The organism is Jeotgalicoccus sp. ATCC 8456 (assembly GCF_016313225.1).
Taxonomy (GTDB): Bacteria; Bacillota; Bacilli; order Staphylococcales; family Salinicoccaceae; genus Jeotgalicoccus; species Jeotgalicoccus marinus.
Genome location: NZ_CP066224.1, coordinates 749,730 through 980,415, shown reverse-complemented (window position 1 = coordinate 980,415; position 230,686 = coordinate 749,730). Strand labels below are relative to the sequence as shown.

The window sequence follows — 230,686 nt, the reverse complement described above, 5'->3', positions numbered from 1 at the left end:
TTGAAGGCATTGAGATTTACGGTCCGGCCAAAAGTCAGCGTGCGGGACTGATTACCTTTAATCTAAAAGGGGTTCACCCACATGACCTTGCTACTGCACTGGACTCAGAGGGCATTGCAGTTAGGGCAGGTCACCACTGTGCTCAGCCATTGATGAAATGGTGTCAAGCACACTCAACAGCAAGAGCGAGCTTTTACATTTACAACACCATCGAAGAGATAGATCAGTTTATCGAGAGCTTGGAAAAAACGAAGGAGTTTTTCTCTTATGAATTTTAACAACTTAAATCAACTGTATCGTTCAGTCATCATGGACCATTACAAGAACCCAAGAAATAAAGGGGTTGTTGAAAATGGCTCAATGACAATTGAAATGAATAACCCGACTTGTGGTGACGAAATTCAGCTAACATTAAATGTTGAGTCTGGAATCGTAAAAGATGTTAAGTTCCAAGGGCAAGGCTGTTCGATTTCTATGGCAAGTGCCTCGATGATGACAGAAGCGATCATGAACGAATCTGTTGAACGCGCACTCGAGATGGCAAATGAATTTTCTAATATGATGCTTGGTGAGGACTATAACATCACTGATGATATGGGTGACGTTGAGGCACTGCAAGGTGTCAATCAATTCCCTGCACGTATCAAATGTGCAACACTCACTTGGAAAGCACTCGAAAAAGGGTTTAAAGAATCCGATAAATAATAATTGAGGAGTGATCATATATGGTCAAAGAAGCATTGGATATTGGCGATTACAAATATGGTTTCCACGATAAAGACGTCTCAATCTTCCGTTCCGATAGAGGATTAACAGAAGAGATTGTCAGAGAAATCTCTAAGATGAAAGAAGAGCCTGAATGGATGCTCGAATTCCGTCTTAAGGCACTTAAACACTTCTATAAACGCCCTATGCCTATGTGGGGTGGGGATTTATCAGAATTGAACTTTGATGATATTACTTACTATGTAAAACCATCAGAGCAAACTGAACGTTCTTGGGACGAAGTACCTGATGAAATCAAGCGTACCTTTGATAAATTAGGTATTCCTGAAGCAGAACAAAAATACCTCGCAGGTGTTTCTGCACAGTATGAATCAGAAGTTGTATACCACAACATGGAACAAGATCTAGAAGAAAAAGGTGTAATCTTTAAAGATACTGACTCTGCACTAAGAGAAAATGAGGAGTTATTCAAAGAGTATTTCTCTACTGTAGTGCCGATTACAGACAATAAATTTGCTGCTTTAAACTCAGCTGTATGGTCTGGTGGATCATTCATTTACTGCCCACCAGGTGTTAAATTAGATACACCGTTACAAGCATACTTCCGTATTAACTCTGAGAACATGGGTCAATTCGAACGTACACTAATTATCTGTGATGAAGGTTCAAGTGTTCACTATGTAGAGGGTTGTACGGCACCTGTTTATACAACGAATTCACTACACTCAGCTGTCGTAGAAATCATTGTTAAACGTGATGCATACTGCCGTTATACAACAATCCAAAACTGGGCAAATAATGTATATAACCTAGTAACTAAACGTACTTTTGTTGATGAAAATGGTACGATGGAATGGATTGACGGTAACATTGGTTCTAAGATTACGATGAAATATCCTTCAATCTACCTAAGAGGTGAAGGATCTCGTGGTATGACGCTTTCTATCGCACTTGCTGGTAAAGGTCAACTTCAAGATGCTGGTGCTAAAATGATTCACTTAGCGCCGAACACATCTTCTACAATCGTTTCTAAATCGATAGCTAAAGGTGGCGGTAAAGTATCTTACCGTGGTCAAGTAAGATTTGGTAGAAAAGCACATGGTGCGCGTTCAAACATCGAATGTGATACGTTAATTATGGATAATGAATCAACTTCAGATACGATTCCATATAATGAAATCTTAAATGACAATATCTCATTAGAACACGAAGCGAAAGTTTCTAAAGTATCAGAAGAGCAATTGTTCTATCTAATGAGTCGTGGTTTAGGTGAAGAAGAAGCGACAGAAATGATCGTTATGGGCTTCATCGAACCATTCACTAAAGAACTTCCAATGGAATATGCCGTTGAGATGAACCGCCTAATCTCTTATGAGATGGAAGGTTCAATCGGTTAATCTATAAAATTTTTAAGGACTTAGAAATCAACTTGATTTCTAAGTCTTTTTTTATTTTTCTATAAATGTGTATTATTTGTGAATGAGGGTATTAGAACTAATATACATTTAGGGGTGGTTTTTAGTGAAGGAAGAAACAAATCAAACAAAGGGAAGTAATAAAGATTTTTCGAGTAAGTTTCCTCATACCTATGCGATATTACTTGCTATAGTCATTATCGGTGCTGCATTGTCCTACGTAATTCCAGCAGGGGAATACGACCGTGTAGAAGTTGATGACCGTGTAGAAGTTGTCAGTGATAGTTATCATGCTGTGGAGCAAAGTCCAGTTTCCTTGATGGATTTATTTATGGCGATACCGAATGGTTTGATGGAAGCATCAAGCATTGTATTTTATATCTTTTTAATTGGTGGCGCTTTTGGAGTTATACGTTCTACAGGAGCGATTGAAGCAATCATTCAAAAAGTAATGAGAAATGTTGGTAATAATGAAGTGCTTTTAATACCTGTTGTCATGTTCATCTTTTCTGTACTAGGATTTACAACCGGTATGTCCGAAGAAGCAATTATTTTTGTACCCATCGGTATCATGTTAGCTGTAGCACTCGGTTATGATGCTATGGTCGGGACTGCAATGGTTACCTTAGGAGCCGCATCAGGTTTTATAGGAGGGATGTTTAATCCATTTACTGTTGGTGTCGCCCATGGTATTGCGGAGTTACCAATATTCTCGGGATGGGGCTTTAGAACTGTTGTTTATATTATTGTTTTAGCGGCTGGAATTTTGTATGTAATGCGCTATGCTAAGAAAGTTAAAAATGATCCAACTAAAAGCCTTGTTTACAACGAAGGACAAGAAGGGCAGCTCAATTTCACCGATGCGGATATGGAAAAATTTGAAATGTCAAAGAGACATATCGTTATCGTTGTGTTATTCGCTTTGACAATTGCGATTAATGTTTATGGAATCTTTCAGTACGACTGGTTCTTAACAGAGCTTGCTGCAAACTTCTTTGTAGTAGGTATAATCATTGGTTTTGTTGGTGGATTAAAACTTAATGACATTTTTGATTCTTTCATAGATGGTATGAAAATCGTAGTTTATGGAGCCATCATTGTTGGTTTCGCTAGAGCGATACTCGTAGTCCTTGAATCAGGACTAATTATAGATACGATTATTTATAGTATGAGCTCTGTATTGGACCTTATACCAAACTCTCTTACCGCAGTCGGTATGCTGATCGTACAAGTGTTTATAAATTTCTTTATTCCATCAGGATCAGGTCAAGCTATGACAACAATGCCTGTTATGGTACCGATCTCTGATTTACAAGAGATACCTAGACAAGTAGCTGTACTGGCATATCAGTACGGTGATGCAATTACAAATAGTATCATCCCAACATCTGCATCTCTTATGGGTGTCCTAGCTGTCGCAGGTATACCATATATTAAATGGGTCAAATTTATTTGGAAGTTAACATTGATATGGTTAGTTATCGCAGCAATTGCTTTAGTGGTAGCAACTTTAATTCACTTGCAATAATAATGTTTGAAACTCAGACTTTAGTTTGAGTTTCTTTTTTTGCTTTAAAAAATATACAGAAAATTTTCACAATTATATTTAGGTGATATGATGAGAATAAATACAAATATAAGGGGGAGTTTTACATGGGTCAGACTTGGCTTAAGTTAGCTGTGTTGTATTTGCTTATCGGGATATCAGTTGGTTTGTTTATGTCGTATGCGATTCAATTAAACTGGGCGGCAGGCCATGCACACACGAATGTTGTTGGTTGGTTAACGACGCTTGGTATAGGTGCGGTTTTATGTATATACCCACACTTGGCCAAAAATAAGTTAGGAATAGCAACGTTTTGGTTATACCATATTGGTGTACCTCTATTTATCTTTAGTACTTTTTATGTACAAGTGAATCCAGGGGTTGCACATATATTGACTTTTATAGGTGGACCAATGTTTCTAATTGCTATTATCTTATTCGGGATTAATTTATTCTTAAATTTAAAGGAATCAAATACTTCAAACTATGAACAAAAAGTATAATATTTGGCGGAACTCTAATGTGCCTTTATAATGGAAGTAATCACTAAATGAAGGCGGGAAGTTAAATGGTTAACTTAAAAGCATATTATGATTCAGGTCTTACAATGGATGCATATCGTCAGACTCTATCAGATTTAAAAACCGGTTTCGATAAAATTTACAATGAACACGAAGTTCAACAGGATTCAGATTTTGAACGCTTAAAAGAGAGGGGCAGAAAATTATTGGTCATTGCTGAACCTTGGTGTGCACATTGCATGTTAAACCTTGCAATCTTATTTAAATTGTCAGAAGCAGCGGAAACGGATGTTAGAGTTGTCTTAAGAGATGAAAATTTAGAATTAATGGATGAATATTTAACTAATGGTAATAGAGTCATTCCTAAGGTTATTGCACTCAACAATTCAAATGAAGAAGTAGCAGTTTGGGGACCAAAAGCACCGATGACTGACTTAATCCAAAAAGACTTAATGAAAGACATGCCAGAAAAAAACACACCTGAATATAAGGCGGCCTTTGAAGGTGTTAAAAAAGAGATGAGAGAAAAATTCTCTACATCACCAGTACTGTGGCAAGCAGTGGAGACTGATTTAAAACAAGTCTTAAGTTCATAATAAATAGACTTAGAAATCTCTATGATTTCTAAGTCTATTTTTATTAGGCCTTCTGTTTTCTTGTACTGATAAAAATTCCAACTGCTAGAATTATAATGATTCCGATTGTTTGGTAAATACCTAAGCTCACATTTAAAAGTAATACTGATGTAATCACTGCAGATACAGGCTCTAGTAAACCTAGTATACCTGTCTCTGTAGAGCTTAAATATTTTGTACTTGTGATATATAAGAAAAAGGCGAGTGTTGTACCGAGTAAAATGGATAGCACCAAAATAAGAATTTGGGTAAAGGTCCAATCAAATTGATATTCAAATTCCCAAATCGGATGAATAAAATTCATTAGTATACCACCGACTAGCATTGACCCACCTACAAGTTGAAGTGGGTGTAAGTATTGCATTAATACTGGTGCATGAATGGTGTAGTAAGCAAGTGCGATACCAGATAAGAGACCGAATGCCAAAGCAAGTGGTGGTACTGATAGGCTTTCAATGTTGCCATTTGTAGCAATTAAAAATACACCTATGATCATCGCAAGTATTATTATCGCTTCAAATTTAGTCCATGGTCTATATTTCTTAAAGATGGCGTAAAGGATAATATATATTGGCCCCGTACACTGTAAGACAGTTGCTACGGCAGCATTTCCATAACCGATGGCAGCCATAAATGTATATTGAACCATAGTCATTCCGAAAATCGAGTAGATTAAAAACATTAGAGTAGTATGTTTTGTCCAAACAGTACGATGTCTTTTTCTAAAAAATAAGGTGTATATGGACAGTAAAATCACACCGCTAATTAATAATCTCGCAGTGACATACCAAGAGACATTAGTCGGTGTATGCGTAAATATGTAATCTGATGCAGTACCCCCAATTCCCCATAAAGAGGCACCGATTATAACAAAAATTAAACCTTTGATATGATTTTCATTTTTCATGGTTGGCATACCTCCTTTATTAAATGTGGTAAAATGAAGTAAGGTGATTGAATGATTTTTATAGGACTGACAGGCTGGGGTGACCATGATTCACTATATACAGAACTGTCAAACAAAAAAGATAAATTGATGACTTATGCTTCACATTTTCCAATTGTAGAACTCGATGCTACATATTATGCCATACAAAGAACATCTACAATAGAAAAATGGTGTCAGGAGACACCAGAGTCATTTAAATTTGTTGTTAAGGCACATCAATTTATGACAGGGCATAGTGATTATCGTGATTACTATGATTCAATTAAAGATGTCTTTATAGCATTTAAAGATATGTTAAAACCAATGCAAGAAAGAAATAAACTCGCTTTTGTCTTACTACAATTTCCACCGTGGTTTGATTGTACAAGTAAAAATATAAGATATGTAAAATTTGCAACAGAATTATTAAAACCATACAAAATTGCAGTAGAATTTCGTAACCAAACATGGTTTCAAGATGAGTATAAAGAAGAAACGCTTAGTTTTTTACATGACTCAGAATTGATTCACAGTATTTGTGACGAACCCAATGCTGGTATCGGGTCAATACCATTTGTTAACAGAGTCACTGATGATATTGCCTTTATTAGACTACATGGTCGTAACGTACATGGTTGGACCCAGCAAAATCGAACTTCTGATGAGTGGCGTGAGGTACGTTATCTATATGATTATAACAAAGATGAGCTCGCTTGGTTGAAAAGACAAGTGGATATTCTAAAACATAAAACGAAACATATATATATCGTCTTTAATAATAATTCCGGTGGCCATGCTGCAGGAAATGCCAAGACTTTTATAGATTTAATGGATATTGAATATAGCGGGCTATTTCCTAAACAATTGAAACTATTCTAAGGGGCTGGACGACATGATTACAGTTGTCATTATACTGATGTTAATCGGGTTACTCTCTTCTATTTTAGGATCACTCGTCGGTATTGGCGGGGGTGTTATTGTTGTGCCTGCACTAATGTATTTCGGACTATCTTTAGGGCTCTTACCTGCGATAACACCTCAAACAGCTGTCGGTACATCTAGTATGCTATTAATTTTCACAGGCTTAAGTGCGATGTGGTCGTATGCAAAAAACAATCAAGTTGATAGACAAAATGGTACGCTATTTTTAATCGGACTAATTCCTGGAGCCTTCACAGGTTCTTATGCGAGTAGTCTTTTTACAGTGGATAGTTTCAATTTATACTTTGGTGTCTTCCTAATTTTTGTTTCAATTTTGTTGGTCGTTAGAAACAAGATTAAACCATTAAAAATATTTCAAAATCCTAAATATATGAAGCCTCATAGAGACAATATGGGGAATGTCTATCACTATGGTTTCCCACCGTATCTGGCTATTGCAATTACGTTTCTAGTTGGTTTTGTAACGGGGCTCTTCGGTATTGGTGGTGGCGTACTGATGACGCCGCTCATGTTGATGGTCTTTCGTATGCCACCGACTATTGCCATTGGTACAAGTATGATGATGGTCTTCTTTTCTGGCTTATCCTCTGCCTCAGGTCATATACTACAAGGGAATGTCGTCTTTATGTATATACTCTTACTTGTGCCTGCTGCTATTTTAGGTGCGAATATAGGTGTTAAGATTAATCAGAAATTCAACTCAAACAGTCTCGTTATCATCTTACGTTCTGTTCTATTCCTACTGGGTATATATTTAATTTCTCAAACTTTTTTCTAAGGAGTGTATAGTATGGAAGTGAAGATTTATCACACAAATGATATTCACAGTGCGTTAGATAACTATGTGAAATTTACTAGTTTTCTTAACGATAAAAGACACCAATACAGAGATAACATGGTATATGTGGACATTGGTGATCATGTTGACCGCTCACATCCATACACTGAGGCAACGCTCGGTAAAGGAAATATTGAACTATTAAACGAAGCGACATGCGATGTTGCGACGATAGGGAATAATGAAGGTATTACCCTTACAAAAGAACAATTGAAACACCTTTATGATGATGCGAACTTTGATGTTATTTGTACAAACTTAAGAGAGGTTGGTGCGGATAATCCATTTTTTAAACCCTACACTATTAAGGAAGTGAAGGGTGTTAAGATTGGTTTTATAGCGGCGACTGTTGAATTTACCCCATTTTACTTAGCCTTAGACTGGGAAGTTGCAGATGCATTCTCATGGGTTGAAAAATATTTAGCTGAACTTCGGGGTAAGGTGGATGTCATTGTTATGCTAAGCCATCTTGGTATGTATGATGATGAAAATTTAGCGAACCGCTTTCCAGAGATTGATTTGATTTTATCTTCACACACACATCACCACTTTGATTATGGCGAGCGCATTAATGGCGTACTCTTAGCTGCCGCTGGTCGATACGGTGAGTATATTGGAGAAGTGACCTTGAACTTTCAAGGTAAAAAATTGATCGGTAAAAATGCAAAATTGATTGAGGCCGACTTCCTTGCACCTAAAGAAAACAATTATTATCAACTCGGTAAAGAAATGCTGAGTAATACAGTGATTAAAAGTGACGCCTATCCGATTGAAAGACGACTGTATTCTGCCTCTCGTTTTGCATCCTTACTAGCTTATATGATACGAGATTTTACAGACAGTGATGTAGGTCTTATTCATACTGGTCTAGTGGCTAGTCCGTTTGAAGGTGGAGAATTGACAGAGTATGCTTTACACAAAGTATTACCACACGCGATTAATGCTGTGAAAATCGAGTTGACAGGACGAGAAATGAAAGAAGTTTTTACAGAAGCAAATCGTCATGAGTATAAGGATGAGATTGTCAGGGGCCTCGGTTTTAGAGGTGATATATTTGGTGCCTTTGTCATGGATAATATATCGTACGTTCAATCTGAGAGAGAGTATTACATCGGCAATGAATTAATTGATGATGGACGTACATATTCACTTGGTACTTTAGATATGTATACATTCGGTCGTATTTTCCCACAGTTTAGATATTCAAAAAAAGATTATATGATGCCAGATTTACTCCGCGACATTATCAAGAACTATTTAAAATGCTTATAGTCATTTATAAAAGCTTGTGTTATAATGAAAAACAATTGAATAAAAAAAGTAGAGGTTGCGTTTTTTATCAGTAAATATTCTAGCAGGCATGCGATTAGGAATATCGAAAGGGAAAGACGCCGAAGAATAAGACCGGCGGGTACTTATTCTGGGTCTTAGTTTAAGAGACTAAGGACTGTCAGTTATATGATGCGCTACAGTACATTGGAATCATAAATGCGTACATAATAGCGTGTTTATGGTTTTTTTATTTGAAATTTTTAGGAGGAAATACATATGGAATCTTTTTTAAGTTGGGAATACATGCCCTTGGTCCCACCTTTACTCACACTGATCTTAGTTATTATAACTAGAAAAGTCAGTATCAGTTTAGGTGCCGGAATTGTGACTGCTGCTTTCGTTATTGCTGGTGGGCACTTTGGTGAGTTCTTCCAAATTTTAATCGACTCATTTTTAGCAATATTTATTGAAGATGGTGGTTTAAACACATGGAACGCCTTCATCTTAATCTTTTTAACATTACTTGGTATTATGACTGCATTTATGAACATGTCAGGCGGTGCAAAAGCCTTTACGGAATGGGCCTTAACGAAAGTTAAAACTAGACGTGGAGCGGGTCTTATTACCGGACTTTTAGGCGTTATTATTTTTATAGATGATTACTTTAGTTCTTTAATTGTTGGTCAAGTTGCCAAACCCATCACGGACAAATTTAAAATTTCTAGAGCAAAGCTTGCATACTTGGTTGATACAACAGCTTCTCCAGTATCTATAATGGTTCCAATTTCAAGTTGGGGTGCGGGTATTATGGGTATGACAGCTCCATTGTTAGTCAGTGCTGGTCTAGAACATATTTCTCCTTTCCAAAGCTTTATATATATGGTGCCAATGAACTTCTATGTCATTGCTGCAATGGCAATTATGCTTTTCGTTATTATTTTTAAGTTCGATATTGGACCGATGAGAAAACAAGAAGACTTAGCCATTAACGAAGGTATTTTAAGGGATAAGGTACCTGATATGGCAACTGAAGAAGACGACCTCCCAGTTCATGAAGGCTCCAGTGCTAAAGCATTAACAGTACCAATCATCGGTTTAGCAATAACTGTTATTGCAAGCATGTTCATCTCTGGGGGGATTGCGGCTGGTTCTTGGACCTTAATCGATATGTTGGAGAATATGATGATTACCCACTCATTAGTAATTGGTGGTCTTGTAGGGCTAGCTTTAGCTCTAGTTTACTATATTGGACATACAAAGAACGATGATAACTTTGGATTTAAACAAGTACTTTTAGGAATTAAAACAGGGTTCCTTGCAATGTTTCCAGCAATGTTAGTCTTAACTTTCGCTTGGATGATTGGTGGTTTAATTACTGAACTCGGAACAGGTGATGTGCTCGGAGGTATGGTTGAAAGTTCTAACCTGCCCGTTTCACTTGTTCCTGCCGTCATTTTTATTGTTGCATGTATTATGGCTATGGCAACGGGAACAAGCTGGGGTTCATTCGGTATATTAATTCCAATTGCAGGCGAAATTATGATTTCATTAAATGCAACTGATTTATTATTACCATCAATTGCAGCTGTACTAGCTGGTGCGGTATTTGGTGATCACTGTTCACCAATTTCTGATACGACAATTCTATCAGCAACTGGCTCCGGGGCGGACTATATCGTTCACGTAATGACCCAGTTACCTTATGCCATTTTATCAGCTGTTATCGGGCTAGTTGCCTTTGTTGTACTCGGGACAACACTTAGTGTTGGTCTAGCACTACTAAGTTTACTTGCATGTTTAATCGTCGTATTTATTGTTGTAAAATTCATCTACAGACCTGTATCTAAAGAAACCACATAAGAAATAACTGTGGTAAAATAGAGTTATTATAGGTAAAGGATGTGTCAATGTGATTACCATTGGTCATATGAACTTTGAACTCGTGGAAAATTACCGCGATGCATTTGATGAAGAGGTCTTTGTTGAAAAGTATAGTGAACTACTAAATAAATATGACTATATCGTCGGCGATATTGGTTATGAAAAATTAAGGCTTGCTGGTTTTTATCGATCTTCTAAACGTAAAATAGAGCCGGATAAAAGAGCAGACACAATCCAAGAATATTTAAATGAATACTGCAACTTTGGATGTGCTTACTTTATTTTAAGAAAAGTAACTAAGGCAGAATTGAAGACACAGAATGAAGAAAATGGTGAAGAAGCGGAGGTGTAAACCTTAGCTTCTTCTTTTTCTATGATATGATTAATACGAATAGATTAGATGAGGTGACTTATGTATTTTGTAGATAAAACGTTATTAAATAAGCGTTTAGCTTATATTGAAGAGATGTCGAAATTAGTAGACACAGACGACAAACTTGCCTTGGAACGCACGTGTCAGATGTTGATTGAAGCGACTGTTGATGTCGGGAATATGATCATTGATGCTTTTATCTTAAGAGATCCTGGTAGCTATCAGGATGTTATTGACATAATGGAACAAGAGAAAGTCATCGATAGTAATGATGCATTGAAATTTAAAAATACCTTAAAATGGCGTACAGAGTTAACTAGAAATTATACGGATATTGACCATCAAAGTATGAAACTTGATTTCCTTGATAACATTGATGCCTACAAAAATTTTAAGGCAAGTTTTGAACACTTCAGAAAAACTGATCCTCAAGCTGTAACAGCTTTTTCGACAGATGATGTATAAGGGTTATTTGATTGATCTTGATGGAACGATGTTTAATGGAGACGAGGTCATTGATGGTGCAAGGGAATTTATAGATCGTTTGAATGAAGAAAAACTGCCTTACTTATTCTTAACAAATAATGCGACGAGAAGTAAAAATGAATTGCAAGAAAAATTTGATGTTCTGGGTTTTAAAACCTCTACGCATCATATTTATACTTCTGCTATGGCGATGGCGAAATATATAGAGGAACATTATAAAGCACCTAAGGTATTTGTCATTGGTACAGATAGCTTTAAAGCTACACTAGAAGAAGTTGCAGAGCTGACAGATGAAGCAGTCGATGTGGTTGTAATGGGCCTTGATCCAACGATTACATACGACAAGATTATTCAAGCATGCAGGTTAATTCAAAATGGTGCTAAATTTTTAGCGACGAATCCTGACCAGAAAATCAAGAGCCATTTTGGATTTTCACCTGGTAATGGTGCCTTTGTGAAACTAGTCAGTGATGTAACAGGTGTAGACCCAACGATTATCGGTAAACCTGAAAAATTTATTTTAGAAGGTGCCTTGGTTCAACTCAAACTTAATAAAAAAGATGTCGCGATGATTGGGGATAATTATGATACCGACATTTTGACAGGTATCAATGGCGGGGTAGATACGATTCATGTGAACACAGGTGTCCATAGTACAAAAGATGTTAAATCACGTAATAAAGTTCCGACACATCTAATAGATAATTTAAGTGAATGGCAGTTATAAACGCTAATGTTAACCTTTAAAATTAAGGGTTGACATTAGCGTTTTTTTCTGATAAACTAACTCTATCGATATAGGTGGAGGAAAATAGAATGAAGACAAAACAACTTGTTCAGGCTGCTCTATTTGTTGGCCTCATTGCAATTGCTGCACAAATTAAAATACCCCTTGGCCCAGTGCCTTTTACTTTACAGTTGCCTATGGTGATACTTTGTGGCTTATTGTTGGGCACAAAAACAGGCGTCGTTAGTTTGATTATATATACATTAATTGGTCTACTTGGTGTACCTGTTTTTGCGGGAGCTGCAGGTTTAGGCGCCTTTGTTTCACCAACATTTGGATTTATTTTAGGGTATATACCCGCAGTGTTAATTTTTGGACTGGCTAAAGAAAAATCATTTATAACTATGTTTATGTGGACGCTTTTAGGGATGGCAGTAGTCTTCTTATTTGGTACATCTTACTTTGCTTTTGTTATGGGTGTCGTTCTAAATACACCGATGGCATTTCTTGAAATTCTTTTCGTTACGGTGATTCCTTTCCTAATTAAGGACATTGCCCTAGCGATTGTAACAGTCGCCTTAGCGCGGACATTAGAAAATCGAGGCTTAAGACTTGCATAGTAAGATAAAAAATTCAGACTTTCAATTGATGGATTTTTATGAGTAAATCCCTTATAATAGTTGCTAGTAGGAGAGGCTTATTAATTGATTGGAGTGAACTTATATGGCAGTCAGTCAAGATACTATGTACGAACAAGTCGAAGAGGTACTGAATAAATTGCGTCCATTTCTACTTCGTGACGGCGGAGACGTTGAACTCGTTGATGTAGAAGATGGTATTGTTAAGCTTAGATTGCTTGGTGCATGTGGGACATGCCCTAGCTCAACGATTACTCTAAAAGCGGGTATCGAACGTGCGTTACTTGAAGAAGTACCAGGCTTTGTAGAGATCGAACAAGTATTTTAACTTGCAACTGGAGACGCTCGTGTCTCCAGTTTTTTTATTGTATGGTGAGGTGTTTTTATGTTTACAATAGCAGAATTTTGTAATGCAAATATGCAAAAAGGAACTGAGGATGTTTATCGTGCTTTAGACCAGGATCTTGCAATTGATGTGGTGGATTATGAGTGCACAAACAATTGCGGCTTATGTTCTAAGACATTCTTTGTTTTGATAGATGGAGAGATTGTCTCTGCTAAAACTAAAGAGCAGTTGTTAGAAAAGGCATATAAAAGAATAGAGAAGAATAATAGAGATCTATAATTATAAACGGTTGATTGGTGTAGCTAAAATGACTGTAGTATAATTAAATTATAAAAACTTGTGGTAATAGTATTTAAAGAGGAGTGATTTTATGTCCACAGTAACATTGACTGAGAGTGCGGCATATGAAGTTAAAGATATGCTAGAAGCTAATGATATGGCTGACGGCTACCTCCGTTTTAAAGTACAGGGTGGTGGTTGTACAGGGCTTACTTATGGAATGGCTGCTGAAACGAATATAGGAGAAAGAGATGAAGTATACGAATACTACGGTGTGAAAATGCTTGTAGATAAATTCGATTTACCTGTTGTAGATGGTACCGTAATCGACTTTAAACAATCGTTAGTCGGCGGCGGATTTACGATTGAAAATCCAAATGCGAGCTTGTCTTGTGGCTGCGGATCTTCCTTTAGAACGAAGACGAATGCGGGTGCGCCAGCAGACTGCTAAAATCAAGGAAAACGCTTGAATTATTGCGGTATAGTGCTAATATTGTAACTGGTATGCATGATATATATAAATAATTCTTGCACAACAAATTACGCTTGTAGGAAGGAAAATAAAAATGAGTTTTGAAAGAAAAAAAATTCTCGTACTTGGTGCGGGCTACGCTGGATTATCAACTGTAACTAAACTACAAAAACTACTCAGTGTACAAGAAGCTGATATCACATTAATCAACAAAAATGAATATCATTATGAATCAACTTGGTTGCATGAAACAGCAGCGGGATCAATGAACTGGGAAGACGGAGTTTATCCGATTGCTAAAGTTGTTGATAATATGAAAGTACGTTTTGTGCCTGCAGAAGTGACTAAGATTGATCGTGATAACAAAGTTGTTCAAACGAACCAAGGTGAATTTGACTTTGATATTTTAGTTGTATCACTTGGCTTTGAAAGTGAGTCATTTGGTATTGAAGGCATGGATGAATATGCTGAAACTATCGTCAGTCCTCAATCTGCAGTAAAAGCTCGTGAAGAAATTGAGAAAAACTTCATCAACTATAAGACGAGTCAAGATAAGAGAGACCTCGCTATCTTAGTGGGTGGTGCTGGATTTACTGGCGTTGAATTCTTAGGTGAACTTGTCGAAACTCTACCTGAATTATGTAAAGCACACGGTATAGATTACAATGATGTCAAGATTACTTGTGTTGAGGCAATGCCTACAATGTTACCAATGTTCTCTGATGAGTTAACTCAGCACGCAGTTGACTTCTTAGAAAAACGTGGTGTTGAATTCATGCTTGGTACAGCGATTGTTGCTGCTAATGATAAAGGTTTTGTTGTTAAAGTGAATGATCAAGAACAGCAAATTGAAGCTTCAAGCGTAATCTGGACTGCAGGTGTACGTGGTTCTAAATTAATGGAAGAATCGTTTGAAGGTGTGAAACGTGGAAGAATTGTAGTTAATAACGATTTAACTATAGATGGATATGACAATATTTATGCAATCGGTGACGTTGCAGCGGTAATGAACGGCACAGGTAAGGATGCACGTCCTTACCCAACAACAGCTCAAATCGCAATGCAATTAGGTGAACACACTGCTAAGAACATTAAATTGAGTTTAGATGGTGATAAGAAAGAACCGTTTGTATACGATGACAAAGGTACTGTATGTTCTTTAGGTTCTAAAGATGGTATCGGTGTTGTTATGGGTAAAGAAATTAAAGGTAAACCAGCTGCTTTCATGAAGAAAGTCATCGACACACGTGCAGTGTTCAAAATCGGTGGCCTTGCACTGGCTGCGACTAAAGGTAAATTCATGTAAGTTAAAAGTTAGCATTATGCATGGGTATATATAATGCCCATGCTTATTTTTTTGGAGGAAACATATATGGCAATGAATGTCGTTCAGTTATTTATATCTGTATTACTATATTTCGTTTTATTTTACGGAATTAGTTTTATACTGAACATGATTTTAAAAATGACATGGATTATGGCGGTTGTTTATCCTGTAATTGTTCTTTGGATTATAGGTAGAGTTTCATTATTTGATTACATAAGTAGTCCGGGAGAATCGTTTAATACGCTTTGGAGTAATATTATTGGCATCTCTATTTACGATATCATCATCTTAGGTTCAGGCTTAATCGGCATCATACTTGCAGGGATGACGATTCGTTATTTAAGAAAAGCAGGTTATCAAATGTTCTAGGGGGATCTTTTTATGAAAGTGAAATTTGAAGAGAGTTATGTGGCTGATGATTCAGTAATTGTCATTGGTTTACCAGAAAATGTTGAAGAAATGAAAAATTTTGCAGAACTCGATACTTTGTTAAACGGATTAACTAAGGAAATTATCACATCGAATGTGCTATCAACTAAGTTGAATAAGGTAACAACGACAGGCGTAACAATTCAAAGAGAATACAGAAAAGTTGTTGCAGTTGGACTCGGTGATGCTAGTCAATTGACGGTGCTAAAAGTCCAGGAAGCACTTGGTAATGTATTTCAGTTCATGGAAAAAGAAAAGGATAATAAGGCTCAAATTATTTTGGACACATTCGCTTTCGAAGCTGCTGAAGTTGCAGATGCTATCGGATTAATGGCAAAGGTAAGTACCTACGAACCAGTCGGCTATACTTCAGACAGTAAACAACAGTTCAGTGAAGGTTTAACGCTCACACTTGTTACAGAACACGATGTCACTAAATACTTCGAACATGGTGAGAAAGTGGGTTCTAGTATTAACCTAGCTAGAAACTTTGCGACGATGCCACCGAATTTACTATATCCAGAAAGTTATGCGGATTATTTAGCTGATAACTTTAAAAATCACCCGCATGTTAAGGGTGAGGTAAAAGATTTTGACACCTTAACCCAAGAAGGTTTTGGCTTATTGACAGCAGTAGGTAAAGCTTCACAAAGAAAACCTCGTCTTGTCACGATTGAATATAAGCACCCGGATGCAAAATTTGATGCACCAATAGTATTAGTCGGTAAGGGGATTACTTATGACAGTGGCGGTTATTCATTGAAGAGTCGTAATGGCATGCGTTCAATGAAATACGATATGAGTGGTTCTGCAAATGTAGTGGGGATGATTGAAGCTGTATCCAAACTCGATTTACCAGTACATGTTGTCGCAGTACTTGCGTTAGCAGAAAACATGGTAGATGGTAATGGCATGCGTCCTGACGATGTGTATCAATCTTTATCAGGTAAAACTGTAGAGGTTTCAAATACAGATGCAGAAGGTCGCTTAGTACTAGCTGATGCTGTTTATTATGCCGCAAAAGAGTATAAGCCAAAAGTAATGATGGACTTTGCAACTTTAACAGGTGCCGTTGTCCAAGCGATAGGTGAATATCGTACAGGAATATTTACGGATGTCGATAGAAAAGTGATGAATAACTTGTTAATCAGTAGTAAAGTCACAGGTGAAGATGTATGGCAATTACCACTTTCAGAGCATGAAGAAAAACGTGTGAGAAAGTCAGATATAGCTGATTTAATCAATGCCGACTTTAAACCAGGCGGCGCATCATTTGCTGCTGCCTTCATTAAAGAATTCACTGAAAACACACCATGGATTCACTTTGATATTGCAGGTTCAAGTAATAGTACTAGTGTGACACCATTTGGAAAAAAAGGTTCAACTGGTGTAATGATTAGAACAATTGTTGATTTAATTGAGTCAGGGACACTATATGAGTAGAGGATTGATTGAACTTCTTGGCATCAATGTCTTAGAAGTAGATGACGGGACATGTAGTATCGATATGGAAATTACATCAGATGCACTACAACCATTTGGTTTTGTCCATGGAGGAATTAATGCCGTTCTTGCAGAAACTGCTGCCAGTATAGGTGCCAGTCATCAAATTGAAGATAATCAAATTGCATTCGGAATGGAGCTTAATATTAATCACTTAAAAGCAAAGAGACAAGGCACTTTAATTGCTAAAGCAGTGTTGAGACATGCAGGTAAATCATCGCAGGTTTGGGAAATTGATATTACAGATGATGCAGATGATTTAGTTGCAGTTTCTAGATGTACCATGGCAGTAAGACAAAAATAAAACGTAAGATTGAAATAACTCCTTAGCTGTATAGATACAGCTAAGGAGTTATTTTTTTGTGTTTACTGGACAATGAGCCAGGGCATCTGCCTGTATTTTGTGTTTACTGGACAATGAGCCAGGGCATCTGCCTGTATTTTGTGTTTACCGGTAAATGAGCCCCGACCAATCTATCTGGTAAATAAAAAAACCTGTATAACATATGTAAAGATGTTATACAGGTATATCATTTAATCATCGAGTTCTTTGTCTTTACTGCGTTCGATTTTCAGTCTGACATGCTCTTCTGTTTCGATTTCGGAACCTGTTTCATCACGTTTCAATTCATTGAGAATGGTGAGTTTATAAGGTTCAACATCGGAGTGAAAGGCACTTCTGGCAATCATATGGGCACCAACAGGTGCAGATATGAAGATGAATATAATCGCTAATATCAGTTGGGTTTCGATTTCTGCTTGATAATAAGCAAAGTAGATAAATACCCCTATCAATGTCATACCGACACCTAGTGTCGAGCTTTTCGAAGCGGCATGGATTCTAGTATAGGTATCAGGTAAACGAATCATGCCAATGGCTGCTACTGCTGTGAAAAAGGCACCACCGATTAGAAAGATTGTAATGAGACTAACTATTATTATCTCTATCATTTTCGATGATCACACCTTTCTCTAGGAATTTAGCAAAGCCAACTGTACCGATAAAACCAACCATTCCGATTAGCATAATTATTGGTAAGAGATAGGTTGTTTCTAAGACGATGGATAATAGACCAATCATTCCCATCAAGGTTACCCCAAATGCATCGAGCGTGACGACTCTATCATGTAGTGTTGGTCCTTTAATTGTTCTGTACAACATACCAAGCATGGTGATAGCAAATACGATAATTGAAAAGATTACGATAATATATACAAATGATGTCATGGTTGAGCCACCTCTTTTATAACATTTTCAAAAGCAGCTTTAATGTTATCAATTTCTTCATCAGCATCATCCATATCTAGGCCGTGAATGTAAATAATGGAGTAGTCATCTGATATCGCAACAACGACTGTACCTGGAGTTAAGGTAATTAATGTCGAAAGTAAAGCAACTTCCCATTCTTCTTCTAAATCGCTCGGATAGGCATAGAAACCGGGATGGATGTCAATTTTTGGTGACATCACAATTTTTACAACATCAATATTCGCTTTGACAAGTTCTATTATAAAGATAAACAGTAGTTTAATCATTAAGTACAAACGGCGTAAGTAGAATCTACCTGGTAAGAAGTTTCTAAATAAGTATACTGCAACCAAGCCGATTAAGTAACCAGTGACAAAGGTTCCAACAGACATGTCAGCATTCATGAACATCCATAGAAAAGCTAAAATGATGTTTACTAATAGTTGAAATGACATTTATTCCACCTCCATCAAGTAGTTAGAATATGATGACGGATCGAAGAATGATTCGGCAGCCATTTCAAATACTGGGTAAAGAAAATCTGCTGATAAACCAAACACGATTGAAACGACTACAAGTCCGACTGCTGAGAAGAGTAGTTTATCTGATTTAATATCTCTAAGCTCAAGACCTTCTCTTGGTTCTCTAAAGAATACATTGATGAATAACTTCATAATGCTAAATAGGACAATCAGACTTGATAATAAGACGATAATTGCTGCAATAACGTGGTCGTTAAGGAAAGCTGACTCTACGATGAACAACTTACCGTAAAAGCCTGGTAAGGGCGGCACACCAGCAAGTGATAGGGCAGCAATAAAGAATGTCCAACCAACAACTGGGTGACTATTAATTAAACCACCTATATCTTCTGAATTATTCTTACCAGTTCTGTAGATGATGAAACCAACAAGTAAGAACAGGGCGCCCTTAATGATCATATCGTGTATTAGATAATACATCGCACCGATTGATCCAACTTCATCCATCATAGCAAAGCCAACAACGATAACACCGACGGCAATCATAATGTTGTAGATGATGACCATTTTCATATCAGTGTAAGCTAAAGCACCAATACAACCTACGATGATGGTCAACAAGGCAAGTAATAGTAGCACTTGATGGGTATAACCGACATCGTGTTGGAAGAACAGTGAAAATGTTCTAGCAATGGCATAAATACCAACTTTAGTTAATAGTGCACCAAATAAAGCAATGATAGGAATCGGTGGTGCATTATAAGAACCTGGCATCCAGAAATAAAGCGGGAAAAGTCCTGCTTTTGTTGCAAAAACAAATATGAATACTACTGCAACTAAGGTCATGACAGCTAAATTACCATCATAATTGGATAGCTTTATCTGAATATCAGCCATATTCAATGAACCAGTGATTGAGTAGAGATAAGCTAAACCAATTAAGAAGAAGTTTGAAGATACAACGTTAACAACGAAATATTTAAACCCTTCCTGCAATTGAATCTTTCTATTACCGAGTGTAATAAGTACATAAGATGCTAAAAGGAATACTTCAAAGAAGACGAACATATTGAAGATATCACCTGTCGTAAACGCACCAATAATACCTGTGATCATGAACATGACCATGGGATAATAGTAATATTTTTCTCTTTCATAGCCTATGGACTGGAAAGAGTAAACAACTGTGAAAAATAAGATAATCGATGTTGTCAGTACTAACAAAGCAGCGACCATGTCATAGACAACACTGATTCCAAATGGTGCGGACCAATTACTTATAAAGGTCACCATCGCACCGTTCTTGTATACATAATATATACTATATGCGCTAATACCAACCATTAGGGCACTGGTAATTGCTGAGACTATTCTGTGTGGAATAGGACGTTTGCCCATGAACAACATTATGACACCAGCAAAGAATGGAAGAATGATTGGGAGCATAGGTAAAATGTTAGTCGCCATGAGGAACTCCTTTCATATCTTCTGTGTTATCTGTACCGAGCTCTTTATAGTTTCTTAAGAGCAAGATCAGACTAAATGATGTCAGTGCAAATGAGATTACAATGGCTGTCAGTATTAAGGCCTGTGGGAGTGGATCTGTGTAAGTCGAGACAGAGTCATCGAGTACAGGAACATTACCCCGTTTCAGTTGACCCATAGTTAGAATCATTAAATGCACACCATGTGAAAGAATTGATATACCAATAATTATTCTTAAAACACTTTTAGACAATATTAAATATGTTGCACTAGCAATTAATATGCCAGACAAGATTATAGTAACAAGTTCCATTAGTCATCCATCCCCCCAACTAGGGAAACGATTAACAGTGCTGTTCCAGCTACTGTCATAAATACGCCAATATCAAAAGCGACAGCTGTGTGTAGTGCTACTTCCCCGAATATAGGAACATCGATATACGTATGTTGATGGGTGAAGAACGGTACTCCAAAGAAATACAAGGCTGTCGGTACAGCAATAGCTAGAAATAGACCGATACTGATGATTAACTGAAAGTTTATCGGAATCATTTTTCTTACAGTCTCGAAATCAAAAGCAATCAATAGAAGGATGACTGCTGAAGCTGCGAGCAAACCACCGACGAAGCCGCCGCCTGGTTCATAGTGTCCAGCTAAGAACATGTTTACTGAGAAGAGTAATATGATTAAAAATATTACTCTGCCCGTAAACTGAATGAACACATCGTTCATCTGACGTTGGACCTTACTGTAGCCAGCTCTCTTAAGCGTGCTCTTCATTATTATCATCCTTTCCTTTTACTTTTGCTTTCATTAATGCATATATACCGATGCCGGCAATGCCAAATACTAATGTTTCCATGAGGGTATCGTAACCACGGAAGTCAACAAGAATAACGTTGACCATGTTACCGCCAGCGGCGAGCTCATAAACGTTTTCAATGTGGAATTGGCTGATAGATTCAAACAACCTGTTTGAGTACGCTGATAATCCAAAGAGGATAACGACAGCACCAACACCAACTGAAATAATAAAGTTAGTGAATTTAAATTTAATCGTTTCTTCATGCTTAGACTTTTTCGGTAAATGATAGAAACATACTAGGAATAAGGTCGTCGTAACTGTTTCTATAGATAACTGCGTCAGGGCAAGATCCGGTGCTCTAAAGAAGGCAAAGAATAAGGCCATAGAGAAGCCGATTGCACCTAACATGATGATTGAAACCATGCGTGAACGCGTCATCATAATGATAGCTAAAGAAATCAAGATAATGATCACGAGAACCATATCCTGGATACCAACATCTGCAAAGTCATCGAATGTGATTGGAAGACCTGTAAAGAATGTTGTAATGATACTAAATAGAACGAAGAATCCAAAGATATAAACCATATAATCTCTAAAGAAACCAGTCATTACACCATCGGTTGCTTTTTTAGAACCGAGTTGACTATACAGTAGTCCTTGCTCATATAAATAGTTAAGAGTGAAATGCTCTTTATGGTAGTCATATATGAACATCCAGCTATTTCTAAAGATGTACATGACACCACCGATGACGATAATAGCGACTGTTGCCCATAAGGCCGGGTTATTAAAACCGTGCCAATGTGAAATTTGTGTGTTTAAGGCAGTATCTGTACCTAAAATACTCATAGCTGCTGGGTCAATAATCGTACCTGATAGGATATTTGGGAATAGTCCGAAAATGATCACTAAAGCAGATAAGATAATTGGTGAAATTAAGAGTAAAGCTGGTGCTTCGTGTGGTTCTTTTGGAGTGTCATAACTTCTATCTCCAAAGAAGACACCATGAATGAGTTTAAGTGAATAAACGAATGTAAAGATACTACCTACAATTCCTAGGATTGGGAATAGTACACTCCAATCAGCTAAGGCGCTAAAGTTTGCATGACTAATCTCAAACATCGCTTCTAGGAATAACTCTTTCGATAAAAATCCGTTAAATGGTGGAATACCAGCCATTGAAAGTGCTGTAACCAAGGTCATCGTAAATGATATTGGCATGAGTGTTAATAGACCACCAAGTTTTCTAATGCTACGTGTACCTGTTTCATGGTCGAGAATACCCGCTACCATAAACAGAGAACCTTTGAAAGTTGCGTGGTTAATAATGTGGAAAACAGCTGCAACGACAGCGACTGTAAATATTTCCTCATTTGCACCGGTCGCTACTGCAAGTGCACCCACACCGAGTAAACTCATTATAAGCCCGAGCTGAGAGACTGTAGAAAAGGCAAGCACACCTTTAAGATCATCTTGCTTGATAGCGTTGAACGACGCCCAAACCAGTGTAATCAGTCCGCCGAGTAATATGATCCACACCCAAAGCTCACTAAAGGCAAACACTGGTGTAAACCTAGCAACAAGGTAAAGACCTGCTTTAACCATGGTTGCTGAGTGGAGGTAGGCACTGACTGGAGTCGGTGCTTCCATGGCATCTGGTAACCAGATATAAAATGGAAATTGAGCTGATTTAGTAAAGGCACCAAGTAAGATTAAAACAACTGCAAAGGGTGCGAGATTACTATCGATTATTAGATCGACATTGCCAATCATTTCTCTAATGCTGAAGGTGCCTGTAATAATATACAGAACAATAAAACCACCAAGCATCATAAATCCACCAAAGAAAGTAATCAACATGGACTTCTGTGCCCCGTATATTGACTTATCTCTCGTGTACCAGAATGCAATTAATAGGAAACTGGAAATTGACGTTAGCTCCCAAAAGAAGTAAAGCATTAAGACATTGTCATTTAAGACAATTCCTAGCATGGCAGTCATAAAAATAAGAAGGTAGACGTAAAAATTGCCAAGCTTCTCTTCTTTTGACAAATAACCAATTGAATATAAAACCACTAGTGCACCTATACCAGAAATTAAAATGGCGAACAATAGTCCAAGTCCATCTATGTATACATCAAAATTCATACCGATTCTTGGCATCAAGTTTAAATTTTGATGAATTGGTCCATCAGTTGACACTGTGGGTATAAGTGAAAATAAATATGCAGCAATCACAGCAGGAACAGGTAGAACAAACCAGCCGAGATGTACATCTTTAACATACCTGTAGATAATAGCAATCGCAATTGCTGCTATGACAGGCAAAAATATAGCTATGTGTATAAATGTCAAAGTGTATCCTCCTCAAACGATATTATATTAACTTAGTATACAATAATAATTATATAAAATAAACGCATACCGTTTGAAATTATGAATAAGTACTTTATACTGTATATATGGGTGGAATTAGAAAAACGCTTAAAAACGAAAGTGAAATAATTTCATTTTTAATACACTGTAATTGAAATTTATAAAACTTTATTGGGAGGCCTTTTTATGGCGTACACACAGTTAACGAGTGAAATTTTAGAAGGTGAAACAAAAGCTGTTATCAAAACAAATATGGGTGACATCACTGTAAAATTATTTAACGATGTCGCTCCTAAAACAGTAGAAAACTTTGTAACTCATGCAAAAAACAATTATTATGATGGATTAATATTCCACAGAGTAATCAAAGACTTTATGATTCAAGGTGGCGACCCTACTGGTACAGGCATGGGTGGAGAAAGTATTTGGGGTCAACCATTTGAAGATGAGTTTTCAATGGAAGCATTCAACTTATACGGCGCATTATCTATGGCGAATGCTGGACCGAACACAAATGGGTCTCAGTTCTTCATTGTTCAATTAAAAGATGTGCCATCAGACATGCTATCTCAATTAGAAGGCGCAGGTTATCCTGCTGAAATTATAGAAAGCTACCGTTTAAATGGTGGGACGCCTTGGTTAGACCACCGTCACACTGTTTTTGGACATGCTATTGAAGGTATGGATGTAATTGAAAAAATTGCAGCTGTTGAAACAGGAAGACAAGATAAGCCTGTAGAAGATGTCGTTATTGAAACGATTGAAATCACAGAGTAAGGTAGATTTTTAAAATATATAAGTATTTAAAGTTTAGATCTTAGTATAGCTCTTCAATAATGAAGGCGTACTAAGGTCTTCTTTTTTAATTTAGCGCGTTAATAAAATGTAGAAAAAACTATCACAAATTAGTCATTATTATTGTCTTTATTTAATAAATCACTCTGATATACTAAGCAATGTGAAGGTGAGTGATTTAAAGATGATGCCATTCTTATATTTTCCTGAAGATAAAACAGAATATATTCCTGCACTAATAATGCTCTTAATATTTATGCTCTTGGCTTTTATCGTCTATAAACTCGTCAAAAAATATTCTCGTAATGAAGAGAAAAAAATGAAAGAGTTTGAAGAAAAAGTTCTTGAAAGACTAGAACACGAAGAGCAGGAGAGAAACAACAAGAACTAGTTCCGGCCTTAAAAATATTGAAGTGACTTACATATGATATGACTTCGAGCGATATTAGACTCGGAAGTGGCGCGTTCCGTGTAAAAATCTTAAATTTAAGATTTCTACACGGTTTTTTTGGTTGTTTTAAATACTTGTGTTAAGATGATTATGATTAATACAGAAAAAGCAGGGATATCATGGCAAAAAAATACCGAGTTGGCCAGTTCGTAAAAGTCAAAGTTACTGGTATTCAGTCGTACGGTGCTTTTGTCAAAACTCCTGATAATCGCGATGGTCTGATCCATATTTCTGAAGTGATGAACGATTATGTTCACGATGTGAATCAATACCTGTCTAAAGGACAGATTGTTAAAGCGAAAATTGTTAGCATCGATAACAATGGAAAAATTAGTTTATCGTTGAAAGAAAATGAATACTTTAAGAACGAAGAGAAAAAAAGAGATAAGCGTTCAGTATTGGAGAAGATTAAAGATACCGAAGCGTACGGCTTTCAATCTATTGAAGAGAGAATGCCAGGTTGGATTAACGATGCATTAGCCCGCATGAACGAATAAGTAATATTAAGGATCTGCTATGCAGGTCCTTTTTATTTTTAGAATATTTATGCACAGTTTGTTTATAAATTCGTTTATTAACATGGTTTGGTAAAGTATAAAATATCGTTGGAATGTATACGTTTTCAAACGTTGTTTTATAAGCACTTAACTGAGTAAATAAAAAACTTGCTAAATATGTTAATCGCATTCATTATGTAAATAAGAGATGTAAAAATTCTGTATATTATGAGAGATTTTAAACATTTAAGGAGGATTAATATGACAAAAACACAAGATATTATTAAGGCGACAGAAAAACACGATACAGATATTTATAAACCACTACCGATAGTAATTTCAGAGGCAGAAGGTTCATGGGTAAAAGACCCTGAAGGTAATAAGTATTTAGATATGCTAAGCGCTTATTCTGCAGTAAACCAAGGGCATCGTCACCCTAAGATTATTCAAGCACTTAAGGATCAAGCAGATAAGGTGACTTTAACTTCACGTTCTTTCCATGTAGATTGCTTGGGAGAATGGTATGAGCAACTTAGCCAATTATCAGGTAAAAACAGAGTGTTACCGATGAATACAGGGGCTGAGGCTGTTGAATCTGCAATCAAAGTGGCAAGACGTTGGGCTTATCAAGTCAAAGGGGTTGCATCAAATCAAGCAGAAGTTATAGCGATGAAGAGTAACTTCCACGGACGTACGCTTATTCCAATGTCCATGTCTTCTGAAGCAGCTTACCGAAAGGATTTCGGCCCTGAGGGTGAAGGTTTTGTACTCGTTAATTATGGTGACCCAGAGGCACTAGAAGATGCGATTACTGATAATACAGCAGCAGTAATACTCGAGCCAATCCAAGGTGAGACAGGCGTTAATATTCCACCTGCAGGTTACTTGAAGAAAGTTAGAGAAATATGTGATAGAAATAATGTCTTATTCATATCCGATGAAATTCAAGCGGGTCTTGGCCGTGCAGGTAAAATGTTTGCGACTGACTGGGATGAAGTTGTACCTGATATGTATATTCTAGGAAAAGCTTTAGGCGGTGGCGTTTTACCAGTATCAGTTGTTCTCGGTGACGATGAAGTCCTCGGTGTGCTTGATGAAGGGTCACACGGTTCTACATTCGGAGGAAACCCTCTGGCAGCACGAGTGTCTCAAGCGGCCTTGAATGTTTTAATTGATGAGAAATTGCCAGAGCGTTCACAGGAACTCGGTGAGTACCTGCTTAACAAGTTAAAGGAAATCGATCATGAAGCCATAGTGGACCTAAGAGGTAAGGGTCTATTTATAGGCTTAGAATTAAATAAGTCAGCGCGTCGTTTTTGTGAATTGTTAAAAGATGAAGGTGTCCTTTGTAAGGAAACACATGGTACTGTCGTTAGATTCGCGCCACCTTTAGTCGTATCAAAAGAGGATTTAGACTGGGCAGTGGAAAAAGTGAAAAAAGTTTTCTCGGAAGATGCTTTCTAAAATATTTCTTTATGATACAATACAATTGTATGAAAACAGTTACAAAAAGAGGCGGATAAAATGTCAGAAGAAATCAGTTTAGTTGAATCAACACAGAGTGTCATTAAAGAAGCGTTAGATAAACTTGGTTATAACGATGATATGTACCAATTAATCAAGGAGCCAATGCGTTCATTAAAAGTTCGTATCCCTGTTAAGATGGACGATGGCTCAGTTAAAGTATTTACTGGTTTTCGTGCACAGCATAACGATGCTGTAGGACCAACAAAAGGTGGGGTCCGTTTCCACCCTGGTGTGTCTGAAGACGAAGTAACTGCATTATCAATGTGGATGACTTTAAAAGCAGGTATTGTTAACCTACCTTATGGTGGAGGTAAAGGCGGTATCATCTGTGATCCGCGTGAGATGAGTATGGATGAAGTTGAAAGATTGTCACGTGGATATGTTCGTGCGATTTCTCAAATTGTTGGACCGACAAAAGATATTCCAGCGCCAGACGTATTTACAAACTCTCAAATCATGGCATGGATGATGGACGAGTACAGTGCGATTGACCAGTTTAATTCACCTGGATTTATTACAGGTAAACCACTTGTCTTAGGCGGATCAGAAGGACGTGACAGAGCAACAGCCCTAGGTGTTGTTGTGTGTCTTGAAGAAGCGCTGAAAAAACGTGATATGAAGATTGATGATATTCGCATTGTCATTCAAGGCTTTGGTAACGCTGGGAGTTTCTTATCTAAATTCCTCTTCGATAGAGGCGCGAAAATCGTAGGAATTTCCGATGCACACGGTGCCTTACATGACCCAGATGGTTTAGACATTGACTATCTTTTAGAACGTCGTGATAGTTTTGGTATGGTGACGAACTTATTTGATGATGTCCTATCAAACTCTGAACTATTCGAATTAGACTGTGATGTTATTATTCCAGCAGCAATAGAGAATCAAATTACAGAAGCTAATGCAGATAAGATTAAAGCTAAAATTTTATGTGAAGCTGCAAACGGACCGACAACGACAGAAGCGACGCGCATTCTAACTGATAGAGGCGTACTTATAGTACCGGACGTACTTGCGTCTGCAGGTGGCGTTACTGTATCTTATTTCGAATGGGTTCAAAATAACCAAGGTTATTACTGGACTGAAGAAGAAGTAAACGAAAAAATGGAAGAAAAATTAGTTTCAGCTTTTAACGAAATTTATGAACTCCATGAAAATCGCCAAATCGACATGAGACTAGCAGCTTATATCGTTGGATTAAAACGTACAGCAGAAGCATCACGCTACCGTGGTTGGGCGTAATTAATAAATTAATAATTATTAAAGTCCGTAGCTAACTTTGTTGATGTAAGTATAGTTTACGGACTATTTTTATATCTATTAAAAAAAACATTAATTTTAATACTTGCCAAATCAAAAATTAGTTGATAGTATGATAATCAAATTAACAGAAGATTAGTAACATATACCGATTTTTAAGAGAGCTGGTGGTGGTGAGAACCGGTAAATCGCTTATGCGAATGGACTTCTGGAATAATAACAAACTTTATTAAATTTTATAACTAAACGAGTGGATCGATTCTATCGGTCAATATAGGTGGCACCGCGGCTTTCCGTCCTTAATATTATATATATTAAGTGCGGAGAGCTTTTTTGTGTTAATTAAATATTAGCAGTTAGATATAGTAGCAGTAATTTGTTGTTAACAGCGAACCGGGATGGTGGAAACCGGTAACATGATTTACTGACGAAGTGGAATCTAAACAATACTGTTCGGGTCATGCCGTTATCCATTAGAGTGAAGCGTAGCTTCAATTGAGGTGGTACCACGGTGTTAATCGTCCTCCATGACTTTGTCATGGGGGACTTTTTTAATTTAAGGAGGAAGTAAAAATGACAATGATAACTACAGCAATAAACAAAGTATCTGCAAAATTAGATTTAACATACGACGAAATGTACGAATTATTCACAGAAATACTCGATGGAAAAGTTTCGGATGAAGCACTAAGACAATTCATTGTAGCCTTAAGTGAGAAAGGTGAAACGGAAGATGAAATCACAGCAATTGCAGAGGTATTGATAAGTCATGCAAAAGATATTCCGGACTTTAACGGACAGGCAATGGACAATTGTGGTACTGGTGGAGATCGCTCGGAGAGCTTTAATATTTCAACCACATCAGCCTTTGTATTGGCGAGCGCCGGAGTCACTATTGCCAAACATGGCAACAAGAGCATAACAAGTAAAACAGGTAGCTCGGATGTACTTAGACAACTTGGCGTTGATTTGAATTTCGACAGCGAAAGAGTGGCGAGTGAATTAAATAATGTTGGAATCTCATTCCTAAGTGCACCACATGTACATCCCAAAATGAAACAGATTATGAAAGTAAGATCAATGATTAAGACACCAACAGTATTTAATTTCATTGGTCCATGTATTAGCCCCATTAATCTTAGCTATCAATTTTTAGGTGTATTTGACCAGAGTAAATTGATGACAATTGCTAAAGTACTCAATCGACTCGGTAGAAAAAATGCAGTTGTGATTAACGGTGCAGGGAATATGGATGAAGCAACCTTACTTGGGAAGAATCATCTCGTTTTCTTAAAAGATGGCGAGTTTAAAGAAATGGAGCTCGACCCAACAGAATATGGACTAACACTATGTTCTAAAGATGATATCAAAGGTGGCGATGGTGAGGAGAATAAAGAGATTCTAATCAATATCCTAAACAATAAAGGTACAAAAGCTCAGACAGAAACCATTACCTTAAATGCAGGCATTGCACTCTATGTAGCAGAAAAAGTTGAGTCGATCGACGAAGGCATTGAGTTAGCAAATGAAATTATAAAAAGTGGTAAAGCATATCAAACGCTCGAAGCAGTTAGAAAAAATCATGAGGTGTTAGCGTAATGACAATCCTAGATACATTAGTCGAAGTGAAAAAGAAGGCATTAAAAAATTTCCCAGAACATGTAGAAGTAATTAAAAGAGAAAAACCAGTCGACTTTGTGAACGTACTTAAAACTCAAGATGACATCGCTCTAATAGCAGAAGTTAAACGTGCTTCACCCTCAAAAGGTGAAATCAATTCAACAATGAATCCCATAGAACAAGCACAAAGTTATGTTGAAGGTGGGGCTGATGCTATCAGTGTCTTAACGGAAAGAGAATACTTTAAAGGCACATACAATGATATGTATGAAATTTCAAAAGTGATTCAAAAGCCAATTCTTAATAAGGACTTTGTCATCGATAAGCGTCAAATTGCAACTGCTTATAACAATGGTGCTGATATAATTCTCCTCATTGTCACAATTCTCGATGATGCAAGATTACAGGGACTCTATGATTATGCAAAATCCTTAGATCTCAGTGTCATTGTTGAAGTACATGATGAAACAGAGCTTAAACGTGCTCTTAAAATTTCTCCAGAAATTATTGGTATAAACAACAGGGATTTAAAGACTTTTAAAGTAGATATCAACAATTCTAAAAATTTGATTGCTAAAAGTGGACGTAAGGATATTCATTTTATTGCTGAGAGTGGTATACAAAACGGAAAAGATTCAAGTGCAATGTTAGTGGCCGGTGCAAGAGGTATTTTAGTCGGGGAATCTCTAATGAAAGCAGATAATATTGTGGACAAAGTCGAAGAACTAAAAGGAGGCAAACTACGTGAAAGTTAAAATATGTGGCATTAAAAATACAGAAGAGGCTCTAGCGATAACTGAGGCTGGAGCAGATTTTATAGGTATGGTATTTGCCCCGAGTAAACGACAAATTAATATTGAAACAGCCAAATCGATCACATCAGCTTTAAAAAGTTATTCAACTAAAACAGTGGGTGTATTTGTGAATCCGACTGAAGAAGAGCTTGAGCTAGCTTTAGCAAGTGGATTGGATTATATACAATTTCATGGTGATGAATCAGTTGATTTGGTACAAAAATACAAAGAGAGAGCAATCAAAGCTTTTCCATCTGATTCCGTAATCACTTATAAAGAAAAATTTTCTTATCCAGCTGATTATATTTTAATCGATAGTCCACGTAAGACTCACTACGGTGGAAGTGGGGTTGCCTTTGATTGGTCAAGCTTACCTCAAGCTGAAATAGACAAAGACAGGTTTGCACTCGCAGGTGGCTTAAATCCAGGCAATATCAAAGCGGCAATTAAAGCAGCAAGACCCACATTGGTAGATGTTTCAAGTGGTGTCGAAACAAATGGTGAGAAAGATTTAAGAAAAGTAAAAGAATTTATAAATAATATAAGAGGTGTAGAAAATGAATGAAGCTATAAAAGAAATCAAGGGTAAGTTTGGTCAGTTCGGTGGCGCCTACGTCGCAGAGTCACTTGTTGCAACACTAGAAGAATTGGAAGCTGCTTATGAAAAGGCCAAACAAGATCCAGACTTCCAAAAGGAATTTGACTATTTAATGAAGGAATATGTAGGACGAGAAAACCCACTATACTATGCTGAGCGCTTAACTGAAAAACTAGGTGGCGCAAAAATATATTTAAAAAGGGAAGACTTAAATCATACTGGTGCACATAAGATTAACAATGCAATCGGACAAGGTCTTTTGACTAAATACATGGGGAAAACAAAAGTCATTGCAGAAACTGGTGCGGGTCAACACGGCGTTGCCACTGCAACAATTGCAGCACTATTAGGCTTAGAATGTAAGGTGTTTATGGGTGCCAAAGACGCAGCGAGACAAGAATTGAATGTATTTAGAATGGAGCTTCTTGGTGCAGAAGTCATCAAGGTAGAACAAGGGACGAAGACCTTAAAGGATGCTGTCAATGAAGCTATGCGTTACTGGGTACAACATATGGAAGATACGCATTACGTCATTGGATCAGCCTTAGGTCCACACCCATTCCCAGAAATTGTCCGTGACTTCCAAAGTATTATTTCTAAAGAAACAAGAGAACAAATCTTAGAAAAAGAAGGTCGCTTGCCAAACAAAGTCATTGCCTGTATAGGTGGAGGCAGTAACGCAATTGGCATGTTTACGAACTTTATCGAAGATGAGGTAGTTGAAATTATCGGTGTAGAAGCTGCGGGTAAAGGGATTGATACAGATGAAACTGCGGCTGCAATTAACAAGGGCTCAGTCGGCATTGCACACGGTGCAAAAATGCATATGTTACAAGATGACAACGGCCAACTCCTAGGCACACATTCCATTTCTGCAGGCCTAGACTACCCAGGAATCGGTCCTGAACACAGCTATCTGCATGAGATAGGTCGAGCTAAATACGAATATGCAAACGATAAAGAAGCCCTAGCTGCCTTTCAAGAATTATCTAGAACTGAAGGTATTATTCCTGCTCTAGAAAGTTCCCATGCTTTAGCATATGTAATTAGAGTTGCCCCAACTTTAGCAAAAGATGAAATTATTGTTGTTAACTTATCAGGTCGAGGGGATAAGGATGTACAACTCGTTAAAGACGCCTTAGAAGGGATGAATAAAAATGACTAAGTATCAAATAAGAGATACTTTTAAACAGCTTGATATGGATGGGAATAAAGCTTTTATTGCTTATTTAATGGCTGGAGATGGTAGCTTAGATCAACTATTAAATCAAATTCAAATCCTCGAAGATTCTGGTGTGGATCTAATTGAGATTGGTGTGCCTTTTTCTGACCCAGCGGCAGATGGCCCGGTCATTCAAGATGCAGGACTGCGTGCATTAGAAAAAAATATTAGTTTAAACGATATTTTAAACAAATTAAGTGAAATCAAGGATGAAATCCATATACCATATGTACTGATGACTTATTACAACCCAATCTTTAAATATGGCCTTGAAGCTTTTAAAGAAGTTGCAGTTGCAGCAGGTGTAAGTGGATTGATTGTTCCTGACTTACCGTTAGATGAAGAAGCTGAACTTAAATCTGCACTTGTTGACTCCGACTTAGCCATCATCAGGTTAGTAACCTTGACTACGTCGGATGAGCGATTGAAAAAGATAGTTTCAGAGGCAGAAGGTTTTATATACGCAGTAGCTGTCAATGGTATAACTGGAAAAAGAGTGGGCTATAGTCAGGAAGTATATGATTATCTTGAAAGAATTAAGAAATATGCCACAATTCCTGTTTGTTCTGGATTTGGCATATCTAATAAAGAGAATGCAAAGGCCTTAGGCGGGTACTGTGATGGTGTCATTGTCGGTTCAAAAATTGTAGAACTTCTGCATAATGGAAAGACAGAAGAGATTAAGAATTTAATTCCTGAAAAGTATATTTCAAGTGTAAATTAGAGAAATAATTTGGATATAAATGCTATAATAAAGCAAAATAATTTAATACCAAGACTAAGAGACTATATATTATATATAGTCTCTTAGTCTTTAAAATGGAGATTTGAACGTGAACGATATTATAGAACTTTTAACGACAGAGCAAGGTATTGAAAGACTATTTGATCAATTTGAACAGCTTGGTATTCTTTTTGGTTTTCTTCTTGTCATGCTTGAGGCATTTTTACCATTTTTACCGTTAGTTGTTATCGTCATTTTAACTATAAATTCATATGGTGTTGTAGTCGGTTTTTTAGTCAGCTATACTGCATCCGTTGCTGGTTCCTATCTGGTCTTTTTAATCGTTAGACACATCTTTCGGGAACCTGCTCAAAACTATATTGAAAAGCATGATCGTTTGAATAAGATGCTTAAGTTTGTGGATGATAGAGGCTTTAGCTTCTTATTTATATTGCTGTGTTTACCGTTCACACCTTCGTCTATTATCAACGTAATCACTGCTTTATCTAACATTAGAAGAGATGTATACTTATATATATTATTAGCAGCAAAATTTATAATGATTTTATCGATGACATTGGTCGGTTACGATGTAACCTCGTTCTTTGATTCGCCAGTGAAACTTATAATTTCATTAGCCTTTTTAGTAGTGCTCTATGTACTATCAAAATGGTATCAAAAGTATCTAGAGAAAAAAATTAATAAAGAGAAGAAGGAAAAATAAGAGGTGGCATCAGTGTTAAAAGAAATACGTGAATGGTTAATTGCTATAGCTATCGCCCTTGTCGTGGTTGTTGTAATACGAATGTTCTTATTCACTACTTACTCAGTAGATGGCTTAAGTATGGATCCTACTTTTGAAGAAGGAGACAGGGTAATTGTAAATAAGTTTATATATGATATTGCTGATGTAGAAAGAGACGACATTGTAGTCTTCGATTCTCATAATGATGCAGCCTACGTTAAACGTATTATTGGTGTACCCGGTGATAATGTAGAAATGAGAGATAGAGTAGTCTACGTCAATGGTGAACCTATTGAGGAAGACTATGTTGTCCATCAAGGCGAGACATATATGGATAATTTTACGCTTGAGTCACTTGGAGTAGAAGAAGAAACGATACCAGAAGGGCAGTATTTAGTGCTCGGTGATAATCGACCGATTAGCCGTGATTCTAGAGATTTTGGACTGATTACTGAAGAAGATATCATCGGCGAAGTTCAATTAAGATTTTGGCCATTTAATGAAATAGCAATTGATTTTTAAGTCGAATCTAAGAAAAGGAGATATTAGTTTAACTAATATCTCCTTTATTTAAAGTGAGGTATGGTTCTATGACGATAACAATATGGACAGGTACAAGTGGTACAGGTAAAACGAATACTATGTTTGAAGAGATTTATAAGAAAACAAAAGATGATCCACTAGGATCTTCAATTTATATTATTACCCCAACTCAAAATACACTGACATATGAACAATTGATTGCCAGACAAGAAGATGGTATGGCTGGCGGAAGTATGCGTACAGGTGTCTACAGTTTTTCAAGATTGATGTGGCACGTATATAATGAGCTTGGCCAACCTACAAAAAACGTCTTGTCTGAAGCAGGACACATTATGCTGATTCATAAGCTGATGAATGATATAAAGGATAAGCTAAAGTACTATCATACTTCACAAGGCTACATAAAATTTTCTGAGAAAGTGTTAGATCAAATTACTGAATTTAAGGCCTATAACATAGAACCAAAACATCTCTTAGACTTAAAATTTTCAAAAGGCAGAACGACAGAAAAGTATGAGGACTTAGCAATTATTTATCAGCGTTGGCAAGAGGAAATTGAATCATATAAAGTTGAAGACTTAAATATGATTCCGCATTTTATTGAGAGTATAAAAGAAGCGAATAGTTTAAGAACACTTAAGGATGCTGTAATTTATATTGACGGTTTTCATAACTTTACAGAAAGTGAGTTTGCCCTTATTTATGCGCTTGAACAAGAGGTTGGGGAAATCAATCTATTATTAACTCACAGAAAGTCTGATGGATATCAAGGTTTAGTAGATATCGATTTGTTTAGAAAAACTGAAGCGGTAATCAGTCGATTGCAGGAATTGTTTGGGGAAAATTACTTGAACTTCAGACATTTTAATCAGGAGTTTTTGCGTGCAAAAAATTCTGGATTAAGTCAATTAGAATTATTTATAACAACGGGTCAACCGATGACAAATTATGATGGTATTACGATTACTGAGTCACCTTCACCAGAAGAGGAAATAAGAGAAGTCGCAAGAAATATAGAAACCCTAGTTAGAAACAATGAAGCGAGATATGCTGATATCGGTATTCTGTACCGTGATCAATCTTATGAAAATATTTTCAAGTCTATTTTTAAACAGTTTAATATTGCCTATCACATGGATATGGATCATTTTATGCATTGCAATCCTTTTACAGAATTGGTCATTGCCTTATTAGATTGCTATCAGAGTAGATTTCAAAGGTCTGCCTTTATCAATGTCTTAAAGACGGGCTATTTAAATAGAACGAAACATGATGAAATGCTTGTCATGCACCTTGAAAATATCATTATAGAACGTGGACTTACTGGCGGTGAGCTCTTTGACGATAAGCGTTTTACGATTGAATATAAACTGGGTATTGAAGGTGACATAGAGACTATAGATAATACAGAAGCTTTGAGTGAGATGATTCAATATAAGAATAGTAAACTTCACCAGTTACAACGGTTGTTCAATCAACTTGATCAAGGTGAGACTGCACAGGATTTTGTAGAAACGATTTACCAGTATATTGTAGATGAAGGCATTGAAGAGAAAGTTGCAAATGAAATAAAAGAATTAACGGATACCAATATTCGACTCGCTAATGAAACAGAGCAAGCCTATAATTTATTTATTCGATTATTGGATGATAGTTACACCGTTTTTAAAGATGAAAAAATTGAATTTAGCCTTTTTTACGATACTTTTACAGAAGGATTAAAACGAGCGATTTTCAATACACGACCAGCTGCTGTAGATCAGGTGATTATCGGGCTTCTAGATCTTGCTAAAGTTGAAAATAAAAAATATGTTTTTATAGTGGGTATGAATTACAACGTTATGCCACAAGAGTCTAGAAATACAGCCATCGTTACAGATGATGAAAAAGAAGTGCTGGAAGACAGAGGTATTATACTTTCTCCGAGTGCACGTACGCTTAGCCGTGATGAGAAATTTGTCTTTTACATGGGAATAAGTCAACCGACAAACCATCTCTTTATTAGTTGGTCGACGACTTTACAAAATAAAGAAGTGACTAAATTAAGTCCATTTGTCGAAGCATTTTTACCAATGGATGAAAGTCTGGTATTAAATTATAGCTATAGAAAGACTGCCCACTATGAACTTCATAATACACTAGGCTTAATTTCGAGTGTAAGAAGCATGGAGGCGCTCGAACACCATAAATTGAGAACCTTGATGACTTATGATTTAGAAGAATTTACAAGATTAGTTCGATTACCACAGTACAATAACTTCATAGGTGTCTATCATTTGCTGAAAAATAAAACAAATCATACGGTATTAAACCGTCTTAACCGAAACTTAACTTATTTAAATAGAGCTGAAGATATTAGAGAAGAAACGGCCATTAAATTATATGGTGATGAGATGAGAGCAAGTGTATCTAGATTCCAGTCCTATTTCTCGTGTCATTTCCAGCATTTCTCTAATTACGGAATGAAGCTGAATGTGAGACAAAATTATACTGTTAGACCACTAGAAATAGGGAACCTTTACCACAATGCATTAGAGCAAATTACAAAGCGTTTAGATATGACTTTAAAACATGACGATGAAGTGATTAAGAAAGCAGTAGTCAATTCGGTTGATAATGTTTTACGAACCATTTCCTACGGTATTTTTGAACGCTCAGAATATTTCTTATCGTTAAAAGAAAAAGCTATCTCTGCCATTACGACCACCTTGATGTTTATGAAGGATTTAGAGTATCTAGGCGATTATCAAATCAGCTTAATCGAAGCAACATTTGGAAAAAAATCAGATGATCTCGGGGAATTAGTCTTAGAAAGCGAAAACGGTAAAAAAATATACTTGAGAGGTAAAATCGACCGAGTTGATACCTACAATAATGCTTCAAATGTCTATGTCAATATCATTGACTATAAGTCTAGTGATCGGAAGTTGAAAAAAGAAGATGTGTTAAATGGTGTCGAGCTACAAATTATTACTTATATGTATGTCCTTATGAATCGTGCAAAAACTAAACTCGGTGGAGACATCGTACCTAATGCAATGATGTTCTACCATGTGAATGAACCTAAGGTGAGAGTGGACGATGAAGAAGAGGCATTGAAACTAAAACAGAATAAACTTAGACCAGATGGTTTATTTGTTATCGATGGTAATGATCTTAGCAGTAATACTGGTATGGATCATATGATAGAAGAAGAAAAACTCAGTGAGTATCTACCATTAAAATTAAAGAAAGATGGTAGTTTAGACAAAAATTCAGCGAAAAGAACAATGTCATCAGAGATGTTTGCACATTACTCTGACTTTGTAATGGAGCAATTTAAAACGGCAACTGATGAAATATATAGTGGGCGAACACTTGCGAATCCTCTTGAACATAACAATAGGTTACCTTGTGCTTTTTGTGATTTTAAAGCGGCTTGTCACATCGATAAATTAATCAATGAACATGATTACAGGAAAAATAAAATTACAGATGAAGATATTGAAGCGTTTGAAAGCGAGGTAAACAATGGTTAATTTTACTGACGCACAACTTGCTGCCATTGAGGCCACAGGCTCAGATATATTAGTATCCGCTGCAGCAGGTAGTGGTAAAACTGCAGTGCTTGTAGAACGTATTAAAAGAAATATTATCAGTGGAAATTACTCTATTGATGAGGTTTTTGTATCCACTTTTACCAATAAGAGTGCAAAAGACATGAAAGACAAAATCGAGCGCGCCTTGAGAGCAATCTATAATGAGACGAAGGATAAAAGAATTAATGAAGAAATCATTAAATTAAATGACGCGCATATATCAACCTTACACAGTTTTTGTTTGCATCTGATTCAAACGCACTATAATGCTATTGGATTACCACCTGATATGCGTACACTTGGTCAAGTAGAAGCAGAAATAAAGCTAGACAGTGTAATCAGTGAAGTACTTGAGCAATTTTATACAGATAAGGATCAGGACTTTTTACATCTGGATCAATTTGTGTCGAGTCTAAAAGATAATACTGAGCTTCACAAATTGATTATACGGCTATATAATACCGCGATAGCGACTGAAGACCCTAAAGTATTTCTCGACAGTCTAAAGGATCAATATATAAACGATGACCGTCTAAATGAAATACTCGATGCGTATAAAGCAATTAATTATAGAAAATTAAAGAAATTGGATGAAGATTTAAGTCTGTTGAAAGTCGAGTATGACCATATTGAGCGACCTGAAGAATTAAAGGAAAAAGCGATTAAAGATGCTTATGATAATTTAGACATCATGCAAAAGAATGTTGTCAATGCGCTAGCTTTATTTCATGACAACGGACAATTTTGCTTAGCAGAAGTAAAGCTATCCAATGGTAGGAATGCATTTATCAAAGCGGCTAATGCACAAAATAATGATTTTATAGAAAAACATAATAAACCGGTTAATGATGCCTACCAAGAACTATATAACCTAAAAGCCTACAGCTTAAGTGATGTAAGGGAAGAATTATCACCTTTAAATGGCATGAATAATCAGCTTCTTAAAATAACAGAGTCCGTTATTGATAACTATAAAAGAAGAAAACAACAGGCAAGTGAAATGGACTTTAATGATTATGAACATTTTGCTTTAGATATCCTCCTTGCAAATGATGGTGAAGTGCAACAGGAGTATAGAGATAAGTTTAAAGAAGTAATGATTGATGAGTACCAGGACATCAACCGCGTGCAAGAAGCAATTATTCAACTCTTAAAATCTGGAGATGAAGCGAATGGGAACCTCTTTATGGTTGGGGATGTTAAACAATCTATTTATCGTTTTAGGCAAGCTGCTCCTGATTTATTCATAGATAAAAGCCATCGTTTTAAAAAAGGCGAGGCTGGTCAACTCATCCAATTAAATCGAAATTTCAGGTCCCATCAAGAAGTACTCGATGTGACTAATCTCATATTTGAAAATATTATGGATGAGACAATCGGAGAAATTGATTATACCGATGAAGAGAAACTGATCAAGGGAACTGATGAAGTCGGGGATGAATCTAAGGTTGAAGTCCTACCCATCATCACGCCGAAGGAAACCACAGCAGATGAAGCGGATGAAATAGAGATTAAAGAATTAGTGGGTTTGGTCAACCGACTATACAATGACGGGGTGCCTTATGGTGATATCGTCATATTAAATCGCAACCGTTTTTCACCAGATAAAATCCGCTACGAATTTCAAAAGGCAGAAATACCAATTAGTGTTGATGTGAATAAAGGTTATTTTGAAACGTTTGAAATCATGACAATGAGAAGTATCTTGTCACTCTTAGATAATCCCTTACAAGACGATCATCTAATGGGTGTTTTAAGATTACCAATGTTTGGTTTTAATGAAGAAGCTCTGGCAAGAATACGCGCAAATTCTGATGAAAAGTATTTATACGAAGCCCTTTTAGAATTTAATGAAGATGAAGCAATCGTTCGAAGAATTGAAGATTTCTTAAGTACTTATGACGAATTAAAAGCACATTCTAAGTTTCTAAGTGTTTCGGAACTCATAGACGAAATATATTTTGAGTTAAATATTGTTGAGTTTTTCAGTGGTCTTCCTGGAGGGAAAACAAGACAGGCGAATCTAAATGGTTTAATCGAAAAAGCTTTGGAATTTGAAGCAATGAACAATTCAAACCTCTATCAATTTATTTCTTACATTGATTATTTAATCAAGGAAAATAAGGATTTTGGTGAAGAATCGCTAAGTGAAAGTGTAGATGATTCTGTTAGAGTCATGACAGTCCATAGTTCTAAAGGATTAGAGTTTAAACATGTTATATATGCTGATTTAAAACAGCAATACACAATGGACACAGTTTCTAAAGTTCTAGTGCATGCAAAGCTCGGTGTGGTCTTTAATCAATTTAAACCTGAACTGAACTTAACAAGTGATAGCATTCATGCTTTTGTCGCGAATGAGTATTTAAAATTAGAGCAACTTAGTGAAGAGCTTCGCTTAATATATGTAGCTTTAACACGTGCTGAGGAGAAACTCTACCTTCCGCTAGTGTATAAGGATGACATCAATTTCCTATATAATTTTGACCAGCTTAAAAAACCTTCAGTTGAAGTTCGCTCAAATCTTAAGTCTACTCAGGACTTCATTGCCCCGATTTTACTTGAAAGTCAACATGATGCAATTGAAATCAAGGAAGTAAGCGAGCAATCTGAAGCGAGCCAACACCCACATCAGTCCGCGGATTTAGATGATATAAAGGTGCTCGTTCCTGATATTAACCCTGAAGTCGCTGATCGCTTGTTTTACACTTATCCAAATCAACAAGACACTGAAATTGCAGCAAAGGAATCTGTGACTTCTATAAAGAGAAGAAATGAGACGATTCCGGATATGGCGACGGATGTTAGTCATAGGAATGAATCTTCTTTAAAAGTGCCGAACTTCTTAGCGTCTTCTGTAGAAGCACCAATCTTCGGTACAATTATGCATGAGATGATGATGAGAATTATGAATCAATGGCAGAGTTTAAGTGTAATGAATGAACAGGAAAAAGCGGGCTTTATAGATATTTTAATAGATAATTATGTTGTGAATTACGAGCAGTTAAGTGATTTACACATTAGTAAGCTTAAAGAAAATGCAGTGAGATTTTTTAACGATGACTATATGGTTAACTTGTTAAATCAGCAAATCGGGATATATACTGAGTTACCGTTTATTATGAATCAAGAAGCCATTATATATGGTGAACACGATTATCAATTGGTTCAAGGTATCATTGATTGTCTCTTAGTATTCGAAGATCATTACATCATTATTGACTATAAGACAGACAGGGTGAATGGTACACAGTTAAGCCCAGAAGACTTAAGAGATAGGTACAAGACACAAATGGACATCTATAAAAAATCTGCAGAAGTTGTTTTGAATAAACCTGTAGATGCGGTCCTATACTTTTTTGATTATGGAGCGATTTCACTTGAAACATACAAATAACACAATTTACTTTACAGCGGGCATAGCGATTTTCTCACTATTTCTTTATAGCGGCTTGTACTTTATGTTGCCTTTAAATGATATCAATCCATTTGAGTACTTTTTCGGAGCAGATTTAAATATCTACAATATCATTAACATATTTACAGGCGGGTCAGTGATACCTTTAATCGCGCTTATTGTTGGATATATCTTAAGTAAATATCAAACTGTAGAAAAAAGGCAAATTGCTAAATACTTAGCGATCATTTTAGGCATTATTGGTCTATCATCTGTATTAATTTTTCCATTTGATAATATGCTATTTCTAGTATTAATGACTTTTGTTGCATTGATTTTTGTCGGACGGCCATGGGTGATAACATTTGCAGCAGGTATTGCACTTTTCGCTGTACACTTACTTCTCAATGTCGTCTTGGAAATCATTAGAGGACTCAATTCAAATATTCAACACGTCTATTCTGGTATACAACAAGTTAATGAGTACATCAGCATCTATAGAAGTAGTGACTACTTGGCTATTATTAATCAAAACATAGATTATTTAACAGGTGATATAACAGGCACTATTATATTAATGTTGTTCATGATTTTACCGTGGCTTTTAATTGGTGTTGGACTACATCAACTTAGCCTAGAAACTTTTATGAAAGACAGCCCATACCTCAGTGGCGCAATGGTAATTGTATTGTTAACTGGAGGCATTTTGACAAAGCTCATTCAGATTTTACTCCTGGGTAATATTACTGGTGAGACGCTCGGTGAAGGGTTTGGAGGGCCAGTACTCGCCCTTGGCTACTTCTTATTACTAATGTATGCCGGTTCACATGTACCAAAGGCTATTTTCAAAGGATTTGTCAATTTAGGGCGACAGTCCTTAAGTGCCTATATTCTTTTCAATGTGTTGATGATGTTTATCTTCTTTGGATTTGGCTTAGCACTATACGGACAAATATCAGTGCAGGTACTGTTATTCATTGTCCTCGGCTTGTACTGCCTGCTACTGTTGCTCTTAAACTTTTTAAGTATTAGAAAGCTTAAATTAATAGAAGCAATTTTCAGATAAAAATATCGATTCACAAGAATAAATAAATATTTTTTGTTATACTGAATTAAACCAAACAAAGGAGCTTGTCCAATGAAATTTTTAACTTTTGAGTACAAAGAAAAGAATTATTACGGTGTTAAAGTAAAACGTGAAGATAGTGCATGGATTCTTCCGCTACTATTTGAGGATTTTAGTGATGTTAAAGATTATCCACGTACATTATTGGAAGGAATTACTGAATACCATACATTGGATTTCCAAGAATTAGTGAGAAAATTAGTTGAAAGTGCTGAAGTATCAGAGAATGCTGATCAATATAAAGCACCATTTGATGAAATTAATATATTAGCACCAGTTAAGCCACCAAATAATACAATTAGTTTCGGTCGTAATTTTAAAGAACATGCACAAGAGCTAAATAATGAAGTAGAATTATATGTATTTACTAAAGCGAACTCTAGCCTAGTCGGTGATGAAGCGACAATCTCATCATTTAGCGATATTACTTCAGAGTTAGACTATGAAGGTGAACTTGGTGTTGTGATTGGTAAATCAGGACGTAATATTGATCGCTCTATGGCTTATGACTACGTTTATGGTTATACAATTGTTAATGACATCTCTGCAAGAGACCTTCAAAAATCTCACAAGTAGGCTTTCTTATCTAAAAGTCTAGCAACACCGATGGGTCCATACATTGTTACTAAAGATGAAATTCCTAATGCAATGGATGCTCAAATCGTAACGAAAGTTAACGATGAGATTCGTCAGGATGGTAGTACAGCACTTATGGTTAGAAAAATTGACGACCTAATTAGTGAACTATCTAAATACGTTACTTTAGAACCTGGTGATGTTATTGCTACAGGTACACCAGCCGGTGTAGGGGCAGGAATGGACCCTAAAGGCTTTGTTAAATCTGGTGATACAGTACGTGTTTCTATCGATGGAATTGGAACATTAACGACACACATTGAATAATCATTCATGTTATAATATGCCATGGGTAAATTTTAAATAAGAGGTGGGCGAATTATGCTACATTTACACTTAACGGCCATTGTTATATCTGCTGTTTTGTTCCTTGTTGTCTTCTTCATGTATAAGGCAAACAATTCACCAGACAATAAGCCGGCAAAAATTTTGCACATGGTAGCTAGATTGTTTTATGTTATCGTACTGATTTCAGGTCTAGTCGTTTACATTAGCAACATGGAAGGTATCTCTAATATGGACGGTCATATGCAGTACGGTATTAAAGTACTCCTAGGACTTCTATCTATTGGATTTATGGAAATGGCAATTGTTAGATTGAAGAAAAGTGCGACAGTATGGCCAATGGTTGTTGCTTTAATTCTCATTATTGCAACAGTTATTATGGGAGCGACATTACCACTAGGTATTTTAAGCTTCTAAAACTAAGCTGGGAACCGGTTGGTTTCCAGCTTTTTTAAATATTTTTATGAACAATTCGTGAAAGAAAGAAAATTTGAAGTGAACTTTAGTATACTTAGCACTATAAGATAAAAAGGTAGGATATTATATGAAAAGAATGATTGCACTCTTGTTTACTGCCTTCGCTTTGTTCTTTACGATGGTAAATCCATCGTCTGCTGAAGAGCAAGCTGAAGAAAAAATCTATATGATTCCAGTCGACAGGTTCTTAAACAATGATAAATCAAATGATATCGGTGTTCATGAAGATCCTGATAATGACCAACCATTTGGTGGTGATTTCGTTGGTATAGAAGAACATTTAGAATACATAAAAGATATGGGCTTTAATACAATCATGTTATCTCCTGTTACAGAACGTGCTGAAGATGACTATTTGGGTTATGACGTCACTTCCTATGATAAGATTTCAGAAGCTTATGGTGGGGCGGAAGCATTTCAGGATTTTATAGATTCAGTACATAATCAGGATATGAAAATCGTTGTAGACATGCCAACGACAGCAACTGAGGACTATACAGCACTGGAAAATCTAGAATTCAATGACATTGAAACAGCATATTACGAAGACATCGACCGTGAAATCATTGATCTAAGTGATGCTGATAACCAGAGTCAATATAAAGATATGGTGCAAAACTTCGTTGATACTTATGATGTAGATGGTATTAGTATGTTCTTAAACCAAGATGGATTAAATGGAAATGATTTTCTTCCAGATAATATACCTTCTTATGGCATTTTAACGATAGATGGCATGACAGCTGAAGGTTTCGATCACGTGTCTCATAATGAATTCAGATCAAGCATTGCGAATGCACTTGGTGGTGTTGATATTGAAATACCAGAGTTTCCAACTGACAATGAATTAGTACTTGCAGATCACTGGTTCTCAGAACGTTTTACATATCATGCTGCAAGTCACAATATGTTCCCAGGAACGAGAGTTCAACAGTTAGCAAACTATCTGTATGCTTATCAAGGTGCAAGTGCCATGACTTATGGAACAGAAGTTGCATTTAATGGTGATTCTTACCCGGAAATTCACCCGCAGATGGACCTATGGACAGATAAAGAAGTTGTAGAATATTTAGAGAACATTAGTATGATATATGACAGACATCAAGTAATGGCTGCAGGTGAAACAGAGACCTTACTAAATGAAGCAGGGCAATATATTGTAAGATACAAAACAAACGATGTAGATTTCGTCTTTAATATGAACAATACTTCTGAAACTCAGAGTAACACTTTTGAGCAAACGGCGAGTGAAGATGGTAAAGTCTATAGCGGGATGTTAATAGGTGATATGATTCGCCCGCATGAAGGTGAATTTATTACAGTATTAGATAGAGAAGAAACTGAACTGTATTCAATCATCGAAGAGGCAGGTTTTAACAATGGATATCTTTATGCAAGTATTTTAATCTTCGGCTTATTTGCAATCTTTGTTTGGGTAGCAGCTTCACGCTCTAAGAAACGAAAAAATAGTAAATTTTAAAACGAATAGTAGTTAGACATTGACCTCGGTGACTAACCGAGGTCTTTTCGTATAGAAATGTTTAAAATTGTATCGAAACGGAAATATTATATAGTGGATATCAGATAAGTTATTTAGTCATCTTTTAGCAAGAAATTATAAGGAGATGAGATTTTGACTATAAATGAAAAAGGATTTGTACTCAATGACAAGACGGCTTGGCCGTATGTTGGTCTAGGTACAATTGATTTAGTAGGAGATAAGGGAACTTTTGAAATTCTTAATGCACTAAATAGTGGTTTCCGTCTTCTCGATACTTCAACAAACTATAACAACGAAGGCATTGTTGGTGAAGCGGTTAGACGTTCTAAATTACACCGTGAAGAAATATTAGTGAGCTCAAAATTACCGGGTTCACACCACGACTACGATAAGGCGTTTATCTTTCTTCAAGAATCGTTGAGACGTGCTGGATTGGAGTACTTTGATAAGTATTTAATTCATTGGCCAAATCCAGATGATGGCAAATACGTTGAAGCATGGAAGGCACTTGTAGATGCCCAAAAACAAGGCTTAATTAGAACCATTGGTGTATCTAACTTTGAACCGGATCACCTAGATGATATTATCAATGCAACGGGTGTGACTCCAGCTACAAATCAGGTGGAACGTCATCCTTATTTCAATAATAAACGCATGGTAGAAGAGAATAAAAAACGAGGCATTCTAACAGAAGCATGGAGTCCATTTGGTAGAGGATATCTAAACGATGTGCTTGAAAATGAAACAATCAAAGAAATTGCAGCTAAATATGATAAGACACCTGCTCAAATTATTATCAATTGGAACTATAAAGCGGGTGTCATGGCCATACCAAAATCAGCTGATCCAGTGCATCAGAAAGAAAATATTGAAGCGACTGATTTTGACTTAAGCCAAGAAGATATAGAAAAAATCGATGCGCTTGATAAAGGTGAGGATGGCCGTGTTGAAGGCCAAGACCCTTATGAATATCATGAGTATGTATAAACAAAGTCAAAGAAAAATATAGTAAAAAATATCCATCCACTTAGGATGGATATTTTTATTGAGCTTCATTTGCTTTAGCAATCGCCTTATAACCGACCATATTAATGACGTCTTTTGGATTAGAGAACGGGGGAGCGTATGCTATTTCTATATTAATTAAGTCAAAGACACTTCCACCTAAACGTATATGTGTTGCAAGTACATCAATACGTTTATCGACACCTTCTGTACCGACAATGGCTGCTCTTAAAATCTGATGTGTATCTTTATGGAAGTAGACTCTGATATTAATAGGTTCAGCTGAAGACATGTAGCCTGACTTATTTTTTTGTTTTTGGTCGACAACTAGGTGAGGCAATTTCATGACTTCTTTTTCACTAAGGCCCGTTGATGCAATCGCATAGTCAAAAAATTTCACAATATTTGTTCCTAGTAAACCTTCGTGCCTTATATTCTCATCACCTGCGATTTGATTGGCAATTATGTGTGCCAGGCGATGCGCTGGCCAAGCTAGCAGTGACTGAACTTTCACATCTGGCACATGCTGGTAAACTGTTTCAATCACATCTCCAAGTGCATAGACATTGTCTAGGTTCGTTCGGCCACTTGAATCGATTGGGATCAGACCTTTATCAGTTAGATTTATGCCTGAACCTTTGAGGAATGCTGTATTGGGCTGTGTACCTATACCGCTAATAATCAATGGCGCATGGATTTCTTCACCATTGTTAAGTGTCAAGGTTTCACCTTCGACACTTTTAATTTCAGCGTTAAATCTGAGATCAATGTGGTGATCTTCCATAGCTTGGTGTATGACATGATTCATGTCAGCTTCAATCTTTTTATAAATTCGTTCATCATGTTGTACAATCGTTACCTTAATGCCACGTTCACTTAAGTTTTCCGTTACTTCGAGTCCGATATAACCTGAACCGACAAGGATGGCTTCTTTAATATTATATTTGTCAATGTAAGCCATGATAGCATCTAGGTCTTGTATCTTATGAAGTGGGAAACTTTGAGGTATATCTTTTAAGGCGGGTAGGACTTTCGGACTGCCACCCGGTGATAAGATTAAGTAGTCATAAATGACCGTCTTATAGTCATTATTATCTTTATCAAGTACGGTTAAAGTGTTGTTATCAGAATCAACTTTTGTGACTTCATGATTAATTAACACTTTGATATCTTTATCTAGAAATTTCTCCGGTGTCATGTTAATGAGGCTTTCCCTAGATTTTACCTCACCGCTAATGTGATAGGGCATTCCACATGCCCCGTAACTTATTTCGTTATTACGCTCATAAATTGTAATATCAGCATTTGGATCAAGTCGTCGGATTTGAGAGGCTACAGTGGCACCACCTGCGACCCCACCGACAACAGCAATTTTTACCATAACTTAGCGCCCGTCTTGAAAGTAGAATAAGGCGACGGTGCCAGCCCCAGTATGAGAACTAATTGTCGGTCCGATACTAGAAATCTTAACTTCTGTTATATCTGTATTTTCTAGAATTTGTGCTTTTAATAACTCTGCATTTTCTTTGGCATCAGCATGAGTAATGTGAGCGAGTCCGGTTGCACGTTCATTTTTTACGAGTTCTGTCATACGTCTAAATACCTTTTTAAGTCCACGGTGTTTTTCAACAGGTACTAATTGACCGTTTTCTACGTGTAGAAGGGGTTTAATATTTAATAAGCCACCTAAAAATGCTGACCCTTTCGATAAACGTCCACCCTTGGCTAAGTAATTTAAGTCATCAACTGTAAACAAGTGTCTGATCATAGCGACATCTGTTTCAATATTTTTAATGATTTTATCTTTGTCGTCACCGTTTTTAATATAAGATGCTGCACGTTCGACTAGCATTCCGAGCCCATAGCTTGCAGCAGATGAATCAATCAATGTGATATCAGCTTCAGGATATTGTTCTAGGATGTTATCACGTGCAATGACTGAACTTTGGAATGCCCCGGAAAGTTCACTTGAAAAGCCAAGGTATATGATTGGTGTACCTTCTTTTACATATGCCTCAAACAACTCAAAATAACTTTCGGGATTTGGTTGACTTGTTAATGGTCTTTTACCTTCCTTGATTGCTGTGATGACTTCATCACTAGTTATCTCGAGTTGGTCTAGGTAGCTTTTGTCGTCGAGTTGAATCTTCAAAGGGAGCACTTCAATGTCTAACTCCTTGGCACGTTCTAAGCTTAAATCTGAGCAACTATCAATAAATAATTTCATAGATAACCCTCCCTATGGTTTAAGACGGAGATCGAAAAATTCATTAAGGAAATGTCTAATACCGTCATTGTTATTGTTATATTCTGTAATATATTTAGACACATTTTTGATATCGTCGATACCATTCTTCATTGCGACACCATGTTCAACATACTGTAGCATTTCAGTGTCGTTGTCTTCATCTCCAAAAGCGATTGTTCTACTTTGTGGAATTCCCAAATACTCTCTGGCGTAATCCACACCAACCGCCTTATTAATACCTTTTTTGATTATTTCTAAGACAGGATAAGGCGCACCCCAGCGACGTTGTTCGATTACTTCAGCAAATAACTCATCTAGAGTCTTACGAATATGAGGCATTTCACTCTCTTCTGCCTGAACAAGAATAGAAGTAACGTCCTCTGTAACTGTATCTTGAAGTTCGCCAACACTTATTTTAGGGTTGCCCATGGTGAAGGCGTCGAATAGGACGCTATCGTGATAGTGGATATAAATATTATCTTTAATTTCAGCGACAATATTTTTAATATTTAATTCAGGAACTTTTTTAGCAATTTCTTTTGTAACTTCCTTATCCAATGTTTCATGCATGATTTGGAAGTCAAAATCTGTAGGATGGTGGACGAAAGCACCGTTAAAGTTTACAACAGGTGTCGTCATTTTTAATTCTTTATAGTAGGGTACACTGGCACGATACGGACGGCCAGTTGAAATCATTAGCTCATGGCCCTGTTGTTTCAACGTTGTCAGCACTTTCTTTGTGTAAGGACTGATATTCTTCTCATCAGTTAAAAGTGTGCCGTCTAAGTCTAAACAAATTAAATGCTTATCCATATAAATCTCCCTTTTGTCAGTATGTAAGAATAATGTTTCTTCTCAATAATAGCATTTATATTTATCGAATGTATAATTTTTGGTATAGTAAGTATTACATATACTAGGTGAGGAGTGATTATGTTGGATAAAGCAATGGAAGAAAGCATGTACGGTGCGCTAGAGAATGTCATTGACCCGGAACTCGGTATAGATATTGTAAACTTAGGCTTAGTTTATGGTGTAAACCTAGATGACGAAGGTACAGCAGGTGTTGAAATGACTTTAACTTCAATGGGTTGCCCAATGGGACCACAAATTATTGGTCAAGTTGAGCACGTACTTTCAGAACTACCTGAGGTAAATGATGTTCAAGTTGCTATCGTATGGAATCCACCATGGGACAAAGACAAGATGAGTCGTTACGCTAAAATTGCACTTGGTGTAAGCTAATATAAATAATAAGCTATGAGAAGATAATTCTTCTCATAGCTTTTTTGTATTGTGGTGAATTTGGTTGTTAACCGATTGGATCCATTGAATTATTATGCCCAAATAAACTGATATAGGATTGAAAAAGCGCCTAAAGCAAAACAGTAGTAAACGAAGATAATCAAATTACCTTTTTCCATCACATTTTGTAACCATTTAACTGCAAAATATGTTGCGATAAGGGTAATAATAAAGGCAATTAAATATGCTAACCATAGTGTATCCATGTTAGGGTCGTTAACGATATCTCCAACGGATATTAAAGCTGTTCCAAGAGATACTGGAATATAAAGAAGAAATGCAAATCTTAATGCGTTTTTCTGGCTAAGACCAACTGCAATGGAACCGACAATTGTTGCACCACTGCGGCTAATTCCAGGTGTTAATGCTATACATTGAGATAGACCAACTATTATAGAATCTTTAATTGTCAGGTCTCCATCCCTCTTATCGCCTCTTTTATTTTTAATAAACCAAAGTGCAATACCTGTTACAAGTAGCATAAGTCCTACGAAGCCAACAGAAATATTATCGCCGATTACATCTTTAAGCAGTAGCCCTGCAACACCAACTGGAATCGTCGCGATAATTAGGCAAATCGTATATTTAAAATCAGTAATTGCATCATCGTCTCTCGCGCCTTTAAATAAATATCTAAACAAATTATTGATGATACTAATGATATCATCTCGATAGATGAACAAGATTGCAATAAGGGAAGCCGTATTTAAAAATATTTCAAAAGAAAGACCTTGTGCTTCGATATTGAATAGCTCCCTGGCAATGACTAAATGACCACTAGATGATACGGGAATTGGTTCTGTAATGCCCTGTAATAAACCAAGAAAAGCATATTTGATAATAGTAATGATTTCCATGAGGTGATCCTCCTTAAAATGTACATCATTTAATATAAGACAAATTGTCTTAAATTGCTATCAATTACTTGATTTAATCTTCTTAAAGTGTATAATTAAGTTATGGTCAAATTTGGTCAAACACTTTAATTTATTGATTAGAGGTGGTTTAAATGGATATAAATAAGATGACAGTTAAAGTTCAACAAATCGTTGAACGTGCTCAAGGTCTGACAGTTGATCTTAAACTTCAGGCAATTGAGCTAGAGTCAATACTAAAAGCAATGCTATTGATTGAAGATAGCATGAGTGCTGACATTCTAGAAAGAGCAAACATCAACATTGACAATATAATTAAAAGTTATGATGAAAAATTAGCAAAATACAATAAGGTAAGTGGCGATAATATAGAATATGGTGTCTATATGTCGCAAGGTTTTTCGCAGTTATATAATGAAGCGGAAAAACTGATTGTTGATATGGAAGATGATTATATCTCCCAGGAACACATATTTCTAGCAGCGCTAAAAATTGATGATATTTTAAGCAATGCTGTAGGTAATAAGGATGAAGTTGTTAAAGAAATAGTGAAGAAAATAAGAGGGGGTAACCACGTGACGAGTCAAAATCCTGAAAATCAATATGAAGTATTAGAAAAATATGGGCGTGACCTTGTTGAAGAAGTCAGAAATGGTAAGGTAGATCCGGTCATTGGTCGTGATGAAGAAATCAGAGATACGATTCGAATTTTAAGTCGTAAGAGAAAAAATAATCCAGTACTAATTGGTGAACCTGGTGTGGGTAAAACGGCAATTGTCGAAGGACTTGCTCAAAGAATTGTACGTAAGGATGTTCCAGATAGTCTCTTAGATAAGACAGTTTTTGAACTCGATCTTACTTCACTAGTTGCGGGTGCGAAATTCCGTGGTGAGTTTGAAGAACGATTAAAAGCTGTGCTTAAAGAAATTAAAGAATCTGAAGGAAGAATTATTCTATTTATTGATGAAATCCACATGCTTGTTGGGGCTGGTAAAACTGATGGTGCAATGGATGCAGGCAATATGCTTAAGCCTATGCTTGCACGAGGTGAGCTACACTGTATTGGGGCAACAACAACAAACGAATATCGTGAGTATATCGAAAAAGACTCTGCCTTAGAAAGACGTTTCCAAAAGGTTCAAGTACCAGAGCCTGATGTAGAGGATACTATTTCAATTCTGCGCGGTCTAAAAGAGCGCTATGAAGTGCACCACGGTGTAAGAATTACAGACCGTGCCCTTGTTGCAGCTGCAGAACTATCAGACCGTTATATTACAGATCGCTTCTTACCAGATAAGGCAATTGACCTCATGGACCAAGCGAGTGCGACGATACGAACAGAGATGGGATCGAACCCAACTGAACTTGATCAGATTAATCGTAAGGTAATGCAACTTGAAATCGAGGAACAAGCTTTAAAAGGAGAAGATGACCAAGTTTCACAAGCGCGTCTATCCGAACTCCAAAAAGAATTAGCGGATATGAAAGAGAGCCAGTCTACACTTCAAAACAAAGTTGAGAAAGAAAAAGAACAAATTCAAAGAGTGAATGACAAACGAGCTGAAGTTGACAAAGTACGTCAGGAATTAGAAGACGCAGAGAACAATTATGAGCTTGAACGTGCGGCAGAACTTAGACATGGTAAATTACCACAGTTAGAAAAAGCACTCGAAGAATATGAACAAGAAATGCAACAAGAAGAATCATCTGACAATAGAATTATTAGAGAAGTTGTGACCGAAGAGGAAATTGGTTTTATCGTGAGCCAATGGACAGGTATTCCGGTTACAAAACTTGTTGAAACTGAAAAGGAAAAACTCTTGAAATTATCGGACATTCTTCATGAACGTGTCGTCGGTCAAGATGAAGCTGTCGATTTAGTTGCTGACGCAGTAATTAGAGCAAGAGCGGGTATTAAAGATCCGAATCGTCCAATCGGGAGCTTCCTATTTTTAGGACCTACGGGTGTCGGTAAAACTGAACTCGCTAAAGCCTTAGCCTCAACAATGTTTGACTCTGAGAAACATATGATCAGAATCGATATGTCTGAGTACATGGAAAAACATTCTGTTTCAAGATTAATCGGTGCACCTCCAGGCTATGTTGGTCATGAAGAGGGTGGACAATTAACTGAAGCGGTTAGACGTCAGCCTTATTCAGTTATCCTCTTAGATGAAGTAGAAAAAGCGCATGCTGATGTCTTTAATATCTTACTTCAACTTTTAGATGAAGGTCGTCTAACAGATTCAAAGGGGCGTATCATTAACTTTAAAAATACTATCATTATTATGACTTCAAATATCGGCTCCCAACATCTACTAGATACAGTTGTACAAGGTGGGGAGTTAACAGATCAAACAAGAGAGATTGTCATGTCAGAAGTGCATAAATACTTTAAACCTGAAATCATCAACCGTATGGATGATATTGTCATGTTCAGTCCATTAACTGAGAAAGACATGGGTGCCATTGTTGACCGTATGATTAGTGATTTAAATACACGCTTAAGAAATCAACACATGGAAATTGAAGTATCTGATGCAGTAAAAACTTGGGTAGCAAAAAGCTCTTATGAACCACAATTTGGTGCACGTCCAATGAAACGGTTTATCCAAAGAAATATTGAAACACCGCTTGCACGTAAGTTGATTGAAGCGGATATGTCAGAGGGGTTAAGAATAAAAGCTGACATAAAAGATGATGAATTAGTATTTAATATCGAAGAAGAATAATTTTATAAAAAACTGGACCATAGATTTTATAATCAATGGTCCAGTTTTTTACTTATTAATGTTTTGTGTCAGCAATCGCTCGGTCAAGTTCACTGACATACTGTTCATACTGACTGTCAGTCCAACTAAAGGTATCAGATAGAAGCTTTTCAATGCCTTGACGATATTGCATGACTTCTTCAATTGCAAAGTACAACTTACCACTACGACGAATGAGAAAATCTGTCGGTTTAACAACCATTTCATGCAGAATACTGTATATTACTTCTGCGTAGAGGGCTTTTGGTAAGCCGTACTTTTCTTCTGAGTCGTTAGTAATACCTGCGTATTGATATACCGTTTCTGCATTAGAACCGTACTTAAGTGCAAGCATATGACCTTCTTCTAAAGTGAGTCCATAGCTTTGTGCTTTTCGACTAATATTGTCTGCAAAGTTATGATAACCGATTGAGCCACCAACGTCTCCACCTGATATCGGTTCATTTTTAGTAGACACTTTAGCAATGTGCATCTTATAATTTTTCTTCAAATAAAGTGATACTTCATCAACAATTTCTTCAGCCATATGACGATAGCCTGTTAATTTGCCACCAGCAATGGTTATCAAGCCACTATTATTGTGCCAAATCTCATCTTTTCTTGAAATATCTGATGCATTCTTACTTGATGATGATTGTATAAGAGGGCGAATACCTGCCCAAGATGATTCGATGTGATCATGTGTTAGGTTGAGTGAAGGGAACATAAAGTTGATGGCTTCAATTAGATAAGCCTTATCTTTAGCATCAGCAACAGGATTCTTCTTATCATCCGTATAAAAAGTATCCGTTGTACCTACATAGGTTTTACCGGATCTTGGGATGGCAAAGATCATTCTGCCATCATTTTCTGTATCAAAGTAGACTGCTTGTGTGAGCGGGAAATCCTCTTGTTTAAAAACGAGGTGTACCCCCTTGGTGTGCACGAGATGTTTTTTTGAAACAGGTTCATCCTTATCATATGCTCTCACTTCATCAACCCATGGACCAGCAGCATTAACGACAGCTTTGGCAAGTATATTATGTGTGATACCGCTTAATTGATCGGTCGTTTTTAATCCTTTAATTGTTTCTTTTTTATAGATGAAGCCATCTGCTTTAAGGTAATTCACTAAATCTGCACCATACTGAGCTGCTTTTTTCATCACTTCTATAGTAAGTCTTGAGTCATCAGTTTTATATTCAACATAATAACCACCACCTTGGAGGGCCTTCTTATTAATATTTGGGACACGTTCTAAAACTTCCTTTTTAGAAAGCATATGACGACGCTCATTTTTTTCTACTTTAGCTAAAGAATCATAAACCTTTAGCCCTATGTTAGTTGTAAATTCACCAAAAGTACCACCTTTTCTAAAAGGCAGTAGCATCCATTCCGGAGTGGTAACATGTGGGCCATTTTCATAGACGATTGCTCTTTCTCTACCAGTCTCTTTAACAACACCAATCTGAAGTTGTTTTAAATATCTTAAACCACCATGAATAAGTTTCGTGCTTCGGCTCGATGTACCTTCAGAGAAGTCTTGCATTTCGACTAAGGCAACTTTTAAACCGCGCATTGTTGCATCCAAAGCAATACCAGCACCAGTGATACCACCACCGATGATGAGTAAATCATATTCTGTTTTAGACATGTGCTCAATTTGGTGTGCTCTTGTCAGTGCGTTTAACATTGTTTCCCTCCTACTAGTTATGTTTAGTTGGTTTTGAACATTTGAGTTGCTTTAATGGCAGTTTGCCAACCACTGTACAATTGATTTCTCTTATTTTCTTCCATCTTCGCTTCAAAAACTGCTTCAGTTTCACTGAGCTCCCTCAGTTTTTCTTGGGATTCAAAAAATCCTGAGGCAAGACCCGCAAGATAAGCAGCACCTAAGGCAGTGGATTCCACAATTTTTGGACGTTCAACCGTCGTATTTAAAATGTCAGCTTGGAACTGCATTAAGAAATTGTTGGCACTTGCACCGCCGTCCACTCTTAAACGATCAATTTTAGTTGCCCCATCAACTTGCATCGCATCAAGGACATCTTTAGTTTGATATGCAACAGCCTCTAGGGTTGCTCGGCTAATATGTGCCTTGGTCGAGCCTCTACTTAAACCAAATATCGCACCTCTTGCCTCTGCGTCCCAGTACGGTGCACCGAGTCCAGTGAATGATGGAACAACGTAGACACCATCAGAAGAGTCAAGTGTCATTGCATAATCTTCACTCTCTTTAGAGTCATGAAAAAATTCTAAACTATCTCTTAGCCATTGAATTGCACTACCTGCAACAAAGATTGAACCTTCAAGTGCATAGGTGATTTTACCATCGACACCAGCTGCAATAGTTGTAAGTAGTCCATTGTCGCTCGTTGTCGGTTCCTCACCTGTATTTAATAAAAGGAAACATCCAGTGCCGTAGGTATTTTTCGCTTCACCTTTGTCAAAACAAGTTTGACCGAATAGGGCGGCTTGTTGGTCACCGGCAATACCAGAGATTGGCACCTCATGACCAAAGAAATGAGATCTCGTTGTATGACCATAAATTTCACTAGAAGATTTTACTTCTGGTAACATTGATTTCGGTACATTAAGTATCGATAAAAGCTCATCATCCCATTGTAGATTATATATATTGTACAAGAGCGTCCGGCTTGCATTAGTGTAATCTGTGACGTGAATATTTCCCTCAGTGAATTTCCAAATTAACCAACTATCAATCGTCCCAAATAATAAATCTCCGTTTTCAGCTTTTTTTCTTGCACCCTCGACATTGTCGAGGATCCATTTTATCTTTGTACCAGAGAAATAAGGATCTATTAATAGACCAGTTTTGTCTTTAATTAATTTTTCATAACCATCGTGCTTTAAGGTGTTACAAATATCCGTTGTTTGTCTTGATTGCCAAACGATCGCATTATATATCGGTAAACCTGTGTGTTTATCCCATACGACAGTTGTTTCTCTTTGGTTTGTAATTCCAATTGAGTCAATCTCATCTGCACCTACATTGTGTTCAATGAGTACACTGCTGATTACGCTTAGGACTGAACTCCAGATTTCATTTGCATTATGTTCGACCCAACCAGAGTGAGGGAAAATCTGTTTGAATTCCCTTTGACTTGAGGCGATGATTTTACCTTGTTGATTGATGAGGACCGCTCTTGTACTCGTCGTACCCTGATCGATTGACATCACATATTTATTCATAGGTTTCCTCCTAATACAAAAAATACTTTTAATATGTGTATACCCAGAAATAAAATGCATAAAAAAACCAGATTTCATGAAGAAATCCGGTTTAATTCTCGTTTCCTGATTGAGTGTCTCTTGACATCTTAGTCAGAATATCTAAAACGAATACAGTTAATGTAATGATCACTGCTAAAATAACACCAATCCAGAAGTTTAATGGACCACCGCCAGCGAGACTGTTAAGTATAAAGTTTACCATCTGAGTAAGTAAAAATGCCCAGAAAAAAGTAATGATGTATCTCATCGTCGAAAAGCCTCCGATAACTCATATTTATAGTATTTATTTTACATGAAAAGTAAAACAAAGTATAGTAGTAAAAATTATTTCTTGAAAACGCTTGCAAAATAGAACGATGTTTTCTAGAATTGGGATAAGTCATTTATATATAACTGCATAATAATAAATTCTGTACAGAAAGTTGTAAATTTTAAGAAAATTTATATTGTCATTTTGTTACAGAATATATACAATAGCTCATATGAAAGATTAACTTTAATAACAAATGGGATTTTGTTAAACAAAGGGAAAGTTAAGGTGATTATAAGTGGGAGAAAATCTTCTAAGTGTTAAGAATTTAACAACATCCTTTAAGATCGATGGTGAATATTACCCAGCGGTGGACGATGTTTCCCTCGACATTAAACCTAATGAGGTTGTGGCCTTGGTAGGGGAGTCGGGATCAGGCAAAAGTGCGACAGCATTTTCATTAATGAAGTTACACCGTGCTGCAAGAATAGAAGGAGAAGTACTTTTTGAAGGCAAAGATCTAATGAAAGTAAAAGAAACTAAGATGAATAGAATCCGTGGTGGGGAATTGGCGATGATCTTCCAGGATCCAATGACAGCCTTAAACCCACTAATGAAAATAAAGCATCAAATTATGGAAACGCTTAAAATTCATAAAACAAAAGACAGAGATGAACGTGAAGCTTATGCTATTGAATTATTAAGTCGTGTGGGTATTCCAAGACCTGAAAGAGTGGGGAATGCTTTCCCTCATGAATTATCTGGTGGAATGAGACAGCGTGTAGTAATTGCCATTGCCATAGCTAACAGACCAAAATTACTCATTGCTGATGAGCCAACAACTGCTTTAGATGTAACGATTCAAGCTCAGATTCTAGATTTGATTAGAGAGTTGCAAGATGATTTGAACTCTGGTGTACTGCTCATTACTCATGACTTAGGTGTTGTTGCTGAGATGGCAGATAGAGTTGCCGTAATGTATGCAGGACAAATTGTAGAAATTGCACCGGTTAAAGAATTGTTTAAAAATCCAAAACATCCATATACTCGTTCACTTCTTAATTCCTTACCAAATGAGGAACTACAAGGATCGAAACTGCATGTTATCGAAGGTGTTGTGCCACCATTAAATAAGATGGAAAGAGATTCATGTCGATTTGCACCAAGAATTCCATGGATTGATGAAAAAGAACATGAACATAATCCTGAACTAAGAGAAATTAGTCCAGGGCATTTCGTACGTTGTACTTGTTATAAGAATTTCTATTTGAAATCTGATGCAACGACAGGTATGGCAATTGAAGCACAACAAATGGCAGAAGCAGATGAGGTGACAGAATGAGTAATTTACTTGAAATTAAAGATCTCAAAGTACATTACCCAATTCGTGGCGGATTCTTTAACACAGTTAAAGACCACGTGAAAGCGGTAGACGGTGTATCACTAAATATTCCAGAAGGGACTACATATGGACTCGTAGGTGAATCCGGTTCAGGTAAGACGACAACTGGTAAAGCAGTCATTGGTCTAAATCACATCACAGAGGGAGAAATTCTCTTTAACGGTAAAACGATCAGTGGAAATGGGAAATCAGTTAAAAATTCTAAAGAGATTCAGATGATTTTTCAGGATCCATACTCATCATTAAATGTTCGTAAAAGGGTATTTGATATTGTTGCAGAACCAATTAAAAATTATCATAAGCGTACTAAAGATGAGTTGATTGCAGAAGTTTTAGGACTGCTTCAAAAAGTAGGTTTACCACCTGGCTCTTTGTACAAGTATCCACATGAGTTTTCCGGTGGGCAAAGACAGAGAATAGGGGTGGCTAGAGCGATCGCATTAAATCCTAAATTGATTATTGCAGACGAGCCAGTTTCAGCACTTGATGTATCAGTTCAAGCCCAAGTTTTAAACTTCATGCAAGACATCCAAGAGGAAATGAACTTGACTATGCTTTTCATCGCCCATGACTTAGGGGTAGTGAGGCATATGTGTCAGCACATCGGGATTATGTATCAAGGGAGATTAGTTGAAGAAGGGACAGCGGAAGAAATCTTCAACAACCCACAACACTTGTATACGAAGCGACTCATCGCTGCGATTCCTGATACAGATGTTGATAAGATTGATGAAAACTTAAATATACGTCAATCAGTTAAAGAACAATACAATGAACATTTCCATGAATATTTAGATGAAGATGGTAGAGCCTTGCCGTTAGTTGATATTACATCGACGCATAAAGCTGCTTTACCTGCAAAGGGGTGACGGGCTGAATGATTAAATTTACAATTCGACGCTTAATTATTTCATTACCGCAAATATTATTATTAAGTATTTTAGTTTTCTTCTTAGGATCATTAATGCCAGGGGATGCATTGAGTGGCCTAATTGATCCAACGGTACCAATTGAACAAATTGAAAGACTTCGTGAACAGATGGGATTAAATAATCCATGGTACATTCAATATAGAGATTGGGTTTTAGCAATGTTACAGGGGGACTTCGGGCAATCATTCTTTAAACAACAGCCTGTTCTAGATGTTATTGGAGATAGAATGATGAATACTATATGGCTCGGACTTTTTTCTTCAGTGCTAATTTACTTGATTGGTATTCCACTTGGCCTAGTGTCTGGTCGTTGGAATGACTCATTATTAGACAGTGCGATTACAGGTTATACTTACTTAGGTTTTGCGACACCGACATTTATTTTCGGTTTAGTGATGCTACTTGTATTTGGCTATACACTTGGTTGGTTCCCAACAGGTGGATCGGTTGGAGTGGGTGTCACACCAGGTACTTTAGAATATGTAATAAGTAAATTCCAACACCTAGTACTACCGAGTTTCTCAATTGCTTTAATCGGTTTAGTCGGAACGGTTCAGTACCTAAGGAGTGGAATTATTGAAACGAAGCAAAAAGACTTCGTAACACTTGCACGTGCTAAAGGTGTTTCCGAAGGTAAAGTATATACGAAACATATCTTTAGAAACTCTATCTTACCAATTGCAGCATTTTTTGGGTACGAAATTACTTCACTATTAGGTGGATCATTATTCATTGAGACCATCTATGGTTATCCAGGTATGGGACGTCTATTCCTAGAGTCAATTTCAATCCGTGACTTCTCAGTCGCGAACGTCTTGATTTTAGTTTTTGGTATGCTATCCATTCTCGGTGCATTACTGTCAGATATTATCTTGAGTATCGTGGATCCACGTATCCGTATTAAGTAAGGAGGGGTGTAAATGTCGAATAATAATAAAGAAAATAAAAATTTAAAGGATGATTCAAAAGCATATGAATTTGATGAAGATATGGATAATAAAGACCACACCCCGACCAAAGCGCGGGACGGCTTTGAGTTTGATGATAATCAACATACTAGTGAATCCAGAGAGCTTGATATGAGCGTCAAAGCTGATCTCCCACACGGCGTTATGGGTCACGGTGCATCAGATATGAAGAATCTACCGAAGAGTAAACCCGGTTGGAGAATTCTATTTGAAGAGGTCATCTCCGACAAATTAGCGTTATTCTCACTGATCATACTTGTGATAATTACATCATATGTTTTTGGTTTAACAATGTTCTTGAACCATTCAGAAATTGTAAAAGTTGACCTATTTGCAATCAATCAGCCACCTAACGACACGTTCAGACTAGGTACAGATTATGGTGGTCGTGATATTTTTGGTCAATTGATTATTGGTACTAGAAACTCACTTGCAATTGGGGCTTTAGTTACTATCTTGAGTGTTGGCTTCGGTATTGTCTACGGCGTTGTATCAGGATATTTTGGTGGTCATATCGATAACGCAATGATGCGTGTTGTTGACTTCTTTATGGTATTACCATTCCTTATGATCATCGTTGTTTTCGTTACAATCGTGCCATCATATGATATTTGGACATTCTCACTCATTATGGCAGCGTTCCTATGGACTGGTACTGCTAGACTGATTCGTTCTGTTGCAATGCAAGAAAGAGAATTGGACTATGTAAATGCATCGAGAACATTAGGAAGTTCACATATTAAGATCATCTTTAAACAGGTGATGCCGAACTTAGTAGGTCTTATCATTGTTAACGGCACATTATCTCTTGCAGCAAATATCGGAATCGAGTCAGGCTTATCATTCATTGGCTTCGGTTTCCCTGAAACGACACCATCATTAGGTACTTTAATGGCTTATGCCATTCAAACACAAACTTTACAGAACAGATGGTGGATTTGGGCACCTGCAGCAATATTAATCTTAGTATTAATGTTGTGTGTAAGAAACATTGGTGAAGCACTTAGACGTGCAGGAGATGCCAGACAGCGTAATGCATAAAAATTTATAAAAATAACACAATTTTCTAAAAATTTCATTGTAAGTATGAGTAATTATGCTAATATGAATATTAAGAAAATTACAAAGGCTTTACATTTACTTCGATACATAAGTTCAGGGTCTGAGCTTTGTATATATATCAACAGAATCAAACAAAGGAGGAAGAACAATGACTAAAATTTCTTGGTCAAGGCTTTTATTCCTCATGATGTTAGCGTTAGTATTAGCGCTTGCAGCATGTGGAGGCGGTTCATCTGAAGAAGAAACTGCTGACGAAGAGTCAGGAGACGATGCATCTTCTGAAGGTGAAACAGCTGAAGGGGGAGGCAAAATCTACAACTATGAAGATTTCCCTAAAACCGTATCTAATACAGGAGAACCATCAGGTGAAGGTACTTTAAACATCGGTTACTCATCTGATACACCATTTGAAGGTACTTTAAACTGGGCATTCTATAATGGTGCACCAGATGCAGGTATGATGGCACACTTCGATGAAGCAGTGTTATCTATGGATGCAGATTTCCAATATACTAATGATGGTGCTATCACTTATGAAATAAACGAAGACGACAAAACGGTCACATTTACAGTACGTGATGGTGTTAAGTGGCACGATGGTACTGACTTAACTATCCAAGACTATGTTTCTTCTTATGAAGTAATTGGTCACCCGGATTACGATGGTGTCCGTGGATCTACTGATGGATTTACATTAATTGAAGGCTTTGAAGAGTACAGAGCTGGAGACGCTGAAGAAATTTCAGGTATTGAAATTGTCGATGACAAAACAGCGGTATTCACATATAAAGAACTCGCTCCATCACTAACTGCTGGTGGTTTCTGGGCATATGCATTCCCTACTCATCACTATGAAGGTATTGAAGTAGCAGAGATGCCAGAAGCACCACAAACTCGTGAGAACCCAATCGGTATCGGACCATACAAAGTGGATTCAATCGTATCTGGGGAATCAATCTCAATGTCTAAATTCGAAGATTACTGGCGCGGTGAGCCAGGAGTTGAAACTGTAAACGTACGTGTTATTGCACCGTCTTCAATTGCAAGTGCAGTTGAATCAGGTGAAGTTGATATTGCTAAGAGCTTCCCGACTGACCAGTACCCTGATGTTGCAGAAATGGAAGGGGTAGAATGGTTATCAAATGTTGAGGGATCATACACTTACATCGGATTCAAACTTGGTTCTTGGAATGCTGATGAAGGTAAAGTAGACTACAAGCCAGAGGAAATGAAGATGGGTGACGTAGAATTACGTCGTGCTATGTGGCACGCTATTGATAATGACACAGTTGGAGAACGTTTCTACAACGGCTTACGTTGGAAAGCATCATCTCTAATTACTCCATATCACGCTAACTGGCACGAAGAAATCGAAGTGCCTGGTTATGATCCAGAAGAAGCGAATCGCATCTTGGATGAAGCAGGATACGAAGATACAGACGGTGATGGTTTACGCGAAGATCCAGACGGTGAACCATTAGAAATCAAATTTGCCTCTATGTCTGGTGGAGACATCGCTGAACCATTAGCAAACTACTACATCCAATCTTGGAGAGAAGTTGGCTTAAACGTTGTCTTAACAAATGGTCGTCTAATCGAGTTTAACTCATTCTACGACATGGTTGAAAACGATGACCCAGAAATTGATATCTACCAAGGTGCTTGGGGTGTAGGTTCTGACGTCGATCCATCAGGTTTATATGGACCAACTGCTCCATTTAACTACACTAGATATGAATCTGAAGAATCAACTGCTTTATTAGAACAAGGTAACTCAGAAGAAGCACTTGATACTGAGCGTAGAAAAGAAATTTACAATGAATGGGCTGAGTTAATGGCTCAAGATATTCCTGTAATTCCAACGCTTTACCGTGCGTTTGTTGTACCTGTAAACGAAAGAGTAATCAATTACTCTGAAGATTACGAGTACAATGAGGACCTACTTTGGTACCGTGTTGGTGTTGAAGAAACTGAATAAGGCTTATCGTGCACTCACACATCATTTGATGTGTGAGTGTTTTTTACGTATAAATAAATTGAATCACTTGTCAAAATATGATAAATTAGTACCTAGTAATATAATGAGATTATAAGGTGTGAATATAATGACAAATGTAGGCATTCTCGGCATTGGTTCATATGCACCAGAAAAGGTTTTTACGAACTTTGATTTCGAAAAAATTCTTGATACTTCTGATGAATGGATTAGAGAAATGACAGGTATTGAAGAAAGACGTTTCGCTGAAGACATGGAAACGAGTGAAATGGCTTTTTATGCTGCGAAAAATGCAATTGAGGACTCCGGTGTGGACAAGGACGAAATCGATTTTGTTATCGTTGCGACGTCTACAGGAGAACATAGATTTCCCTCTGTAGCAAATATCTTACAAGAAAAATTAGAACTTAAAAACATACCATCAGTCGACCAGCTTGCAGCTTGCTCTGGATTTATTTATGGTCTAGCGACAGCTGAAATGTTCGTTAAATCAGGAAGATATAAAAAAATCCTTGTTGTAGGTGTTGATAAGCTGACTAAAATCACTGATTTTACAGATCGTTCAACAGCAGTCCTATTCGGTGATGGTGCTGGTGCTGCAGTTGTGGGTGAAGTAGATGAAGGACTTGGTATTAAATCATTTGAACTAGGTAGTAAAGGTTCTGGTGGGAAATACTTATACGGCGACCGTGAGGGTGGCTACATACGAATGAATGGTCGTGAAGTGTTTAAATTCGCGGTACGACAAATGGGTGAGTCGAGTGTGAATGTAACAGAACAGGCTGGTCTGAATAAGGATGATATTGACATGTTAATCCCTCATCAGGCAAATATTCGCATAATGAATGCCGCTAGAGAACGCATGAACCTCCCTTATGATAAAATGAGTGTAACTGTAGATAAATACGGAAATACTTCAGCGGCATCCATTCCACTTAGTATCGATTACGAAGTGAAGAGAAATCGTATTAAGCCAGGGGACAATATCGTACTTGTTGGCTTTGGCGGTGGATTAACTTGGGGAGCAGTATGTTTAACATGGGGTAAAAAGAAGGAGGACTCTTAATGAGTAAAAGAAGGGTTGTTATCACTGGACTTGGTGCAGTAACACCGATAGGGAATACAGCTAAAGAAACTTGGACTAATGCTTTAGCTGGTAAAAATGGTATAGCAGAAATAACGAATATTGATACTGAACAATTCAATGTCAATATTGCTGGTGAAGTAAAGAACCTAAATATAGAAGATTTTATCGATAAAAAAGAAGCACGTCGTATGGATAAGTTTACTCAATTTGCAATTATTGCAGCAGATGAAGCTGTGACAGATTCCGGTTTAGTTATCAATGACGACAATAGTGAACGTGTCGGTGTTTGGATTGGTTCAGGTATTGGGGGGATACAGTCACTTGAAGATGGCTTTATTGCCTTAACAACAAAAGGACCAAGACGCGTAAGCCCGTTCTTCGTACCGATGATGATCCCGGATATGGCAAGTGGACAAGTATCAATTCGTCTAGGTGCAAAAGGGCCTAATGGTGCAACTGTTACGGCATGTGCGACAGGTACAAACTCAATCGGCGACGCATTTAAGTTTATAGAACGTGGTCAAGCTGATGTGATGATTACAGGTGGTTCCGAAGCGCCTATTACAAATATGGGTGTCGCAGGGTTCCAAGCGAACCGCGCTTTATCGTCTTCAAATGATCCTAATTACGCGTCACGTCCATTTTCTAAAGATAGAGATGGCTTTGTAATGGCTGAAGGTTCAGGTGTCATTGTGATTGAAGAATTAGAACATGCAATTGCACGTGGTGCAACAATCTACGCTGAGATTGTTGGTTACGGATCTACAGGAGATGCTCACCATATCACAGCACCAGCACCAAATGGAGAAGGTGGTGCGAGAGCCATGAAGGAAGCACTTAAAGATGCAGGTATTGAACCAAATGAAGTTCAATACATTAATGCACACGGTACAAGTACACCTTATAATGATGAATTTGAAACATTAGCGATCCGTACAGTATTTGAAGAACATGCGGATAATTTACTAATCAGCTCAACTAAGTCAATGACAGGACATATGCTTGGTGGTGCAGGTGGCATGGAAGCTATCATTACGGCGATGAGCCTTAAAGAAGGTAAAGTTCACCCGACAATTAATCTAACGAATCCAGCACCTGAATGTGACTTAAACTATGTTCCAAACACTGCAGTAGAAGCGGACCTTAAGTACGCAGTGTCAAACAGCCTAGGGTTTGGTGGACACAACGCTTCCTTAGTATTCAAAAAGTATGAGGCATAATATTATGGACTGAATCCCTTTTAAGGGGTTCAGTCTTTTTTTGTATCGTAGGTTAATGAGCCCAGCTTCGAAATGAAAACGAAGCACACCTTCCATCATCAATCACAAAAAAAGGCTGGATTAAATATCCAGCCCGCTTCATAAATCCTATTATCTTCTTTTTCTTCCTAGGCCCATGGCACGTTCCATTTTTTCGATCATCTTATCCGCTTTAAAGGCAGCTTTGTCACGGCCTGCATCTAAAATGTTATCTAGTTCTTCACTATTTAAATAGTAGTTATATTTTTCTTGGAAGCCTGTTAAGAATTCCTGGACAACTTCACCTAAATCCTTTTTGAATTCACCATAGCTTGACCCTTCGTATTGAGATTCTAGTGCTTCAATACTGCGGTCAGTTAATGAACTATAAATTGTAAGTAAGTTTGAAATACCGGGCTTGTTTTCTTTATCGTATTTAATTTCACTGCCTGAATCTGTTACTGCAGAACGAATCTTCTTAGCCGCTTGAGCAGGGTCATCTAATAAGGTAATGAATGATTTTTGATTATCATCACTCTTACTCATCTTCTTAGTTGGTTCATTTAGGCTCATAATTCTACCGCCGACCTTAGGTAATTTAATGTCGGGTAGGGTAAAGATATCATTGAATTTTGAATTGAAGCGCTCTGCAACGTTTCTTGTATATTCAATGTGCTGTGTTTGGTCTTCACCAACTGGGACGACATCTGCTTTATATAGTAAAATGTCACCAGCCATTAAAGGTGGATATGTGAGTAGACCGACTGAAATACCGTCACGCTGATTCTGTTTACGTGCCTTATCTTTAAACTGAGTCATTCGTTCTAACTCACCAATATATGATACACATTGTAGCATCCATGCAGCCTTAGCATGGGCTGAGACTTCACTTTGAATGAATAGTGTAATTTTTTCTGGGTCTAATCCACTTGCTAAGTAAATTGCCGCAAGTTTTCTTGAGTTCTCACGAAGTTTTAAGCGATCTTGTGGAACAGTAATAGCATGTTGATCAACAATACAGAAGTAAGAATCATATTGATCTTGTAATTCTACGAATTGTTTATAAGCTCCGATATAGTTACCGATTGTCGGAATTCCACTCGGTTGAACGCCTGAGAATAATGTTTTCATGTCTTCACCTTCATTATTTAGTTAATAATATAATAGTAATACTCTTTTACATCTCTTGCAATTAGTCCACACGATAAAAGTCAATCAAATTACCTATATACTTTGACCATTATTGATGTTACAATAAGTAAGTAAGAGGTAAGCTAAATAAATTAATATTGGTAGGGTTTACAAAAATTAATAAATAATTTTTTAGATTATTACAATATTCTCATTTTATTTTAATGTTCGACCTCTATACTAAGAATTGTCAACAAGAGACGGCAGTACAAGATACATACTTCACTTAAGTTTAGTATCGACTGTTTATGGGTATAGACTCTTGTTAAAATATAAAATTGGAGTGTGAGTTACATGGTAGTATTATTTACTTCTCCAAGTTGTACGTCATGTTGTAAGGCAAAAGCATGGCTCCAGGAAAATGATATTCCTTATACTGAGCGCAATGTATTTTCTGAGCCTTTAACTTTAGACGAAGTTAAATCTATTTTAAGAATGACTGAGTATGGGACTGAAGAAATTATCTCAACTCGCTCTAAAACTTTCCAAAAATTGAATGTAGATATCGATAGCCTCCCAATGAAAGAACTCTATACTTTGATTATGGAAAACCCTGGATTGCTTAGACGTCCAATTATTATGGATGAGAAACGTCTGCAAGTAGGCTACAATGAAGATGAAATTAGAAGATTTTTACCAAGAAGCATTAGAACGCTTCACTTAATTGAAGCGAAACGCTTAGCAGAACTTTAAGAATAATAGATAAGTAATACAATAATTTGATATATGTACAAAGTCCGATTGACCTGTAGATGATTTGCCATCTACAGGTTTTTTCACTTATAATAGAAAGACAAATCTAAAGTTTGGTAATATGAATGGAACCCTAGTATAATAAGCAGAAATGATGGTAAGGGAGTGAGCAAAATGAGGATTGAAAGAGTGAACGACTCGACCATTAAGTTCTTTCTAACGTATACAGACATTGAGAGTCGAGGTTTTAACAAGGAAGATCTTTGGATGAACCGCCAACGTGGAGAGGAATTCTTTTGGACAATTATGGACGAAGTAAACAGTGAACAGACTGAAGATTTTTCCATGGATGGACCATTATGGATTCAAGTACATGCTTTTGACAAAGGAATAGAAGTCGTTGTATCTAAATCTCAACAAGAGCAAGATTCATACGGTATGGAGTCTTATTCAATGAATTTTGAAAATCGTGATCTCGAATCTTATATTGACAAATCCATCCAGGATAGACCGCCTCAAGTACAACCAAATAGAGAATTAGATGTACCAGTCATTTCAGAGCCATTAACTGTACGTTTTAGAGACTTTGAAGACTTGATTAAATACACGTATGAAACTGAACATGATGAAACAACATATGAAGATCTACTCTATGTGTTGGACGGTAGATATTATTACCAAATGTACTTCGACTACAGAACGCATTTTGATCACATGGAAGGTATTGAGACAAAGCTGCTAGAATATAGCGAGCCTACACAAATTGCAAGTGCATATCTGGAAGAATACGGTAAAATTATAATGAGTAATAATGTTAGAGCTCAAGTTAGACGTTATTTTCAAGAAAAATAATTAACTTGTCTGAAAAAAAAGATTTCCCCTCCTTATTTCCTATATATAGGATAAGGAGGTTTTTTTATGTTTTTAGCTCAAGATGAATTTGGTAGTCAAGTGTTTGCCCACCAAGCTGTTAAAAATGAATCTTATTTTTGTCCTGTCTGTGAAGCACCGGTAAGGCTGAAGGCGGGTAAAGTCAAAGTTGCACATTTTTCTCACCAACATATTTTACAATGTACACGGTATCTCTATAAAAAAGAATCATTAATGCATTTGAAATTAAAACATGATATTTATACTGAATTAAACAAAATATATGCGACTGCAATGGAATATTACCTAAAAGAAATTGAACAGATTCCAGATGTCCTTGTCAATTATCAACTCGCCATTGAAATACAGTTATCTCGAATTAGTGCGGATTTGGTTGCTATAAGGACAAAGGGTTATAACAAATTAGGTATGAAGGTCATCTGGCTAATCAACGACGCTGAAGTGAAGAAAGACGAGTGTTTATTAAGTCTTAATCACTTTCAATATGCGACGACAACTGACCATAAGTTGTTTACGATTAATACTGAGTCTTTATCAGTCAATATATATCACATAGGGCATCATGTTGGTAATAACCGGTTTATTTATAGAAGCGAAAAAATACAGGTTAAAGACCTTTATGGATATAGTAAAAGAGTAGACTGGCCGAATGACTATAAGCTAAGTCAAAGCATGGTAAAAAACATTCTATACCATGAAAAGTCAGCTAAATCTGTGTTAAATCCAACTCTGACTTATCTATATCAATTGGATATCCATCATCAACACATTCCAAAACGGTTTATAATGACGTGTCTGTATGAGCGAGATATCTTGAATTCACCGCTTGAATGGAAGCTGTATATTCACTACCACTTAAATAGGGGAACTTTTAATCTTCAAATCTTTATGGATTTTATTAAGTTGAGAACCAATGGGGATATTCTCGAAAAGCATATAATCGTTAAAAATCTAGTTCGATACTACTTAAAAGTTTTTCGGGATTCGGAAGATATTGCTTGAACAAAATTATGATTATTGAGAAAATTGGAGTATTAATCTATGGAGGTTTTAACAATGGGGAAATTAATCACAAGAGAAGAACAACAACTAGAAAACACATGGGATTTAACAACAATCTTCCAATCTGATGAAGAGTTTGACAAGGCTTATCAAGATTTAGAGAATAAGCTAGATCTAGCAGATAAATTTAAAAATGGATTTTCTTCAGCTGATGAGCTAGCGGATGCTTTAGAAACTGAAAGGGAATTAGATGTAGAGCTCGGTAAAGTATTTGTATACGCGCACTTAAAACATGATCAAGATACTTCCAACGATACTTATAGTGCGCTAGAAAGTCGTGCACGTTCTTTAGCTGTTAAATATTCAGCAGCGTGGAGCTTCTTAGTACCAGCCATTATGGAAATACCTGAAGAAACCCTAAAAGAATATGCTCAATCTGAGCGATTAAATGAATTCAAATTTGACTTAGAAAAGTTAAATAAACAACGCCCTTATGTTTTAAGCGACAAAGAAGAACAGCTACTGGCACAAGCTGGTGAAGTAATGCATACGCCAACCCAAGTATACGGTATGTTTAACAATGCTGATATTACTTTTGAGCCTGCTGTAGACAAAGATGGTAACGAACATGAATTAAGCCAAGGTAATTTTATAGAATTACTCAAGTCATCTGACCGTATTTTAAGAGAATCAGCTTATAAGAGCTTATATACAGCCTACGATGCTTTCAAAAATACTTTGAGTCAAACGCTAGCTGGAGTAGTAAATACACACGTCTTTAGCTCGTCAATTAGAGGCTATGAATCAAGTCGTCACCAAGCTCTAGCAAATAATCATATCCCAGAATCAGTATATGATAACTTAGTCGAGACAGTGAATAATAATTTACATCTTTTACATCGTTATACAGAGATTCGTAAAAAATTCTTAGGTCTAGACCAACTTAAAATGTATGATTTATATGTACCATTAGTCGACGATGTTGATTTTGATATGACTTATGAAAATGCAAAAGAGTGGTTAGTCAATGCCCTACACCCACTAGGTGAAGAGTATGTAGACATTATTAAAGAAGGTTTGAACAACCGTTGGGTCGACGTTTATCAGAATAAAGGTAAACGTACAGGCGCATACTCATCAGGTACTTTTGGAACAAATCCATACATCCTAATGAACTGGCAAGATAATGTGAATAATCTATTTACTTTAGCACATGAATTTGGGCATTCAGTACACAGTTACTATTCAAGAAAAAATCAACCTGCCAACATGAGTGGTTATTCAATCTTTGTAGCAGAAGTCGCAAGTACATTTAATGAAGCACTTTTAGCTGACTTTATGTTTAAAAATTTAACTGATGATAAACAAAAGCTTTACTTATTGAATGAGCAGTTAGAAGGGTTTAGAGGGACAGTGTTCCGTCAGACAATGTTTGCAGAATTTGAACACAAGATCCATACATTAAAAGAGTCAGGTGAGCCATTAACAGCAGGTAAGTTAAACGAAGTGTATGGTGATCTCAACAAGAAATACTTCGGTGAAGCTGTAGATTATGATGATTACATTTCAGTAGAGTGGGCGAGAATTCCTCACTTCTATATGAATTATTATGTGTATCAGTATTCAACTGGTTATTCAGCAGCAGCAAGTTTATCTAAACAAGTACTAGAAGGTGATCAAGAAACAGCTGAACGTTACATTAACGAATTCCTGAAAAAAGGGTCATCAAATTATCCAATTGAGATTCTAAAAAATGCAGGAGTCGATATGACGACAGCAGAACCAATTGAAAATGCCCTAGCTGTTTTTGAAGCACAACTTGATCAATTTGAAGAATTACTAGATAAATTAAAACAATAACTATGTGAATTCGTTTACATTATGACAAAAGTGTGAAAAACTGTTCAAAATGTTGTGCGAGCCCAATAACCGTGTTATATTAAACACATGAAAATTTTATCACTGAAAAACATACCCCTTTGTTAACAGTATAAAATTTCTCCCATCCCCTTTGTTTGAGCAGTACATTATAGAAGATGTACTGCTTTTTTGTGTCTAATTTTAAGACGGCCTTGATATGTGGGAGAGGGATATTGAATCGAAGGGTAGCAATTCAAAAAAGACTATAAAATCTTCCATACATACAAAACATACAAAAAATCCCGCCTACCAAGCTCTACTGAGAGCAAAGTAAGCGGGATTTAAATTTAATATTGAATTAAGACTTTGTTTTAATGGATTTAACTGGTGATTTAATCTGGTAATAAGATTGACTGTCTACATTTATTTCTTCGATGAGTCGCTGCAATCTTAATTTTTTCAATTCATTGAGTAACAAACCTGCTCGCCATTCAAAAATTGTTTTTAGTTCTTCAAAACTAACAAGTTCATGCGCACGAATATAATCAATAATACTTGGCAATTGTTTCTTCTCAATCTCAACATCTATCAGTTCATTAATAATATATGTGTAAATATGGTAAGGGTAGGCGCCTTCAATTTTTACACCCTCTGTGTGCTCATCTCCTGAAAAGAATACCATTGAAGGCAAGGATTCGATATCCATTTCTCTGAATACTGCTAAATCATATTTCAACATCGCATCTAGTGTGGGTGAATGCAAATCTTCATGAAAAGTAGATAAATCTATACCGGATAGACGTGCACAATCATCTATCATTTCTTTGCTGCAAATTGTGTTTGATGGATTGATTCGATTAAAGATATAACGTATAAACGCACGCGCTTTAGAGCGTCCTTGGATTTCTGCAGCTTTATAGGCGAGCGCTACATTATCCTCACTAGAAGTCGACTGTGCCTGGCATTTAGTCAACACAGACAGAGACGGGGCGAGAATTTTTTTAATTGTTACGTGACCACGATATTCTATAAGTAATTTGTTAACTATCGGCTCCATCGCAATACATTCATTTGAGAACGGATCGAAAAAGTAAAATATTTCGACCGAGTGATTCGACTGCTCAAATAAGAAGAGCTCATCACTATTATTTTTGCTCACGCTTTTTCACCTCTATATTATATGCACTCAATCAGTCTTCACTATTTACCATGTGGTTTGCTGTTAGTGAATAACGGGCCATTAAATACTCACGTATTTCTTCATCTATACCGACATCTTTAATTGCTTGATTCATATTCTCTAACCAAGCTTCTCTCGCTTTCGGTGTGATTTTAAATGGCATGTGGCGGGCTCTCATCATCGGATGTCCATATGTTTCATTGTAGAGATTGGGTCCCCCTAAAAATTGAGTTTGAAAGAGCTTTTGTTTATATGCTGTTTCTGATAAGTCATCCGGGAAGAGATGATTGATGCGGTCATCTTTACTAACGTAATTATAAAAGACATCAATCATCTCATATAATTTCTCCTGACCGATAATATTATAGACTAAAGGCATTAAATTCCCTCTTTCTGACGTTTTAGTACCTCATAAAAACGTGCACTCTTCACAGATTCTTCTCGTCGTACAATACCATATTTGTTAAGGATATGTGTAATATCTGCTTGGCCACTCGCTGTATCAGGTGCTTCAAATTCCAGCTCATAGTCCGTTTGGCCGAGGTAGTCTGCCTTATCCAAGACGAGTAGGCCACTACGATATGGTTTTTCTAGGCGCTCCGTTCTTAAATTACCTTGAATTCTAAGGCCTTCTAAGCTGATGTTTAAAGCTTCTAGTTTATCTTTTATGTTGGCCGGAATGTCATCTTGATTAAGCGGTGAATCATCTAATAAATTAAAGTTGACGTGCCCAGAATATTCTAAGACAGTATGTGCACTTTCTGGCACTTTTAAAGTCATGACCTGATTATGGTCTTGTGTTCTGATTCTCAGCATTAAATGGCTGTTGATGAGTGTTAATTTATCATTATCTATATAGTAATTATCTAGTATAAGTGGAGTTTCATCGTTAAAATGTGATGCTCTAATTTTATTATATTCTTCTTCTAGAAGTATATTCTTAAACTCTATTTCTTTCTCAAACAAAGTAATCACTCCTTAATCAGTATTATGCTCAATTATATTTAAGGTGTAAAGCAAACAGATTACATATAGAAGAATTCGTTTGATATGGTAAAATTAATACCGTTAGAGTAGAAAAGTATGAATGAACGGGTGTAAGGAGGAAGGTATGAATGGAAGAATGGAGTATTTTTTTAGCGCCCTATAGGCAGGCTGTTGAAGAACTAAAGATTAAGTTAAAAGGAATCAGGAAAGACTATCAGATTACCAGTCAATCTTCACCTGTTGAATTTGTCACTTCACGTGTTAAACCGGTGCAAAGTATTATCGAAAAAGCCAGTACAAGAAACATACCCTATGATAATTTAAGGGCTCAGATGTACGATATCGCAGGTATAAGAATCATGTGTCAGTTTGTAGATGATATTAACGTGATTACCGAACATATTCGCTCGAGAAACGATATGCGCGTTATTGAGGAAAGAGATTATATCGAAAACACTAAGGAAAGCGGTTATCGTTCTTACCATATAATAATTGAATACCCAGTCGAAAGTGTGAATGGACGTATTAAAATATTAGCTGAAATTCAAATTCGTACATTAGCGATGAACTTTTGGGCAACCATAGAACATACATTGAATTACAAATATTCTGGGGAGTATCCTCCTGAAATTAAAAATAGATTGCAGAATGCTGCAGAAGCGGCATACTTACTGGATAAAGAAATGTCTGAAATCAGAGAAGAAGTTCAAGAAGCACAGAAATATTTTTCTAAAAAGCGGAATATCTAATGAAATCAGGTGACCTTATGAAATTTACAATTGTCTCTAAAGGAGATACTAAATCAAACGCACTGACTGATAAGATGATGAATTATATGCTTGGTATGAATATGGTATTCGATGAAGAATCACCAGAAATTGTCATTTCTGTCGGTGGCGATGGCACACTTTTACAAGCTTTCCATCGCTACCAACATATTGTCAGTGATGTATCATTTGTCGGTGTTCATACTGGACATTTAGGTTTTTATGCAGATTGGGGTCAAGATGAAGTAGAGCGCTTAATTGTCGCTTTAAAGAATGATGAGTTTGAAACTGTAGAATATCCACTGGTTGAAGTATTAATCCATTATGAGACAGTCGGTATGGAAACTAAGTACCTCGCTCTAAATGAGGCGACTTTAAGGATGACGAATGGTTCTACTCTAGTCATGGACGTAGAAATTAGAAATCGTCATTTTGAAAGATTTAGAGGCGATGGCTTATGTATTTCCACGCCTTCTGGTTCTACTGCATACAATAAGGCCTTAGGTGGGGCAATTATTCATCCATCTATAGAAGCTGTTCAAATGACTGAGATTGCATCTATTAATAATCGGGTATTCAGAACGGTGGGCTCACCGCTTGTCTTACCAAAACATCATTTTGTCAATGTAAGGCCAGTGAATAGTGAAGAATACCAGATGACGATTGACCATATTAATCTCGTACACCGAGGTGTAAAGTCAATACAATATTCTGTTGCAGAAGAAAAAATAAAATTTGCACGCTTTAGACCATTTCCATTTTGGCAACGTGTGCATGATTCATTTATTTCTTAAAGAATTAATGAGGGTAGGTATAAGAGATGTCTAGAGAAGAAATGGATATTGATTTTGAAGAACTAAGAGAACAAATAGAGGTTTACCTTCGTGAAGAGAACTTAGATGGATTTAGAGAACTTTTTACAGATCTTCACAATTATGAACAAAGTGAAATCTTTCAAACCTTAAGCGAGGAAGAACAGCAAAACCTTTATAAATTCCTAAGCCCTGAAGAAGTGGGGGATTTCTTCGATCACCTGGAGTTAGAACCAGATGAGTATGAAGATTTATTTGACCAAATTGATGCAAGATATGCAGCCCATATCATTGGCGCTATGCAGTACGATAACGCAGTTGATATTTTAAATGAAATCTCTCGTGAGAAAATGACAACCTATCTATCATTGATGAATAAAGATGATGCTAAAGAAATCAGGGGCTTAATGAACTACGAGGAAGATACCGCCGGTGGTATCATGACTACTGAAATCATCAATTTAAATACCTTGATGACAGTAAGAGAAGCTATGAAACACATCAAAGAAATGGCACCCGACAAAGAAATGATTTACTATCTATTCGTAGTCGATCAAGACAATCATTTAGTCGGTATTATCTCCTTAAGGGAATTGATTGTCGCAGATGATGATGATTACATTGGTGATGTCATGACTGAACGTGTCGTTTCCGTTCGTATTTCTGATGACCAAGAAGAAGTTGCTCAAATTGTGAGAGATTATGACTTCCTTGCTGTACCAGTTGTGGATTTCCAAGATCATTTAGTCGGTATCATCACAGCCGATGACATCATGGACGTTATTCACGAAGAAGCTGGAGAAGACTACTCTCGACTTGCCGGTATGAGTGATAATGAAAGTACATCGGACACGGCATTAATGACAGCTAAAAAACGTTTGCCTTGGCTTATAGGACTTACTTTTATGGGTATGATTACAGCTTGGATGCTTTCTTTCTTTGAAGATACGCTCGCTAAGGTTGTACTCCTAAGTGCCTTTATACCTGTAATTTCTGGTATGGCTGGTAACACCGGTACACAATCACTCGCTGTTGCGATACGTGGTATTTCCACAGGGGAAATTAAAGAATCCAGTAAGATGAAGCTCGCCGGACGTGAATTAGGATCAGGTTTTCTTACAGGTTTAGTTTGTGGTGTCGTTATTTTCTTAATTATTATTGTGATGTACCAGGAACCTGTACTGGGGATTATTGTAAGTGGTAGTTTGCTCGCGTCAATGTCAGTCGCGACAATTATCGGTACGATTGTACCGTTGGTAATGAACAAAGCGGGTATTGACCCAGCAATTGCAAGTGGACCATTCATTACCACAGCGAACGATATTATAAGTTTATTGATTTACTTTGCTTTAGCAAATGTCTTTATGGCAAGTTTATTATAGTGATATTTCTTGCATTCCGTACTAATAAAATGTAGATTAGTAGTAGGTACTAATACTAGGGATGAATTAGGAGGAGTTCTTAATGGACTTATCAGGTAAAACATATGTAATCATGGGCGTTGCCAACAAGAGAAGTATTGCTTGGGGTGCTGCACGTGCACTAGACAAAATGGGTGCAAAGTTAGTATTCACTATTTTAGGTGAACGCTTTAGAAAAGAAATTGATAAATTACTTACTGAATTAGAAGGTGACCACGATATCATCGTTGAGTGTGATGTATCAAACGATGAAAACGTCGAACAAGCTTTCAAGGAAATCGGTGAAAAAACAGGTGGAATTGATGGTGTGCTTCACGCTATCGCATTCGCAAATAAAGATGAACTACAAGGTGGCATTAGTGAAACTTCTAGAGAAGGATTCAAACTTGCCTTAGATATCAGTGCATATTCACTATTAAGTGTAGCTAAACACTCTAAAGCTATCCTGAATGAAGGTGGGAGCCTAGTTACAATGACCTATCTTGGTGGAGAGCGTGCAATGCCTAACTATAACGTTATGGGTGTTGCTAAGGCTGCCTTAGATGCTAACGTTCGTTACTTAGCCTATGACCTAGGTGAGTCAGGATTCCGTGTTAACGCGGTATCTGCTGGACCAATACGTACACTCAGCTCATCAGCTGTCGGTGAATTTAAAACAATCCTTAAAGAGATTGAACAACGTGCACCATTACGTCGTAATGTAGATCAACTTGAAGTGGGTAACACGGTTGCCTTCTTACTTAGCGATTTATCTAGTGGTATTACCGGTGAAGTCGTACATGTTGATAGTGGTTACCACATCATGGCATAAAAAATAACCTGGAAATCTTAAATGATTTCCAGGTTATTTTTTATATATAAATTACTCACCAAGTTTGAATGTATCAGTAACATGCCAAATTCCGTTGTCAAGTTGGACACAGAGACTAATCTTATCTAGCACTTCACTGTGCTCAATACCAATCATTTTTAGGTGACTATATACATCTTCGAATTTTTGTGTCGTATCCTCTTGAGCCAATGTGAAATGTGGGACAAATGGGTGAGTTGCTTCACCATAAAAATCTCCATTATTAAAGGCTTCATGGATAGAATTTAGTATTTCGTTAGGCTCGACCTTAAAATAAATTACTTGAGCTGTTGGTGCAAAGCTAGAAACTTTTTTAATCTCGATCTCAGTTGGTTTGTGTTGAGCCGCAACGCTTTTAATAAATGATTCAATCTGCGGTTTCTCATGTTCTTCAGCTTCGAAAGCTTCTTTTACTGTAATATGTGGTGCGATATATGCATATCTAGAATCGTAGCGTTTACGATATTGGTTTACAGTGTCTTGAAGTTTTTTTGAAGGAAAAAGTGCGATTCCAAATTTCATTTAAAATGCCTCCCTAAACGATATGTTTCAAGTATATCACTTTCAGAAAAAAATTGTATACGTTTTCTATTGAAAAAAATATAACAGCACATTTTTTAATTCTGGCTTCCAAGTTTTCCAAATATGCCCACCTTCGAGTTCCTTATACTCGTATTCTAATGGCTCTTCTTCTAGGACTGCCTTTAACTTTCTATTCGGTGTTAAGAAGTCAGCTTGTTCGCCCATAATGGTTGTAAAATCATCTTCTTCTAAACCGATAGTATGATAGATATTTAAATTTATTAAACTCATATTATCTTTGAAACGGTTTATAAATTCGTCATCTACAAATGGACTGAAGGCAAGCACTTGGCCAAAGGTATTCGGATAAGTTAAAGCAGTGGATAAACTAAAGCTACCTGCTAAACTTTCACCCATGAGCAGTCTTGAGTTTGCCATTTTTAAAGTTGAGAAATTATTATCTATAAAACTATTTAATTCTCGCCCAACAAATGTTACAAAATTTTCATGGTGTTCTCCATTAGGATTGAAATAATGTTTTCTCCACTCGACAGAAGGATAGGGTACGCCTACAATAATTGTGCGCTGAATTTCCTCCGTTTTTTCTAGTTTTTCAATCAATCTTTCAATCTGACCATATTTAAAAAAATCTTGTGAATCAAATGTTATAATGACATTATACTTATAAAGGTCAGAGTAAGACTTAGGTAGGTAGTACTGTACATCAAAAGTTTCATTACAAGCACTAGACTCGATAGAAACCGTATGAACTTTTCCCGGTGTTTTATCCATAAAATTTCCTCCTTACTCATGTATATTACCAACTTATGTATTAAGATAACATGTATTTAGTTTAAGCTTTCAATTTAGTAGGAAATATTATATAACAGTGATACAATATGAACACATTCTAAGGTTAGAGGTGCCGCTTTATGACTAAAAAACTTTGGTTCCAAAGTGGTATAGCACTCATAATTACTTTTGTCATTATCTTATTAATTATGCAGGTTCAAGTCATTTTTGAGCCGTTTTTAACAATAATTATGACGATCTTCTTCCCGGTATTAATCGGGGGAATGCTATACTACATCACTGAACCAATACAGCGATTTCTAGAGAAGAGGAAAGCCAATAGGTTGGTAAGCATCCTCTCTATATTCATCATTATTTTAATTGTTATTGCAATAGTAACTCTAACCGTCATTCCGATGGTTACAGAACAAATTCAAAATCTAGTTTCACGTTTACCTATTTTACAACGTGAAGTTGAAAACACAGTAAATTATTTACTCAGTCAACGAGATCGCTTGCCATTTGATATTGATCTACAGTCGATCACTCAAGATGCATTAGATGTTGGTACGAATATGCTAAGTGGTTTTGTATCAAATGCGATTTCAATTGTTTCAAGTACAGTGAGTGTGCTATTGATGCTTGTTCTTGGACCGTTCTTCTTCTTCTTTATGCTGAAGGATCACCAAAAATTTATTCCATCAGTTACTTCACCATTTTCTGGAACATTTAAGCAGTTCTTAATTGAACTTTTATATGACATCGACAGAACATTACGTTCATTCATCCAAGGTCAGATGCTAGTATCATCTATACTCTGTGTAATTTTATATATCGGTTATACACTAATCGGTCTTGATTATGCTTTACTACTAGCAATTTTTGCCTTATTCATGAACATCGTACCGTTCGTTGGTCCTTGGGTTGCATTTATACCAGCTGGTTTACTCGCCTTAATCCAAGATCCGATCATGTTTATTTGGGTATCACTAATTACGCTTGTGGCTCAACAAATTGAAAGTAACTTGATAACACCGAATGTCATGGGACAGTCACTTGCTCTACATCCATTAACTGTAATTACAATTGTCCTTGCAGCAGGTAATATCGCTGGATTCATAGGAATCTTAGTTGCGATTCCAACCTATGCTGTCATTAAAACAATCATTCAAAACATTTGGAGATATCGCCAGAACCTTAAAGATACAATGCTCAGTGACATCTCAAATAAAGCATAACTTAACTAAAAAGCAGGAAGGTCTCTATAGAGATTTTCCTGCTTTTTTGTCTTTTCTATTTGTTCAAACGATATAAGTAATAGAACACATAAGGAGGCAAACAAATGAATCCAATCGCATATCTTATCAATAAGGGTTTTACAGTGACATCTGATCCAAATCGTTATCAAAGTGGTGTTTGGGGGTTGAGAAATTACACTGTGAGGGGCTACAATTACGATCAATTTTGTGGAGGGTACCACAGAGCCTATGATTTAGCTAAATATGACCGAGCACCGATACCCGCAGTCTTTGATGGTGTAGTCACTTCAGGAACGAGTGATTTTGGAAATTTTGGTGGTACCGTAGTGATTGCGAATAAGAACCTTGGCTACCAGGTGATTTATGGTCATCTAAAACGACCACTTTCAGTCAAAATAGGCCAGTCAGTTAAAGAAGGGGACATTATAGGATATCAGAGTAATACGAATTACGATAACGTAGCTATGGCGAGTCACCTTCATATCCAATTTCAAAAATATGGGTTTATAGTGGGGGAAAGAAATTTTGTCTGCACTGGAATTAATCCTCTAGCAATCAATGTCAGTCCAAAAATTTATAAGCAGGCTTGGCTCTGGAGTGGTGGATTTTTAACTAAATATCCAATTAACATAAGAGATTATCCTTCAGTAAAGGCAAAAAGATTAGGAATTACAAGAAAAAATATGAAGTTCTACTTCGATAAATTATACGAGAATGATGGCTACTGGTGGTTACGATGTACTTTAAATAAGAAGACTGTGTTTATTGCAGCAGGTAAAAAAATATCTCAGGTCAATTTTACAGATACCAAGTTATATGGAGAGATTTCACATTTAAATACAGCAAAAGGGAAAGAATAAAATAATCCATGTACAACCTTAGTGTTGTACATGGATTTCTTCATCGTTATCAATTTCATAGAGCACTTTGTTAATTTCGACTTGGTTTACTGCTTCAACAAGGAAGTAGGCAACGATTGTGTAGACAATGATACAGCCAATAAGTAAAACATTCGCTTGAATGACACTAAGTAGAAGTGCAGGCATAAATACGACTAAAGTAAATAATACGAGCATGAGGATTCTATAAGAAGTGATTTTTCTTTGTGCATCCATTAGTCTTGAAGCATACTTTTCATTGACCTTATTCATGTCGATATCACGACCATCCACATATAGCTTGTTAATTTTAATATTTCCATGCAGTTCATCTGTGACGTAACGCAGATCCATATGATTATTTTTCCACGTTAGTAGATTAAAAAATGACATAAATTTTCACCGCCTTCTTTAAGTATAGATAATAATCTATTGATTTAATCTTATTATACATTATTTTTTTAATCAATATGGCTTAAATTGGAATTATTTTATTTTCTTAAAGACTCTAGACTTATCAGTAAATGAGGAGTAGAATTTTGTTAATAAGAAGTATTAAGTGATGTACATGAATTTTGAGGAGGAATTAAAATGGCGAATAAAAAAGGTAGTGAAAAAGAATTCTCTAGACGGGACTTCTTAAAGACAACCGGTGCAGCAACAGGTGGAATTATTGGAGGTTCACTTTTAGGTGGGCTTGTAGGATTTAACTTAAATGATTCCTCAGGTTCTGAGAGTCAAACTTCAGAAGACACAGCCTCGGAAGAATCATCAGGGTCTAACGGTGGAACGACTGACAACGCAAGAATGTTTTTCCACAATGACACTGATTTTGATACAGTCACAGCAGCAATGGAAAGAATCTTCCCGGAAAGTGACGTAGGACCAGGTGCAGAAGAACTAGGTTGTGCTTACTATTTAGATGGACAATTAATGGGTCAATATGGATTTAACTCAAAAGAATACATGCAAGGTCCTTTCGAAGAGGCCCTACCGACTCAAGGCTATCAATCTAATCTAAATCGAAGAGACTATTTCATGCTAGGTATTAGAAAGTTAAATGAAGAAGCAAACAGTAGACATGATGCAAACTTTGCTGATTTAGAAGCTGGACAAATGGATGAAATCTTAACAGACTTCCAAGAAGGTAATGTTGATTTAGATGTACCAAGTCATACAGCAACAAGTAGCTATTTCTTTACTATGCTGCGCTCAGCCACAATCGAAGGTGCTTATGCAGATCCAGTTTATAGAGGAAATAGAGATATGGCAGGCTGGAAGATGAAGCAATTCCCTGGCCATCAAATGTCATATATTCAATATATCGAAGATGATGAATTCCATGAAATTGAACCATTACCTGTATATGGTATGGGACATTAAAAGTTAAGTATATATAGATTTATAGGGGGATAAATTATGGCAACAACTTTAGATAAAGTAGATGTAGTAACGGTCGGTGTAGGCTGGACTGGTGGTATTATTGCAGCAGAAGCGACTAAAGCAGGCTTAAGCGTAGTTGGATTAGAACGTGGAGTTAAACGTGGTACTGAAGACTACCAGCACGTGCATGATGAACTAAAATATGCAGTACGTTATGAGTTAATGCAGGACATTTCTAAAGAAACACTAACATTTAGAAACAGTCCTGATGAAAAAGCACTACCAATGCGTCAACAAGGTTCATTCTTATTAGGAGAAAATCTTGGTGGGGCAGGTACGCACTGGAATGGTCAGACATGGAGATTCTTACCTTATGACTTTGAAATTCGTTCCATGACTGAAGAAAGATACGGTGCAGAAAAACTAAAAGATGAAAGAGGATACCAAATTGAAGACTGGGGTATCACTTACGATGAGTTAGAGCCTTACTTCAATACTTTTGAAAAAACTGCTGGTATCTCAGGTGAAGAAAACCCTCTTGGTGGACATCGCTCTGAACCATATCCAACACCGCCAATGCTTAAGTCTAAGACATTAAAAATGTTTGAAGAAGCGGCTAAAGGATTAGAACTAGATCCAATCATGATGCCTTCAGCAAACTTAAGTGAACAGTATGAAAACCCAGATGGTCAAACAATTAATGCCTGTCAGTATTGTGCCTTCTGTGAACGTTTCGGTTGTGAGTATGGAGCTAAATCTTCTCCTGAAGTTACAGTTATTCCAAAGGCACAAGAGAGTGATGATTTTACCTTACGCTTAAATGCAAATGTTGTTGAAATTATCACTGATGAAGATGATGATAGCAAGGTTTCTGGTGTGAAATTTGTCGATACTATCACTGGGGAAGAATTTATTCAACCTGCAGATGTTGTTGCATTAACAAGTTATGTGTTCAACAATTATAAATTGTTAGCAGTGTCAGACATCGGTGAACAGTATGATCCAGAAACAGGTGAAGGTACACTGGGTCGTAACTACTGTTATCAAATCTTCGGCGGTGCATCTGGATTCTTCGATGAACAGTTCAACACATTTATGGGTGCTGGTTCACTTGGTATGGCTCTAGACAACTACAATGGAGATAACTTTGATCATTCTGATTTAGATTTCTTACATGGTGGTAATATTGCCATTACACAAACAGGTGCGAGACCAATATTGAGTAACACTGTGCCAGAAGGCACTCCATCATGGGGCGAAGAATTTAAAGAAGCTTCAATACACAATTATACTCGTACACTACGTGTTCAAGGACAAGGATGTACACTGCCGCACAGAGATAACTATCTCTCCATGGATGAAGATTACAATGATGCCTACGGTGTACCACTAGTTCGTTTGACTTATAACTTTAAAGAACAAGATAAAAATAACTCAGCATTTTTAGTTGAACGTTGTGCGGAAATTTTAGAAGAAATGGGCGCTAAAGAAATACTTAAAGATGGTGAATTAGGCGATTACGATATTGTCCCTTATCAATCGACACACAACACAGGTGGTACTACTATGGGTGCGAGTCCTGACAACAGTGTTGTAAACAATTATTTACAACATTGGGACCGTGACAATTTATTCGTAGTGGGTGCCGGTAATTTCCAACATAATAGTGGTTATAATCCAACAGCTACTGTTGGGGCATTGGCATATCGTTGTGCAGAAGGTATAATTAGATATGCTGAAGACGGCGGACGCTTAGAATAGAAGTTAGGTGATGTCAAATGGAACCAAAAAACAAGGACAGTCGAAAGAAGCGGGAAGTGACAGAACATACTGAAGAAGAGGTAGTCAGAAAACGCAAAAAGGTAACTAAAGAAGACCCTTATGCACCGCTTACTGACCATCTTGAAGACTTAAGACGTGTGCTCATTAAGTCAGCCTTAGTTATATTTGCTATGTTCTTAATCATATTCTCTACTGTTGGTTGGTGGTTTCCGGTCGTTTCAAAAGGTGCGGATATCGTTGTTTTAGGACCATTTGAAGTAATTCGATTTTATCTTAGAACATCAGGTGCAATCAGTATTGGTTTCTCAATACCATTCATTTGCTGGTTTTTATGGCAGTTTATGAGACCGGGCCTTGTTGATAAGGAAACGCAGTTTCTAAAAGGTTCCTTACCAGTCATGCTTATTTTATTTTGTATTGGTTTAGCCTTTGGATATTTTATTGTACATCCTTTAAGTTACTTTTTCTTAATTGAAATGGGAGAGCAAAACTTTAACGTACTTGTGACTGCTGATGAGTATATGTCGTTTCTACTTATTACAACAATACCGTTTGGACTCGTTTTCCAATTGCCAGTTGTTGCGATGTTCCTTCATCATATTGAACTCTTAAGTGTGGATGTAATGACATCTATGCGTAAATATGCTTATTTTATCTTGATGGTAATTACGGCATTAATTGCACCACCTGATGTCTTTACCCATCTTGTTACCTTAATACCAATGATACTACTCTATGAAGTGAGTATTATTTTGATTCGACGTAAGGAAAGAAGAGACGCGGCAAAAGAGAAAAAGGCACAAAAAAATGCATAATTGAAAACGATCACTGATTGGAATAGGCTAAGCATCTTGCTTAGCCTGTTTTTTGTTAAAATCTATATAATATTGTCTATTAGCGTCAATTTTCATGTATAATAATTTAAGTTGAAAGGTGGTAAGCGGAAATGAAAACAACAATGCTTCTATCTCTAATAAAAGTTAAACAAACACATGGTACTTTTCCTGATATTGTAAGAGATATAACAACAGATTCAAGAGAAGTGGATGAGACCTCAGTCTTTGTTGTGCTAAAGGGGCATGTAACGGACGGTTTATCTTTTGTCGAGGATGCAATTGACAAAGGCTGTCGTTTCATAGTGTCTGATCGCCATATTGAATTACCAGAAAATGTAGGATTATTAATTGTAAAGGATCCAGCTAAAACTGCGGCCTTGTTCTCTGAATATATTTATGACTTCCCGCACGAAACACAGACTATGATAGGTGTGACAGGCACCAACGGTAAGACAACAGTCTCCACGATGATTCATAATTTGAGCATGGCTTTAGGTAAAAAAAGCGCTTATCTTGGAACCAACGGTTTTATGATAAACGATATCCACACGAATTCCGTCAATACTACACCAGAGACAACCAGATTACACAAACGTCTAAAAGATGCAAGTGATAGTGACGCAGAAGTATTTACGATGGAAGTTTCATCTCATGGTTTAAAGCTCGGGCGAACGTTTGGAATCAATTTTGATATCGCAGTGTTTACCAATCTGACTCAAGACCACTTAGATTTTCACCATAGTATGGACGAATATGGCTATGTTAAAGGACTTTTATTCTCACAGCTTGGCCAAGATGTAAAAAAACATAAATATGTCATTTTAAACGATGATGATTCTTGGTCAAATGTCTATAAAGATATGACGCCATTTGAAACAATTACTTACGGTATGCATGACACAGCAGATTTTTACCCTACTGATATAGAGGGGAGTTTAGAAGGGTTTAATTTTACTTTGAATACACCCGAAGGACAGTATCAAGTGAACTCTCCATTTGTCGGTGACTATAATATACAAAATCTGATGTGCGCGATTATTTCTGAATGGTTACAAGGTTATTCTTTTGAACAAATACTACAAGCAGTGCCTGGAATGAAACCTGTTGAAGGTCGCCTTGAAGTGCTAGATCCGACATTACCAATCAATATCATCATTGACTTTGCACATACACCCGATGCCTTAAGAAAAGTGATTAATACAGTTCAACCTTTTGCAAATGGCAAGTTGATCTGTCTGGTGGGTATGACAGGGGAACGAGATTATACAAAAGCTAAGGAAATGGGTGAGATTGCAACCTTAGCAGACTATGCAATCTTTACGCCTGATAATCCAGCTAATGATGATCCAAAAATGCTGGTTAAGCTCTTAGAGGAAGGTGCGACGCATGAAAACTTCGTATCTTATACAGACCGTGAAGCAGGTATTATTCACGCTGTAGATATTGCTAAACCCGGAGATACTATTGTCTTGGCATGTAAAGGAAGAGAACCTTATCAAATTGTCGAAAATTATGTAAAAATGCCTCATAGAGATGATCTTATTGCCCTAGACGCAGCGTATAGAAAATACAAAGGCGATGACTATGAAAAAACACTCGATTAAGATTAATGATGTGACAATGAGTGTATATGTAGCCCTAGATGAAATGAATTATATCGTGAGCATACCGGATCTATCTTTTGCTATGAAAATTGCTAAAGGTATGACGACCAATGAAGTTGAACAAGAAGCGATGTTACATCTTTTTTCTTTTATGGATGAAAGAGAGAGTAGTGAAATTGCCAATGAAATTGGCTTAGCAATCGGTAAGATTTAAGGAGATTAAAATGGATATTAAAACGGAAATTAATAAGAGAAAAACTTTTGCAATCATTTCTCACCCTGATGCGGGGAAAACTACGCTAACAGAAAAGTTATTACTTTTTGGTGGTGCGATTAGAGAAGCCGGAACTGTAAAAGGTAAAAAGACAGGGAAATTTGCAACAAGTGACTGGATGAAAGTCGAACAAGAGCGTGGTATCAGTGTGACGAGTTCTGTCATGCAATTTGATTTTGATGGTTATAAAATTAATATCCTTGATACACCAGGACACGAAGACTTCTCAGAAGATACGTATCGTACTTTGATGGCAGTAGACTCGGCTGTCATGGTAATCGATGCAGCAAAAGGGATTGAACCTCAAACCTTAAAACTATTTAAGGTTTGTAAAATGCGTGGTATTCCAATTTTCACATTCATCAACAAGCTCGACCGTGTCGGTAAAGAACCTTTTGAGTTGTTAGAAGAAATTGAATCGACATTGGATATAGAAACGTACCCAATGACTTGGCCAATTGGTATGGGTCAAAGCTTTTTTGGTATTATCAACCGTCGGACGAAGACAATCAATCCATTTAGAGAAGAAGGTCAATTAGCACTAAATGAGGATTATGAGTTAACAGAACCACACGATATATCAGAAGACTCAGCCTTTAAAGCCTCACTTGAAGAGTTTATGTTGGTTGAAGAAGCCGGTGATGAATTTGACCCAGCTAAGATATCCAGTGGGGATTTAACACCAGTATTCTTTGGTTCAGCCTTATCAACATTTGGTATTGAAGAGTTTTTAGACACTTATGTAGATTTTGCACCAGCACCTACAGGACGTGAAACGACAGAAGGCCAGATAGTAGAACCTCAAGATGATGAGTTTTCTGGTTTTATCTTCAAAATTCAAGCGAACATGGATCCGAGACACCGTGACCGCCTAGCCTTTATGCGAATTGTCTCAGGGAAATTTACCAGAGGTATGGACGGAACGCTTGCACGTACCGGAAAGAAATCTAAAATTACCAGAGCCACAATGTTTATGGCTGATGATAAAGAAACGATTAATGAAGCCTATGCAGGTGACATAATTGGCCTATATGACACTGGTAACTATCAAATTGGTGATACTTTATATAATGGCAAAAAACGTGAGTATGTAGATTTACCACAATTTACGCCTGAAATCTTTATGAAAGTCACTGCTAAAAACGTGATGAAACAAAAGCATTTCTATAAAGGTATTGAACAGCTCGTTCAAGAAGGTGCAATTCAATATTATAAATCAATGCATACAAATCAGCCTATACTTGGTGCTGTTGGTCAGCTTCAGTTTGAAGTTTTCGAACATCGTATGAAGAATGAGTACAATACGGATATAATTATGGAACCAATCGGTAAGAAAATTGCGCGTTGGGTAGAGAATGAAGAAGATATTACAGATGCGATGCATTCACCAAGAGCGAACTTGGTATATGATCGCTATGACAATAAGGTCTTCCTCTTTGAAAATGATTTTGCTATGCGTTGGTTCAGCGAGAAGTATCCTGAGATTAAATTATATAGTCTTTTATAAAATAACTTTACTTTTTACAGTAGATAGCATATATTATAAAAGAATTAACAAACACATAAGACGAACCTTCTATAAGGGGAGTAACGAATAGGAAACTATCAGTGCGTCGTCACTACGGAGTAATCCGGTGTACTGAGCAATATATAATATTGTATCGTGAGACCTTAACAGAGCTTAGGCCAAAGTCTAGGCACTGTTATAGGTCTCTTTTTGTGTTTGAAATATTTAAATATGGGAGGAATTATTTTGGATACAGCGGTTTTATTAGAATACCTGTGGGTTTTAATCGTCTTAGTAGGTTTAGAAGGACTACTTGCTGCGGATAATGCAGTTGTACTTGCAGTAATGGTTAGACATTTAGAGCCTGTAAAACGTAAGAAAGCCTTGTTCTACGGCCTTTTAGGAGCCTTTGTTTTCCGTGTTATTGCTATTTTATTACTTGTTTGGCTCGTACAATGGTGGTGGGTACAAGCTTTAGGTGCGCTTTACTTGTTCTATGTGTCAATTTCACACTTAATCGAAATTAAGAAGAAATCAAATACTTCAACTGAAGAACTTGCAGAGAAACAGAAAGATAAGAAAGAATCTGGTTTCTGGATGACAGTGTTAAAAGTTGAGTTAGCCGATATTGCCTTTGCAGTAGATTCTATATTAGCAGCTGCAGCAATTGCACTTGCTTTACCGGCTGTTGGTGGAGACTTCTTTGGTGTTAATGCGGGTCAGTATACAGTCATGTTAATCGGTGGTTTAATAGGTGTCATTATCATGAGATTCTTCGCGAACTACTTTGTTGAATTACTTGCAAAAAGACCATCACTTGAAGTTGCAGCCTTTGTCATAGTTGGCTGGGTAGGTGTAAAACTTGCGGTCTTAACACTTGCACATGATGCGATTGGTGTTATTCCTCACGACTTCCCACACTCAACAACTTGGAAGATTATCTTCTGGGTAGTAATGTTGATTATTGTTCTAGCAGGTTGGTTCGGTGGTTCTAAAAAAGAACAAAATGTTACAGAACCTAAATCCTAATGGTTTTAATTGGCATGTCATTTTAAAAGGTCTTATAATTATTGATAAGTAATTAGGATGGAGTGATATGAATGTCAGACGAAAGAGAACGTCCGATTGACCGTGATAAGTACAGACGTACAGCGAGAAATTTCACTGATAGAAAAAGTGACGATGCCAGAGATAAGGATCGTTATGAATTCTCTAGACAAAGAGAATACGACAGAGAGTTTGGCGGAAGTGAGGAAGCAGTCACTCACGAAGAAGCTAAAGATGATAGTGTCAATGAAGAATCAGTAAAGATAGAAAATAGAATGAGAGATTCACATGATACTAAAGAAAAGACTAAAGGTAGTTTCGGTTTTAAATCGTTCTTAATACCTTTAATTGCTGGTATTCTCGGTGCCTTACTCGTTTTAGGTGTGTACGCATTATTTACTTCTGACAACGAAGAGAGTGAAGTAAGTACAGACGAGAATACTGCAGCTGACCTCGATTCTAACCAAGATGTTTCTGAAGTGAAAGAACAATTGGAAGCTGATAATGAAGGTAAGGTTATCACAGATACAACTGCAGCAGTCCAAAAAGCAAAACCTGCTGTTGTTTCAGTCATTAATATGCAGAGAATGGAATCTATAATTCCAGGCATGACGACGGACTCTGGTGAAGCGGAAGAAGCGGGTAGTGGTTCTGGTGTTATTTATAAGGTAGATGGCGACCTTGCCTATGTTGTAACGAATCACCACGTTGTCGATGGTGCTGAACAAGTCAAAATCAACTTAGAAAGTGGCGATTCTGTCGATGCCGATATTGTCGGTACTGATATTTGGACGGATTTAGCTGTCCTAAGTATTCCAGCAGATGTTGTAGAGAGTACAATTGAGTTTGGGGATAGTAGTGATTTACTAGTAGGTGAACCAGCAATTGCTATCGGTTCGCCACTCGGTGAAATATTCTCTGGCTCTGTCTCTCAAGGTATTATTTCTGGCTTAGACCGGTCTGTACCAGTAGATTTAGATGGTGATGGCTCTAACAACTGGGAAGCGAGTGTATTACAGACCGATGCAGCCATCAACCCAGGTAACTCTGGTGGAGCCTTAATTGATAGTAATGGTCGACTGATTGGAATTAATTCAATGAAAGTCGGTATTGCTTCTGTTGAAGGAATTGGGTTTGCAATTCCTGTAAATGAGGTACAAGAAGTAACAAGTCAACTAGAAGAAAATGGTGAAGTGATTCGACCATTCTTAGGCATTACCTTACAGGACTTGCTAAATGTTGCATCGTCACAAGTATATGATCAACTGAACTTACCTGAAGATGTTAAAGGTGGCGTCATCGTTACGAGTGTCCAAGATGGCTCCCCTGCTTCAGAAGCAGGTCTTCAACAACTCGATGTCATTACTCAATTAGATGGTGAACCAATTAAGAATATGGTTGAGTTACGTCAGCATCTTTACTATGAAAAACAATCTGGCGAAGAGATGGTTATCGATTTTTATAGAGATGGTCAACAAGAATCATTAACTGTCACTTTAGAATAGTTGAAAAATAGGCTGTAAAAACTTCAATATTTATTAGAAACGGTGATTTCTGTTCATTACAGAAATCACCGTTTTATTTGACGAACTATCGTTATCACTCTTTTCCTAAGAATAATTTCGTGTATAATATGACTGTAATAAAACATTTAGAAATGGATTGGGGATAGTAAATTGTTGAGAGATGCTAAAAAAACTAATGGTTTGAGCCCTCAGCGAGCAATTTTAATGTACTATTTGATTGCCTTAATATTGGCAACAGGGCTATTAAGTATCCCAGTAATTTATTCTGATGGATCAATTCCCTTTATAGATACAGTATTTATAGCTGCTTCCGCCTTGTCAGTGACAGGCTTGAGTACTGTAACTCTAGTTGAAACATTCAACCAAGCAGGTTATATCATCATTATGTTTTTAATGAACCTTGGTGGTATTGGGATTATGGCAGTAGGGACTTTGGTTTGGTTGTTAATCGGTCGTAAGATCAGCGTTAGGGAAAGAAGACAAATTATGACGGATAATGCGCGTCATCAGACTTCTGGAGCAGTTCGTATGGTCTTAGACATCTTTTCCGTCTTGTTACTCGTTGAATTTATAGGCGCGATAATTTATGTTTCTTATTTTTATAATGCAACAGGTGATTTCGCTTATGCACTTTTACATGGTACATTTTTATCTGTTTCAGCGACTACCAATGGTGGGCTTGATTTATACAGTAATTCTCTAGTCCATCAAAGTGGTAACTTTATAATACAGATTCCAGTAATGTGTCAAATCATTCTAGGTGCGATTGGATACCCTGTATTAATAGAGGTGAAGCATTATTTTCGAAAGAAATCACCTGGTTTTAATTTTTCATTATTCACTAAAGTAACAGTGTCCACTCATGCAATACTTTTAGTTATAGGTATGTTTTTTATATTACTGTTAGAATTACCAAGATTTTTTAAAGACAAGAATATCTTAAATTCCATTGTTGACAGTTTGTTTTTATCTACCACGACAAGAAGTGGAGGTATTACGACAGTGCCTGTTGATCAATTGGCTGAACCTACACAAGTTATTATGAGTATGCTCATGTTTATTGGTGCTTCACCTTCTAGTGCGGGTGGTGGTATAAGAACGACTACATTTATAATATTAGTTTTATTTTTGGTTAGCTTTGTAAAAGGAAGACAGGATGTAAATGTCTTTAAGAAACGTATCGCTAAAATAGATATCCATAGAGCTTTTGCAGTATTTATCCTGGCGATGATATTAGTCTTCTTTGGTGTTTTAACAATATTAATTACTGAAGGTGACAAGTTTACGGTCATTCAAATTATTTTTGAAGTGACCTCAGCCTTTGGGACTGTTGGAGTATCAACAGGGATTACACCAGACTTATCAATTTTAAGTAAGGTAATTATTATTCTATTCATGTTCATAGGTAGAATTGGATTTGTGTCATTCCTGTTATCTATTGCTGGTAAGAAAAGAGAATTGACTTACCGCTATCCTGAAGAAAGACTAATGGTTGGATAAGACGAGGAGGAACCCTCTATGGTGTTGGAATTTTTTAATATCAAATTATATATCACACAGCATATGCATGATCGTTTGGGAAAAAAAGAAGGTGTAACCTTTAGTAAAATATCTAGTGCTGTCAACAGTATGAAATTGACTGAGGGTTTAAAACGACCTGTATTTTGTGACTTAGGTGGAACTCTAGGTGGTGCTTCGACTATAAAAGTGCCTCAGGATCCTCACGTCATGAGTATGAATTATTTAAAGTATCGATTTGCAACTTTAAACGATATGGATTTGAACTATTTGGATCGTACAAGTAAGGCGATGCGGGCAACATATTTCCCGTGGGTATGTACGAATGTGGTGCAGAAACATACGCATGAGCCATATTTTGGCCAACCTTACCGCATATTAAATGTTAATAGAATGAAAATAGCTGTACTAGGGGCATACGGTGGGTATGAGGAAGAGAAGACAAAGCAAGTAGCCATTGAAAACTTACAGATTTCCTTGAAAAAGTGGCTGAGATATATACATAGTTTAGAAAATCCGGACTATGTGATCGTCTTTGTTTCCAATCTAATAGACGAGCAACACATCGATGCACTTAAAAATAGTATCGAAGGTGCAGGTATATTAATTACTGGGGCAGACTATGAAAGTGATTATAAAAAGCAAACAGAAAGTATGACCATTAGTCGTAAACATGGTGAAGCTGTTCCATTATTCCATCATGTACACAATGGTCATATTATGGAACTGGACATTAGATTTAAAACTAGAGTAAATACATTTGAATATCTTGGACATAGTTTAGCAATGCGTGATGAAGAGTTTGCGAAGTTAAGAGAAGACATTGAATATTTGGACTTAGTTCATCGCTATCTATAAAAAAACTAGGCAATCAATTGATTGCCTAGTTTTTTACTTGCTTATTCAATTCCAAAACCATCTCCGTACTGGTTCTCAGCACCTTCTTCAGCATAAGGTGGCTTAGATTCTAATTCATAATTTTCAAGTAAGTCTGTACTGACTTCCGTAACGGGTTGGATTTGTTCACCCAATCTAATGTTAATAAGATCATTTGGTTCAGATGGATCCAATGCAAGCATTTCTCTAATTGAATTAGAGAGTGCAAATAAATGTTCCTCATCTGGCCATGCATAATAGATGCCATTTGATTCACTTGTAAAGCCTGTACCTTGGAGTTGTGTTGATTCAAAAGCTACATCGTTAAATAAGTAATGAGATGCAAGGGAACGAATATCACTTGTTGCAAAGTTGTGACTCGTATTGCTCGTAAAGATTTGAATTAAGTCATCAACTTGGGACAGTGAGCTAAGTGATTGTGCTTGTTTAATAACAGCTTCAATCAGTTCCATTTGTCTTACACCACGACCAAGGTCGGAGTCAACACTTCTGTTTCTAATGACAGCAAGTGCTTGTTCACCATCAAGGTGCTGCTCACCTGCTTGTAAACCGTTCATGTCATAAGGCACGTTAAAGTCAACGCCACCAATCGCATCTACGATCTCAACAACTGCGTTCATATCGACTCGAACAAAGTAATCGACAGGCACATTCAATAGGGATTCAACAGAATCCATAGCACCAGTTGGACCTGCAAATGCGTGAGCATGGTTGATTTTATCGAAATAATTTACCGAACTAATATAAGATAAAGTATCACGAGGAACGTTCACCATTTTTACATCGTCATTTTCTCGGTCGAAAGTTGCTAAAATCATACTGTCGGAACGGAAATTATCCGCATTGATTTGTCCATCTTGGGTTCTTTCTGCATCAGCATCAATACCGAGAATGAGTACAGTAAAGCTATCATTCGAAGCATCGACGTCATCTACACGCAGTTCAGAGCGGTCACGGTCAATCTCTTCATATGAATCAGAGACCCCGCTGTTAAACATGTTAAATAGGTAAAGAATATAAATTACAGCAGCTAGGAGGACGACACCTAGAATAATAAATATAGTCCAAAGAATTTTTTTCATTTAATTACCCACTTTAGAATTTTTTCAATGTTAATGTAAATATATATTTATGGTCATTCAATGTCAATCATAGCATGTAGTTAATATTCAAAAATAGCAATAAAAAAACCAGGATTTGAACGATTCATTCAAACCCTGGTACATTTTGATTTATGCAGTCGTATCGTCTACAATTTCATATCTTCTATGGTTAACAACTGTTTTCTCGAACATTTCATGTTCGTCAAAGTTGTCGTTAATTGTAATATCAACTATTACAGAGTTGTCATTAATCTTTTCAACTTTACCGAGCATACCATCAAATTTAACAATGTTACCTACTTTTACATCTAATTCTTCTTTGTCTTTCTTTTTCGCGTCCATGTCAATTCCTCCACTGTTCTAGAATATAATGTCTGACATTATACCATACTTTGGATAAAAAACCAGTAGGTCGGGTTAAATCGTTGTCGTTTCTTCACAAATAGAATTCCTTTCTAATTTTTTCTCTGGTCGTTCGTCTAATATTTTTAGCAGTAGAAAGGCTGACATTTAATTTTCTTGCAGTGTGAGATAATGGAAAGCCTAATAAACTATCTTCCAACCATTGTTTTTCTTTATTGTTTAAGTTTTTAGTATAGCTGAAAAGAAAATCGTATATATCATTATAAGTCACATTTGTACTTTGGCTCTGAAACGTTTGTACTGCGTGTTGATACCGTGATGTTTTTCTAATCTGATCTATCAGTCTTTGTTTAACAATCGTATAGACAAATTGTGCTTCTGAACAAGATGTACGAGATGAGTCAAACTTCTTTAAAGCCTCAAAAGTTGCAATTCTACCGAGTTGCATATATTCATCCTGCTCGAATTTTATATTAAGTTTGAATATAATACTGTGTATCATTGGTTCATAAGCTAAAATTTTTCCATCAAGCACTTTAAGTCCTATCTGAATCGATTCCTTCTTATTTCCGGATAGCTACAATATATAAATTTTTATAGAAAAAAGATAAGAGCTTAAAGTAAAAAAAGAATGTTAAAACAACCTTATGTTACATTTTGTTAAGTATATTGTTTAATGATGTTAATTAAGCGCTCTGCAGGTTACAATAAGTATGTCTTCTAAATTTGATAACGAGGTGACTATATGCTTACTGTTCCAGAATTGACACCCCAAGTCTTATATATTGAGCCAATTTTAGATGTCCATCATTTATGTCAAGCGGTCTACCAGGATAGGAAAGTTTTAAGTGAAAAATCATCTGAACAATGGATAGATGATATATTAATCTATTTTTATTCTTCTAATCTTAAAGTTAAGCGTAAAAATGTTAAACTAATACATAACATACATAAGTTACAACCTATAGTGATTGATGAAAAGTTTCATTTTGTATTATTTCCTTTAAACAGTAGCCGTTTTAAGAATCCTTTTTGGGTAAATTTAAGACAACTATTAGAGTTTAGACAATCTGGTCATCATTTAGTGATTAAATTTGTATCGGGATTGGAAGTCACAGTGGATTATGACTATAAACGTGCAATGAAGCAATACGATAACACCTTACATATATTAGATAGAACGGTTAAACATAATGATATAATGCGGCAGTATTTCACTGACAAAACAACGGAGTGATAAGATGAGTCTATTGCTGGTAACTGGCTTGTATAAACAAGAAGATGGCCGTTTTGTGGGAGGTTATTCCATAGCTGAATTGTTAAGTCAGTATACTCAAGATGACATTTATCTGCATACAAACTTTAGTACGACTGAGTATGATCAAACGAAAATATTAAAAAAACATTTGAGGCAGCAAGGTATAATGACAGATTATGCAAAATCCGTTGCGGTAGATTACGGCACTTTATATACTGATACTTTTAATGCTGGTTCTAATTTGTTTGAGACTTTTAAGAACAATGAAAAATACTTAAAGAATATTAGCCAAATTATTCTGACCACTGATATCAATGAACGCGACTATAGAGTGATTAGGAATTTTGCGATTAATCATAAGGTGCCTATTACTGTCTTTACATGTAATGAATTTAAAATAAGAAATACTGAAAATATGACGATTGTTGAAGTTGATGGTTCCGGCTTGCCGAATTATCATCTTCACAAAGAAAAAATTATTGAGTACTTACAGCATAAAAATATTATTGATATTAAGCGCGTGAACCAGCGCAACTTGCCACCAACTAAAGTGAATAAGGCAGGGAAAAATATTTTACAGTTAATCTTTATAGGTCTCAGTCTATTTCTCATGGCATATTTAGGATTTTTACTGATGGACCGCTTGAGTGGGACAGAAAGCCATATTGAAAGCAATATAGAGTGGTCACAATCCATTGATCATCCAGACTGCCATACAGTACTTGAATGTAAAGCGCTCGGGGATTCATATCTAAATGAGCTCAGTACATATATTGATTTTGGTGATGAACCACACATATTCTTTGAAAATCGCTCAAGAACGTATTTTATAGATTATCAGGTTGAAGGTACTGAGTTAACAGATATAACGGTGAAAGGGGACTTACCAGCTGGTAACGAAGGTGAGTTTATAGATCTGTGGCACACATTGACAAGGGTATTTCCCGAGCAATATTTAGACGCTATACATACTTATCGTTTGTTCTCTGACGGTGAAGGAAATACTGCAGCTTTTGTGTCAATTGAAAGAGATGGAACGACCTTAGGCATAGATGTCAGAGATAATTTAGACAAACCATCCACATATAGAAATTTAATCCACGAATTCGGGCACTTGTACTCATTACCAATTGATGATTTCACGAGTGATTGTGATACCACAGATTTAAACTGTCTAAAAGAAAACACAATTCTCGATGACTTTAGAGATCGATTTTGGAGTCAATACGATGAACAGTGGCATGAAAACTCAGGTAAAAGTCAGGCCCAGATTGAAGGATTCTATAATAATAATGTAACTGCATTTTATACACCATACCAAGCGACTAATGTGAAAGAAGACTATGCGATTACTTTTATGCAATTTATTACAGACAAAATTCCTTCTAATAGTTCTCAACTAAGAGATGTTAAAGTACAATCTATGTATGAGAATAATGACTTGGTTGTTATGAGAGTAAATATATTAGAAGCATTTCTGCAGTTGGAGAAGGAGAGAGCATCTTGAAGTTAAAAGTTAAAGTGAAGGATTTTGATCTTGGCGTTTCTATAACTAAGATTGATATCCCCGAAGAATCAACAGTAGACTTTCTGTTAGGAAAGTTGTTACAAGAAGGATTAATCTTTGAATCCTATTTGCCGACTATGAAAGTCAATGGCTATTCATATGGGGAAATGCATAAATTAAAGACAAATAGTTTATTTCACGGTTTTGAAAAAGTTGTAATGGCTTCAGACAGAGTAGAACTAACATTAACACAAAAACGCAATGAGTCGGGACACAAGGCAGGTCAGCTACTCTTAGATTACTCACAGCTCGTCAATGTTATCGATAAATTTAAAGCTGAGGAAAAGGACCCGGAAACATTATATGGAACTGTCTTTTTTATTCAGCAGGAAAAACACCAATACTTGGTTCGTTATGAAGAACATGGCTTTGAGTTCTATCACTTCAAATTACAGTATGAAAATGCATTTAAAGATGAGGACCGTTTTCCTTTCTTAATACTGGAATTGAAAACCAAAGAAGAACTCACCAAAAGTGAATTGAAGTGGATTAGAACGATTATGTTTCCTGCAAAAGATAGAATTAATCCAATCATTCATCTAGAAGTGTCGAAGTTGAATCAAGGTATTATCGATGAATTAACTACACTTGTTCATCGTGTGATGGTTGTTATTGGTAAATTCCAGAGAAATAAGACAGACTTCGTAAAAGAGAATAAGTTGCCATCATATGTGCAGCTTAATGAAAAGAACTCTATAGGTTTTGTAGATATGGGTCAGTTAGAACGTATAGTAGAAAGAAGTACAAAATAAAAATATTGTGGTAGTATAATCCAGGTATCATGAAAAATTTAATTTCTTCGGAGATTAGAGTGTGTAGAGAGTGATTAAGTGAAGAAAGAAAGAATTGAATGGATAGATATTGCTAAGGCAATTAGTATTACACTGGTCGTACTTGGACATGCTGGCCACGCTTTTTTAGATATATATTTGGGCTGGTTTAGAATGCCATTATTCTTTTTCTTATCAGGTATACTGTTTAAAGAAATCGAACTGAAAAAATTTCCTATGTGGGCTGGTAAAAAGACCTATCGTATGATCTTACCTTACTTTGTGTACGGCATCGCGATTTTTCTGTTATTTAACTATGATGATTTAAGTGGATTCTTCCCGCATTTACAAGCACTCATTTATGGGGGAAGTGAGTTACAAGGACCATACGGTATCTTCTGGTTTATAACTGTGCTCTTATTAACTCAACTTTTATTTGGTCTCATCAGTAAATTGAACAACTGGTTGAAGTTTATAATTGTTCTAGGCTTATTCATACTCGGACATAGTGAGGTAATCACCGCATACAATTGGCCTTGGAATGCGAATGTCGTCATGATTTCATTGTTCTTTTATTCATTAGGAACTTTTTGTAAAGATTTTATAAGAAAGTATAAGGACTCTTTAGTGATAGCATTGATTTCCTTAGTATTAGCCGTTGCTGCCATTTATTTGAATGCATCTGGCTATATGGATTTTTACTTAAATTTAAAAATGAGTTCATATAACTATGTTATTCTTGATTTAATTATCCCATTACTGTTCTTTATGCCAGTAATTTATATCAGTCATTTAATTTCCCTGTTCCCGATAAAAGAAGTGTTTAAAACAGTGGGTAGATACTCGATTGTTATTATGTACTTACACCTTCCTGTAAATATATTTATTAGAACAGTGTTAAACTATGATGTCACAGTTTTCGAGTTTACAGCCTTTGGTGTAATGATCACCGTCATACTCGGTTATTTATTTAGCTTAACAAAAACAACAAGGGTATTATTTTTAAGTGCAAAATAATAGGCCATTAATATACTTAATTTTATAACTGCGCTTCGTTTACCCATTTAGTGGTAAGGAGGCGTAGTTTTTACTTTTCCAGGCTAGGGTTTTAAATGACACCTTAGTGGATAACGATTATAATAAACAAGATGTAGAAATATAAACTCATGTATGAGAGGGAAAGCCATGAACCACGTAATAGCATTATTTAGAGAACAATTTCAAAATATTCACCTTATCTGGAAACTATCTATTTATAATGTTAAAAGTGAATATTCTAATCATTACCTAGGCTTATTTTGGAATATATTACAACCGCTAATGCAAGCGGCGATTTACTATTTAATCTTTGGTTTAGGTTTAAGGGGTGCAACTGCACCTGAAGCAGGAATCCCATTTATTGTGTATTTAATTTCAGGTCTGTTCCCTTGGTTATTTATATCACAAGCAATTAATGGTGGATCTAATGCAATCTATGCTCAGCTAGGATTGGTTACTAAAATGAGGTTTCCATCGAGTGTCCTACTGTCAATTTCATTTACAAATAGTTTGATTAACTTATCCTTTATGACATTTATAATTATGGCAATATCGCTATTTTCAGGATATGTGAATCCACTTTATTTCTTAACTCTAATATATTTTGTAATCGCATCTTTTTTAATCATTTTTGCGATAAACTTAATAATGAGCACCCTTATTATTTTAGTGCGAGATTTTAGAAATGTGCTGCAAAATGTCATTCGGATGGGTTTTTTCCTAACTCCCATTTTTTGGCAGCCAGGAGAACGTGGGGGATTATTACAGATGATTTCTGATTTAAACCCGTTCGCATATCTAGTGATGAACTTTAGAAATGCTTTAATATATGGAGACGGACTTCTATATGGTAGTTTTGAGCAACATATTTATTTCTGGGGCATTACATTGAGTCTCTTAGTCATTGGTGCTTATCTACACATAAAGTTCCGTTACAAACTAATCGATTACTTATAAGGTGGTAAACCATGCATAATTACCTAATGATATGTAACGCCTACCCAACAATGGGCAATCTATATGCGAATAGTTTTTTGCATAGAAGAGTCAAAGCCTATCAACAAAAGGGCTTATTTGTAGACGTCGTTGTCATTACAACAAAAGTAAAAAAAGATGAATTCTACGATGGGGTTCATATTAAATACATGGATGAATATCAAATTGCATCCTACTTACAAGAACATTCATTTAAGACCGTGTTGTTTCACTTTATTAATCCAAAGATGTTTTATGGCATAGATCAATTACCTAGCCATAAAAAACCGAATATTGTTGTCTGGTTACATGGTTTTGAAGCTGAGGCCTGGCACCGACGTTACTATAACTTCTTAAGTGACGTTGGCCAATTAGATGCTCAACTTCAAAGAAAAGAAATAGTGTTTGAACCGCAAAGAGAGTTTTTAAGAGATATCATGACGAGAGAAGAATTAAACATTAAGTTCGTCTATGTCTCTAAGCGTTTCAAAGAACTTTACGTGGATCCTTTTGTTGGTGTCGTACCAGAACGTAATTATGTCATTCATAACATCATTGATGATGCACTATTTACTTACAAGAAGAAAACTAAGGATGACCGCTTAAATATATGCAGCATCCGACCTTACACAGCAAAAAACTATGCGAATGATATAACAGTTGATGTCATTAAGAAGTTAAGTACAAAAAGGTACTTCAACAAGCTAGAATTTAATCTATATGGTGATGGCAAGCTATTTAATGTAATTACTAACCCTTTAAAGAAGTTTGATAACGTTCATCTTCATAAAGGTTTTGTAAAACAGGATGACATTCCAGAAATCCATCAGGCACATGGCATATTTTTAGGGCCATCTAGACACGACTCACAAGGTGTCTCACTAGGAGAAGCGATGAGTAGTGGCTTAGTTCCGGTAACGAATGCCATTGGTGGTATACCGGAATTTATCGAACATAAGAAGACAGGTATGTTGGCAGAAAGAGATAATCTAGATGACATGGTCGATGCCATTGACTATCTCTATAAACACACTAAAGAATTTAAGAAGATTAGCCAACAAGCTGCAGCAAGTATCCGTAAACAAGCAGGGGTAGAAACCGTTATAAATCAAGAAATTGAGGTGATTACAGATGGCTGGAGTTAATTGGGAGAAAGCATATCACGATTTAGAAGCGCACATAGAAGGCATCCTAATAGAGACAAGTGAGCTCGTAAATAATGCATCACCAAAGTTAAGGCTTAACGATGTCTATATTGAACAAAGTCACACGCTTGATATCATAATTGATGCAACGGGTGAACAGATGGAATATGCAGTTGATTTAATCGACCGAAAAGGGAAGATTGAAACGATAAAAACCGGCTATCAAAAGTCGAATACCTTTAGCTTCGATATTCCAAAAGGCCGATACACGATTACAGCATATGCTAAGGAAAGTCAAAAAGAAAATTCTCGTGTCTTTGATAAATCCACAGTCAATTTTAAGAAGGTGGCGTCAAATGAGTAGGTTTCTCCTTGAATATGATGACAATGAAACTGCTAAGTCAGCGACTCTAGTCTTAGATACCAAAGAAGGATATCAGACTCTATTGTCAAAACTACAACAATATGACACAACGAGATACCTTGACTTAAGGCCTCTGATGGTGATTGATGTTTGGACGATTATTAATGAATTAAAGACTGATAGTGAACTGCAACTCATCATCAACGATGACCAGCTAAATGACACCTTATTAAGTTCAGCTGTAAACATTGCAGATATAGATTATAAATCTGATGCTTTTGTGTTCACACTTGGTGAGAAAAGTGACCATATACTGAAGAAATATCAGCGTTTAAACATTAACATTCAAGAGAAAAATAAATCATATGAGCTTCAGATTGTTGAAAGCTTGCTAAGAGAACAGGGTAAGAACAATGAGAAAATTGCCCAGTTACAAAGAGAGAAGCAATTACTTGAATAATCATCAGGTGCAATCAATGATGATGAACTTGAAACACGTTATTTAGATCTAATGGAAAAATATAAGCAAGCCTTAAAACGACTTGAACAACTCCGTGAATCTAAGCTCGGCAAACTTCAAGTTGCATACTGGAACAAGAAAAGAGGATATTAATGGAGTTAGTTAATAGAGTCAACGTTCAAGATGCTAATTCTGAATATATTAATAGTGTCATTTCTTCATTGTCTCATAAACATAAACAAGGCCTGACCATCATCCAAGAGGTCGTATCAAATACGAATTTCGCTTTAAAAAATTTAGAACAAGTAGCAGGAAGATCTGACCTTGAGATGATCTTGGTCACTTCAGATGACAGAGTTTACGAGTCTCTAAATAGTCATTGTAAAGCTGATAACCAGCTTGTTTTAAAGGGCAAGGTTGAAGATGCAAAAGTCTATATTGGCCTTTCGCATGTACTGATTTTAGATGAATCGTTATCCCTTAAATTAGGTGATGAAGCCTTTCGATTAGAAGTGGATAAGTTATATCTCATCGATGTAGATAATAATGAATCAGTCGATGCTAAAATCTATCAGAAATTTTTATCAGACAATCATATTGAAGACTATAAATTTGATGGCTTTACCATCGATAAAATCATTAAAGAGACCAACTGTCTAATACCGAGTGATTTAATTTTCTACCATGAATTTAGCGAGAACTTTACATTTAGATTCAATGTTTGGATGACAAACTTACTTGCTCTAGTAAATCTTAATGGCCATGTTAGAAGAAGCGATTCTCTAAAGGTTTCAGGGAAGTTATCTCGTGGGTTAACAAATGACTTAGATGGCATTATCAATCTAATTAAATACGTGGATAACATACTACAAAAACGCTTTGATGATGAAGTTGCTGACGTATTGAATCACTTCAATAAGATGTTTACGTCTCATTTAAGAAACTGCATTGATAAGGGTCTTATTTCAAAGGATGAATTAATTGAGAAATTGCAATCCTATGGTATTAAGAGCATTTATTATGCATCCTTAAATAAGGGCGATGCTAAAAAATTAGTCTTGGCTTATTGTTTCCCTCCGTTTAACGATACGAGTGGTAATGTGATGGCAAAACGTATTTTTGAAGACAAACAAGTCGTGGATGTGATTTCTAATGACATGAGTAGAATTAGAAAAAAAGACCAAAAACTCATGAACATTATGAGTCACTTATTAGATTCGCAAATTGTCTTAAATGGTGCCCAGGCCTTTAGTAGTTGGCAAAGTATCGAAGATTATATAGACGGTGTGTTACATGCTTATAAGATGTACAGAGACAAGTACGATGAAATGTACTCTCGTGTTATGTTTCCACATTCTCACTTTGCAGCATTCGAATTAAAGAAAATTAACCAATCAATTAAATGGGTTGCAGAGTTTTCAGATCCCTTGGTAACAGATGTGTCTTCTAATTTAAGGCATGCACCTATTGAAGATGATGACTATATCGAAGATTTAAAAGCCTTTGTTGGGCCAAAATATAGTGATTTAATTGATGACAATTCATTTAATGTCTGTGAAGTTGTTGCTTTCTTGTATGCTGATGAACTCATCTTTACGAACAAATATCAGCTAGATTATATGCTTTTAAGGTATGATGAAGATATTCAAGAATTGGTCAAATCCAAGGCAATTATTAGTCAGCACCCAACCTTACCTAGAGATATGTATCAACTCGTGAAATCCTTCTATAAGGTTGAACAGGATAAGATCAATATTGCATACTTTGGTAATTTTTACGATACCCGTGGTTTTAGACAAATCGAATTAGTGGCGAAATACCTATACGAAGCCAATATTAATAACTTTACGATTCACGTGTTTACTAACTTAAACCGTAAGACGATGAGATTTTACAATCAAAGCGCCTTTAAGGATTACATTGTGATGAACCAATATGCACCGTACTTCGAGTTTTTAAACTTAACAGACCTAATGGATGCATTATTAATATTTGATGCAGAAACAGTTGGCATTAAACCATATAATCCATATGTGCCTTCAAAACTCAGTGATTATCGTGGTAGTCTTTCAAATATTTGGGCATTTACTGAAAGAGAGAGTATTTTAGACCAGACGTATGAAGAGAAGCTGTATATTACAAGACAACACGATTATCAAAAGTATGCATCGACCTTTAAACAGCTCGCTAACGATATAGATAAAGCGACTTATCAAGTAAAAAACATCAAGTGTTCTAAATAACACTCGAGATGGAAGTGATTAAATGACTTATAAAGTAAAAGTAAATAATGTCTCTAAAGTATTTAATACAACGAGCAAGCAAAGGAAATTATGGAAGATTCTATTTCCATTTTTAAATAAAGAAGAAGAATATTACTATGCTTTAAAAGATGTATCATTTGAAGTCGAACCTGGAGACTCTGTCGGTATTGTTGGACTTAATGGTTCAGGGAAATCGACCTTATCTAACTTACTAGGCGGTGTCACATCACCTTCAACAGGAGATATTTATGTCGATGGCAAACCGTCTTTGATTGCAATTTCTGCGGGCTTAAACTTTGAATTAACAGGTGAAGAAAACATTCATATGAAGTGTTTGATGCACGGTTTGAGTGAGAAAGAAATCGAAGAGCGTTATGATGATATTGTGCAGTTTTCAGAACTTGAGGACTTCCTAGATCAACCGATTAAGAACTATTCAAGCGGGATGATGTCACGACTGGGCTTTGCTATTGCAGTGCATACTGATCCAGATGTACTTATTGTGGATGAGGCACTGTCAGTCGGTGATGATACTTTTGCTAATAAGTGCATTGAGAAGATGAAAAGCTTTAGAGAAGAAGGCAAAACAATCTTTTTTGTCAGTCACTCTATACCTCAAATACAGAAAATGTGTAATAAGGCAGCATGGATTCATTTTGGAGAACTAAAAGAATATGGAGATTGTATTCCAGTAGTAGGATTATATGCTAGATTTGTCAGAGGATACAACATAAAACCAAAACATGTTCAAAAACGCTATAAGAAAGCAATGGTTGATGGTCAACGTGCCTCACAAGCACCGATGGAGAAAAATGACACAAGGTTTGGTATAGGTAACGGCATGCTTTTAAGTCTTCTATCAGTTATTATAGTGATTATGGGATACTTACAAGCGTTACAATATTTATAAGGTGTATGTGATATGGAAAAATTAACTTATGAAGAATTAAAAAACTTAGCTTTGGAGTCACTTAATAAAGAAGAACGCGCACTAAATGAACTTAAAAATATTGATAGACAAATATCAGTATTAAAAAATGAAAATGACAGGTTAAATCGTCAAATTAAAAAATATCAAAGTTTTTTTCCTATTAAATTAGGTTTGAAGATGAAAAAGTTTGTCGGAAAGTAGTGTATGAGTATGTCTAATTTAAAAATTAGAGAGCGTTTAAAACAAATAAAAAAAATTAAAAACTCCATACTAAATGACCAACAAGTACCTGAGGAACAATCACCTTTCCCTGTAGTTGACCTATCTCATGGTGTCAGTGTAATTATACCTGTCCACCGTGGTGAAGATTTTATAAAAGAATTAATTGAATCCATTACAAAACAATCTCTTGATAGTAGATACTTCGAAGTGTTGTTTATTTTCAATGGAGAATACGAAGCTTCAGAAGAAATATTTAACAGTTTAGATAAGCCTTTTAAACATAAAGTCTTGTATGCAAAACAAGGTGTCGGACGTGCAAGAAATCTCGGAATTAACAATGCATCATTTGCATATATTACTTTTTTAGATGTAGATGATACCTTATCTGTAGACTATTTAAAACATGCCTTAGAAGAAGCGGAACCATACACTATTGTACTTAATCAATTACATGAGATTGTAGATGGCAGAGACGATCATGGTAATAATGTCATCAATAGAGAACTTAAAAATAAAAACCAATATCCAGATCAATATTTTGATGTCGGTAAGAACTTATCTTTAAACGGTGCAAAAGTTGTGCCAACAAGTTTCTTGTTGAATACACAGTTCGATGAAGAATTAAATAATGGTGAAGATGTTGCCCTTTATGCTGAAATAGTTACGGTCTTTAAACCAATTGTGAAGATTAATCAAAAAAATGCAATCTATTATCGATATAAAGGGCAGGGTACTTTATCACGTGCGAAGATAACCTTTCAATTTAATGTTCTAGATAGAATACACGTCATAGATGTAATGCAAGAATTATTACGTTATGAAGATGATTTAGATGTTAGAAATCTCTTGATAGATAGAATGCGTTCGCAAGCCTTATTTATAAACAAGTATCTAGTGAATAATATGGACGATTATTCTAAGGTGACGGACTTAATTCGTTATAAACAGGATGAATTTTACCCATATCAACAGGTGAATAAGGAGCTTAGTAAAACCTTATATGTATCTTATTGTTTCCCACCATTTGTTGATACAAGTGGTGTGGTGATGGCTAAGCGTATTAATGAAAAAAAACAGCCGGTAGACGCCATCTACAATGATATGACGTCTGTACGCGGTATGGACCCTTCACTTGAATTCATTGCAAATCCATATATTGATTCGAGTCACATGATTAATTCAGTATCGTCATTTTCTAATCCACAGCACATAAAAGCTTTTGTAGAAAAGGCACTTAACCGAACTGATTTAAACAAATATGATGAAATTTATTCACGGGCACTCTGGCCAGGATCTCATATGGCTGCATTTGACCTAAGAGAAGCGGGCAATAATTTACGCTGGGTTGCTGAATTTTCAGACCCAATTCTCCAAGATATTAAAAACGAAGAAAGAAAAGGAACTTACTTTACATTAAAAGAAGTCAAAAAGCTACAAGCACAGGCGCCTGAAGATTACGGTAAGTATTTTGATACTAATCTTTTTAACATGTGCGAAGTTTTACCTTTTGTTTTTGCAGATGAAATTGTATTTACAAACTTGAATCAGCAACAGTCTATGTTAGCGCGCTTTGATGATAATTTTAGAGAAATGGTTGAATCAAAATCGACAATCTCTATACACCCATCATTAGATGAATATTACTATAATATTGAAAAACATTATGTCAATCTAGATCATAATGAATTTAATATTGGATATTTTGGCAACTTTTACGAAACAAGAAGTGCCAACGATATATTAAGCATCGCCAAACAGATACAAACATTAAATCTAAAAGCAAAACTATACATTTTCACTAATAATACTTCTAAAGTTAGAAGTGAGGTTATTAAAGGAGGTGTATCAGAAATTGTAAATGTTTATACTTACCTAAAGTATTTTGAATTTCTAAATGTAACAAAAGACTTTGATTGTCTGTTATTAAGTGATGCGAACACGAAAGATTATAAGAAAATTAATCCTTACTTGCCATCTAAATATAGTGATTATGTTACCTCAGGTAGTCGCATTTGGGGTTTATATGAAAAAGGTAGCGTACTTCAACAATTGATTGAGGAAGATAATTTATTATTTGGAAGTGAGTTAGGTGATACAGAAAAAATTGAAGAAATATTAAAATCATTTAATATATAAAAAAACAGTTGGAAGTTTATACTTCCAGCTGTTTTTCCATATATTTGTGAGGGATCCCTGCATCGTCAAACTCATCTGATGTAACTTCGTATCCCATTTTTTCATAAAAATTCAAGGCATGAACTTGTGCACCGAGCTTGGTTTTTTTAAATCCATTTTCTTCTGCATGAATATGAGCAAAGTTCATCAGTGCTTGTCCTAGATGAAGGCCACGAGCAATTTTTCTAACTGCCATACGTTCAATTTTAGCGGTATCATCACCAATGTCGCGGTATCTTACAGTACCTAGAGGACGATCGTCCATTAATAGTATGATATTTACGCTTTCTTTTTCGAATTCATCGACTTCAATTTCTAAAGGTACATTTTGTTCGTCTACAAATACTTCTTTTCTAATTTCTAAACAATCATTGTAATATTTGTTGTCATCACTAATTTTTAATTCCATATAATCACCTACATCGCATTTTTTCTTCTTATAATCGTATACTGCCAAAATACTTTTAACTGTTCGATGTTCCAGTACTCTAAGCCGAGTGAAAGGGCAGGGCGAGTATTAAACTTAATGTTACTCGCTTCCGCTGCTGCAAGTGCAATGTATTGAATATGGGGCCTAAGTTTCTTAAAAGGTGCTGATAAACGTCCATTGTCTGAAATCCAGTCAATAGGATGAATACATTCAAAGATATCAACAACCTCATAGACTTCAGGCAGGGCTGTTATATAACATGCTGCGTCAACTTCTGTATTGACCTCACTCTCAGAAAAATAACTCCTGAGAGAAAGGTACAATTCCTTATGTCTATGATTTACATAGAAATACTCATTTTCAATTTTTGGTGTTTTACTATCCTTAAGGAGTGTTTCTAAACTATCCATCATTTCTTTAATATTTGTAACTTTGTCATGTGATTTTCTCAAGCGAATCACCTCACATCATGATTTAATAGTAATTCCCGTTTTCATTAGTGTTGTTTTGATCGCCTTCAATGTAGTTGCCGTAGCTATCGTAGTAACCACCAGATTCTTGGCCTTGATTAGGATTATCATAATAACCGTTGTCATTATTCTGACCTTCCTCGTATTGGCCTTCATCGTACTGCCCTTGACCCTGACTATCCTCGTTTGCTCCATTTTGTTCAGGTGTATTTTGTTCTTCTTCGGTGTTATTTTCAGGATTTTCTTCTAAATCTGTCTCACCTTCGACATCAGATTGTTCATAGTCGAATTCTTCAGTATCAAAGCCATCGCCATAAGGACTTTCATATCCTTCTTCGGCATAATAAGGCAATTCTTGTGGCTCGTATTCTTCCATAGTATAGTCATCAAAATACTCATAAGGGACGAGGTATTCTCTTAGTCTAATATTAATTAAATCGTTAGGAGCAGAAGGGTCCATTTCCAAAATAGAACGGATAGTGTTTGATAGGACAAATAGGTGTTCTTCATCTGCTTGATAGAAGTAACCACCATTCTGTGCCCAATAGTCAGTTCCTCTTAATTGTGTCGAATCAAAAGTAATATCATTAAAAGCATAATAAGAAGCGATACTTCTTATTTCACCAGTCGTAAAGCTGTGACGGGTATTATCTGCTACAACTTCAATTAAGTCATCGATTTTATTTAAACCACCGGACGATTTAACTTTACTTAGAACGGCTTCAATTAATTCAATCTGTCTGTTACCACGGCCTAGGTCAGAGTCGACTCGACGGCTTCTTACAACTGCAAGTGCTTCTTCACCATCTAATTCTTGAGTGCCAGCTTCTAGTTTGACACGACCAGTATCGTTTTGGTTTGGTTCATTCATGTCAAATGGAACATCGAACTCCACTCCTCCGACAGAGTCGACGATGTCAACGACACCAGCCATATTGAGTCTCACATAGTAATCTACAGGCACATTCAGGAGATCCTCAACTGATTCCATAGAGCCGCTCGGACCACCGTACATATGAGCATGGTTGATTTTATCGAAGTAGCCTTCTGTATCAAGGTACGATAGTGTATCTCTCGGAATATTCACAAGTTTTACATCGTCTTCATTCTTATCGAAGGTCGCTAGAATCATACTATCAGTTCTAAAATTATCACCTTCAAGGTTGTCTTTTTCTGCCCTTGATTCGTTTTCATCAGTCCCTAAAATAAGCACTGTAAAACTATCTTCTACTGAAGCATCTTCCTCTCTTAAATCTGAACGCTCCCTGTCTGTTGGTTCATAAGAATTTGAGACACCTTTATCGAATGTATTATAAAGACTGAAAATGTATATCCCGACGCCAATTAGTACAATTAATAGGACAACGACAATTGTCCAAAAGATTTTTTTAGTCAAAATAAAGTCTCATTTCTGCTTTAGATTTTAAAATAGATTAAACTCTATTATAATGTGTTATAAACGTAAGTTAAAATAATATCTTAAAATATTGAGGGAATCAAATGAAAAGTGTAACGATGTTTGTTTGGAATAATTTTATAAATGATGCGCGTGTGCTACGTGAAGCCAAAGCGCTCGCTGAGCTTGATTATACTGTAACTATTATAGCAAAAAAAGAATTGACTGAGATGAAACTAAAACCAGTTGAAGAAATTGAAAAGAACATAGTGGTCAATCGTCCGTTAAAGTATGAGTTACCACAATTTTTAACGTCTAAATTAAAGTCATCTATCTTATCAAAGCATATTCCTAATGCACTCTTGATGTTTAAGATGATCATATTAGGTCGACGCTATAAGACTGATGTGTATCATTCACATGATCTTAATACATTAATTCAAGGCATTGCCTCAGCGAAATTACGTCTTAAGCCAAAGAAACTTATCTATGATTCACATGAAGTACAAACAAGTCGTACACACTATAACTTTAATACGATATATAAAATCGAAAAATTTCTTTTAAAATTTGTCGACGAAGTTATTGTCGAAAATGAAACGCGTCGTGATTATCATTATGATCTTTATAAGGAAAAACCACTGGCTATACATAACTATTCTGAACTTTATAATATAGATGACTACGAAACGTATCCTCTAAGGGAAAAGTATCATGTGGCGGATGAGACTAAAATTGTCCTCTACCAAGGTGGTATGCAAGAAGGAAGAGGTCTGTTTAAACTTCTAGAATCCTTCAAAGATTTAGAGGGCGCGGTCTTATTTATGATTGGTGACGGTAAGGAAAGAAATAATCTTATCTCTAAGATGAAAGCACTCAATTTAGAAGAAAAAGTAATCTTCATTGAGCGTGTACCGTATGCTGATTTAAGAAAATACACAAAGGCTGCTGACATTGGTATTCAATTTCTAGAGAATACCAATTTTAATCACTATTCAGCGTCATCAAATAAGCTCTTTGAGTACCTGATGGCACATGTACCTGTTCTGGGTTCTAAATTGCCTGAAATAGAACGGGTGATTGAGGGAGAAAGAGTTGGTTTGACTGTTGAAGCAGGTAATATTAAAGCCCTTAGTGAAAACTTACAGAAATTAATCGATGATAACGACTTAAGAACGCATTTTAAAGAAAACACAAAGGCTGCGAAATATAAGTATAACTGGGAAATGGATAAAACTATCTTACAAGACTTATATGAAAAACTTTGATTTTATTAAGGCTTTAGCTTTGTTATAATTAATAGACATAAAAAATTGACGATAGGTGACCTATGAAGATTTTACTAATCACACAAAACTTTTACCCCGAAATCGGGTCGGGTGCCAATAGACTAAAAAATTTATATCGATATCTATCTATAAATAATGAGGTGGAAGTGTTGACAACACATCCCTCATATCCTAATCAAAAAATGTATGATGAGGATAAGTATTGGAATAATGCCCAGATGAATGAGTCAAGTGACATCATGCGCTTGAAAATGCGTACTGATAAGCAAAGTAAATCGATGGCAATGCGCCTATTGTATTATTTCGAGCTTGCCTACAAGGTGAGAGTATACGTCAAGAAGTACCAGCATTTATATGACGTGGTGTACGTTACAACCCCTAATATCTTTATTCCTTGGGCAGCATTCTTCCAAAAGAAAAACAATCAAGTAAAACGAATATTAGAAGTACGTGACCTCTGGCCAGATAGCGTTAAAGATATAGATAAGATGAATATTGATCTATTCTACCCAGTTTTAAAATTTATGGAGAAGATGCTCTATAAAAATTCGGATAAAATCGTCATTAATAATGAAGGGTTTAGGTCCTATATTAGTAATATTTTGCCGAAAAAACCTCAACTGTACTTACCTAATGCATTTACAGAAGAAGAAGTTGCATTCGAAACGGCTCCGGATAATTTCAGAGTCATCTATACAGGAAATATTGGATTTGCACAAAGTTATGAAAAACTTCAGGAGATGGCCCATCAACTTGAAAACGAAAAAATTCACTTTAAAATTATTGGGTATGGTGTAAATGCACATCTTTTTCAATCATATATAGAGTACAATGATTTTAAATATGTGACCTTTGAAGAGGAAAAAACAAGAGAAGAGTGTCTAATTGATATTCGCTCATCTAATGTTCAGCTTTCTATCTTAAAAGAGAGTGATGTCTTTTTAACGGTCTTACCAGGGAAGGTTATCGACGGTATCGCTTCAGGTGTACCAGTTGTGACTAATCTAGGTGGTTATACAAGCACACTCATAAATAGTAATTTGGTCGGTTATGCTAAAGAAAATGCAACGACAAGTGAGCTTGTACAAGCAATTAGACAAATTAAGAATGATAAAGCTCATGAAAATTTACTTAGAACAAATGCGAGAAATCTATTAGAATCAGATTTTATATGGGAAAGAAACATTAAGAAATTAGAGAATTTCTTAGAGAATTAAGAGTTTGAACAACTACTTGTTGTTCAGGCTCTTTTATTAATGTAATGTAAAGATATTTTCATGTAAAATGAACTTATCAATAACAATAGTGTTCATTAATATATAGGAGTTTTAAAAATGAGTTCATTGAAAAATAGATTGAGAACTATGCTACCAAGGAGTATGCGTGAATTAATAATTAAAAAGGTGTCTGTAGAGGGAATCTCTGTGTTTGAAGAGATGATTGTTATCAATTTATCATTAAGGCACTTTTATAATATTAATTCTAGTAAGTCTGTCGTCTTCACTTTGTCTAATGGTGCTTACAATGTGCTCTTAGACTTTGAATTAAATAAAAATACTGTTTCTCTTATTTTGACAAATGATATCTTTGAGCATTTAGAAGGTAACTCAACTATTAAAATGAGTTTTGAAGGAAAAAATATGATTATACGCATGAGTGATAATCTTCAGACAAAAACTTCATTTTTAAAGAACCAACAATACTACAATTTACTTGTTAATGGGACAATCATTCTTGAACAGCTATTTAATGAATACACTTTTAATGAAGAAAGCATAGAAGTCAAAGATATTTCAGTGGCCTATGAGGGACTGTCAGTAACAGTTAAAGAGAAATTCTATAATAATGCTTGCCTTGCACTTTTATACCCCAATAAGATAGTCGAACTCGGTGAAAAATCAAATGGTCAATGTATTACAGCGGACGATTTCACAAATGTAACAATGGGACGAGCGACCCTATGTATTTTAGAAGATTTGGTGCTAACACCAGTCTCTTATACAGGGCCAAAGAAAACTCTTAAAACTAAATCGCATCATTTAGCAGTAGAAAATCACAATGGAGAATCCTTGGTGTTTATCGAGAATCATAGTGTGATATTAACTGACGTTCAAAGTAAGGTATCCAGTGATTATATGCAGCTTATCTTTAAGTGCGATACTAGAGAAGATGTAGATTCTGTTATTCTAAATGACGCTGTTACGAATGACGTCACAACATTTGATGTCAGTGTTGACAACAACGGACTGTATTATACAAACATTCCTTTTGAGGACTTGATGGATGGTTTTTCTAGAAAGAGATTTAGCATTTTAAGTCGAGGCAATGAGCCAGTTATTATGCAACCTGATTTAAGTGATTATGAAGGTTCGAAAATCGGAGAAAGGCACCTAATTTCATATCACTATGAAAATATAAAGATATGGTTATATAGAAGGAAGGATCAAGGTTTAGGTTTTAATTTGACTCGTCCAAGAATTAAGCGACAAGTCACAGAAATAGAAAACTTCCACCTTAAAGGTTATACTAGAGGTAGAGAGAACTTTACTGAATCAAGTATGTTCATGATATTCGAAGATCGATATTCAAAAGAACAAGCGCTTGTTCCAGTCGATGTAGAATTTAATAAGGATCTATCCAAGGTAGATTTAAAGGGACTTAAAAGTAAGGATAAGACAATTATAGATATCTTTATTGGTATGGTGCATGAGAACGGGGAAATTATTAGAAAAGAGAAGATTAAATATAAGTACTCAGACTATAAGAAAGATAATTACTATGGTGTAAAAACAGAGAAAGATGAAGAAGGCAGTACACATTATTTCTTAGTGACGACTACACCATTTAATAATCTAAAAGTTGAAAGTTTCGTCATTCCAAAAGGTGTACCATTGCCAATAGAAAAACCTGAAAAAGATTATTCAACTTGGTTAGTGGGTGAGCGTTATGACACAGCTCAAGACAATGGATATGCTTTTTATAAATATTTAAGAGAAAACACAGATATCAATGCTTATTATGTTATTGAAGACACTGCACCTGACTATAGGAGTATTTCATCAGACCCTAATGTATTAGCCTTCGGCTCAAATGAACATTATCAGGTCACATTTAAGGCCGGCGTCTTATTAGGGACACATGATTTAGAAAATCTTTTACCCTACAAACCAGCTAGAGGATTCTTTAACTATGAAGAGACTATAAAAGTGTTTTTACAACATGGTGTATTAGGTCGTAAGAGAGTAGAATATCACAGAAAGTACTATGATCTACCATTTGATTTATTTATTGTTTCAAGTACTCCAGAAAAAGAGCAGGTTGTCATGAAAAAGCTGGGCTATTATGAAGATGAAGTTGCAGTGACAGGACTCGCACGCTTTGATTCATTGCCTAGAGGAAACAAGACGAAAGATATCTTACTCATGCCAACTTGGCGTGACTGGATTAATACAGATGAGCAGTTCCTCTCAAGTCAATATTTTAATAACTACAACAATCTGATTCACAACGAAAGATTGATTAAGCTCTTAGAAGAAAATGATGTAAGATTAAACTTCTACCCGCACTATAGAGCACAGATGTACTTTAACGATGAAATCTTAAATCCAAGTAAAAATATAAACTTCATTCAGTTAGGTTCGAAGACAGTTCAAGACTTGCTGATTGAACATGCCTTATTGATAACAGATTATTCAAGTGTAAGCTTCGACTTTACACTGATGAACAAACCGGTGATCTACTATCATTTTGATGTGAGAAAGTTCTTTAGACAAGGTAAGTTAAGACCTTTATATCAAACTTTTATTGGTAGTATTGCGAGAACAGAAGATGAATTAGTAGATCTGATTCAACAGCAAATCAATTTAAACTTTAAACCAGGTGACATCGATATATCAGGCATCTTTGATTATCAAGACCATAATAATTCACAGAGAATATATCATAGTGTAGTTGATAAGATTGCTGAATTAGAACGAACTGACGACGAGGTTCACTAAAATAAGGACAAGGAGTCATATGATCCCTTGTCCTTATTTATACAGTGTTTGGATAAGTTTTTTTGTTGCCTGACCATCGGCATATTGATTTACTCGATGGTTGAAAATTTTAACATCTTCAAGATTAAATTTGTTTTCTTTTAAAACGGATATTAAATCTGAGTTTGTTTTCACAACTGGTCCTGGCATATATTTTTCATAATCGAACCAGATTCCTTTTTCTTCTTCATATGTTTCGATGTCATCAACAAAGAATACCATCGGCTTGTTAAAGATGGAATATTCAAATGGGATGGATGAATAGTCTGTGATTAGTATGTCTGATGTTGCCATCAAGTCTTCTATTTTATAGCCATGACTGACATTTTTAACGAAATTAGAATCATCTACCTTACATTCTTGTACAGCCGGATGCAGCTTCACTAAAAAGTAATAGTCTGGTAATGCTTGTTCAAGCTGCTTAAAATCGAGTGGTAATTTATATTCATCTAACTGACCATCTCGATAGGTGGGTGCATATAGCACGACCTTTTTCTCTTTGGCTATGTTGAGTTTTGACCTTAATTCTTCACGTCGCTGTGATACGAGTGCTTGATTAAAATAATAGTCCGTTCTCGGTAAACCCGTCTTTAAGATATTTTCATCTCTTAAATCAAAGGCTTCTTTAAAGATATAAGCCATATCATCTGAAGATACAACCACCTTATGAAACCTTTTATATACATCTCTAAAACGGTCATGGGCACTTTGTGGTCTTGACTTGATTGTTTTGTCCCTAAGTCCGAAATATTTTACGGCTCCGTTAGCGTGCCACAGTTGTGTGCAGGTGACCTGTGATCTAAAATCACAGGCGGCAAGGACCACTTGATAGTTATCGATAAATATATATTTGCTTGTTGCAAGATAATATATACCTTTTAGAAATTGAATTGGCTGTCTTAAAGAAAAGTTTAGTGACTGATCAGCTTGCTTAAAGCTGAAATGACAAGTTGGATCTTTAAGGACAACGATGTGCTGTTGTGTCTCTTTGTTAAGTTCATTGATGACATGTTGGATATTATCCCCAAACGATGCGAGCAAGACGGTACGATTTTTTAAAGGTCGAATGTTAAAGATAGAAAAAATAGTTTTAAACACTGTTAGATATACCTTTAAGACAAATTCTTTAATCATTAGAACCCTTTAGTTCTTCTTTAATTTTGGTTGTTGAAATTCCACTTGTTCTTGGTAAGTAAACGACTTCACATTGATCTTTTAAGAAGTCAAATTCACCTTCCCAGTCATTTCCCATGACGAAGACATCGATATTATGTTTTTTAACATCATTTTTCTTTTGATCCCAATTATCTTCTCCAATGACCTCATCAACATAGCGGATGGCTTCTAAGATTTGCTTTCTTTCTTCAAATGAATGATACGCCTCTTTATGTTTAAGCATATTAAATTCATCTGTAGATACAGCAACAGTTAGGTGGTCACCTAATTCCTTTGCTCTTTTTAAAATATTAATGTGACCTGTATGTAGTAGGTCGAATGTTCCATATGTTATGACTTTTTTCATTATAAATTTCCTCCAATTAAGGCAATGTTAATCTATTTTGTAGTATTATGAATTATAGCATAATATTATATTATATTGAATATGATTCAGGTGTGGTGAAAATGAAAAAATTAAAAAGTTTAGGCTTAAAATTATATAAAGCATCATTTTGGTTATGTGGTAAATTATTTAATAAGGATCACTCTTTGATTATCTTTGAGAGTTTTCTCGGCAAGCAGTATAGTGACAATCCAAGAGCGCTGTATGAATATATGTCTATACATCATCCAGAATACAGACTCTTATGGAGCGTTGATAAGCGTTATGCTGAAACATTTGAACACTATGACCTACCCTACATTAAGAGATTTTCATTGAACTGGATGATCTATATGAATAAGGCGACACTTTGGATTACAAATAGTCGACTACCGCTCTGGATACCTAAACCTAAGACGACGACTTATGTTCAAACTTGGCACGGGACTCCACTAAAAAAATTAGCAACAGATATGGATGAAGTATACATGCCTGGGACAAATACAGAAAAGTATAAGCGTAACTTTACAAAAGAGTCGGCTAAGTGGGACTTTTTAATATCTCCCAATGAATATTCAACGGAAATATTTAGACGTGCCTTTCAATTTGATAAGACAGTATTAGAGACTGGTTATCCAAGAAATGATTTCTTATACACAAATAGTGACGAAGCGGCCGTTAGTAATCTTAAAAAAGAAATTAACTTACCAGAAGATAAGAAAGTTATTCTCTACGCACCGACTTGGAGAGACGATTCCTATCATGCTAAAGGACGTTACAAATTCAATTTAGAATTTGATTTGAAACAAATGTATGAAGCTTTAGGTGAGGAATATGTTATCGTGCTTCGTCTACATTATCTCGTCAGTGAAAACTTAGATATATCAGGATATGAAGACTTTATTTATGACTTTTCTAAGTATGAAGATATCAGAGGACTATATTCCATTTCAGATCTACTGATAACAGATTATTCATCTGTTTTCTTCGATTATGCGAACTTAGAACGTCCGATGATTTTCTATGTTTATGACATTGATAATTATCGTGACAAACTGCGTGGATTCTACTTTGATTTTGAAAATCAAGCACCGGGACCACTCGTAAAAACAACAGATGCTTTAATCGATGTGATTAAAGAAAGCGAATCATCAGATTTTAATGAAATCTATAATACAAAAGCGTTTAGAGACAAGTTCTGTTTATTAGAAGATGGACATGCTTCTGAAAGAGTGGCAGAGGAAGTTATTTGTCATCTAAGAAATAAGATTGTATAATGCACCATTGATGAAAAATTGAGGTTGTGACTAAGATGAAATCCATGCTTAATGTACTAAAAGAACAAATCGCTCACTTCTACTTAGTGAGACGATTATCGACCTATGATGTAAAGAGTAAGAATCAAAACAACTACTTAGGCATTGTCTGGGAAGTTTTAACACCTGTAATTTCAATTATGATTTACTGGTTCGTCTTCGGCACCTTAAGACAAAGAGCGCCGATTGAAATGAACGGAATGGAAGTACCGTTTTTCTATTGGCTGTTCATTGGTTTTATTGTGTGGACATTTTTCTACCAAGCAAGTATTGAGGCATCAAAGTCGATATATACGAGACTTAAGATGCTATCAAAAATGAATTTCCCTTTAAGTGTAATACCGAATATTCCTATATTTTCTAAGTTTTATACGCATATCATTATGTTGGTATTAGCATTTATTGTATTTCAAATTGCTGGCTATTATGTGAGCTTTTACTTTCTGCAGTTGTTCTATTATATCTTTGCAACTTACGTATTAATCTATTCATTTGCATTGATTACATCGACCTTATCGACGTTGATTAGAGACGTACACTTACTTTTGAATTCATTGTTACGTATGGCCCTATATCTATCAGGTGTACTTTGGCCATTATCGATGTTGTCAGATTTTCCGACTTTGATGATTATTATGAAGTTGAATCCATTGGTGTACCTAATTGAAGGTTATCGTGCATCATTCTTTGGAACAGAATGGTTCTTCATTGAAAACTGGGAATACACTATTTATTATTGGGTATTAATGTTCGTAATGCTGCTAATTGGTTCAGTACTGCATATGAAATTCAGACGTAATTTTATTGATTACTTATAATGGGGTCGTACTATGACAAAAGCTATAGTAACAAAAGATGTCGTAAAAAAATATAAATTGTATGAGAGCTCTAAAGAACGCATGTTGGACTTAATTAGTCCAAAAGAACATGGGGATAACTTTTATGCCTTGAATGGTGTATCGTTTGAAGCTGACAAAGGCGATGTCGTTGGTTTTATCGGAATCAATGGTTCTGGTAAATCTACCTTATCCAATATCATTGCTGGTATAGTGCCAGAAACGAGCGGTGATGTACAAGTCAACGGCCAACCTGCCTTAATCGCAGTTGCGGCAGGCTTAAATGATGACTTAACTGGTAGGGACAATATTGAATTAAAATGTCTGATGCTCGGTTTTTCTAAGGAAGAAATTAAGGCGCTTGAGCCAGAAATTATAGAGTTTTCAGAGTTGGAAAACTTTATAGATCAACCTGTAAAATCATATTCTAGTGGAATGAAATCTAGACTGGGTTTTGCTATAAGTGTAAAGGTTGATCCGGATATTTTAATTATTGATGAGGCCTTATCCGTTGGGGATAGAGCATTTGCGGATAAAAGTTTAAAAAAAATGATGGAATTCAAGGATCAAGGAAAGACGATGATTTTTGTCAGCCATTCCATTGGTCAAATGAAGACTTTCTGTGATAAAATATTATGGCTTGAGTTTGGAAGAGTCAAAGCTTACGGTGATGTGAAGGATGTTCTACCTCTGTATGAAGCCTTCTTAAACAAGTGGCAGAACATGCAAAAGGAAGAAAAGGACTTATATCGTTCTAAAGTAATGGCGATGGATCCGAAAAATATCAAATATAAAAAAATGGGCAAGTTAATGGTTTTAGATAATGAAGAAGAATTGGAAGAATCACATACCTATTCCATTCGTCCAGTGAGTAGACTTGCACACTTAAAAGCCTATACTACTTATATTTTTGAAGCACCGAATAGTGATGAAAATAAAAGAGATGCACAAATATTAAAAAATAAAGTGTACTATGTAAAACGAGAAGCGACTTATCAGTTTGAGAACTATTACTTACTGAGCACTGAACCAAGTGGTGTGGACGGCGTTATAGGATGGATTAGAGGAATTGAAACATCCTCACACGTTCACACTGTGGTTGATTTCGACAAAAAGACATTTTATTTACTTGGTCGTGGCTTTGCGTCAACTGAGCCATGGGGTGGTAAAAAACAATATGTCCATGAAACTTTAGAACATCATGCAGGATTAGAATTTAACGTTGTTGAGACGGTACTGGTCGGAAACAATACTTGGTATAGAGGGACGATTGACAAGGGTTCAGACTTAGTTTGGATCCATAGTAATAATGTTGTAACCTCGACAGAAGAACTAGATACACTTTAAAAAAGAGGTGCCCTAGGTACCTCTTCTTTTCTTAATAATAGTCTGTTGTAGAAGTAAAAAAGCCATCGACACCGAGATCAGTTAGTCGGGTGTAGTCAGTTTCATCTTTTACAGTGTATGGATATATTTTGTAACCATATTGTTTACATTCTTGAATAAATGTTTCATTGACTATATTTTTATTAGGATGAATGCTGACAGCATTTAAGCCCGTGCTATGAACGTATTGACCTGGATTAATCATTGGATAGTGAATTAAAAAGCCGAGCTTCAAATTTGGATTAATTTTACTGATTGTCTTTAGAGCAATATGATCAAATGAAGATACGATTGTATTATCGATCGCACGGTATTCTGAGATTAAATCAGCAACTTTTTTTTCAATGCCCTGATGTCTTTTAGGAGTATTTTTAATCTCGATATTTAATAAGACATTTTGTGGTATGATTTCTAAGATTGAGGATAAGGTTGGTACTCTTGAATAACTATAATTAGTTGAAAAATACGAACCGACATCAATTTGGCTTAATGCCTCATATGTATAATTATCTACTGGTAGTGTGTAATCTTTATTATAACGCGTTAAGGTATAATCATGAATGACAACAGGTACATTATCCTTAGTCAGTTGAACATCGAGTTCGATTGCCTTAGCACCAAGTTCTAAGGCGTATAAAAAAGCATCTTTAGTGTTTTCAGGTCGACTGGACTCAGCACCTCTATGGGCAAATACTTTAATCATACAACACACTCCAAACAAATATTTATTCTAAAAATAGTGTAACATTTTAATGTATATAAATTGTAAAGATTTCTTTTGAAAAGGAGGTAACGACATGGGAGAGATAAAAAAAACAGTGACACTAATGGATATAGAATTTATTAATATTTCCAGGTATTCTTTGCTAAAGAAAATCGTCTATCCAGCAATAGAAGAAAATAAAAAATGTTTCATAGTGACTGCAAACCCAGAAGTCGTTATCGAAACAAGAGATGATCCTGATTTTAAAGCAATTGTTCAAAGTGCGGATTACGTTGTCGCTGACGGAATTGGTGTAGTGAATGCATCGAAGTTTAAAGGTACACCGTTAAAAGAACGTGTGACTGGTGTAGACATCATGTATGACTTGTTGCAATACGCGAATGACTATAAAAAACGTGTATTCTTTTTAGGGGCAAGTGAACTTGTAAACAAAGATGTCGTTAAAATTGTTGAAAGGGATTTTCCAGGTGTTGTTATCGCGGGTAGAAGAGATGGCTATTTTAACCGTTTTGATGAAGAGGTTTCAAAGTTAGTGCTGGACTCAAATCCAGATATCGTTTTTGTTGCACTTGGTGCCAAACGTCAAGAAGGATGGATATACCATAATATAGAGTCGTTCGATAAGGGCATTTTTATAGGTGTAGGGGGTAGCTTTGATGTTTTAAGTGGTCACATCAAAAGAGCACCAGAAATTTGGATAAAGTTTCAACTCGAATGGCTATACCGATTATTAAAAGAACCCAATCGTTTGAAACGAGATATGAAAGTGTTGGAGTTTATGTTATTACACACACCCGGTATTAAATGGATTATGAAAAAATTAGGTTTTTCTAAAACAAAATCAAGATCATCACGAGATGGCATACGTTAACTACAAATATAGTAGGAGCATATTCGATGAAAGTAAAGATAGTTTTAATGATGATTGGCATGATGGTTTTAGTGCTTCAAGCCTGTAGCACTGAAGAAAACGAACCAAGAGGTAATGAAGAAGCGCTCGGAATGCTAGAAAATGGGCAATATGAAAAGAAAGACAAAGATGCACCTGCTAACGATAAACAATTGACGGAATCAGATGAAGAGGGTTTAAAAATAGTAACTGAGGCTGATGAAGACGACAATAAAATTGTGTCTGTGGAATACCCAAAGTTTGAAATAGCGTCTATTGATGAGAGTATAAATAATTTTAATAACGAACAAATAGAAGTGTTCAATAATCTTATCAGTGCAGATGAGGGTGATGAAGAATTTAAGGCAAGTTTAAACATTCAAGTTACACCGACTCAGTTAAATGAGGATGTGTTTGCCTTGAGATTTAATATAAACAGTAAGTTGAATCAAACCAACGATATTAACCGTGTAGCCTTTATGTTCGTCGATATCAAAGAAACGTCGACCTTAATTGAAGATCGTTTGTTCGATCAATCTTCAGAAAAAAGAGATTACCTATTTGAAGTGTTGAACCGAAACTTAGCTGAAATGGAAATATACAGTGCGTATATCGACCGAGACAAGTTATCTGACTGGGTACACAATGAAGCCAATACCTTTAGTAATGTAGACATATCGAAGGAAAGTGTTATTTTTAATTTTGACCAAGAAGAAATCGCAAGTCCGGCTGCTGGTGAGCCTCGTCTCGAATTACTACTTGAAGAAGTGACCCCAGCTATGTCAGATGAGCTGGTGAATTTTATATCTGAAAATTAAAGAGCAGTTTATATGCTCTTTTTTTATATAGAGATATCTGTAAATATGATAAGATACCTTTAAGATTTAGAAAATATTGATAGGGGGTGACGACTTTGACTGGAGAGATGATTTTTGTTGCTATCATCATCGTATTGATGTTGCTTGGTTTGTTATTTGAAGTGATGAGAGCGGACTTTTTGATATTTCTCACCTTAGTTGTATTTCTATTAAGTGGAGTCATTTCCAATACAGAGGCGCTTAATGGCTTTGCAAACGAAGGGATGCTCACTATACTCCTGTTATTTATAGTTGCTGGTGCAATCCAGAAGCACGGTATTATAGAACTTGTAGTATATCGTCTTTTAGGTAAAGGTAAAAATATCAAAGCAAGTATGTTAAAAGTATTATTACCTTTAGGGCTATCGTCTGGTTTTTTAAACAATACTCCAATTGTCGTTGCCTTAACCCCAATCTTGAAAAACTGGGCAATAGATAATAATTACAGCCCTTCAAAATTTTTAATGCCCTTATCTTATATGACAATTCTCGGTGGGACCATTACCATGATTGGTACATCGACGAATCTAGTTGTACATGGCTTATTACTAAGTGCAGGTCTTGAGGGTTTTAGTTTCTTTACACTCTCAGTTGTCGGAATACCCATTACTATAGTGGGGCTAATTTTCTTATTAACCATTGGTTACCGTTTATTACCCGAACACTTAGGAGCCAAACAGCAAATTAGCCAAGAAACAAAAGAATTTTTAGCTGAAGCGGTTATAGAAGATGAATTTGAACTTGCAGGGAACACGGTGACAGAGCTAGGAAAAGAAGTATTTGATGGCATTTATATAATCGAGATTCTAAGAAATAATAAGAGAGTATTTCCTATAAGTGGTCTGACAGTAGTAGAAGAAGGAGACCATATTATTTTTTCTGGTTCCTTAAATACCATTGCCAAGATTCAAAAGGAAAAGGGAGTCACTGTTAAAACGGGTACAGAACTTACTTTAGAAGATCTTAAAAATGATGATAATGTGTTAGTTGAAACAGTCGTTTCTCATAATTCATCACTTTTAAATAGAACAATTAAGCAAGTGAATTTTAAAAATAGGTACAATGCTGGAGTTATTGCTATACATAGAAATAATCAGCGCATCAAAAGTCGTGTTGGCGATATCGTATTAAAGACAGGTGACACCTTACTACTTATTGCAGATCAAACCTTTATAGATAGAAACAAACATTCGTCAGATTTTTATGTCATTACGCCTGTGCAACCGCCTGAGAAACTAAAACAAGATATGACTAAAGGTTGGATTGGGCTGGTTGCCCTCTTGCTGATGATTTTAGTTGTCACTATGGGCTGGTTATCAATGCTAGAAGCAATGTTAGTACTTGTTGTCTTATTGGTTGGGTTTAGATTTATTAACCCGACAGAGATAACAAGTTTCATTCAGTTTGATGTCATTCTACTCATTGCCAGCGCCTTTGGTGTTGGTGCAGCGATGACTGAGTCGGGTCTTGCACAATATGTTGCAAGTGGTTTAACGTACTTGGCTACCCCTTTTGGTGTTCTTGGTGTTATCTTTATTATATATTTTGTTACGAATACTTTTACAGAAGTGATTACAAATAGTGCAGCATCAGTGTTAATGTTTCCAATTGCTTTAGAGATGGCAAATGCGATTAATGTCGATTATATGGGCTTAGTTGTTACAATTGCCATCGCAGCATCTGCAAGTTTCATGACACCGATTGGTTACCAAACCAACCTAATAGTATACGGACCAGGTGGTTACAAATTTAGTGATTATCTAAAAGTCGGTACACCATTGTCGTTAATTGTTATGGTAGTTGCTTGTTTTATCATTTATTTTGTATGGTATTAATAGATTTTTAATGAGATGTTTCAATTAAATTACAGCTGTGTTACAATACGAAAGAGAATCAACCAAAACTTTAATTTGTGAGGTCCTTTCTTTGAAACAAATACTTTTAATAGTATTTGTCATACTTCTAACAGGGTGCAGTACAACAGACAAATTATCAAGAATTGAAAATTTGCCACTTGTCACTAAGTCGCACACCACGATTAATCATCTCGTTATTGATCCAGTGGGAGAAGATGCAAATACAGACATAGTTGATCGTAAAGATGTCTTTACCGTCGATGGATTGTCAGATATCGAATTACAAAATATTCAGATGCCATCTTTGAAGTATGTCAGCGCGCAACTTTATGAGACAGGTGCGAGTATATCATCGATTTGGAATGAAAATTTTATTCCGATGTATACTGAATATAACTACAATTTATTAGAAATTGATGAAGCTGCAGAAATGATAACAGATTTAAACGAACGTTATAGTGAATTAGAAACTGAGATTTCAAAAATATCAATTCCTACAGAACTCGCTGATAATGAAAGAGAACACCTATCGAAGATGAAAGAAGATCTCTTGCTCGCAATATCGAATCGAACACTTGCTATCTTAGAATTTAAATCAATGATTGCCAACAAAAAAGAAGCACATAAGGCATTCATGGATGTTCATATTTCAAATAGTGACAGATACATAAAGCATGTCGAAGAAGTTAATAATGAGTTACAAAGTAGTGATGATTCACTTGTCACTTCTAGTGAATAGAGTAAATACCCTAAAAGTTTATCTTAAATTTTTAGGGTATTTTGATACTTATAAAGATGTTTAAAAATATTGTCTACGGGAATATTATCTAATGCAAGAAATCATAACGGAGGAATGTTACAATGACTAAAAATATTGCTGTAATTATGACAGACTTAGTAGAAGATATTGAATATACTAGCCCTAAAGAAACGATGGAACAGGAAGGACATAAGGTTGATCTTATCTCTCCAGAGGGTAAAACAGTCGAAGGTAAAAAGGGTGGTCAATTTGAATCAGATCACGCTATTGGAGATGTATCAGCGAGTGATTATGATGCGCTTCTTATCCCAGGCGGATTCTCACCTGATAGCTTAAGAGGGGACAAAGAAGACCGTTTTGGTAAATTTGCAGCACATTTCTTAGAAAATGACAAACCCGTATTCGCGATTTGCCATGGTCCACAATTATTAGTAGATACGAATCTATTAAAAGATAGACATGTAACAAGCGTGAAAAATGTAAAAAACGATTTAATTAATGCTGGTGCAAACTGGGACGATAAGGCACTTGAGGTTTGCGGTAATTTAGTAACAAGCCGTACACCTGCTGACTTAGATGAATTCAATGGTGAAGTCAAACGTCAATTAGCCCAGTAAGTAAAAAGACTGCAGATTATCTGCAGTCTTTTATTATTGTACTGTAACTGTACGTCCGACAGCATTTGGGTTGCCAAAGATGTCAAAAACAGCATAGGCAATTGTATATTCACCCGGTGTTTGTGTGTCAACTTCGCCTGATATATAGAGCTGATCACTAATATCAGTACCATCGACATCAGTGACTCTAACACCACTTTTAGCATCAAATTCTTCTCCTGCTGTTATCGTGAGGTCATCTACACCTTCAAATAGGACTTCAGCATTATTGCTTTCATTGGAATTTTCATTGTCTGATTCACTTGAATCATCACTTGGTGGTACTTGTGGTAAACTATCAGATGGAGCCTCGGAAACTGTAATCACACGAACATAGGTGTAATAGCCACCATTTGAGTTTTCTACTCTGTAAGATACATTATACGTACCATTTTGTGAGGTGTTTACATTGTTTTCAGTAATCTCAATTTCCTCAGTCAGGTTACCGTCTGTATTATCGACAGCGTAGACACCTTGTAACGGATCAAAATCATCACCGTTTTGTACATTAACATTTTCAACATTTTTAATGGCAGGTAAATTACCTGTATGATTATTTATTTCTTCTTCCATGGTTGGCCCGTTGTAATCTTCAGGCGTTTCTTCGGAAGTGTTTTGTTCAGTATCTTGATCTAGGTATGTATTTACTGCTGGAGCAAGTGGTAAGATACCGATCATGAATTTTATAAGATTTTTAGAGTTCATATATTATACCTCCAGAGCTAGTAATAGAATTGTTTTAATTTTATCATAATGGTATAGGGACGACCAAGAATAACAAAAAAGGAGTGAAGTATATGGAATGGATTTTATTAGTTATTGGCTTTTTACTTTTGATAAAAGGTGCTGACTTTTTTGTCGATGGCGCCTCTTCTATAGCAGAAAAGCTACATATCTCACCAATGGTAGTTGGTTTAACCATTGTTGCATTTGGCACTAGTGCACCTGAGGCTGTAGTAAGTATCATTGCAGCATTAGAAGGAAATGGAGATATGGTATTAGGGAATATAATTGGAAGTAACATCATCAATATCACACTTTTACTCGGCATCACTGCCTTAGTGTCTACTTTAATTATTGATAGACAGACAAGTACAAGAGAGTTACCTTACTCTTTAATCGCGGCAGGTCTATTATTGATTCTAATGTCAGATGCCATTCTATTTTCTAGTGCCACAAACGTTGTCAGTAGAGTAGATGGTATTATTCTACTAGTTGGTATTGTACTATTTATTTTTTATATTCTTATTAAGACAAAACGCTCCAAACATTTAAAAGAAGAACGTAGTACGGATGATAGTAAGAATATGTCTTGGCTAAAAAGCATCGTCTTATTTGTTATTGGTTTAATAGGAATTGTGCTTGGTGGGGAAATGGTTGTATCTAATGCGTCATCTATCGCAATCAGTCTAGGTATGAGTCAAGCTCTCGTTGGTTTAACTATAGTAGCAATCGGTACGTCACTTCCAGAACTTGTGACATCGATTACTGCAGCACTAAAGGGCGAGGCATCTATGGCAATAGGTAACATTGTCGGAAGTAATATCTTCAATATATTCTTCGTTACTGGACTTACAGCAACGATTGAACCACTAAATGTTAGTGGTGACTTTATCATCGATGGATGGATACTAATAGCAGCAACAGTCTTACTCCTAGTTTTAGCTTTGTGGAGAAAGAAACTTACAAAGATAGAGGGCGTAATTTTACTAGTATTCTACTTAGTATATCTCACTTACATTATTTTAAGAGGTTAGTGAATTAAGGAGCTGACTTTGATGCAAAGAGAAATTGCAGAGAAATTTTCAACAGGTAGATTTAAAGAGATTAATACTTAAAAAGTTAGTATTTATATGAGTCGTTTTAAAATAATAACGCCCGAGTGTTAGGCAAAAGCCTAACACTCAGGCGATTTATTTATATTATTCAAATCCGTTGTGCCATTTAGCCGCAAGAAGTGTGTTATTTAATACCATTGTGATTGTTAATGGGCCCACACCACCTGGAACTGGAGTAATGTAACTTGCAACTTCTTTTGCACTTTCAAAGTCAACATCACCAACAAGCTTATCGTCAACGACTGTGTTACCAACGTCGATGACAATCGCTCCTTCTTTAAGGTCTTTACCTGAAATTAATCCTGGTTTACCTACGGCACTTACGACAACGTCGAAGTTTTTAAGTTGTGCGACCATATCTTTGGTACGTGAGTGCATTAAAGTAACCGTTGCGTTTTCATTTGTAAGTAATTTAGCAACTGGTTGCCCAACGATGTGTGACCGACCCACTACTGCCACGGTTTTACCTTCTAAAGATCCTGTGTGTTTTAATAATTCCATGATACCAAGTGGCGTACAAGGTACGAATGTACGTTGACCAGTATAAAGTCTACCAATATTAACAGGACTAAATCCGTCAACATCTTTATGTGGTGCAATTGCTTCAAGTACTTTGTTTTCATCAACCTGTTCAGGTAGGGGTACTTGGACTAAGATGCCACTCACACTGTCATCATTATTTAACTCATCAATTTTTTGTAGTACTTCATCCTCCGAAGTTTCTTCTGGTAGATGTACAATTGCAGATTCCATACCAATTTTTTCAGCCGCTTTATTTTTAGAACGGACATAACTTAATGAAGCACCGTCATTCCCTACGATGACGACCGTAAGATTAGGTACAACACCTTGTGTTTTTAATTTTTCTACTTCTTCTTGCAATCCGGCACGATAATCTTTAGCGATTTCACGTCCGTTTAGTAATTCTGCAGTCATTCTTAAACCCTCCTAAAAAGTTTCTCTATCTTATTATCTCTAAAGTCATAAGAAAAAGCTATGAAAATACTAATTGTTTTATGACAAGAAATTAGTAGAGTGCAAAGATTTAAGATATACTGATGTAAAGTTCATATTAAGAGTCTGTAACAGAATTGAAAGGGGAATCACTATGAACGTTGCAGTAATTGGCAAGGGCGGGAGAGAACATGCCATTGTCAAAATGTTGAGTAAATCAGACAGTGTCGATCAAATTTTTGCGATTCCAGGTAATGCTGGCATGAGAGAAATTTGTGAAGTCATGTACAGAGTATCTGAAGATGATTTTGATGCGATTGCCGGTATCTGCATAGAAAAACAAGTGGATTGGGTCATCATAGGGGATGCTAAACCATTATCATTAGGACTTGCTGATTTTTTAATTGATGAATATGGTTTGACAGTGTTTGGTCCGAGAAAGTCAGAAGCTAGAATGGAAACCAGTAAAAGCTTCACTAAAAACTTGTTAAAAAAATACAATATACCGACTGCGGATTATGAAATATTTACAAGTTATGAAAAAGTAAAAGCTCATATAGAATCGAGAGAAACACCGTTTGTAATAAAAAAGGATGGTCTATCTGAAGGTAAGGGTGTCATGATTGTTAAGAACACTCAAGATGGTTTAGAAGCTTTAGAAATGTTGACTTCTGAAGATAGCGAGCAATTCGAACCACTTATTATTGAGGAGTATTTAGAAGGTGAAGAATTCTCATTGATGGTATTTGTAAATGAAGACTTTTCACATGCCTTTGAAATTATTGCCCAAGACCATAAAAAAGCTTTCGGTAAGGATAAAGGACCGAATACTGGAGGTATGGGCGCCTATGCACCTGTCACACATATTAGTGAAACGGTAAGAGAAGAAACTGTCAAAACTATAATCGAACCAACAGTTGATGCTATGGTAAAAGAGGGATTAAGCTATTTCGGAGTGTTATATCTAGGTGCTATGATTACCGATGATGGCGTTAAAGTTTTAGAATATAATGCAAGATTTGGAGATCCTGAGGCTCAAGTGCTTCTTAATATGATCGAGAGTGATTTTGCATCACTACTTGAGGACTTAAAGGCTAAACGGCCCTTTACAATAAAATGGAAGTCTGGATACACTGTTGGAGTCATGCTTGCAACTGAAGGTTATCCATACGAGTATAAGGAAGGCTTAGCCATTCAGTTTGACGATAGCATTATGGAACGAAGCTATGTTAGTGGTATTGCCCAAACAGAAGAGGGTGACTATATTTCAAAAGGTGGGCGTATCATGCTTGTTACTGGAACAGGGGATACGATTGAAGATGCTTTCAAGTCTGCCTATGACAGTATTAAAGAAATAAAATTTAATGAGGGTGAGGTCTTTTATCGTACCGATATTGCACATCGTGCATTATTATCAAATTAGGACCTGATTTTAAGGCATGTTTTCTAGTCAAAGGGAACATGCTTTTTTTGTTAAAAAAAGCATCCCTATAAATTATAGGAATGCTAGGTAAATTCAGTTTCTTTTTACATGAGTATAGAGTACAAAAATGGTATAATGACACATTGTAATCATTATAGCTCATATTTTCTTGCAAAACTTTTTGGATATGTAGATATCAATTATATTATTTTCTGTTAATTAATATATATCCAGTTTTATAGCTTTTAAACACTAATATTGCATTAAATGAAATTTATGTTGATATTTTATATACTGTAAGTCTAGAGGTGACCACATGATAAGTAAATTAAGAAATAGTAGTGAAGTATTAATCAGCTATGTATTAGGTGTATTTTTTATAGTTTTAGGTATTTTTATTTTGTTTAACACTGGTGCACTACGCGGTGAGGAGCAAGAAGTCAATGAGAATAGCATAGAGACAGTCTTCGATTTAATCAATGCCTTCTTCCTTGAAGTGTTAAACATGCTTTCAACAATGATTGGAGGCTTTCCAATTATCGGAGGAATATTAATTATTGGCTTTGGTATTTTTATGTTTAAGGTCGCTTCCTGGATAAAATCAACGACAAAATACGATGTTGTTCTGACATTTTTCTATTTAGGATTATCTCTAGGATTATTTATCATTACAACTATATTGATGACAGAAGTATATGGCTTATGGGCCTTTTTATTCTTATTTGCTTTTATTATTCATCTATTATTTAGTATTTTTAATGAGTACTTAAATCCAGCACACCGTAAGGAACATTACATGATTATCTTGTTCTTCTATGGTATTGCATATTTCTTTACACAAAACTCAGTGTACTCAAATATAGAATCGACTATCACGCCAACCGATGTCTTATCGATAAATGTATTCTTCGCCTTAGTTTGGGTGTCATCTTATATGGCCTTATGGGTCGGAGTGTTTTTATTGAAGTCCACGAACATACTAAAAAAACCTGGTATAGAAAAAGAAGACCAGCTATCACGCTTAAATAAAAATCGTAAATCGCTTAACACGTCTAAAGTCGATAAGTACTTAGGCTTCTCTAAGAAATTATATGATTTTAGAAATCGACTACTCGATAAATTGAAACAATTCTTTGAAACAGATCTACCTTCATGGTTTAAGGTGTCTTACTTAGAATTACTTCTTGGTTTCGTGTCCTTATTCTTTATTTTCTTAGAGTTCAACAATCGTAACGGTGTTTTTGTTGAAGGGTATTTCAAACTAAGTGATATGCAGACAATTTACGAATGGGTAAATCTCTTAATCTCACTTGTTTTGATTGTGCTATATATCTACTTTACGGTCTTGGTTTTACTGAGAAATTCTCATTACCATAGACAGATGATCACCATCTTCATACTTTGGTTAAATGTGACAGTCAGTCTTTACATTACATTATTTAAAGACGTAGAACTTTCACTCTTTATTTTACCGTTCAATGTATTCTTGGTATTGATTCTGACACCGTTGTTAATCATTAGTATTTTTAAAGAATTTAAGGGAGGTCGAAATGATGCACGAGATAAGGAAGTATAAATATTCTGGCCGTGTTGACACGGAAGACTTAAATGAGCGTATTCACCAACAAATTCAGGATTTTAATGGTCAAACTAAGGCGCCCGTCATTATTGGTTTTAGTTCTGAAGAAGGTATAAAAAGAAACAAAGGTCGCCTTGGTGCAAAAGAAGCACCGTTTAAAGTGAGAGAAAAACTATCATCATATGCTTATAACGATACACTCTATGATGCAGGTACAATTATTGGGGATGAAGATTTAGAAGCCTCTCAAAAATCTCTTGCTGAGAAATTAGCTGAGATCTACGAGGTGAGTAGTCGCCCGATTATCATCGGTGGTGGACATGAAACCTTGTACGGACACTATCTCGGTATAAGGCAGATATTTGATGGTAAACTTGCCATCTTAAATTTCGATGCCCATTTTGATTTACGAGATGAAAGACCGTCATCCGGTACAATGTTTCATCAAATACTAACTGCTGATAATGATGTGGATTATTATGTATTAGGGCTTCAGAAACAAGGAAACACAAAAACTTTATATGATACTGCTGACCGCTTTAATGTTAACTACTATTCTATTGATGAGGTCAGAGAAACGGCGGCAGCTGATACTGTATTTAAACAACTTCGAGATTACGATACAGTGATCATGACCTTATGTATGGATTCAGTAGAAGCGGCAACTGCACCAGGTGTAAGTGCAATGACGCCAAATGGTTATACAGCCATCGAAATTCATAATTTGATTGCAAAATTCTCAAAGCTAGACAACTTGAAAAGCTTTGATATATCTGAAGTTTCTCCACCACTAGATGAAAATGATCGAACGAGTGCACTCGCGGCAAGTATTATTTATAAATTTTTGTCTGTGAATCCGTTCAATTAAGTTCAAACTTTTATAAAGTGGGTATAGTACTTAATAGAACTTTTAAAGGAGAAGATAAGTATGTCTACGACGTTAACTAAAGAAGAAATAAATAATCGTGCAGAAGAAGCAAGAGAATTAGTTAGATCTAAGGCTAGATATTCTGCACTTGCTGCTGCTTTACCGATACCATTACTTGATGTAGGTACGGATATGAAGATGATGAATGAAATCAATGATAATATTGAAGAAATTTTTGGTATAGAACATGAAGATATCACAAAATATACAGACGATATGAAGACACGTGCAGCTGTTATGGCTTCGAGTGTAGTCGGTGAATTTGTCGCAAGGAAATCCATCGGTTTTGCTGTGAATAAAATCAGCAAGAAACAACGAAAATCCAACGGCCAGTTTGGTATTATTCCAATTGCTACACAAGGAACGACTGCTTTAATTTCTTATTTCCTAATGAAAAAACTCGGTGATGATCACATTGAGAAATGCGTTTCGTATTTAAATGCACAAATTGTTGATAGTTCAATGCAAGAATCTTAAAAATATTGTAAAATGAATGTAATCAACAGATAAAATATCACCTAAAGGAGAAAAGTCAATGGAGAGCAGGTCTTTTTTAATTATAGATGAAACAGGTATTCATGCACGTCCAGCTACAATCCTGGTCCAGACAGCAACTAAATTTGAGTCGGACATCGAACTTGAATATAAAAGTAAGAAAGTTAATTTAAAATCAATTATGGGTGTCATGTCATTAGGGGTAGGTAAAGGTGCAGAAGTGACTATTTATACTGATGGCAAAGATGAAGAAGAAGCAATTGAAGCAATTTCAGAAACTTTATCAAGTGAAGGACTGACTGAATAATGCCCGAAATTATTACAGGGAATCAATTGAGTGAAGGAATCGGCTTTGGAAGCATAATTATTTCAAATAAAGTTGATGTTGAAATTACTAGAGAGAAAATAGCAAGTAATCAGGTTGAAACTGAAATAAAAGCATACAAAGATAGTGTTCAAAAAGCTCACGTCCAGCTAAGAAAGTTGAGAGAAAATGTAGGAGAAAATCTCGACGAAGATAGTGCCGCCATTTTTGATGCGCACATTATGATGTTGGATGACCCGGGATTCAATGAACAAATAATCGAACATATCAATGCACTGAATAATGCTGAAAGTGCAATTGAGGCAGCAGGAAAAGTATATGTCGAGAAATTTGAAACCCTTGAATCAGAATATATGCGTGCTAGGGCACTCGATGTTAAAGATATATGTCTCAGACTGATCAATAACATTCGAGGTGTTGAAGTAACAGATTTGACGCATATGACAGAACCTGTAGTAATCATCGCTGAAGAGCTAACACCTTCAGCTTCCGCGCAACTAGATAGTAAATATGTAAATGGTATCGTAACTGCAAAAGGCGGTATGACGAGTCATGCTGCTATTATTGCTAGAAGTCTAAATATCCCACTCGTCTCAGGGATTGAAGATATAATAGAGAAGGTTACTGAAGGTGACGACATTATTGTAGATGGCTTCAGTGGAGATGTTGTACTCTCTCCGACAGAAGTTGAGTTCGCTGCCTACAGTGAAAAGCAAAAAGCTGAAGAAAGAAAGATTAAAGAATTACAGAGGTTAGTGGGCAAGGAAACAACAACATTAGATGGTATTAAAGTGAATTTATTTGCCAATATTAAAGGACCAGAGGATGTCGTTGATGTAAGTAACAACGATGCTGAAGGTGTCGGACTTTATCGTACAGAATTCTTGTACATGAACCGTATGAACCTACCCACCGAAGAAGAACAATACACTGCTTATAAGACGGTTTTAGAAGCTTCAGAAGATAAGCCAGTTATCATAAGAACACTAGACATCGGTGGAGACAAGGAGCTAGCCTACTTAAACCTACCTAAAGAAGCAAATCCATTTTTAGGTGAGCGTTCTATTCGCTTCCTGTTAAAAAATGAAGACATTTTTAGAACACAGTTACGTGCTTTAGTGCGTGCCAGTGTTCATGGGGATTTAAAAGTTATGTTTCCAATGATTACAACTTTAGACGAATTTAATCGTGCGAAGGCCTTGTTAATAGAAGAGAAAGAACGATTTGAGAAGGAAACAGATGAAACACTAAAGTCAATATCTACTGGGATTATGGTCGAAACACCATCTGCTGCTATGATCAGTGACCAACTTGCAAAACATGTTGATTTCTTTAGCATAGGATCAAATGACTTAATTCAATATACGATGGCAGCTGACCGTCTCAATCACCAAGTGAGTGATTTGTATCAAACTTATCACCCAAGTGTTTTAGGCTTAATTAAAAAGGTGATTGATAGTGGTCAGAAGTATGATAAATGGGTTGGTCTTTGTGGTGAAATGGCATCAGACTATAAGTCCATAGCATTATTAATTGGTTTTGGTATTGATGAATTATCCGTTCCTTCAAAAAAAATATTATCGATTCGTGAGTATATTTCAGGTGTTAAAAAAACTGACATGGAGCATTTAGCTGAACGTGTATTAAACGTAGATAGCGGTGAGGATGTACTTTATTTAATAGAAGAATATACAAACTTAACTTAAAATTAAATATTATATTGTAAACTGGACATGCAGAGGAGACTGCATGTCTTTTTTAAAACATAAAAATTTATACAACGAGGTGCGATATGCAAGAACGAAATAGAAAACCAATCGCTTTATTTCTTTCAATGCCAATATTGGCATGGGCACTTTATGACTTTGCCAATACTATTTTTTCAGCGAATATCGTGACGCTTTTCTTCCCGCAATACATTACAGAAATCGTTGGGACTAATGCACGATTAGAACAGATATCTTCTACGGTTATTGCCTATGCAAATGCAACATCTGCAATTCTCTTAATCATATTCTCACCGCTGTTTGGTGTGTTGATGGACCGAACAAAGAAAAGACAAAAATATGTTGTTATATTTACTATTCTTACAGTAGTTGCTTCAATTCTTATGGGGTTCTTTGGTGGTATAAATAGTGGCACAATTTTTGGAATACCAAATGGCCTATTCTTAACAATCTTATTCTTTGTATTTGCTAAGTTTACATATGGATCAGGTAATGTTTTTTACGATGGTATGTTGTCCTCCTTAGGGAGTAAAAAGGAAGTGCCATTAATTTCTGGTTTCGGTGTTGCCTTAGGTTATTTAGGGACACTTGTTGGTATTTTCTCCGTCTTAATCATCGTTGGTGATGCACCGATTCATAATGCATTTTGGTTAAGTGGAATCTTATTCTTGTTATTTTCACTGCCATTGTTCTTTGTAAATAAAGACCGTGTTAAAAAGCAAGCTAAAACAAAAGCGTCGTTTTTAACAGGCTATAAAGAAATTTATCAATCATTTAAAGAGGCAAAAAAACATCCATCTATTTTCTTTTTCATGATTGCTTACTTCTTTATAAATGATGCACTGGCTACAGCAATTGCTATGATGCAGCCTTATGCAACGACTGTTGTCGGTTTTGAATCATCAGCTTTCTTAATTGTATTCATGGTTGCAACTTTATTTTCTATTATCGGTGCCTTAGTATTTGGCTTTATAAATCAAAAGTACGGCTCTAAACCAACCTTTAGTATTATCGGTATTATTTTAGCAACAGCCATATTAATTGCAGCGTTGCCTTTACCGATGTGGACTTTCTGGATTGCTGCCAGTATGTTTGGTATCGCCATGGGTTCTGTCTGGGTCGTATCAAGAACGGTTATTATAGAACTAGCGCCAAATGGACATGAAGGACAATTTTTTGGTCTTTTCGCTTTTAGTGCCAAGATGAGTGCTATCGTTGGACCATTTATTTACGGAAGTATCACTTTAGTACTAAGTGATTTCGGGACCATTGCATCAAGAATAGCAATCACGAGTCTATTACTCATGGTACTAGTTGGACTTTATTTCCATAGTAAAGTAAAATTACCCACTCCTAAAGTATAGTTGAAGTTAAATGTTAATAATTTCACAAATATGTCAATGTTTCTTTTCGCTTTCCATTTAAGTTAATAAGGAAAAGCGTTTATAATGGAGAGTATGAATACGGGGTGAAAATTATGGATGATGTTTTAATTGGTCGCTTACTCACGGGAATGACGTTAAGTTTTCATATTATATTTGCCACCATCGGTGTAGGTGTACCAATTGTATTTATGGTTCTCGAATTTTTGGGAATTAGAAATAGAGATGCACATTATTTAACCATGTCAAGAAGAATTGCCAAAGGTTATACAGTAACAGTGGCTGTTGGTGTTGTGACAGGTACGATTATAGGTTTGCAACTGTCATTAATATGGCCTGATTTTATGAGACTTGGTGGTCAGATTATCGCGCTACCATTATTCATGGAAACATTTGCCTTTTTCTTTGAAGCAATATTTTTAGGCATATACTTATATACATGGGATCGTTTTAAGAATCAGTGGTACCATTGGTTATTAACTATACCGATCGTGCTCGGATCGAGTTTATCTGCAGTGTTTATTACGACGGTGAATTCATTTATGAATACGCCTGCCGGTTTTGATTTTGTCGACGGAGAATTTCTAAATATTGATCCGCTTGCTGCAATGTTCAACCCATCAACATGGGTAAGAGTATTCCACGTTGTAGTGACAGCATATATGACAATTGCTTTCTTACTCGCAACTATTAGTGCAGTTAAATTACTAAAAGCTAAATTTACAGAGGATAAAACCTATCATAAAAAAGGTCTAAAAGTCATGATGTCAATCGGTGTTGTGATGGCTTTACTAACTATGCTTGCAGGAGATTTATCTGCGAAATTCTTACACGAAGAACAACCAGAAAAACTAGCAGCTTTTGAATGGCATTTTGAAACAGAGGAAAGAGCAGACTTAGTATTATTCGGTATTTTAGATGAAGAGACCCAAGAGGTAAAATATGAGCTAAGGATTCCATGGGTGCTTAGCTTCCTAGCAGGTAACTCTTTTGATACTGAAGTCAAAGGTCTAAACGATATACCAGAAGATGAACACCCACCTCTAATCATTCACTACTTCTTCGACTTAATGGTGTTCTTCGGTATGTACGGACTTGGCGTTGCGATCGTTTACTTCTTAGTAAAATGGACGAAACGATGGACTAAAATTAATGAACACCACCCGCTCTTACTCTATCTCTACGCTTTAACTGGACCACTTAGTTTCTTAGCGATTGAAGCAGGCTGGTTCCTAGCGGAAATGGGACGTCAGCCATGGATTGTTAGAGGATATATGAGAGTATCAGACGCGGTGACACAAGCAGACGGTCTCGGTATTACACTTATTGCATTCGCAGTGCTGTATGTCATCTTAGGTATTACGTCAATCTACGTGTTAATTAAGATGTTTAAAGATAAGTCCGCTGAAGAAGAGAAGCTAAATTGGTACGGTGAAACTGGCATCGAGTCTGAAGATGTGACGGGAGGTCGTTTACCATGATGAGTTTAGATTATGAAATTATTGGTATTACGGTGCTCTGGAGCTTTTTATATTTATATGTAATCATTGCTTCCATAGATTTTGGTGCGGGGTTCTTTAACTTTTATTCTAAACTAACTGGTGATGACAATATCATTAGCCCGATAATCTCAAGGTATTTGAACCCAGTGTGGGAAACAACCAACGTTTTCTTTGTCTTCTTTTTCGTTGGAATCGTCGGTTTTTATCCTGATACTGCTTATTATTTAGGAACTTCCTTATTAATACCAGGATCCTTAGCACTCATACTGTTATCGATCAGGGGGGCATATTATGCCTTTAACTCTTATAATACTGAGAGTAAATTGAGTTGGGATGCATTATATGGTCTAACAGGACTTTTAATTCCTGCCTCATTGTCAATTGCACTTGTAATTTCAGAGGGTGGCTATATTGAAGAAACTGCTGAAGGTCTCACGTTAAATGTAGAAGAACTTCTATTTTCAACTTATGGTTGGTCAGTTGTTTTCTTAGCGATTATTTCAGTATTATATATTTCAAGTGGTTTCCTAACATTCTATGCCAACAAGGCAGAAGATGAAAAGGCGAGCGAGCTTACAAGAACTTGGTTCTTAATATGGAGTTTACCTACCTTGGTCATCACACAGTTTGTATTCTTAGGCTTAAGAGACCACAACCAGGTACACTTTGAAAATGCACAAAACTATTGGTATCTATTTGGTTTAAGTTTACTATCAATGATCCTAGCGGTCTTCTTAGTATGGAGACGTCGTAATTACGGCACAGCGTTTATTTTAATCATGCTGCAATTTGCCTTTGCATTTTTCGGTTACGGCATAAGTAAGTTACCTTATATCCTGTATCCTTACATCAATATAAACGATGCAGTCGTAAATGAAAACATGGCTTTTGCATTGACAATCGTCTTTGTTTTAGGTTTACTAATATTGATTCCTTCACTTGTTCTCTTAGCGAAATTATTCTTATTCGATAAAGACTACGTTAAAGGAAATAAAAAATACTAGTAAATAGAGTAGGTTGAAAGCATGAAAAAAGAAATTGCGGTAATTGGTCTAGGAAGATTTGGCGGAAGTATTGTTATGGAACTTCACGATATGGATGTTGATGTATTAGTAATTGACTCAGACGAGAATAGGGTCAATGAGTATCAAGAATTCTCTACTGAAGGTATTATCGGAGATTCAACAGATGAGGCAATGCTAAAAAAAATTGGTATTGATAATTATGATAATGTCATTGTAGCAATTGGTGACAATATCCAGGCAAGTATTTTAACGACCTTAATTTTAAAAGACTTGGGTGTAAAGAAAGTAACATCTAAAGCACAAACTGCCCATCACGGTAGAGTGTTAGAAAAAATTGGTGCCGACTCCGTGATTCATCCGGAGAGAGATATGGGGAGACGTGTTGCTCATAGGTTGGTCTCATCATCTGTTGTAGAGTATCTAGAAGTTTCTCACAACCATTCAATAATTGAATTTAGTGCAAATCAAAAATTTGAAAACAAACAAATTTCGGATTTAACATTAAGAGAGAAGTTTGGGATTTCAATCATTGCTATAAAGAGAGACCACGACATTATCGTCAGCCCCGATGCAAATACAACGATACTAGATGGTGACATATTAATATTAATCGGTACAGATGAACAATTAGGTCTATTTGAAGATAAGATGGATCGGTTGAAATAAACAAAAACCTGCGAATATTATTCGCAGGTTTTTTACTATTTATCGTCATTTACACGCATAATGACTGGTAAGATCATTGGACGACGTTTCGTTTTGTTGTATAAGAAGCCACTTAATTCTTCAATGATTAGTTGTTTGACATTATACCATTCCACATTGTCTTTGGTACTAAGTAATTTATTGACTTCATCTTTAATTTTCTTCTCTGCACTTCTAATTAAACCGTAAGACTCTCTCATATATACAAATCCACGTGAGATGATGTCTGGTCCACTTAATAAATCGCCGGTAGAGAAGTCAATTGTTAAGACAACAACAGCCAGGCCTTCTTCGGAAAGTGATTTACGGTCACGTAAGACGATGTTTCCAATATCTCCGATACCATTTCCATCCACGAAAACAGTACCTGCCTGAACGCGGTGAGAAAATCTTGCGCTATCTTTAGTGAGTGCGAGTACATCTCCGATTTCAAAGACGAAGATGTTATCTTCTTTAACTCCAGTTGAAATAGCAAGTTGTCTGTGGAGATCCAACATTCGGTATTCACCGTGGATTGGCATAAAGAACTTCGGCTGCATTAGACGCAACATTAATTTCTGTTCTTCTTGTGAACCATGGCCTGATGTATGAATGTTAGAAAGTTTGCCATGAATTACATCAGCACCAGCCTTATAAAGTGCATTAATTGTTCTATTCACACTTAAGGTATTACCTGGAATTGGTGAAGAACTAAATACTACAGTATCTTCTGGAATAATACTAATCTGTCTATGTGTACCGTTAGCAATTCGTGATAGGGCAGCCATTGGTTCACCTTGTGAACCCGTACACAAAATCATCACCTTATGCTTATCAATCTTATTAATCATTTTTGCTTCTATAAAAGTTTCAGGTGGTGCAGTGATATAGCCGAGTTCTTGACCGATTTTGATGTTATTTTCCATGCTACGACCAAAGACGCAAATTTTACGGTCAAATTTCACGGCAGCTTCAATTGCTTGTTGTACACGGTAAATATTAGATGCGAATGTCGCGAAAATGATACGCCCTTTACATTTTCTGAAGATGTCTTCGACGTTCTGACCTACTTCCTTTTCACTAATGGTGAAGTTAGGCACTGTTGCGTTGGTAGAATCGGAAAGTAAGCATAGTACCCCTTCTTCACCTAACTGTGCCATCTTAGATAAGTTGGCAGGTTCACCAACAGGAGTAAAGTCAAATTTGAAATCACCTGTGTGCACAATGTTACCTTCAGGTGTACGGATAATAACACCGTAAGCCTCTGGTATAGAGTGTGTCGTTAAATAAAATTCAACATCCATATGTTCAAACTTAAGTACACTGTCTTCATCAATAGGAATAAGCTCTGTACGACTTAGTAAGTTATGTTCTTCCAATTTATTTCTGATTAAGCCTAAAGCGAGTGGGCCTGAGTAGATGGGTACTGAAATTTGGCGCAGTAGGAAAGGAATGCCACCAATGTGGTCTTCGTGACCGTGCGTTACGATTAATGCGCTAATTTTGTGTTCGTTCTCTTTTAAGTAAGTGTAATCAGGAATGACATAGTCTACGCCAAGTTCGTCATCTGTAGGGAACTTAACACCCGCATCGATGATGATAATTTCATCTTTGTATTCGATACAGTAAGTATTCTTCCCGATTTCTCCGAGTCCCCCGAGAGAAAATACACCAACTTCATTTGTTTCTAATGACATTAGTCGATAGACTCTACTTTGAAGTCTTCATTATTGTTTTTTTCATATTCCAGATGCGCGGGACTAAGTGCCTGGACAAATTCTATGTTGCTGTTAGTGTCTTTAAGTGACTTTCTAACTTGTTCTTCTGTTTCAGCTTCGACATATAAGATCTGAGTATCTTCTCTAATGATACGCGTATCTTTGTCTTCTTGATATAATACTTTAAATACTGTCATAAATGATGACTCCTTTATAAATTAGATAATTGTATATTTTATGTCGTCTACACAATAAAAATATGTGCCTTTTTATATGTTTTAAGGCACATTATTTCATATATTCATTGTGCAATAAACCCTTCCTGCCTAGGATGCCTTTCAACTTTTTCTTAAGCCTATCGAGTAACTTTTTCAGCATACGATCACACCCTTATATACTTAATTTCATTTTACCTTATAGACCGAGTACTTGCAAAGACTTTATAATGGACTCAAAAGGAGGATGAAAGATGAATGCAGAACAGATTATGATAGGGGTAGAAAGGCAACAAGAACGTACAGATAAGGTTTTTACTGGTGTGGAGTTTAACGTAAGGGACAACACTATTGTAATGAACTATGTATACGATCAAGATCAAAATACAGAGCAGGGAAGTGGTGATGACCTCATCATCCCACATGATAGTGATCCGGTCTTTATGAACGAAGATGAAATGAATGAACTTCTAGATAAATTAAAAGATAAAAATATTTTTTATACGATTAGAAAAGATGAATTTATATAATTGGCCAAAATTAAACCGTCCGTTTTCCCTAAAGGGAATTAACGGACGGTTTTAAATTAAGTACTTTGTTATTCGAGTGGTTGAGCACCATTTTTCGCTTCAAACGGTGCATCATCGTCTATGTGGTCATAGAACATAACGCCATTTAGATGATCAAGTTCGTGTTGGAGCACGACTGCTAAAAAGCCTTTTGCTTTAATCTCAATTTTTTCACCTTCAATAGTTTGTGCTTCTACTCTTATGCGTTTTTTTCGTTGCACAATGCCTTCAATTTCCTTATCAACACTCAGGCAACCTTCACCATTTGGTAGAAAAGTTTCTGTAACTGAATGGCTTTTTACTTTTGGATTGATTAGCATATAATCATATTCCGGTTTACCATCTTCACCCTCAACATAAATTGCCAACATTCTCTTATTTAAACCGATTTGAGGTGCTGCAAGACCAACACCAGGTCTGAGTGAATATTTTTCACTCATCTCAGGATCTTGTGAGTTAACCAGGTACTCTCTCATACTTTTTAACTCGGCAATTGTTTCATCATCTATGATTTCAATCGGTTCTGTTTTAGTGCGGAGTATCGGCGCTCCGTCTTTTACAATGTCTGCCATTGTCAGCATGATATAACCTCCTCAATTCAAACACTTGTTTATTATACAATATATTTAAGTTAAAATGATATTGTCAGATTTAATATATTTTAAATGATACTAACATTGGAGGTATATAGTCAGTGAAAAAATTCAGTATATTACTATTAGGCGCTTTGCTATTTTTATCGGCATGTAGCAACGCGGAATCAGAATTAAATGATTTCTACGATGATTTTACTCAGAGTTTAACTGAAGAAAAAGACTTAGCAGATATTAACGAGGAATATAATACGCTTGAAAGTGAAAAGTCAGAGCTTCAAGAACAATTAAATGATGCAAACTTAGAAGAAATTAATAATATTAGTCCAGACTTGATTGAGAACACTGAACAACGTCTCGAATTATTAGATGAGGAATCAGAGATGATGGCAAGTGCTAAAGAGGCATTTGAAGACGCAAAAACATCTGTAGAAGAAATATCTGATGAATCATATAAACAAGAAGCAGAATCACTAGTTCAGTCTATGGCGGCACGTTTTGAAGCTCATGAAACGCTAAATAATACATACAAAGAAGCTTTAGCTAGCGAGATGGAATTATTTGAATACCTTGGTGAAGAAGAAGTGACACAAGATGTGATCGATGAACACCTAAATCAGATTGCAGAGTACAGCGAACCGATTAACGAAGCATCGTCTACATTTACGGAGGAAACAGAGAAAGTAAATCAGATTAAAACAGAAATTGAGCAAATTTTAGAAGCGCAATAAGGCTAATTCCAGAGTGTTACTATAACAGATTTAACTGTTACATTATTACAACCCTTGATATATAAGACCTGTATCATTCTGTTATAGTTATATAAGTTTTACTGTTATAACAGCCTTATGTTAGAATGAAATTAATTAATCATATCAAGAAGGGATTGTGAACACACATGGCAGCAAATGAAAAGTTTAACCCGGTGGATGTTCTATCAGATATTGAAGCTAAATTTGAAACATTTCAAGTTCTGAATGAAAAAGGGGAAGTCGTTAACGAAGATTTAGTTCCAGATTTATCTGACGATCAACTCGTTGAGCTAATGACTAGAATGGTTTGGACGCGTGTATTGGATGCACGTTCTACTGCTTTAAACCGCCAAGGTCGCCTTGGATTCTTCGCACCAACAGCTGGTCAAGAAGCATCACAAATTGCAAGTCAGTACGCATTATCTGAAGGGGATTATATATTACCAGGCTATCGTGACGTGCCACAATTAATCTGGCATGGATTACCGTTGACAAAAGCTTTCTTGTTCTCACGTGGACACTATAAAGGTAACCAGTTCCCTGAAGGCGTGAACGCCTTAAGCCCACAGATTATTATCGGTGCTCAGTTTGTGCAAACGACAGGTGTTGCACTTGGCCTTAAAAAACGTGGTAAAGAAAATGTAGCGATTACTTACACTGGTGACGGTGGTTCTTCACAAGGTGATTTCTACGAAGGTATCAACTTTGCAGGTGCCTATAATGTACCAGCAATATTCGTAATACAAAATAATAATTATGCGATTTCTACACCAAGAGAATTACAGTCTAAAGCAAAAACACTTGCTCAAAAATCAGTAGCAGCAGGTATCCCTGGAGTCTTAGTAGACGGTATGGATGCGCTTGCAGTCTATTCAGTGGTTAAGGAAGCACGTGACCGTGCGGTTAACGGTGAAGGCCCGACATTAATTGAAATGTTAACTTACCGTTATGGTCCACATACTATGGCTGGTGATGATCCAACTAAATATAGAACTTCTGACGAAGATTCTGAATGGGAGAAGAAAGACCCATTAGTAAGATTCCGTACCTATCTTGAAGGTAAAGATTTATGGACTAAAGAAAAAGAAGACGAAGTTATCGAACGTGCGAAAGAAGAAATTAAAGCTGCTATTAAAGAAGCAGACGCAACAGAAAAACAAACTGTTACAGGATTAATGGAATTAATGTACGATGAAATGCCATCTAACCTAAGTGAACAGTACGAGTACTACAAAGGGAAGGAGTCAAAATAATATGGCACAAATGACAATGATTCAAGCGATCACTAATGCTATGGCAACAGAGTTAAAAAACGATGAAAATGTTTTGGTTTTCGGTGAGGACATTGGTGTTAACGGTGGTGTATTCCGAGCTACAGAAGGCTTACAAAAAGAGTTCGGAGAAGATAGAGTATTTGACACACCATTAGCAGAGAGTGCAATCGTGTCACTCGGTCTTGGTTTGACTCTAGAAAACTATCGTCCAGTCATTGAAATTCAATTCTTCGGATTCCTATTCGAAGCAATGGATGGTATTGCTGGTCAAATTGCACGTCACAGAATTCGTTCTGGTGCATCAAAAACAACACCTATCGTAGTACGTGCACCATTTGGTGGCGGTGTTAACACACCTGAATTACACGCTGACTCACTAGAAGGTTTAATGGCACAAACACCAGGATTAAAAGTTGTTATTCCATCTAATCCAATTGACGCAAAAGGGCTTTTAATTTCAGCTATTCGCTCAGAAGATCCAGTCATCTTTTTAGAGCACATGAAACTTTATCGTTCATTCCGTGAAGAAGTACCTGATGAGGAGTATGAAGTTGAAATTGGTAAGGCGAGCGTAAAACGTGAAGGTGAAGACGTAACATTAATCGCCTACGGTGCAATGGTTCAAGAAGCAATTAAGGCAGCGGACGAACTTGCTGAGGAAAATATCAGTGCTGAGGTAATTGATTTACGTACGGTTTCTCCTGTTGACTATGAAACTTTAGTTGAATCAGTGAAGAAAACAAACCGTGCTGTAATGATCCAAGAAGCACAACGTCAAGCTGGTGTTGCAGCAAATGTTGTCTCTGAGTTATCAGAGCGTGCGATATTACACTTAGAATCACCAATATTACGTGTGACAGCACCGGATACGGTATATCCATTTACTCAAGCAGAAAGTGTTTGGCTTCCAAATAAGGATCTTATTATCGAGCGTGCAAAAGAAGTTCTAGATTTCTAAACTCTATTAAACAGGAGGAATTACTATGGCATATGAATTTAAATTGCCGGATATCGGTGAAGGTATTCACGAAGGCGAAATTGCTAAGTGGTTAGTAGCTGAAGGCGATTCAATTAGTGAAGATGATGTATTAGCTGAAATACAAAATGATAAAGCTGTGGTTGAAATCCCATCTCCTGTAGATGGCACAATTTCAAAAATCCATGTTGCTGAAGGTGAAGTAACGACTGTTGGTACAACTATTGTAACCATTGATGACGGTTCAGAAGACAGTGGAGATTCATCTGATGAAAGCGAATCTTCTAAAGAAGCACCTAAAGAAGAAATTAAAGAAAGTACTGAAGTCACTGACGATGCAAACAAACCTGCTGATGAAGATAAGGTGTCGGAAGAATCACCAAATAAAGCAGCAACTCAGACAGAATCAAAAGCTAGATCAGACAAAGATGATACCATTGTTATTGCTATGCCTGCTGTAAGAAAATTTGCACGTGAACAAGGTGTGAATATCAAGGAAGTTTCAGGCAGTGGTAAAAATGGCCGTATCTTAAAAGAAGACATTGAGAACTTTGGTAGTGAAGAAAGTAATGCTGTTGACCAAACTTCTGAAGCTAAAGAAGAGAGCAAGGTTTCTGCTCCAGTTCAAAATACTGGTGATCTAGAGTCTAGAGAGAAAATGTCAGGAATGAGAAAAACGATTGCTAAAGCAATGGTGAATTCTAAGCAAACTTCTCCACACGTGACGCACATTGATGAAGTTGTTGTGGATGAATTATGGGCACACCGTAAGAAATTCAAAGAGATTGCAGCTGAACAAAATGTTAAATTAACGTTCTTACCTTATGTGGTGAAAGCACTAGTTTCGGCTCTTAAAAAATATCCTGTACTTAATACTTCTATTGACAATGAAACATTTGAAGTCATTCAGAAATATTACTATAATGTAGGTATTGCAGCAGATACTGAAAGAGGATTAGTTGTGCCAGTTGTTAAAGATGCAGATAAGTTATCTATGTTTGAGATTTCAGATGAAATCAACGACTTAGCAACAAAAGCACGTGACGGTAAACTGACGTCTGAAGAAATGAAAGGCGGTTCAGTTACTATTTCCAATCTTGGTTCTGCGGGTGGTAAATGGTTCACACCTGTCATCAACCAGCCTGAAGTTGCGATTTTAGGTATCGGACGTATTGAAGAGCAAGCAATTGTTAAAGATGGTGAAGTTGTACCAGCGCGTGTACTTGCCTTATCGTTAAGTTACGACCATAGACAAATTGACGGGGCAACTGCTCAAAATGCATTGAATCACATTAAGCGCCTGCTTAATAATCCGGATTTATTACTTATGGAGGGATAGTAAAATGGTAGTTGGAGATTTTCCTATTGAAACAGACACAATTGTAATCGGTGGCGGACCAGGTGGGTATGTCGCTGCAATTAGAGCAGCACAGCTTGGCCAAAACGTAACATTAGTAGAAAAAAATAAAGTAGGTGGTGTTTGTTTAAACGTTGGATGTATTCCATCTAAAGCAATGATTTCATCAGCACACCGTTACCACGAAACACAACATTCAGAAGATATGGGTGTCATTACAGAAGGTGTAAAATTAGATTTCTCTAAAGTGCAATCATTCAAGGAAAGCGTAGTTAACAAACTTGTTGGTGGCGTTGAAATGTTACTTAAAGGTAACAAGGTAAACGTTGTTAATGGTGAAGCTTACTTTGTAGACAGCAATAAACTTAAAGTAATGGATGAAAAACAATCTCAAACTTACGAATTTAAAAATGCTATCATCGCAACAGGATCACGTCCAATTGAAATCCCTGGATTCAAATTTGGTGGAAGAGTATTAGATTCTACAGGTGCATTAGCACTTGAAGAAGCACCTGAGAAACTTATCGTTATCGGTGGCGGTTACATCGGTACTGAGTTAGGTTCGGCTTATGCGAACTTCGGTACAGAGGTAACAATCCTTGAAGGTACTGCAGATATTCTTGGTGGCTTTGAAAAACAAATGACACAGTTAGTTAAGAAAAATCTTAAATCTAAAAATGCGACTATCGTTACAAAAGCCATGGCTAAATCAGCAGAAGAAACTGACAATGGCGTTAAAGTAACATATGAGGCAAAAGATGAAACTCATGAAGTTGAAGCCGACTACGTATTAGTTACAGTCGGACGTCGTCCGAATACAGATGAAATTGGTCTTGAAGAACTTGGAATTAAGATGACGGATCGTGGAATCATTGAAGTAGATGAACAATCACGTACAAATATTCCAAACATCTATGCAATTGGTGATATCGTTGATGGATTACCACTTGCACACAAAGCAAGCTATGAAGGTAAGGTTGCTGCAGAAGCAATTGCAGGAGAAAAATCAGCAGTGGACTATATTGCGATGCCAGCAGTATGCTTCACAGAACCTGAATTAGCAACTGTTGGACTTAACGAATCACAAGCTAAAGAAAAAGGTTTCGAAGTTACTACAGGTAAATTCCCGTTCCAAGCAAACGGTCGTGCTTTAGGACTTAACAAAACTGACGGTTTCGTTAAAGTTGTTGCCCGTAAAGAAGACGGTTTAGTACTTGGTGCACAAGTTGCAGGAAACGGTGCTTCAGACATCATTTCTGAACTTGGTTTAGCAGTTGAAACAGGCATGACACTTGAAGATATTGCACTGACAATTCATGCTCACCCAACACTAGGTGAAGTACCTATGGAAGCAGCTGAAGTTGCACTAGGACGTCCAGTTCACTCTATGTAATATATAAACATTAAAGATCAGGGTATTTACTCTGATCTTTATTTTTTTAGGAGAGGTTAGATGGAAAATAAAGAATACACATATCCCTTAGACTATGATTGGTCGACTGAAGAAATTCTTCACGTTATGTCTTTCTACCAGGCTGTTGAGATTGCTTATACAGAAGGTGTTCTCGCTGGTAAATTTCAAGAAGCATATGATGATTTCAAAGAAATTGTACCGTCGAAAGCTGAAGAAAAGACACTATTTAAAGATTTTGAAAAAGCGAGTGGCATGGTGCCATTTAAAATTATTAAACAGCTAAAAGATAGTGAGCCCAAAGACATTTTAAAACCATAAAAATTTGATTGTCATATCAATACCTTCTCGCATATAATGAATTGTACTAATTTTAACGAGGAGGTATATATGACAACAATTAAACTAGAAAACGTCGCTTATACATATGGAGATACACAAGTTCTGAAACATATAAACTATACATTTGAAGATAATAAATTTTATACAATTCTCGGGCCTTCTGGTTGTGGTAAAACGACAATATTAAAACTAATTGGGGGTTTTATCGAACCGAATAGTGGTGAAGTGCGCTTTGATGATAAGGTGGTGAACAAGATTCCAGCTAATCATAGAAAGGTGAATACTGTCTTTCAAGACTATGCCCTTTTTCCGCATCTAAATGTCTTAGAGAACATTGTTTTTGGTCTTAAAATTAAAAAGACTTCAAAAAAAGAAATGGATAAAAAACTCGATGAAGTCTTGAGATTAACAAATCTAGAAGAATTTAAAAATAGAAATATCGGTGATTTATCTGGCGGTCAGAGACAGCGAGTTGCAATCGCGCGTGCTGTGATTAATGAGCCAGATATTTTACTGCTCGACGAACCACTGAGTGCTCTGGATTACAACTTGAGGGTCGATATGCAGTATGAGTTAAAAGAAATGCAAAAACGTCTAGGTATAATCTTTATTTTTGTAACACATGATCAAGAAGAAGCGCTTGGACTGAGTGATGAAATTATTGTCATGGACCGAGGTAATATCGTCCAAACAGGTTCACCTAAAGATATATATGATGAACCACTCAATCGTTATGTTGCAGATTTTATTGGGGAATCCAATATAGTAAGAGGTACGATGATTAGAGATAGAGTGGTCAGTATTTATGGGCGCTCATATGACTGCATTGATGGTGGGATTAAACCTAATACAAGTGTAGATGTCATGATTAGACCTGAGGATATTTACTTTGGAGAACACAATAAAGGTAAACTTAATGTCACGGTAGACTCAGTACTTTTTAAAGGTGTCCACTATGAGATCTGTTGCCTTGACGAAGATGGTTATGAGTGGGTGATGCACTCCACGAAGAATGCTTCATTAGGGAGTAAGATTTCTTTAAATTTTGCTAAGGAAGATATCCATATTATGATTCCAGGTGAAGATGAAGAGAACTTTATAGAGAGACTGGAATCTTTTCAAGGTGAGGACGAATGAAAAAGTTATTGCTGATTCCATATGCGCTATGGATGCTAATTTTTGTTGTCTTTCCCTTGTTGCTCATGGCTGCATATAGTTTTATAGATTTATCCGGCAATATCACTTTGAACAACTATGCATCCTTTTTTTCAAGTAATTATATACAGATGACCTTATCGTCATTTTGGTATGCATTTTTAATCACGTTATTCACCCTGATCGTAAGTTATCCACTTGCACTAGCTTTAAATGCAACGAAACGTAAGACAATATGGCTGCTGATCATTATCTTACCTACCTGGATAAACCTACTACTAAAGACCTATGCATTCATCGGGATTTTTGGGAAAAACGGTATCTTAAATGACATTTTTGCTGTATTTAATATCGATGAAATACAGTTACTATTTAGCGACACAGCATTTATTATTGTCAGTGTTTATATTTTCTTACCCTTTATGCTTCTACCATTATTCAATGCAATAAGTGGTATCGATAATAATTTATTAAATGCCGCTAAAGACCTCGGTGCAACACGTGTACAAGTATTTAGTAAAATTATCCTACCGTTAACAGCTGATGGCATAAAAGCAGGCATACAAGTTGTGTTTATACCTTCTTTGAGTCTGTTTATGATTACAAGGCTAATTACAGGTAACAAGGTAATTACTTTAGGAACTGCAATTGAACAACAATTCTTAACAAATGAGAATTGGGGAATGGGTTCCACAATCGGTATATTTCTAGTGATATTTATGCTCTTAATCATGGTGATAACGAGTGGAAAGTCTGATAATCGGGTGATGAAACTATGAAAAAGATTGCGAATATTTTCTTGCTTGTCTCGATATTATTATTGTACTTTCCGATATTCTACCTGATGTTTTACTCATTTAATAGTGCAGGTAATATGAGTCACTTTGACGGCTTTACGCTTAATTATTATAAATCAGTACTCACAGATTCGAGGATGCTTGTCATCATACTAAATACGATTGCTGTTGCCTTAATCTCTAGTAGTATAGCGACTTTAATCGGACTATGTGGTGCTTTGTACCTGTACAATATAAAAGAAAAAAGTAGGAAAATGCTACTTGCTGTTAATAATGTCATGATTGTATCGCCTGACGTTATTATTGGTGCGTCATTGTTAATTCTTTTTACATTAGCTGGGATGAGTTTAGGTTCAGTGAGTGTAATTTTAGCGCATATTGCATTTTCAGTACCGATAACAGTTATATTAATTCTCCCGAAATTATATAGCATGAATCCATCTTTAGTTGATGCAGCAAAAGACCTTGGTGCAGATACAAAGACGACGATTATAAAGGTTATCATTCCATATATTAAACCCGGTATTATTGCAGGATTTTTTATGGCACTGACTTATTCCTTAGATGATTTTGCAGTTACATTTTTTGTAACGGGTAGTGGATTTTCACTCTTATCAGTTGAGGTATACTCAATGGCACGTAGAGGTATTACGCTTGAAATTAATGCAATCTCTACTATTGTATTTGTCGTTGTTTTCACATGTGTCTTTATCTATTATTTAATCAGTAAAAGACAAGAAAAGTTGAGAGGTAGGGTCTAATGAAAACATTTATAACGCTAATAATCTTACCGCTTGCAATAGGGCTATTACTTTTAGTGTCAACGAACTTTACAGATGATGCCGATAGTTCATCAAATAATACTATTCATGTTTACAACTGGGGTGAGTACATCGACCCTGAACTATTAGATAAATTTTATCAAGAGACAGGTATAAAGGTAATCTATGAAACATTTGATTCCAACGAAGCGATGATGGTGAAGGTCAATCAAGGTGGTACAAATTACGATGTGGTATTTCCAAGTGAATACGCAGTAGAGAAAATGATTAAAGATGATATGTTGATGCCGATAGATTACGAACAGCTAAATAACGATGACAATATTGACCCAGATATTATTGAACGATTAGCGCCCGGTCTAAGTGATTATACTGTTCCTTATTTTTATGGCACTGTAGGTATTCTATATAACGAAGAAGCTGTGTCTGATTTAGATTTAACCACTTGGAACACATTATGGGATGATGATTTAGAAAATGACATACTCATGATAGATGGGGCTCGTGAAGCGATTGGTATGTCTTTAAATAGTATGGGGCAGTCTTTAAATGAAACTGACCGAGATGTTCTTAACTCGGCACAGCAAAAACTTTTTGAATTAGCACCAAACATTCGAGGTGTTGTTGGTGATGAAATTTCATCTATGATGGCTGAAGATGAAGCAAGTTTAGCAGTTGTATGGAGTGGTATGGCTAAAGATACCATGGCCGAAAATGAGAATTTAAATTATATAGTACCCGACGAGGGTTCTAATCTGTGGTTTGATGGTATGGCAATTCCTAAAAATGCTAATAATCCTGAAGGTGCACATCGTTTTATCGATTTTCTTTTAGAAGAAGAAATTGCGGCAACTAATACAGAGTGGGTGGGCTACTCCACGCCTAATGAAGCTGCTTTAGCAATGATGGATGATGACACACAAAATGATGAGCGCTTTTATCCGGATGAAGCAGCCCTAGACTCATTAGAGATGTACAGAGATTTAGGCTCTGAAATGATTAGTTATTATAATGAACTTTTTTTAGAATTTAAAATGAAGCTTGATTAACTTTAGTCTTTAGTGGGTATGAACAATACAAAGACATTTTAGGAGGATTACTATGGCAAAGGAGTATGTACAAACTGTAAAACCAGCTAGCCGTATCGCTGAAAGAATTTTTGGATGGCTAGGATGGCTTATCTTACTTGCTATTGCAGCAGGACTACTGTTTTTTTCTTTAGTTTATATGAACGATCAGGCAACAATTGATCAATTTACATCACAGATGGAAACTGAGTTAGCGAATTATGATTTACAAGGGACTGATCCACAAGCATTAATTGATGCTACTGTTGATACCCTAGGTAATTTCTGGGCGATTGCTTTATATCTAGCCTTACCTTTAATAGTCGCTATTCTTGGTCTAGTGAATATGAAACGTAGAATTCTAGCTGGTATTCTCTTACTTATTGCAGCAATATTAGCAGCACCATTATTTGTTACATTAATTTCATCACTATTCTTTGTAATTGCAGCTATTCTATTGTTCGCTAGAAAAGATACTGTAATCAAACATGAAGCTACTCCAGAGAGAGAAAGTGCGCTAGATAATAACTACCGAGATCGTCAAGCTGTCAGACATGAAGATGAAGATGTTAAACGCTATGAAAATGAATCGGATAACTCAGGCTATGTCGATGAGACAACCTCAAATGATGATATTGAAAGTACTCGTAAATTCGATCGTATAGATGAGTCAGATTATCAACAAAATGACACAAGAGAACATCCAACGATAGATAAAGAGTATGATTATAATAATGAAAGTAAGTTAGATGATTTTGATGATATCGATAGGGAAGACCCGTCACAAACAAGACGAAATAATGTAGATCGAAGAAATAGAGAATAGAATTTTACAGAAAACCAATCCTAGTATGTGCTGGGATTGGTTATTTTTATGTGTAAATTTATACTTAAAGGCAAGAGGATTGTAAACGATAACAATGCTATAAAATCAAATGATTTAAAAATAAAAGTGTAAATATAGTTATCAGAATTTAATAAATAATCAATTATTATCATTCTAAAACTCATAATTTTCTGATATGATACCTTTTATAACTGAATCATATCGCCATGGAGGTCATCATTTGAATACATTAATTCGTTTTAGCACATTTATAGGAAATACTTTTGCAGTATGGGTCATCATATTTGCAATCTTAGCTTTTGTCGTACCTGGTGGTTTTCAATGGATTTCACCGTACATAAATATCCTGCTTGGTATCATTATGTTTGGTATGGGTTTAACCTTAAAATTTAAAGATTTCAAGCAAGTCATCACAGCACCTAAAGAGGTCATTACTTTGGTTGTTGCACAATATACAATCATGCCACTCATTGCAGTTGGACTTGTCTATTTATTCCAATTACCTGCTGAAATTGCGATTGGGGTTATATTGGTTGGTTGTTCACCAGGTGGAACATCATCAAATGTTATGACATATCTTGCCAAAGGAAATATGGCTTTATCGGTAACTGCAACAACTGTTTCTACGTTGTTAGCGCCGATTATAACACCGTCATTGACTCTCTTACTCGCGAGTGCATGGTTACCAGTGTCATTTTCCTCAATGTTTGTTTCTATAATACAAATTGTCTTACTACCCATTGCCCTAGGTATATTAGTGCAGTATCTACTTGGTAATAAAGTAGAAAAAGCAATAGGTATACTCCCACTGATTTCTGTTATCGGTATTATTGGAGTGTTATCAGCAGTGGTGTCTAACAACGTAGAAAACATTATCAGCTCAGGCTTGTTAATTTTTGGCGTTGTTATCTTGCATAACTTATTAGGTTATTTAGTTGGCTTTCTACTAGGTAGAGTTTTACGTTTTGACTTAAGTGACACTAAAACTGTATCTATAGAAGTTGGCATGCAAAACTCAGGATTAGCAGCGACACTTGCAACAACACACTTTTCTCCAATTTCAGCTGTACCGGGTGCACTATTTAGCGTATGGCACAATATATCAGGTTCACTCGTAGCAAACTGGATGAGTAAGATGAAGCAGAATCCACAAGATAGTAAACAGGAGAATAATATGTCAGAAGAAAACTTAAATAATATTAAGAATTAATAAGGTGGGGCTAATATGACAGATAAGAAAGATATCAGAATCAGATCACATGTTTATTCAGAAAGTAATGTAAAAGCACCCAACAGAGCGATGTTAAGAGCAGTTGGTTTTACTGATGAAAGTTTTGAAAAACCACAAATTGGTGTCGTTAGTAATTGGGCAGAAACGACACCGTGTAACATTCACTTGAATGATCTTGCGAAATTTGCCAAGGAGGGTGTTGCAGAAGCCGGCGGTGTGCCAATTCAATTTAATACGATTACAGTCGCAGATGGTATTGCAATGGGGACACCTGGTATGCGTTTCTCCCTACCGTCCCGTGACATTATTGCTGATTCAATTGAAACAATGGTTCAGGGTCAGAACTTTGATTCTTTTGTTGCAATTGGAGGGTGCGATAAAAATATGCCAGGTTGTGCAATTGCAATTGCGAATACTAATATCCCAGCAGTCTTTGTCTATGGTGGTACAATTGCACCTGGACGTCATAAGGGTAAAGATATAGACTTAGTATCTGTGTTTGAAGGTATCGGTAAATGGAATAACGGTGACGTCACAGATGATCAGTTAAAACGTGTAGAATGTTCTGCTTGTCCTGGACCAGGAGCTTGTGGTGGGATGTACACTGCAAACACAATGGCAGCTGCAATTGAAGCTATGGGGTTAAGTTTACCAGGGTCTGCTTCAAATCCTGCGGTAACTAAAGAAAAGGAACAAGATGTATATGAAGCTGGTAAGGCGGTAATGAATTTACTTGAAAAAGGTATCTACCCGAGAGATATCTTAACGCGTGAGGCTTTTGAAAATGCGATTACTGTCGTTTTAGCACTTGGTGGTTCTACAAACGCTATTCTTCACTTACTTGCGATTGCACATGCTGCTGAAGTAGATTTAACAATTGAAGATTTCAACACTTTCCAAGAGAAAGTTCCCCATCTTGCTGACTTAAAACCATCTGGCAAATATGTATTCCAAGACTTATTTAAAGTCGGTGGTGTTCATGGAGTAATGAAATATCTTTATGATAGAGGATATATCCACGGTGATTGCTTAACAGTAACTGGAAAGACTGTCGCTGAAAACCTGAGTGAAGTAGAAGATCTAACACCTGGTCAAGATGTGATTATGCCTTTAGAGAATCCTAAGCGTAAAGACGGGCCACTTATCGTACTAAAAGGTAACCTAGCAACTGAAGGTGCTGTTGCCAAAGTATCCGGGGTAAAAGTACGACGTCACGTGGGCCCTGCAAAAGTTTACGATACAGAACAAGAGGCGATTGAAGCTGTTATGGCCAATGAAGTCGTTAAAGGTGACGTTGTAATCGTCCGCTACGTTGGTCCTAAAGGTGGTCCAGGTATGCCAGAAATGCTTTCATTATCTAGCTTAATTGTTGGTAAGGGACTCGGCGAAGATGTTGCGCTCTTAACGGACGGACGCTTTAGTGGAGGAACCCACGGCTTAGTCGTCGGACATATTGCACCAGAAGCACAAGATGGAGGGAATGTTGCTTTAATTAAAACAGGTGACATCATAACAATCGATCAAGATAAAAAAGAACTGTCCTTCGATGTATCTGATGAAGAACTGAGTCAACGTCGTGCAGCTTTAATTTTACCACCATTGTTCTCTAAGGGTGTGCTAGGTAAATATGCACATATCGTATCGTCGTCATCTAAAGGGGCAATTACTGACTTCTTTAATAGAGATGATCTAGCAGGTAAAAACTAATTTTATAAAACTTAAAAAATATCACTGCTACTAGACGTTTGTTGTCTAGTAGCAGTTTTTTATAGTCCAGCAGAGCATTATAATTTGGTGTAAACATACACAAAAACTTTTAAAATTTTAAAATATTGATATAACAATGTTGTAAACGATTTCATTTTCAGAAATGTTAGATAATTTAAAATTATCTGGATTTAGCAGTTGCTTTTACTAATTTAACGGGTTATTATACATTCATTAAGAAATTTAAATAGTCTAATAATTCAAAATTAAAAACAAAGCGTTGAAGGGAACGTCGAAGCTGAAGTGTACTTCACAGAGATCGGATGGTTGGTGGAAATCCGAAATACCGCAGTTTTGATTCTCATCCCTGAGTGCCCGGCTGAAAAGCAGTAGGCTGGGACGGGTTAAAACTCGTTATTTATTTTAACTAGTCATTTTGGCTAGTTTCAAAGGCATATATCTTAAGGTATATGTAAAGTTGGGTGGTACCGTGGAAATCTCTTTTCTCCCCAAGATTGTCGTTATGACACTCTTAGGAGAAAAGAGATTTTTTATTTTAAGTTTATGCTATAAGGAGGAAAACAATATGAAAGTTGAAGTTGAACGTGCCGAAGAAGTGATGACGAATATAAAAACAGGGGCAGACCTACTTGTCGAAGCACTCGCTGAACAGAATGTTGATACAGTGTTTGGTTACCCTAGTGGTGCAGTCTTACCAATCTACGATGCTTTATATCGCCAGGAGCGTTCATTTAAACACATTCTTTGTAGACATGAACAAGGCTTAATACATGCAGCGGAAGGTTATGCAAGAGTAAGTGGTGAGCCTGGTGTTGTTATCGCAACGAGTGGACCAGGTGCTACTAACCTTATAACAGGTATTACGGATGCCATGATGGATTCATTACCGATTGTCGTTTTCACTGGTCAAGTATCAACGAAAGTAATCGGTACAGATGCCTTTCAAGAAGCGGATATCATCGGCTTAACGACACCCATCACTAAACATAATTATCAAGTAACTGATGTAAAAGACTTAAAACGGACAGTAAAAGAAGCCTTTCATATCGCATCTACTGGTAGACCAGGTCCAGTAGTTGTAGATATACCGAAAAATATTTCAGAAGCAGCTGTAGAAAGTGATTATCCAAGTGACATCCGTTTACCAGGTTATCAACCGACAACAAAGCCAAACCCTTTACAGATTAACCGTTTGATGGATGCCTTAGAAAAGGCTGAAAGGCCAGTAGTCTTAACAGGTGCAGGTGTTCAATTTGCTAAAGCCTCAGATCAATTGAAAGAATTCGTTAAGCAGTACAACTTACCAGTAGTATCGACTTTACTCGGTCTTGGAGTGTTTGAAGCAGATGATGACCACTTTCTTGGAATGGCAGGAATGCATGGAACATACACTGCTAATATGGCAATCCATGAATCAGATTTACTCATCAACATCGGAGCCCGATTCGATGATAGGTTAACTGGTAAGATTTCAGACTTTGCCCCTCATGCCAAGGTCGCACATATTGATATAGATCCTGCTGAAATTGGTAAAAACATTGAAACACAAATACCAGTTGTTGCAGATGCTAAGGAAGCTTTGGAGATGATGAACAAAGAATCCTTTGAAATGAAAAACACAGATGCTTGGATGCAGTTAATCGCTAGAAATAAGAGTGAGTATCCACTCTGGTACGACGAAGATAGAGATTTACTATCACCGCAAAAATTTATCGAAGATATTTATAAGGCGACGAATGGTCAAGCAATCGTGACAACAGATGTTGGACAGCATCAAATGTGGAGCGCACAGTTTTATCAGTTTAATCAACCAAACCATTTTGTTACTTCGGGTGGCCTTGGCACGATGGGCTTCGGATTACCCGCAGCAATTGGCGCTCAGCTCGCGCGTCCAGATAAGAAAGTAGTTGCAATCGTTGGTGACGGTGGTTTCCAGATGACGATGCAAGAATTAGCAACCTTAAAACAATACAATCTACCAGTTAAGGTTGTCATCGTTAATAATGAAGCGTTAGGAATGGTTAGACAGTGGCAAGAAGCGTTCTATGATGAGCGATATTCTGAGTCATTGATGCAGACTAATCCTGATTTTGTAAAACTTGGTGAGAGCTTCTCAATAAAGTCTTATCGCTTTACTAAGAGTGATGAAGTATCAAATGAATTATATAAGGCTCTAAGCTCTGATGAACCTGTATTAATCGATGCAAGAGTAGAAAAACTGGATCTTGTTTGCCCGATGGTACCTGCAGGTAAAGGGAATCATGAAATGATAGGAGTGAAAAAATGAGAAGAGTGATCACTTTAACCGTTCAAAACTCCAGTGGGGTTTTAAACAGAATTACAGGCATGTTATCAAAAAGAGGATTTAACATCGAAAGTATCACTGTAGGTGCATCAGAAAGTGAAGGTATATCTAAAATGACAATTGTCGTCGATATGCTAAATGATAAATGTGCAGAGCAATTAACAAAACAATTGCACAAGCAAATTGATGTACTGAAAGTTGATGACATAACTGAATCGAAAATAGTTGCGAGAGAACTTGCCTTAATCAAGGTGGGTACAAATAATACTTCAAGGGCAGAGATTCAAAGCATTATTGAGCCTTTTAGGGCCAGGGTACTTGATGTCTCGAAAAACTCATTAATCATTGAAGTCACCGGGAAGCCTGATAAGGTGGATGCTTTAATTGAACTCTTAACACCATATGGATTAAAAGATTTATCACGTACAGGTGTCACAGCCTTCAGACGTGGGCAGCAAAAGCATATTCAGGATTTAAAAACACTTAGTGTTTAATCAAATAAATTATATATATAAAAGGGAGTTATTATTATGACTAAAGTTTACTATGACAAAGATATCAACAATGAAGTATTACAAGGAAAAACAGTAGCGATTGTGGGCTATGGATCACAAGGACATGCTCACGCTCAAAACCTTAGAGACAGTGGTCATAATGTAATTATCGGACTTCGTCAAGGTAACTCATTTGAAAGAGCTAAGGAAGATGGTTTCGACGTAAAAGCTGTTAGCGAAGCAGTTAAAGAAGCAGATATCACAATGGTACTTTTACCAGATGAGGGTCAACCAAAAGTATATGAAGATGAAATTAAAGATAACTTAAAAGAAAATAGTGCCTTGGCATTTGCTCATGGATTCAATATTCATTTTAACCAAATCGTACCTCCAGACAATATCGATGTATTCTTAGTTGCACCGAAAGGACCAGGTCACTTAGTCCGCCGTACATTCCAAGAAGAAGCGGGTGTGCCAGCTTTATACGGTGTATTCCAGGATGTGACAGGTCAGGCGAGTGAAGTTGCTAAGGCTTATGCAAGTGGTATCGGTGCCGCTAGAGCCGGTGTATTAGAAACTTCTTTCCAAGAGGAAACTGAGACAGATCTATTCGGAGAACAAGCTGTATTATGTGGAGGATTAACATCATTAGTAAAAGCGGGTTTTGAAACTCTAACCGAAGCGGGCTATCAGCCTGAAGTTGCTTACTTTGAATGTCTTCATGAATTAAAGCTAATTGTTGACCTTATGTATGAAGGTGGTCTTGAAAATATGCGTTATTCAATTTCTGATACAGCGCAGTGGGGTGACTTCGTAAGTGGACCTAGAGTAATCAATGAAGAAACGAAAGAACGTATGGGTGAAGTGCTTAAAGAAATTCAAAATGGACAATTTGCTAAAGGTTGGATCTTAGAAAACCAAGCAGGCAGACCACAATATAACGCAATCAACAATAGTGAATACAAGCACCCAATTACAGAAGTAGGGCAAAACCTAAGAGAACTTATGCCATTTGTCCAAAATCCAATTAGATAAAAAACACTGAAGAGAGGAAGTTCGTTATGACTGATATTACTGACATTAAAATTTTTGATACTACACTTAGAGACGGAGAACAATCTCCTGGAGTGAACTTAAATAAAGAAGAAAAACTGGAGATTGCAAAACAATTAGAACGACTCGGAGTTGATGTCATAGAAGCGGGTTTTCCTGCCTCTTCAGTAGGTGATTTTCAAGCAGTGAAACTCATAGCCGACACAGTAAAAAATTCTACTGTAACCGCACTTGCAAGAGCAAAGAAAAGTGACATCGACCGAGCTTATGAGGCATTGAAGAATGCTGAGAGATCAAAGCTTCATGTATTCTTGGCTACAAGCCCCATTCACAGGGAATTCAAACTCAAAAAAACACAACAAGAAGTGCTTGAGACCTCTGTAGAGATGGTAAAATATGCGAAGACATTATTTGATGAAGTGGAGTGGTCTGCAGAAGATGCTTCAAGAACAGAACTCCCGTTCCTCGCTGAAATTATAGAAGCTGTAATTGATGCGGGTGCGACAATCATTAACTTACCAGATACAGTTGGGTATTCGACTCCAAAAGAATACGGCGAAATGTTTAAATACGTGAGTGAAAATGTACCGAACATAGAAAAGGCTATTTTATCTACGCATTGTCATAACGATTTAGGTATGGCAGTTGCAAATTCTATTGCAGGCATCGAAAACGGTGCACGTCAGATTGAAGTTTCAATTAATGGTATTGGTGAAAGAGCAGGCAATGCAGCATTAGAGGAAATTGCAGTCGCACTTCATATTCGATCGGATGCATACAATTTTAAGACGAATCTTGTATTAAATGAGATTAAACGTTCCAGCGATATTGTTGCTAAATTAACTGGTATGTCAGTTCAGCCAAATAAAGCAATCATCGGTCGAAATGCTTATGCACATGAGGCTGGAATACACCAAGATGGTATGTTGAAGAATTCTGAAACATATGAAATTATTTCACCAGCTCTAGTGGGTGTGTCAGCAGAATCTGCAAACACGCTCTTCCTAGGTAAACATTCTGGACGCCATGCTTTTAAAGATAAAGTGAAGTCGTTCAAAATTGAATTGACTGAAGATGAACTTACTGAAGCTTTTAATAACTTCAAGGTTCTAACGGACCATAAAAAAGAAGTAACAGATGATGATATCTATGCAATTATAATGGAGATTAAAACTGATGCAGCAAATCTTGAACGCTACACGTTAAATAATTTTCAAGTTAACTATGAACAGGATGGACAGACGAGAGCGAGTATAGTCGTTACGACACCTAAAAATGAAGAAACGACACATGAAGTTACAGGAAAAGGTAGCGTTGAAGTGCTTTATGAAGCAATACAAGGCATTTTAAGTGAACAGACTAACCTCCTAGATTATCAATTGTCTTCAGTAGGTGGAGGCAAAGATGCACTCGCCGAGGCAAGAGTTCAGATTAATGTTAATGGTAACCGATTCTCTGGTCGAGGGACTGCTCAAGATGTGTTAGAAGCATCAGCAAATGCTTACTTTAATGCAGTAAATCGCTATTTAATGAGTGAAAAAGCAAATAATCAAATTGAGACGGTTCAATCGTAGAAGGAGCGTATAAAGTGAAAAAACATATAGCACTACTTCCTGGCGATGGTATTGGACCAGAAATAATGGCAGCTGCGAAAAAGGTCATAACTGCAATATCAGAGAGAGAACAAATTCAATTAACAACGTCAGAACATGACATAGGAGGCAGCGCCATAGATAATCATGGCGCGCCACTACCAGAATCAACAATTAATGCTTGTGAACAAAGTGACGCAATCCTACTCGGTGCGGTTGGTGGACCTAAATGGGCCGACAGTACTTTAAGGCCGGAACAAGGTCTTTTACAAATCAGAAAACATTTTAATCTCTATGCAAATCTCAGACCCGTTGCAATTTTTGATGCACTATTACATGCCTCACCACTAAAAGAAAGCATTGTGACTAATAGTGATTTGATGATAGTTAGAGAACTGACAGGTGGACTGTACTTTGGTCAACCTAGTGAACGTCGCGATGGTGGAAATAGTGTCGTGGATTCTCTAACGTACACCAGACAAGAGATGGTTAGAATTATAGATACCGCCTTTAAAACTGCTTTGGCAAGATCAAAAAAACTAACATCCGTGGATAAGGCGAATGTTTTAGAATCGAGTAGAATGTGGAGAGAAATTGTTGAAGAAGTCAGTCAGAACTATCCTGAAGTGGATGTTCATCATGAACTTGTTGATGCAGCAGCAATGAAATTAATCACTAATCCAACATCCTTTGATGTGATTGTTACAGAAAATTTATTTGGTGATATTTTAAGTGATGAAGCCTCTGTCATTACAGGTTCTCTAGGGGTTTTACCATCGGCGAGTTTAAATGAAAATGACTATGGTCTTTACGAACCGATTCATGGTTCAGCGCCGGATATTGCAGGTACAAATAAGGCAAATCCGATCGGCATGATTCTTTCTGTTGCTATGATGCTTAAATATTCTTTTGGCTTACATGAGCAGGCTAAAAATATAGAAGACGCAGTAGATAGAGTGCTGAACGATGGTTATGTAACGACAGATTTGAAAATTGAAGATGCGACAGTTTTATCCACTACGGAAATGACAGAAAAAATAATTAGCTACCTAAAATAAAGTAAAGGAGAAGGTTAACATGGCAAAACAGAAAACAATCATCGAAAAAATCTGGGAAAGACATATCGTTCATGAAGAAGAAGGAAAGCCGGATTTATTATATATTGATCAACATCTCATCCATGAAGTGACTTCACCTCAAGCTTTTGAAGGGTTAAGGCTAAATAATAGGAAAGTACGACGTCCGGACCTTACTTTTGCAACTATGGATCACAACGTGCCTACAAAAGATAGAGAGAATCCCCAAGATGAAATCGCTCAAAAGCAAATGGATGCTTTAAAGAAAAACTGTGCTGATTTTGGTATTAAATTGGCGGACATGTATCACCCAGATCAAGGGATTGTTCATGTCATTGGGCCACAACTCGGTTTAACACAACCAGGGAAAACGATCGTTTGTGGAGACTCTCATACGTCAACACATGGTGCCTTTGGTGCCTTAGCCTTTGGTATTGGTACAAGTGAAGTAGAGCACGTATTTGCTACCCAAACATTAAATCAATCAAAACCAAAAACGATGAATGTTAAAGTGGTTGGCGATCTTGGGGTAGGCGTAACTGCTAAGGATTTAATTCTAGCAATCATCTCTAAATTTGGTGTCGATTTTGGTAATGGTCATGTTGTTGAGTATACTGGCCAAGCGGTTCGTAACCTCACAATGGAAGGTCGTATGACTGTATGTAATATGTCCATTGAAGGTGGGGCAAGAGCGGGTCTGATTTCACCAGATCAGACGACAATTGACTTTTTAAGAGGGCGTCGCTACGTACCGAGAGATGAAGCCGAGTACAACGAGCTTGCCAAAGACTGGTTAAGTCTAGCGACTGATGAAGGCGCAGAGTATGATACCACACTTGAAATAGATGCCAGTCAAATCGAACCCCAAGTCTCATGGGGAACAAACCCAAGCATGGTTGTACCGATTAGTGCAACCACACCGTCAATTAGTGAGTCAAAAGATCGAGATGGTACTAAGCGTGCACTGGAGTATATGGGACTTGAAGAAAACACACCGATTACTGACATAGAAATCGACCACGTCTTCATCGGTTCTTGTACTAACTCTAGAGTGCTTGACCTACAACGTGCATCAGACATCATCAAAGGAAACAAAGTTAAAGAAGGTGTCAAAGCGATTGTGGTACCAGGATCCTTCCTTGTTAAACAAGAAGCAGAGGCACTTGGTATTGATAAGGTATTTATTGAAGCGGGATTTGAATGGAGAAATGCAGGATGTAGTGCTTGCCTTGGTATGAATGATGACCAAGTCCCAGCTGGTGGTCGTTGTGCTTCTAGTTCAAATCGTAACTTTGAAGGCCGTCAGGGTAATGGTGCAAGAACACATCTTGTCAGCCCTGAAATGGCAGCAGCAGCAGCGATTAACGGACGCTTTGTAGATGTCAGACGATATCAACATAAAGTAATGGCGTAAGGAGGAGGAGAATAATGGAGGCAATTTCATATCATAGTGGGAAAGTGTATCCTCTAAATCGTTCGAATGTCGATACCGATCAAATTATTCCAAAGCAGTTTTTAAAACGTATTGAACGTACAGGTTTTGGAGAATTTGTATTTCATAATTGGCGATTCCACGATGACGGTACTAAAAGAACTGATTTCAATATGGATGACCCAGAGTTTGACGGTGCTTCTGTACTAATTGCAGGAGATAATTTTGGATGTGGTTCTTCAAGAGAACATGCACCTTGGGCATTGTTGGACTATGGCTATAAAGTCATTATTGCACCGAGTTTTGCCGATATCTTTTATTCAAACGCTTTTAAAAACGGCATGATATTAATAAAGCTAGGGGAAGAAAAAGTAAACGAATGGCAAGGTAAAGCTTTAGATGGAACATTTACTTTAGATGTAGATTTAGAAAATCAAACAATTAAAACTTCAGATAGTGAAGTAATTGAATTCGACATACCAGCCTATCATAAAGAAAAATTAATTAATGGTTGGGATGATATTTCACTTACTTTACTAAATGAAGATAAAATAAATCAATATGAGGAGCGTGGTTCTTTGGGAATTCGTTAAATGGTGACTTAGTCAGAGATGCTATGGAATACTTGCGAGGAAGTGTGCACAAAACACCTGTTATTACATCACAAACGACAAATAGAATGACAGGTAAAAACGTATATATGAAGTTAGAGAATCATCAAAAAACGGGAGCGTTTAAGTTCCGCGGCGCATCTTATAAGATATCTAAACTAAACTTAGCTGAAATTGAAGCTGGTGTAGTAACTGCCTCAGCAGGAAACCATGCCCAAGGTGTTGCATTAGCGGCTAAAAAAGTCGGTGCCAAAGCGACAATCTTTATGCCAGAAGGCACGCCAAGTGCTAAAGTAGTGGCGACAAAAGGTTACGGTGCAGATGTTAATCTAGTTGGTCAAAGTTTCCAAGAGGCCTACACAGCTTCTTTAGAGCATAAAAAATTAACGGGTGCGACCTATATACACCCTTTCGATGATTATGACATTATGGCGGGGCAAGGCACAATTGGTTTTGAATTCTTAGAAGATATACCAGAACTCGATACTATCGTTGTTCCGATTGGTGGTGGTGGTTTAATCAGTGGGATTGCTGTAGCGGCAAAAGCGATTAAGCCATCTATTAAAATCATTGGTGTACAAGCAGCAAATGCACCTTCAATGTTTAAGTCTTATTACACAAAAGATGATCATGTCATGCTTTCCTCAGCTTCAACTATTGCAGAAGGAATTGCAGTTAAAGCCCCAGGAATGCTTACCCAACAAGTTGTAAGAGACTATGTTGATGAAATATACTGCGTTTCTGAAAGTCAGATTGCGAATGCGATGATTTATCTCTTAGAGCGTACGAAATCATTGGTTGAAGGTGCAGGTGCATCTGCACTCGCAGCGCTCTTAGCATATGGAGACAAGATTGACTCAACACACACTGGTGTAATCGTGAGTGGTGGAAATTTAGACCTAGCTAAAATGGCTGAAATTCAAACCTTAGCAGCTTCATGTGATCACACATCAGTAGAAAAAGAACGAATCTCATTGACCTAAATTATGAATCTATTAAAAAGGGACAATCTCGATATCGAGATTGTCCCTTTTTAAGCTTTAATATGTCTAAAATGAAAACTATAAAGATTAATCTACATTATAAAAAGGTAGTAAATGCTTCATTACCTTTTCAAGGTCTTTAATGAAGGCCTCATCAGTTTCAAATGCTTTGTCACCGGGTTTATATACTTTACCGACTAAGAATTCGCCTTTTTTAACGTCTCTTAGACGAATGAGTCCTGCTTCTAATTCTTCTTCGCTAAGCTTATTTAGTGGCGTTTTTTCTGGCTTCATATGATCGAGTGATATCTGGTATGTTCTAGGAAGTTTGTCGAATTTATCTATATTTTTCAACCAATTTTTAGCCAGCCTTTCCTTATCTTTAGATTCATATATAATACCGTACATACAAAATGCATGATCTTGATAAAGTCCGATTTGAAAATGTGGCATCATTTTATATCCTCTTGGATTGGTACTAAATGCAACCCAAGTGTCATCTGGTGGGTTTGTCGTTCTCCGTGCATGTTTTGCGACGTGAGCGATTGTTTCATCACCAGTTAATTCAGTTAAATAATTTTCAAAATACTCACCTAAATTTTCTAATTTAGGTCGTGTCTGTTCGATTAGTTCTCCCATTCGATTATCGAGGCCATCGATTTTAAATACATCAAAGTCAGCTTGTGTAAATGCGTATTTCATCTATATGTGTTCTCCTTTCAAAAGGTCTCTCTTATGATAAAATAAAGATGCACGGCAATCAAATAATTGAGGTGTCTTTCATGGATATATATGACTTTGGTAAAGGCTTAATTGTAGAAGCTGGTAGTTTTATCGAAAAACGTATGTTGGAAAGCTTTCATATAGATAGTAAATCGAATCCAAATGACCTAGTAACCGATGTTGATAAAGAAACTGAGAACTTTATATATAATCAAATTTTAGAAAATTTCCCAGAACACAGAATAGTAGGTGAAGAGGGACATGGTGAAGATATTAACGATGATGAAGGGGTTATTTGGATTGTCGATCCGATCGACGGCACTTTAAATTTCGTTCATCAAGCTGAGCATTTTGCCATTTCAATTGGTGTATTCATTGATGGTAAACCTTATTGTGGATTGATCTATGATTGCATGAAACACGACTTATATCATGCTAAATTCGGTGAAGGTGCTTATTTAAATGATGAACCATTACACCGAGCAAAAAATGAACCATTAAACAGTTCTTTGATAGCAGTAAATCCTAAACGAATCTTAGGAGAGGCAACAAGAGACTCATTTTTCAATATTATGGCGGAGTCAAGAAGTGTACGATCATACGGTTCTGCAGCTCTAGAATTTGCGATGTTAGCCAAAGGACAAATCTCAGCGCTCTTGTTCTTTAAATTGTACCCTTGGGATTATGCAGGCGGCATTATTCTTACTAATGAACTAGGCTATATCTCAAGTGATATTTACGGCGCATCATTACCGCTATTTAATTCAACAAGTGTAATCAGTGGTAACCCTAAAATTTACGAGGAAATTTTACAGTATTTCAAAGACGATAAGGCCCTCCATGAGTATCACGATAACTTTCATAACTTATAGTGATAGTGTTGTCCATATTTTGATTCCTTATAAAACAAGGACGTAATGTATTTTAAGAGCGTGTATTTACTGAGTGGTAATCCGATATGAGTCTTTACCTCCTTTTTTGAAAAAGAGAGTGAGATGTTTGTTGTGGAAAGCGTAGTGAAATAGTCAACGATGAGTGCTTTAAGGTTATGAATTGTATGGCAAGCTGAACAGATTACTAGTTTGCTACTGAGCGTCGAGAGATTAAAGTTGTGGCAATCTGTACATTTTAAACCATGTTTGAATTCTCTATAGCGTGCAGCCGGTAGATTAAGGGGAGTCTTTACTTTGTTAAATCCGGCTGCAAGTGCTTTTTTCTAATGACTGCACTATGTTCTATGGCTCTTAAATAGAAGGGTAAGTTTTTTAAGGAAAGGAAGTTCTCACTAGGGCGTCTGTTTAACTTAAATGTTTCATTTAATACGACATGTTTAACGATGATAGGACGCTGATAATTGCCTTCATCAATTAAGGTTTCCTTAAATTTCTCATAGATTGATATAGATCTGTTAAGATCATAGACTGGCTCGTGGGCTTGATTAACTAATATATTGAATGGATTAATATAATGTTCACCAGAGAAATCATGGAGTATAAATAAGTAATAGCAGTATTCTGTTGCGAGTAGCACATTTATAAGTTCATGTTGTGAACCAATGTAGATTTCAGAGTGCCAGTGAACCTCAATATTTGTTAAATCAATCTTTCTTAAATACAAATCGAAGTGTTCTTCAAGAAGTTCCATTTTTTGCAAGGCTTCGTACTCTTCAGTTTCGTCGTTGTTAAAGGGCAGTCTGTTATAAAGAAATTCGTAAACCTTCAATTTTTCATTTTTGGGTTTCATAGATAGTCTCCTTATTGATGATAAGGCCATTATTAATTTTTTAGAAATTGTCGTCAAAAGACAATAATTTAAAAAATGCAAAAAAATATAACAGTTTTAGCAGAATTTCGGTATAAATTCTTAAAACTGTTATGTTTTGAACACAATTTTATAAAATTAGTATTAAAACCAACCATTTTCACGATATTTCTTTTTTAATGTAAAGCCGACGCCAAAAATACCGATGAAAATCAGCGCTGACAAGATTGCCATTATAACCATTTCTTCAGCTATAAAAACAGAAAATGCAACCATAGTTGCCACTGCTAAACAGGCAAGTATAAAAAATATAGATTTAGATTTCTTTTTCTCCATTTGAAACGTAGCCCCTAAATTTTTGTCTTATTTAAAATTATATCATAAAAAAATTGCATGAGAATATATTCAGATATGTAAATTATATGATATAATGTTACGGTTATAAAGTAACTCTATATACGAAGGGAAAATCCTCTTGATGAACCTGAGAGAAAATGTAAGAAATATTGCAATTATCGCACACGTAGACCACGGAAAAACGACTCTAGTAGATCAGCTATTAAAACAATCAGGAATCTTCCGTGAAAATGAACATGTAGAAGAACGCGCTATGGACTCAAATGATATTGAGCGTGAGCGTGGAATCACAATACTTGCTAAGAATACAGCAATTGACTATAACGGTACACGTATCAACATCTTAGATACCCCAGGACACGCCGATTTCGGTGGTGAAGTTGAACGTATTATGAAGATGGTTGATGGTGTCATTTTAGTTGTAGATGCTTATGAAGGTACAATGCCTCAGACGCGTTTCGTACTTAAAAAAGCTTTAGAACAAAACTTAAAACCAGTTGTTGTAGTAAATAAAATTGATAAACCGAGTGCACGTCCGAATGAAGTCGTTGACGATGTGTTAGAACTATTTATCGAGCTTGATGCAAATGACGACCAGTTGGAGTTCCCAGTTGTATATGCATCAGCTATGAACGGGACTGCAAGTCTTGAATCTGATAAGCAAGATGAAAACATGCAATCTATCTATGACACAATTATCGATTATGTACCAGCGCCTATAGACAATAGTGATGAACCCTTACAATTCCAAGTTGCGCTACTGGACTATAACGAATATGTTGGACGTATTGGTGTAGGTAGAGTTTTCAGGGGAACAATTGAGGTCGGCCAAACCGTATCACTACTTAAAATCGATGGTTCTATTAAGAACTTCCGTGTCACTAAGATCTTTGGCTTCTTAGGTTTAAACCGTGTAGAGGTTAACAGTGCCAAAGCTGGTGATTTAATTGCAATCAGTGGAATGGAAGACATCAACGTTGGTGAAACAATTACACCTGTAGATGCCCAAGAAGCATTGCCGGTCTTAAGAATTGATGAACCGACCTTGCAAATGACTTTCTCTGTAAATAACTCACCATTTGCAGGTAGAGAAGGTAAACATGTTACAGCTAGAAAAATTGAAGAACGTCTTGAACTTGAATTAGAAACTGACGTTTCACTACGCGTTGATCCAACTGATCGTCCAGATTCATGGAGAGTTTCGGGACGTGGTGAACTACACTTATCCATTTTAGTTGAGAATCTTCGCCGTGAAGGCTATGAATTACAAGTGTCTAAACCTGAAGTCATTCACCGTGAAATAGATGGGGTAACATGTGAACCGTTTGAACGTGTACAAATAGATGTGCCAGATTCAAATACAGGTAGCATTATTGAGTCCATGGGTGAAAGAAAAGGTGAAATGTTAGACATGGCGTCAACTGGTAACGGCCAGACACGCTTAGTATTTATGATTCCTGCTCGTGGTTTAATTGGTTACAGAACTGAATTTATGTCTATGACAAGTGGATATGGTATAATGAACCATACATTTGAGGATTACTGTCCAGCAGTTAAAGGACGCATCGGTGGTAGAAGAAATGGTGTACTTGTATCAATAGATAAAGGTGCAGCAAGTACTTATGCAATCTTAGCTTTAGAAGGTCGAGGTACAAACTTTACTGAACCTGGAACTGAAGTTTATGAAGGTATGATCGTAGGGGAAAACTCTCGTGAAAATGATCTTGCAGTAAACATTACTAAAGTTAAAGCAGCGAATAACATTCGTTCAGCGACTAAAGAACAAACTTCAACAATGAAGAAACCAAGAACTTTAACGCTTGAGGAAGCACTAGAATATATTAACGACGATGAGCTTGTTGAAGTTACACCAGAATCAATCCGTATGCGTAAAAAAATTCTTGAAAAAAATGCACGTGAAAAAGCGAATAAGAAGGGTAATTAATTATCTGAAGTGGAGTGAGGCAGTTGTTAAACCAACTCATTCTCCTAAACGCATCGGATGTTAGTAACGTCCAAGAGAGATTAACGTTTTTCGGGAGATTATATGGTCTGGATTCAAATCCTGATACTGGAATGTGGTACTTGTTAATCACAATATTTGTACTTTGTGCGATTGTTTATCACTTAGGCTTCGCACGTAAAGTAAAATGGTGGCAAACCATTGTGATCTATATTTTGATGTTTATTGGTGTCATCTTTTTAACATTCTTCGGTGCCTTTTACCCGGTAGCGGAATGTCTGATTGTGATTGCAATCATTCTAGCGGGTTATCGTTACAGACTGCATAAGGAAAGAAAAGCAGGTAAAATTGCATCGCCAAAAAACCCGCCAGGGCAATAAAAGAAGCTCGGACATTTGTCCGAGCTTCTTTTATTATTCGAATTCGATGCCTGTAACATGTGATAGTTTTGCCTGTTGGTTACCATTAGTTACAACTAGTAGGTCAAACATACTGTCGTCATAAAGTCGTTTCCCCTCGTTTGAAAAATGAGCATAGAAGCTATGACGATCCTTGTAGTCTAACTGAGTCGTGCCGTCTTTATGTATGAAGTTGATTTTTGCATCTTCTCCATTGTGCGGTTCAGTGTATTCAAGGAAAGGCTGAAGACAAATGACGAAAGAACTATCCAATAATTCTCTTTTTTTATATTTTTTCTCTGATTTTAAAGTTGGGGGTTTCGTTTCACCTTCAATAATTTGTCGGTTCCATTCTGTCTGATCCTGAAAGGTGATTTCTTCACTATCCGCATCATTTTTAAGTAGTTCTTCTAACTTAATCTTTCTATCATCAAAAATCCACGTTGATGGATCTAGTGTAATTTGAAACTTAATATTTCCCTTTAATTGAATAATCATAATTAATCGCTCCCTCTATTAAAAAAGTATAGCAAAGATTGTAGAAAAATTATAGAATGAATAGTATACATCATGATACTCGCTTACATATCTGCTTGATTTTTTTAAGGTCTTGAGATAAACTTTTATGAAGAGTAATTGAGGGGGGAACCGCGTGTCTGAAGTAAAACAAATGAGCAAAAATGCTTATGACCAGTTAGATAAGGACGCCGACAGAATTCTTCAGCTGATTGAAGTTCAGATGGAAAACTTAACGATGCCGCAGTGTCCTGTGTTTGAAGAAGTTCTTGACACTCAGATGTTTGGCCTATCGAAAGAAATAAACTTTGCTGTTAGATTAGGCTTAGTTGACGCACAAGACGGACGTGCTATTTTAGATCACCTAGAAGTAGAAGTATCTAAGGTACACGAAGCATATATGGAAAGAGAAAAAAACCAAGTCTAAAGAAAATTTCTTTAGACTTTTTTAAATGAGGGACCAGCCCAGATGAAGTACATAAAAAACTTTATCAACTACGTGAAGTCATATTCTAAGTATGTTGATTTTTTAATAATAATCGCTTATGTTGCCCTATCTTTAATTGGTCTGGTGATGGTCTATAGCGCAAGCATGGTACCTGCTGAGATGAATGAAGGTAGTTCAACTTTTTACTATTATAGGCACCTCGCATTTTTAATACTCGGTTTTATTATTGTATTTTTCATGACGTATTTTATGAGTGGGAATTTCTTTAAAATGAAGGGTGTCCAAATACTCATGATAACAATAATTGTTATACTCCTACTTCTAACTATGGTTATTGGTACTGAGGTAAATGGACAGCGAAATTGGATACGATTTGGACCATTCGGTCTACAGTCATCTGAGTTCTTTAAAGTAATTTCTATTTTATATCTCGCGTATATATATTCAAGACGTGAAAAACGCTTAGGCAGTGCGAATGAATCTAGTACTGGCCCCTTAATTTTTATATTAGCAATTTCTGGACTTGTCATCATCAATGATACGGGAACATGGTTGGTTATTGCAGCCATTATTATCAGTACATTTATGTACTTAAGAATACCGTTTAAATTTATTTTTAGAGCTGGACTTGCAATCGGCGGTGCCTTATTAGTTGGTGGCGGGATAATGTATTTGATTAACGGGCAAATTCTGTCTAATTATCAAATGCAGAGAATCGAAACATTTTTACATCCATTTAGTGATCCAGCAGGTAGTGGCTATCAGCTGACAAATTCATTGATGGCAATATCTAACGGTGGCATTTTTGGGACAGGTATCGGTAGCGGTGTTATTAAACTTGGTTATTTACCTGAACCACACACAGACTTCATAATGGCTGTAATTGCTGAAGAGTTAGGATTGGTCGGTGTACTGCTGATCGTCGGTCTATATCTAGTAATCATTATTAAAGCGATGTCCTATGCTAGACGGTCAACTGACACATTTTACCAAATTGTATGTGTTGGGGTCGCGATGTATATTACCATGCAAGTGTTCATAAACGTCGGTGGTATTTCTAAGATTATTCCACTGACGGGTGTCCCATTACCATTGTTAAGTTACGGTGGGTCATCATTCTTAAGTGTATCTATAGCAATTGGTCTATTAGTCATTGCAGCAAAACATGTAAAATCTGCTGAAATTGAATTAAAAGGTCGTTAAATATAAAAGAACTTTTAACCGGATGTTGCTCAATTTGAGTGACATCCGGTTTTTTGTTTAGAATTAGTGACAAAAAAACAGGAATCTTATTATAAGATTCCTGTACTAATTCCATACTAGCCCTTGTTTCTTGATAGTAACATGATGAAGTAACATAATACTCCAAATAACAAGGTGATAAACAAGGCATGGAATAAGGCAATAAATATATTGACATGAGTGATGACTGAAAGCATACCTGTAATGACTTGTAAAATCAGTAAGGTAAATGCGATAAGCCAACCATTTCTGATGATTTTTGAATCACTGTAATTTCTTAGGACATGGATGACGATTATAACCATCCAAATGAATAGAATTCCAACGAGGAACCTGTGTCCCATTTGTACGGCTTGGTAAAAATTTCCTGGCATGACTTGACCTGGCATACAATGTGGCCATTCTGTACATGCTAATGATGAGTCAGTGTGTCTAACAAGTGCACCGCTATAAATAACAAAATAAATATAGATCGTTATCAGTATAGTGTTATATCTTAAGAATGGTCTGACAAAAATTTTACGGTCCTCATGACCATAAGATGTTTCGAAAATTAATAAGGTTAATAACAAGACAGCTGAAAAACATATTAATGATATACCAAAGTGTGCTGCTAGGACAAAGTCTCCTTCCCAGATGCCAATTACCGCTGCCGCACCAATTAAAGATTGGATGAGTATGAAGCTTAAAGAAACGTAGATAAGAAATTTAGCTTCTCTAACATGACCAATTTGTTTCCAAGCCATGTATGCAAGTAATATCAGAAATATGATCGCTATACCTGAGACACCACGGTGCGCAAGTTCAATAATTGTGTCGATGGGCCAATCTCGTGGGATAAGCTTACCATGACACAAGGGCCAGGTTTCACCACAGCCATCTTCTGAACCTGTTTTTGTAACCAGTGCGCCTCCGATTTGAACGAAGACCATTATCAGTGTAGTGATCACGGCTACAATTTTTAAATTTTTATACAAATAAAACACCTCAAAACAATCGTGTATCTGTCTCTAGTACAGTTACTAAATATATATCAGAATTGCACTCTTTGCAATCCGCAAAGTTGTGAAATACCCTTAACAATTCCGTAAACTGTGGTAAAATTTAATAGTGTAGGGAAACACTTATACTATTTGAGTATAAAACAGTTTAGGGCATTTATTCATACATATTGATGAATAATTCTTGAACAATGCAAAATGTAACAATTTTATTTCAAATATGTATAGAAAATATGTCCCAGATAATCTATTATTAAATATAAATGTGTTTGTTAATGAAAGGGGGCGAATAGATGCACAGTGATGTATACCAAGAGGAGATACATCAGTCAGCACGCAGTAAAAAATTTAAGGCAATTAAAGCACTCATCAAGGACGGCATAATCAAAGCGAATTTAATTCCAGCTTTTGCTGCAGGGTTTTTAGCGGTTATGTATTATAACATTTCATTTTTTGATGCAATTCCAGTCATGCTGCTGATGTTAGTAGGTACAGCGCTGGTCATCGGAGGTGTTTGTGCCCTAAATAATTATTATGACAGAGATATTGATGTGCTAATGAAATCAAAGAGTAAAAGACCGAGTATTGATGGCACTTTTTCCGGTAAGGAAATATTAATCATCGGCTTTTCTATGTTAGCAATTGGGCTTGTCATGTTATTTTTCATTAATACTGCTGCTGGTGTACTCGGATTAATTGCAGCCTTCGGATACGCAGTTGTGTACTCGATCTTTGCCAAGAGACATCTTGTGGCAAACACAGTTATAGGAGCAATACCTGGAGCAATGCCACCGCTTATCGGCTGGGCGATTTTCGATCAAGAGCTACATATTTTAGCGGTTGCGATGTTTATTGTAATGTTCATCTGGCAAATGCCTCACTTCTATGCACTTGCCATTAAGAGAAGTGAAGAATACAGTCATGCAGGTATACCGATGCTCCCTTCTGTAAAAGGAAATAATCGAACTAAGCACTCGATGATTTTCTGGGTGACACTTCTTTTGTTCACACCACTAATGATGTTTGAGCTGGGGACTTGGTTTGTTCTATTAGTAACAGCATTAAATCTCGTCTGGTTCTATTTGGGTGTTAACCAGTTCAAACAGATTACAGACTATAATCGCTATGCCGGGCGAATATTTGTCTTTTCACTCAACTACGTTGTGATTTTCTTTGTCATGGTTATCGTAGCCGGCTTACTTGTGAATGTTTAGTAAAGTAAATGAATGAAAGAGGGGTCTAACACAATGAACTTTAGTTTTCTTAAAGGAAAAGGGCTATTATTAGCGTCTGTATTAACACTTTTCCTTGCAGGTTGTGGAACAAATGAATTAAGTACACTACGTCCTGCAGGTGAAGTTGGACAAGAACAGTTCAACTTGATGTTAATTTCTATCATCATTATGATTTTAGTTATTGTTGTTGTAACAGTATTATTTACTATTTCGGTATTGAAGAGTCGCAGAAGTAAAAAAGGTGAAGATTTCGAACCGAAAGATGTTTCAGGTAATCATACCTTAGAAATTATTTGGACTTCTATACCAATCCTGTTACTACTTGTCTTAGCTGTTCCAACAGTTTATTTCGTGTTTAAACAAGCAGATACCGAAGCGAGCACAGATGCCGAGGGTAACGTTAACGCGGAAGAAACAGTGATTAACGTAAGAGCTTACCAATACTGGTGGGAATTTGAATATCCGAATGAGCAAGTCGTAACATCACAAGAACTTGTTGTTCCTACTGATAAGAAAGTTTACTTCAACTTACAAGGTGCAGACGTAAAACACTCATTCTGGGTGCCAGCTGCTGGTGGTAAGATGGATACCAATATCGATGGAATCAATAGTTTCTACTTAGTATTTGATGATGAAGCATCACAAGATGCGGATCGATTATTCTATGGTAAATGTGCGGAATTATGTGGACCATCACACGCATTGATGGACTTTAAGGTTAAAGCATTACCTGAAGAAGAGTATGATCAGTGGTTAGCGGACATGAAAGCAATTGAAGAGCCAGTTCAAGCATCTTCTGAAGACGCACAACGTGGTGAAGAAATCTTTAATAACTCATGTATGGGCTGTCACGCAACTACTCCAACAGGATCTGGCGCAATGGGTCCTAACTTAACTAACTTTGGAGACCGTGAATTAATTGCTGGTTTCTTAGAACACAACCAAGAAAATCTTGAAGCTTGGATTTCTGATCCAGAATCATTCAAGCCAGGAAACAAGATGACAGGACAATATGAATTATCTGATGATGAAATCGAAGCAGTTGCATCTTACTTGATGGAACTGAATGTTGAAGAAGGTTCTGGAGACGTTTCTACATTAAGAGAACCTGCTGAAGAAGAAGCCGCTGAAGGTGAAGAAACTTCAGATGAAGAAGCTTCTGAAGAGTCAGAAGAGGGGGGTAACTAGTAATGTCTGAAGCAACAGCGAAAAAAACTGGTTTTTGGGCAACAATTTGGGAATACATGACCACTGTTGACCATAAGAAAATTGCTATACTTTACTTGATTGCCGGTGGATTTTTCTTCGCACTCGGTGGTATTGAAGCAATGCTTATTCGTTTGCAACTTGCAGTACCAAACAATGATTTTCTATCTGCAGGGTTGTTCAACGAAGTAATTACAATGCATGGTACAACGATGATTTTCCTAGCAGCGATGCCACTCTTGTTCGCATTTATGAATGCAACAGTGCCGCTGCAAATCGGGGCTCGTGACGTAGCATTCCCATTCCTAAACGCTCTAGGTGTATGGTTATTTATCTTTGGTGGTATCTTCCTAAACCTTTCATGGTTATTAGGTGGTGCACCTGATGCAGGGTGGACAAGTTATGCGTCACTCTCTATATCATCACCTGGACATGGTATTGATTTCTATGCACTTGGTTTACAGGTATCTGGTGCAGGTACTTTAATTTCAGGTATTAACTTTGTAACAACAATTATTACAATGAGAGCGCCTGGTATGACATACATGAGAATGCCACTAATGACGTGGACTACACTTGTAGCATCTGTTCTTATCGTATTCGCATTCCCGCCGCTTACAATTGGATTATTCTTATTAATCTTTGACCGTATGTTTGGTTCTAGCTTCTTCATTGTAGAAGCTGGGGGTAACACAATTATCTGGGAGCATTTATTCTGGATCTTCGGTCACCCGGAAGTTTATATATTAATTCTTCCAGCATTCGGTATTTTCTCTGAAATATTTGCAACATTTGCACGTAAGAGATTGTTTGGATACTCTGCCATGGTATTCGCTGTTGTATTGATTGGTTTCTTCGGATTCATGGTTTGGGCTCACCACATGTTTACAGTAGGCCTTGGACCAACAGCTAATGCTATTTTTGCACTTGCTACTATGGCAATTGCAGTTCCGACTGGTATTAAGATATTCAACTGGATCTTTACTATTTGGGGCGGTAGTATTGAATTTACAACACCAATGATGTATGCACTCGCGTTTATTCCATCATTCGTAATGGGTGGGGTAACTGGTGTCATGCAGGCAGTAGCGCCAGCTGACTATCAGTACCATGACTCTTACTTCATCGTTGCTCACTTCCACTACGTTATCGTTGGTGGGGTAGTATTCGCATTGCTCGCCGGCTTACATTATTACTGGCCATTGATGTTTGCAACAATGCTCAGTGAAAAACTTGGTAAGGTTACGTTCTGGTTATTCTTCATTGGATTCCACTTAACATTCCTTATCCAACACTTCTTAGGTCTATGGGGAATGCCAAGACGTGTATTCACATACCTAGACGGGCAAGGTTATAATGTAGCGAACATGACATCAACAGTGGGTGCCTTATTGATGGCCCTAGCAGTTATTATTTTACTGATAAATATTGTAATGACAGTTGTCAAAAACCAAAAGGTTGGACGTGACCCATGGGGTGACGGACGTACACTTGAGTGGTCATTACCACTTCCAGTGCCGTATTACAACTTTGCACAGATTCCACTTGTTCGTGGTTTAGATGCATTCTGGTTAGAGAAAAAAGAAGGTAATGGAGAAATGCTTCCAGCTGAATCATTGGACGACTTCCATATGCCAAACAACTCAATCATTCCATTTATTATGTCACTTGGTTTATTCATTGCATCATTTGGTGCATTGTACTTTGCCGCAGGTAAAGATTGGGCAATTGATGCAGTATCAGGATTACCAGAAAAACCTTGGGCAGTATGGGTATTAATCATCGGTTTAGCGATTACCGTAATATCAATGATTGTACGTTCATTCAAAGATGACCTTGGTTACTATGTGAAGAAAGAAGAAGTATTAAAAGACCTTGAAGAGCTTGAAAGGGGTGCAAAATAATGGCGGAAATGAAATATAATGTACCTAATGAACAATGGCCTGAGCACCCGGAGACAGCAACGCAAGAAGGTAAGAATAAATTCGTTGGATTTTGGACTTTCCTTGGTGGAGAAACTGTACTATTCGCATCACTATTTGCGACGTACTTAGCACTTAAAGATAGCGTGCCAAGTGAGGGTCACTTACTGGCAGCTGATCTTTTCCAACTAGAACTTGCTTTTGTTATGACAATGTTACTTTTAACATCTTCATTAACAAGTGTATATGCAATCTATCATATGCGTAATAACAACTTTACTAAGATGCAATTATGGTTAGCCATTACAGTATTACTCGGTGCAGGATTCTTAGCTTTAGAGATATATGAGTTCTATGAATATGTACATTTAGGACACACATTTAGATCTAGTGCTTTTGGTAGTGCCTTTTATATTCTAATAGGTACACATGGCTTCCACGTTATAATTGGTCTAGTATGGATTACAAGTTTAATTATCCGTAACGCGACTCGAGGTTTATCAGTGTACACAGCAGCTAAAGTTAATACTGCTGCCTTATACTGGCACTTCATCGATGTTGTGTGGGTATTCATCTTCACAATTGTTTACTTGTTAGGAGTGTTATAGATGGCTGAACTAAATAACAAACCAATGAGCGATATTAAACTTAGAAATATACGACGTCAAAGAACGAAAGAAATGCGTTTACAGCTTACCGGCTTTGCCTTTATGATTTTCTTAACATTTATGGCATTTGGTATGGTTGCTCTAGACTTTAATGCAACTTTCATAACTGGATCTGTAATTCTATTTGCATTCATTCAGGTAATTTTACAGTTCTACTACTTTATGCACATTAAGGATGAGGGGCATGAATTTGTAAAATTATTTATGATAGTTGGTATGTACTTTGCAATAGCATTCTGTGTAACATTTATTTTTATAGTATGGATTGGACAACCAATCTAAAGAATGACCCCAACAGGGGTCATTTTTTTATTCATTACTTTGTCACTTTGTTACTTTTTAGCGCCTTGTCTTATAAAGTCAATGAATTTATACTAGGTATATAGGTTAAACTCGAGGTGGTATGTATGGAGAACATAACTTCTATAAAGATTTTCGGTTTCATGGCAAACTGGAGTCCATTCTTTATGGCCTTTGTTATTATGCTTACAGTTGTGTATTTTCTTGTTACTGTAAGGTGGTATAAAGACTTTGAAGGTGGTCGTCCACTGACTCCAAAAGAAGGGTCACTATTTGTCGTAAACATGATTCTTTTATACTTAATGTACGGTGGACCAGTAGATATTCTGAGTCATATATTATTTACATTCCACATGATTCAAATGGCCTTTGTGCTATTTTTAATTGCACCGTTACTATACTTTTCAATACCAGAGTACTTACAAAAATATATAGTGAGTCTTCCAGTTATTGGACCTGTATTACGTTTAGGTGCAAAGAAACCATTATTTTCATTGATGCTACTTATTGCAGCATTTTCTATCTACCATCTTCCAGTGGTTATGGATAACTTAAAAATGAGTGCGACTTTACATACTTTAGTACTCGCAATAATGTTTTTAACTGCAGTAATGGCATTTTACCCAATGTTTAATAAGGTAGAGCCTGAAGAAACACACATGGGTGGCTTGTTTAAATTATTGTATATATTTGGTATAGGTGCCTTTGTTACACCAGCATGTGCGTTAATTATCTTCTCTAGTGAACCGTTATATGCAACGTTTACAGAAGGCGAAGCTTGGTTAAGTGCCATGGAGTTATGTGTACCAGCAGGTGTGTTAGATAGCATTGCAGGATCAGGGATGATATCAGGACCTGAATATTTCACAAATTCAACACCACTCAATGATCAACAAACTGGCGGAATTATTATGAAAGTATTACAGGAAATAATATTTGGTGTTATGCTAGGTTTTATCTTCTCTAAGTGGTATAAAGATGAACATAGAGATGAAGACAAAATTACTGAGCAGGCACTCATTAAAGCACAACAACAAAAAGAGCTATACAATAGCCACAGAGTTTAGGAGGAAGTTAAGTGGATATACATTTTATCCTACCTACAATTAGTACATCATTTATAATATTGAGTGCGATTTTGATGGGTGTAGGTGTTTATCATATTAAAAAAGGCAATGTCCAAACACATGAAAAAGTCATGACTATAGCAGCTTGGTCAGCCTTAGCATTCTTCGTTATTTACGTATCGAAGACGATCTTTTTAGGTAACACTCAATTTGGAGGACCAGCATCATTAGAACCTTATTATGTGACATTCTTAATCAGTCACATTTGCTTAGCTACAATTGGTGGTATTCTAGGTGGAATACAAGTCTTCACTGGTAAGAAAAACAAATTAAAAACCCATAGAAAAATGGGGATGACAGCTGCGACTATATGGTTCTTTACGGCCATAACTGGTGTCATGGTTTATGTCATCTTATATATTTTATACCCAGGTGGAGAAACTACTGGTCTTTGGGATGCTATCTTCCATTAATATAAAACAACGATGAATCTATTTTTAGATTCATCGTTGTTTTTATGTATATGAGCGAATACATAGAAAAAAATAACGACACCTTGTTATTTAGAGAAAGTGCCGTTATTAAAGTATTAAGCTTCAGCAAGTGCTGTAAGTTCAGTAGAAATTGTTCTGATTTTATTAATTGCATGTTCAACAATACGCTCTGGGAATACTTCATCACTACCGTATTCGATACCTGTTGGATAGTAATGTTTACCCATGTAAGGATCCATTAATTGAAGTGTGGCATTGTTCGCACCAACGTCACCATCAATTGCGTAACCAGGAAAACGCAAGTAATAAATTCCTTCAGGAATTTCATATTTATAGTCGAAAGTCATACGTTCATAGTCCCAGCTGCCTCCGAGTACACAACCATTGTGGTTCATGACTTCTTGCAGTGAGCCCTGTGGAATGACTACTTTTTCAATACCTGAGTTTTCAAAAACCATCATTTTGCCCCCTATCATTTTTCCATTACCCTAATTTTAATCTATTCCCTATGGACTTGCAAATGGTATTTCTAATATAGTAACAAATGTAACGGTATGATAGAATAGTTTTTGAGAGGTGATTAAATGCAAACAATGGTAGATTTTGAAATAATGGATTTGCTCGACTCTCTTAATGAAATGGTCACTGACACTGAGGAATATAATAATTATTGCTACTATAAGAATCTTCTTGAGACAGACAGTGAAGTCTCACAAATGATTAAAGACTTTGTCATCCTAAAAGAGGATTTTGAAGAAGTGGAACGCTTCGGTAAATATCATCCTGACTTTAGTACAAAGCGTAGGGAAATTAACCAATTTAAGAAGAATTTAGATATGAACCCTATCGTAATGGAATATCGTCGTGCAGAGTTTCAACTTCAATCTTTACTTGATGAAGTATTGTTCCATATCGGGCAAGCTGTAAGTCCTCATGCAAATATTGTCAGCAGCAATCCGTTTTTCGCAAATAGTTCTAATAGTGGATGTGCAACCGGCGGAAATTGTAGTTGTGCAAGCTAAATATACAAATGATCCCCGTGGAATTTATTTTCCACGGGGATCACTCTTTTTAATATCTGTCTTTCATTAAGTGGTAACTAATATCTGGGTAATCAGTCACAATAGTATGTGCACCTTTTTGAATAAGTTCATCCATCTTGTCCATCTTGTTAATATTCCAGAAACCAACAGCGATATTTAAACTAGTTAAAAACTCAATGAATTTCTCAGTATCTAGTGGGATACCATTATATTCAGTTGGCAGTTGGAAGGTATCTGCTTTTGGTGTATACATATGACCAAAACCTAGTTTTTGTAAGAAGTAGGCTTTCGATACTTGATCAACACCTGCTCCTAGAGCAATTTTATTGTCTGCGTATAAGTTAAATTGTTTAATTTGAGAATCATAGAAACTTGTCACAAGAATACGGTCTTCTGCACCAAGCTCCGTAATTAATCGGTAGAGTAGGCTAGGTACCAAACTACCAGCATATGTTTCTGGATCATCTTTAATATCAAGGTTAATCAATTTGTCAGGATATTCTTCGATGAGTTCTTTCAATGTTACAATTTTTGCTTTCTCATGATTTCTGTATGGGTGTTTGCCTTCGACATCTGTGAAATGATATCCGAAATCTAAAGCACGTAAGTCTTCAAGTGTTAGATTGCTGACTTTACCAGCGCCATTAGATGTTCTATCAACATATGCATCGTGGAAGACAACGATTTCTTCATCTTTAGTCAGACGAATGTCTATTTCAAAACCTTCGACATTAAATTCTGATGCCTTATCAAAAGCGAGTCTAGTATGTTCAGGTCTTAACCCCATACCACCTCGGTGTGCAAAGACATAAGGTGAACGTTTTTTGAAGTATGGTTTGATATCGCGTACTGTCACATCAGCAGTCAATTTAGTACTTGCCCATACTCCTAATGTTACCCCAGCTACAACACCAGCAGCTGTCATTAATTTCTTAAAGCAATTTGCCATGATATAACCTCCATGAGATATTCATTTAAAAAACTCTTGTATAATGTGTTATTATAACCATAAAGATTCAGATAGGTGGTCAGCCAATGATAGTAAAACGTATCGGAATATATGTTTATTTTAAACAAAATAAATTCATTCGACAATTGAAACGACACGGACATTTAATATATGTTAACAAAGATAAGAAATACGCCTTAATTTACGTCAATGAAGATAAGCTTGAAAACACCCTAATCGAACTCGGTAAATTAAAATTTGTTACAGATATTACAACATCCGAATATCATAATATTAGCCGAGAATATAGCAGTGAAGACTATGAAGAGAAAGATTATCGAGTCATTTAAGTCATCGGTAAGAGTAAATGATTGAGCCTCAATAGACCAGTTAAATACTGATAAAATTGTTCTTGTTCATAGAAATCTTCAGGTGATTGTGTTTTTATCTCAATCACATTGATGTTATTATCATCACACCATGATTTTATAAGTTCATATTTTTTACCTGCACCTGCTTCATATTTGATGCCATTGTAAATTGTGTAGACTGCTTGCACATTTTGTTCTACAGGTTTCATAATGAGTAAAAAACTTGCAGGTGATTTGTCATTGTAGCAAAATACTGCATGTTCTACACGTTGGTGATTATATTCGATGAGGGCATGTAACTCAAATATTTCACGGTAGCCTTCTCCCATCGTTATAAATTTTTGCATATCATCAACTCCTATCAAGTATTTTATATGAGTAGGCTAGTAATTGAAAGGGCAGACAGATGAGAATAATAAGCGGTAAATATAAGTCAAAAAAAATAAACACACTTAAGTCTAGTGATACACGACCAACAAGTGACAAGGTTAGAGAAAGTATTTTTAGTATGCTTGGAGTAGTAGAAGGAGATGTTTTAGACCTATTCGGTGGTACTGGTGCACTAGCAATTGAAGCAATAAGCCGCGGAGGAACCTCTGCAATGATTATAGACGGTGCAAAGGATGCAATTCGTATAATCAGAGAAAACACCGATAGTATTGAGGAACCTATTGAAATATATAGAAATGACTATAGAAGAGCACTGAAGGCGATGAGTAAAAGAGAGAAAAGTTTTAATCTAATATTTCTAGATCCACCATATAGAAAGAAATTAGTGGATAAGAGCTTAGAGATAATTAAGTCAGAAAGTTTACTCAAACCCAACGGTAGAATTGTCGTTGAAACTTCTGCTGACGAAACTGTGAATATTGATGGCTTCAAACAAATTAAAACACACACTTACGGCACCATGAAAGTACAATTACTCGAATTGGACAATCATTAGGAGGATATTATGGCGAGAAATAAAGTTGCAGTTGTACCTGGTAGTTTTGACCCGATTACATATGGGCATTTAGATATCATTGAAAGAGCATGTAAAATTTTTGATAAAGTCTATGTATCAGTTTTAAGGAATTCATCAAAACAAGGTCTATTCTCACCGACAGAACGTATCGAACTAATTAAAGGTGTAACAAAACATCTTGATAATGTTGAAATCATCCAGTTTGATGGACTGCTAATCGAATTCTGTCAGCAAGTTCAAGCAGATGCGATTATTAGAGGTTTAAGAGCTGTCAGTGACTTTGAGTATGAGATGCAGTTGACCAGTATGAATAGGAAACTAGATAGTAAAATCGAAACGATGTATATAATGACAAATAATAACTATTCATTCATATCCTCATCTATTGTCAAAGAAGTTGCAAAATACGGCGGCAAAGTCGAAGACATTGTACCGCCGTTAATTGAAGATGCCTTAAAAGAAAAGTTCAAGACTCAATAATTACAGGTGTATTGAAATCATTTTTAGTACCACCTGTAAAAGTGTTATATACTTCCGTAGCTGTCACTTCATGTGATACTAAGCTACGGTTGTTTTTATTTACGTTGGTAATGATTTCAACTTCATCTAACAATTTTAAATGGGCTTGACCGGTCTTATTCATACCAAGCACACGGACACTGTTAGATAACCGATGTTCTTCCATTATTTTGTTTGTAATATTCATGAGGATAGCGATCATTAATCTACTTAGGCGAGTCCATGTATATCGCTTCGTTTTTACTTGACTGATGAAATCACTGTAGCTATGTGATGTTTTAATCTTATCCTTAAGTCGATATTCTAAGCCCTCTGTCATCATGTAAATTTCTCTAAGCTCACTTAAACTTTTAGTTAAAATGATTGTTTTTAACGTTGTAAATACATCTTCGTTTGATGCGAGGTGACTAGACATTATTTCATCAACTAAAGCTGAAGGCATAAATTGTTTTGCATCGTCGATATCATGATTAAATAATGTGCGTCTTATACTTGTGGCACTAGAAAAAGCCTGATTTGATAGTTCTTGATCACTATAATGATTTCCGGTTCTCTTTGTCGTATCAACTTTAATTTTTAAGCCCATTTCTTCTACCGTTTTAATATAAGCGATCCCCAAAGTATTATTCGGTGAGGATAGAAAATCTGACTGACTTAATTCATCCATAGCCCTCGGATAGCTTTTACCAGCTCTTAATAAGTCATGGAATGCTTCAGACTCACTTAAATCGTTGGATTCTTTAGCAGCTTTACTCAAGCCGATGATGTCACCTGACTCACTGCCAAACACCAAATCTGTAGCGCCCATCAAACTGGCTATATGAACACCACCTCTGGCAAAATCATCGGCAAAACTTACCGCATTTAAAAATGGTAGCTCACAGACGAGGTCTACATGTTTTAAACATGCTTTAGTACGGGTGAACTTATCTGTAATTGCTAGCTCACCTCGCTGAGTGAAATTTCCAGACATTATCGCAATAGTTACATCAGGATTTACGAGTGCCTTGGCACTTTCTATATGATAAATGTGACCATTATGAAATGGATTATATTCTGTAATTAATGCTAAAATTCGCATACAAAACCCCCCGGAAAATGTTATACTTAGTGTACCAAAATATTGAGCATTTAATAGTGATTTGTTAAGAAATAAACTTGACACTTTTTCTTTATAATTGTACAATATCTGTTGTGCTCATAAGAGGTGGAATTATATGAAATGGTCACTTTCCCAGTTAAGAAAGTATACCAATGACAAATTCACTTTTAATGAAACTGTCCAAATAGACAAGTTGTATGATCGAGAAGACATATTAGCGATTGAAGATATAAATGTATCTGCTAGTATGCTTATAGGGACTCAACGTATAAACGTTGATTTACTTATATCTGCCACTGTTAAGATGATCGACAGTCGGACTGGTAAAGTAGTAGATTACCCGCTTGAAGTACAATCCGTTGAAGTGTTCGATGAGAACCTTGATGATGAGGAAATTGAAGATGACAATCTACACGCAGTCGATCATACGATTGACTTAGAACCGATTGTTAGAGAATTAATTATCGTCAATTTACCGACAGTTTATACTGAGAGTGATGAACTACCCGGGTCATCAGGCGCAAGTGGTTGGACAGTACTAGAGGAAGCGGAGGCTGACAGTGAAAAACCTGCAGTTGATCCGAGATTACAAAAACTAGAAGCTTTAAAGCTGAACGATGAGGAGGAATAATAATGGCAGTACCTAAAAGAAGAACTTCTAAAACACGTAAAAATAAACGCCGTTCACACATGAGAATTTCAATGCCAGGTATGGTAGAATGTCCAAACTGTGGTGAGGCTAAATTAGCACACCGCGTATGTAAAGAGTGTGGCAGCTACAAAGGTGAAGAAGTCGTAGCTAACTAAGATAAGTTAAAAAAAAGACCTGGAAATCAATTAAGATTTCCAGGTCTTTTTTTATTGTGGGTACCACATTAGAGATTCGTCTGCTAAATCACGTTCAATATCGTAATCGTGCCCTTGAAAGTTATGTTTTTCGAAGAACTTTCTAGAGTTTTCAAAACGACTAATTGCTTTAATTGGTAAATTAAAAGACTTAGCGTAGTCAATCATAGCACTTCCAAAACCACGACCCTGGTATTTTTCAAGCACCTCTAATTTCCAAATTACCAGGTAGTCACTCGTATCTTCATCTATTGGATGATTAGTATCTTCACGGCGATATAAACACATACGCGCTGCTAGCTCATCACCCTGGTAAATACCGTAGAATGGTGAGTCGATATTCGCGTCGATTACATTAGCTTCAAGCTCATTCATCATATGTAATTCCTGAGAACCATATTCTCTAAATTTCTTAAACTCTTCCGCTGTTTTGTAGTTGATTGCTAAATTATTTACTTTTACCATTTTTAAAACGCCCCTTTTCTCTTAAGTATATTCATAATTCTTAAGCCGTTCAATTGTTTTATATTTAAATAAATTTTATACTTTTAATAACGATATGTTGAGGAGAAATATATATGCGATTTGAGACTGTAGATCAAGCTGTAAAAGCAGCTGGTAATAAAGACAAGAAACAATTTTATAGTAGTTTATCGTACAATAAAAATGATATAGATACCATTTTTGATAGCCCCAACCATGCACACACAGAAGCACTAGCTGATCTTATTGAAGCCGATATGGCACAGTACGGTTTAAGCGATGCTCAAAGGGGTAACCTAAAGCGCCTTAGAGAAGGCAGAAAAGTTGTTATCGGTGGTCAACAGGCTGGTTTATTTATGAGTCCATCATATATCATACATAAAATTATTTCACTCTTAATTGTAACTAATGAGTTAAACACAGTGCATAACAAAGAAGCTGTACCCGTTTTTTGGGTTGCTGGTGAAGACCATGATTTTGAAGAAGTGAATCATACTTTTGTTTACGACAGTTACTACAGAAGACGGGTTAAAATTTCCTATAAACCAAACTTGAGTGTACCGATGAGTGTGGGTTTCTATGAGTATGATAAGAATGCGATGAAGGAAAGTTTGAATAAACTAGTGGCTTACCTAGGTGATTCGACTTATGTAACTGAATTAAAAGAGTCGGTCAGTCATCAAATAGAGCGATGTACAAGCTGGACTGAACTTTTTCATTCACTGGTACATGAAACCTTTAAATCGCATGGACTTATCATTTTTAATTCACATCTAAAAGCAGTAAGAGAATTGGAGAAACCGATTCTTAAAAAGATGTTTAAAAATCATCAAGCGATAGATTTAGCATTTAAAGATGGGCAGAAGCAGTATAATTTAGCAATGAAAATGGCGCCGGTTATTGATACAGAAACGACAGTTCATTTGTTTGGTAATGCAGATACTGAACGTGAATTACTTCTCTATAAAGACGGGTCTTATCACTTAGGTGGTGAGACGTATAGCCATGATGAGGTACTCGCTTTAATCGAAGAGAAACCTGAAAGTTTTTCCAACAATGTCGTCACTCGACCACTAATGCAAGAAGCATTGTTTAATACTGCTGTGTTTTTAGGCGGGGGAGCAGAGGTTAAGTACTGGGGTGAAATTCACAAAACCTTTGAGGTCATGGATTTACAGATGCCCATAGTTCTAAAACGTATGGAATTTGTTTACCAGGATGAACGGATTCAAAAGTTACTAAATAAGTATGAACTCAACTTTGACGATGCACTCGTTCAGAACATCAATGAATTAAAACGTACTTTAATTGATAATCACACTGATGAAGCACTTTTAAAAGAGGTAGATCATATTAAAGAAACGATAGACGAAGCTTTTGAAGTCTTATACAAAAAGAAGGATGAGTATTTCAATAGTCAGTTAATCGACAGCAATAAGAAACAACATCAACTACAGCTGGATTACTTAAAGAACAGATATAATATTGAAATTAAACGTTCATTAAGGCAAGATCTCCACAATCTTGAAGAATTGAGTGAAAAATTATTCCCAAATGGTGTGCTTCAAGAACGTATCTACCACCCATGGCAATTATCTGCTGAATTATGGGATTACTCCCCACTTTCTTACACGGAAAATTTAGTCATAATAAAAAAATAAAAAGGCTCTATATCAAGCGATTTCCTTTAATAAGGGAATCGCTTTTTAATTTTGCAATATTTTTTTGGATTCTTTTTTATAAATTGTGGAGGATTGTGGGGAGATGTGGTAAATTAAATGTATAGCGGGGTGAGATATATGTTCATGGGTGAATATAAACATAATTTGGATACTAAGGGACGCATCATTGTGCCGAGTAAATTCAGAGATTTGCTCAGTGAACAATTCGTCATTACCCGCGGTTTGGACCGTTGTCTTTTCGCATATACGATGGATGAATGGAGCCGAATCGAAGAAAAACTAAAAACTCTACCACTCACTAAAAAAGACGCTAGAAAATTTACGAGATTATTCTTCTCAGGTGCCACAAACGTAGAAATCGATAAGCAAGGACGTATTAATATACCGCAGAATCTAAGAGACTATGCTGGTCTTTCGAAGGATTGCACGGTTATTGGCGTATCGAGTCGCATTGAAATTTGGGACACGGAATCTTGGGAAGATTTTTATACAGAATCTGAAGATAACTTTGAAGAAATAGCAGAAGACTTAATCGATTTTGACCTTTAGGATGTGACACTTTGTTTAATCATACTTCAGTTTTACTAAAAGAAACGGTCGACGGTTTAAATATTAAACCGGACGGTATATATGTGGATGCCACACTTGGTGGGGGCGGACATACTGCTTATCTTATGTCCCAACTGGACACTGGACACATTTATGCTTTTGACCAAGACATTACAGCAATTGAAAATGCGAGTAAGAAATTTGAAGGGTCAAACAAGGTGACTTTAATACACACAAACTTTGAAAATCTAACTTCAGCACTAAAGGAATATGGTGTCACAACGGTCGATGGTATTTTGTACGATCTAGGCGTATCTAGTCCACAACTTGATGTCACAGAACGTGGCTTTAGCCATTCAAAAACAGCACGTTTAGATATGCGGATGGATCAATCACAAGACCTCGATGCCTATGAAATTGTCAATCACTATTCTTACCAAGAATTAGTCAGCATATTCTTTCGCTATGGTGAAGAAAAGTTTTCAAAAAAAATTGCTAGAGAAATAGAACGCCTTAGAGAGATTCAACCTATAGAAACAACGACAGAATTATCAGAGATTATAAAATCTCAAATTCCAGCGAAGTTTAGACGAACAGGCGGGCACCCAGCAAAAAGAATATTCCAAGCTTTAAGAATTGCTGTCAATGATGAACTTGGAGTATTTGAACGTTCTCTTGAACAGGCGATTGACTTATTAAAAAAAGGCGGACGTGTCTCGGTAATAACCTTCCACTCATTGGAAGATAGAATTTGTAAACAAATGTTTGTCGAATATGAAAAAGGCCCAGAACTTCCAAAGAATATGCCGATTATTCCTGAAGGATACGTGCCTTCCTTAAAAAGAGTGAATAGAAAGCCGATTACTGCACAAGGTGAAGGTTTAGAAAATAATCCACGCGCACGCAGTGCAAAACTTCGGATTGCTGAGAAACAAGTATAGGAAGTGTTGACATGGTAGTAGAAAGATATACTGAAGTCCATCCATCCCCTAAGACGACCAGACGCCAGGAGAGCCGAACACATATAAGAAAAAAGGCTAAAGTCGTCGGCATAAAACGATTTGAAATGGCAGTATACATAACGCTAGTTGTTCTGATTGCAGCAGCCTCAGTGTATGTGCTATCTTTAAAAATGGAAGCTCACAACTACCAAAATGAAAAATCATCAATAGAACAATCCATCTCTGTAAAAGATGGTGAAATTAGTGAATTACAAACTGAAGTCACTTATCTTGCTTCCTACGATCGCATATATGAAAAAGCTCAAGAATTGGGCTTAGATCTGAACAATAGCAATGTAAAGGTTGTAGAAAAGTATGGTCAAGAATAAAAGAAAAATCAGCCTGAAGAATATAAAGACCACACCTGGTGCACTCCTGATATATATCGGTATAGGAGTGCTTTTTCTATTGATAATCGGTCAATTTATTAGATTGATGGTGTTTCAAACAATAGATGACGAAGACCTAATCGCACGCGGTGAGGATAAGTATGCTGTTTCTTCAGTCACTGAAGCAGAGAGAGGGGATATTACAGACCGCTCAGGTAATGTCCTTGCGTCAGACATGGAAGCTTATAGACTAGTGTTGATAACGGATGATAATTATCCAAACCATGTATCTAACCCAGAAGAGACAGCATCACTTGTCGCAGAAGTCATAGATACGGAAAAAGAAGAAATACAAGAGCAAATTGAAAAGAGTGTAAAAGAAGGACGATTCCAAATGGAACTTGGACAAGCCGGGCGAAATATTTCTTACAATGATAAGAAGTTTCTAGAGGAGTCTGAAGCAACGGGTCTTGTCTTTGAACCAGAAACAAGAAGGTTTTACCCGAATGGTCAATTTGCTTCTCATTTAATTGGCATGGCGGAATTAAATGAAGAGACGAACGAACTACAAGGTCAGCTAGGTATAGAAAAAATTTACGATGACCTACTAGCTGGAGAAGATGGATCGATTGACTATAACCAAGATGTTTGGGGTTCTATAGTGCCAAATTCTGATAATGTTCAACCGCCGGTTAATGGTAATGACGTTAAATTAACAATTGACTCAAACATTCAACTTTACCTAGAAGATTCATTAAATGATATGGAAGAACACTTTAAACCTGAAGAATTAATGGCAGTTGTCGCTGACGCAGACACTGGTGAAATTTTAGCAAGTGGTCAAAGACCGTCATTTAACCCTGAAACGAGAGAAGGCTTTGGTAACTCTTGGTTGAACATGCTCTATGAATATTCATTCGAACCTGGTTCAACATTTAAAGTATTTGGTTTGGCTGCCGCTATTGAAGAGGGCGTCTATGATCCCAATGAAGTTTATACATCCGGTTCTATGGATGTAATGGGTTCAACTATTTACGACTGGGAAACAAGTGGATGGGGAGACATTACATACAACGAGGGAATGCAGTACTCATCAAACGTATTAATGATGATTTTACAAAATAAAGTTGGCGCCGATAAAATGTTGGAATATTATCAAAAATTTGGCTTTGGTCAAACGACAGGTTCTGAGTTACCAACAGAATCTCCTGGTCAACTTGCATGGGATAATGAACTTCAACAAAAGACCACATCTTTCGGACAAACTTCAACGGTGACTCCAATACAAATGATTCAAGGTATGACTGCTTTATTAAATGAAGGTCAGATGAAGAAACCTTATGTTGTTGACGAGATAACTGATGAAGATGGCGAAGTGGTTTATGATGGCAAGGAAGAAAATGTGAGACAAGTGATTTCCAAAGAAGCTGCGAATAAAACAGTTGAAGAAATGAATACTTTAATCGATGGGTCCTTAGATCATAACTCACAGTACAAATTAGATGATTACGAAGTGACAGGTAAATCAGGTACGGCTCAGGTATATGATCCAGAAACTGGTGGCTACTTAGACGGAGATTATGAATTTTTCACCTCCTTCCTTGGTTACGCGCCAAAGGATGACCCTGAGGTGATCATCTATTATGGTATTAAGCTAGCGAGTGAAAATAAAAGCGAAACTTGGGACAACGGTGTTGCAAGAGGATTTAATCCACTTATGGAAAGAACTTTAAAATATTTAGAAGTATCAAATGCTGATGTATCGGAAGAGCACAGTGTCATTGAAATCGGTGATTATACAGGTAGTGAAATCGATACTCTAGAAGAAGAATTAAATGATACAATTGAAGTAAAAATAGTCGGTGAAGGCACTGAGATTACTGACCAGTATCCTAAGGATGACACACTATTACCATATGACACTTTATTTATTAAAACAGACGGTGAAGCTACTGTTCCGGATATGTCCGGTATGTCTAAGAGAGAAGTATTACTACTTGGTGACTTTATGGGAATCGATGTCTCGGTAAGTGGAGAAGGATATTCCAATGAACAGTCTGTAGAACCAGGAACAGTCATAACTGAGGATACTGCAATAGAAGTAACTCTATCGTCAAATGACCCGAATGATTAAGGAGGACCTATGAATTATATATTTCTTATAGCAGCTTTTGTATTGACTGCTATACTCATCCCATTGTTAATTCCCTTATTAAAAAGAATGAAGTTTGGGCAAACGATACGTGAAGAAGGACCAGAGAGTCACCTGGTTAAAACGGGCACACCGACAATGGGTGGTCTATCATTTATTTCAGTGACTGTAGTACTTTCAATTATTGGGCTTTTCTTTGTAGATGATGTCTACAAATTACTTGTCTTGATTATTGTTACTTTGGGATTTGGTTTAATTGGTTTTGTTGATGACTATATCATTGTAGTTAAGAAGAACAATGCAGGCCTATCCTCTAAGCAAAAATTTATTTTCCAAATTCTTGTTGCGATAATAATTTACATTATAATGATTAACTGGATTCCTGATATTGATGCTGGCATAAGAATTCCAGGAACAGATTTCTTAATCCCACTCGGAGTATTTTTCGTTGTGTGGATTGTCTTCTGGCTAGTTGGTTTCTCAAATGCTGTTAATTTAACTGATGGTTTGGATGGTTTATCGACAGGTACATCCATTATCGCCTTTGGTTCATTCTTGGTCATTAGTTTAATTTTAGGTGAAATGGAAATTGCCCTGTTCCTATTTATATTAATCGGTGGATTAATTGGCTTCCTAATCTACAATAAGTACCCTGCCAAATTGTTCATGGGTGACACAGGGTCATTAGCACTCGGTGGGATTATAGCTATCGTATCAATCATGTTGAATAACAGTCTCTTGTTACTTTTAATTGGCCTAGTGTTTGTCATTGAAACACTGAGTGTCATGATGCAAGTGACATCCTATAAACTGACTGGTAAGAGAATCTTCAAAATGACACCGATCCATCATCATTTTGAATTATCGGGATGGAACGAATGGAAGATTGTTATTGTGTTTTGGTCATTTGGGCTAATTTGTGGTGTTATCGGTGTTATTTTAGGAGTGATGTAAGGTGAAAGATTATAAAGGTTTTGAAAATAAAAGTGTCGTTGTCCTAGGTTACGGTAAAAGTGGTAAGAGCGCTGTTAATGCTCTGGTTACTTTAGGTGCCAATGTAACACTGACTACAAATGAAGTTTTTTCTGATGAAGAGAGCGAACAAAAACTGAATGGATGGGGTGTAGAAATTGTAGATGGGCACCACCCCATACATCTATTAAATGATGCTGATCTCATCGTTAAAAACCCAGGTATACCCTACTCAATTCCATTTTTAGTAGAAGCGACAGAGAGAAATATACCGATTGTTACAGAAGTTGAAATTGCGCATCTGTTAAGTGAAGCACCAATCTACGCCTTAACAGGTACGAATGGTAAGACAACTTGTACTCATCTTTTGGGTGAGATGCTTGAAAACGGCGGCTCTCATCCAATTCTGTGTGGTAACATAGGCTATCCAGCAACAGATGCTGCCATGGAAGCAACACCAGATGATACTTTAGTAATGGAACTATCATCATTTCAGCTCCTCGGGACAGAAACGTTCCGACCTAATATCGCAGTGATTACAAATATTTATGAGGCCCATTTAGATTATCATGGTTCAAAAGAAGAATATAAAAAAGCTAAACTTAGAATATTTGAAAACATGACAGCAGATGATCTATTAATCTTTAACAACAACCAAAAAGAATTACTCGAAGGCCAAGATATTTCCTGTCAGGTTCAATACTTTGATATTAAAAACAAGGCAGATGCATACTCAGATGGTGAGTATTTAATTGTACACGATGAGAAAATCTTGCCTATAGACGAATTGGTGTTAAAAGGGAATCACAATATTGAAAATATACTCGCTACCTTGCTGGTTGCAAAAGCACATGGTGTGAGTGATGAGGCAATTATTAAAACCTTGCAAACCTTTGGTGGTATACCACATCGTCTTGAGCGTTTAGGAACGGTCAACGATGTCACGTATTATAATGATTCAAAAGCGACCAATAACTTAGCGACTTCCTTTGCACTCCAAAGCTTTACAACACCAGTGATATGGATTGCAGGTGGATTAGACCGTGGACAATCACTGGAGGATTTAACGCCTTTTACGACTCATGTTAAAGAAATTATCACCTTCGGTGAGACTCAAAGAAAATTTGTTGAACTTGCCAATGAACTAGGTATTCAGGTAGAAACAACAATCAATCCAAATTCAGCAATCGCCTTAGCACAAGCACATGCTGTAGCTGGAGATACTGTACTATTCTCACCAGCTTGTGCAAGTTGGGATCAATATAAGGATTATGAAAGAAGAGGCGATCACTTCAAAGAAGGCTTTAGCCAATTAAGATGATAGGGGGATAGCCGATGTCAGAGAAAGACAACAATGTTGATGATATAAAAGAAAAACTGAAGAAAAAACGTCAAAACACCGAGTACACCGGCTATACCCCGAGGTCATTAAGAAATAAGGATAAGTCTGGTGAAGAAAACAAAGATGTTGAAGTTAAAGTCCCAAAAGATAGTGGGTTAAAAAAAGAGGCTAAAGCGAATCAGTCAGAGAAAGACATAAAATCAACACCGTCTGATGACTTGAAAGTCGAACACTATAAAGATTTTGACAATGATGAGAATGCAAAATCACCGGATACAAAAGAAAAAAGTAATGCTAAAGATCAAGAGAAAAAAACTAAGAAAAAAGAGAAGACGAACAAGATTAAGTCTGACAAGAAAGATAAACCTCCGAGAGAGAAGTTTCAGTTTAAAAGAGTGCATGCTTATATCATTGGTATTGTGGTCTTGGTAATTCTCTTAGGGACTTTGTTATGGTATGTCTTTTCAAGTGCAAGTGATGTAAAAGAAATTACCTTCACTGGTAATAGTATTGTTTCTGAAAGTGAGCTTGAGGAAAGAATTGGTTTTCAAGAAGGTGATAAGATGTTCAGTATCTCATTAGGTAAGGCAAGTGAGAACATCGAACTATTGCCTGTTATTAAAGAAGTCAATGCTAGTCGCGATTGGCCGAACGGCGTTACCATTGATATCGAAGAATATAAAGCAGTGGCCTATATAAATAGTGAAGATCTTTATTTCCCAGTACTTGAAAACAGTAGAATTCAAAGAGGATATCCAAGTGCACCAAGAAATGCCCCCATCATTTACAACTTTGAAGGTGAAGAATTTGATGCTTTAGTAGAGGCATTGAATAATATAGAAGGCGATATTCTAGAAAATATTTCAGAAATTTACTTTAGACCGACAGATAATTCAAGAAGACGGATTCATGTCTTTATGAATGACGGCCAGGAAATTGTTGCTGATTATGAGACCTTTAGTGAAAAGATGAACTACTATATTGGAATTCGTCAAGAAATTGGTGAAGATGCTGAGGGCATTATTGATATGGAGGTCGGTACTAGCTTCTTACCTTACGATAGTGCGGATGCTAGAGAAATAAAAGAAAATATTTATAATGAACCGACAAGTGCAACTTACATTGAAGACATTAATGAATCACTTAATGGCGTACGTGATACACTTTCTGGAATGGACCAAGAAGAAGAATCAGAAACTGCTGAAGAAGCTGAAACAGAATCTTCTGAAGGTGAAGAATCAGCAGAATAATGGATAAAAGTAAACAAATTTTTTGAAATAGTTCACATTAATCAGAGTATAATGTAAACTAGTATTAGTATTATGAAAATGGCTGTGTAGGAGGCAATAAGGTGAAGGAACATTATTATGTTGCCCTTGATATCGGCTCATCCAGTGTCAAAGTAGTTGTCGGAGAAAAATTTCACAATGGTGTGAATGTAATCGGTACCGGCCAAACCTTCACTGATGGAGTTTCTAAAGGGATGATCAATGATTTTGATCAGGCTAAAAATGCAATTATTGATACAATTAAAAAAGCTAAAATTGCTTCTGGTATAGATATCGATGAAGTATTTGTAAAAGTTCCAGTTGCTGATACACGTATCAGATTTACTGAAGATGTCATTCGATTTGGTGGACAGGCGACTGAAATAACCGGTGAACATATTGAAGAGTTACTTGAAAATGTACGTCAAAGTGGTTTTGAGAGTAATGAAGAGGTTGTCAGTGTTTACCCTGTTTCCTTTATCGTAGATAGTTTACATGAAGTAAGCGATCCAAAAGATATGGTTGTAGAGGAAAGCCTAGCTGTAAAAGCAGGCGTGGTTACAGCAAATCGTTCATTATTAATCAATCTTGTGAAATGTGTAGAAGCAGCTGGACTGACGATTTTAGATGTTTATTCAGATGCTCTAAACTATCAACACATATTAACTGATGCAGAAATTGAGCTCGGCGCGGTTGTTATTGATATTGGAATGGATCTCACACAATTTGCTTACTATGAACGAGGCGCACTTAAATATGCAAATAGTGTAGCGCTCGGCGGTAGAGATATTACCTTAGATATTGTCGATGAGTTTAACACTTCATATGATGAAGCGGACCAAGCAAAAGAACAATATGGTCACGCATTCTTTGATCACGCGAGTGATGATGAGAAAGTTACACTCAGTCAGTCTGACTCAGATCAACCACTTCAAGTGACATCTAAAGACTTAGCTGATGTAATTGAGCTAGTGATTGAAGATGCCTTTATGAGCGTCTTTGAGAACATTGCAGCTAATGGCATTAACAAAGTTCAAGGTGGATTTGTAATCACTGGTGGTACGGCAAACATCAGAGGGGTTAAAGAGCTTGCTCAAGATTTGGTTGCTGAAAAAGTAAGAATTCATATACCAAATCAAATGGGTGCTAGAAAACCCGAATTTTCTAGTGCGATATCAACTTTATCGAGCGGAATTATGTTTGATGAGTTGCTGGATTATGTTACAATTGATAATTATGATGACTATCCTGAAGCATCATCGGATAATGAAGAAAATGAAGTACAGGAAGAGCAGTCAACGAACTTCTTTACTAGCCTTTTCAATAAGCGTAAAGAAGAGAATGAACTGCAAGTCAATCGTGATGAAGAAGCAGCAGTTGAAGTAGAGCGTCAAAGAGACGAAGATGACTATGACTACCCTGAAGAAGAAAATTCTTACGATAGGGAAGATGATTACATCGCTGATGATGATTATGAAGATTACGAAGATGACCAAGAGGAATCAAGGCGATCTTCAGAGTCAAAAGAAGCCAAAGAAGAAGGCAATATTGGCGGTAAAATGAAAAAAATACTGAAAAACTTATTTGAGTAGAAGTACATTTGGGAGGAAAGATTAATGTTAGAATTTGAACAAGGTTTCAACCACATGGCAACGTTAAAAGTTATCGGTGTCGGCGGCGGCGGTAATAACGCTGTTAACCGTATGATCGATGATGGCATGTCCAATGTTGAATTCATTGCAATCAATACTGACGGACAAGCATTGAATTTATCTAAAGCTGAATCAAAAATCCAAATCGGGGATAAATTAACACGCGGACTTGGTGCCGGTGCAAATCCTGATATTGGTAAGAAAGCTGCTGAAGAATCACGTGAACAAATTGAAGACGCAATCCAAGGTGCGGATATGGTCTTCGTAACGGCAGGTATGGGCGGTGGAACAGGTACTGGTGCTGCACCAGTAGTTGCAAAAATCGCTAAAGAAATGGGTGCCTTAACAGTGGGTGTTGTAACTCGCCCATTCTCATTCGAAGGACGCAAGAGACAAACGCAAGCTGCTGCTGGTGTTGAACAAATGAAAGCTGCAGTCGATACGTTAATTGTCATCCCAAATGACCGTCTATTAGATATCGTTGATAAATCTACTCCAATGATGGAAGCATTTAAAGAAGCAGATAACGTTCTTCGTCAAGGTGTACAAGGTATTTCAGACCTTATCGCTGTAAGCGGGGAAGTCAACTTAGACTTTGCTGACGTTAAGACAATCATGCAAAACCAAGGTTCTGCATTGATGGGTATCGGTATTTCATCAGGAGAAAACCGTGCGGTAGAAGCTGCTAAAAAAGCAATTTCAAGTCCATTACTTGAAACTTCAATCGTTGGTGCACAAGGTGTCCTAATGAATATCACTGGTGGAGAATCACTATCACTCTTTGAAGCACAAGAAGCTGCAGACATCGTTCAAGATGCTGCTGACGAAGATGTAAATATGATTTTTGGTACAGTGATTAACCCAGAACTTGAAGATGAAGTGGTCATTACTGTAATTGCAACAGGATTTAATGAAAAATCAATTCAGCGTTCAAGTGAACGTCCTGAAGTATCTGAAAACAATACTCAAACACGTGGTGGAGGTTCAAACTTCAGTCAGGGTACTTCATACAATCAAAGAGACATCTTGGAAGAAGATACACTTTCACAATCTAACGATCGATTTGATGATAGAGGCAAAGATGAGCCAGATGTTCCAACTTTCTTAAAAGGTAATAGTTCTAGAAGAGAAAGACGCAGAAGATAAGCGAATTTTGATAGATTTTAAAGGAGATATTGGCAGCCCAATGTCTCCTTTCTTTATAGGTGGGGTTTACTGTGATTGATAATTTTTCTTTTAGACATTTCGATAATTTTGTTGGCTATGTAACTGACGAACTCACACTGGGTTATACAAAACGTGTGGATGGTTTCAGTGAATATCCTGAAAAAAGTTTTAATATGGCACTTTACATCGATGATGAAGAGAATAATGTCCACCGCCATCAGGATATATTAGGTGAAAAAATTGATTTCCCTGTAGAAAATTGGGTCTTACCTATTCAACGTCACGGCGGTAACATTAGAGAAGTTAAGTTAGTTGACCGAGGAACCAATATTAGATCACTCAGTGAGTCATTTTATGATGTAGACGGTGTCTATACTTATGATAGAGATGTTCTGTTAACGATGAACTATGCGGACTGTATTCCAGTCTATGTATGGAGTGAATTGGATGACTTTATTGGTTTAGCTCACGCGGGTTGGCGTGGGACACAAGCCCATATTACTAAAAAGCTAATCGAAGCTTATAAAGGTAATATAGAGAACCTTAGAGTTGTAATTGGTCCAGGTATTAACAAGGACCATTACGAAGTGGACGACAAAGTTATCGATGCACTTAGCCCCTTATCAACCGAGTCATATAGCCAGACATCTACAGGTTATTTATTAGATTTAAAAAGTGTGAATAGTGAACAAGCTCAGCATGCAGGAATTGATTCAAACCATATTCACGTGACTGATTTTGGCACAGAAGAAGCGGAATTTTTCTCCTATCGGTTAGAAAAAGGGAAAACTGGTCGTGCACTTGCTTTTATTGGAAGGAAGCGTAAAGATGATTAAGGAAAATTACGAACAGATTAGAAATGAAGTTGGCGATGGTGTGAATATCATTGCCGTGACGAAATATCATAGTGTAGAGGAAACACTTGAAGCTTATAATAGTGGGGTGCGTCATTTTGGTGAAAATAGGGTAGAGGGCTTTATAGAGAAAAGAAAAGCCTTACCTGAAGACGCTGAAGTTCATTTCATCGGTACGATGCAATCCAGAAAAGTTAAAGATGTGATTGAAAATTTAAACTATCTCCATTCACTTGAGAGAGAAAGTGTTGCAAAAAAAATTGAACAGGCAGCACATCATGTTGTAAACTGTTTTATACAGGTAAATGTGTCCGATGAATCTTCTAAGCACGGGATCGCACCTGAAGCTCTTGAGGATTTTTTAGAGACCCTACAAGCCTATGAGTATGTCAATGTCATCGGATTGATGACGATGGCGCCAGCAACAGAAGACCAAGCTGTAATTGATGATACATTTAAAGGTTTAAGAGACTTAAGAGATCAAGTTCAAGTTAAATATCCAACTGTCACTGAGTTGAGTATGGGTATGAGTAACGACTATCCTAGCGCTGTAAATTTTGGTGCGACTTTTATACGCATTGGGAGTAAAATAATGGGGAACTAGGTGATTATATGGCTATTACAAAGTTTATAAAGGACTTATTTGTCGTCGATGTTGAAGAAGAGGTACCAGTTCAAAAAGAACAATCTTCAGTATCGAAAGTTACTAATCTTAAGACTGATAAACAGAACAATAGTCGTCACAAAGCGGCGGCAGAGAAGAGAAAACCTGAAACCAAATCTAAGTTGATTGATGTCAAAGACAGCGATAAGAAAGAAAAAATGATTCAATCGAAAAGAAAGCAAAGTCATCAAGGAAAATTTGAAGATAGGTCACAATCGAACCGCGGGGAGAATCGTGCAATGTCAGCAAATAATCAAAGTACAAAAGTCTGCTTATTTGAACCAAGAGTGTTTGCAGAAACACAAGATATTGCAGACGAATTAAAAAGTAACCGAGCAGCACTTGTGAATTTAACGAAGATTGATAGTGTGGCTAAGAAGCGAATTGTGGACTTTCTAAGTGGTACGGTATATGCTTTGGAAGGTGATATTCAAAGAGTCGGCACTGATATCTTTTTATGTACACCAGACAGCTTTGGTGTTGAGGGAGAAATCTCCGACAAAGAAGCACTTTTCGATGAAATGTAAGGAGAATATATTTGGATAATTCATTACTAATACAAATACTTATTTATATCGTCCAGTTTTTTAATTTTGTTTGGCCGATATTCACCTGGGGACTTATTATTTATATATTATCCTCATGGTTTCCAGCTTTACGAGAGTCTGCATTTGGAGAATTTCTAGGTAAGGTCTATGAGCCACTCTTAGAACCATTTAGAAAACTTATTCCACCACTTGCTGGCATGATTGACCTATCTCCAATAATTTTAATTATCATTTTGAATTTATTCGGACGAGGCATGAATGAAATATTCCAAGTCATCTTTTCTTGGCTTGCTTAAGAGTGTAATAGAATGTAGGACTTGTACCCGCGCTTGTTTATAAATCTAAGCGCGGGTCATTATATTTAAGGTGTGATCTGATTGAAAGGCATAATGCAACATTTTAGAAAGGACGAGCATGAAATGCTCTCACTTTTAAATAGTAAATTTGAGACAGCTGACCGTAATTATTATGCTGTTATCACGGATTTTTTAAATCCGAGAGAAAGAAAGATGGTCGAGAGTTTGAGTGGCTCATTTCCTGATATAAAAGTAGATTATTACGGAGGGGGTAATAATGCGGAACGTGAAAGAATGCGCGCATTGTTATCACCAGAGTTTATAGAAATCACTTTAGACGACTTTGAAATTACGGTGTTTGAAGTATCCTATCCAGAAAAATTTGTAACCTTAAGTCATAGAAATATACTGGGTGCAGTGATGAATTTAGGATTGGATAGAGGGATTATTGGTGACATCATAGTTGGTGAAAAAATACAATTTGCAGTGTCATCACCATATAAGGACTTATTTATTAACGAGTTAACAAAAATAAAAAATGCACCAATATCTTTAAAAGATATTCCGCATCAGTCGTTTCAAGACAACAAGTTGTCTGTTAAACATGTATCTATAATGTCTAGTTCATATCGACTTGATGCTATCGTTTCACATGTTTTAAAAGAGGGAAGAGCAAAGTCTAAAGAAAGAGTACAAAAGGAAAAGGTGAAAGTGAATCATTCGATTGTCGATGAACCATCCTTTATAATAGAATCTGGTGACATCATATCAGTTAGAGGTTTCGGACGTTTTATAGTCTCTGAGCAACTCGCTGAAACTAAAAAAGGAAAGTATAAAGTTGATGTTAAGATTGTCACTGATAATTGAGGTGTAAAAATGAACAAAGAAGAAATTGTTAATAAAAAATTCACCACGGTCTACCGTGGACTTGATGAACAAGCTGTCAGACAACATTTATCAGAAATACAAAATTTAATAGAAAGTAAAGATGAACGTATCAGACAACTCGAAGAGATGTTAAATGATAGACAGGAAAATTTAAACAGCTTTAAGAGCGTTGAATCTTCAATAAATGAAGCGATCCTGAGCGCAACAAAAGCAGGTGATGATATTAAACTAAGAGCACAAAATCTTGGGGATAGTATCGTAGAAAAAGCACATAATGAAGCGGCTCAGATTAAAGAAAGAGCAGAACGTGAAGCAACTGAAGCAAGGTCTTATACTGATAACTTAAGAAGAGAAGCAAAAGTATTCCGAGCGCGATATAAAATGCTGATTCAAGCACAACTAGATTTGATCGAAACAGACGATTGGGAGCAAATGTTGAAACTTGATGATGAGAACCTTGACAAACAGTAAATTTACATTGACGAATGAAGAGAAATTTAGCATAATTAGTATGTATTATTAGACACGGAAAGTGTTCATAAGATGTTCAGCGAACGAGGGAAGGTGAGAGCCTCGACAAACAAGAACGCAGTCTATCACTAATGATTTATAATGAATATATATAAAGAGGACTCTAAGCAGTCAAAAAGGGTGGTACCGCGGTTATTCGTCCCTTGTTTTGCTTAGAGTCCTTTTAATTTATAAAAGGAGAATTTACATGGATTATAAAGATACCCTGTTAATGCCAAAAACAGCTTTTAAAATGCGTGGCGGTTTAGTCAATAAAGAACCAAAAATGCAAGATCATTGGCGTGATATTGACCTCTATAACAAAAAGCTTAAATTGAATGAAGGTAACACACCATTTGTATTACATGATGGTCCACCGTATGCGAACGGTAATCTTCATATGGGGCATGCCTTGAACAAGATCATCAAAGACTTCATCATCCGTAATAAACAAATGCAAGGTTATTATTCACCTTACGTACCTGGTTGGGATACACACGGTCTGCCAATCGAACAAGCCTTAACAAACAAAGGTGTCGACAGAAAATCGATGTCGATTGAAGAATTTAGAAATAAATGTATTGAGTTTGCAAACTCTCAAATTGACATCCAACGTGAAGGATTTAAACGTATGGGTGTTGATGGTGAGTGGGACAACCCTTATTTAACTTACAAACCTGAATTTGAAGCATCTCAAGTCCGTGTCTTAAAAGATATGGTTGAAAAAGGTCTTATTTATAAAGGGAAAAAGCCAATCTACTGGTCTCCAACAAGTGAGTCATCTCTTGCAGAAGCTGAATTAGAATACAAGGATAAAAAATCACCATCTATTTATGTTGCCTTTGAAGTCACTGATGGTAAAGGTATTGTCGATAACGGCGTTAAATTTGTCATATGGACAACCACACCATGGACAATTCCATCTAACCTAGCACTTGCTGTTCATAAGAACTTAAACTATGTTCAGTTTAACTATCAAGGTGAAGAATACATTGTTGCTGAAGACCTATTAGATTTCTTCTGTGAAGAAGTAGATTTCGATAAGGAACAAGTAACGCGTTCAAAAGAGTTTAAAGGTGAGTCACTTGACCGTCTGGTTGCGCGTCACCCATTAATTGACCGTGACAGCTTAGTGGTTCTTGGTGATCATGTAACTACTGAAGCAGGTACTGGGGTAGTTCATACAGCACCTGGCCACGGTGATGATGACTTTAAAGTAGGGCAACAGTATGGTTTAGACGTCTTGAGTCCTGTAGATGACAAAGGTGTATTTACGAGTGAGGCTGGTAAATATGAAGGACTCTTCTATGATGAAGCTAATAAGGTGATCACTGAAGATCTAGAAGCTGCTGGTGCACTCTTGAAACTTAGCTTCTATACACACTCATATCCACATGACTGGCGTACGAAAAAACCGGTTATTTTCCGTGCTACACCGCAGTGGTTTGCATCAATCGATGGTGTGCGTCAAGATATCTTAGATGCTTTAATGGATACTAAATTCCAAGTGGAATGGAACCGTAAACGCATGTACAATATGATCAAAAATAGAGGAGACTGGGTCATTTCTCGTCAGCGTGTCTGGGGTGTGCCTCTACCATTCTTCTATGCTGAAGATGGTCAAGAAATCATTGATGCAGATGTTATTGAGCACATTGCTTCACTATTTGAGGTGCACGGTTCAAATATTTGGTTTGAATGGGATGCGAAAGATTTACTCCCAGAAGGCTATAGTCATGAAGGCTCACCGAATGGTGAATTTACTAAGGAAACTGACATCATGGATGTTTGGTTTGACTCTGGCTCAACACACCGCGGGGTTTTAGATTACAGAGATTATCTAACTTATCCTGCTGATCTTTACTTTGAAGGTTCTGACCAATATCGTGGTTGGTTTAACTCATCACTGATAACAAGTGTGGCAACAAAAGGTCAATCACCATACAAAGAATTACTATCTCACGGTTTCGTCATGGATGGCCAAGGTAAGAAAATGTCTAAATCTCTAGGCAATGTTATCCTACCAACTAAAGTAATGCAGCAAATGGGTGCGGATATTATCCGTTTATGGGTCATGTCATCTGACTTCCAAGAAGATGTTAGAGTGTCTGACGATATTCTTAAACAAGTATCAGAAGTTTACCGTAAAATCCGTAATACATTCAGATTCTTACTCGGTAACGTCAATGACTTTAATCCAAATGTTGATGCAGTAGCTTATGAAGATTTATTTGAAGTAGATAAGTATATATACAATCGCTTTAATAAATTAAAAACATTCATGCTGGATTCATATGATAAGTATGATTATGTAACGATGTATCAAACTGTACAGAACTTTATCAATGTAGATCTTTCTAACTTCTACTTAGATTATGGTAAAGATATTCTTTACATTGAAAAAGCTGATGCACCAATCAGACGTAGTTTACAGACAGTATTGTATAAGATTCTTAAAGAATTGAACTTATTATTAACTCCAGTTCTTGTTCATACAGTTGAGGAAATTTATGAGCATACACCGTATACAGAAAAAGAGAGTGTGCACTTAGAACACTATCCAGAGCGTGAAGACATTGATCAAGCACTCGTTGAAAAATGGCAGAAATTCATGGCAGTTAGAGATGACGTATATAAAGCTTTAGAAGTTGCAAGAAACGAAAAAGTCATCGGTAAATCATTAGATGCGAAAGTGACGATCAGTCAACCAGAAAACTTAGACTTAGACGATATTCGTGGTAGTCTTGCACAGTTCTTCATCGTGTCACAGGTTGAAGTGGTTGATGAACTGACTGACGGTACAGCTTATGACAACGTTAACGTTAAAGTTGAGCATGCAGAAGGTGAACGTTGTAACCGCTGCTGGAACTATTCAACGGCAGATTCAATTGTGAACGGTGAGGATGATATTTGCCCACGTTGCCGTGAAGTTGTGGATGCACTTTAAGTTATGGAAAAGTATAGAATTGGTCCAATGTTAATCTTAGCCATTGGCATTCTCATCTTTGACCAGGTCACTAAATTCTTAGTCACGACACAGATGTCGCTCGGAGAATCTATACCGGTTATTGGAGAAACTCTACAGATTACTTCACATAGAAATAGTGGCGCTGCCTGGGGCATGTTTGAAAATCGTATGTTATTCTTTTACATCATCACAGTTATTGTGATTGGATTCTTAATTTACCTATATAAAACAGAGGCAAGCAACAATCTGATGATGCAAATCGGTATTGCTATGCTATTAGCAGGTGCTATAGGTAACTTTATAGACCGATTACTGTTTCAAGAGGTGGTCGACTTTGTCGATGTCATGATCATCAATTATGATTTTCCGATATTTAATGTAGCGGATAGTGCTTTAACAGTCGGTGTCATTATTCTATTAATCGAAGTATTTATAACGGGGAAAGGTAAGGAAACAAAATGACATTAATTATTGAAAGTTCCAATCAAGGCGATCGTCTAGATACGTTGCTCTCTAATACCAAACCCGATACGTCTCGAACAGATATTCAAAATAGAATAAAATCTGGCCATATTACAGTCAATGGTCAAACTGTAAAATCAAATTATAAGGTGAAAACAGGCGATGAAATTGAGTTTCTAGAGAGAGAAACGATAGTGTCTGATATCACGCCTGAGAATTTAAATTTGAATATAATCTATGAAGATGAAGATGTAGCCGTTGTGGATAAACCACGCGGTATGGTGGTTCATCCTGCTGCTGGTCATGCAACAGGCACACTCGTTAATGGCCTGATGTACCAATTGGATAACCTCTCTGGTATTAACGGAGAACTCCGCCCTGGCATTGTCCATCGTATAGATAAGGATACGTCCGGCTTATTGATGGTTGCTAAAAATGATGTGGCACATAGAGCCTTGGTTGAACAACTTATGGATAAGACAGTGACGAGAAAGTATACTGCCCTTGTTCATGGTGTGATACCACATAACTTAGGTACAGTTGAAGCACCAATTGGGCGAAACCCTAAGGAACGTCAAGATATGGCAGTTGTCGATGACGGTAAGGATGCGGTTACGCACTTTAATGTTATTGACCGCTTTAAAGAGTTTACACTAGTTGAATGTATTCTAGAAACAGGTCGTACACACCAGATTAGAGTACACATGAAGTATATTGGTTATCCTTTAGCTGGAGATCCTAAGTACGGACCAAGAAAAACGATAGACACTGACGGACAGCTACTCCATGCAGGTGTGATCGGTTTTAATCATCCTAAAACAGGTGAGTATTTAGAGTTTAAACAGCCATTACCTGAGTACTTCACAAATGAACTGGATGAATTAAAACGAACAGAAAGTTAAAAGTTTTGTTGACTTAATATAAGTCGATTGTTATGATAGTTTCAATCAAATGAATACGAGGTCTTTAAATTTTAGTCCTGTGAGGCTAAGAAGACGTGACGCGCACATGGAAAACTACCTAGGATAGGTGTGTCTTTTCCATGTGATAATAGAGCATATCTATATACTCATGTCTTCGGACATGAGTATTTTTTTTGTAAAAATGGAGGGAATTAAATGTCAGTCAAGATAATAATGGATGAAGCACAAATTAATCGGGCAGTTACACGCATGTCACATGAAATTTTAGAAAAACATAAAGGGCCTGAGAACATCGTCATCCTTGGTGTAAAAACACGAGGCGAGCACTTAGCGAAACGCATCACGGAAAAAATAGAGTCTATAGAAGGCGTAAAGATCCCAACAGGAACAATCGACATTAGCGGTTATCGAGATGATCGACCAGAAGATGCAAAGTCAAGTGATGCAGTGATTACTGAGGCAGATTACACAGATAAAAATGTAGTGATTGTCGATGACGTATTAGAAACAGGACGTACCATTAGAGCAGCTATCGATGCGATTTTAAATTTAGCTCGACCAAAGACAATTTCACTTTCCATATTAGTTGATAGAGGACATAGAGAACTACCTATTCGTCCTGACTATATCGGTAAAAATATACCGACATCTAAAAGTGAGAAGGTCATTGTAAAGGTTCACGAAGTTGACGGGGAAACGAGCGTCACAATCCAATAGTAAAAGGAGATGTACACATGTCAGGTAAAACGTCCGAAGATGCCTTATTTGAAAGAACGGTGGAACCAAAGTTAGATGTTCATGAAAGGCCGAAACTACTACAAGGGCTATTGCTCAGTTCACAGCACCTCTTCGCTATGTTCGGTGCCACAGTACTAGTACCCTTCTTAACTGGGTTACCAGTCAGCGCGGCACTGATTGCAAGTGGATTCGGGACACTGATTTATATTCTGGTCACCAAGGGACAGATACCAGCTTACCTCGGTTCAAGTTTTGCTTTTATACTTCCGATTACGATTGCACTTGGAGCGAATAGCCTTGGTGAAGTATTGACCGCACTATTCTTTAGTGGTGTGCTCTATGTATTAATTGGCTTCATAATTAAGCTTGCTGGTACTGATTGGATCATGAAAATGTTACCACCGATAGTTGTTGGACCGGTCATTATGGTAATTGGACTTGGCCTAGCACCAGTTGCAGTGGATATGGCCATGTACACGGACTCAGGGAATCAAGAAGGTTACAGTATAACTTATATTACAGTCGCTTTAATTACCTTGGTGATTACAATATTAGCTTCTATATTCTTAAAAGGTGTACTCGGTTTGATACCGATACTAATCGGTATCGTCGGAGGGTACATTACAGCCTTAATCTTCGGCATCGTCGACTTGAGTATTATCAGAGACACGGGTTGGTTTGTTTTACCTGACTTGTACGTTCCGTTTGTAGATTACACACCGGCGATGAATATAGGACTCTTCATCGTCATGCTACCGATCGTCTTTGTAACGATTTCAGAGCACATTGGACACCAGGTAGTCATCAATAAGATTGTCGGAAGGAACTTCTTTAAAAAGCCTGGTCTTCACCGTTCGCTCCTAGGTGATGGCCTTGCGACCATGTTTTCGAGCACGATTGGTGGCCCACCAACAACGACTTACGGTGAAAATATCGGAGTCTTGGCCATTACGAGAATTTTTTCGATCTGGGTTATCGGCGGGGCGGCTGTACTTGCAATTATCCTCGGTTTTGTTGGTAAATTTACAGCCGTAGTTCAAAGTATCCCTTCACCAGTCATGGGTGGGGTATCCATCCTGCTATTCGGGATCATCGCAGCTAGTGGTTTACGCATGCTCATCGATGCGAAAACTGACCTTGATAACAAGAGAAATCTCGTCATCGCTTCGGTCATACTGGTCATCGGCATCGGTAAGGCGCATCTAGATTTCACTATAGGAAACATTCCTTTTAACTTAGAAGGTATGGCACTCGCAGCACTTGCAGGCATATTATTAAATCTAATTTTACCTAACAAGGAGATGGACTAAATGAAAAACTTATTATCAATGGAAGAAGTTAACGTAAATGAAATTGAAGCTTTAATTACAAGGGCATTAGAGATTAAATACGGTAAGCCAGTGATGAAGTTAAACGATAAAACAGTCGTCAACTTGTTCTATGAAAACTCTACGCGTACAAAAGTGAGCTTTGAAATGGCAGAGAAAAACTTAAACCTAACCCAGCTACCTTTTGATATTGCAACGAGTTCAGTGTCTAAGGGTGAATCGCTCTACGATACATGTAAAACACTAGAAGCAATTGGAGCGGATGCACTGATTATTAGACACCCAGATAATAAGTACTATCAAGAATTAGAAAATATTAATATTCCCATCATCAACGGCGGTGACGGCAGTGGTTCACACCCAACACAGTCACTATTAGATATGATGACTATATATGAAAACTTAGGTAGAATTGCAGGATTAAAAATTGCGATTGTCGGTGATATCAAGCACTCAAGAGTTGCTAAATCTAATGCACAGGCGCTATCTAAAATGGGTGCAGATGTCTATTTCTCAGGGCCAGAAGTCCTACAAGAAGCGACACTCAATGTGCCTTATATCGATTTAGACGAAGCAGTTAAAACATGTGATGTTGTTATGTTATTAAGAGTACAGCATGAACGACATGAATCTTTTGAAGAAATGGATAAGTCAGAGTACAACCGCTTATACGGCATGAATGAGGAACGCTTAAAAGAAATGAAAAGTCATGCTATTATTATGCACCCTGCACCAATGAATAGAGGTGTTGAAATAACAGATAGCCTGGTTGAATGCGAAAAAAGTGTCATCTTTGAACAGATGTCAAACGGTGTTTTCATGCGTATGAGTATTTTAGAACGTGTACTGGAAGGAGAAGAATCATATGTCAATGCTACTAAAGCACGCTACGCTCTTATATAAAGGGTCTGAAATTACGAGAGATGTTCGTATAGAAGAGGGTATTGTCACTGAAATTGGTGAATCATTAACTGGCGGTGACAAAGAGATTGATTGTTCAGGGAAACTATTATCTGCAGGATTTGTCGATGTCCATGTTCATCTAAGAGAACCAGGTTTTGAACATAAAGAAACGGTTGCAACAGGATCAAAAGCAGCTGCTCGGGGTGGCTTTACAACCATCTGTCCAATGCCAAACACATCCCCAATCATTGATTCTATCGAAGAACTTAATAAGCTTAATGCAATTATAGAAAGAGATGCAGTGATTGAGGTATTGCCTTATGTTTCGATTACAAAAAGGTTAAAAGGAGATAAGCTTGTTGATTTCCCTGCCTTAAAGAAAGCTGGCGCATTTGCATTTACCGACGATGGTGTCGGTGTCCAAAGTGCGGATATGATGTACCGTGCCATGCAAAAGGCTGGTGAAATTGATATGCCGATTGTAGCGCATACAGAAGAGAATTCTCTTATATACGGTGGTGTCATTCATCAGGGTGAGACAAGTGAAAAATTAGATATTCCTGGTATCCCATCGATTACAGAAACAGTCCAAATTGCGAGGGACGTGCTCTTAGCTGAAGCGGCAGATTGTCATTATCATGTCTGTCACGTTTCAACGAAGGAAAGTGTGCGAGTGATTAGAGATGCGAAACGTGCAGGAATTAAAGTGACTGCAGAGGTCACACCGCACCACTTAGTATTAGACGAAAATGATATTACAACGCGAGACCCTAACTTTAAGATGAACCCACCACTTAGATCATCAACAGACAAACAAGCTTTAATTGAAGGGCTCTTAGACGGGACGATTGATTTTATTGCCACTGACCATGCACCCCATCATGAAGATGAGAAGAATGTAGGCATATTAAAAGCACCATTTGGCATTACTGGAAGTGAAAATGCCTTCCAGTTACTATACACGAGACTAGTACAAACAGACGTATTTACACTCGAACAACTGCTTGATTGGTTGACAGTAAAACCTGCCGAAGTTTTCAACTTAGATCGCGGGAAGTTAGAGGTTGGTCAACGTGCAGACTTAACTTTAATTGATTTAGAAAAGACCTATACGTTAAATAAAAAAGATTTTTTATCGAAATCACAGAACACACCTTTTGATGGTGTGGAACTAAACAGTGATATTGTCTTAACTATATCTCAAGGTCGTATCGTCTACGAAAATATGTGAAACAGGGGTGCCTCATGCTTAGAGAAGGTAAAGTGGTTGCTAAAAGTTACATAGCAAGAGATGTGTTTGAGTTTGTTATTGCAGTCGACCTCAAAAATATAGAAATTAGACCTGGTCAGTTTGTCCATGTACGGGTCTCGGAATCGACAGAACACGTCTTAAGACGACCGATTTCAATTTCTTCTGTCGATACAATCAATCATACAATCACACTTGTTTTTAGAGCTGGTGACCAATCGAGCGGTACTAATAAAATAGCACTAACTGCTGTCGGTGAGCATCTTGACCTATTGCTACCTCTAGGAAATGGCTATAAGTTAGATGATGTCAACCAAGGAGATAGTGTCCTCATTATCGGTGGAGGCATTGGTGTACCGCCACTCTACGAATTGGCTAAAAGATTGAATGATAGAGGGGTAAGGACGACACATATTCTCGGCTTTAACAGTGAAAAAGATGTGTTTTACGAAGATAAGTTTAAAGCGCTTGGGGAAACTTATATTGCCACTGCTGATGGCTCTTATGGCAATCCTGGATTCGTCACAGATGTCATTGAAGAAATTGGTGACGCTTTTGATAAGTTTTACGCTTGTGGTCCAAAGGTAATGTTAAAAGTCCTAGATGAAACCTTAGATATCGATGGCTATATTTCCCTAGAAGAACGAATGGGTTGTGGCATCGGTGTTTGTTATGCCTGTGTTTGTCAAAGTAGGAAACAAGGGCAGCTTAAAATATGTACAGATGGACCAGTATTTGAAAAGGGAGCGATTATTCTATGAATCACAAATTAAACGTCTCTTTACCTGGTCTAGACTTAAAAAATCCTGTCATGCCTGCTTCTGGTTGCTTTAGTTTTGGACAGGAATTAAGTAAACTATACAATTTATCTGAGCTTGGTGCAATTATGATTAAGGCAGCGACAGAAGAAGAACGAGAGGGTAATTTAACGCCTCGTGTAGCAGAAACATCAAGTGGTATGTTGAATGCAATTGGTCTACAAAACCCCGGTGTCGATCATATTATCGAAAATGAATTAAAGTTTCTAAATACATACGATGTACCTGTCATTGCTAATGTTGCCGGCACTACAATTGAAGATTATGTTGAGGTCGCAAGAAAAATTTCAGCTTCACCTACAGTAAAGGCTTTGGAATTAAATATATCTTGTCCAAATGTTAAAGAAGGTGGCATCCAATTTGGAACTGATCCAAAGACGGCAAAAGAATTAACACGGGCTGTTAAAGAAGTTAGTGAAAAACCAGTTTATGTTAAGCTTTCACCTAATGTAACGAGTATTGTTGACATGGCGAAAAGTGTGAGTGAGTATGCTGATGGCCTAACGATGATCAATACCTTAGTGGGTATGAAGCTCGATAGTAATGGAAAACCATTGCTCAATAATAAGACTGGCGGGCTCAGTGGGCCAGCTATAAAACCTGTTGCAATCAATATGGTCTATCAAGTCCGTCAAGCATTACCTGATATACCGATTATTGCTATGGGTGGGATTAGTAACGTTGATGATATCATTGATTTCATCAGTGTAGGCGCAGATGCCGTTGCAATAGGGACAATGAATTTTACAAATCCCTTTATTTGTAAAGAGCTAATCGAGCTTTTATCAAAAAAAGTGAGTGATATGAATTTAAAACACATACACGATATTAAAGGACGCGCATTTGTCTAAGAGGAGAAATATAATGACGAATTCACTAATTATCGCTTTAGATTATCCAAACTTAAAAGAAGCAAAAAAATTTTTAAAACATTTTGATGAGCCACTCTATGTCAAAGTCGGCATGGAATTATACATGCAAGAAGGTGCGAATGTTATTTCTTACTTAAAGGATGCGGGCCATCAAGTGTTTTTAGATTTAAAACTACATGATATTCCGACAACTGTAGAGAGAACGATGGCTGTCTTAGGTCATTTAGATGTTGATATGATCAATGTGCATGCCCAAGGTGGCTTCGACATGATGTACAGGGCAAGTATAGCTTTTAAAGCTGCTAATCAAAATGGCAAGATTATTGCAGTGACGCAATTGACATCTTTTGATGAAAAAACGATGCAAAAAGAACAGCAAACATCACTTTCTATGACAGACAGCGTCTTACATTATGCCAAGCTTGCCTATAAAGCTGGTTTGGATGGGGTGGTGTCATCACCATTAGAAAGTCGCTTGATTCATAATGAGATTGCTGAAGATTTTTTAACAGTCACACCAGGCATACGCTTGACTGACAATAGATCGGACGATCAAGTACGTGTTGTCACGCCAGAACGTGCGCGACTGTTAACTTCAGATTATATTGTCGTCGGTCGACCAATTACTGAAAGTGATAATCCAAGAAGTGCATATCATCATATTAAACAACTATGGGAGGGTAAGTAAATTGTCTAAAAAAATTGCCAACATATTACTAAAACTCGGTGCGGTTAAGCTATCGACACTTGAACCCTTTACCTGGGCAAGCGGGATAAAGTCTCCAATCTATTGTGATAACAGACAGATTTTAGGAGATGTTAAGTCGCATAGAGCAGTTATTGAGAATTTTAAAAGTTTGGCCGGAAGATACGGCGCTATTGATGTAGTAGCCGGAACAGCAACAGCGGGCATACCACATGCAACCTTGCTAGCAGATCGATTAGATTTACCCTCCGCATATGTGAGAAGCAGTAAAAAATCACATGGTACAGGACGTCAAATAGAAGGGTCGCCGGTCGATGGTAAAAATGTATTATTAATTGAAGATTTGATTTCGACCGGCGGCTCTAGTCTAAACGCAGTTGAAGCTTTAAAAGAAGAAGGTGCCAATGTTGTCGGCGTACTTGCTATATTTTCTTACGGTATTGCAGGTGTAGAAGAAAAATTCTCCAGAGCAGATTGTAAATTAGAGGTGCTGACTAATTTAGATACGATTTTAAGTGAAGCGGTTGATTGTGGCGTCATAAATTCAGATGAGCATGTTCAGATTTTAGAATTTAGAGATGGTTTGTAAGGTATCGGCTCAATGTGAGGCCGACAGCGGTCCGGTAGAAGAATACCGGCTTAATGTGAACCTGACAGCGGGCCGCAAAACAAAAATCGGCTCACTGTAAAACACACAGTGAGCCGGCCTAAAATAAAATCTATATTTATTTTTCCATTGCTTTAACTTTGTCGCTATCTGGAGTCACATTGACTGTCGTCTGTTCTGAATAGCTAACAAAGCCTGGTTTCGTGCCAGGTATGTTTTTAACATGTTTGATTTCTGTATAGTCAACCGGTACTCCAGCAGATTGACCTGCCTTAGAGTAATATGCAGCTAACATTGCTGCCTCTAATATATCTGCTTCTTCTATATCATTTGCATTATGTGCAATAACGACGTGTGAACCTGGAATATCTTTAGTGTGGAACCACAGATGGTTGTTCTGAGCTTGACGGTTAGTCAAATAGTCATTTTGTTTATTATTTTTACCGACAAAGACAGGTAGGCCGTTTGAAGTCACAAATTCATGTAGCTGAATCTTTTTCTGTTTCTTTTTCTTTTTAGATTTCTGTGCTTTTATAATTCGCTCTTCAACAAGCTCTTGTCTAACTTCCTCTACTTCATCTTCTGTCGTAATATTCTCCATCTGATGCAGTAAATTATTAAAGTATTCAACATCTATATGCGCAATTCTTAGCTGTTCTTCAGCAATCTTTTCCCTATTTTTCAACTTATTATATCGGTTGTAAAAGTACTGTGCATTTTCAGACGGTGACCGTTGTTGATCTAAAGGAATATCAATTTCTTCATTTGTGTAATAGTCGAGTACCTTAACACTATCTTGAAATGGTTTAATCGTGTGCATATAGGCCGTTATCAATTCACCATACTTTTGATATTTGTCTTTTTCTTTTGCTTCTTTTAAATCATCTTTAAGCTTATCAATCTTCCTAAGTGTCTTATCGTGCTCACGTTCAATAACTTGATAGTAGTCAGACGCTTTTTGTTTAATCATACTTTTTTGAGCTCTCTGATGGTAAAAGTCATCCATAAGTTCACTTAAACTATTGTAAGTTTTAGTTGGATTTCCAAGATGGTGGAGCCTAGTAAAGTAAAATACAGGTTTGTCTTGATCGTAAAATACTGGTTCCACTTTTTGACTGTCATCTAAGGCATCTTTAATCGCGTCGACGATGTTATCCTTATTAAAGTAGGTCACCTTAGACTCAACTTCTTTTACAAAGAGTGGGCTGAAGCCCTCAATTTGATTTAAAATTTGCTTGTTGACCTTACCCTTATTCCAATCGATAAACTTCGGTAGCTCATTGATTTCAGAAGTTCTCGGATTTAATTTCTTACCTGTCGGCGGTTTTTCATAACTAAAGCCCGGCATGATGGTTCGGGCATTGTTGTTTGGTGTGAGGTGTTTGATGCTTTCAATAATTTTATATGTTTGATCAGTTAAAATGATATTGGAATGACGTCCCATGATTTCTAAAATTAAAATTCGTTCGATATCATCACCAATATCATTTATAGCACGTATATGAATATGAACAATTCTATCGTTACCTTGATGTTCTACTGAAGTGATGATGCCACCCTCGATGTGTTTTCTTAATACTCGAGTAAACATTGGGGGTTCAAATGGAAATTCATATTTTTCCCCTGTAATATGAAATCTTGAGAACATCGGATGACTACTGATTAATAATTGATGATTTTTACCAGCCGCGCGCATTTTAAAGAGAAGGGTAGTCTGGTCCATTTGATGTATTTTATTAATTTTACCACTCACTAGAAATTGTAATTCGTCTACAAGTGCATGTGTAAAATTTCCGTCTAAAGCCATGTGTATTCCTCCTCAAAATGATTACATATTATTTTATCATGAATGTCGGGTCAATGTCGGCAATATTGATGAAATTTCAGATGATCTATGATACATTAAGAAGTAATCAAAATTAGAAAGGTTACATTCCATGGTATCTGATAAAGGATTGCTCATCGTACTCTCAGGACCGTCTGGTGTCGGAAAAGGCACAGTTCGTAAAGCTATTTTCGATCATCCTGAGACTAACTTTAAATATTCAATTTCAATGACAACAAGAAACAAAAGAGAAGGCGAAGTTGATGGTGTCGATTACTTCTTTAAAACTAGGGAAGAATTTGAAACATTAATTCGTCAAGATAAGTTTATCGAGTACGCAGAATACGTCGGTAATTATTACGGTACTCCAGTGGATTATGTAAAAGAAACGACTGCCAATGGTCATGATGTCTTTTTAGAAATTGAAGTGGAAGGTGCCAAACAAGTCAGAGAAAAATTCCCTGAGGCCTTGTTTATCTTCTTAGCACCACCAACACTTAGTCAATTAGAACAACGACTCATCGGCCGTGGAACAGATTCACAAGAAGTCATCGACCACCGCATAAGAGAAGCGAAACGTGAGTTGAACATGATGAATCTTTACGATTATGTCGTTATTAATGATGATGTTACAAAAGCAAGAGAGAGTGTACAATGCATTGTTGAAGCGAGTCATCTGGAGCGGTCACGTGTAGAGAATAAGTTAAGAAAATTATTATTGGAGGCTGACAATTAATGTTATACCCAGCAGGTCACGAATTAAAAAAACATGTTGATTCAAAATATCTAGTAGTATCTATGGCAGCGAAACGCGCCAGAGATTTACAGGAGCATCCTGATCGTAAGCTTTTAGATTCATATCGTTCTAAGAAAAATGTTGGCTTTGCTTTAGAAGAAATTGCAGCCGGCAAAGTGACAGTAGATAAATAGTTCAAAAAATAACGCTGACAATTCATTGTCAGCTTTTTTTTAAAGAGGTGGGAAATTTGGCAAATATCGTAATCGGTGTTACAGGCGGCATTGCCAGTTACAAGGCGATTGATTTAACGAGCAAACTCGTTCAAAGAGGCCATGCTGTTCGAGTCGTTTTAACAGATAACACACAAGAATTCGTTACACCACTCGCTTTTCAAGCTATCAGTCGTAACCATGTTTATACCAATACTTTTTTAGAAGAGGACCCAGCCTCCATTGCACATATTAAAATTGGTGAGTGGGCTGATGTAATTGCAGTTGTTCCAGTGACTGCAAATACTATAGGGAAATTTGCGAATGGTATCTATGACAACATGTTACTCAATGTACTCGCAGCGAATACTAAGCCGGTATTAATGGCGCCAGCAATGAATGTACACATGCTACATCAGCCTTCAGTACAAAACAATATCGATAAACTGCGTGCACAAGGCGTAACGTTCATTGACTCAGAATCAGGCTTTTTAGCATGTGGCTATAATGCTAAAGGACGTTTGGCAGACGTATTTAAGATCGTGGAGAAGCTTGAAGAAATGGTGACAGCAAAACAAGATTTTCTAGGTAAGAAAGTGTTAATTACGGCGGGCCCAACGCGTGAAAAACTCGACCCAATACGTTTCTTATCTAATTTTTCAAGTGGCAAGATGGGTTATAGTATCGCTGAAGCCTTTCAAGCACAGGGAGCAGATGTCACTTTAATTAGTGGACCGGTCAATCTACCGACACCTACTGGAGTCAGAAGAATTGATGTGGAATCAACAGAAGAGATGTTTGAGGCTGTAAAAGCACACATGAATAACGATATAGGTGTTTTCACTGCGGCAGTTTCTGACTATACAGTAAAAGATGTAAGTAGTAATAAGATGAAGAAGGTCGATGGCAAGTTACCTTCAATTGAACTTATCGAAACACAAGATATATTAAAATATGTGGGTCACAATTCAAAGAATATGTATGTTGTCGGTTTTGCAGCAGAGACACATGACGTTGAATCATATGCGCTTGGTAAGCTTGAAAATAAAAAGGCTGACGCAATTATTATGAATGATGTGTCGAATCCTGAAATTGGCATGAATTCGGATGACAATGAAGTAACAATGCTATTTAAAGATGGTACAAAACACCCATTACAAAAGATGAGTAAACGTCAATTAGCCAATCAAATAATAGAAGCTTTAAAAGAACGGGTGAAGGATTAATGTATGCATCTGTCATCGTGAGTGTGACTTCAAAAGATGTTAATCGTTTGTTTGACTATAAAGTACCTGATCATTTAAAAGATGTAATAAAAGTCGGGCACAGGGTCTTTGTCCCCTTTGGCCCGAGACATATTCAAGCATATGTCATGGCGTTAAATGAATATAGTGATGTTCCTGAAAATAAAGTCAAAGAAATTGTTAAAGTCATGGATGTCGAGCCGGTTCTAACAACAGAATTAGTCGCCTTATCAAAAAAGCTTGCGAACTATTATATAGAACCCTATATATCAGTGATTGAAACGATATTACCAGCAGCCTTGAAGACCAAAGCAAAAAAAGTCTTACATTTAAATGATAATGCGACAGCAGAAGCTCGGTTCATGTATGAATCCTTAAACAATGGTCAACTTATAGAGACGAAAAGTTTATCAACGAAAGAACTTGCATCACTTTTACCCTATATAAATCAGGGTGAGGTTTATGAGGATATTCAACTGAGTCAACATACGAGAAAGAAAACCCAAAAAGCGGTGGAGTCACTCTACCTAAATAAATCAACATTGGAACGTGCACCCAAGCAACTTGAAGCGCTCTATGCTGTTGAACAAGCTGAGGAACCTGTATTATTAAGCGATCTTAAGGACCAAGGATATTCTGAAGCAATTGTTAGAGAATTAGAGAAAAAAGGTTTTGTTAGAAAGTTAGACGTTGTCGTTGAAAGAGACCCGTTTGATGGGAAGGTTTTTGAAGCAGACCAGAAGAAAACTTTAACCAAAGAACAAGATGAAGCATTTAAGTCGATTAACCATGCAGTTATAGAGGGCCAAATTAACACCTATCTCTTACACGGTGTGACCGGTAGTGGGAAGACTGAGGTATATTTACAACTCATTGAAACAACACTAAAAGAAGGAAAAGAAGCGTTAATGCTCGTACCTGAAATTGCTTTAACACCGCAGATGGTTAACCGTTTTAAGGCGCGTTTTGGTGATGATGTTGCTGTACTGCATTCCGCCTTAAGCCATGGTGAAAAATACGATGAGTGGAGAAAGATTAGTGATGGACGTGCGCGTGTTTCAGTAGGTGCACGTTCTTCCATATTTGCACCTTTTAAAAATATAGGGTTAATTATCATCGATGAAGAGCACGAAACGACCTATAAGCAATCTGAAAGACCGATGTATCATGCTGCTGAAGTGGCAAAATTAAGAGCGGAATTCCATAGTTGTCCAGTCGTCTTAGGCTCAGCGACACCGTCATTAGAAAGTTTTGCTCGTGCACAAAAAGGTGTGTATGATTTATTTACTTTAAGCGAACGTCCAAATATGAATCCATTGCCGACCGCAGAAATTGTCGATATGGCTGAGGAACATAAAGAAGGTAATGCTGGAATTTTATCGGCACGTTTAAAAGAAGCGATTCATTCGAGAATAGACAAAGGTGAACAGACCGTGCTCTTGTTAAACCGACGCGGTTTTGCAAACTTTCAAATCTGCCAAAATTGTGGTCACGTACCACAGTGTCCTAACTGTGATATTTCCCTAACTTATCATAAGACGAATCAGAGTTTGATGTGTCACTATTGTGGTTATGAGGAAGCGGTCAAGAAGCAGTGTCAAGACTGTGGCGCGAGTGATGTAACCTTTAGAGGGACTGGGACACAAAAAGTTGAAGAAATTTTAAGAGATACTTTTGGTGTCGATATCGTCAGAATGGATGTTGATACTACCCAAAATAAAGGGGCACATGAACAATTACTGAAAACTTTTGAAGAACAAAAAGTTCCCATTCTCCTTGGGACTCAGATGATTGCTAAAGGTTTAGACTATCCCAATGTGACCTTAGTCGGCGTCCTAAACGCAGATACGATGTTAAATTTGCCAGACTTTAGGGCGAATGAACGCACCTTTCAATTGCTCACTCAGGTTGCAGGGCGTGCAGGGCGCCACAGTCTACCTGGAGAGGTCATTTATCAGACGTACAATCCAACGCATTATGCAATCACTATGGCTAAGGACAATAACTATATTGATTTTTATAGTAAAGAGATGGACTTTAGAAAGTTTGCGCGTTATTCACCGTATTATTTTCATGTCCTATTCACCATATCTAGTGAGCAGATTAAGGATTGTTTAAATGCAACGACAGATATTCATCAAACGCTTGTTGATAGTGTATCCACTTCTGCTTATATTATCGGACCGTCACCAAGCCCAATTGAAAGGATTAAGAACAAGCTTCGCTTTCAAATCCTGTTAAAATATAAGAGAGAGCCTGCCCTGATGGATGTATTAAATCAGCTTGATTTAAAATATACTGAGTTATATAAGAAAAGTGGTATATCATTAAAAATTGATGTCGATCCACAATTCATAATGTAGGAGTTTAATTATGACAAAAATAATATTTATGGGTACACCTGATTTTTCGGTGCCAATTTTAAAAGAACTTCAAAAAGAATACGGTGTTGATTTGGTTATATCTCAACCTGCTAGACCAGTCGGCAGAAAAAAAGTGATGACAGATCCACCCGTTGCAGTTGCAGCTAAATTGCTCGGTATAGAGGTGTATCAACCAGAAACAATGCAGACTGATGAAGCCCTTCAAAAGGTAAGTGACATTGAGCCAGACCTAATTATCACCGCTGCATTTGGGCAATTATTACCTGAAAGCGTTCTAGAAGTACCAAGATACGGTGCCTTAAATGTGCATGCTTCACTCCTACCTAAACATAGAGGGGGTGCACCCATTCACCGTGCGATCATGAGCGGTGACTCACATACTGGTGTGACGATTATGTACATGGCGAAAAAACTAGATGCAGGGGATATTATTAGTAGCGAGCGTATTGAAATCAAAGATGAAGATGATACGGGTACCTTATTTAATAAATTAAGTTATGTCGGTGCATCTTTATTGATGAAAACTTTACCTTCAGTTTTAAGTGGAGAAAATGAGAGAACAGAACAAGATCATGACGCAGCAACTTTCAGTCCTAACATTTCTAAAAAGGATGAAATCATTGACTTTACTAAAGACGCAAGATATGTCTTTAATACAATTAGAGGCTTAAATCCATGGCCTGTTGGACATACGACCTTAGATGATAAACGCTTAAAAATATTTAGTGCGTCCTTAACAAATGAAACAACAAACAAGCCTGCTGGAACAATTGTCAAACTGTCTGACGATGGCTTTTTAGTAGCGACAGGAGATGGTTTACTCATCAATTTAACAGAAGTTCAACTCGCTGGTAAAAAGCGTGTAAAAGCCTTAGATTTTATAAATAATCAAAAGAACCTAATAGGGGAAAGACTAGGGGTGGATCATGACAGTTAGAGCAATTGCACTCGACTTATTCGAGGCTGTAATAACCGATAAGGCCTATAGTAATATCGCCTTAAATGAAGTCTTAAGATATGAGGACCTATCAACTGAAGATAAGGGACTTTTGACTGAAATACTATATGGTACCTTACAAAGAAAGTTGACTTTAGAGCACTTTATTAAGCCATTTATTAGGACTAAGTTAAAACGTTGGCAAAGACACTTACTCCTTATAAGTGTCTATCAATTAGAATATCTAGATAGAGTACCGGATTATGCGGTTATCAATGAAGCGGTGGAAATCGCTAAAGATGAAGGTGGTCCGGGCTCAGCTAAACAAATTAACGGGATATTAAGAGCTTACTTAAGAAGTGAACGTCCTGGTTTTACAAATATTAAAGACGATGCACACAGGTTATCATTAATGTATAGCATGCCTAAATGGATTATTAGACATTGGTTTAAACATTATAGTTATGATGAAACTGAAAAGATTTTAGACGCCTTGATTGAGCGTCCACAAATGTATTTAAGAACGAATAAGAAATTAATTGATAGAGATGATTTAATCAAAACATTAACCGCTGAAGGATACATGGTGGCACCATCAGACTTGCATCCCGATGCGATTCGTTTCAATGGACAAAATATTACTTTATCCCAAAGTTATAAAGATGGACTGTTTGCAATACAAGATGTTTCTTCGATGTTTGTAGCTATGGCGCTAAAACCAGAAGATAATGATGTAATATTAGATGCATGTAGTGCACCAGGCGGTAAAGGCATGCATGCTTTAGAGTCGATGCATGGTGGAAAAGTCGTTTTCGCTGACTTACATGACCACAAAATTACATTGATTAACAATGAAGCAACACGTCTAAAACATACCAATTATCAAGCGTTATCAGCAGATGCGAAAAGTTTTGATTACGGTAGACAGTTTGACCGCATTATTGTTGATGCACCGTGTTCAGGACTCGGTGTAATTAAGCGAAAACCTGAAATTAAATATGAACGATCTTCTGACAGTATAGAAGAACTCGTTGAATTACAATTAGAAATACTGGATAATGTAAAAAAACACTTAAAACCTGGTGGGATTTTAATCTATTCAACGTGTACCATTCATCAGTTGGAGAATGAAAATGTTGCTTTTACCTTCAAAAAGAAACACGACGACATAGAGTTTGATGATTTCTCCATTCCAGCTTTTGATTTTACCGGACCGTACCGACAAATCTTACCCTATGAACATGATACAGATGGCTTTTTTATAGCAAGATTTAAGAAGTCACAAAGTTGATCAACGGAAGTGAGGGTTTACCTTGGAAGTAACTTCGAAAAGTATATGTGGACAATTCAGAGAAATAAATGAAGATATGACAGGTTATTTTACCAACCAAACCGGCCAACAACTGCTGTTAATAGCTGATGGTATGGGCGGGCACCAATATGGTGAAGTGGCGAGTCAATTCGTACATGATAAAATTAAGCACGCTTGGGAAGAGAAGAATTTATTTAATATAGATGAGGCTGAAGCATTTTTAAGAGACCTCGTTGTAAAGACCAACCGTGAACTGTATGACTATCAGGAAGAAAATACTAAGTATAAAGGTATGGGCACGACCTTGGTATTAGTTGCTGTTATAGAAACGAGTATGCTCGTCTTGAATGTTGGTGATTCGAGGGCTTATGTTATGAACAATCGTAAGATTGATCAGATTACAGAAGATCATACTTTCGTTAATGTACTTGTTGCCAGTGGTGAGATTACTAAAGAAGAAGCTTTATCGCACCCGAGACGTAATTTGATTACGCGTGCTATGGGTACTGAACCGATGATTCAAGCCGATGTCTTCCGATTAAGAGCACGTCAATATGACTATGCCTTACTTGCGACAGATGGATTAACGGATATTTTACGACCGGACGAAATTCATAAGTTGATGTACAGTGCTAAGCTCAACTTAGAAGAAAAGGCAGAACACCTAGTTCAATCAGCAGAGGACAATCAATCTCGAGATAATATTAGTATTGTCGTTGCTGACTTGAGACGAGGTGACGGGAATTGATCGGAAAAGTAGTGTCAGAGCGTTATAAAATAGAAAAATATCTCGGCGGCGGCATGAGTTCAGTCTATCAGGCTAAAGATATAATTTTAGATAGAGACGTCGTTGTTAAAATGATTAAATCTGATCCGTTAGACAAAGAGAAGTCAGTAAGAAGATTTCAAAGAGAAGTGGAGAGTACAATCCAGCTTTCTCATCCGAATATTGTGAGCGTAATCGATGTGGATGACACTGAAGAATATCATATTCTTGTGACTGAAGTTGTCCACGGGCCAAACTTAAAAGCGTACATTATGAAAAATAATCCTTTAGATATCGATGAAATAGTCAGTATTGCAATGATGACTTTAAAGGGTATAGAACATGCTCATGATAGAGGGATTATTCACCGAGATATCAAACCTCAAAATCTACTTTTAGATGAAAAAGGCAGAATCAAAATTACTGATTTTGGTATTGCTAAAGCACTGAGTGAGACGCGAATGACTGAAACCAATCAAGTCATAGGGTCGGTACAATATATTTCACCTGAACAGGCGAAAGGGCAAAATACTGATGAACGTACGGATATATATTCTTTTGGCATTATGCTATTTGAATTGTTAACAGGACGTTTACCATATGAAGCTGAGACAGCTGTTTCCGTTGCTTTAAAACACATCTCAGATCCTTTTCCGGACATCAATGATTACAGAGAAATTCCAATCGGTTTAAAAAATATTGTTATGAAGTGTACAGAGAAAGATCCAAGAGATCGTTATCGTCACGCAAATGACGTACTTTCTGCACTCGTACATTATAAAGATATGACAGAACCATATCAGCCGGTTAAAAAAATCACCCAAGACAAGACGGTCGTAACTCCGCCGGTTGTCCCAGTTAAGAAAGAAGAGAAAACAGCGCCAAAACAACAAATGGCAAACTCTCAAGTTGTGAATGAACCAAAAGAAGAAAAACTAAAAAAGAAAAGGCGTAAGTGGCCTTGGATTGCTTTACTTATCTTCTTGTTGTTAGCAAGTTCAGCAAGTGCAGCCTTCTTCTTATGGGATAGAATACCGCCTACTGTAGAGATTGAGAACCTACAAAATATGACAGTCGAAGAAGCTGAATCTTACCTTGAATCGGAGTCTCTGGTCTTAGGTGAGATAGAGGAGACCTATGACGATAACTTTGAAGAGGGTACAATTATAGAAACGACGCCAGTTTCTGGATCCGAAGTTGAAAGAGAAAGTGAAATCGATCTTCTAGTAAGCTTAGGAAAACAACCATTTACAGTTGAAGATTATACAGGTGCGAACTTTGAAGAAACCAAAGCTGCTTTAGAAGAAGCTGGTTTTTCAAATGTGGTCGCTGAGTATGAATATTCTGATCAAGAAGTGGGTACAGTCCTTAATCAATCTATCGAACAAGATGAAGAAGTTTATCCAGAAGAAGAGACGATGACTTTGACAGTTTCAGAAGGACATGAACCAATACCAATCACTAACTATACAGGTACGGACTTTGACACTGCTAAGTCAGAATTAGAAGCTCAAGGTTTCATCGTAAATGTGACAACAGAAGTTTACAGTGATTCAGTAGCAGAAGGTGCGATAGTTTCTCAAGACCCTTCTTATGGAGATTTTTTACCTGGATCACAAATTAATGTTATCGTGTCATTAGGAGAAGCACCGCCAGAAGAAACAACCTATCAAATTTCACTAAATCTACCATATCCTGAATCATCAACATCTGGTTCTGAAAGTTCAGATTCAAAATCAGAATCAGAGAGTGACTCTGAAGAAGAGGAATCTGAACCTGTGGATGCAAAAATTTATATTGACGATAAGGATAATGATATAGGTGAAGTAGCAGAGGCGATAGAAATTACCGAAGATACGAATCACACAATTTCTCTAGTCCTTGAAGAAGGACAGGATGGATCATACAAAGTAGAAGTTGATGGTGAAGAAGTTATAAATGAAACAGTTGAAAATTAAGTAAATATTGGCATTGGCTTTACTGTTTATATATAATGGTAGAGTACATTCGAATTGGAGGAATGAAATTATGGCAACACTTAAGAGGGATAAGGGCTTAGATAATACTTTGAAAGTATTAAAGCAAGGTTATCTTTACACAACAAATCAGAGAAATCGTCTAAACACATCAGTTTTCCAAACTAAAGCACTCGGTGGTAAACCATTCGTAGTTGTGACTGGTAAGGAAGGCGCTGAAATGTTCTACAACAATGATGTTGTTCAACGTGAAGGCATGTTACCAAAACGTATCGTTAATACGCTTTTTGGTAAAGGTGCAATCCATACGGTAGATGGTAAAAAACACGTAGACAGAAAAGCATTGTTCATGAGCTTGATGACTGAAGGTAACTTGAATTATGTACGAGAATTAACGCGTACATTATGGCATGCGAACACACAACGTATGGAAAGTATGGATGAGGTAAATATTTACCGTGAATCTATCGTACTACTTACAAAAGTAGGAACACGTTGGGCAGGCGTTCAAGCACCACCTGAAGATATCGAAAGAATCGCAACAGACATGGACATCATGATCGATTCATTTAGAGCACTTGGTGGTGCCTTTAAAGGTTACAAGGCATCAAAAGAAGCACGTCGTCGTGTTGAAGATTGGTTAGAAGAACAAATTATTGAGACTCGTAAAGGGAATATTCATCCACCAGAAGGTACAGCACTTTACGAATTTGCACATTGGGAAGACTACTTAGGTAACCCAATGGACTCAAGAACTTGTGCGATTGACTTAATGAACACATTCCGCCCATTAATCGCAATCAACAGATTCGTTTCATTCGGTTTACACGCGATGAACGAAAACCCAATCACACGTGAAAAAATTAAATCAGAACCTGACTATGCATATAAATTCGCTCAAGAAGTTCGTCGTTACTATCCATTCGTTCCATTCCTTCCAGGTAAAGCGAAAGTAGACATCGACTTCCAAGGCGTTACAATTCCTGCAGGTGTAGGTCTTGCATTAGATGTTTATGGTACAACGCATGATGAATCACTTTGGGACGATCCAAATGAATTCCGCCCAGAAAGATTCGAAACTTGGGACGGATCACCATTTGACCTTATTCCACAAGGTGGTGGAGATTACTGGACAAATCACCGTTGTGCAGGTGAATGGATCACAGTAATCATCATGGAAGAAACAATGAAATACTTTGCAGAAAAAATAACTTATGATGTTCCAGAACAAGATTTAGAAGTGGACTTAAACAGTATCCCAGGATACGTTAAGAGTGGCTTTGTAATCAAAAATGTTCGCGAAGTTGTAGACAGAACATAATAATTATAGTAAAAGTGGCAAGCCCCTTTGGGAGCTTGCCACTTTTTTATGATTATATAGTTTTTGATTGGTTGTGTGCTTCGGATGATAATGAAGATTGCTCATCACCCCTTCTGTATCTAAAAATAACTTCTCACACCATGGTATTCACTCATACCGCCTTCTATATTGTTAGCATTGTAACCATGTAGAAGCATGTGGTCCTGAACACGTTTTGATCGGCCACCTGATTTACATACTAAGTAATATTCTTTACTCTTATCCAACGTGAGTTCATCTAGATTAAAGGTACTTAATGGGTAGTGTACTGCTCCAGGAATAAATCCTGTTTCTTTTAATTCTTCAGTTTCTCTGACATCAATGACAACTTTCCCATCTTTACCGAGTACTGTATTAATTTCATTAATATTAATATCCATTTTAAACCTCCATAATCATTATCCATTTACATGTACCAATCATTTTATCATACATAATAAATTGATATAATAGACTAGTACTTATAATAAACTGAGGTGTTGTATGCAAAAAGGGAAAATTGTAAAAGCTTTAAGTGGTTTTTATTATGTATTATCAGATGACAAGATATATTCGACTAGAGCACGTGGTCTCTTTAGAAAGAATGATGAAAGTCCCTTAGTGGGCGATGAAGTTAAATTTCAAATCGAAAATGAAGATGAAGGCTATATTACCGAAATTTTGCCTCGTAGAAATGCTTTAGTTCGTCCACCGGTTGCAAACATCGATCAGCTCTTGGTGACGGCAAGCTTGAAGTCTCCGGATTTTAGCTACTATTTACTCGATCGTTTCATTGCCTATAGTGAAGCGAATGACATTGATCCTGTCATCATTGTGACAAAGAACGACCTTAACGATGACAAGGAATTGATTCATGAAATTGAAGAAACTTATGGTCATATTTATGAAGTTCACTTTACGGATAAAACACATATCAGAGATGATTTACAGGACCTTTTCTCAGGGAAAACAAGTGTGCTCGCTGGGCAATCTGGTGCGGGAAAATCAACCTTACTTAACACACTACTCCCTGAACTTGAACTCAAGACAGATGAGATTTCCAATGCTTTAAACCGTGGTAAGCATACGACCCGTCATGTAGAACTAATTGATCATGATGGTGGATATATTGCGGATACACCGGGATTCTCAACGATTGAATTTATGAATATCGACAAATATAATATCAAATTTTGCTTTATAGATTTTAATCAATATAGCTGTAAATTCCGAGAATGTCTCCACATTAATGAACCTAAATGTGGTGTCAAACAAGCGGTTGAAGATGGTGAACTTAAACAGAGTCGCTACGACAGTTATGTCAAAATTTATAATGAAATTGACAATAGAAAAGAGAGGTACTAAATATGGCAAAGGTATTACCGTCACTTTTAGCAAGTGATTTTTCAAAGTTAGCTACAGAGATAAAAGAAATGGAAGATGCAGGCGCTGATATTTTTCATTTAGATATAATGGATGGTCAGTTTGTTCCTAATATTTCTTATGGTATTCCTGTGTGCCAAGCAATCGCACAGCATGCGAGTATACCATTGGATGTCCATTTGATGACCTATGATCCCACTCAGTTTGTAGAAGAATTTAAAAACATGGGTGTAGACATGTTGTCGTTTCATATAGAGGCGACACCACATGCGCATAGAGCAATTCAGTTGATTAAGTCTTCAGGAATGAAGGCAGGGATTGCACTAAATCCACAAACACCAGTTGAAGCTGTAAAACATTTACTAAAGGATCTTGATTTCGTTTTAATCATGACAGTGAATCCAGGCTTTGGAGGACAGGCCTTTATTGACATGTGCTTAGATAAGTTGGACGAACTTACAACCATAAAGCATAATTCTAACTTAGACTTTGATATTGAAGTAGACGGCGGTATTAATGATAAGACTGGCTCACTTTGTAAAGCGCACGGTGCAAACCTACTAGTGAGTGGGTCATATTTATTTAAAGCAGAAGACAAACAACAAACGATTAGGAACCTAAAGGAATGATCATATGCCTCACATCAATGTGCTCTTACGGGATATAAAGGTTAAACCCTTATTAGAAGGCCCATGGGCTGGAGTCGATGCTGGTGTTTTGGGTCTACATAATAATAATTTTGACATCATGCATCTCTATGGTGACTTTGATAGTGTTTCAGAGCTTGAACTTGAAAAGTTACAAGAAAAGCTAGACTTTGAAATTTCACCAGCGGAAAAAGATTTTACAGATTCTGAAATTGCTTTAAAGGCACTTGCTGAAGCGGGTTATACGAGTATTGATGTTTACGGTGCACTCGGTGGACGAATCGA

227 protein-coding genes, 3 pseudogenes, 1 riboswitch and 1 other annotated feature (2 of these 232 only partly in view) are annotated in these 230,686 nt (G+C 36.7%); of the genes and pseudogenes, 182 read left to right on the top strand and 48 right to left on the bottom strand.

The genetic code is table 11. The features are described 5' to 3' along the window. The 6 genes from JEM45_RS04945 to JEM45_RS04920 form a co-directional block, all read left to right on the top strand. Positions 1–278: the 3' portion of a cysteine desulfurase gene (locus tag JEM45_RS04945; protein WP_035857144.1), read on the top strand. Its footprint begins 949 nt before the window's first position; only the last 278 of its 1,227 coding nucleotides appear in the window; its start codon lies off the left edge, out of view; the stop codon is at positions 276–278. Continuing rightward, positions 268–705, top strand: a complete 438-nt coding sequence (gene sufU / locus JEM45_RS04940; RefSeq protein ID WP_026867350.1) for a Fe-S cluster assembly sulfur transfer protein SufU — start codon at positions 268–270, stop codon at positions 703–705. The genes JEM45_RS04945 and sufU overlap by 11 nt, the downstream gene beginning before the upstream one ends. 20 nt (positions 706–725) lie before the next feature. Then, entirely contained in the window at positions 726–2,123 is a 1,398-nt protein-coding gene (gene sufB / locus JEM45_RS04935; protein WP_026867351.1) for a Fe-S cluster assembly protein SufB, read from the top strand. 124 nt (positions 2,124–2,247) lie between these two features. Further along, on the top strand, positions 2,248–3,669 hold the full coding sequence (locus tag JEM45_RS04930; protein ID WP_026867352.1) for a YfcC family protein: 1,422 nt from the start codon (positions 2,248–2,250) through the stop codon (positions 3,667–3,669). Between the two features lie 125 nt (positions 3,670–3,794). Further along, the gene (locus JEM45_RS04925; RefSeq protein WP_198687921.1) at positions 3,795–4,190 is read left to right on the top strand and encodes a hypothetical protein; all 396 of its coding nucleotides are present in this window, start codon (positions 3,795–3,797) and stop codon (positions 4,188–4,190) included. 65 nt (positions 4,191–4,255) lie between these two features. Continuing rightward, a complete protein-coding gene (locus JEM45_RS04920; RefSeq protein ID WP_051220560.1) occupies positions 4,256–4,804 on the top strand; it encodes a thioredoxin family protein in 549 nt (182 codons plus the stop codon). Between the two features lie 43 nt (positions 4,805–4,847). On the opposite strand, the gene JEM45_RS04915 is transcribed toward JEM45_RS04920, so the two are convergent. After that, positions 4,848–5,750: a DMT family transporter gene (locus JEM45_RS04915; RefSeq protein WP_035857145.1), complete on the bottom strand. Its 903-nt coding sequence runs from the start codon at positions 5,748–5,750 to the stop codon at positions 4,848–4,850. Positions 5,751–5,801: 51 nt separating this feature from the next. On the opposite strand from JEM45_RS04915, the gene JEM45_RS04910 reads away from it, so the two are divergent. The 15 genes from JEM45_RS04910 (at position 5,802) to JEM45_RS04840 (ending at position 17,588) form a co-directional block, all read left to right on the top strand. Then, positions 5,802–6,650: a DUF72 domain-containing protein gene (locus tag JEM45_RS04910; protein ID WP_026867354.1), complete on the top strand. Its 849-nt coding sequence runs from the start codon at positions 5,802–5,804 to the stop codon at positions 6,648–6,650. Positions 6,651–6,663: 13 nt separating this feature from the next. Then, positions 6,664–7,491 (top strand): sulfite exporter TauE/SafE family protein, encoded by an 828-nt coding sequence (locus JEM45_RS04905; protein WP_026867355.1) that lies wholly within the window; start codon positions 6,664–6,666, stop codon positions 7,489–7,491. 12 nt (positions 7,492–7,503) lie between these two features. Then, positions 7,504–8,823, top strand: a complete 1,320-nt coding sequence (locus JEM45_RS04900; protein ID WP_198687920.1) for a bifunctional metallophosphatase/5'-nucleotidase — start codon at positions 7,504–7,506, stop codon at positions 8,821–8,823. A gap of 41 nt (positions 8,824–8,864) precedes the next feature. Then, positions 8,865–9,028, top strand: a riboswitch (Lysine riboswitch). Between the two features lie 71 nt (positions 9,029–9,099). Beyond that, positions 9,100–10,683: a Na+/H+ antiporter NhaC family protein gene (locus JEM45_RS04895; RefSeq protein ID WP_026867357.1), complete on the top strand. Its 1,584-nt coding sequence runs from the start codon at positions 9,100–9,102 to the stop codon at positions 10,681–10,683. A gap of 49 nt (positions 10,684–10,732) precedes the next feature. Then, on the top strand, positions 10,733–11,056 hold the full coding sequence (locus tag JEM45_RS04890; RefSeq protein WP_026867358.1) for a YutD family protein: 324 nt from the start codon (positions 10,733–10,735) through the stop codon (positions 11,054–11,056). A 60-nt stretch (positions 11,057–11,116) separates the two neighbouring features. Then, on the top strand, positions 11,117–11,542 hold the full coding sequence (locus JEM45_RS04885) for a DUF86 domain-containing protein (protein ID WP_026867359.1): 426 nt from the start codon (positions 11,117–11,119) through the stop codon (positions 11,540–11,542). Positions 11,543–11,549: 7 nt separating this feature from the next. Beyond that, the gene (locus JEM45_RS04880) at positions 11,550–12,290 is read left to right on the top strand and encodes a TIGR01457 family HAD-type hydrolase (protein WP_235678929.1); all 741 of its coding nucleotides are present in this window, start codon (positions 11,550–11,552) and stop codon (positions 12,288–12,290) included. An 89-nt stretch (positions 12,291–12,379) separates the two neighbouring features. Beyond that, entirely contained in the window at positions 12,380–12,910 is a 531-nt protein-coding gene (locus tag JEM45_RS04875) for a biotin transporter BioY (protein ID WP_026867361.1), read from the top strand. 103 nt (positions 12,911–13,013) lie between these two features. Next, positions 13,014–13,256, top strand: a complete 243-nt coding sequence (locus JEM45_RS04870; protein ID WP_135096050.1) for a NifU family protein — start codon at positions 13,014–13,016, stop codon at positions 13,254–13,256. Positions 13,257–13,313: 57 nt separating this feature from the next. Further along, positions 13,314–13,553 (top strand): DUF1450 domain-containing protein, encoded by a 240-nt coding sequence (locus JEM45_RS04865; RefSeq protein WP_026867363.1) that lies wholly within the window; start codon positions 13,314–13,316, stop codon positions 13,551–13,553. A gap of 91 nt (positions 13,554–13,644) precedes the next feature. Further along, complete coding sequence (locus JEM45_RS04860; RefSeq protein ID WP_198687919.1) at positions 13,645–14,004, top strand: HesB/IscA family protein; 360 nt, start codon at positions 13,645–13,647, stop codon at positions 14,002–14,004. A 115-nt stretch (positions 14,005–14,119) separates the two neighbouring features. Next, a complete protein-coding gene (locus JEM45_RS04855; protein WP_026867365.1) occupies positions 14,120–15,331 on the top strand; it encodes an NAD(P)/FAD-dependent oxidoreductase in 1,212 nt (403 codons plus the stop codon). A gap of 66 nt (positions 15,332–15,397) precedes the next feature. Next, on the top strand, positions 15,398–15,721 hold the full coding sequence (locus JEM45_RS04850) for a YuiB family protein (protein WP_035857152.1): 324 nt from the start codon (positions 15,398–15,400) through the stop codon (positions 15,719–15,721). Positions 15,722–15,733: 12 nt separating this feature from the next. Continuing rightward, positions 15,734–17,224, top strand: coding sequence for a leucyl aminopeptidase (locus JEM45_RS04845; RefSeq protein ID WP_026867367.1), 1,491 nt, complete (start codon positions 15,734–15,736; stop codon positions 17,222–17,224). Beyond that, on the top strand, positions 17,217–17,588 hold the full coding sequence (locus JEM45_RS04840) for a PaaI family thioesterase (RefSeq protein ID WP_198687918.1): 372 nt from the start codon (positions 17,217–17,219) through the stop codon (positions 17,586–17,588). The genes JEM45_RS04845 and JEM45_RS04840 overlap by 8 nt, the downstream gene beginning before the upstream one ends. Positions 17,589–17,818: 230 nt before the next feature. Here JEM45_RS04840 and mnhG read toward each other — a convergent pair whose 3' ends face one another. The 7 genes from mnhG to JEM45_RS04805 are packed head-to-tail and all read right to left on the bottom strand — an operon-like array spanning position 17,819 to position 23,663. Next, positions 17,819–18,235, bottom strand: a complete 417-nt coding sequence (gene mnhG / locus JEM45_RS04835) for a monovalent cation/H(+) antiporter subunit G (protein ID WP_198687917.1) — start codon at positions 18,233–18,235, stop codon at positions 17,819–17,821. Then, complete coding sequence (locus JEM45_RS04830) at positions 18,213–18,512, bottom strand: Na(+)/H(+) antiporter subunit F1 (RefSeq protein ID WP_026867370.1); 300 nt, start codon at positions 18,510–18,512, stop codon at positions 18,213–18,215. Before JEM45_RS04830 ends, mnhG begins: the two co-directional genes overlap by 23 nt. Continuing rightward, positions 18,509–18,988, bottom strand: coding sequence for a Na+/H+ antiporter subunit E (locus JEM45_RS04825; RefSeq protein WP_026867371.1), 480 nt, complete (start codon positions 18,986–18,988; stop codon positions 18,509–18,511). The genes JEM45_RS04830 and JEM45_RS04825 overlap by 4 nt, the downstream gene beginning before the upstream one ends. Next, positions 18,989–20,482, bottom strand: coding sequence for a Na+/H+ antiporter subunit D (locus tag JEM45_RS04820; RefSeq protein WP_026867372.1), 1,494 nt, complete (start codon positions 20,480–20,482; stop codon positions 18,989–18,991). Continuing rightward, the gene (locus JEM45_RS04815) at positions 20,472–20,813 is read right to left on the bottom strand and encodes a Na(+)/H(+) antiporter subunit C (protein ID WP_026867373.1); all 342 of its coding nucleotides are present in this window, start codon (positions 20,811–20,813) and stop codon (positions 20,472–20,474) included. The genes JEM45_RS04820 and JEM45_RS04815 overlap by 11 nt, the downstream gene beginning before the upstream one ends. Next, positions 20,813–21,280 carry a Na(+)/H(+) antiporter subunit B gene (locus JEM45_RS04810; protein WP_198687916.1) on the bottom strand — a complete coding sequence of 156 codons (468 nt, stop codon included), beginning with the start codon at positions 21,278–21,280 and terminating at the stop codon, positions 20,813–20,815. Before JEM45_RS04810 ends, JEM45_RS04815 begins: the two co-directional genes overlap by 1 nt. Continuing rightward, positions 21,264–23,663 (bottom strand): Na+/H+ antiporter subunit A, encoded by a 2,400-nt coding sequence (locus JEM45_RS04805; protein ID WP_198687915.1) that lies wholly within the window; start codon positions 23,661–23,663, stop codon positions 21,264–21,266. The genes JEM45_RS04810 and JEM45_RS04805 overlap by 17 nt, the downstream gene beginning before the upstream one ends. 207 nt (positions 23,664–23,870) lie before the next feature. Here JEM45_RS04805 and JEM45_RS04800 point away from each other — a divergent pair, with 207 nt between their 5' ends. From JEM45_RS04800 to JEM45_RS04710, 19 genes and pseudogenes are all read left to right on the top strand, one after another. Then, entirely contained in the window at positions 23,871–24,461 is a 591-nt protein-coding gene (locus JEM45_RS04800; protein ID WP_026867376.1) for a peptidylprolyl isomerase, read from the top strand. 187 nt (positions 24,462–24,648) lie between these two features. Continuing rightward, on the top strand, positions 24,649–24,870 hold the full coding sequence (locus tag JEM45_RS04795) for a hypothetical protein (RefSeq protein ID WP_370545408.1): 222 nt from the start codon (positions 24,649–24,651) through the stop codon (positions 24,868–24,870). A gap of 179 nt (positions 24,871–25,049) precedes the next feature. Then, the gene (ygs, locus tag JEM45_RS04790; RefSeq protein ID WP_166627222.1) at positions 25,050–25,427 is read left to right on the top strand and encodes a S1 domain-containing post-transcriptional regulator Ygs; all 378 of its coding nucleotides are present in this window, start codon (positions 25,050–25,052) and stop codon (positions 25,425–25,427) included. Positions 25,428–25,688: 261 nt separating this feature from the next. Beyond that, a complete protein-coding gene (locus JEM45_RS04785; RefSeq protein WP_198687914.1) occupies positions 25,689–26,891 on the top strand; it encodes an ornithine--oxo-acid transaminase in 1,203 nt (400 codons plus the stop codon). A 60-nt stretch (positions 26,892–26,951) separates the two neighbouring features. After that, entirely contained in the window at positions 26,952–28,196 is a 1,245-nt protein-coding gene (locus tag JEM45_RS04780) for a Glu/Leu/Phe/Val family dehydrogenase (protein WP_026867380.1), read from the top strand. 591 nt (positions 28,197–28,787) lie between these two features. Further along, on the top strand, positions 28,788–29,813 hold the full coding sequence (gene trpD / locus JEM45_RS04775) for an anthranilate phosphoribosyltransferase (RefSeq protein ID WP_235678927.1): 1,026 nt from the start codon (positions 28,788–28,790) through the stop codon (positions 29,811–29,813). Continuing rightward, a complete protein-coding gene (trpC, locus tag JEM45_RS04770) occupies positions 29,813–30,589 on the top strand; it encodes an indole-3-glycerol phosphate synthase TrpC (RefSeq protein WP_026867382.1) in 777 nt (258 codons plus the stop codon). Before trpD ends, trpC begins: the two co-directional genes overlap by 1 nt. Further along, positions 30,579–31,193: a phosphoribosylanthranilate isomerase gene (locus tag JEM45_RS04765; protein WP_026867383.1), complete on the top strand. Its 615-nt coding sequence runs from the start codon at positions 30,579–30,581 to the stop codon at positions 31,191–31,193. The genes trpC and JEM45_RS04765 overlap by 11 nt, the downstream gene beginning before the upstream one ends. Further along, the gene (gene trpB, locus JEM45_RS04760; protein WP_198687913.1) at positions 31,186–32,391 is read left to right on the top strand and encodes a tryptophan synthase subunit beta; all 1,206 of its coding nucleotides are present in this window, start codon (positions 31,186–31,188) and stop codon (positions 32,389–32,391) included. The genes JEM45_RS04765 and trpB overlap by 8 nt, the downstream gene beginning before the upstream one ends. Then, positions 32,384–33,172: a tryptophan synthase subunit alpha gene (trpA, locus tag JEM45_RS04755; protein ID WP_035857182.1), complete on the top strand. Its 789-nt coding sequence runs from the start codon at positions 32,384–32,386 to the stop codon at positions 33,170–33,172. The genes trpB and trpA overlap by 8 nt, the downstream gene beginning before the upstream one ends. A 109-nt stretch (positions 33,173–33,281) precedes the next feature. Further along, positions 33,282–33,896, top strand: a complete 615-nt coding sequence (locus tag JEM45_RS04750) for a TVP38/TMEM64 family protein (protein WP_156889182.1) — start codon at positions 33,282–33,284, stop codon at positions 33,894–33,896. Positions 33,897–33,908: 12 nt separating this feature from the next. Then, positions 33,909–34,439, top strand: a complete 531-nt coding sequence (gene lepB, locus JEM45_RS04745) for a signal peptidase I (protein WP_026867387.1) — start codon at positions 33,909–33,911, stop codon at positions 34,437–34,439. Positions 34,440–34,507: 68 nt separating this feature from the next. Further along, positions 34,508–37,978, top strand: coding sequence for a PD-(D/E)XK nuclease family protein (locus JEM45_RS04740; protein WP_198687912.1), 3,471 nt, complete (start codon positions 34,508–34,510; stop codon positions 37,976–37,978). Continuing rightward, on the top strand, positions 37,971–41,435 hold the full coding sequence (gene addA / locus JEM45_RS04735) for a helicase-exonuclease AddAB subunit AddA (RefSeq protein WP_198687911.1): 3,465 nt from the start codon (positions 37,971–37,973) through the stop codon (positions 41,433–41,435). Before JEM45_RS04740 ends, addA begins: the two co-directional genes overlap by 8 nt. Then, a complete protein-coding gene (locus JEM45_RS04730; RefSeq protein WP_026867390.1) occupies positions 41,419–42,501 on the top strand; it encodes a DUF418 domain-containing protein in 1,083 nt (360 codons plus the stop codon). Before addA ends, JEM45_RS04730 begins: the two co-directional genes overlap by 17 nt. Before the next feature lie 72 nt (positions 42,502–42,573). Further along, positions 42,574–43,464, top strand: a pseudogene (locus tag JEM45_RS04725) (fumarylacetoacetate hydrolase family protein). Positions 43,465–43,518: 54 nt separating this feature from the next. Beyond that, the gene (locus JEM45_RS04720) at positions 43,519–43,899 is read left to right on the top strand and encodes a DUF1516 family protein (protein ID WP_026867392.1); all 381 of its coding nucleotides are present in this window, start codon (positions 43,519–43,521) and stop codon (positions 43,897–43,899) included. Positions 43,900–44,026: 127 nt separating this feature from the next. Next, entirely contained in the window at positions 44,027–45,439 is a 1,413-nt protein-coding gene (locus JEM45_RS04715; RefSeq protein WP_198687910.1) for an alpha-amylase family glycosyl hydrolase, read from the top strand. A gap of 153 nt (positions 45,440–45,592) precedes the next feature. Beyond that, entirely contained in the window at positions 45,593–46,447 is an 855-nt protein-coding gene (locus JEM45_RS04710; protein WP_198687909.1) for an aldo/keto reductase, read from the top strand. Between the two features lie 55 nt (positions 46,448–46,502). Here the strand turns inward: JEM45_RS04710 and JEM45_RS04705 are convergent, their stop codons facing one another. Genes JEM45_RS04705 through JEM45_RS04695 form a run of 3 tightly spaced genes read right to left on the bottom strand, consistent with a single transcriptional unit; the run spans position 46,503 to position 49,526 of the window. After that, complete coding sequence (locus JEM45_RS04705) at positions 46,503–47,846, bottom strand: CoA-disulfide reductase (protein ID WP_198687908.1); 1,344 nt, start codon at positions 47,844–47,846, stop codon at positions 46,503–46,505. 3 nt (positions 47,847–47,849) lie between these two features. Beyond that, positions 47,850–48,692 (bottom strand): DegV family protein, encoded by an 843-nt coding sequence (locus JEM45_RS04700; protein ID WP_198687907.1) that lies wholly within the window; start codon positions 48,690–48,692, stop codon positions 47,850–47,852. Between the two features lie 12 nt (positions 48,693–48,704). After that, positions 48,705–49,526 (bottom strand): Cof-type HAD-IIB family hydrolase, encoded by an 822-nt coding sequence (locus JEM45_RS04695; RefSeq protein ID WP_198687906.1) that lies wholly within the window; start codon positions 49,524–49,526, stop codon positions 48,705–48,707. Between the two features lie 135 nt (positions 49,527–49,661). Between JEM45_RS04695 and JEM45_RS04690 the strand changes: the two genes are divergently transcribed. Continuing rightward, complete coding sequence (locus tag JEM45_RS04690; protein ID WP_370545418.1) at positions 49,662–49,958, top strand: metal-sulfur cluster assembly factor; 297 nt, start codon at positions 49,662–49,664, stop codon at positions 49,956–49,958. A 92-nt stretch (positions 49,959–50,050) separates the two neighbouring features. On the opposite strand, the gene JEM45_RS04685 is transcribed toward JEM45_RS04690, so the two are convergent. Continuing rightward, positions 50,051–50,875: an undecaprenyl-diphosphate phosphatase gene (locus tag JEM45_RS04685; RefSeq protein WP_026867399.1), complete on the bottom strand. Its 825-nt coding sequence runs from the start codon at positions 50,873–50,875 to the stop codon at positions 50,051–50,053. A gap of 152 nt (positions 50,876–51,027) precedes the next feature. Here JEM45_RS04685 and clpB point away from each other — a divergent pair, with 152 nt between their 5' ends. Then, positions 51,028–53,625, top strand: a complete 2,598-nt coding sequence (gene clpB / locus JEM45_RS04680) for an ATP-dependent chaperone ClpB (RefSeq protein ID WP_198687905.1) — start codon at positions 51,028–51,030, stop codon at positions 53,623–53,625. Positions 53,626–53,680: 55 nt separating this feature from the next. On the opposite strand, the gene JEM45_RS04675 is transcribed toward clpB, so the two are convergent. The 3 genes from JEM45_RS04675 to JEM45_RS04665 form a co-directional block, all read right to left on the bottom strand. Continuing rightward, a complete protein-coding gene (locus JEM45_RS04675; protein WP_198687904.1) occupies positions 53,681–55,336 on the bottom strand; it encodes a glycerol-3-phosphate dehydrogenase/oxidase in 1,656 nt (551 codons plus the stop codon). Between the two features lie 23 nt (positions 55,337–55,359). Beyond that, positions 55,360–56,856 (bottom strand): glycerol kinase GlpK, encoded by a 1,497-nt coding sequence (glpK, locus tag JEM45_RS04670; protein ID WP_198687903.1) that lies wholly within the window; start codon positions 56,854–56,856, stop codon positions 55,360–55,362. Between the two features lie 91 nt (positions 56,857–56,947). Beyond that, positions 56,948–57,145, bottom strand: a complete 198-nt coding sequence (locus JEM45_RS04665) for a YjzD family protein (protein ID WP_026867403.1) — start codon at positions 57,143–57,145, stop codon at positions 56,948–56,950. A gap of 301 nt (positions 57,146–57,446) precedes the next feature. On the opposite strand from JEM45_RS04665, the gene JEM45_RS04660 reads away from it, so the two are divergent. The 7 genes from JEM45_RS04660 (at position 57,447) to fabF (ending at position 65,815) form a co-directional block, all read left to right on the top strand. Beyond that, a complete protein-coding gene (locus JEM45_RS04660) occupies positions 57,447–58,490 on the top strand; it encodes an ABC transporter ATP-binding protein (RefSeq protein ID WP_166627209.1) in 1,044 nt (347 codons plus the stop codon). Further along, a complete protein-coding gene (locus JEM45_RS04655; protein WP_026867405.1) occupies positions 58,487–59,419 on the top strand; it encodes an ATP-binding cassette domain-containing protein in 933 nt (310 codons plus the stop codon). Before JEM45_RS04660 ends, JEM45_RS04655 begins: the two co-directional genes overlap by 4 nt. An 8-nt stretch (positions 59,420–59,427) precedes the next feature. Continuing rightward, the gene (locus tag JEM45_RS04650) at positions 59,428–60,390 is read left to right on the top strand and encodes an ABC transporter permease (RefSeq protein WP_166627208.1); all 963 of its coding nucleotides are present in this window, start codon (positions 59,428–59,430) and stop codon (positions 60,388–60,390) included. A gap of 225 nt (positions 60,391–60,615) precedes the next feature. Then, the gene (locus JEM45_RS04645) at positions 60,616–61,491 is read left to right on the top strand and encodes an ABC transporter permease (protein ID WP_370545417.1); all 876 of its coding nucleotides are present in this window, start codon (positions 60,616–60,618) and stop codon (positions 61,489–61,491) included. Positions 61,492–61,660: 169 nt separating this feature from the next. Then, positions 61,661–63,490 (top strand): oligopeptide ABC transporter substrate-binding protein, encoded by a 1,830-nt coding sequence (locus tag JEM45_RS04640; RefSeq protein ID WP_198687902.1) that lies wholly within the window; start codon positions 61,661–61,663, stop codon positions 63,488–63,490. 127 nt (positions 63,491–63,617) lie between these two features. Further along, on the top strand, positions 63,618–64,574 hold the full coding sequence (locus tag JEM45_RS04635) for a beta-ketoacyl-ACP synthase III (protein ID WP_026867409.1): 957 nt from the start codon (positions 63,618–63,620) through the stop codon (positions 64,572–64,574). Then, positions 64,574–65,815 (top strand): beta-ketoacyl-ACP synthase II, encoded by a 1,242-nt coding sequence (gene fabF / locus JEM45_RS04630; RefSeq protein ID WP_026867410.1) that lies wholly within the window; start codon positions 64,574–64,576, stop codon positions 65,813–65,815. Before JEM45_RS04635 ends, fabF begins: the two co-directional genes overlap by 1 nt. Positions 65,816–65,965: 150 nt before the next feature. Here fabF and trpS read toward each other — a convergent pair whose 3' ends face one another. Beyond that, positions 65,966–66,964: a tryptophan--tRNA ligase gene (gene trpS, locus JEM45_RS04625; RefSeq protein WP_026867411.1), complete on the bottom strand. Its 999-nt coding sequence runs from the start codon at positions 66,962–66,964 to the stop codon at positions 65,966–65,968. 354 nt (positions 66,965–67,318) lie between these two features. Between trpS and spxA the strand changes: the two genes are divergently transcribed. The 4 genes from spxA to pepF all read left to right on the top strand — a co-directional run bounded on the left by spxA (position 67,319) and on the right by pepF (position 71,470). After that, entirely contained in the window at positions 67,319–67,717 is a 399-nt protein-coding gene (gene spxA / locus JEM45_RS04620) for a transcriptional regulator SpxA (RefSeq protein ID WP_198687901.1), read from the top strand. 174 nt (positions 67,718–67,891) lie between these two features. After that, the gene (mecA, locus tag JEM45_RS04615) at positions 67,892–68,569 is read left to right on the top strand and encodes an adaptor protein MecA (protein WP_166627206.1); all 678 of its coding nucleotides are present in this window, start codon (positions 67,892–67,894) and stop codon (positions 68,567–68,569) included. Positions 68,570–68,635: 66 nt separating this feature from the next. After that, positions 68,636–69,610 carry a competence protein CoiA gene (locus JEM45_RS04610; RefSeq protein ID WP_198687900.1) on the top strand — a complete coding sequence of 325 codons (975 nt, stop codon included), beginning with the start codon at positions 68,636–68,638 and terminating at the stop codon, positions 69,608–69,610. A 54-nt stretch (positions 69,611–69,664) separates the two neighbouring features. Beyond that, positions 69,665–71,470 (top strand): oligoendopeptidase F, encoded by a 1,806-nt coding sequence (gene pepF, locus JEM45_RS04605; RefSeq protein WP_026867415.1) that lies wholly within the window; start codon positions 69,665–69,667, stop codon positions 71,468–71,470. 358 nt (positions 71,471–71,828) lie between these two features. Here pepF and JEM45_RS04600 read toward each other — a convergent pair whose 3' ends face one another. The 3 genes from JEM45_RS04600 to JEM45_RS04590 are packed head-to-tail and all read right to left on the bottom strand — an operon-like array spanning position 71,829 to position 73,616. Next, a complete protein-coding gene (locus JEM45_RS04600; RefSeq protein ID WP_026867416.1) occupies positions 71,829–72,629 on the bottom strand; it encodes a DsbA family protein in 801 nt (266 codons plus the stop codon). Between the two features lie 31 nt (positions 72,630–72,660). Further along, on the bottom strand, positions 72,661–73,029 hold the full coding sequence (locus JEM45_RS04595) for a globin domain-containing protein (RefSeq protein ID WP_026867417.1): 369 nt from the start codon (positions 73,027–73,029) through the stop codon (positions 72,661–72,663). Then, positions 73,029–73,616 carry a CYTH domain-containing protein gene (locus JEM45_RS04590; RefSeq protein ID WP_026867418.1) on the bottom strand — a complete coding sequence of 196 codons (588 nt, stop codon included), beginning with the start codon at positions 73,614–73,616 and terminating at the stop codon, positions 73,029–73,031. Before JEM45_RS04590 ends, JEM45_RS04595 begins: the two co-directional genes overlap by 1 nt. Positions 73,617–73,765: 149 nt before the next feature. Between JEM45_RS04590 and JEM45_RS04585 the strand changes: the two genes are divergently transcribed. The 4 genes from JEM45_RS04585 to fabI all read left to right on the top strand — a co-directional run bounded on the left by JEM45_RS04585 (position 73,766) and on the right by fabI (position 77,448). After that, complete coding sequence (locus JEM45_RS04585; RefSeq protein ID WP_026867419.1) at positions 73,766–74,386, top strand: GTP diphosphokinase; 621 nt, start codon at positions 73,766–73,768, stop codon at positions 74,384–74,386. Between the two features lie 17 nt (positions 74,387–74,403). After that, on the top strand, positions 74,404–75,198 hold the full coding sequence (locus JEM45_RS04580) for an NAD kinase (protein WP_026867420.1): 795 nt from the start codon (positions 74,404–74,406) through the stop codon (positions 75,196–75,198). Between the two features lie 26 nt (positions 75,199–75,224). Continuing rightward, positions 75,225–76,598 (top strand): magnesium transporter, encoded by a 1,374-nt coding sequence (mgtE, locus tag JEM45_RS04575; RefSeq protein ID WP_026867421.1) that lies wholly within the window; start codon positions 75,225–75,227, stop codon positions 76,596–76,598. Positions 76,599–76,680: 82 nt separating this feature from the next. Then, entirely contained in the window at positions 76,681–77,448 is a 768-nt protein-coding gene (fabI, locus tag JEM45_RS04570) for an enoyl-ACP reductase FabI (protein ID WP_026867422.1), read from the top strand. 51 nt (positions 77,449–77,499) lie between these two features. Here fabI and JEM45_RS04565 read toward each other — a convergent pair whose 3' ends face one another. Together JEM45_RS04565 and JEM45_RS04560 are read right to left on the bottom strand one after the other, a co-directional pair. After that, positions 77,500–78,009 carry a 2'-5' RNA ligase family protein gene (locus JEM45_RS04565; protein WP_026867423.1) on the bottom strand — a complete coding sequence of 170 codons (510 nt, stop codon included), beginning with the start codon at positions 78,007–78,009 and terminating at the stop codon, positions 77,500–77,502. A 66-nt stretch (positions 78,010–78,075) separates the two neighbouring features. Further along, positions 78,076–78,801 (bottom strand): alpha/beta hydrolase, encoded by a 726-nt coding sequence (locus JEM45_RS04560; RefSeq protein ID WP_026867424.1) that lies wholly within the window; start codon positions 78,799–78,801, stop codon positions 78,076–78,078. 140 nt (positions 78,802–78,941) lie between these two features. On the opposite strand from JEM45_RS04560, the gene JEM45_RS04555 reads away from it, so the two are divergent. Together JEM45_RS04555 and JEM45_RS04550 are read left to right on the top strand one after the other, a co-directional pair. After that, positions 78,942–80,039: an AI-2E family transporter gene (locus JEM45_RS04555; RefSeq protein WP_026867425.1), complete on the top strand. Its 1,098-nt coding sequence runs from the start codon at positions 78,942–78,944 to the stop codon at positions 80,037–80,039. Positions 80,040–80,143: 104 nt separating this feature from the next. Next, positions 80,144–80,920: a M23 family metallopeptidase gene (locus JEM45_RS04550; RefSeq protein WP_166627200.1), complete on the top strand. Its 777-nt coding sequence runs from the start codon at positions 80,144–80,146 to the stop codon at positions 80,918–80,920. Between the two features lie 18 nt (positions 80,921–80,938). Here JEM45_RS04550 and JEM45_RS04545 read toward each other — a convergent pair whose 3' ends face one another. Further along, positions 80,939–81,331 carry a hypothetical protein gene (locus tag JEM45_RS04545; RefSeq protein WP_198687899.1) on the bottom strand — a complete coding sequence of 131 codons (393 nt, stop codon included), beginning with the start codon at positions 81,329–81,331 and terminating at the stop codon, positions 80,939–80,941. A gap of 198 nt (positions 81,332–81,529) precedes the next feature. Between JEM45_RS04545 and JEM45_RS04540 the strand changes: the two genes are divergently transcribed. From JEM45_RS04540 to JEM45_RS04495, 10 genes are all read left to right on the top strand, one after another. Further along, positions 81,530–82,321, top strand: a complete 792-nt coding sequence (locus JEM45_RS04540; RefSeq protein WP_026867428.1) for a gluconate 2-dehydrogenase subunit 3 family protein — start codon at positions 81,530–81,532, stop codon at positions 82,319–82,321. A 36-nt stretch (positions 82,322–82,357) separates the two neighbouring features. Beyond that, entirely contained in the window at positions 82,358–84,082 is a 1,725-nt protein-coding gene (locus tag JEM45_RS04535) for a GMC family oxidoreductase (RefSeq protein ID WP_026867429.1), read from the top strand. A gap of 17 nt (positions 84,083–84,099) precedes the next feature. After that, positions 84,100–84,918 (top strand): twin-arginine translocase subunit TatC, encoded by an 819-nt coding sequence (gene tatC, locus JEM45_RS04530; RefSeq protein ID WP_026867430.1) that lies wholly within the window; start codon positions 84,100–84,102, stop codon positions 84,916–84,918. 131 nt (positions 84,919–85,049) lie between these two features. Continuing rightward, positions 85,050–86,543: a UDP-N-acetylmuramoyl-L-alanyl-D-glutamate--2,6-diaminopimelate ligase gene (locus JEM45_RS04525; RefSeq protein WP_026867431.1), complete on the top strand. Its 1,494-nt coding sequence runs from the start codon at positions 85,050–85,052 to the stop codon at positions 86,541–86,543. Then, a complete protein-coding gene (locus JEM45_RS04520) occupies positions 86,524–86,757 on the top strand; it encodes a YueH family protein (protein ID WP_026867432.1) in 234 nt (77 codons plus the stop codon). Before JEM45_RS04525 ends, JEM45_RS04520 begins: the two co-directional genes overlap by 20 nt. A gap of 10 nt (positions 86,758–86,767) precedes the next feature. Then, positions 86,768–88,324, top strand: a complete 1,557-nt coding sequence (locus JEM45_RS04515; protein WP_166627199.1) for a peptide chain release factor 3 — start codon at positions 86,768–86,770, stop codon at positions 88,322–88,324. Positions 88,325–88,570: 246 nt separating this feature from the next. After that, positions 88,571–89,353: a TerC family protein gene (locus JEM45_RS04510; protein ID WP_026867434.1), complete on the top strand. Its 783-nt coding sequence runs from the start codon at positions 88,571–88,573 to the stop codon at positions 89,351–89,353. A gap of 71 nt (positions 89,354–89,424) precedes the next feature. Continuing rightward, entirely contained in the window at positions 89,425–90,876 is a 1,452-nt protein-coding gene (locus JEM45_RS04505; protein WP_198687898.1) for a S1C family serine protease, read from the top strand. Between the two features lie 225 nt (positions 90,877–91,101). After that, positions 91,102–92,397 carry a TrkH family potassium uptake protein gene (locus JEM45_RS04500; protein ID WP_156889184.1) on the top strand — a complete coding sequence of 432 codons (1,296 nt, stop codon included), beginning with the start codon at positions 91,102–91,104 and terminating at the stop codon, positions 92,395–92,397. Positions 92,398–92,415: 18 nt separating this feature from the next. Beyond that, positions 92,416–93,273: a bifunctional UDP-sugar hydrolase/5'-nucleotidase gene (locus JEM45_RS04495; RefSeq protein ID WP_198687897.1), complete on the top strand. Its 858-nt coding sequence runs from the start codon at positions 92,416–92,418 to the stop codon at positions 93,271–93,273. Positions 93,274–93,314: 41 nt separating this feature from the next. On the opposite strand, the gene JEM45_RS04490 is transcribed toward JEM45_RS04495, so the two are convergent. The 3 genes from JEM45_RS04490 to JEM45_RS04480 all read right to left on the bottom strand — a co-directional run bounded on the left by JEM45_RS04490 (position 93,315) and on the right by JEM45_RS04480 (position 95,313). Then, positions 93,315–94,394 (bottom strand): LCP family protein, encoded by a 1,080-nt coding sequence (locus JEM45_RS04490; protein WP_166627197.1) that lies wholly within the window; start codon positions 94,392–94,394, stop codon positions 93,315–93,317. Positions 94,395–94,544: 150 nt separating this feature from the next. Continuing rightward, positions 94,545–94,757 (bottom strand): DUF2187 family protein, encoded by a 213-nt coding sequence (locus tag JEM45_RS04485; RefSeq protein ID WP_035857234.1) that lies wholly within the window; start codon positions 94,755–94,757, stop codon positions 94,545–94,547. A 94-nt stretch (positions 94,758–94,851) separates the two neighbouring features. After that, positions 94,852–95,313 (bottom strand): sigma-70 family RNA polymerase sigma factor, encoded by a 462-nt coding sequence (locus JEM45_RS04480; RefSeq protein ID WP_051220563.1) that lies wholly within the window; start codon positions 95,311–95,313, stop codon positions 94,852–94,854. 210 nt (positions 95,314–95,523) lie between these two features. Here JEM45_RS04480 and JEM45_RS04475 point away from each other — a divergent pair, with 210 nt between their 5' ends. From JEM45_RS04475 to JEM45_RS04420, 12 genes are all read left to right on the top strand, one after another. After that, positions 95,524–96,015, top strand: coding sequence for a competence protein ComK (locus JEM45_RS04475; RefSeq protein ID WP_051220564.1), 492 nt, complete (start codon positions 95,524–95,526; stop codon positions 96,013–96,015). A 4-nt stretch (positions 96,016–96,019) separates the two neighbouring features. Beyond that, positions 96,020–97,543 (top strand): hypothetical protein, encoded by a 1,524-nt coding sequence (locus JEM45_RS04470; RefSeq protein WP_026867438.1) that lies wholly within the window; start codon positions 96,020–96,022, stop codon positions 97,541–97,543. Then, positions 97,540–98,355 carry a hypothetical protein gene (locus JEM45_RS04465; RefSeq protein ID WP_026867439.1) on the top strand — a complete coding sequence of 272 codons (816 nt, stop codon included), beginning with the start codon at positions 97,540–97,542 and terminating at the stop codon, positions 98,353–98,355. The genes JEM45_RS04470 and JEM45_RS04465 overlap by 4 nt, the downstream gene beginning before the upstream one ends. Before the next feature lie 78 nt (positions 98,356–98,433). Further along, positions 98,434–99,390 (top strand): acyltransferase family protein, encoded by a 957-nt coding sequence (locus JEM45_RS04460; RefSeq protein WP_026867440.1) that lies wholly within the window; start codon positions 98,434–98,436, stop codon positions 99,388–99,390. Positions 99,391–99,558: 168 nt separating this feature from the next. Further along, complete coding sequence (locus tag JEM45_RS04455) at positions 99,559–100,368, top strand: ABC transporter permease (protein WP_198687896.1); 810 nt, start codon at positions 99,559–99,561, stop codon at positions 100,366–100,368. A gap of 11 nt (positions 100,369–100,379) precedes the next feature. After that, on the top strand, positions 100,380–101,531 hold the full coding sequence (locus JEM45_RS04450; protein WP_198687895.1) for a glycosyltransferase family 4 protein: 1,152 nt from the start codon (positions 100,380–100,382) through the stop codon (positions 101,529–101,531). Beyond that, positions 101,518–101,895 carry a hypothetical protein gene (locus tag JEM45_RS04445; protein WP_026867443.1) on the top strand — a complete coding sequence of 126 codons (378 nt, stop codon included), beginning with the start codon at positions 101,518–101,520 and terminating at the stop codon, positions 101,893–101,895. The genes JEM45_RS04450 and JEM45_RS04445 overlap by 14 nt, the downstream gene beginning before the upstream one ends. After that, positions 101,888–102,355, top strand: coding sequence for a hypothetical protein (locus JEM45_RS04440; protein WP_198687894.1), 468 nt, complete (start codon positions 101,888–101,890; stop codon positions 102,353–102,355). The genes JEM45_RS04445 and JEM45_RS04440 overlap by 8 nt, the downstream gene beginning before the upstream one ends. Before the next feature lie 152 nt (positions 102,356–102,507). After that, a complete protein-coding gene (locus JEM45_RS04435; RefSeq protein WP_198687893.1) occupies positions 102,508–104,598 on the top strand; it encodes a hypothetical protein in 2,091 nt (696 codons plus the stop codon). A 22-nt stretch (positions 104,599–104,620) separates the two neighbouring features. Beyond that, entirely contained in the window at positions 104,621–105,529 is a 909-nt protein-coding gene (locus JEM45_RS04430; protein WP_198687892.1) for an ABC transporter ATP-binding protein, read from the top strand. A gap of 12 nt (positions 105,530–105,541) precedes the next feature. Then, positions 105,542–105,751: a hypothetical protein gene (locus tag JEM45_RS04425; RefSeq protein WP_026867446.1), complete on the top strand. Its 210-nt coding sequence runs from the start codon at positions 105,542–105,544 to the stop codon at positions 105,749–105,751. 9 nt (positions 105,752–105,760) lie between these two features. Further along, complete coding sequence (locus tag JEM45_RS04420; protein ID WP_198687891.1) at positions 105,761–107,908, top strand: glycosyltransferase family 2 protein; 2,148 nt, start codon at positions 105,761–105,763, stop codon at positions 107,906–107,908. 16 nt (positions 107,909–107,924) lie between these two features. Here JEM45_RS04420 and JEM45_RS04415 read toward each other — a convergent pair whose 3' ends face one another. The 3 genes from JEM45_RS04415 to JEM45_RS04405 are packed head-to-tail and all read right to left on the bottom strand — an operon-like array spanning position 107,925 to position 110,243. Continuing rightward, positions 107,925–108,356 carry a GNAT family N-acetyltransferase gene (locus JEM45_RS04415; RefSeq protein WP_026867448.1) on the bottom strand — a complete coding sequence of 144 codons (432 nt, stop codon included), beginning with the start codon at positions 108,354–108,356 and terminating at the stop codon, positions 107,925–107,927. An 8-nt stretch (positions 108,357–108,364) separates the two neighbouring features. Beyond that, complete coding sequence (locus JEM45_RS04410; RefSeq protein WP_235678925.1) at positions 108,365–108,838, bottom strand: DUF2538 family protein; 474 nt, start codon at positions 108,836–108,838, stop codon at positions 108,365–108,367. A gap of 13 nt (positions 108,839–108,851) precedes the next feature. Next, positions 108,852–110,243, bottom strand: coding sequence for an LCP family protein (locus JEM45_RS04405; protein WP_235678923.1), 1,392 nt, complete (start codon positions 110,241–110,243; stop codon positions 108,852–108,854). 104 nt (positions 110,244–110,347) lie between these two features. On the opposite strand from JEM45_RS04405, the gene JEM45_RS04400 reads away from it, so the two are divergent. The 3 genes from JEM45_RS04400 (at position 110,348) to JEM45_RS04390 (ending at position 115,530) form a co-directional block, all read left to right on the top strand. Next, positions 110,348–111,511, top strand: a complete 1,164-nt coding sequence (locus JEM45_RS04400; RefSeq protein ID WP_198687890.1) for a glycosyltransferase family 4 protein — start codon at positions 110,348–110,350, stop codon at positions 111,509–111,511. 62 nt (positions 111,512–111,573) lie between these two features. Continuing rightward, the gene (locus JEM45_RS04395; protein ID WP_026867451.1) at positions 111,574–112,749 is read left to right on the top strand and encodes a glycosyltransferase family 4 protein; all 1,176 of its coding nucleotides are present in this window, start codon (positions 111,574–111,576) and stop codon (positions 112,747–112,749) included. Positions 112,750–112,866: 117 nt separating this feature from the next. Further along, positions 112,867–115,530, top strand: a complete 2,664-nt coding sequence (locus tag JEM45_RS04390) for a CDP-glycerol glycerophosphotransferase family protein (protein ID WP_198687889.1) — start codon at positions 112,867–112,869, stop codon at positions 115,528–115,530. Between the two features lie 33 nt (positions 115,531–115,563). On the opposite strand, the gene JEM45_RS04385 is transcribed toward JEM45_RS04390, so the two are convergent. Beyond that, positions 115,564–116,703 (bottom strand): CDP-glycerol glycerophosphotransferase family protein, encoded by a 1,140-nt coding sequence (locus tag JEM45_RS04385; RefSeq protein WP_198687888.1) that lies wholly within the window; start codon positions 116,701–116,703, stop codon positions 115,564–115,566. Continuing rightward, positions 116,696–117,091 (bottom strand): glycerol-3-phosphate cytidylyltransferase, encoded by a 396-nt coding sequence (gene tagD / locus JEM45_RS04380; RefSeq protein WP_026867454.1) that lies wholly within the window; start codon positions 117,089–117,091, stop codon positions 116,696–116,698. The genes JEM45_RS04385 and tagD overlap by 8 nt, the downstream gene beginning before the upstream one ends. 104 nt (positions 117,092–117,195) lie before the next feature. Between tagD and JEM45_RS04375 the strand changes: the two are divergent. The 3 genes and pseudogenes from JEM45_RS04375 to tagH all read left to right on the top strand — a co-directional run. Continuing rightward, positions 117,196–118,386, top strand: a pseudogene (locus tag JEM45_RS04375) (CDP-glycerol glycerophosphotransferase family protein); the annotation flags it as partial. A 35-nt stretch (positions 118,387–118,421) separates the two neighbouring features. Further along, on the top strand, positions 118,422–119,243 hold the full coding sequence (locus JEM45_RS04370; protein WP_026867456.1) for an ABC transporter permease: 822 nt from the start codon (positions 118,422–118,424) through the stop codon (positions 119,241–119,243). A 12-nt stretch (positions 119,244–119,255) separates the two neighbouring features. Next, positions 119,256–120,608: a teichoic acids export ABC transporter ATP-binding subunit TagH gene (tagH, locus tag JEM45_RS11000; protein WP_026867457.1), complete on the top strand. Its 1,353-nt coding sequence runs from the start codon at positions 119,256–119,258 to the stop codon at positions 120,606–120,608. Between the two features lie 31 nt (positions 120,609–120,639). On the opposite strand, the gene JEM45_RS04360 is transcribed toward tagH, so the two are convergent. After that, the gene (locus tag JEM45_RS04360; RefSeq protein WP_026867458.1) at positions 120,640–121,350 is read right to left on the bottom strand and encodes a glycerophosphodiester phosphodiesterase; all 711 of its coding nucleotides are present in this window, start codon (positions 121,348–121,350) and stop codon (positions 120,640–120,642) included. A gap of 94 nt (positions 121,351–121,444) precedes the next feature. On the opposite strand from JEM45_RS04360, the gene JEM45_RS04355 reads away from it, so the two are divergent. The 5 genes from JEM45_RS04355 (at position 121,445) to JEM45_RS04335 (ending at position 126,350) form a co-directional block, all read left to right on the top strand. Further along, positions 121,445–122,242, top strand: coding sequence for a WecB/TagA/CpsF family glycosyltransferase (locus JEM45_RS04355; RefSeq protein ID WP_026867459.1), 798 nt, complete (start codon positions 121,445–121,447; stop codon positions 122,240–122,242). 26 nt (positions 122,243–122,268) lie between these two features. Further along, positions 122,269–123,078 (top strand): hypothetical protein, encoded by an 810-nt coding sequence (locus JEM45_RS04350; protein WP_026867460.1) that lies wholly within the window; start codon positions 122,269–122,271, stop codon positions 123,076–123,078. An 86-nt stretch (positions 123,079–123,164) separates the two neighbouring features. Then, a complete protein-coding gene (locus tag JEM45_RS04345) occupies positions 123,165–124,952 on the top strand; it encodes an SLC13 family permease (protein ID WP_370545405.1) in 1,788 nt (595 codons plus the stop codon). Positions 124,953–125,043: 91 nt separating this feature from the next. Next, positions 125,044–125,712, top strand: a complete 669-nt coding sequence (locus JEM45_RS04340; RefSeq protein WP_198687885.1) for a hypothetical protein — start codon at positions 125,044–125,046, stop codon at positions 125,710–125,712. Positions 125,713–125,834: 122 nt separating this feature from the next. After that, positions 125,835–126,350 (top strand): type 1 glutamine amidotransferase domain-containing protein, encoded by a 516-nt coding sequence (locus JEM45_RS04335; RefSeq protein WP_026867463.1) that lies wholly within the window; start codon positions 125,835–125,837, stop codon positions 126,348–126,350. A 33-nt stretch (positions 126,351–126,383) separates the two neighbouring features. Here JEM45_RS04335 and JEM45_RS04330 read toward each other — a convergent pair whose 3' ends face one another. Further along, the gene (locus tag JEM45_RS04330; protein ID WP_026867464.1) at positions 126,384–127,094 is read right to left on the bottom strand and encodes an immunoglobulin-like domain-containing protein; all 711 of its coding nucleotides are present in this window, start codon (positions 127,092–127,094) and stop codon (positions 126,384–126,386) included. A gap of 92 nt (positions 127,095–127,186) precedes the next feature. Between JEM45_RS04330 and JEM45_RS04325 the strand changes: the two genes are divergently transcribed. Continuing rightward, on the top strand, positions 127,187–128,146 hold the full coding sequence (locus JEM45_RS04325) for a calcium/sodium antiporter (protein ID WP_198687884.1): 960 nt from the start codon (positions 127,187–127,189) through the stop codon (positions 128,144–128,146). A gap of 165 nt (positions 128,147–128,311) precedes the next feature. Here the strand turns inward: JEM45_RS04325 and folD are convergent, their stop codons facing one another. Beyond that, positions 128,312–129,163: a bifunctional methylenetetrahydrofolate dehydrogenase/methenyltetrahydrofolate cyclohydrolase FolD gene (folD, locus tag JEM45_RS04320; protein WP_026867466.1), complete on the bottom strand. Its 852-nt coding sequence runs from the start codon at positions 129,161–129,163 to the stop codon at positions 128,312–128,314. Between the two features lie 172 nt (positions 129,164–129,335). Here folD and purD point away from each other — a divergent pair, with 172 nt between their 5' ends. The 10 genes from purD (at position 129,336) to JEM45_RS04270 (ending at position 140,233) form a co-directional block, all read left to right on the top strand. Beyond that, on the top strand, positions 129,336–130,604 hold the full coding sequence (purD, locus tag JEM45_RS04315) for a phosphoribosylamine--glycine ligase (RefSeq protein ID WP_026867467.1): 1,269 nt from the start codon (positions 129,336–129,338) through the stop codon (positions 130,602–130,604). Between the two features lie 316 nt (positions 130,605–130,920). Next, entirely contained in the window at positions 130,921–132,180 is a 1,260-nt protein-coding gene (gene auxA / locus JEM45_RS04310; RefSeq protein WP_235678921.1) for a lipoteichoic acid stability factor AuxA, read from the top strand. Then, positions 132,158–133,051, top strand: a complete 894-nt coding sequence (locus JEM45_RS04305; protein ID WP_035857239.1) for a formimidoylglutamase — start codon at positions 132,158–132,160, stop codon at positions 133,049–133,051. Before auxA ends, JEM45_RS04305 begins: the two co-directional genes overlap by 23 nt. Before the next feature lie 60 nt (positions 133,052–133,111). Then, the gene (locus JEM45_RS04300; RefSeq protein ID WP_166627174.1) at positions 133,112–133,588 is read left to right on the top strand and encodes a hypothetical protein; all 477 of its coding nucleotides are present in this window, start codon (positions 133,112–133,114) and stop codon (positions 133,586–133,588) included. A gap of 58 nt (positions 133,589–133,646) precedes the next feature. Further along, complete coding sequence (locus JEM45_RS04295; RefSeq protein ID WP_198687883.1) at positions 133,647–133,913, top strand: phosphocarrier protein HPr; 267 nt, start codon at positions 133,647–133,649, stop codon at positions 133,911–133,913. Further along, positions 133,913–135,637 carry a phosphoenolpyruvate--protein phosphotransferase gene (gene ptsP, locus JEM45_RS04290; RefSeq protein ID WP_198687882.1) on the top strand — a complete coding sequence of 575 codons (1,725 nt, stop codon included), beginning with the start codon at positions 133,913–133,915 and terminating at the stop codon, positions 135,635–135,637. Before JEM45_RS04295 ends, ptsP begins: the two co-directional genes overlap by 1 nt. Positions 135,638–135,723: 86 nt before the next feature. After that, complete coding sequence (locus JEM45_RS04285) at positions 135,724–137,022, top strand: MFS transporter (protein ID WP_198687881.1); 1,299 nt, start codon at positions 135,724–135,726, stop codon at positions 137,020–137,022. 113 nt (positions 137,023–137,135) lie between these two features. Next, on the top strand, positions 137,136–138,521 hold the full coding sequence (locus JEM45_RS04280) for a cytochrome ubiquinol oxidase subunit I (protein ID WP_035857242.1): 1,386 nt from the start codon (positions 137,136–137,138) through the stop codon (positions 138,519–138,521). Next, positions 138,518–139,546, top strand: a complete 1,029-nt coding sequence (locus tag JEM45_RS04275; RefSeq protein WP_026867474.1) for a cytochrome d ubiquinol oxidase subunit II — start codon at positions 138,518–138,520, stop codon at positions 139,544–139,546. The genes JEM45_RS04280 and JEM45_RS04275 overlap by 4 nt, the downstream gene beginning before the upstream one ends. A gap of 21 nt (positions 139,547–139,567) precedes the next feature. Next, positions 139,568–140,233, top strand: a complete 666-nt coding sequence (locus JEM45_RS04270) for a potassium channel family protein (protein WP_198687880.1) — start codon at positions 139,568–139,570, stop codon at positions 140,231–140,233. Between the two features lie 35 nt (positions 140,234–140,268). Here the strand turns inward: JEM45_RS04270 and rnjA are convergent, their stop codons facing one another. Beyond that, positions 140,269–141,948, bottom strand: a complete 1,680-nt coding sequence (gene rnjA, locus JEM45_RS04265) for a ribonuclease J1 (RefSeq protein WP_026867476.1) — start codon at positions 141,946–141,948, stop codon at positions 140,269–140,271. Continuing rightward, positions 141,948–142,166, bottom strand: a complete 219-nt coding sequence (locus JEM45_RS04260) for a DNA-dependent RNA polymerase subunit epsilon (RefSeq protein WP_026867477.1) — start codon at positions 142,164–142,166, stop codon at positions 141,948–141,950. The genes rnjA and JEM45_RS04260 overlap by 1 nt, the downstream gene beginning before the upstream one ends. Before the next feature lie 272 nt (positions 142,167–142,438). Here JEM45_RS04260 and JEM45_RS04255 point away from each other — a divergent pair, with 272 nt between their 5' ends. Continuing rightward, a complete protein-coding gene (locus JEM45_RS04255; protein ID WP_026867478.1) occupies positions 142,439–142,714 on the top strand; it encodes a hypothetical protein in 276 nt (91 codons plus the stop codon). A gap of 68 nt (positions 142,715–142,782) precedes the next feature. Here the strand turns inward: JEM45_RS04255 and def are convergent, their stop codons facing one another. Then, positions 142,783–143,334: a peptide deformylase gene (gene def, locus JEM45_RS04250; protein WP_026867479.1), complete on the bottom strand. Its 552-nt coding sequence runs from the start codon at positions 143,332–143,334 to the stop codon at positions 142,783–142,785. A gap of 113 nt (positions 143,335–143,447) precedes the next feature. Here def and JEM45_RS04245 point away from each other — a divergent pair, with 113 nt between their 5' ends. From JEM45_RS04245 to JEM45_RS04145, 21 genes are all read left to right on the top strand, one after another. After that, positions 143,448–144,077 carry a YkyA family protein gene (locus tag JEM45_RS04245; RefSeq protein WP_166627171.1) on the top strand — a complete coding sequence of 210 codons (630 nt, stop codon included), beginning with the start codon at positions 143,448–143,450 and terminating at the stop codon, positions 144,075–144,077. A 167-nt stretch (positions 144,078–144,244) separates the two neighbouring features. Further along, positions 144,245–145,351: a pyruvate dehydrogenase (acetyl-transferring) E1 component subunit alpha gene (pdhA, locus tag JEM45_RS04240; protein WP_026867481.1), complete on the top strand. Its 1,107-nt coding sequence runs from the start codon at positions 144,245–144,247 to the stop codon at positions 145,349–145,351. A 1-nt stretch (position 145,352) separates the two neighbouring features. Further along, on the top strand, positions 145,353–146,330 hold the full coding sequence (locus tag JEM45_RS04235) for an alpha-ketoacid dehydrogenase subunit beta (RefSeq protein ID WP_026867482.1): 978 nt from the start codon (positions 145,353–145,355) through the stop codon (positions 146,328–146,330). 25 nt (positions 146,331–146,355) lie between these two features. After that, positions 146,356–147,687 (top strand): dihydrolipoamide acetyltransferase family protein, encoded by a 1,332-nt coding sequence (locus JEM45_RS04230; protein WP_198687879.1) that lies wholly within the window; start codon positions 146,356–146,358, stop codon positions 147,685–147,687. 4 nt (positions 147,688–147,691) lie between these two features. Then, positions 147,692–149,098: a dihydrolipoyl dehydrogenase gene (gene lpdA / locus JEM45_RS04225; RefSeq protein ID WP_166627169.1), complete on the top strand. Its 1,407-nt coding sequence runs from the start codon at positions 147,692–147,694 to the stop codon at positions 149,096–149,098. Between the two features lie 60 nt (positions 149,099–149,158). After that, complete coding sequence (locus tag JEM45_RS04220) at positions 149,159–149,437, top strand: UPF0223 family protein (protein ID WP_026867485.1); 279 nt, start codon at positions 149,159–149,161, stop codon at positions 149,435–149,437. A 69-nt stretch (positions 149,438–149,506) separates the two neighbouring features. Beyond that, complete coding sequence (locus JEM45_RS04215) at positions 149,507–150,595, top strand: ABC transporter ATP-binding protein (protein ID WP_198687878.1); 1,089 nt, start codon at positions 149,507–149,509, stop codon at positions 150,593–150,595. Next, a complete protein-coding gene (locus JEM45_RS04210; protein WP_026867487.1) occupies positions 150,592–151,392 on the top strand; it encodes an ABC transporter permease in 801 nt (266 codons plus the stop codon). Before JEM45_RS04215 ends, JEM45_RS04210 begins: the two co-directional genes overlap by 4 nt. Further along, positions 151,389–152,171 carry an ABC transporter permease gene (locus JEM45_RS04205; protein ID WP_026867488.1) on the top strand — a complete coding sequence of 261 codons (783 nt, stop codon included), beginning with the start codon at positions 151,389–151,391 and terminating at the stop codon, positions 152,169–152,171. The genes JEM45_RS04210 and JEM45_RS04205 overlap by 4 nt, the downstream gene beginning before the upstream one ends. Next, positions 152,171–153,241, top strand: a complete 1,071-nt coding sequence (locus tag JEM45_RS04200) for an ABC transporter substrate-binding protein (RefSeq protein WP_198687877.1) — start codon at positions 152,171–152,173, stop codon at positions 153,239–153,241. The genes JEM45_RS04205 and JEM45_RS04200 overlap by 1 nt, the downstream gene beginning before the upstream one ends. Positions 153,242–153,293: 52 nt before the next feature. After that, positions 153,294–154,085, top strand: coding sequence for a DUF4064 domain-containing protein (locus JEM45_RS04195; RefSeq protein WP_166627166.1), 792 nt, complete (start codon positions 153,294–153,296; stop codon positions 154,083–154,085). Positions 154,086–154,326: 241 nt separating this feature from the next. Then, on the top strand, positions 154,327–155,316 hold the full coding sequence (locus JEM45_RS04190) for a bile acid:sodium symporter family protein (RefSeq protein WP_166627165.1): 990 nt from the start codon (positions 154,327–154,329) through the stop codon (positions 155,314–155,316). A gap of 15 nt (positions 155,317–155,331) precedes the next feature. Further along, positions 155,332–157,044, top strand: coding sequence for a dihydroxy-acid dehydratase (gene ilvD / locus JEM45_RS04185; protein ID WP_166627164.1), 1,713 nt, complete (start codon positions 155,332–155,334; stop codon positions 157,042–157,044). A 271-nt stretch (positions 157,045–157,315) separates the two neighbouring features. Then, positions 157,316–157,559 (top strand) — a binding site (T-box leader). 71 nt (positions 157,560–157,630) lie between these two features. Then, entirely contained in the window at positions 157,631–159,352 is a 1,722-nt protein-coding gene (gene ilvB / locus JEM45_RS04180; RefSeq protein WP_198687876.1) for a biosynthetic-type acetolactate synthase large subunit, read from the top strand. Next, a complete protein-coding gene (gene ilvN, locus JEM45_RS04175) occupies positions 159,349–159,864 on the top strand; it encodes an acetolactate synthase small subunit (protein WP_198687875.1) in 516 nt (171 codons plus the stop codon). The genes ilvB and ilvN overlap by 4 nt, the downstream gene beginning before the upstream one ends. 36 nt (positions 159,865–159,900) lie before the next feature. Beyond that, positions 159,901–160,899: a ketol-acid reductoisomerase gene (gene ilvC, locus JEM45_RS04170; protein ID WP_166627161.1), complete on the top strand. Its 999-nt coding sequence runs from the start codon at positions 159,901–159,903 to the stop codon at positions 160,897–160,899. 35 nt (positions 160,900–160,934) lie between these two features. After that, complete coding sequence (locus JEM45_RS04165) at positions 160,935–162,491, top strand: 2-isopropylmalate synthase (RefSeq protein WP_026867496.1); 1,557 nt, start codon at positions 160,935–160,937, stop codon at positions 162,489–162,491. A gap of 14 nt (positions 162,492–162,505) precedes the next feature. Next, positions 162,506–163,567, top strand: coding sequence for a 3-isopropylmalate dehydrogenase (gene leuB / locus JEM45_RS04160; RefSeq protein ID WP_198687874.1), 1,062 nt, complete (start codon positions 162,506–162,508; stop codon positions 163,565–163,567). Between the two features lie 19 nt (positions 163,568–163,586). After that, positions 163,587–164,999 carry a 3-isopropylmalate dehydratase large subunit gene (gene leuC / locus JEM45_RS04155; RefSeq protein ID WP_198687873.1) on the top strand — a complete coding sequence of 471 codons (1,413 nt, stop codon included), beginning with the start codon at positions 163,587–163,589 and terminating at the stop codon, positions 164,997–164,999. A gap of 14 nt (positions 165,000–165,013) precedes the next feature. Further along, positions 165,014–165,610: a 3-isopropylmalate dehydratase small subunit gene (gene leuD / locus JEM45_RS04150; protein WP_166627158.1), complete on the top strand. Its 597-nt coding sequence runs from the start codon at positions 165,014–165,016 to the stop codon at positions 165,608–165,610. 23 nt (positions 165,611–165,633) lie between these two features. Beyond that, a complete protein-coding gene (locus JEM45_RS04145; protein ID WP_051220568.1) occupies positions 165,634–166,611 on the top strand; it encodes a threonine ammonia-lyase in 978 nt (325 codons plus the stop codon). A gap of 87 nt (positions 166,612–166,698) precedes the next feature. Here the strand turns inward: JEM45_RS04145 and JEM45_RS04140 are convergent, their stop codons facing one another. Then, positions 166,699–167,313 (bottom strand): YktB family protein, encoded by a 615-nt coding sequence (locus tag JEM45_RS04140; protein WP_198687872.1) that lies wholly within the window; start codon positions 167,311–167,313, stop codon positions 166,699–166,701. 80 nt (positions 167,314–167,393) lie between these two features. Between JEM45_RS04140 and JEM45_RS04135 the strand changes: the two genes are divergently transcribed. Beyond that, positions 167,394–168,206, top strand: coding sequence for an inositol monophosphatase family protein (locus JEM45_RS04135; RefSeq protein ID WP_198687871.1), 813 nt, complete (start codon positions 167,394–167,396; stop codon positions 168,204–168,206). Positions 168,207–168,516: 310 nt separating this feature from the next. On the opposite strand, the gene JEM45_RS04130 is transcribed toward JEM45_RS04135, so the two are convergent. Both JEM45_RS04130 and JEM45_RS04125 read right to left on the bottom strand, forming a co-directional pair. Next, positions 168,517–169,077, bottom strand: a complete 561-nt coding sequence (locus JEM45_RS04130) for a hypothetical protein (RefSeq protein WP_026867502.1) — start codon at positions 169,075–169,077, stop codon at positions 168,517–168,519. 162 nt (positions 169,078–169,239) lie between these two features. Continuing rightward, the gene (locus tag JEM45_RS04125; RefSeq protein WP_198687870.1) at positions 169,240–169,431 is read right to left on the bottom strand and encodes a DUF5325 family protein; all 192 of its coding nucleotides are present in this window, start codon (positions 169,429–169,431) and stop codon (positions 169,240–169,242) included. Positions 169,432–169,570: 139 nt separating this feature from the next. Here JEM45_RS04125 and typA point away from each other — a divergent pair, with 139 nt between their 5' ends. Continuing rightward, positions 169,571–171,397, top strand: coding sequence for a translational GTPase TypA (gene typA, locus JEM45_RS04120; protein ID WP_198687869.1), 1,827 nt, complete (start codon positions 169,571–169,573; stop codon positions 171,395–171,397). 23 nt (positions 171,398–171,420) lie between these two features. After that, positions 171,421–171,795 carry a YlaH-like family protein gene (locus tag JEM45_RS04115; RefSeq protein ID WP_235678920.1) on the top strand — a complete coding sequence of 125 codons (375 nt, stop codon included), beginning with the start codon at positions 171,421–171,423 and terminating at the stop codon, positions 171,793–171,795. A gap of 33 nt (positions 171,796–171,828) precedes the next feature. Here JEM45_RS04115 and JEM45_RS04110 read toward each other — a convergent pair whose 3' ends face one another. Beyond that, positions 171,829–172,311 carry a hypothetical protein gene (locus JEM45_RS04110; protein ID WP_051220569.1) on the bottom strand — a complete coding sequence of 161 codons (483 nt, stop codon included), beginning with the start codon at positions 172,309–172,311 and terminating at the stop codon, positions 171,829–171,831. Between the two features lie 172 nt (positions 172,312–172,483). Between JEM45_RS04110 and JEM45_RS04105 the strand changes: the two genes are divergently transcribed. Further along, a complete protein-coding gene (locus JEM45_RS04105; RefSeq protein ID WP_370545415.1) occupies positions 172,484–172,756 on the top strand; it encodes an Fpa/YlaN family protein in 273 nt (90 codons plus the stop codon). 42 nt (positions 172,757–172,798) lie between these two features. Continuing rightward, positions 172,799–173,980 carry an FtsW/RodA/SpoVE family cell cycle protein gene (locus JEM45_RS04100; RefSeq protein WP_026867507.1) on the top strand — a complete coding sequence of 394 codons (1,182 nt, stop codon included), beginning with the start codon at positions 172,799–172,801 and terminating at the stop codon, positions 173,978–173,980. 116 nt (positions 173,981–174,096) lie between these two features. Here JEM45_RS04100 and JEM45_RS04095 read toward each other — a convergent pair whose 3' ends face one another. Continuing rightward, positions 174,097–174,996, bottom strand: coding sequence for a COX15/CtaA family protein (locus JEM45_RS04095; RefSeq protein WP_026867508.1), 900 nt, complete (start codon positions 174,994–174,996; stop codon positions 174,097–174,099). Positions 174,997–175,313: 317 nt separating this feature from the next. On the opposite strand from JEM45_RS04095, the gene cyoE reads away from it, so the two are divergent. The 7 genes from cyoE to JEM45_RS04060 all read left to right on the top strand — a co-directional run bounded on the left by cyoE (position 175,314) and on the right by JEM45_RS04060 (position 181,891). Next, positions 175,314–176,234 (top strand): heme o synthase, encoded by a 921-nt coding sequence (cyoE, locus tag JEM45_RS04090; protein WP_198687868.1) that lies wholly within the window; start codon positions 175,314–175,316, stop codon positions 176,232–176,234. A 33-nt stretch (positions 176,235–176,267) separates the two neighbouring features. Further along, a complete protein-coding gene (gene coxB / locus JEM45_RS04085) occupies positions 176,268–177,443 on the top strand; it encodes a cytochrome c oxidase subunit II (protein ID WP_026867510.1) in 1,176 nt (391 codons plus the stop codon). Positions 177,444–177,445: 2 nt separating this feature from the next. Next, on the top strand, positions 177,446–179,365 hold the full coding sequence (locus JEM45_RS04080; protein WP_198687867.1) for a cytochrome c oxidase subunit I: 1,920 nt from the start codon (positions 177,446–177,448) through the stop codon (positions 179,363–179,365). Then, the gene (locus JEM45_RS04075; RefSeq protein WP_198687866.1) at positions 179,365–179,991 is read left to right on the top strand and encodes a cytochrome (ubi)quinol oxidase subunit III; all 627 of its coding nucleotides are present in this window, start codon (positions 179,365–179,367) and stop codon (positions 179,989–179,991) included. Before JEM45_RS04080 ends, JEM45_RS04075 begins: the two co-directional genes overlap by 1 nt. Beyond that, positions 179,992–180,333, top strand: coding sequence for a cytochrome C oxidase subunit IV family protein (locus JEM45_RS04070; protein WP_026867513.1), 342 nt, complete (start codon positions 179,992–179,994; stop codon positions 180,331–180,333). Between the two features lie 125 nt (positions 180,334–180,458). Further along, on the top strand, positions 180,459–181,418 hold the full coding sequence (gene ctaG / locus JEM45_RS04065) for a cytochrome c oxidase assembly factor CtaG (protein WP_026867514.1): 960 nt from the start codon (positions 180,459–180,461) through the stop codon (positions 181,416–181,418). Between the two features lie 17 nt (positions 181,419–181,435). Next, entirely contained in the window at positions 181,436–181,891 is a 456-nt protein-coding gene (locus JEM45_RS04060) for a DUF420 domain-containing protein (RefSeq protein WP_035857326.1), read from the top strand. Positions 181,892–182,007: 116 nt separating this feature from the next. On the opposite strand, the gene JEM45_RS04055 is transcribed toward JEM45_RS04060, so the two are convergent. Continuing rightward, positions 182,008–182,370, bottom strand: a complete 363-nt coding sequence (locus JEM45_RS04055; protein WP_026867516.1) for a YugN family protein — start codon at positions 182,368–182,370, stop codon at positions 182,008–182,010. A gap of 126 nt (positions 182,371–182,496) precedes the next feature. Here JEM45_RS04055 and JEM45_RS04050 point away from each other — a divergent pair, with 126 nt between their 5' ends. Continuing rightward, positions 182,497–182,934, top strand: a complete 438-nt coding sequence (locus JEM45_RS04050) for a YlbF/YmcA family competence regulator (RefSeq protein ID WP_026867517.1) — start codon at positions 182,497–182,499, stop codon at positions 182,932–182,934. A 49-nt stretch (positions 182,935–182,983) separates the two neighbouring features. Here the strand turns inward: JEM45_RS04050 and JEM45_RS04045 are convergent, their stop codons facing one another. Further along, complete coding sequence (locus JEM45_RS04045; RefSeq protein ID WP_198687865.1) at positions 182,984–183,904, bottom strand: glycerophosphodiester phosphodiesterase family protein; 921 nt, start codon at positions 183,902–183,904, stop codon at positions 182,984–182,986. 86 nt (positions 183,905–183,990) lie between these two features. Here JEM45_RS04045 and JEM45_RS04040 point away from each other — a divergent pair, with 86 nt between their 5' ends. Beyond that, on the top strand, positions 183,991–184,254 hold the full coding sequence (locus JEM45_RS04040) for a DUF2129 domain-containing protein (RefSeq protein WP_026867519.1): 264 nt from the start codon (positions 183,991–183,993) through the stop codon (positions 184,252–184,254). On the opposite strand, the gene JEM45_RS04035 is transcribed toward JEM45_RS04040, so the two are convergent. Further along, the gene (locus JEM45_RS04035) at positions 184,251–184,622 is read right to left on the bottom strand and encodes a DUF7147 family protein (RefSeq protein WP_026867520.1); all 372 of its coding nucleotides are present in this window, start codon (positions 184,620–184,622) and stop codon (positions 184,251–184,253) included. The two genes, JEM45_RS04040 and JEM45_RS04035, sit on opposite strands and share 4 nt — an antisense overlap. Before the next feature lie 59 nt (positions 184,623–184,681). On the opposite strand from JEM45_RS04035, the gene rsmD reads away from it, so the two are divergent. Then, the gene (gene rsmD, locus JEM45_RS04030; protein WP_198687864.1) at positions 184,682–185,221 is read left to right on the top strand and encodes a 16S rRNA (guanine(966)-N(2))-methyltransferase RsmD; all 540 of its coding nucleotides are present in this window, start codon (positions 184,682–184,684) and stop codon (positions 185,219–185,221) included. A gap of 9 nt (positions 185,222–185,230) precedes the next feature. Then, entirely contained in the window at positions 185,231–185,722 is a 492-nt protein-coding gene (gene coaD, locus JEM45_RS04025; RefSeq protein WP_026867522.1) for a pantetheine-phosphate adenylyltransferase, read from the top strand. Here coaD and JEM45_RS04020 read toward each other — a convergent pair. Further along, complete coding sequence (locus tag JEM45_RS04020; protein WP_026867523.1) at positions 185,709–186,842, bottom strand: nucleotidyltransferase; 1,134 nt, start codon at positions 186,840–186,842, stop codon at positions 185,709–185,711. The two genes, coaD and JEM45_RS04020, sit on opposite strands and share 14 nt — an antisense overlap. A gap of 136 nt (positions 186,843–186,978) precedes the next feature. Between JEM45_RS04020 and JEM45_RS04015 the strand changes: the two genes are divergently transcribed. Together JEM45_RS04015 and rpmF are read left to right on the top strand one after the other, a co-directional pair. After that, entirely contained in the window at positions 186,979–187,494 is a 516-nt protein-coding gene (locus JEM45_RS04015) for a YceD family protein (RefSeq protein ID WP_026867524.1), read from the top strand. A gap of 2 nt (positions 187,495–187,496) precedes the next feature. Then, on the top strand, positions 187,497–187,670 hold the full coding sequence (rpmF, locus tag JEM45_RS04010; protein ID WP_026867525.1) for a 50S ribosomal protein L32: 174 nt from the start codon (positions 187,497–187,499) through the stop codon (positions 187,668–187,670). Positions 187,671–187,721: 51 nt separating this feature from the next. Here rpmF and JEM45_RS04005 read toward each other — a convergent pair whose 3' ends face one another. Beyond that, entirely contained in the window at positions 187,722–188,174 is a 453-nt protein-coding gene (locus tag JEM45_RS04005) for an N-acetyltransferase (RefSeq protein WP_198687863.1), read from the bottom strand. A 113-nt stretch (positions 188,175–188,287) separates the two neighbouring features. Between JEM45_RS04005 and bshC the strand changes: the two genes are divergently transcribed. The 27 genes and pseudogenes from bshC (at position 188,288) to pyrE (ending at position 215,622) form a co-directional block, all read left to right on the top strand. Continuing rightward, entirely contained in the window at positions 188,288–189,853 is a 1,566-nt protein-coding gene (bshC, locus tag JEM45_RS04000; protein WP_198687862.1) for a bacillithiol biosynthesis cysteine-adding enzyme BshC, read from the top strand. A gap of 138 nt (positions 189,854–189,991) precedes the next feature. Continuing rightward, complete coding sequence (gene mraZ / locus JEM45_RS03995) at positions 189,992–190,423, top strand: division/cell wall cluster transcriptional repressor MraZ (protein ID WP_026867528.1); 432 nt, start codon at positions 189,992–189,994, stop codon at positions 190,421–190,423. Positions 190,424–190,434: 11 nt separating this feature from the next. Next, positions 190,435–191,364 carry a 16S rRNA (cytosine(1402)-N(4))-methyltransferase RsmH gene (rsmH, locus tag JEM45_RS03990; RefSeq protein WP_026867529.1) on the top strand — a complete coding sequence of 310 codons (930 nt, stop codon included), beginning with the start codon at positions 190,435–190,437 and terminating at the stop codon, positions 191,362–191,364. Positions 191,365–191,375: 11 nt separating this feature from the next. Further along, positions 191,376–191,753, top strand: coding sequence for a cell division protein FtsL (ftsL, locus tag JEM45_RS03985; RefSeq protein WP_198687861.1), 378 nt, complete (start codon positions 191,376–191,378; stop codon positions 191,751–191,753). Then, positions 191,740–193,887 carry a penicillin-binding transpeptidase domain-containing protein gene (locus tag JEM45_RS03980; protein WP_026867531.1) on the top strand — a complete coding sequence of 716 codons (2,148 nt, stop codon included), beginning with the start codon at positions 191,740–191,742 and terminating at the stop codon, positions 193,885–193,887. Before ftsL ends, JEM45_RS03980 begins: the two co-directional genes overlap by 14 nt. A gap of 9 nt (positions 193,888–193,896) precedes the next feature. Continuing rightward, on the top strand, positions 193,897–194,859 hold the full coding sequence (gene mraY / locus JEM45_RS03975) for a phospho-N-acetylmuramoyl-pentapeptide-transferase (protein WP_026867532.1): 963 nt from the start codon (positions 193,897–193,899) through the stop codon (positions 194,857–194,859). Between the two features lies 1 nt (position 194,860). After that, positions 194,861–196,198, top strand: coding sequence for a UDP-N-acetylmuramoyl-L-alanine--D-glutamate ligase (gene murD, locus JEM45_RS03970; RefSeq protein WP_198687860.1), 1,338 nt, complete (start codon positions 194,861–194,863; stop codon positions 196,196–196,198). 14 nt (positions 196,199–196,212) lie between these two features. Continuing rightward, positions 196,213–197,469 carry a cell division protein FtsQ/DivIB gene (locus JEM45_RS03965; protein WP_051220570.1) on the top strand — a complete coding sequence of 419 codons (1,257 nt, stop codon included), beginning with the start codon at positions 196,213–196,215 and terminating at the stop codon, positions 197,467–197,469. 101 nt (positions 197,470–197,570) lie between these two features. Further along, entirely contained in the window at positions 197,571–199,079 is a 1,509-nt protein-coding gene (ftsA, locus tag JEM45_RS03960; RefSeq protein WP_166626480.1) for a cell division protein FtsA, read from the top strand. A gap of 24 nt (positions 199,080–199,103) precedes the next feature. Beyond that, a pseudogene (gene ftsZ, locus JEM45_RS03955) lies at positions 199,104–200,057 on the top strand (cell division protein FtsZ); the annotation flags it as partial. Between the two features lie 299 nt (positions 200,058–200,356). Further along, positions 200,357–201,142 carry a purine nucleoside phosphorylase YfiH/LACC1 family protein gene (locus JEM45_RS03950; protein WP_235678918.1) on the top strand — a complete coding sequence of 262 codons (786 nt, stop codon included), beginning with the start codon at positions 200,357–200,359 and terminating at the stop codon, positions 201,140–201,142. Next, positions 201,135–201,764: a YggS family pyridoxal phosphate-dependent enzyme gene (locus JEM45_RS03945; protein WP_198687858.1), complete on the top strand. Its 630-nt coding sequence runs from the start codon at positions 201,135–201,137 to the stop codon at positions 201,762–201,764. The genes JEM45_RS03950 and JEM45_RS03945 overlap by 8 nt, the downstream gene beginning before the upstream one ends. An 8-nt stretch (positions 201,765–201,772) precedes the next feature. After that, positions 201,773–202,351: a cell division protein SepF gene (locus tag JEM45_RS03940; RefSeq protein ID WP_026867538.1), complete on the top strand. Its 579-nt coding sequence runs from the start codon at positions 201,773–201,775 to the stop codon at positions 202,349–202,351. A gap of 11 nt (positions 202,352–202,362) precedes the next feature. After that, positions 202,363–202,668, top strand: a complete 306-nt coding sequence (locus JEM45_RS03935) for a YggT family protein (RefSeq protein ID WP_026867539.1) — start codon at positions 202,363–202,365, stop codon at positions 202,666–202,668. Between the two features lie 81 nt (positions 202,669–202,749). After that, positions 202,750–203,535 carry a YlmH family RNA-binding protein gene (locus JEM45_RS03930; protein WP_198687857.1) on the top strand — a complete coding sequence of 262 codons (786 nt, stop codon included), beginning with the start codon at positions 202,750–202,752 and terminating at the stop codon, positions 203,533–203,535. A gap of 9 nt (positions 203,536–203,544) precedes the next feature. Then, complete coding sequence (locus JEM45_RS03925; protein ID WP_198687856.1) at positions 203,545–204,027, top strand: DivIVA domain-containing protein; 483 nt, start codon at positions 203,545–203,547, stop codon at positions 204,025–204,027. Positions 204,028–204,274: 247 nt separating this feature from the next. Further along, positions 204,275–207,013 carry an isoleucine--tRNA ligase gene (gene ileS, locus JEM45_RS03920; protein ID WP_198687855.1) on the top strand — a complete coding sequence of 913 codons (2,739 nt, stop codon included), beginning with the start codon at positions 204,275–204,277 and terminating at the stop codon, positions 207,011–207,013. 3 nt (positions 207,014–207,016) lie between these two features. Then, positions 207,017–207,496, top strand: a complete 480-nt coding sequence (gene lspA, locus JEM45_RS03915) for a signal peptidase II (RefSeq protein ID WP_198687854.1) — start codon at positions 207,017–207,019, stop codon at positions 207,494–207,496. Further along, positions 207,493–208,398, top strand: coding sequence for an RluA family pseudouridine synthase (locus JEM45_RS03910; protein WP_198687853.1), 906 nt, complete (start codon positions 207,493–207,495; stop codon positions 208,396–208,398). Before lspA ends, JEM45_RS03910 begins: the two co-directional genes overlap by 4 nt. Positions 208,399–208,614: 216 nt before the next feature. Beyond that, positions 208,615–209,136: a bifunctional pyr operon transcriptional regulator/uracil phosphoribosyltransferase PyrR gene (gene pyrR / locus JEM45_RS03905; protein ID WP_198687852.1), complete on the top strand. Its 522-nt coding sequence runs from the start codon at positions 208,615–208,617 to the stop codon at positions 209,134–209,136. A gap of 17 nt (positions 209,137–209,153) precedes the next feature. Beyond that, positions 209,154–210,467: a solute carrier family 23 protein gene (locus JEM45_RS03900; RefSeq protein WP_026867545.1), complete on the top strand. Its 1,314-nt coding sequence runs from the start codon at positions 209,154–209,156 to the stop codon at positions 210,465–210,467. Beyond that, entirely contained in the window at positions 210,468–211,388 is a 921-nt protein-coding gene (locus JEM45_RS03895; protein WP_051220571.1) for an aspartate carbamoyltransferase catalytic subunit, read from the top strand. After that, a complete protein-coding gene (locus JEM45_RS03890) occupies positions 211,351–212,619 on the top strand; it encodes a dihydroorotase (RefSeq protein WP_026867546.1) in 1,269 nt (422 codons plus the stop codon). The genes JEM45_RS03895 and JEM45_RS03890 overlap by 38 nt, the downstream gene beginning before the upstream one ends. A 14-nt stretch (positions 212,620–212,633) precedes the next feature. Then, the gene (locus JEM45_RS03885) at positions 212,634–213,398 is read left to right on the top strand and encodes a dihydroorotate dehydrogenase electron transfer subunit (protein ID WP_166626491.1); all 765 of its coding nucleotides are present in this window, start codon (positions 212,634–212,636) and stop codon (positions 213,396–213,398) included. After that, positions 213,395–214,306, top strand: coding sequence for a dihydroorotate dehydrogenase (locus tag JEM45_RS03880; protein ID WP_198687851.1), 912 nt, complete (start codon positions 213,395–213,397; stop codon positions 214,304–214,306). The genes JEM45_RS03885 and JEM45_RS03880 overlap by 4 nt, the downstream gene beginning before the upstream one ends. 13 nt (positions 214,307–214,319) lie before the next feature. Continuing rightward, positions 214,320–215,015: an orotidine-5'-phosphate decarboxylase gene (gene pyrF / locus JEM45_RS03875; RefSeq protein ID WP_166626492.1), complete on the top strand. Its 696-nt coding sequence runs from the start codon at positions 214,320–214,322 to the stop codon at positions 215,013–215,015. A gap of 1 nt (position 215,016) precedes the next feature. Beyond that, positions 215,017–215,622 (top strand): orotate phosphoribosyltransferase, encoded by a 606-nt coding sequence (gene pyrE, locus JEM45_RS03870; protein WP_026867550.1) that lies wholly within the window; start codon positions 215,017–215,019, stop codon positions 215,620–215,622. Between the two features lie 136 nt (positions 215,623–215,758). Here the strand turns inward: pyrE and JEM45_RS03865 are convergent, their stop codons facing one another. After that, positions 215,759–217,447, bottom strand: coding sequence for an Rqc2 family fibronectin-binding protein (locus JEM45_RS03865; RefSeq protein ID WP_198687850.1), 1,689 nt, complete (start codon positions 217,445–217,447; stop codon positions 215,759–215,761). A 130-nt stretch (positions 217,448–217,577) separates the two neighbouring features. Between JEM45_RS03865 and gmk the strand changes: the two genes are divergently transcribed. The 9 genes from gmk (at position 217,578) to JEM45_RS03820 (ending at position 228,353) form a co-directional block, all read left to right on the top strand. Further along, positions 217,578–218,201, top strand: coding sequence for a guanylate kinase (gene gmk, locus JEM45_RS03860; protein WP_026867552.1), 624 nt, complete (start codon positions 217,578–217,580; stop codon positions 218,199–218,201). Continuing rightward, positions 218,201–218,395 (top strand): DNA-directed RNA polymerase subunit omega, encoded by a 195-nt coding sequence (rpoZ, locus tag JEM45_RS03855; RefSeq protein ID WP_026867553.1) that lies wholly within the window; start codon positions 218,201–218,203, stop codon positions 218,393–218,395. Before gmk ends, rpoZ begins: the two co-directional genes overlap by 1 nt. Positions 218,396–218,451: 56 nt before the next feature. After that, positions 218,452–219,639, top strand: coding sequence for a bifunctional phosphopantothenoylcysteine decarboxylase/phosphopantothenate--cysteine ligase CoaBC (coaBC, locus tag JEM45_RS03850; protein WP_198687849.1), 1,188 nt, complete (start codon positions 218,452–218,454; stop codon positions 219,637–219,639). Further along, positions 219,639–222,020 carry a primosomal protein N' gene (gene priA / locus JEM45_RS03845; RefSeq protein WP_198687848.1) on the top strand — a complete coding sequence of 794 codons (2,382 nt, stop codon included), beginning with the start codon at positions 219,639–219,641 and terminating at the stop codon, positions 222,018–222,020. The genes coaBC and priA overlap by 1 nt, the downstream gene beginning before the upstream one ends. Positions 222,021–222,030: 10 nt before the next feature. Continuing rightward, a complete protein-coding gene (fmt, locus tag JEM45_RS03840; RefSeq protein ID WP_198687847.1) occupies positions 222,031–222,978 on the top strand; it encodes a methionyl-tRNA formyltransferase in 948 nt (315 codons plus the stop codon). After that, positions 222,968–224,269: a 16S rRNA (cytosine(967)-C(5))-methyltransferase RsmB gene (gene rsmB / locus JEM45_RS03835; RefSeq protein WP_198687846.1), complete on the top strand. Its 1,302-nt coding sequence runs from the start codon at positions 222,968–222,970 to the stop codon at positions 224,267–224,269. The genes fmt and rsmB overlap by 11 nt, the downstream gene beginning before the upstream one ends. 22 nt (positions 224,270–224,291) lie before the next feature. Continuing rightward, a complete protein-coding gene (locus tag JEM45_RS03830) occupies positions 224,292–225,038 on the top strand; it encodes a Stp1/IreP family PP2C-type Ser/Thr phosphatase (RefSeq protein ID WP_198687845.1) in 747 nt (248 codons plus the stop codon). Continuing rightward, positions 225,035–227,014 (top strand): Stk1 family PASTA domain-containing Ser/Thr kinase, encoded by a 1,980-nt coding sequence (pknB, locus tag JEM45_RS03825; protein WP_235678916.1) that lies wholly within the window; start codon positions 225,035–225,037, stop codon positions 227,012–227,014. Before JEM45_RS03830 ends, pknB begins: the two co-directional genes overlap by 4 nt. Positions 227,015–227,084: 70 nt before the next feature. Next, a complete protein-coding gene (locus tag JEM45_RS03820; protein WP_198687844.1) occupies positions 227,085–228,353 on the top strand; it encodes a cytochrome P450 in 1,269 nt (422 codons plus the stop codon). 119 nt (positions 228,354–228,472) lie between these two features. On the opposite strand, the gene JEM45_RS03815 is transcribed toward JEM45_RS03820, so the two are convergent. Beyond that, positions 228,473–228,772 carry a rhodanese-like domain-containing protein gene (locus tag JEM45_RS03815; protein WP_198687843.1) on the bottom strand — a complete coding sequence of 100 codons (300 nt, stop codon included), beginning with the start codon at positions 228,770–228,772 and terminating at the stop codon, positions 228,473–228,475. Positions 228,773–228,875: 103 nt separating this feature from the next. Here JEM45_RS03815 and rsgA point away from each other — a divergent pair, with 103 nt between their 5' ends. The 3 genes in view from rsgA to JEM45_RS03800 are tightly spaced (at most 4 nt apart) and all read left to right on the top strand, a layout consistent with a single transcriptional unit that may run on beyond the window. Then, positions 228,876–229,736, top strand: coding sequence for a ribosome small subunit-dependent GTPase A (rsgA, locus tag JEM45_RS03810; protein WP_026867562.1), 861 nt, complete (start codon positions 228,876–228,878; stop codon positions 229,734–229,736). 2 nt (positions 229,737–229,738) lie between these two features. After that, the gene (gene rpe / locus JEM45_RS03805) at positions 229,739–230,383 is read left to right on the top strand and encodes a ribulose-phosphate 3-epimerase (protein ID WP_198687842.1); all 645 of its coding nucleotides are present in this window, start codon (positions 229,739–229,741) and stop codon (positions 230,381–230,383) included. A gap of 4 nt (positions 230,384–230,387) precedes the next feature. After that, positions 230,388–230,686, top strand: the 5' portion of a protein-coding gene (locus JEM45_RS03800; RefSeq protein WP_198687841.1) for a thiamine diphosphokinase. It continues 313 nt past the right edge of the window; the window shows 299 of its 612 coding nt (coding positions 1–299); the start codon lies at positions 230,388–230,390; its stop codon lies beyond the right edge, outside the window.

Excerpts from the sequence above, each read along its gene's own strand:
- sufU (WP_026867350.1), top strand. The coding sequence starts at position 268 with ATGAATTTTAACAACTTAAATCAACTGTATCGTTCAGTCATCATGGAC.
- sufB (WP_026867351.1), top strand. The coding sequence starts at position 726 with ATGGTCAAAGAAGCATTGGATATTGGCGATTACAAATATGGTTTCCAC.
- JEM45_RS04925 (WP_198687921.1), top strand. The coding sequence starts at position 3,795 with ATGGGTCAGACTTGGCTTAAGTTAGCTGTGTTGTATTTGCTTATCGGG.
- JEM45_RS04920 (WP_051220560.1), top strand. The coding sequence starts at position 4,256 with ATGGTTAACTTAAAAGCATATTATGATTCAGGTCTTACAATGGATGCA.
- JEM45_RS04915 (WP_035857145.1), bottom strand. The coding sequence starts at position 5,750 with ATGAAAAATGAAAATCATATCAAAGGTTTAATTTTTGTTATAATCGGT.
- JEM45_RS04910 (WP_026867354.1), top strand. The coding sequence starts at position 5,802 with ATGATTTTTATAGGACTGACAGGCTGGGGTGACCATGATTCACTATAT.
- JEM45_RS04905 (WP_026867355.1), top strand. The coding sequence starts at position 6,664 with ATGATTACAGTTGTCATTATACTGATGTTAATCGGGTTACTCTCTTCT.
- JEM45_RS04900 (WP_198687920.1), top strand. The coding sequence starts at position 7,504 with ATGGAAGTGAAGATTTATCACACAAATGATATTCACAGTGCGTTAGAT.
- JEM45_RS04895 (WP_026867357.1), top strand. The coding sequence starts at position 9,100 with ATGGAATCTTTTTTAAGTTGGGAATACATGCCCTTGGTCCCACCTTTA.
- JEM45_RS04885 (WP_026867359.1), top strand. The coding sequence starts at position 11,117 with ATGTATTTTGTAGATAAAACGTTATTAAATAAGCGTTTAGCTTATATT.
- JEM45_RS04875 (WP_026867361.1), top strand. The coding sequence starts at position 12,380 with ATGAAGACAAAACAACTTGTTCAGGCTGCTCTATTTGTTGGCCTCATT.
- JEM45_RS04870 (WP_135096050.1), top strand. The coding sequence starts at position 13,014 with ATGGCAGTCAGTCAAGATACTATGTACGAACAAGTCGAAGAGGTACTG.
- JEM45_RS04865 (WP_026867363.1), top strand. The coding sequence starts at position 13,314 with ATGTTTACAATAGCAGAATTTTGTAATGCAAATATGCAAAAAGGAACT.
- JEM45_RS04860 (WP_198687919.1), top strand. The coding sequence starts at position 13,645 with ATGTCCACAGTAACATTGACTGAGAGTGCGGCATATGAAGTTAAAGAT.
- JEM45_RS04855 (WP_026867365.1), top strand. The coding sequence starts at position 14,120 with ATGAGTTTTGAAAGAAAAAAAATTCTCGTACTTGGTGCGGGCTACGCT.
- JEM45_RS04850 (WP_035857152.1), top strand. The coding sequence starts at position 15,398 with ATGGCAATGAATGTCGTTCAGTTATTTATATCTGTATTACTATATTTC.
- JEM45_RS04845 (WP_026867367.1), top strand. The coding sequence starts at position 15,734 with ATGAAAGTGAAATTTGAAGAGAGTTATGTGGCTGATGATTCAGTAATT.
- JEM45_RS04840 (WP_198687918.1), top strand. The coding sequence starts at position 17,217 with ATGAGTAGAGGATTGATTGAACTTCTTGGCATCAATGTCTTAGAAGTA.
- mnhG (WP_198687917.1), bottom strand. The coding sequence starts at position 18,235 with ATGATAGAGATAATAATAGTTAGTCTCATTACAATCTTTCTAATCGGT.
- JEM45_RS04830 (WP_026867370.1), bottom strand. The coding sequence starts at position 18,512 with ATGACATCATTTGTATATATTATCGTAATCTTTTCAATTATCGTATTT.
- JEM45_RS04825 (WP_026867371.1), bottom strand. The coding sequence starts at position 18,988 with ATGTCATTTCAACTATTAGTAAACATCATTTTAGCTTTTCTATGGATG.
- JEM45_RS04820 (WP_026867372.1), bottom strand. The coding sequence starts at position 20,482 with ATGGCGACTAACATTTTACCTATGCTCCCAATCATTCTTCCATTCTTT.
- JEM45_RS04815 (WP_026867373.1), bottom strand. The coding sequence starts at position 20,813 with ATGGAACTTGTTACTATAATCTTGTCTGGCATATTAATTGCTAGTGCA.
- JEM45_RS04810 (WP_198687916.1), bottom strand. The coding sequence starts at position 21,280 with ATGAAGAGCACGCTTAAGAGAGCTGGCTACAGTAAGGTCCAACGTCAG.
- JEM45_RS04800 (WP_026867376.1), top strand. The coding sequence starts at position 23,871 with ATGGCGTACACACAGTTAACGAGTGAAATTTTAGAAGGTGAAACAAAA.
- ygs (WP_166627222.1), top strand. The coding sequence starts at position 25,050 with ATGGCAAAAAAATACCGAGTTGGCCAGTTCGTAAAAGTCAAAGTTACT.
- JEM45_RS04785 (WP_198687914.1), top strand. The coding sequence starts at position 25,689 with ATGACAAAAACACAAGATATTATTAAGGCGACAGAAAAACACGATACA.
- JEM45_RS04780 (WP_026867380.1), top strand. The coding sequence starts at position 26,952 with ATGTCAGAAGAAATCAGTTTAGTTGAATCAACACAGAGTGTCATTAAA.
- trpD (WP_235678927.1), top strand. The coding sequence starts at position 28,788 with ATGACAATGATAACTACAGCAATAAACAAAGTATCTGCAAAATTAGAT.
- trpC (WP_026867382.1), top strand. The coding sequence starts at position 29,813 with ATGACAATCCTAGATACATTAGTCGAAGTGAAAAAGAAGGCATTAAAA.
- trpB (WP_198687913.1), top strand. The coding sequence starts at position 31,186 with ATGAATGAAGCTATAAAAGAAATCAAGGGTAAGTTTGGTCAGTTCGGT.
- trpA (WP_035857182.1), top strand. The coding sequence starts at position 32,384 with ATGACTAAGTATCAAATAAGAGATACTTTTAAACAGCTTGATATGGAT.
- JEM45_RS04740 (WP_198687912.1), top strand. The coding sequence starts at position 34,508 with ATGACGATAACAATATGGACAGGTACAAGTGGTACAGGTAAAACGAAT.
- addA (WP_198687911.1), top strand. The coding sequence starts at position 37,971 with ATGGTTAATTTTACTGACGCACAACTTGCTGCCATTGAGGCCACAGGC.
- JEM45_RS04720 (WP_026867392.1), top strand. The coding sequence starts at position 43,519 with ATGCTACATTTACACTTAACGGCCATTGTTATATCTGCTGTTTTGTTC.
- JEM45_RS04715 (WP_198687910.1), top strand. The coding sequence starts at position 44,027 with ATGAAAAGAATGATTGCACTCTTGTTTACTGCCTTCGCTTTGTTCTTT.
- JEM45_RS04705 (WP_198687908.1), bottom strand. The coding sequence starts at position 47,846 with ATGGTAAAAATTGCTGTTGTCGGTGGGGTCGCAGGTGGTGCCACTGTA.
- JEM45_RS04700 (WP_198687907.1), bottom strand. The coding sequence starts at position 48,692 with ATGAAATTATTTATTGATAGTTGCTCAGATTTAAGCTTAGAACGTGCC.
- JEM45_RS04695 (WP_198687906.1), bottom strand. The coding sequence starts at position 49,526 with ATGGATAAGCATTTAATTTGTTTAGACTTAGACGGCACACTTTTAACT.
- JEM45_RS04690 (WP_370545418.1), top strand. The coding sequence starts at position 49,662 with ATGGAAGAAAGCATGTACGGTGCGCTAGAGAATGTCATTGACCCGGAA.
- JEM45_RS04685 (WP_026867399.1), bottom strand. The coding sequence starts at position 50,875 with ATGGAAATCATTACTATTATCAAATATGCTTTTCTTGGTTTATTACAG.
- clpB (WP_198687905.1), top strand. The coding sequence starts at position 51,028 with ATGGATATAAATAAGATGACAGTTAAAGTTCAACAAATCGTTGAACGT.
- JEM45_RS04675 (WP_198687904.1), bottom strand. The coding sequence starts at position 55,336 with ATGTTAAACGCACTGACAAGAGCACACCAAATTGAGCACATGTCTAAA.
- glpK (WP_198687903.1), bottom strand. The coding sequence starts at position 56,856 with ATGAATAAATATGTGATGTCAATCGATCAGGGTACGACGAGTACAAGA.
- JEM45_RS04665 (WP_026867403.1), bottom strand. The coding sequence starts at position 57,145 with ATGAGATACATCATTACTTTTTTCTGGGCATTTTTACTTACTCAGATG.
- JEM45_RS04655 (WP_026867405.1), top strand. The coding sequence starts at position 58,487 with ATGAGTAATTTACTTGAAATTAAAGATCTCAAAGTACATTACCCAATT.
- JEM45_RS04650 (WP_166627208.1), top strand. The coding sequence starts at position 59,428 with ATGATTAAATTTACAATTCGACGCTTAATTATTTCATTACCGCAAATA.
- JEM45_RS04645 (WP_370545417.1), top strand. The coding sequence starts at position 60,616 with ATGAAGAATCTACCGAAGAGTAAACCCGGTTGGAGAATTCTATTTGAA.
- JEM45_RS04640 (WP_198687902.1), top strand. The coding sequence starts at position 61,661 with ATGACTAAAATTTCTTGGTCAAGGCTTTTATTCCTCATGATGTTAGCG.
- JEM45_RS04635 (WP_026867409.1), top strand. The coding sequence starts at position 63,618 with ATGACAAATGTAGGCATTCTCGGCATTGGTTCATATGCACCAGAAAAG.
- fabF (WP_026867410.1), top strand. The coding sequence starts at position 64,574 with ATGAGTAAAAGAAGGGTTGTTATCACTGGACTTGGTGCAGTAACACCG.
- trpS (WP_026867411.1), bottom strand. The coding sequence starts at position 66,964 with ATGAAAACATTATTCTCAGGCGTTCAACCGAGTGGAATTCCGACAATC.
- spxA (WP_198687901.1), top strand. The coding sequence starts at position 67,319 with ATGGTAGTATTATTTACTTCTCCAAGTTGTACGTCATGTTGTAAGGCA.
- mecA (WP_166627206.1), top strand. The coding sequence starts at position 67,892 with ATGAGGATTGAAAGAGTGAACGACTCGACCATTAAGTTCTTTCTAACG.
- JEM45_RS04610 (WP_198687900.1), top strand. The coding sequence starts at position 68,636 with ATGTTTTTAGCTCAAGATGAATTTGGTAGTCAAGTGTTTGCCCACCAA.
- pepF (WP_026867415.1), top strand. The coding sequence starts at position 69,665 with ATGGGGAAATTAATCACAAGAGAAGAACAACAACTAGAAAACACATGG.
- JEM45_RS04595 (WP_026867417.1), bottom strand. The coding sequence starts at position 73,029 with ATGCCTTTAGTCTATAATATTATCGGTCAGGAGAAATTATATGAGATG.
- JEM45_RS04585 (WP_026867419.1), top strand. The coding sequence starts at position 73,766 with ATGGAAGAATGGAGTATTTTTTTAGCGCCCTATAGGCAGGCTGTTGAA.
- JEM45_RS04580 (WP_026867420.1), top strand. The coding sequence starts at position 74,404 with ATGAAATTTACAATTGTCTCTAAAGGAGATACTAAATCAAACGCACTG.
- mgtE (WP_026867421.1), top strand. The coding sequence starts at position 75,225 with ATGTCTAGAGAAGAAATGGATATTGATTTTGAAGAACTAAGAGAACAA.
- fabI (WP_026867422.1), top strand. The coding sequence starts at position 76,681 with ATGGACTTATCAGGTAAAACATATGTAATCATGGGCGTTGCCAACAAG.
- JEM45_RS04565 (WP_026867423.1), bottom strand. The coding sequence starts at position 78,009 with ATGAAATTTGGAATCGCACTTTTTCCTTCAAAAAAACTTCAAGACACT.
- JEM45_RS04560 (WP_026867424.1), bottom strand. The coding sequence starts at position 78,801 with ATGGATAAAACACCGGGAAAAGTTCATACGGTTTCTATCGAGTCTAGT.
- JEM45_RS04555 (WP_026867425.1), top strand. The coding sequence starts at position 78,942 with ATGACTAAAAAACTTTGGTTCCAAAGTGGTATAGCACTCATAATTACT.
- JEM45_RS04550 (WP_166627200.1), top strand. The coding sequence starts at position 80,144 with ATGAATCCAATCGCATATCTTATCAATAAGGGTTTTACAGTGACATCT.
- JEM45_RS04545 (WP_198687899.1), bottom strand. The coding sequence starts at position 81,331 with ATGTCATTTTTTAATCTACTAACGTGGAAAAATAATCATATGGATCTG.
- JEM45_RS04540 (WP_026867428.1), top strand. The coding sequence starts at position 81,530 with ATGGCGAATAAAAAAGGTAGTGAAAAAGAATTCTCTAGACGGGACTTC.
- JEM45_RS04535 (WP_026867429.1), top strand. The coding sequence starts at position 82,358 with ATGGCAACAACTTTAGATAAAGTAGATGTAGTAACGGTCGGTGTAGGC.
- tatC (WP_026867430.1), top strand. The coding sequence starts at position 84,100 with ATGGAACCAAAAAACAAGGACAGTCGAAAGAAGCGGGAAGTGACAGAA.
- JEM45_RS04525 (WP_026867431.1), top strand. The coding sequence starts at position 85,050 with ATGAAAACAACAATGCTTCTATCTCTAATAAAAGTTAAACAAACACAT.
- JEM45_RS04520 (WP_026867432.1), top strand. The coding sequence starts at position 86,524 with ATGAAAAAACACTCGATTAAGATTAATGATGTGACAATGAGTGTATAT.
- JEM45_RS04515 (WP_166627199.1), top strand. The coding sequence starts at position 86,768 with ATGGATATTAAAACGGAAATTAATAAGAGAAAAACTTTTGCAATCATT.
- JEM45_RS04505 (WP_198687898.1), top strand. The coding sequence starts at position 89,425 with ATGTCAGACGAAAGAGAACGTCCGATTGACCGTGATAAGTACAGACGT.
- JEM45_RS04500 (WP_156889184.1), top strand. The coding sequence starts at position 91,102 with ATGTACTATTTGATTGCCTTAATATTGGCAACAGGGCTATTAAGTATC.
- JEM45_RS04495 (WP_198687897.1), top strand. The coding sequence starts at position 92,416 with ATGGTGTTGGAATTTTTTAATATCAAATTATATATCACACAGCATATG.
- JEM45_RS04490 (WP_166627197.1), bottom strand. The coding sequence starts at position 94,394 with ATGAAAAAAATTCTTTGGACTATATTTATTATTCTAGGTGTCGTCCTC.
- JEM45_RS04485 (WP_035857234.1), bottom strand. The coding sequence starts at position 94,757 with ATGGACGCGAAAAAGAAAGACAAAGAAGAATTAGATGTAAAAGTAGGT.
- JEM45_RS04475 (WP_051220564.1), top strand. The coding sequence starts at position 95,524 with ATGCTTACTGTTCCAGAATTGACACCCCAAGTCTTATATATTGAGCCA.
- JEM45_RS04470 (WP_026867438.1), top strand. The coding sequence starts at position 96,020 with ATGAGTCTATTGCTGGTAACTGGCTTGTATAAACAAGAAGATGGCCGT.
- JEM45_RS04455 (WP_198687896.1), top strand. The coding sequence starts at position 99,559 with ATGAACCACGTAATAGCATTATTTAGAGAACAATTTCAAAATATTCAC.
- JEM45_RS04450 (WP_198687895.1), top strand. The coding sequence starts at position 100,380 with ATGCATAATTACCTAATGATATGTAACGCCTACCCAACAATGGGCAAT.
- JEM45_RS04445 (WP_026867443.1), top strand. The coding sequence starts at position 101,518 with ATGGCTGGAGTTAATTGGGAGAAAGCATATCACGATTTAGAAGCGCAC.
- JEM45_RS04440 (WP_198687894.1), top strand. The coding sequence starts at position 101,888 with ATGAGTAGGTTTCTCCTTGAATATGATGACAATGAAACTGCTAAGTCA.
- JEM45_RS04435 (WP_198687893.1), top strand. The coding sequence starts at position 102,508 with ATGGAGTTAGTTAATAGAGTCAACGTTCAAGATGCTAATTCTGAATAT.
- JEM45_RS04430 (WP_198687892.1), top strand. The coding sequence starts at position 104,621 with ATGACTTATAAAGTAAAAGTAAATAATGTCTCTAAAGTATTTAATACA.
- JEM45_RS04425 (WP_026867446.1), top strand. The coding sequence starts at position 105,542 with ATGGAAAAATTAACTTATGAAGAATTAAAAAACTTAGCTTTGGAGTCA.
- JEM45_RS04420 (WP_198687891.1), top strand. The coding sequence starts at position 105,761 with ATGTCTAATTTAAAAATTAGAGAGCGTTTAAAACAAATAAAAAAAATT.
- JEM45_RS04415 (WP_026867448.1), bottom strand. The coding sequence starts at position 108,356 with ATGGAATTAAAAATTAGTGATGACAACAAATATTACAATGATTGTTTA.
- JEM45_RS04400 (WP_198687890.1), top strand. The coding sequence starts at position 110,348 with ATGAAAAGTGTAACGATGTTTGTTTGGAATAATTTTATAAATGATGCG.
- JEM45_RS04395 (WP_026867451.1), top strand. The coding sequence starts at position 111,574 with ATGAAGATTTTACTAATCACACAAAACTTTTACCCCGAAATCGGGTCG.
- JEM45_RS04390 (WP_198687889.1), top strand. The coding sequence starts at position 112,867 with ATGAGTTCATTGAAAAATAGATTGAGAACTATGCTACCAAGGAGTATG.
- JEM45_RS04385 (WP_198687888.1), bottom strand. The coding sequence starts at position 116,703 with ATGATTAAAGAATTTGTCTTAAAGGTATATCTAACAGTGTTTAAAACT.
- tagD (WP_026867454.1), bottom strand. The coding sequence starts at position 117,091 with ATGAAAAAAGTCATAACATATGGAACATTCGACCTACTACATACAGGT.
- JEM45_RS04370 (WP_026867456.1), top strand. The coding sequence starts at position 118,422 with ATGAAATCCATGCTTAATGTACTAAAAGAACAAATCGCTCACTTCTAC.
- tagH (WP_026867457.1), top strand. The coding sequence starts at position 119,256 with ATGACAAAAGCTATAGTAACAAAAGATGTCGTAAAAAAATATAAATTG.
- JEM45_RS04360 (WP_026867458.1), bottom strand. The coding sequence starts at position 121,350 with ATGATTAAAGTATTTGCCCATAGAGGTGCTGAGTCCAGTCGACCTGAA.
- JEM45_RS04355 (WP_026867459.1), top strand. The coding sequence starts at position 121,445 with ATGGGAGAGATAAAAAAAACAGTGACACTAATGGATATAGAATTTATT.
- JEM45_RS04350 (WP_026867460.1), top strand. The coding sequence starts at position 122,269 with ATGAAAGTAAAGATAGTTTTAATGATGATTGGCATGATGGTTTTAGTG.
- JEM45_RS04335 (WP_026867463.1), top strand. The coding sequence starts at position 125,835 with ATGACTAAAAATATTGCTGTAATTATGACAGACTTAGTAGAAGATATT.
- JEM45_RS04330 (WP_026867464.1), bottom strand. The coding sequence starts at position 127,094 with ATGAACTCTAAAAATCTTATAAAATTCATGATCGGTATCTTACCACTT.
- JEM45_RS04325 (WP_198687884.1), top strand. The coding sequence starts at position 127,187 with ATGGAATGGATTTTATTAGTTATTGGCTTTTTACTTTTGATAAAAGGT.
- folD (WP_026867466.1), bottom strand. The coding sequence starts at position 129,163 with ATGACTGCAGAATTACTAAACGGACGTGAAATCGCTAAAGATTATCGT.
- purD (WP_026867467.1), top strand. The coding sequence starts at position 129,336 with ATGAACGTTGCAGTAATTGGCAAGGGCGGGAGAGAACATGCCATTGTC.
- auxA (WP_235678921.1), top strand. The coding sequence starts at position 130,921 with ATGATAAGTAAATTAAGAAATAGTAGTGAAGTATTAATCAGCTATGTA.
- JEM45_RS04305 (WP_035857239.1), top strand. The coding sequence starts at position 132,158 with ATGCACGAGATAAGGAAGTATAAATATTCTGGCCGTGTTGACACGGAA.
- JEM45_RS04300 (WP_166627174.1), top strand. The coding sequence starts at position 133,112 with ATGTCTACGACGTTAACTAAAGAAGAAATAAATAATCGTGCAGAAGAA.
- JEM45_RS04295 (WP_198687883.1), top strand. The coding sequence starts at position 133,647 with ATGGAGAGCAGGTCTTTTTTAATTATAGATGAAACAGGTATTCATGCA.
- ptsP (WP_198687882.1), top strand. The coding sequence starts at position 133,913 with ATGCCCGAAATTATTACAGGGAATCAATTGAGTGAAGGAATCGGCTTT.
- JEM45_RS04285 (WP_198687881.1), top strand. The coding sequence starts at position 135,724 with ATGCAAGAACGAAATAGAAAACCAATCGCTTTATTTCTTTCAATGCCA.
- JEM45_RS04280 (WP_035857242.1), top strand. The coding sequence starts at position 137,136 with ATGGATGATGTTTTAATTGGTCGCTTACTCACGGGAATGACGTTAAGT.
- JEM45_RS04275 (WP_026867474.1), top strand. The coding sequence starts at position 138,518 with ATGATGAGTTTAGATTATGAAATTATTGGTATTACGGTGCTCTGGAGC.
- JEM45_RS04270 (WP_198687880.1), top strand. The coding sequence starts at position 139,568 with ATGAAAAAAGAAATTGCGGTAATTGGTCTAGGAAGATTTGGCGGAAGT.
- rnjA (WP_026867476.1), bottom strand. The coding sequence starts at position 141,948 with ATGTCATTAGAAACAAATGAAGTTGGTGTATTTTCTCTCGGGGGACTC.
- JEM45_RS04260 (WP_026867477.1), bottom strand. The coding sequence starts at position 142,166 with ATGACAGTATTTAAAGTATTATATCAAGAAGACAAAGATACGCGTATC.
- JEM45_RS04255 (WP_026867478.1), top strand. The coding sequence starts at position 142,439 with ATGAATGCAGAACAGATTATGATAGGGGTAGAAAGGCAACAAGAACGT.
- def (WP_026867479.1), bottom strand. The coding sequence starts at position 143,334 with ATGCTGACAATGGCAGACATTGTAAAAGACGGAGCGCCGATACTCCGC.
- pdhA (WP_026867481.1), top strand. The coding sequence starts at position 144,245 with ATGGCAGCAAATGAAAAGTTTAACCCGGTGGATGTTCTATCAGATATT.
- JEM45_RS04235 (WP_026867482.1), top strand. The coding sequence starts at position 145,353 with ATGGCACAAATGACAATGATTCAAGCGATCACTAATGCTATGGCAACA.
- JEM45_RS04230 (WP_198687879.1), top strand. The coding sequence starts at position 146,356 with ATGGCATATGAATTTAAATTGCCGGATATCGGTGAAGGTATTCACGAA.
- lpdA (WP_166627169.1), top strand. The coding sequence starts at position 147,692 with ATGGTAGTTGGAGATTTTCCTATTGAAACAGACACAATTGTAATCGGT.
- JEM45_RS04220 (WP_026867485.1), top strand. The coding sequence starts at position 149,159 with ATGGAAAATAAAGAATACACATATCCCTTAGACTATGATTGGTCGACT.
- JEM45_RS04215 (WP_198687878.1), top strand. The coding sequence starts at position 149,507 with ATGACAACAATTAAACTAGAAAACGTCGCTTATACATATGGAGATACA.
- JEM45_RS04210 (WP_026867487.1), top strand. The coding sequence starts at position 150,592 with ATGAAAAAGTTATTGCTGATTCCATATGCGCTATGGATGCTAATTTTT.
- JEM45_RS04205 (WP_026867488.1), top strand. The coding sequence starts at position 151,389 with ATGAAAAAGATTGCGAATATTTTCTTGCTTGTCTCGATATTATTATTG.
- JEM45_RS04200 (WP_198687877.1), top strand. The coding sequence starts at position 152,171 with ATGAAAACATTTATAACGCTAATAATCTTACCGCTTGCAATAGGGCTA.
- JEM45_RS04195 (WP_166627166.1), top strand. The coding sequence starts at position 153,294 with ATGGCAAAGGAGTATGTACAAACTGTAAAACCAGCTAGCCGTATCGCT.
- ilvD (WP_166627164.1), top strand. The coding sequence starts at position 155,332 with ATGACAGATAAGAAAGATATCAGAATCAGATCACATGTTTATTCAGAA.
- ilvB (WP_198687876.1), top strand. The coding sequence starts at position 157,631 with ATGAAAGTTGAAGTTGAACGTGCCGAAGAAGTGATGACGAATATAAAA.
- ilvN (WP_198687875.1), top strand. The coding sequence starts at position 159,349 with ATGAGAAGAGTGATCACTTTAACCGTTCAAAACTCCAGTGGGGTTTTA.
- ilvC (WP_166627161.1), top strand. The coding sequence starts at position 159,901 with ATGACTAAAGTTTACTATGACAAAGATATCAACAATGAAGTATTACAA.
- leuC (WP_198687873.1), top strand. The coding sequence starts at position 163,587 with ATGGCAAAACAGAAAACAATCATCGAAAAAATCTGGGAAAGACATATC.
- leuD (WP_166627158.1), top strand. The coding sequence starts at position 165,014 with ATGGAGGCAATTTCATATCATAGTGGGAAAGTGTATCCTCTAAATCGT.
- JEM45_RS04145 (WP_051220568.1), top strand. The coding sequence starts at position 165,634 with ATGGAATACTTGCGAGGAAGTGTGCACAAAACACCTGTTATTACATCA.
- JEM45_RS04140 (WP_198687872.1), bottom strand. The coding sequence starts at position 167,313 with ATGAAATACGCATTTACACAAGCTGACTTTGATGTATTTAAAATCGAT.
- JEM45_RS04135 (WP_198687871.1), top strand. The coding sequence starts at position 167,394 with ATGGATATATATGACTTTGGTAAAGGCTTAATTGTAGAAGCTGGTAGT.
- JEM45_RS04130 (WP_026867502.1), bottom strand. The coding sequence starts at position 169,077 with ATGAAACCCAAAAATGAAAAATTGAAGGTTTACGAATTTCTTTATAAC.
- JEM45_RS04125 (WP_198687870.1), bottom strand. The coding sequence starts at position 169,431 with ATGGAGAAAAAGAAATCTAAATCTATATTTTTTATACTTGCCTGTTTA.
- JEM45_RS04110 (WP_051220569.1), bottom strand. The coding sequence starts at position 172,311 with ATGATTATTCAATTAAAGGGAAATATTAAGTTTCAAATTACACTAGAT.
- JEM45_RS04105 (WP_370545415.1), top strand. The coding sequence starts at position 172,484 with ATGAGCAAAAATGCTTATGACCAGTTAGATAAGGACGCCGACAGAATT.
- JEM45_RS04100 (WP_026867507.1), top strand. The coding sequence starts at position 172,799 with ATGAAGTACATAAAAAACTTTATCAACTACGTGAAGTCATATTCTAAG.
- cyoE (WP_198687868.1), top strand. The coding sequence starts at position 175,314 with ATGCACAGTGATGTATACCAAGAGGAGATACATCAGTCAGCACGCAGT.
- coxB (WP_026867510.1), top strand. The coding sequence starts at position 176,268 with ATGAACTTTAGTTTTCTTAAAGGAAAAGGGCTATTATTAGCGTCTGTA.
- JEM45_RS04080 (WP_198687867.1), top strand. The coding sequence starts at position 177,446 with ATGTCTGAAGCAACAGCGAAAAAAACTGGTTTTTGGGCAACAATTTGG.
- JEM45_RS04075 (WP_198687866.1), top strand. The coding sequence starts at position 179,365 with ATGGCGGAAATGAAATATAATGTACCTAATGAACAATGGCCTGAGCAC.
- JEM45_RS04070 (WP_026867513.1), top strand. The coding sequence starts at position 179,992 with ATGGCTGAACTAAATAACAAACCAATGAGCGATATTAAACTTAGAAAT.
- ctaG (WP_026867514.1), top strand. The coding sequence starts at position 180,459 with ATGGAGAACATAACTTCTATAAAGATTTTCGGTTTCATGGCAAACTGG.
- JEM45_RS04055 (WP_026867516.1), bottom strand. The coding sequence starts at position 182,370 with ATGGTTTTTGAAAACTCAGGTATTGAAAAAGTAGTCATTCCACAGGGC.
- JEM45_RS04050 (WP_026867517.1), top strand. The coding sequence starts at position 182,497 with ATGCAAACAATGGTAGATTTTGAAATAATGGATTTGCTCGACTCTCTT.
- JEM45_RS04045 (WP_198687865.1), bottom strand. The coding sequence starts at position 183,904 with ATGGCAAATTGCTTTAAGAAATTAATGACAGCTGCTGGTGTTGTAGCT.
- JEM45_RS04040 (WP_026867519.1), top strand. The coding sequence starts at position 183,991 with ATGATAGTAAAACGTATCGGAATATATGTTTATTTTAAACAAAATAAA.
- JEM45_RS04035 (WP_026867520.1), bottom strand. The coding sequence starts at position 184,622 with ATGCAAAAATTTATAACGATGGGAGAAGGCTACCGTGAAATATTTGAG.
- rsmD (WP_198687864.1), top strand. The coding sequence starts at position 184,682 with ATGAGAATAATAAGCGGTAAATATAAGTCAAAAAAAATAAACACACTT.
- coaD (WP_026867522.1), top strand. The coding sequence starts at position 185,231 with ATGGCGAGAAATAAAGTTGCAGTTGTACCTGGTAGTTTTGACCCGATT.
- JEM45_RS04020 (WP_026867523.1), bottom strand. The coding sequence starts at position 186,842 with ATGCGAATTTTAGCATTAATTACAGAATATAATCCATTTCATAATGGT.
- JEM45_RS04015 (WP_026867524.1), top strand. The coding sequence starts at position 186,979 with ATGAAATGGTCACTTTCCCAGTTAAGAAAGTATACCAATGACAAATTC.
- rpmF (WP_026867525.1), top strand. The coding sequence starts at position 187,497 with ATGGCAGTACCTAAAAGAAGAACTTCTAAAACACGTAAAAATAAACGC.
- JEM45_RS04005 (WP_198687863.1), bottom strand. The coding sequence starts at position 188,174 with ATGGTAAAAGTAAATAATTTAGCAATCAACTACAAAACAGCGGAAGAG.
- bshC (WP_198687862.1), top strand. The coding sequence starts at position 188,288 with ATGCGATTTGAGACTGTAGATCAAGCTGTAAAAGCAGCTGGTAATAAA.
- mraZ (WP_026867528.1), top strand. The coding sequence starts at position 189,992 with ATGTTCATGGGTGAATATAAACATAATTTGGATACTAAGGGACGCATC.
- ftsL (WP_198687861.1), top strand. The coding sequence starts at position 191,376 with ATGGTAGTAGAAAGATATACTGAAGTCCATCCATCCCCTAAGACGACC.
- JEM45_RS03980 (WP_026867531.1), top strand. The coding sequence starts at position 191,740 with ATGGTCAAGAATAAAAGAAAAATCAGCCTGAAGAATATAAAGACCACA.
- mraY (WP_026867532.1), top strand. The coding sequence starts at position 193,897 with ATGAATTATATATTTCTTATAGCAGCTTTTGTATTGACTGCTATACTC.
- JEM45_RS03965 (WP_051220570.1), top strand. The coding sequence starts at position 196,213 with ATGTCAGAGAAAGACAACAATGTTGATGATATAAAAGAAAAACTGAAG.
- JEM45_RS03945 (WP_198687858.1), top strand. The coding sequence starts at position 201,135 with ATGATTAAGGAAAATTACGAACAGATTAGAAATGAAGTTGGCGATGGT.
- JEM45_RS03940 (WP_026867538.1), top strand. The coding sequence starts at position 201,773 with ATGGCTATTACAAAGTTTATAAAGGACTTATTTGTCGTCGATGTTGAA.
- JEM45_RS03925 (WP_198687856.1), top strand. The coding sequence starts at position 203,545 with ATGAACAAAGAAGAAATTGTTAATAAAAAATTCACCACGGTCTACCGT.
- ileS (WP_198687855.1), top strand. The coding sequence starts at position 204,275 with ATGGATTATAAAGATACCCTGTTAATGCCAAAAACAGCTTTTAAAATG.
- lspA (WP_198687854.1), top strand. The coding sequence starts at position 207,017 with ATGGAAAAGTATAGAATTGGTCCAATGTTAATCTTAGCCATTGGCATT.
- JEM45_RS03910 (WP_198687853.1), top strand. The coding sequence starts at position 207,493 with ATGACATTAATTATTGAAAGTTCCAATCAAGGCGATCGTCTAGATACG.
- pyrR (WP_198687852.1), top strand. The coding sequence starts at position 208,615 with ATGTCAGTCAAGATAATAATGGATGAAGCACAAATTAATCGGGCAGTT.
- JEM45_RS03900 (WP_026867545.1), top strand. The coding sequence starts at position 209,154 with ATGTCAGGTAAAACGTCCGAAGATGCCTTATTTGAAAGAACGGTGGAA.
- JEM45_RS03895 (WP_051220571.1), top strand. The coding sequence starts at position 210,468 with ATGAAAAACTTATTATCAATGGAAGAAGTTAACGTAAATGAAATTGAA.
- JEM45_RS03890 (WP_026867546.1), top strand. The coding sequence starts at position 211,351 with ATGTCAATGCTACTAAAGCACGCTACGCTCTTATATAAAGGGTCTGAA.
- JEM45_RS03885 (WP_166626491.1), top strand. The coding sequence starts at position 212,634 with ATGCTTAGAGAAGGTAAAGTGGTTGCTAAAAGTTACATAGCAAGAGAT.
- JEM45_RS03880 (WP_198687851.1), top strand. The coding sequence starts at position 213,395 with ATGAATCACAAATTAAACGTCTCTTTACCTGGTCTAGACTTAAAAAAT.
- pyrF (WP_166626492.1), top strand. The coding sequence starts at position 214,320 with ATGACGAATTCACTAATTATCGCTTTAGATTATCCAAACTTAAAAGAA.
- JEM45_RS03865 (WP_198687850.1), bottom strand. The coding sequence starts at position 217,447 with ATGGCTTTAGACGGAAATTTTACACATGCACTTGTAGACGAATTACAA.
- gmk (WP_026867552.1), top strand. The coding sequence starts at position 217,578 with ATGGTATCTGATAAAGGATTGCTCATCGTACTCTCAGGACCGTCTGGT.
- rpoZ (WP_026867553.1), top strand. The coding sequence starts at position 218,201 with ATGTTATACCCAGCAGGTCACGAATTAAAAAAACATGTTGATTCAAAA.
- priA (WP_198687848.1), top strand. The coding sequence starts at position 219,639 with ATGTATGCATCTGTCATCGTGAGTGTGACTTCAAAAGATGTTAATCGT.
- fmt (WP_198687847.1), top strand. The coding sequence starts at position 222,031 with ATGACAAAAATAATATTTATGGGTACACCTGATTTTTCGGTGCCAATT.
- rsmB (WP_198687846.1), top strand. The coding sequence starts at position 222,968 with ATGACAGTTAGAGCAATTGCACTCGACTTATTCGAGGCTGTAATAACC.
- JEM45_RS03820 (WP_198687844.1), top strand. The coding sequence starts at position 227,085 with ATGGCAACACTTAAGAGGGATAAGGGCTTAGATAATACTTTGAAAGTA.
- JEM45_RS03815 (WP_198687843.1), bottom strand. The coding sequence starts at position 228,772 with ATGGATATTAATATTAATGAAATTAATACAGTACTCGGTAAAGATGGG.
- rsgA (WP_026867562.1), top strand. The coding sequence starts at position 228,876 with ATGCAAAAAGGGAAAATTGTAAAAGCTTTAAGTGGTTTTTATTATGTA.
- rpe (WP_198687842.1), top strand. The coding sequence starts at position 229,739 with ATGGCAAAGGTATTACCGTCACTTTTAGCAAGTGATTTTTCAAAGTTA.